Origin of the sequence: Sphingomonas panaciterrae (assembly GCF_036890205.1) — a bacterium.
In the GTDB taxonomy this organism is placed as follows: domain Bacteria; phylum Pseudomonadota; class Alphaproteobacteria; order Sphingomonadales; family Sphingomonadaceae; genus Sphingomonas; species Sphingomonas panaciterrae.
The window spans coordinates 504907-730678 of the sequence record NZ_JAKNQR010000001.1 but is presented as its reverse complement, the minus strand read 5'-3'; the positions used below and the strand labels follow the sequence as shown (position 1 = coordinate 730678).

Sequence of the window (225772 nt, the reverse complement as noted above, 5' to 3'; positions counted from 1 at the left end):
ATGGTCATCGAAGCCCAGCTACGACAATCGCCTGTTCGGCCGGCATTATCACCGTGCCTGGGAGATCCGCGATGGCGCGATACGGATGATCCGCGGATCGCGCGTCGAGCGGCCGGAGACCGATGCCGCGTCGGCCGAGCGCGACAATGCGCGGATCGCCAAGTTCGACAACAGCATGGGTTGGATCTTCTACGACCCCGCGGGTCGCAAGGCCGCGGTGGGGAAGGGCGAGACCGTGCCCGCGACCTATGATCTCGACTGGACGGCCGACAATGTGCCGTGCGTGTCGCCGGAAAGGCCGCAAACGGGAACGCCGTAGCCGCTCTGCCTGCCCTGGTTTCGGCCCGCCGGTCGCGTTCTGCGCCGCGCCACCCCAGGCACGGGTGCGCCCCGGCGGCATCGGCCACCGGCGCGCGCATCCTCTCCGCGAATGGCCCCTTTCCAGGAGCTCTGGTGATCAGGAAATCTGGTGCGCGACTTCGGCCAGCGTCAGGCGGGCAAGCGGCTGATTCAGCTCGTTTTCGATGTCCAGGCTGCCCTTCATCGTAGTGATCCCGCGGCGTGCCGGCGTGCGCACCAGCGATCGCGCGGACCGCTGCGCCTGGATCAGCGCGGCATTGAGATCGGGCAGTTCGAAGCTTTCCGCGCGGCGGGTCATCTGGTCTGGTGTACGGACACGGAAAAAGAAAGTGGGCATGCACATCGAAATGTTCGGCAACGCCGTTGGTTGCTATGTTCAACCCACGTCATCATCATTTTGACAAATCATGTGAAAATGGACGCGCACGGGCCGCGATCCGTGTCCGATTATGGCGGCCGGATGTGCGCCGCGTTGCGCAATATTGCCGGCGCTCAGCGTTCCAGCAGGCGCGGCATCAGCTCGACGAAATTGCAGGGCCGATGGCGGCTGTCGAGCTGGTCCTTGAGGATGCCGTCCCACCCGTCCTTCACCGCGCCGGTCGATCCGGGCAGCGCAAAGATATAGGTGCCGCGCGCCACGCAGGCGCAGGCGCGTGACTGGACGGTGGAGGTGCCGATCGTCTGGTAGGACAGCCACCGGAACAGCTCGCCAAAGCCGGGGATCATCTTGTCGGCGACTCGCTCCACCGCCTCGGGCGTCACGTCGCGCCCGGTCACCCCGGTGCCCCCGGTGGTGATGATGCAATCGATCGCCTCGTCCTCGATCCAGGCGTGAAGCTGCGCCACGATCGCATCGGCATCGTCGCGCAGGATTTGGCGCTGCGCCAGCACATGCCCCGCCTCCAGCAGCCGCGCGACGAGCGTATCGCCGGAGCGATCGTCGGCCAGGCCGCGCGTGTCGGACACGGTCAGCACGGCGATGTTGACGGGCAGGAACGGGCGGTTCGTGTCGATCGGCATGGCGAGGGTATCGCCTGCCAGCGCGACGCGATCAACGCCCCCGATCAACGATACCGTTGGGCCGCCGCGCGAAAGCGGGGGTTGGCGAAACTGTCCTCGAAGGCGGCGGCATGGTCGGGCGCGGCCGGATCACGCAACATCGCCTTCAGCATGACCAGCGCACCCGCATCGTTGGCGGCGATCTGCGCCGCGATTGCCGCCCCATCGCCGATCACGTCGACCAGCCCGATGCGCAGCGCCTCGTGCGCGTCGATCGTCGCGGCGGTGAACAGCAGGCGCGCCGCCTGCCCCGGGCCGACCACCGCCAGCAGCCGCGCCAGATCCTCCGCCGGATAGCCGATGCCCAGCCGCGCCGGCGGGATCGCGAAGCTGGCGTCGCTGCTCGCCACCCGCACGTCCGCGGCCAGCATCAGCGCGACGGCCGCGCCATGGCAGCCGCCGTCGATCGCGGCGACCAGCGGCATGGGAAGCGCCGCCAGCGATTCCACCGCCGCGCGGATCGCGAGGCGAAAGGGCGCGCGCAGCTCGGGCGCGTCGGCAAGCCGCGCGGCTTCGCTGAGGTCGGCGCCGGCGGAAAAGATCCCCGGCACGCCCGATTGCAGCAGAACGACCGCCGCCTCGCGCGGGACCGCCGCGGCAATGTCGGCCAGCTCGTGGAAATGCGCCGCGCCCATCGCATTGCGCCGGCCATCGCGAGCGAGGGTGATTCGCGCGATCGCCCCGTCCATCTCGAACCCGATCATGCCAGCCGGCTCGCCATCTGCCACCAGCCGGGCTCGGCGGCGGCAACCGCGGCAGCGGCGCGGTCGCGCTGCGCAACCGTCTCGAACAGCGCGAGGCACGTCGCGCCCGATCCGGACATACGCGCCAGCGTTACGCCGGGCTGCGCGGCAAGCACCGCAATCACCCGGTCGATCTCCGGCGCCAGGCTGCGCGCCGCCGGCTCCAGGTCGTTGCGCCCGCCGATCGGGTCTGCCGGGTCCAGCGGCCCGCGGTCGATCCCGTCCCAGGCGGCAAAGACCGCCGCGGTCGACACCGCCACGCCCGGATTGACCAGCAGCACCGGCGCACCGGCCCAGCCATCCAGCGGCGCCAGCGCATCGCCCTTGCCGGTGCCGAAGGCGGTCCGCCCGGCCAGACAGGCGGGAACGTCGGCGCCCAGTCGGGCAGCGATGGCGATCAGCCGCGGATCATCGGCCGAAACGCCATGCCGCCGCGCCAGTGCGCGCAGCGTCGCCGCCGCATCGGCCGAACCCCCGCCGATCCCGGACGCGACGGGCAGGTTCTTTTCCAGGATGATCGCATGGCGCTGCGCGACGTCAAAGGTATCGAGAAAGCCGTCGGCGGCACGCGTCACCAGATTGTCGGCCCAGCCAGCACGATCCGCCGGCACCACGTCGGTCACCGCCGCCGCCAGCGCGCTCGCGAACGGCCCGGTGATGGTAAAGCTGTCGTCCTGCGCGTCGGCAATCGTCACCACGTCGCCGTCGCGGCAGAACACGAACAGCGTTTCCAGATCGTGATAGCCGTCGGCCCGCCGCGCGCGGACGTGAAGCGCAAGGTTCAGCTTCGCCGGCGCCGGCTCCACGATCACATCGCTGGAAATCATTGGTGGGTCGTCGGTCCGTTGGCGATCTTCGCCGCGAGCCGCGCGGACGTTTCGGGTTCCGCGACGACCTGCGCCGCGCGCCATGCGTATCGCGCGTCGACGCGCCTGCCCAGCGTCCAGTAAATGTCGCCGAGATGCTCGTTGACCTCGACATCCGCCGGGGAGGCGGCCGCCGCGCGCTCGATCAGCGGCAGCGCGCGCTTGCTGTCACCCGCCAGATGATAGGCCCAGCCCAGCGAATCGGTGATCGCGGCATCATTGGGCCTCAGCGCGCTCGCCGTTTCCAGCAGCGCCTGCGCCGGGGCGACCGGCTCGCCATGCACGATCTGCGCATAGCCGAGATAGTTCAGCGCCAGCGGCTCCTCGGGCGCGAGCCGCACCGCTTCCTGCAAGGCGCGGTGCGCGCCGGGCCAGTCACCCGCCTCGTCCAGCGCAGCGCCATATTGCAGCCACGTCGACCAGTCCGCCTCACCCTTGTCGATCAGCCGGCGATAGACGGGCACCGCCTCCGCCGGCCGGTCGGCGGTCATCAAGAGGTCGCCATAGCGTTGCAGCGATGCGGGGGTGTTGTCGCGCGCCTCGGCCTCGGCCGCCGCGATCGCCTCGTCGATGCGGTCGGCGCTGGCCAGGATCTGGACACGGCCGGCCCGCGCCGCGTCGCGATAGGGGCTGGTCGGCGGAATCGCCTTCAGCGTCGCGATCGCCCGCGCGGGTTCACCGGCGCGCGACAGCGTATGCGCCAGCAGCAGGCGGGCGCGATCATTGCCGGCATCCGCCATCACCGCCGCCTGCGCCAGCGCGAGCGGCAGCGGGCTGTCGGGCCCGAGGATCAGGTCGCTGGCGATACGCGTGAACAGCGCCGACGCGCCGAATGCCAGCGATGGCTGCGCGCCCGGACCCGGCTGGTCGCGCAGCGCCGCGATCGGTGCCGCGTCCCCGGCCAGCAGCCCGCGTGCCTCCGCCGCCCGCCCGGTACCGATCAGCAGCCGCGCGGCGATGATGCGCAGGTCTTCGCTCGCCTGGCCGGTGCCCAGCATCGCGCTCAGCGTGGTCAGCCCCTGGCGGGTGTTGCCTTGCGCGATCAGGATCAGCGCGCGCGTTTCGCCGGCAAAGCGCCGCGCCACGCTGTCGCTGCGGCCGACCGCCAGCAGGGGCAGGGGGTCCTTGCCGCGCGCGAACGCGGCCCAGGCGGCGAGCGGCGGCGCCATCACCGCGAACTGGCCCTTGCCGATCCGCGCAATCGCGGCGTCGGCGGTGTCGAAGTCCGCATGCGCGGCGGCACTGGCGAGGATCAGCAGGTCGGCGTCGGCGGGGGCGGCGCTGCCCAGCGCCACCGCGGCGTCGAGCGCCAGCTTCAGGTTCCCCGCCTTGATCGCCTCGCGATAGGCGTAGGCGGCGACGCCCTTGTCGCCCGGCGTCGCGGCCAGCGCATCGGCGTAGCGCTGCGCCGCCGCCTCGGCCGCGCCCTCGCCATCGGCGGCGCGCGCCTGCAGATAAGCGAGCAGGTCGGGCACGGCGGCATGCGCCGGCGCTGCGGCGACGATCGCCGCAAGCGCCGCCGCTGCCAGCAGCTTACATGTTGGGATAGTTCGGCCCACCACCGCCCTCGGGCACCACCCAGTTGATGTTCTGCGTCGGATCCTTGATGTCGCACGTCTTGCAGTGGACGCAATTCTGCGCGTTGATCACGAACTTCGGATCGCCCGTTTCCTCGCCGACGATCTCGTACACGCCCGCCGGGCAGTAACGCTGCGCCGGCTCGTCATACAGCGGCAGGTCGTACTCGACCGGGATGTTCGGGTCCTTCAGCGTCAGGTGGATCGGCTGATCCTCCTCGTGATTGGTGTTCGACAGGAACACCGAGGAGAGGCGATCGAACGTCAGCACGCCGTCGGGCTTGGGATAGTCGATCTTCTTGGCCATGTCCTTGCGCCACAAGGTCTCATGGTCGGCATGCTGCTTCATGGTCAGCGGCCATTTCAGGCCGAAGTTTTCCATCCACATCGCAATGCCGGCGATGCCCGAACCCATGAAATCGCCGAACTTCTTCACCAGCGGCGCGACGTTGCGGACGATCGACAGCTCCTTCTTCACCCACGACGCCTCGAACGCCTCGGGGTAAGCGGTCAGCTCGTCGCCCTGGCGCTGCGACAGGATCGCGTCGACCGCGGCCTCGGCGGCCATCATGCCGCTCTTCATCGAGGTATGCGTGCCCTTGATCCGCGGCACGTTGAGGAAACCGGCGCTGTCGCCGATCAGCGCGCCCCCCGGGAAGACGAGCTTCGGGATCGACTGAAGCCCGCCGTCGCTGATCGCGCGCGCGCCATAGCTCACCCGCTTGCCGCCCTTCAGCAGCTTCGCAATCTCGGGATGCGTCTTCCAGCGCTGCATTTCGGCGAACGGGAAGACATAGGGGTTGGAATAGTTCAGCCACGTGACGAGGCCGATCGAAACCTGCCCGTTCGCCTGGTGATAGATCCAGCCGCCGCCGTTGGTGTCGCTTTCACTGAGCGGCCAGCCTTGCGTGTGGATCACCTTGCCCGGCTCGTGCATCGCGGGATCGATGTCCCACAATTCCTTGATGCCAAGGCCATAGGATTGCGGATCGCAGTTAGCGCGCAGGTCGAAAATGCGCATCAGCTCCTTCGACAGATGCCCACGGCACCCCTCGGAGAAGAAGGTGTATTTCGCGTGCAGCTCCAGCCCCGGCTGGTAATCGGGCTTGCGGGTGCCGTCGCGCGCCACGCCCATGTCGCCAGTCGCGACGCCCTTCACGCTGCCGTCCTCGTTGAACAGGATCTCGGCCGCGGCGAAGCCCGGGAAGATCTCGACACCCAGTTCCTCGGCCTTGCTCGCCAGCCAGCGGCACAGATTGCCAAGGCTCCCGGTATAGGTGCCCTTGTTGTGCATGAACGGCGGTGTCATCAGGTGGGGCAGGTTGAACTTGCCCTGCTTGCTCAGCACCCAGTGGATGTTCTGCGTCACCGGCACTTCGGCCAGCGGGCACCCGTCCTCGCGCCAGTTGGGCAGCAGCTCGTCCAGGCTGCGCGGATCGATCACCGCGCCCGACAGGATATGCGCGCCCACTTCGCTGCCCTTTTCGAGCACGCAGACGGACAGGTCGGCTTCCTTCTCGGCGGCGAGCTGTTTCAGGCGGATCGCCGCGCTGAGGCCGGCCGGCCCCGCACCCACGATCACCACGTCATAAGGCATCGACTCGCGTTCGCTCATCATTCTCTCCATTGGCCGGCCCCGATCGTAAGCGAGCGATCGGGCGCGCGCCGGCAACGTCTTGTCCCCATCGGCTGTCGAGCGAATTGACCGCTACGTCAACCGTAACGCTATGAAGCGGCTTATGGGGGCAGATCAGAACACGAATTGGCGGTTGGCCGCGGCAAGCGTCCTCGAATGGTGGCAGGACGCGGGCGTCGACATGCTTGTCGGCGACGATCCGTTCGACTGGCTGGGCGGCGAAGAGCCGGTTGCCCTAGCGTCATCGCCACCGGCGCAGCCGCGCGGCGCGCCGCTGGATCCCCCCGTCACGGCGACGCTGCCGGCGACGCTGGAGGAACTGCTCGCCTGGCGCATCGGCACCGCCGCGCCGGAGGCGGGATGGGGCGTGCCGCTGGTCACCGCCAGCGGCCCGACAACCGCAGACCTCATGATCCTGATCGACTGTCCGGAGCGGGACTCGACCGATTCGCTGCTTGGCGGCATGGCCGGGCGGCTGTTCGACCGGATGCTCGCCGCGATCGGCCGCTCGCGCGACGATGTGCACCTCGCCAGCGTCTGCGCCGCCCGTCCGGCGGCGGGACGGATGCCGCGCGATCTTGAACAGCGGCTGGGCGAAATCGCCCGCCATCACGTCGCGCTGGCCGCCCCGAAGCGGCTTCTGGTGATGGGCGATGCGGCGAGCCGTGCCATCCTGGCGGCGAACGTCATGGAAGCCCGTGGGCGTTTACATGCACTTAACCATAGAGTCTCACAAACGACGGAGGTCGTCGCGAGCTTCCATCCGCGCATGCTGTTGGAGCGGCCCGCGCTCAAGGCCGACGCGTGGAGGGATCTGCAATTGCTGAAAAGGGGACTTGAGTGATGCGGATGCTGCTTGCGGCCGTCTCGGCCGTGGCGCTTGCGCCAACGATGGTCGCGGCTGAACCGGTGCGCCATGAGGCGCCCGGCAAACCCGTCATTCCGCCGCAGCTCTCGCCGGAGCAGCGCAGCCAGTATCGCGCGGTGTTCGCCGCCATTCGTGAAAGCCGCTGGCAGGACGCGCAGCTTGCGCTCGACGGCATGGCCCCCGGCCCGCTGCACAGCTACGCCCGCGCCGAACTTTACACCGCCAAGGGCTCGCCCCGCGTGGAGCTTGAGCCGCTGGTCCGCCTGCTGACCGAGGCGCCCGAACTGCCCCAGGCCGAATCGCTCGCCCGCCTCGCCCGTGCGCGCGGCGCCGCGGACCTGCCGCCGCTTCCGGTGGCGCAGCGTCTCATCTGGCAGGACGGCGCGCCCACCCGCGTGCGCGCCCGCGCCACGCGCAGCGATGCGATCGCCGCCGATCTGGCCAACAAGATGCAGCCTTATGTGAAGGCGGACATGGGCCGCGCGGCGGAATCGCTGCTCGATTCGACCAGTGGCCTGACGCCGGAGGCGCAGACCGAATGGCAGTCGCGAGTCGCCTGGATCTATTTCCTCCAGGGGCTCGACGGCGACGCCCGCCGCCTCGGCGAAAAGGCTGCGCGCGGGCAGGGCGACTGGGCCACCCATGCGCGCTGGACGTCGGCGCTCGCCGCCTGGCGCCAGAATGATTGCGCCGCTGCCGGTGAGGGGTTCGAGGCGGTCTCCGCCCGCGCCGGTGATACCGACATGCGCGCCGCCGGCCTCTATTGGGCCAGCCGCGCCGACATGATGTGCGGCCGCCCCGACCGGGTCGAGGGCCGGCTGAAGAACGCCGCACAATATAGCGAGACCTTCTACGGCCAGATCGCGCGTCAGGCGCTCGGCATGCAGACCGCGGCCTTCAAGCCGCAGAAGGTGACGAGCGACTGGGCCAATCTGGAACGCCGCCCCAACATCCGCGTCGCCGCCGCGCTGATCGAGATTGGCGAGGACAGCGCCGCCGACCAGGTGATCCGCCAGCAGGCGAAGATCGGCCCCAAGGCGGAATTCGCCAGCCTGGTCCGCGTGACCGAGCAGATGAACCTTCCCGCCAGCGTCGTGTGGCTCGCACACAATTGCCCGGAAGGCTTCGTCGCCACCGCCGAGACGCGCTATCCGACGCCGAACTGGACGCCCGACACCGGCTGGCGCGTCGACAAGGCGCTGGTCTATGCCCACACGCTCCAGGAATCGGGTTTCCGCAACAAGGTCGTGTCGCCCGCCGGCGCTTATGGCCTGATGCAGATCATGCCCGCGGCGGCGACCGATTACATGCGCGAACGCGGAGTTCAGGTGGACAAGGCCGCGCTGACCCGCCCCTCGACCAACATCGACATCGGCCAGCGCCATCTGGAGCGGCTGCGCGACATGGGGCTGACGCAGGGCCTGCTGCCCAAGGTGATCGCCGCCTATAACGCCGGCCCGCGCCCGGTCGGCGAATGGAACTCGCTGGTGCGCGATAACGGCGATCCGCTGCTCTACATCGAAAGCATCCCTTATTGGGAAACGCGCGGCTATGTCGTCACCGTGCTGCGCAACTACTGGATGTATGAGGGGCAGACCGGCCGTGACAAATCGGTCAGCCGCGCCGCGCTCGCACAGGGCATGTGGCCGCGCTTCCCCGGCATGAAGGGTGAGCCTGCGGTGCGGATCGCGGCCAGGCCGTCGACCAATACCGTCGCGGTCAATGCCGCAGTCGCGCCGGCGCCGGGCAGCGCCGGCACCAGCCTGCAATAAGCGTTCGCCATGCTGCCGGCGCCCCGTTCGGGGTGTCGGCGGCGGCGTGTTGGAAATCTCGCGTTCCACTATTGTTCTTTCGGAACAAAGTCGATACGACTGCGATCGTGCGTTGAACGGTTCGCGCGCTTGATCTAGCGAGAGACCTCCTCATGGCCGCCAATCTCAAGGTGATCCCAAACAACATGGCTAGCGCGAACTCGGATCGTCAGAAGGCGCTCGACGCCGCCCTTGCGCAGATTGACCGCGCCTTCGGGAAGGGCTCGGCGATGAAGCTGGGCCAGAAGGAGGCGATGAAGGTCGAAACGGTGTCGACCGGCAGCCTGGGTCTCGACATCGCGCTCGGCGTCGGTGGCTTGCCCAAGGGCCGCATCGTCGAGATCTTCGGCCCGGAATCCTCGGGCAAGACGACGCTCGCGCTCCACGCCATCGCTGAAACGCAAAAGGCGGGCGGCATGGCAGCCTTCGTCGACGCGGAGCACGCGCTCGATCCGGCCTACGCCAAGAAGCTCGGCGTCAACATCGACGAACTGATCGTCTCGCAGCCCGACACGGGGGAGCAGGCGCTTGAGATCGTCGATACGCTCGTCCGCTCGAACGCGATCGACGTGCTGGTGGTCGACTCGGTCGCCGCACTGGTGCCGCGCGCCGAGATCGAGGGCGAGATGGGCGACAGCCACGTCGGCCTCCAGGCCCGCCTGATGAGCCAGGCGCTGCGCAAGCTGACCGGCACGATCAACCGCTCCAATTGCCTCGTCATCTTCATCAACCAGATCCGAATGAAGATCGGCGTGATGTACGGCTCGCCGGAAACGACGACCGGCGGCAATGCGCTGAAGTTCTACGCCTCGGTGCGCCTCGACGTGCGCCGCATCGGCTCGGTCAAGGATCGCGACGAGGCGACCGGCAACCAGACCCGCGTGAAGGTGGTGAAGAACAAGGTCGCGCCGCCGTTCAAGCAGGTCGAGTTCGACATCATGTTCGGTGAGGGCATCTCGAAGCTGGGCGAGATCATCGACCTCGGCGTGAAGGCCGGCCTCGTAGAAAAGTCGGGTTCCTGGTTCAGCTACGATTCGATCCGGATCGGTCAGGGTCGCGAGAACTCCAAGGGGTATCTGCGCGACAATCCCGAAGTGGCCGAGCGTCTCGAACGCCAGATTCGCGCCCGCCAGGACGGTCTGGGCGAGGAGCTGATGGCCGGTCCGTCGGAGGAAGACGACGCCTGAGGCGCCGTTCGCTCCATCCCGTTCTTCTGAAAAGGGGCCGGCCGCCGAAAGGTGCCGGCCCTTTTTCGTTGCCGCCGCCCTCCAGACGCCCCCGACCGGCCGGGACGGCGGCGGTCCCCTCTATCCCGGTCGCGGCGCGACGGGCATGCAGGGCCTCCACGGTAAAAGGATGCTGCGATGACCACCGCCCCGCTCTGGCAAACCCGCGTCGGCGACGTCTGGGCGGCGGAATGGCAGCGCACCGACCGCAGCTTCGCCGATCTGGCGCGCGCGCTCGACGCGGCAATCCTCGCGCTCGCGCCTGAACAGGGGAAGGCGGCCGATCTCGGCTGCGGCGCCGGCGCCACCAGCCTCGCGCTCGCCGCCGCACGCCCGTCGCTCTCGATCCTCGGCGTCGACCTGTCCGCGCCGCTCGTCGCCGTCGCGCAGGATCGCGCCGCCAGTGCCGCCGCTGCCAACACCCGCTTCGTCTGCGGCGCCGTCCCCGATGCGCTGGCCGGGGAGGGGCCATTCGACCTCGCTGTCTCGCGCCATGGCGTCATGTTCTTCGATGATCCCGCCGTCGCCTTCCGCGGCATCGCCGCCGCGCTGCGCCCCGGCGCGCCCCTGGTCTTCTCCTGCTTCCGCGCTGCCGCCGAAAACCCCTGGGCCAGCGAGACGATCGCCCAGATGGGCGGCCACCTCGACCCGCCCGGCGCCTATGCCCCCGGTCCCTTCGCCTTCGCCGATCCCGCGCGAGTCACCGCGCTGCTCGACAGCGCCGGCTTCACCGATGTCGCGCTCCAGCCGGTCGATTATCGCTACCACGCCGGGGCAGGGGACGACCCCGCCAGTGACGCCGCCGACTTCTTCACCCGCATCGGCCCCGTCGCCCGCGTGATCGCCGAGGCGGCGGAGACGGATCGACCCGCGCTCCTCGCACGTTTGCGCTCGATCCTGGCCACGCGGGTCACCGGCACCACGCTGGATTTCCCCGCCGCCGCCTGGATCGTCACCGCGCGCGCTCAGGGGAAGACCGCTTCATGATCATCGTCCACCACCTCGAAAACTCACGCTCGCAGCGCGTGCTGTGGATGCTCGAGGAACTCGGCCTGCCCTATGAAATCCAGCGTTATGAGCGGGATCGCAAGACGATGCTCGCCCCGCCTGAGCTCAAGCGGGTCCACCCGCTCGGCAAGTCGCCGGTGATCGTCGACACCCGCGACGATCATCGCGTGATCGCGGAGACGGGCGCGATCGTCGAATATCTCGTCGACAAGGCCGATGGCCGCCTCGGCGCGCCCGCCACCCGCGGCGGCGCGCTCGATTACCGCTTCTGGCTCCATTATGCCGAAGGCTCGCTGATGCCGCCGCTGCTGGTGAAGCTGGTGCTGACGCGCGTGCCCCTGTTCGGCAAGGTGGCGCAGAAGCGGATCCAGCCGATGATCGACACCCATCTCGATCATGTCGAGGCGCATCTCGCCAGCCGGCCGTGGTTCGCCGGCGACACGATGACCGCCGCCGACATCATGATGAGCTTCCCGCTGGAGGCGGCGCGCAGCCGCGGCGGCCTCGACCAGAGCCGTCCGGCGACGATCGCCTGGCTCGACAAGGTCCACGCCCGCCCCGCCTACCAGACCGCGCTCGCCAAGGGCGGCCCCTATGCCTACGCCTGACCGCGCGTGATCGGGCGCTTTCCCGCCGCGCTGCTGCTCGCCGCCTCCGCGCCGGTCGCCGCGCCCGCGGGGCAGGCGATGCCAACGTCCGCGGCCGCTCGCGCCGCCGCGCTCGCCGGTGACTATACCGCCGCGCAGATGGAGCTGGTCGCCGCGCTCCGCCTCAGCCCCGACGGCACCTTCCGCTACGCGCTGACCGTCGGCGCGCTCGATGAGACCGCGCAGGGCAAATGGCGCCTCGCCGGCGACGTGATCGAACTGACCAGTGATCCGCGCCCGCGCCCCCCGGCGATCGAGCCGGCGCCGCCGCAATCCACCCCCGGCGCCCCCTTCGGCCTGCGCGTCCTTGCCCCCAATGGCGCCGACGTGCCCGCGGTGGATTTCGTGATCGAATTCGACTCCGGCCCGCCGCTCACTGCCTATACGCCGGGCGACCGCTGGGTCCTGCCCGCGACGGAGCGTCGCACGCCCCGCTTCGTCACCTTTGTCGCGCCGCGCTACCGCCTGCCATCGACGCGCCTGCCGCTCGACCCGCAGGCCGGCCGCACCGCGATCTTCCAGCTGGTGCCCGATGATGTCGGCGTCGCCGACCTCACCGGCGCGCATCTCACCGTCGAGGGCGACGCGCTGACGCTCCACCGCGACGACGGCACGCTCCGGTTCCAGCGAGCCACCCGCTAGGCGCCCCACAAAAAAAGGGCGCCGCACCCGCGACGCCCTTTCCTTTTTCCCGGCTTTCCCGCTCAGCCGCGCTTGTCGCTGTCCAGCTTCGGTGTCTCGGCAAAGCTCTGCGTCGGATAGGCCGGCCCGCCCCCGGCCGGCGCGTGCGGATCGGGGATCACGTCCGGCTCCAGCGGGTCGAGCTCGCCCTCCCACTTGGCGATGACCGTGGCCGCCACCGCATTGCCCACGACGTTGGTGGCGCTTCGGCCCATGTCGAGGAAATGGTCGATGCCGATGATCAGCAGCAGGCCCGCCTCGGGAATGTCGAAGAACCCCAGCGTCGCCGCGATCACCACCAGGCTTGCGCGCGGCACGCCGGCGATCCCCTTGCTGGTGATCATCAGCACCAGCAGCATGGTGATTTCCTGCCACAGCGTCAGGTCGATGCCATAGGCCTGCGCGATGAAGATCGTCGCGAAGGTCATGTAGATCATCGAGCCGTCGAGGTTGAAGCTATACCCCAGCGGCAGGACGAAGCTGGCGATGCGCGGCGGCACGCCGAACTTGTCGAGCGCCTCCAGCGTGCGGGGGTAGGCGGCCTCCGACGATGCGGTGGAGAAGGCGAGCAGCAACGGCTCGCGGATATAACGCACCAGCAACGTCGTGCGGCGTCCGACGATGGCGTAGCAGACGCCGATCAGCAGCAGCCACAGCACGATGATGCCGAGGTAGAAGGTGCCCATGAAATAGGCGAGGTTGCCGATGATCGACGGCCCCCGCTCGGCCAGCGTCCCGGTCACCGCGGCGAACACCGCGAGCGGCGCGAAACGCATGACGTAATTGGTGACGGTCAGCATCACCTGCACCAGCGCCTCGATCCCGCGGACCAGCGGCGCGGCCTTCTCGCCGACCGCAGTGATCGCGACGCCGATGAAGATCGAGAAGACGACGATCTGCAGGATCTCGTTCTTCGCCATCGCCTCGATGCCGGAGGCGGGGAAGATGTGGGTGAAGAAATTGGTGAGGTTGAACGCGGCCTGTTCGACGCCGCTCGATTCGTTCGTCGCCGGCAACGGGAAATTCAGCCCGACGCCCGGCTGGAACAGGTTCACCAGGATCAGGCCCAGCGTCAGGCTGACGAGGCTGGCGACGATGAACCATGCCACCGCGCGGCCGCCGATCCGGCCCAGCGCGGCGGTATCGCCCATGTGCGCGATGCCCGCGACCAGCGTGGCGAAGACCAGCGGCGCGATGATCATCTTGATCAGCCGCAGGAAGATGGTCGTGACGATGGAGAAATAGCCGGCAATTTCCGACAATTTGGCCGCCGAAGCTGGCGTGCCGTCGTCGAAATACGCGTTGAGCGACAGGCCCAGCACGATACCGGCCGCCAGGCCGATCATGATATATAACGTCAGGCGCTTGGCCATGGATGCTCCCGGAATGTGCCTCCGCCATCCGGTTCAAGCGCAGAGCGAACGGAGGAAAATGTCGATCCGGCGTGATGAAGGGGATTGCCGTCGCAACGTCAAGCCTCTGTGCGGGTGCGAACAAGGCAGTTTCCTGCAGCAGTGATGCACAAATGCTATGGCCGGCGCGTCATCTGTTTATGCGGTGGGACGCGGAAACGATCGCTTGCGCCGTCACCCGCCCCGCGGCCCCCACAGGATGATCGCCGCGCCGATCAGGCAGACGGCAGCGCCCGTCAGGTCCCAGCGGTCGGGCCGAACGCCCTCCATCGCCCACAGCCACAGCAGCGCGGCGGCAATGTACACCCCGCCATAAGCGGCATAGGCGCGACCTGCCTGGTCGCTGTCCACCAGCGTCAGCAGATAGGCGAACAGGCACAGCGAACCGATCCCGGGCGCCAGCCACCAGGCCGATCGGTCCAGCCGCAGCCAGGCCCAGAAGGCAAAGCAGCCGGCGATTTCGGCCAGCGCCGCGGCCAGATAGACGATCCCGCTCACCCGGCCCCTCTCGCATGAAGCGGGCGCGTCCCGCCAGCCCGGCTGCTGAGACTTGTGGAATAGAGATACTGGTCAGCGCGCCCGCCGCCGATTAAGTCGCACGCCATGACCTCGACGAACGACATCCGCCGCAGCTTCCTCGATTACTTCGGCTCGGCCGGGCACAGCATCGTGCCCTCGGCGCCTTTGGTGCCGCAGAACGATCCGACGCTGATGTTCGTCAATGCGGGCATGGTGCCGTTCAAGAACGTGTTCACCGGGCTGGAGACTCGGCCCTATTCGACCGCGGTCAGCGCGCAGAAGTGCGTGCGCGCCGGCGGCAAGCACAATGACCTCGACAATGTCGGCTACACCGCCCGGCACCACACCTTCTTCGAGATGCTCGGCAATTTCTCGTTCGGCGATTATTTCAAGGAACAGGCGATCACCCACGCCTGGACCCTGCTGACCAAGGAATGGGGCCTGCCCGCGGACAAGCTGACCGCGACCGTCTATCACACCGACGATCAGGCGTTCGATCTGTGGAAGAAGATCGCCGGCCTGCCCGATCACCGCATCATCCGCATCCCGACCAAGGACAATTTCTGGGCGATGGGCTCGGATGGTCCGTGTGGGCCGTGCAGCGAGATCTTCTACGATCATGGCGATCATATCCCCGGTGGCCCTCCCGGCTCACCGGACGAGGATGGCGACCGCTTTGTCGAGGTGTGGAACCTCGTCTTCATGCAGTTCCTGCAGGAAGCGGACACGATCATCGGCGATCTGCCGCGACCGTCGATCGACACCGGCATGGGGCTGGAACGGATCGCGGCCGTCATGCAGGGCGTGCACGACAATTATGATACCGACACGTTCAAGGCGCTGATCGCCGCCTCGGGTGCGCTGACCCACACCGCGACGACCGGCGCCAATCAGGCCAGCCACCGCGTCATCGCTGATCACCTGCGCTGCGCCGGCTTCCTCGTCGCCGACGGCGTGCTGCCGGCCAACGAAGGCCGCGGCTATGTCCTTCGCCGCATCATGCGCCGCGCCATGCGCCATGCGCACCTGCTCGGCGCGAAGGAGCCGTTGATGCACCGTCTGGTGCCGGCGCTGGTCGCCGAAATGGGCGCGGCTTACCCCGAACTCGTCCGCGCGCAGCCGCTGATCGAGGCGACGCTCTCGCAGGAGGAAACCCGTTTCCGCCAGACGCTCGACAAGGGGCTGAAGCTGCTCGACGAGGCGACCGCGGGGATGAAGCCGGGCGACGTGCTGCCGGGCGAAACCGCGTTCAAGCTCTACGACACGTTCGGCTTCCCTTATGACCTGACCGAGGACGCGCTGCGCGCCCAGTCGTTCGGCGTCGACCGCGCCGGCTTCGACGCCGCGATGGCGGAGCAGAAGCGCGCGGCGCGCGCCGCCTGGAAGGGCTCGGGCGCGAAGGCATCGGACGAATTGTGGTTCGACCTCGCCGAGGAAGTCGGCGCGACCGAATTCACCGGCTATTCCAGCGATGTCGGCGAGGGCGTCGTGCTCGCGCTGGTCAAGGATGGCGCGCGCGTCGAGAAGGCTGCGGCGGGCGACCAGGTCGACGTGATCGTCAACCAGACGCCTTTCTATGCCGAGAGCGGCGGTCAGGTCGGCGATGCCGGCACGATCAGCAGCGACGCCGGCCTTGCCGCCGAGGTGACCGACACCTCGAAGCAGCTCGGCAAATTGTGGGTCCATCACGCGACGCTCGGCGCCGGCGAGATCAAGGTCGGCGACACGGTGAAGCTCGCGATCGACGTCGCGCGCCGCGCCGCGATCCGCGCCAACCACTCCGCCACCCACTTGCTGCACGAGGCGCTGCGCCAGCGGCTCGGCACGCATGTCGCGCAGAAGGGTTCGCTCGTCGCGCCCGATCGCCTGCGCTTCGACGTCAGCCATTCCAGCGCGATGAGCGCGGAGGAACTGGCCGATGCGGAGGCAGCGGTGAACGCCAAGATCCGCCAGAACACCCCCGTCACCACCCGGCTGATGACGCCCGACGATGCGATCGCGATGGGCGCGATGGCGCTGTTCGGCGAAAAGTACGGCGACGAGGTCCGCGTCGTCTCGATGGGCAGCGATGACGGCGGCAAGACCTATTCGGTCGAGCTGTGCGGCGGCACCCATGTCAGTGCGCTCGGCGACATCGGCCTGTTCAAGGTGATCGGCGAGGGCGCCGTGTCCTCAGGCGTCCGCCGTGTCGAGGCGCTGACCGGCGAAGCCGCGCGCGCTTACCTCTCCTCGCGCGACGAGAAGCTGCGCGAGGCAGCCTCCGCGCTGCGCACCACGCCAGACGAAGTCCCCGGCCGCGTCGCCTCGTTGCTCGAGGAAAAGCGCCGGCTGGAGCGTGAACTGGCCGAGGCGAAGAAGGCGCTCGCAATGGGCGGCGGCAGCGGCGCTGCCCCGGCCGGTCCCGAAACCGTCGGCGGCGTCGCCTTCGTCGGTCAGGTGCTGAACGGCTTCGAGGCAAAGGGCCTGCGCGGCGCCGTCGATGACGCCAAGAAGCGGATCGAGTCGGGCGTCGCCGCATTGGTCGCGGTCAACGACGGTCGCGCCACCGTTGCGGTCGGCGTCACCGACGATCTCGTCGCGACCTATAATGCCGTCGATCTGGTGAAGCGCGCGGTCGCTGCGGTTGGCGGGCAGGGCGGCGGTGGCCGGCCCGACATGGCGCAGGGCGGCGGTCCGGACGGCGACAAGGCCGATGACGCGCTCGCCGCGGTGCGCAATGCGCTGGAAGAGGCAAAAGCGGCTGCCTGAATCGGTGCTGGCCGCGCTGCGGCCGAATACGGCCGATCTTCTCCGGCAACAGGCCGGGTAACATGACCGCGGGGCCAAACGACCCCGCGGTCAGGCCGCTTACTTGCCGGCCATCGCAGCGTCGAGCTGCGCGGCGGTCATGCCGATGGTCACGCCCTGCGGACCCGGGCCGAACGACCCCTTGGGCAGGCGCGCATCGCCCTTCGGCGTGGTCAGCGTCACGAACTCGCCCTCGACCGCCTTGATCGTCCCGACCGAGGTGCCACCCGCACCATAGACGGTCGCGCCGGTGGTCAGCTGCGACTGGAACTGCGCGGCAGCCTGCGCTGCGCCCTGGCCCGCGGCCGCCTCAAGCTCCGCCTTGGTCATGGCCAGCGTCGGGCCCTTGGGGCCGGTGCCGAACGACGACAGTGGAACGGCAGCCTTCACGGTGCCGGTGTCGACCACGGCATTGGTGCCATCGGTCGATGCAATGGTGCCGACAGTGTTGCCCTGCGTGTCGACCACGGTGGCGCCGACCGTCGGCGCGGCGGCCGTCGCGGCGCCGGCTGCGGGGGCGGCAGCGCCAGCCTGCGGTGCCGGGGCGGTCTGCGCATTGGCGGCCAGCGGCGTTGCGGCTGCGAGCAGCAGGAATGCGGTACGGTACATGGTCCCTCCTTGTGAATGGATCGGTGATGCAACGACGTCGCACCGGGCAGGTTCCGCGCAAGCACCTGTCGGCAGGCTGATCGATGAAGGGGATGAACGGAGCCCTTGGCGTTGATCCTGGGCCCACTTACCTGCGTTGATCACGCGCAGGAGCAATGCCGATGACTGATCTGTCCGCCTTCCCGATCACACGGCGCTGGCCGGCATCTCACCCCGATCGGCTGCAATATTATGGCCTGCCGACGCCCAACGGGGTGAAGGTGTCGATCATGCTCGAGGAAACCGGGCTGCCTTATGAGGCGCACCTCGTCGACTTCGCCCGGAATGATCAGAAGACGCCTGAATTCCTGTCGCTGAACCCCAATGGGAAGATCCCTGCGATCCTCGATCCCACTGGCCCCGCCGGCACACCGCTGGCGCTGTTCGAAAGCGGCGCGATCCTGCTCTATCTTGCGGAAAAGACAGGAAAGTTCCTGCCTGCCGATCCGGCGGGCCGGTGGCATGCCGTGCAATGGCTGATGTTCCAGATGGGCGGCGTCGGGCCGATGTTCGGGCAATTGGGCTTCTTCAAGAAATTCGCCGGCAAGGACTGGGAGGACAAGCGCCCGCTCCAGCGCTACGTCGACGAGACCCGGCGGCTGCTCGGCGTGATGGATGCCGCGCTGGACGGCCGGCAATGGTTCCTTGGCGATGACTATACCATCGCTGACATCGCCATGATCGGCTGGGTCCGCGCACTCGTGACCTTCTACGACGCGCAGGAAATCACCGGCTTCGACGGCTTCCGCAACGTGTCCGGCTGGCTGGAACGAGCGCTGGCACGTCCGGCTGTGCAGCGTGGCCTCACGATCCCGGCGACCCCCTCGACTTAGTCGAGATACGCCGCCAGCCCCGACCAGGCGGGCTGCTTTGCCGCCAGCCCGACGGTGTGCAGCGGGCTGGAGGAGGGCAGCGCCACGATCGCGACGTCGTGCGCTGCCAGCAACGGGCGGCCCAGTTTCAGCGCGGTACCACCGTTGAAGCCGACGGCGCGCAGGTCGGGAAGGCGGGACACCAGCGCCGACAGATCGTTCGCCGCTGCGTCGCGGATCGCGGCGTCGGTACTGCCCGGCCGCCGCGCACTTGCCACCACGTCCCACAACGCAACCCGCGCCGCGCGCAGCGCCGCCAGCCGCGCCTCGTAGGGCAGCGCGGCGAGATCCTGGCCGATCACCGGGCTCATCAGCCGCCAGAACTGGTTCTGCGGATGCGCATAATAACGCTGCTCGGCGAGGCTGCGCTCCCCCGGCAAGCTGCCCAGGATCAGCAGCCGCGCATCCGGCCGCACCACTGCCGGAAACGAGGCCTTGCGCGGGGCGATCACGGCCTGTGCGGGGGAGGGCGGGGCGTTGCTCATCACTGCCTCATGGTGGTGCGGTGCACGTCAGTAGTAGCGCTTCGCCGTGACAAAGCACGACCAGCGGTTGCCGCTGCTGCGCCGTCGCGCCATCTAGGTGCCATGCAAACCGCTTCGGACACGCTTTCACTCATCGGCCATACGCCTCTCGTTCGCCTCAAGGGCCCCAGCGAGGCAACCGGCTGCGACATCTTCGGCAAATGCGAATTCGCCAATCCCGGCGCCAGCGTGAAGGATCGCGCGGCGCTGTTCATCGTCGAGGATGCGGAGGCGCGCGGCGCGCTGAAGCCCGGCGGTACGATCGTGGAGGGGACGGCGGGGAACACCGGCATCGGCCTCGCGCTGGTCGCCAACGCCAAGGGCTATCGCACCATTATCGTCATGCCGGATACCCAGTCCAAGGAGAAGATGGACACGCTGCGGGCGCTGGGGGCGGAGCTGGTGACGGTCCCGGCCGCACCTTATTCCAACCCCTGCCACTTCGTGCACACCTCGCGGCGCATCGCGGAGGAAACGCCCGGCGCGATCTGGGCCAATCAGTTCGACAATATCGCCAATCGTCGCGCGCATATCGTTGGCACCGCCGAAGAAATTTGGGCGCAGATGGATGGCAACATTCAGGGCTTCACCTGCGCCGCGGGTACTGGCGGCACGATCGCTGGCGTCGGCCTTGGCCTCAAGGAAAAGGATGAGCGCATCACCATCGCGCTCAGCGATCCGCACGGCGCTGCGCTCTACGAATATTATGCCCATGGCGAGCTGAAGAGCGAGGGTTCTTCGGTTGCCGAAGGCATCGGACAGGGGCGTATCACCGGCAATCTCGAAGGTGCGCCGATCGACACGCAATTCCGCATCTCGGATGCCGAGGGGCTGGAATGGGTCGATCGCCTGCTGAAGGAGGAGGGCCTGTGTCTTGGCCTGTCGTCGGGCATCAACGTCGCCGGCGCGGTGCGCCTCGCGCGGGAGCTGGGCCCGGGCAATCGCGTGGCGACGATCCTGTGCGACACCGGCTTCCGCTACCTCTCGACGCTCTACGATCCGGCCTGGCGTGAGGCCAAGGGACTGGCGGTGTCGCGCTCTTGACGTCCCCAATTCGACAAGCGCGCGACACGTCGTTAGAGTCGCGCGGTGAAATGAAGCGCGCTGTTCCCCCCAGCCAGGCGATGCAACGTGTCCGTGTCGGCATGGTTGGCCTCGCCGCCGTGGTCCTGTTGATCGGGCTGGCGAGTGCGCTCTTCAATGCTGCCTCGCGCGAACAACCGGTGGTCGCCCCGCCCCGCGTGGAGGAAGTCGCCAACGTCGCCGATCCCTCCAATGCCGCGGCTGCGACGCCGGCGGCCGAGGACAATGAGCCCCTCGCGCAGCTCGGCGTTGCACCGAGCGCGACCGAAACCAGCCGAGTCCCGGCGGAACAGCCCCAGTGATCCCGTCTTTTCCCGGGAAATCCGGGGAAACCCTCTTCGATCGTGCCGATTCTGGTCGGCTGCGCATGGTCGCGCCCGGAACGGGTCGGGAACATGCGAGCCGTTTGGCCTACCGGAGCCTCGTCTCCCCGCCAGAATAGGTTCTTTCCCCAATCTTCCCCGATTTTCCCTTCCCATCCCCAACGGTCGCTGGTACTTCATAAGCGACAGAGGGGCAGGACCGCTGTTGCTTGATTGAAAAGTAACAACCGATGACGGCTGGGCCGTTTTTCGGGGCGAGAACTCCTGCGCGCCTTGTGCGAGGTGGGCGTGTCGGAACGGGTGGATTATCTTGGGAAGGGGGTCGGTCTTGTCGATGACAAGGGCCGGGTCGCGATTCCCAACACCCTGCGCGCCGCTCTGGCCCAGAACGCGCCGCGTCCCGACGGCAAGGATGGTGGCACCGTCCTGGTCGGTGTGCACCCGGACTTCCCGTGCCTGATCGCGCATGACCGCGGCTATGTCGAACATGCCAAGAATCAGCTGATCCAGCGTCAGGCCGAATCCGGCATCCGCACGGGCTCGAAGGAATTCTACGCGCCGCGCATGCGGGGCGCCTCGGTCGAGCCGGTGCCCTTCGACGGCAGCGGCCGCTTCATCCTCCCGGCGGTCGAGCGGGAACTGGCCAACATCACCGACATCGCCTTTTTCCTGGGCGATTACGAAAGCTTCATGATCTGGGATCCGCGCACGCTCATCGCCCATGACGGCGTCGACGAGATGGCCAAGCGCCATGCGACGATCCTGTGCCGCGACAAGGGGATCACGCTGTGAGTTCCCGCCCCGACGCCGATGCACCGCATATCCCGGTGCTGCTCGACGAAGTTCTCGCCGCGCTTGCCCCCGAGCGCGGCGAGACCATGGTCGACGCCACCTTCGGTGCTGGTGGATACACCCGCGCGCTGCTTGGCGCTGGCGTGAAGGTCTATGCCTTTGATCGCGATCCTGACGCGATCGCCGCCGGCCGCGCGCTGGAGGCGGCGGAGCCTGGCCTGACGCTGGTGCCGGCGGAATTCTCGCGCCTCGATCGTGAGCTTGCGGCGCTCGGCGCGGTGCCGGTGGACGGCGTGACGATGGATATCGGCGTGTCCTCCATGCACCTCGACCAGGCGGAGCGCGGCTTTTCGTTCCAGCAGGACGGCCCGCTCGACATGCGCATGAGCCAGGAGGGCGAAAGCGCGGCCGATTTCCTGAACACGGCCGACGAGGAGGATATCGCCAACGTCCTGTGGCGCTATGGCGAGGAGCCGAAGTCCCGCCGCGTGGCGCGCGCCATCGTGGCGGCACGCCCGCTCGCGACCACCGGCGATCTCGCCCGCGTGGTGCGCAAGGCGCTCGGCCATCGCCCGCATGACAAAAAGGATCCCGCCACGCGCGCCTTCCAGGCGGTGCGGATCCACATCAATCGCGAGCTGGATGAGCTGGCGGCCGGGCTGGAAGCTGCCGAACGGGTGCTCGCACCGGGCGGGCGGCTCGCCGTGGTCAGCTTTCATTCGCTCGAGGATCGGATGATCAAGCGGTTCCTGCGTGAACGCAGCGGCGCGACGCCGGCGGGATCGCGCCATCGGCCCGCCGTCGCGGATGCGCGGCAGCCGACTTTTGAAATCGTGGGGCGCGCGGTGCGCGCCAGTGCGGCGGAGGTGGCGCGCAATCCGCGCGCGCTCCGCGACATTGCGGACGGCGCGGCGGACAGCTGCGCCGGTGTGGGGTGACCAGGGGCAGAATGCGGCGGGCGGGCTGCGCGTGGAGGAAAGTGAATGACGGCGTCCTATCGATTGAAGGGGCTGGGGTGGTTCAGCGGCGTGGTGATCGTCTCGCTGAGCTTCTACCTGGTGAGCCTCCAGGTGGCGGCAGAGCGGAAACGCCTGGCGCAGATCGACGCCAAGATCAGCGCGGCGGAGCGGGAGATCCGCTCGCTGGAGACGGAGTTCGACGTGCGCGCGAACCTCGCCCAACTTGAGCGGTGGAACGGCAACACGCTGGCGCTCGTCGCGCCGACCGCGTCGCAGTTCGTGAAGGACGAGGCGCAGCTGGCTGCGATCAGCTTCCGCCCCGGTGCCGCCATGCCTGGCGTCGCGAGCGGCGCGATCCAGACCGCGCAGCTCATCGTTCCCGCAAGCCCTGCCGAATTCGTTCCCGCCGTCGTGCCCAGCACCCCGGCCCCCGCCCAGTCAGCTGGCGTCCAGTCCGCCGCGTCGCAGCCTGCGACCGTGCAGGTTGCCGCCAAGAAGCCGGCGCCGCGCGCCACCACCGTCAAGGCATCGGCCACGGTGACCGAGCCGGTTTCCGCGCCGCGCCTCGCCAAGGTTTCGGTGACGCGCGCGACGGAGGAATCGTCCGGATCGCTGCGCAAGGCGCATGCCGTCGCGATGCTCGACCGGTCGCTGCTCAGCGACGCAACCTTGGGTGACCTGATGAGCGGCGCGCGCTCGGAGCGGGGTCGCCTGCGTTGAACACCATGGTCGCCCGCACGACGCGCCCCACGCGCGTCAGCGACCAGCGGCAGGCCCTGCTGGCTACGCAGCACATGCGCCTGATGGTGCTGTTGCTCCTGTTTGCGGCTGGCATCCTGCTCGTGATCGGGCGACTGGCGATGCTCGCCTTTGATGGCGGGCCGCGCCGTACCGCCGCGATCAGCACCACGCCGCGCGGCGACATCGTCGATCGCAACGGCCAGCAGCTCGCGCGCACCATCGACGCCTGGACGATCGGCGTCCATCCGCGCCGCCTGCTCGGCGACCGTAGCGAGATTGCGAAGCGGCTGGCGGATCTGATGCCCGACGTCGGCGACCAGCACCATTTCTACCGGCTGATCACGCGCGATGTGAACTTCACCTACCTCAACCGCCGCGCCTCGCCCGCGCTGGTGCAGGCGGTGAACGCGATCGGTGAGCCCGGAATCGTGTTCGATCGCGAGACGCAGCGTTTGTACCCGCAATCGACGATGGCCGCGCACGTGCTTGGCTATATCGGCACCACGAAGAACGATCCGACGGTCCACGGCCGCCTCGGCATGGAACGCGCGCTGGACGAGCGGCTGCTCAACCCGGCGCTCTCCGGCACGCCGGTCGCGCTCTCGATCGACAGCCGCGTCCAGGCCGCGATGGAAAGCGAGCTTGGTCAGTCGATGGCGAGCATGCAAGCGCGCGCCGCAGCCGGCGTCGTGCTCGATATTGATACCGGTGAAGTCATTGCCATGGTGTCGCTGCCGCTATTCAACCCCAATCGCGTCGGCATGGCCGGGATCGAGCAGCTGCGGAACACCGTGACGCAGAGCGTCTATGAGCTCGGCTCCGCCTTCAAGCCGATCGCCATGGCAACCGCGATCGACACCGGCGTCGTCACCGACATCTCGCGCCGCTTCGATGCGACTGCGCCGCTTCAGGTCGGCCGTTTCCGCATCAAGGACGATCACGCGCAGAACCGCTGGCTCAACATCCCTGAGACGCTGATTCACTCGTCCAACATCGCCACCGCGCGCATCGCCGACGAAATCGGTGCCGAGCGGATGCAGACGATGTTCCGCAAGCTCGGCTTCGATACCAAGCCCGATATCGAACTGATCGAAAAGGGCCGCCCGCTGTGGCCGCATTACTGGGCGCGCACGACGGTGATGACGACCGCCTATGGCCACGGCATCGCCGTCACCCCGCTCCATCTGGCGAACGCTTATGCGACCCTGGTCAACGGCGGCGTCTGGCGCCCGACGACCTTGCTGAAGGTGGAGCCGGGCAAGGCACCCAAGGGGCGGCGCGTGATCAGCGAGACGACCAGCGCGCGGATGCGCCAGCTGCTGCGCCTCATCGTCACTCACGGAACCGGCCGCAAGGCGGAGGCGCCGGGCTACCGCGTCGGCGGCAAGACCGGCACCGCTGAGGCGGCGGAAGGCGGCAGCTACGCCCGCAACCGCAACGTCTCCACCTTCGCCGCGGCTTTCCCGATGGATGCGCCGCGCTATGTCGTGCTGACCATGATGGACAGTCCGAAGCGCGTGGAGGCCAATCTGTTCCAGACCACCGCCGCCTATACCGCGGCACCGGTCGTCAGCCGCGTGATCAGCCGCACCGGCGCGATGCTGGGTGTCATCCCGGACGCGCAGCGCGACATCGACACGCGGGAGCTGCAGGCGATCCTCTGGCACGCCCCGGGTGACAAGAAGGCGCAGGCGGAATGAGGCTGGGCGAACTCACCGGCGGCACCGAGACTGCGATCGTCACCGGCTTCGCGATCGATCACCGAAAGGTCGCGCCGGGCACGATCTTCGGTGCGTTCCAGGGCGCGCGGGTGAATGGCGAGGATTTCATCCCCGCCGCGATTACCTCCGGCGCGATTGCGGTCGTCGCCCGGCACGAGGCGGTGGTGGAGGGGGCGGTTCATATCGCCGACGACAATCCCCGCGCCCGCTTCGCCGCCTTGGCGGCGCGCTTCTTCGCGCCCTTTCCCGAGATCAACGTCGCCGTCACCGGCACCAACGGCAAGACCTCGACGGTCGAACTGACGCGGCAGCTGTGGCGCATGGCCGGACATCATGCCGCCTCGATCGGCACGCTCGGCGTCACCACGGCCGGCGATCAGGTGTCGACCGGCCTGACCACGCCTGACGTCGTCACCTTCCTCTCCAACGTCGCCGGCCTGGCGCGAGAGGGTGTGACGCATCTCGCCTTCGAGGCGTCGAGCCACGGCCTTGAGCAATATCGCACCGAAGGCCTGCGAGTCTCCGCCGCCGCCTTCACCAACCTGTCGCGCGACCATCTCGACTATCACGGCGACATGGCGGCCTATTTCACCGCCAAGCTGCGCCTGTTCTCCGAGGTGCTGGCGCCTGACGGCACCGCCGTCGTCTGGGTCGATGATCCGCACGCGGAGCGTGTCGTCGATCTCGCACGCCAGCGCCGCAACCGCCTCATCACCGTGGGCGAGCATGGCGACGACCTGCGCCTCGTCAGCCGCGATCCGACCTTGCTGGGGCAGGGGCTGGTCATCGCCGCAGGCGGGCAGGAACATCGCGTCACCCTGCCGCTGATCGGCGCGTACCAGGCCGCCAACGCACTGGTCGCTGCCGGCCTGGTGATCGCGACGGGCGGCGATATCGCCACAACCATTGCCGGCCTCGGCCGGTTGCAGCCTGTGCGCGGGCGGTTGGAGCGCGCCGTGATCTCGCCCGCCGGTGCGCCTGTCTATGTCGATTACGCCCACACCCCCGATGCGCTGGAGGCGGCCATCGCTGCGCTGCGCCCGCATGTCACCGGGCGTCTGATCCTCGTGTTCGGCGCCGGCGGCGATCGCGATCAGGGCAAGCGCGAGCCGATGGGCGAAATCGCCGCCGCACACGCCGACGTGGTGATCGTGACCGACGACAATCCACGCAGCGAGGACCCGGCCGCGATCCGGGCAGACGTTCTGAAGGGTGCGCCGGGCGCGATCGAACAGGGCGATCGCCGCAGCGCCATTCGCCAGGCGATCGCCATGGCGACGGCGGAGGACATCGTCCTCATCGCCGGAAAGGGACATGAGCAGGGGCAGATCGTCGGTGATCTCGTCCTGCCATTCGACGACGTGACTGTAGCCAGGGAGGTAGCCGGTGAAGCGTAAGTTCGTGGTTCCGTCCAAGCCTGTTGTTGCCGAGGGTGCACAGCCGCCGCGGGAACGACGAAAGCTCGGGGTCCGCTACGAACTCGTCACCGGCGACACCGTCAGCGGGCTGCGTTGACGCGCGCTTTTCCCCGTCAGGCACGCGGCCCGCGCGATCTCCGCGCGACCGGCGCAATCCCGGTGGTATAGGGCCGCATGGACTCTCTTTGGACCTCTGAAGAAATCGCCGCCGCGACCGGCGGCGTCGCTGGGACGGGCTTCGCCGCAGGCGGCATCGCGTTCAATTCGCGCGAAGTCGGCCCCGGCGATCTCTTCGTTGCCCTAGCTGGCGAAGCCACCGACGGGCATCGCTTTCTCGATCAGGCGTTCGCGCAAGGCGCCGCCGGCGCGATCGTCTCCGCCGACACCGATCATCCGCATGTCCGCGTCCCCGACACCTTCGCCGCGCTGGAGGATCTGGCGCGCGCCGCCCGTGCCCGCACCGCGGCGCGGGTGATCGGCGTCACTGGCTCGGTGGGCAAGACCTCGACGAAGGAGGCGCTGTTCGCGGCGCTCGACCGCGGCGATCCGGGTGAGGCGCATCGCTCGGTCAAAAGCTACAACAACCATACCGGCGTGCCGCTCAGCCTTGCTCGGATGCCGGCCGCCAGCCGCTTCGCCGTGCTCGAAATGGGGATGAACCATCCCGGTGAGCTGGCGCATCTCACCACGTTGGTCCGCCCGCATGTCGCGCTGGTGACCACCATTGCCCCCGCCCATACCGAATTCTTCCCCGACGAAAGCGCCATCGCCGACGCCAAGGGGGAGATTTTCCAGGGGCTGGAGCCCGGCGGTGTCGCGATCGTGCCCTATGACAGCCCGCACCGCGAGCGGCTGATCGCCGCCGCGCGGCCCTATGCCGGCCGGATCGTCACCTTCGGCACCGATCGGCAGGCCGATGTGCACCCGATCGAGACGATGACGCTACGCACCGGCGGCACCTTCGTCACCGCAAAGGTCGGCGATCGCGAACTCAGCTTCACCATCGGCCAGCCCGGCGCGCATTGGGTGTCCAACGCGCTGGCCGTGCTCGCCGCGGTCGATGCGGCGGGCGGGGATCTCGGGCTCGCCGGACTTGCGCTCGCCGAACTCGGCGGCTTGCCGGGGCGGGGCGCGCGGCTGCTCGCGCCGGTTGACGGGGGTGAGGCGATCGTGATCGACGAAAGCTACAACGCCAATCCCGCCTCCATGGCCGCGACGCTGTCGGTGCTCGCCGGTGAGGCCGGGCGCCACGTCGCAATATTGGGCGAAATGCGCGAACTCGGCGCCGGCTCACCGGGGTACCATCAGGCGCTCGCGGACCCGATCGAGGCGGCGCGCGTCGAAATGGCGCTGCTGGTCGGCGAAGCGATGGCGCCGCTCGCACAAGCGCTTGAGGGACGGGTAAAAGTCGTCCATGTGCCCACCGCCGCGGCGGCGCTGGAGGTTCTTCCCGGAATGCTCGCGCCGGGCGACGCGGTACTCGTCAAGGGATCGAACGGAGTCGGGCTGTCGCGGGTTGTCGCGGCACTCGCCGGGGGCATGGCATAGTGTTGTACTGGATCGCCGAGCAGCTCGGATTCCCGGGTGTTCTCAACCTCATCCGCTATCTGTCGTTCCGCACCGGCGGCGCGATTGCGACGGCGCTGTTCATCGGCCTGATCATCGGCCCGCGCTTCATTGGCTGGCTCCGCGTCCGCCAGGGCAAGGGGCAGCCGATCCGCGCCGACGGCCCGCAGACTCACCTGGCAAAGCGCGGCACGCCCACCATGGGCGGGCTGATGATCCTCACCAGTCTTGCGCTGTCGATCCTGATCTGGATGGACCTGCGCAACCCGTTCGTCTGGGCGTGCCTGTTCGTGACGCTGGGCTTCGGTGCGATCGGCTTCCTCGATGATTACGACAAGGTGCGAAAGGCGAGCACCGCGGGCGTGCCCGGGCGCGTCCGCCTGCTGCTCGAATTCGTCATCGCCGGCATTGCGGCTTGGATCATCAGCTACGAAAACGGGACCCAGCTGTTCCTGCCGTTCACCAACGGGCTGTATCTGGACCTCGGCTGGTTCTTCCCCGTCTTTGCCGCTTTCACCATCGTCGCCTTCGGCAATGCGGTGAACCTGACCGATGGGCTCGACGGGCTGGCCACCATGCCGGTCATCATCGCCTCGGTCGCGTTCATGCTGATCGTCTACCTCGTCGGCAACGTGAAGTTCGCCGACTATCTCGGCATCCCGCATGTCGCGCGTGCCGGCGACCTCGCGATCTTTTGCGGCGCGATGATCGGCGCCGGCCTCGCCTTCCTCTGGTATAACGCACCCCCGGCGGCGGTCTTCATGGGCGACACGGGCAGTCTCGCGCTGGGCGGCGCGCTCGGCACCATCGCCGTGGTCGCGCATCACGAGATCGTGCTCGGCATCATCGGCGGCCTCTTCGTCGTCGAGGCGATGAGCGTCATCATCCAGGTGTTCTGGTACAAGCGGACCGGCAAGCGCGTGTTCCGCATGGCGCCGATCCACCACCATTTCGAACAGCTCGGCTGGAGCGAGCCGACGGTCGTGATCCGCTTCTGGATCATCAGCCTCGTGCTGGCGCTTGCCGGCCTTTCGACGTTGAAGCTGCGGTGATCGTCTCGACCGCCTGGGCTGGCAAACGCTACGCCGTGCTGGGGCTCGCCCGCTCCGGCCTCGCCACCGTTCGCGCCCTCGCTGCGGCGGGGGCCTTTGTCGTTGCGTGGGACCAGGACGCGGCTGCGCGCGCGAAGGCAGAGGCGATCGACGGCGTCATCGTCCATGACATCGCCGCGCTCGACCTCACCGGTGCCGCGGGCCTCGTCGTCTCCCCCGGCGTCCCGCTCAACACGCATCCGATTGCCGCACAGGCGCGCGCGACCGGAGTCCCGATCATCGGCGACATCGAACTGTTCGCCGAGGCGCGCGCCGAATTGCCCGCGCACAAGGTCGTCGGCATCACCGGCACCAACGGCAAGTCGACCACGACGGCGCTGGTCGCGCACATCCTCGATGTCGCTAACCTGCCGGTGACGATGGGCGGCAACATCGGCCTCCCGATCCTTGGTCAGACCCCGCTCGCGCCGAACGATCGCGGCGCCGGCGTCTATGTGCTCGAACTATCAAGCTACCAGATCGATCTGACGACCAGCCTCGACTGCGACGTCGCGGTGCTGCTCAACATCACCCCCGACCACCTCGACCGCTACGCCGATTTCGACGGCTATGCCGCGTCGAAGGCACGGCTTTTCGCGATGCAGTCGCCGGATCATGAGGCAGTCATCGGCATCGGCGACACGCCCTCGGCGCAGATCGCCCGTTCGCTCTCGGCCCGCGGTGAGCATCTGACCAAGATTGCGCCCGGCGTGTGCATGGATCGGTCCCGCTGGCCTTCGCTTCAGGGCCCGCACAACGCCCAGAACGCGCTCGCGGCCATCGCCGTCGCACAGGCGCTCGGCGTGGACGAGGCGACGATCGACCGCGCCTTGGAAAGCTTCCGCGGCTTGCCCCACCGGATGGAGCGGCTTGGCGAGGTAAACGGCGTCTCCTTCGTCAACGACAGCAAGGCGACCAACCCCGAAAGCGCCGCGCCCGCGCTGGCTGCGTTCAACCGCGTCCACTGGATCGTCGGCGGCAAGGGCAAGGGCGATGATCTCGACGCCTGCCTGCCGCACCTCGGCCATGTCGTGCGCGCCTACACGATCGGCGCGTCCGGCCCGGTCTTCGCCCGCGCGCTCGATGGCAAGGTGGAGGTCGAGCAGGCCGAAACGCTGGAACAGGCGGTCGTCAGCGCCGCGCGTCAGGCGCAGCCCGGCGACACGGTGCTCCTGTCGCCGGCCGCTGCTTCCTTTGACCAGTTCCGCGATTACGAACATCGCGGCCAGGCATTTCGCGAAGCGGTGGAGGGGCTGTCTTGACCGATCTGGCGACCAAGCAGGGGCTACGCGGCCGCTTGAAGGAGCGCGGTGGACGCGGCGATCGCTCGCCGCTCGGCACGTGGTTCTGGGATACCGACCGGGTGCTTCTGCTGCTCACCTTTGCGCTGATTGCGGTCGGCCTGCTGTCGGTCGCCGCCGCTTCGCCTGCCACGGCGATGCGCTATTCGGGTGAAGCGCTGAAGATCCCGCCGCTTTATTACTTCTGGCGCCAGGTCATGTGGGTGCTGGTCTCGCTGCCGGTGCTGATCGGCATCTCGATGCTGCCGGTCCATGTCGCGCGGCGCGGCGCCCTCGTCGGCGCGGCGGCGTTCGGCGTCATGCTGCTGCTGGTTCTCATCCCGGGGATCGGGGTCGAGGTGAACGGCGCGAAGCGCTGGCTCGGCGTCGGCTTCGCGCAATTCCAGCCGTCGGAGTTCCTGAAGCCCTGCTTCATCGTCACCGTCGCCTGGCTCCTGTCGCTGCGCACCAAGGAGGAGGGGCTGCCGCTCACCGGGATCACCTTCGGCATGACCGCGCTGGTCGGCGCGCTGCTGATGCTTCAGCCCGATTTCGGCCAGACGATGGTCTTCGGCCTCGTCTGGATGACGCTGCTGATCATCGCTGGGACCCCGACGAAGACGCTCGCCGCCTTCATCGCCATGGCGCCGCTCGGCGTCGGCGCGGCGTACATGTTCTACGGCACGGCGCGCACCCGGATCGACAGCTTCCTGTTCCGCGATCCCAACGAGGCGGAGGGCGCGCATTTCCAGACCGACGCCGCGCACCGCACGCTCACCTCGGGCGGCTGGACCGGCACTGGGCCGGGCGCCGGCACGTCCAAGTTCGGCCTTCCGGAGGCGCACACCGACTACATCTTCTCGGTCATCGGAGAGGAATTCGGCCTCATCGCCTGCATGGTGATCGCGATCCTGTTCCTCGCCATCGTCGCGCGCGTTTTCGTGAAGATGCTGGACGAGCAGGACAGTTTCAAACTGCTCGCCGCGTCCGGCCTCGCCACGCAGTTCGGCCTTCAGGCTTTGATCTCGATGGCGGTGAATACCGGCCTTGCGCCGTCCAAGGGGATGACCTTGCCCTTTATCAGTTATGGTGGTTCGTCGATGATCGCGCTGTCGATCGGCATGGGATTGCTGCTCACCTTCACCCGTCGCAACCCGTTCCTGCTGCGCAGTCCCTATGTGGCGCGCTGGGGGAGTGCGGCATGACCCGGCCCAAGCAGTTCGTTCTCGCCGCCGGCGGCACCGGCGGGCACATGGTCCCCGCCGCCGCGCTGGCTGAGGAGCTGATGCGCCGCGGCCATCGTGTCGCGCTGGTCAGCGACGACCGCGGCGTTCGCTTCCCCGGCCTATTCGAGGATGTGCAGACCCATGTCCTTCCCGCTGGCCGCATCGCCGGTGGCCCGCTCGGCTGGGCGAAGGCCGCGCGCCAGATGTGGCGCGGCCGCGCCATGGCACGCCAGCTCTATCGCACCTTCAAGCCGGCGGCGGTGATCGGCTTCGGCGGCTATCCCGCCTTCCCGGCGCTGGCCGCCGCCTTTGCGGAGAAGATCCCGACCGCGGTGCATGAGCAGAATGCAGTGCTCGGCCGCGTCAATCGTCTCGTCGCCCCCCGCGTCGACGCCATTGCGACGTCCTATGCCCAGACCGAACGCCTGAAGCCGAAGTTCGAGGCCAAGGCGCACCATATCGGCAATCCGGTGCGCGACAGCGTGCTGGCGCTGCGTACGCAGCCCTATCCGCTGCTCGAGGAGGACGGGATCTTCCGCCTGCTCGTCACTGGCGGATCGCAAGGAGCTAGCGTCCTGTCGAAGGTCGTGCCCGAGGGGCTGGCCATGCTGCCGATCGCTTTCCGCCGCCGGCTTCAGGTGACGCACCAAGCGCGCATCGAGGATATCGACGCCGCCCGCGCCAAATATGCCGAGCTGGAGATTGCGGCCGATCTCGCCACCTATCTGCCCGATCTGCCGGAGCAGCTCGGCTGGGCGCATCTGGTAATCGCGCGCGCTGGCGCCTCCACCATCTCGGAGCTGACCGCCGCTGGCCGCCCCGCGATCCTGGTGCCGCTGCCCGGCGCGACCGACGATCACCAGACGGCGAACGCGCGCGAGATCACGGCGGCCGGCGGCGCCCGCACGATCCCGCAGAGCGCCTTCACCCCGGCCGAGCTTGCCAAGCAGATGCAGAAGCTAGGGCTGGATCCGACCGCGCTCGAAAACGCCGCCGCGCGCGCCAAGGCCTGCGGAAAGCCGCACGCCGCGCGTGATCTGGCGGATCTGGTGGAAAGTCTGGACGCACCCCGTGCACCGGTGCCGGTGGGTGTGGCTCAGCCGAAGGAGGCATTTGCGTGAAGGGCGTCGCTACGGACATCGGAACGATCCATTTCGTCGGCATAGGCGGGATCGGCATGTCCGGCATCGCAGAGGTGATGCACAACCTGGGCTATACCGTGCAGGGTTCGGACGTGGCCGAGGGCTATGTGATCGAGGGCCTGCGCGACCGCGGGATCAAGGTCACGATCGGCCATGATGCGGCCAATGTCGATGGCGTCGCCGTCGTGGTCACCTCGACCGCGGTGAAGCGCGGCAATCCGGAGGTGGAGGCTGCGCTCAGCCAGCGTATCCCGGTCGTCCGGCGCGCGGAAATGCTCGCCGAACTGATGCGGCTCAAGTCGACCGTCGCGGTCGCCGGCACGCATGGCAAGACGACGACCACCTCGATGGTCGCCGCGCTGCTCGACGCGGGCGGGGTCGACCCCACCGTCATCAACGGCGGCATCATCAACAGCTACGGCTCGAACGCGCGGCTCGGCGACAGCGACTGGATGGTGGTCGAGGCGGATGAAAGCGACGGCAGCTTCCTGCGGCTCGACGGCACGATCGCGGTGGTGACCAACATCGATCCCGAGCATCTCGACCATTACGGCAGCTTCGACCGGGCGAAGGACGCCTATGTCGAGTTCGTCGAGAACGTGCCCTTCTACGGCGCGGCCTTGCTGTGCCTCGATCACCCTGAGGTGCAGGCGCTGATCCCGCGCGTGCGCGATCGCCGCATCGTGACCTACGGCTTCGCGGCCAGCGCCGATGTGCGCGGCGTCAACGTCGCGCCCTATCCCGGTGGTAACCGGTTCGAGGCGATCATCCGCCATCGTGACGGCACGACCCGCTCGATCGAGGGCATCGACCTCCCAATGCCCGGCCGCCACAACGTCCAGAACGCGCTCGCCGCGATCGGCGTCGCGCTGGAACTCGGCATCGACGATGCGACGATCCAGAAGGGGTTCGAGAAGTTCAACGGTGTGAAGCGCCGCTTCACCAAGGTCGGCGAGGTCTCGTTCGCGGACGGCGGCACCGCTGCGGTGATCGACGATTACGGCCACCACCCGGTGGAAATTCGCGCCGTCCTCGCCGCCGCGCGTGAATCCGCGCAAGGCCGCGTCATCGCCGTCGTGCAGCCGCACCGTTATTCGCGCCTCGGCAATCTGATGGACGAGTTCCAGGGGGCGTTCAACGATGCCGACGCCGTCTATGTGACCCCGGTCTATGCCGCGGGCGAGGCGCCGGTGCCGGGCGTCGATGCCGAGGCGCTGGTCAGCGGACTGCGCCATCGCGGCCACCGGGCCGCGGCCATGGTGGCGGATGCCGATGCACTCGCCACCGCGCTCGCTGCGGAGGTGCGACCCGGTGACCAGATCGTCTGCCTGGGCGCTGGCGACATCACGAAATGGGCCGCCGGCCTCGCGCCTACGATCGAGGCACGGCGGTGAGCGCGATGGTCGAAACCACGTCCGCAGCCGGCACCGAATACACCGCGACCACGCGCGCGCCAGTGCAGAGCCGCCTGACGCAGAACGCGCCTCTCGCACCGCTCGTCTGGTTCAAGTCGGGCGGCCCGGCCGAATGGCTGCTCGAACCGGCGACGGTCGATGATCTGGCGAAGTTCCTCGCCAACCTCGACCCCGCCGTGCCGGTGATGCCGCTCGGCCTCGGCTCGAACCTGATCGTTCGCGACGGCGGCGTGCCCGGCGTGGTCGTCCGCCTCGGCAAGCCCTTTGCAAAGGTCGAGGTGATCGACACGACGACGCTGCGCTGCGGCGGCGGCGCCAGCGGCATCCTCGTCTCCTCCACCGCCCGCGACGCCGGGATCGCGGGCGTCGAGTTCCTGCGCTCGATCCCCGGCACCGTCGGCGGCTTCGTGCGCATGAACGGCGGGGCCTATGGCCGCGAGACGGCCGACATCCTCGTCGAATGCGACGTCGTGCTGCGCTCCGGCGAGCTGGTTACGCTGCCTGCCGCCGACCTCCACTACAGCTATCGCCATTCGGAACTGCCCGACGGCGCGATCGTGGTCAGCGCCACCTTCCGTGGCCAGCCGGGCGATCCCGCCGCGATCCAGGAGGAAATGGACCGTATCGCTGCCAGCCGCGAGGCCTCGCAGCCGCTGCGTTCCAAGACCGGCGGTTCGACCTTCAAGAACCCGCCGGGTCACAAGGCCTGGGCGCTGGTCGACGAGGCCGGCTGTCGTGGCCTTCGCCGCGGCGACGCGCAGGTCAGCGAGAAGCACACCAACTTCCTGCTCAACCTTGGGCAGGCAACCAGCGCCGATATCGAGGCGCTGGGCGAAGACGTGCGGCGGCGGGTGAAGGAGAAGAGCGGCGTGACCCTCGAATGGGAAATCCAGCGCGTGGGGGTGGCATCGTGAGCCAACTGCATATCGCCGTGCTGATGGGCGGCTGGTCCGCCGAGCGTGAGGTATCGCTGATGTCGGGCAACGGCATCGCCGACGCGCTTGAATTGCTCGGCCACCGCGTCACCCGCATCGACATGGACCGCAACGTCGCCGCGCGACTGGCGGAGGCGGCGCCCGACCTTGTCTTCAACGCGCTCCACGGCTCACCGGGCGAGGACGGCTCGATCCAGGGCCTGATGGACATCATGGGGCTGCGCTACACCCACAGCGGGCTCGCCACCTCCGTCATCGCGATCGACAAGGTGCTGACCAAGCAGGCGCTGGTGCCGCAGGGCGTGCCCATGCCCGGCGGCCGTATCGTCACCAGCGAGGATCTGTACACCGCTGATCCGCTGCCGCGCCCCTATGTGCTGAAGCCGGTCAACGAAGGCTCCTCGGTCGGCGTCGCGATCGTCACCGATGGCGGCAATTACGGTCACCCGATCAGCCGCGAGGCGATGGGCCCGTGGCAGGAGTTCGACCAGCTCCTGGCCGAGCCCTATGTCCGCGGCCGCGAGCTCACCACCGCCGTGCTCGGCGACAAGGCGCTCGGCGTGACCGAGCTTCGCCCGAAGTCCGGCTGGTACGATTACGACGCCAAATATACCGAGGGGATGACCGAGCACATCTTCCCCGCGCCGGTGCCTGACGAGATCACCGAGGCGTGCAAGGCGCTCGCCCTTCGCGCGCACGAGCTGCTGGGCTGCAAGGGCTGCAGCCGCGCCGATTTCCGCTGGGATGACGAGCGCGGCGTCGAGGGGCTGTTCCTGTTGGAGGTGAACACCCAGCCGGGCATGACCCCGCTCAGCCTGGTGCCCGAACAGGCGCGCCATCTCGGCATCAGCTACCCCGAACTCGTCCAGGCGATCGTCGACGAGGCGATGAAGGATGGCGCGATGAAGGATGGCGCGACGACGGAAGAGGGGACGCCATGAGCCGCTCGATCACCCGCGGCGCGCCGCAGCGTCGGCCGACCGTCCGTCGCGGTCCCCCGAAGAAGTCGCTCGGCGACCGGCTGATCGCTGCCCTGCCGCTGAGCGAGGCGGCGCTTCGCCGCGCGGTGACGTGGTCGATCCTCGGTCTTGGGGGCGCCGCCGCGCTCGCCACCGCGTCATGGTTCGGCGTGCCGGCCGCGATTGGCGCCGCGGTCGCCGACAGCACCGGGCGCCTTGGCCTCAACGTTGAGGGTGTCGACATCACCGGCATCAAGCGGATGAACCGCGAAACGGTCTACGCCGTCGCGCTTGAGGATCAGCCCAAGGCGATGCTGCGCGTCGACCTGAACCTGATCCGTGAGCGGCTGCTCGCCTATGGCTGGATCGCCGACGCTTATGTCGCGCGCCGGCTGCCCGATCGCCTGCTGATCCATATCGTCGAGCGGGAGCCCGCGGCGATCTGGCAGAATGGCGGCCAGCTGACGCTGATCGATGCGAAGGGCGTCCCGCTGGAGCCGGTCGATCGCAACCGGATGCCCGATCTGCCGCTGGTGATCGGCCCGGGCGCCGATCGGCAGGAGGCGAATTATCAGCGCCTGCTCGCGGCTGCCCCAGCGCTCAAGCCGCGGATCAAGGCGGCAAGCTGGGTCGGCAATCGCCGCTGGGATTTGACCTTCGATACCGGCGAGACGCTGGCGCTGCCGCAGGAGGGCGCCGCCGCCGCACTGGTCAAGTTCGCGGAGCTGGACGGCGCGCGGTCGCTGCTGGGCAAGGGCTGGCTGCGCTTCGACATGCGCGACCCGGCGAAGCTGGTGGCGCGAAAGCCGGGGACCGACATGGAGCAGGCGGTGCCGGAATCGGGCACCGGGGCGGCCGCCGGACCCTCCATCCAGAGCGCGCGACTGGAACGCATCGACGAAGTCTAAGGCACGGGTAATAGGGCCACATTCTCGGGGCAGGGAACAGGGGTACAGGGCATGGCGAAAGCGGCACCGGAAGGCATCATCACCGCGCTCGATATCGGCACGTCAAAGGTGTCCGCGATGATCGCCCAGCGTGGCGACGGCGGCGAACTGGTCGTGCTGGGCACTGGCCAGCGCGAATCAAAGGGCGTGAAGCGCGGCTATATCGCCGACATGGCACTGACCGAGGTGGCCGTGCGCGAGGCGGTGGCGCAGGCGGAGCGGATCGCCGGCTTCAACATCGAGAATGTCTGGGCGGGTTTCTCCGCCGGCGGGCTCGTCAGCGATGAGGCGTTCATCGAGGTCGAGCTGAACGGCCACCGCATCGAGCAGCAGGATATCGACGCGCTTTTGCAGGAAGGTCGCTCGGCGATCGACCCGCAGGGCCGCATGGTGCTTCATGCGCAGCCGGCGCTCTACACGCTCGATGGCCTGACCGGCGTGAAGAAGCCGCTCGGCCTCCATGCCGATCGGCTCGGCGTCCACATCCACGTCATCGCGGCGGATGGCTCGCCGGTGCGCAACCTCGACCTCACCGTCCGCTCGGCGCATCTCGAGGTGAAGTCGATCATCGCATCCCCGGTCGCTACCGGGCTCGCCTGCCTCAGTGAGGAGGAGCGCGATCTCGGCGTCGCGCTGGTGGAGATCGGCGCGGGCATGACCAATGTGTCGCTGTTCGCGGGCGGGATGCTGGTCGGCCTGAAGTCGATTCCGGTCGGCGCGTGCGACATCACCGACGATATCGCCTCTGCCTTTGGCACGTCGCGCAGCCAGGCGGAGCGGATGAAATGCTTCCATGGTTCGGCCAATGCATCGCCGCGCGACAATCACGAGATGATCGCGATTCGTCCCGGCCGTGCCGATGACGATACCGATCCGCTGCAGATCACGAAGGCGGCGCTGATCTCGGTCATCCGCACGCGGCTCGAACATCTCATCAACGAGGTGCAGGCCGCGCTGAAGGAACTGAAGTTCGAAGGCCCCGTCGGCCGTCAGGTGGTGCTGACGGGCGGCGGCGCAGAGCTGAAGGGCATTGCCGATTACGCGCAGCAGGTGCTCGGGCGCACGGTGCGCGTCGGCCGGCCGCGCGGGCTGGTCGGCCTGCCCGATGCGCATGGTGGACCGGGTTTCGCGACGCTCGCCGGACTGGCATTCTTTGCCGCATCCGATCCTGTCGACCTGCGTGGCCTCGTGCCGCAACAGCAGATGGTCGTGCGGCAAAAGGGGCTCGGCGCGCTGAAGCGTTTGTTCCAGGCGGCGAAGGCGAATTATTGATCGCCCCGCGCCGCTTTTCGGCTGGCACGCGGCGACGTTGTGTTGCACTAAGATTAATGGCGATGACGGGCCAGTGTTTGGTGCCCGAACTGACGGAGTAAATTGGCGATGGGCATCGAATTCATTGCACCCGACGTGGACGAGCTCACCCCGAAGATCGCCGTGATCGGCGTCGGCGGTGCTGGTGGCAACGCGATTGCCAACATGATGCGGGCGGACGTGCAGGGCGTCGAGTTTCTCGTCGCGAACACCGACGCGCAGGCGCTGAAGCAGTCGATCGCACCGCAAAAGATCCAGCTGGGTGCCAAGATCACCCAGGGTCTTGGCGCGGGCAGCCGGCCGGAGATCGGCCGTGCCGCGGCCGAGGAAACGATCGAGCAGGTCGCCAAGCTGCTCGAGGGCGCGCACATGTGCTTCATCGCTGCCGGCATGGGCGGCGGTACGGGCACCGGCGCCGCACCGGTCATCGCCAAGGCTGCGCGCGACATGGGCATCCTGACCGTGGGCGTCGTGACCAAGCCGTTCGCCTTTGAAGGCAAGCGTCGCGGCAAGTCGGCCGACCAGGGCATCGAGGAACTGCAGAAGTTCGTCGACACGCTGATCGTCATCCCGAACCAGAATCTGTTCCTGATCGCCAACGCCAACACCACCTTCAAGCAGGCGTTCGAGCTTGCCGACGAGGTGTTGCAGCAGGGCGTTCGCGGCATCACCGACCTCATGGTCATGCCCGGCCTCATCAACCTCGACTTCGCCGACGTCCGCTCGGTGATGCAGGAGATGGGCAAGGCGATGATGGGTACGGGCGAGGCGGAAGGCGACGACCGCGCGCTGGTCGCCGCGCAGAAGGCGATTGCCAACCCGCTGCTCGACGGCGTGTCGATGCAGGGCGCGAAGGGCGTCATCATCTCGATCACCGGCGGCGAGGACATGCGCCTGCTCGAGGTGGACGAGGCGGCGAACCACATCCGCGAGCTGGTCGATCCCGAAGCCAACATCATCTGGGGTTCGGCGTTCAATCCGGAGCTCGAAGGCCGCATCCGCGTGTCGGTCGTCGCTACCGGGATCGAGGCTGTGCAGCAGGCCGAAACGCCGGAGGCGGAGCCCGCTCGCGCGTTCAGCTTCTCCGCGCCGCGTCGGATCGAAACGCCCGCGCCGACGGCAACCGCTGCGCCTGCCGCGCCTGCGCCCGCCGCCCCGGCCGCTGCTCCTGTCCAGTCGCCGGCGCCGCAGCCCACCGGTGCTGCTGCCGGTGCGATGTCGGGCGGCGTGCCCACGCCGGGCGCAACGCCGGCGGTCGAGCCGTCCCCGGCTGCTCGCGCCGTCGAGCAGGAGGCGTCGGACGAACTGCTGCTCGGCAGTGACACCGTCGTGCCGGCTCCGGCCGCTCCGACGGCGGCGCCTGCGCAGCCGCGCGTGTTCGGCGATGACGAGCCGGCCGCTGCGCCGCGCCGTCGCTGGCTCTCCGGCGGCAACGAAGCCGCTGACGAGGTTCCGCCCCAGCCGCGCGTGAAGCTTGGCGGCACCTTGTTCGAGCGGATGCAGAACGCCTCGCGTGGCACGCCGCGCGCGGAGGATGCGGAATCGAAGGATCAGGTCGACATCCCGCGCTTCCTGCACCGCCAGAACAACCAGTAACGAACCAAAGCTCCGGGCGGCCGGCATTCGTCGGCCGCCCCGTGCGTCCTGGCGCGGCAGGTAAGGGGACTCATTGCCCGTTCATCCCGCTTCGTCTCTAACGCAATCAGCTCATGTCTTTTTCTCGCCCCCTGATTCTTGCCGCGGCCCTCGCTGGCTCGCCTCAGGCGCTCGCCCAGGCCGCGCCGGGGCAGATGGTGCAAAGCCTCCCCGGTCAGATGGCCCCGCGGCCGACACCGGACGCTGATGCGCTTGCGGATGCGATGCGCCGGCTCGGTGCCAATCCGCGCGATCTCAGCTCGCTGATCACCGCCGGGGAGCTTTCGCTGAAGCTCGGCGACGTCAATGCCGCCGCCTCGCTGTTCAAGCGCGCAGAGAACGTCGATCCGATGAACGGCCGCGTGAAGGCCGGCATGGCGCGGATCTTGGTGACGCAGCAGCGTCCCGGCGAGGCGCTGCGCTATTTCGACCAGGCGGTCGGCTATGGCCTCAGCCCGGCGACCTTCGCCGGCGACCGTGGTCTCGCCTACGATCTGATCGGCGAACAGGAACGCGCCCAGCGCGACTATCGCGTCGCACTGAAAGCATCGCCGGACGAGGAGGTGCAGCGCCGCTACGCGCTCTCGCTCGGCATCAGCGGCCGCCGCAAGGAGGCACTCGACGCCATCGACGCACAGCTGCGCCACAACGATCGCAGTGCTTGGCGGGTGCGCGCCTTCATCCTCGCCATGACTGGCGACGTGCCGGGTGCGCAGAAGATCGCCAGCACCATGATGCCGCGCGGCATGGGCGCCGCGCTGTCGCCATTCTTCTCCCGGCTTGAGGCTTTGTCGCCGGTCGATCGCGCCTTTGCGGTCCATTTCGGCGAATTGCGCGCGACGCCCCAGCGGCTGGCTGACGCGCGTATGGCCCCCGCGCTCCCGCCGCTGGCACCCGAAGCGCGCCCGCCGGTCCAGGTCGCCGCCGCGACTCCCGCGCCGGCTACCACTGCGCCGGTAGACGCCCGCACCAAGCGCCGCCTCGCGCGCGAAGAGGCGAAGCGTGCGCGCGAACTCGCCCTGGCGCAGCAGCGTCAGCGTGCCGCAGACGCGCGCGCCGCCCGTTCACGGCCCCGCCAAACCCCGGCGCCGGCCGTGGTCATTGCGAGCCGCCAGCAGGCCAACCCCGCCCGGGGAACGGCCGATACGCTCCAGCCGCCCCGCTACGCCGGCGTAGAATTCGCCGCGCCCAAGCCGGTGGTTCAGGACCTCGGCCGCGCCGCGACCACCGCTCCCGCCATCAGCCAGCCGGCTCCGGCGCCAACCACTTTGGCAACGCCAACGCCGGCACCCACTTCGGTTGCGACCACCACCCCGGCATATACCCCTGCGCCAGCGCGCCCGGCCTATGTGCCGCCCCGCACTCAGGTCGCGACCACGCCGCCGACGACCACGCCGGCGCCGTCGCTGCCGCGTACCCCTGCACCCACCTCCGTGGCGCCGACCGCCGCGACCCCGCCGGCCCGCAGCGTCGACACGGCCGACGCCGCGCCGATCCCGGCACGTCCCGCGGTCAGCGAGGATACGATCCTCGCCCGGATCATGGCCGGCATCACCATTCCCGGCGCGGAGCTCGGCGTCGCCCCGGTGCGTCCGCCCGAGCCGCCGCGGCCCGCCCCCGCGCCCGTGAGCGAAGCCGCCACGCCGCCGCAGGCTCCAGCGCCGACCACCACGGCGCCTGCGCCGTCGCCCAGGCCAGCGGCAACCCCGAAGCCGGAGCCCAAGCCGACCCCGGCGGCAAAGGAACCGCCCGCGCCCGATCCCAAGAAGCTCGCGGCAGAGCGCAAGGCGGCCGCCGCGAAGAAGCTGGCCGACGCAAAGAAGGCGGAAGAGGCCAAGAAGGCAGCCGAGGAAGCAAAGGCCGCCAAGGCAGAACCGTCGCGCATCTGGGTTCAGGTCGCTGGCGGCGCCAATAAGGATGACCTGCCCAAGGCCTGGGCCGCGGCGCAGAAGAAGGCCGACGCGCTCAAGGGCAAGACCGCCTATACCACGCCGCTGCGCTTCACCAATCGCGTGGTGACCGGTCCGTTCAAGACCGATGCGGAGGCGCGCGAGTTCATCAATACCCTCGCCAAGCAGGGGGTGTCCGCCTTCGCCTTCACCAGCGAGAAGGGCCAGAAGATGACGAGGCTTCCCGCCAAGTGACAATGCTTGCGCCATGGGCATCGCACCCGGCGCACAGCAGAGGCCGCCTTCACAAAGAACAAAGCAAGTCCGGCGGTGCCGGCGAGCGCGGCCCGCGTGACGATTACCAGCGTGATCGCGACCGCATCGTCCACTCGATCGCCTTCCGCCGCCTGCGCCACAAGACCCAGGTGTTCCTCGCCCCGGATGGCGACCATTTCCGCGTCCGGCTGACCCACAGCCTGGAGGTGGCGCAGATCGGACGCACCATCGCCCGCGCGCTGGGCCTGAACGAGGATCTGACCGAGGCGCTGTGCCTCGCGCATGACATCGGTCATCCGCCCTTCGGCCACGCCGGCGAGGATGCGCTGAAGACGGCGATGGCGGACGCCGGCGGCTTCGATCACAACGGCCATACGTTGCGCACGCTGATGCGGATCGAGCGTGCCTATCCGCGCTTCGATGGCCTCAACCTCACCTGGGACACGCTGGAGGGGCTGGCCAAGCACAATGGCCCCGCACGTCATCCGGGATGGGCGCTGCGGCAGGCGGATGAGGAGGCGCAGCTCGAACTGGATACCTATGCCAGTCTCGAGGCGCAGGTCGCCGCGCTCGCCGACGACATTGCTTATGACAATCACGACATCGACGATGGGCTGCGCGCCGGACTGTTGTGCGTCGACCAGCTGCTCGCCGTGCCGCTGGTCGCGTCCGGTTGGGATCGCGTCCGTTCGCTCTTCCCCGACGTCAGTGAGCGGCGGCAGGCCCGCGAGCTCGTCCGCAGTCAGATCGGCGTGATGGTCAATGATCTCATCGCCGAGACAAAGGCACGCATCGCGGCGTCCGGCGTTGAAAGCGTCGATGATGTCCGGGCCGCGGGGAGGGCGCTGGTCGCCTTCTCCGATCAGATGCGCATTGCGGAACGCGACCTGAAGCGGTTCATGTACGCCAACCTCTATCATCATCCGCGACAACTGGAGGCGGCCGACGCCGCGCACCGGATCGTGGCCGGGCTGTTTGCCGCGTTCCGCGCCGATCCCGCGCTGTTGCCGGACGAGTGGCGCAGCACGCTGCCCGCCGACGAACCCGGCCTCAGCCGCCACATTGCCGATTACATCGCCGGGATGACCGATCGCTATGCGGTGCGCGAATATACCCGCGTGATCGGCCCGATCGACATGCCCGAGGGCTTCTGACCGGCGCCTAGTTCTTCAGCCGCCACCCACGCCGCAGCAGGGTGTAGCAGATGAGGCCAAGCACGATGTCGAGCGCCAGAATCACGGCGCTGCCCAGCGCGACGGGGGAGTCGGCGATCCCCAGGAACCCGTAGCGGAAGCCCGAGATGATGTAGAAGAACGGATTGGCGTGGCTGATCGCCTGGAACACCGGCGACAGGCGATCGACCGAATAGAAGGTGCCCGACAGCAGCGTCAGCGGCGCGACCACGAAGTTGGTCACCGCCGCGGCATGATCGAACTTCTCCGCCCAGATCGACGTCAGCACGCCGATCAGCGCGAGGAACACCGATCCCAGCAGCCCGAACCACAGCACCGCCAGCGGATGCGCCGGCATGACATGGACGCCGGGCCACAGCGACATCGCCAGCCAGACGGTCAGGCCGACGAGGAAGGCGCGCGTCACCGCGCCCCCGGTCAGCGCGGTCAGCAGCTCGGCGGTCGACAGCGGCGGCATCAGGTAATCGACGATCGTGCCCTGGATTTTGCCCACCAGCAGCGAGAAGCTGGCGTTGGCGAAGGCGTTATTGAGCATCCCCATCACGATCAGCCCGGGCGCGACGAAATCGGCGAAGGCAACGGTCGAGCCGCCGACGTGCACTTCGCTCCGCCCGCCCAGCGCGACGGTGAAAATGACCAGATACAGAAGCGTGGTGATCGCCGGCGCCCAGACCGTTTGCAGCTGGACCTTGAAGAACCGCCGCACCTCCTTCACATATAAGGTCTTCAGGCCACCCCAGTTCACGTTGCGGATTGACGGAACACCGGGTGCGCTCCTGATCAAGGAACGGTGATGGTCGGCGGACGTCCGGCCAAGTGGGGGGTGGCTGCTCATCGCGTGTTCGCGTAGTCGCTGCCGCCGCCCGCTGCAACCGGCGCAAGAAGTGAAGGAACGACAAGACCGATGTCCTGGACCGAGGAACGGATCGATACGCTGCGCAAGATGTGGGAAGGCGGCCAGACGGCCAGCCAGATCGCAGAGGCGCTGGGCGGGGTCAGCCGCAATGCCGTGATCGGCAAGGCGCACCGTCTGGGTTTGCAATCCCGTCCGTCGCCGGTCGTGTCGAAGGACGCGGAGGCGAAGGCTGCCGCTGCTGCCGCCGCCGCGACGCCGGCGCCCGCGCCCGAGCCGGTGGTCGCTGCGCCGCCGCCACCTCCCGCGCCGCCGCCACCTGCTCCCCCGCCGGCGCCCGCACCGCGCGCGGCCTCGCCGACCCCGGCGGTGACTCAGGTGTCCGCGCCCAAGCCGATCACCATCACCACCCCGCTCGAGCCGGAGCGGTCGCCCGAATCCATGCGCATGGTCCGCTCGGTCGGTCCCGGCGGCTTCGTGCGGCAGGCCCCCGGTGAGCAGCAGGCACCCAGCACCCCGGCACCGCCGCGCCGCCTGGTTCCGGCCAAGCCGTCGCCGGAGATTGCCGGCAAGACCAGCCTGCTCGATCTCAGCGACAAGGTCTGCAAATGGCCGCTCGGCCATCCGGGTGAGCCGGACTTCCACTTCTGCGGTGAGAAGGTGAACCCCGGCTTCCCCTATTGCGTCGAACATTGCGGCCACGCCTATCAGGCGCAGCTCCCGCGCCGCGATCGCCGCGCCGCGCCGCTGCCCTTCGGTGGCCCGCGGATGCGCTGAGCACGCGCTCAGGCAAATAGAAAAGGGCCGCGGCGAGGATGCTCGCCGCGGCCCTTTTCTTTGTCTCCGATCTGCCGTTCGCCCGTCACGGGGATGGCAGACCCTGGATGACCGGGCGAACTCCCCGCCCGGTCACCGCAGTGCCGCTTAGAAGCGGTAGGCCGCCGTCGCGCGGATCGAGTGCCAGCGGAACTTGTCGTCGCTGCGACGGAAGTCGGTGCCGCTGCCATTCACCAGCAGGAACGGATTGCTCGCCGCGGTGTCGCCAGCGTTGCCGGCGCGGACGCGGTAATCGTCGTCCTTGTACTGGTGGTACATGTACTCAAGGCCGAGCGAGACGTTGTTGGCGACCTTCTGCTCGATGCCGCCACCGCCGGTGATGCCCCAGTGGTTGCGCTTGCCCGATTCGGAGAAGCCGTTCACTGCATTGGTGGTGGAGAACTCACGGTCGATGCGGGCATAGCCCGGACCGAAGGTGCCGTAGAACAGCGTGCGGTTGTTCGGCGTGTAGCCGACGCGGCCGCGGATCGACGCTTCCCAGTCGATCGAGCGGGTCATGACGTAGGAGGCCGGCGTGCTGGAGAAGGCCGACACGCTGTCGGTGATCTCGCTCTTGCCGAACTCACCGACTGCACCGAGGACCAGCCCGCCGCGCTGATAGTCATAGCCGATGCGGCCATAATAGGCCCAGCCGTCCTTGTCCTTGGCACAGGCCGCGGGCGAGGTCGGGTTCGTCGGCGAAGTGCCGGCCAGCGCGCGGCCGTTGCAGAAGCCGCCAACCGGCGGTGCGAAGGCGTTGGCGCCAGCGGCGGTGTTCACCGCATCGCCGAAGCGGCCATCGAGATTGGTGTCGAACAGGATCGAGGAGCCACGATCGTTCGGCTGGACATCATAGCCGCCGGCTGCGCCAATATAGACGCCGGAGAAGCCATCTTCGTCGGCCGTCTGCGCGGAGGCGATCGACGGAGCGACCAAAGCGGCGGCAATGCCCGCGAGGAACAAGGACTTCATACGCAACCCTTTCGTTACTTACACAACAAACACATGCGGAGGCCCGAACGGGGCAGGCGGTAGAAAGGATGCATGCCAGCGCGCGTTTGTGCCGAAACGGGAAAAATGTGTTGCAGCGCGGCAACAGGTCACGACTGCCGATGCCTCTGCTATAGCGCAGCCATGGCTGATCCAGATCTGTTCCGTGCCGCCGCTCCCACCCCCGCTTACGACGCCTCGTCGATCGAGGTTCTGGAGGGGTTGGAGCCGGTCCGGCGTCGGCCTGGCATGTACGTCGGCGGCACCGATGAGCGCGCGCTTCATCACCTCGCCGCCGAGGTGCTGGACAATGCGATGGACGAGGCGGTGGCCGGCCACGCCACCCGCATCGAGGTCACGCTGGCGCCGGGCAACCGGCTGACCATCGTCGACAATGGCCGCGGCATCCCGGTCGATCCGCACCCCAAGTTCCCCGACAAGAGCGCGCTGGAGGTGATCCTCTCGACGCTTCACTCGGGCGGCAAGTTCGCGGGCAAGGCCTATGCGACCAGCGGCGGCCTCCATGGCGTTGGCGTGTCGGTCGTCAACGCGCTCTCCTCCGACACCGTGGTCGAGGTGGCCCGCGATCGCCAGCTCTACCGCCAGCGCTTCTCCAAGGGGCAGACGCTCGGCCCGCTGGAGAATGTCGGCGCGGCGCCCAATCGGCGCGGCACGTCGGTCGCCTTCACCCCCGATGAGGAGATTTTCGGGCCCGATCTGCGCTTCAAGCCCGCGCGGCTGTACCGGCTCGCGCGGTCCAAGGCGTATCTGTTCGCCGGGGTCGAGATCCGCTGGAAATGCGCGCCCGAGCTGATCTCGGACGACACGCCGGCAGAGGCGGTGTTCCAGTTCCCCGGCGGCCTTGCCGACCACCTGCGCGAGCAGGTCGGCGGGCGTGAATGCGCCACCGCCGATTTCTTCACCGGCTCGCAGGAGTTTCCGGGAGAGGCCGGCCGCGTCGAATGGGCGGTCGCCTGGCCCTTGTGGTCCGACGGCAGCTATTCCTGGTATTGCAACACCATCCCCACGCCCGATGGCGGCACGCACGAACAGGGTCTGCGCCAGGCGCTGGTCCGCGGCCTGCGGGCGTTTGGCGAGCTGGTGAAGGAAAAGAAGGTCAAGGATCTGACCGCCGATGACGTGATGGTCGGTAGCGAGCTGATGCTCAGCGTCTTCATCCGCGATCCGCAATTCCAGTCGCAGACCAAGGATCGGCTCACGTCGCCCGAGGCCGCCGGCCTCGTCGAAAAGGCCGTTCGCGACCATTTCGACCACTTCCTCACGCACAACATGGACCGCGGTCGCGCGCTGCTGGGCTATGTGCTGGAACGGATGGACGATCGCCTCCGCCGCAAGGAGGAACGCGACGTCAAGCGCAAGACGGCGACCTCCTCGCGCAAGCTGCGGCTGCCGGGCAAGCTGACCGACTGTTCCGCCAACGCCCCCGGCGGCACCGAATTGTTCATCGTCGAAGGCGACAGCGCCGGCGGCAGCGCGAAGCAGGCGCGTGACCGCAAGACACAGGCGATCCTGCCGATCCGCGGCAAGATCCTGAACGTCGCCTCCGCCACCAGTGCGAAGATCCTCGCCAATCAGGAAATCGCCGATCTCATCCAGGCGCTCGGCTGCGGCACGCGCAAGGAATGCCGCCCCGACAATCTACGCTACGAACGCATCGTCATCATGACCGACGCTGATGTCGACGGCGCGCATATCGCCACCCTGCTGATGACCTTCTTCTTCCAGGAGATGCCCGATCTCGTCCGGCGCGGGCACCTCTATCTGGCGCAGCCGCCGCTCTACCGCATCACCTCGGGCGCGAAGTCGCTCTACGCCCGCGACGACGCGCATCGTGCCGAGATCGAACGCACGGCGTTCCGCGGCAAGAAGGTGGAGGTGTCGCGCTTCAAGGGCCTGGGGGAGATGAATCCGGGTCAGCTGCGCGAAACGACGATGGACCCAAAAACCCGCAGCCTCATCCGCATCACCTTGCCGCAGGAATATGAGGAGCGCGCGGGCGTCAAGGATTTGGTCGACCGGCTGATGGGCACCAATCCCGCGCACCGCTTCGCCTTTATCCAGGAGAATGCCGCGCGGATGGACGAAGAAGCGATCGACGCGTGACCCCGGGGGCGCAAGTTCCTATCTAGGGTCGATGCGCAAACCAAAGGCAGGGCTCCCGAGCCGCCAGCAGATCCTCGATTTCATCTCCACGAGCGATACGCCCGCCGGCAAGCGGGAAATCGCCCGCGCCTTCGGCCTCACCGCGCAGGAGAAGATCGGCCTGAAGGCACTGCTCAAGGACATGACCGACGAGGGGCTGATCGACAGCGCCCCCGGCCGTGCCTTCCACAAGATGGGCGGGCTGCCCAAGGTCACCGTGCTGCGCATCGTCGATGCCGACGATCACGGCGCGATCTGGGCCACGCCGGAACGCTGGGAGGCGGAGGTCGCGGCGCCCCGCATCCGCGTGCGCGAGCGGCGACGCGGCGACCTTGGCGTCGGCATGCGCGTGCTGGCCCGCACCGAAGAACTCGGCGGCGGCTGGATCGCCCATCCGATGAAGGTGCTCGCGCCCGCCGCCGAGCAGATCATCGGCGTTCTGCGCGGCGAGGGCGATCGTCTGTGGCTCCAAGGCGTGGAGAAGAAGGAGCGGCGCGAATTTCCCGTCTCGGACGCCGGCGGCGCGCAGCCCGGCGATCTCGTGCTGGCGGAACGGGCCGGCCGCCCGCCGCGCATTACTGCCAAGGTCATTGAGCGGCTGGGCGACCCCTTCGCGCCGCGCAGCTTCTCGCTCATCGCGATCCACAAGCACGATATTCCCAACGTTTTCGATCAGGACACGCTGGACGAGGCGCAGCGGGTCGCCGCCCAGCCGCTGGGCGAGGGGCGGGAGGATCTGACTCATCTGCCGATCGTCGCGATCGATCCCGCCGACGCGCGCGACCATGACGATGCGATCTGGGCCACGCCCGATGATGATCCCGGCAACCCCGGTGGCTATCGCGCGCTGGTCGCAATCGCCGACGTCAGTTTCTATGTGCGGCCGGGCGGGGCGATCGACCGTGAGGCGCGGCGGCGCGGCAATTCGGTCTATTTCCCCGATCGCGTCGTCCCGATGCTGCCCGAGGTGCTGTCGGCGGACGTCTGCTCGCTGAAACAGGGGCAGGATCGCGCCGCGCTCGTTTGCCACCTTCAGGTGAGCAAGACCGGCGCGCTCAAGACCTGGCGCTTTTCGCGCGCGGTGGTGCGGATCGCGCAAAACATCGCTTACGAGGATGCGCAGGCCGCGATCGACGCGGATTCGCCGTTGCCGCTCGAAACCGCCGTGGACGGGCGCGCGCCTGCCGGGGACAGCGCCACGATCCTGGCCGCGCTGAAGGACCTGTGGGAGTGCTGGTCACTGCTCGCCGCCGCACGTGACAAGCGCGAGCCGCTGGCGCTGGACCTTCCCGAACGGCAGGTGGCGCTGGACGAAAAGGGCCGCCTCCTCTCCGTCGCGCCGCGCGACCGACTGGATGCGCACCGCCTGGTCGAGGATTTCATGATCGCCGCCAATGTCGCGGCGGCCAAGGCGCTGGAGGCGAAGAAGGCCCCCGTCATGTACCGCGTCCACGAACCGCCGGCGCGGGAGAAGCTGGTCGCGCTGAAGGAATATCTCGCGACCTTCGACGTCCCCTTTGCGCTGGGTCAGGTCATCAAGCCCGCGACCTTCAACCATATCATCGATCGGGTCGGCGACGCCGATTTCCGCCCGCAGGTCATGGAGCAGATCCTGCGCTCCCAGACCCAGGCCTATTATGCGCCGGCCAATCACGGCCATTTCGGCCTGTCGCTCGGCTCCTATGGCCATTTCACGTCGCCGATCCGGCGCTACGCCGACCTGCTCGTGCATCGCTCGCTGACCAGCGCCTATGGCCTTGGCGCCGGCGGCCTCAACGGCGACGAGGATTTCGAGCGGCTGGGCGAAACGATCAGCAAGCTCGAACGCCGCGCGATGGAGGCGGAGCGCGAGACGATCGATCGCTATGTCGCCGCCTTCCTCGCCGAACGGGTGGGGGAAGTGGTCGATGCGCGCATCACCGGCATCCAGAATTTCGGCTTCTTCGCCACGGTCGAGGGCGTCGGCGGCGACGGGCTGATGCCGATCAGCGACCTGGGGCAGGAATATTTCCGCTATGACGAGGCCGGGCAGCGGCTGGTCGGCGAGACGAGCGGGGACGAATATACGCTGGGCATGCGGCTGAAGCTGCGGCTGGCGGATGCCAATCCAGTGTCCGGTGCGCTCCGCTTCGAGCTTGAGGAAGGGAAGGGCGCCCGTCCGTCACGCCGCGACGGTGCGGGGTCAAAGGCGCCGCGCGTGCTGAAGCGCCGCGGTCGGCCTGGCAACATTCGGCACAAGGGTGGGAGACGATAGATGGCGAACATCGTGATGCGTCTGGGTGAGCGTTACACCACGCGCACGCAGGACCGGCTGGTCGAGCGGCTGCGCGCCGCCAACGCGATCAAGCCGGCGAACGCGACCCTGCTGGCCCCACTCAGCCGCCGCGAGGCCCGGCTGCTCGAACGCATGGTGAAGTTCCGCGCCGTGGTTCAGGAGGGCGAGCATCTGTACTGGCTCAACGAACAGGCGCTGGTCCACTTCCGCAAGGAAGAACTGGCGCGCCTGCTCGGTGCCGTCGCGGTCGCCGGATTCGCTGCCGCCGGCGCGCTCGCGCTCGGCCGCTGACCTCACCTGACTGGCGGGCGTGGGCGACCATCGTCCCCGGCCGCCGGTCGTTCGAGACCCGCTGCTCAGTTGGCGGTAAAGGTCATGCCCGCCCTGGCGATCAGGCGCTTGCGCAGCGGCTCGCCCATCAGCGCACCGGGCGTCCAGATGCCACCTTCGCCCGCGACATCCTCGATCAGGCACATCGCGCTCTCCGCCAACATCTTGCTGGTCGATCCATAACCGGGGTCACGATCGCCGGTGACGACGGCGTCGATCCGCGTGCCATCGGGCATCAGGCCGATGAACAGCACATCATAATGGCCGCTCTCGCGCTCTTCCTTGGTCGGACCTTCGCCGGGCTTGGGCCCCTTGTTGTCGGCAAAGGGATTTAGCTTGGTCAGCGCTTCCGCTGCGGCCTTGCCCATCTCGCCCAGCCCGGTGACCACCATCTCGTCATAGACGAAATCGTCGCCGTAACGCTGGCCGAGCAGGAAATTGGTGCGGTGGACGTTCTTGGTGTTGATCGGCGCCATCACGAACGGCGCGACCCAGGACTCGATCGTGCTGTCATATTCCGGGATCAGCCCGGTCGGCTGGTGCGGCCCCTTGTGGCCCGGGGTCAGCGCAAACGGGCTGGCGAGCAGCGGGACGAGCGAGGGATCCTTCGCCGCCGCCGCCAGCGTCGCCTTCAGGCTCGCCGCGGTCCCGCCCGAGAAGGTGCCCTTCATCGTGCGCACCCGGCATTTCACCCGCGGCGCCGGACGCCCGAACCGCGCGACCGCCGCTTCCTGCAACGTCAGCACGCCAAGGTCGAAGGGGATCGAATCGAACCCGCAGGAAAACACGATCCGCGCGCCCGTGCGCTTCGCCTCTGCATCATGCGCGTCGATCATCTGGCGCATCCACGCCGGTTCGCCGCACAGGTCGACATAGGCCGTGCCGGTTGCCGCGCATGCCGCCACCAGGTCGCTGCTATACAGCTGATACGGCCCGACCGTGCTGATCACGACCTTGGTCCTCTCGCACATGGCGCGCAGCGATGCAGGATCGTCGGCATTGGCGGTGACGAGCGGCACGTCGGCCGAAATGCCCATCTCCCCGCGCACTTCCTCCAGCTTGGAGAGCGAGCGCCCCGCCATCGCCCAGCGCACGCCGGCGGGATAGGTCAGCGCGATATATTCCGCCACCAGCCGCCCGGTATAGCCGGTCGCGCCATAGACGATCACGTCGAAGTCGGTCGTCATCTCTGTCTCTCCTATGCCGCTTCACTAAACTGAAGGCTCGCCAGCCGGGCATACAGCCCGCTGCGCGCCATCAGCGTGGCATGATTGCCCTGCTCAACGATACGCCCGCCGTCCATCACCACGATGCGATTGGCCGCGCGCACGGTGGCGAGTCGATGGGCAATGACCAAAGTGGTGCGATCCGCCATCAGCCGCTCCAGCGCCTCCTGCACCAGCCGCTCGCTTTCGGCGTCCAGTGCGCTGGTCGCCTCGTCGAGCAGCAGGATCGGCGCATCGCGCAGCAGCGCGCGGGCGATCGCGACGCGCTGCCGCTGCCCGCCCGACAACCGCGCCCCGCCTTCACCCAGGAAGGTGTCGAGCCCGTCCGGCAGGTCGCGCAGGAACGCCGACGCATTGGCTGCGTCCGCCGCCGCCCACAATTCCTCGTCGCTCGCGTCCCACCGGCCATAGCGCAGGTTGTCGCGCGCGGAGGCGCCGAAGATCACCGTCTCCTGCGGCACCATCGCAATACGGGCGCGGATCGCGGCGGGATCGGCATCGCGCAGGTCGACGCCATCGATCGTCAGGCGGCCGGCGGCGGGATCGTAGAACCGCTGTAGCAGCTGGAACAAGGTCGTCTTGCCGGCGCCCGATGGCCCGACCAGCGCCACCGTCTCGCCCGGTGCAATCGCCAGCGAGAAATCGTGCAGCGCCGCGGTGTCGGGCCGCGTGGGGTAGCGGAACTCGACATGCTCGAACGCGACGGCGCCCTGCGGCGGCTGCGGTAGTGGCTCGGGCCGGGCCGGCGCCGCGATCTCCGGTTGTTCCGACAGCAATTCCGCGAGCCGCCCGGCGGCCCCGGCACCACGCAGCAATTCGCCATAGACCTCGGTCAACGCGCCGAACGCGCCGGCGACGATCCCGCCCGTCAGCACGAAAGCAGCGATCGACCCGCCCGAAATGCGCCCCGCGGCAACATCGGTCGCGCCTTCCCACAGGACCAGCGTGATCGATCCGAACACCAGCGCGATGACGATCGCGGTCATGATCGCGCGCAGCATGATACGCTTCTGAGCCGCCACCATGGTCGCCTCGACCGCGCCGGTGAAGCGCGCGGCCTCCCGCTGCTCCTGCCCGAACGCCTGCACGATCTTCATCGCCCCCAGCGTCTCGGTCACCATCGAGCCGACATCGGCGACCCGGTCCTGCGAGGTGCGTGAATAGGTGCGCACCCGCCGCCCCAGCAGCATGATCGGCAGGATCACCAGCGGTATGCCAAGGCAAAGCAACCCCGCCAGCTTGGGCGAGATCGCGAACAAATAGATCAGCCCGCCGACCCCGGTGAAGGCATTGCGCAGCGCCACCGACACAGTGGTGCCGACCACCATCTCGATCTGCGCGGTATCCGCGGTCATGCGCGAGGCGATTTCGGAGGGGCGGTTCTCCTCGAAGAAGCGCGGGCTCAGGCTCAGCAGATGCCGCTGCACCGTCTCGCGGATGTCCGCCACCACCCGCTCGCCCAGCCAGGAGACGAAGTAGAAGCGGATCGCCGTACCGATTGCCAGCACCGCGACGATCATCAGCATATAATGGAACGCGCCCGCCACCGCCGCGCCGCCATCCGCCGCGAAGCCGCGGTCGATGATCCGCTTGAAGCTGTAGGGAATCGCGATCGTCGCCGCCGAGGTCACCGCCAGCGCCGTCCAGGCGGCGGCGATCTGCAGCGGGTAACGCTTCGCGTGCTGCCACACGAGGGCAAGGTTGCCGATCCGGCGGGTTGGTTGCGGCTCCACCGACGCTTTGCTGGCCATGCGCGCCACCTAGCAGCCGGGCCGGTGTGGCTCAACGGCCACCATCGCGTCCAATCGGATCAATGGTTCGTTGTGCGGTTGCACAATCGCTATATGGTGGCGCTGCGGTCGTTGCGTTTGAGGATACCCGATGCTCTACGATGCCTATGAGTTCCAGCGGTCGCTGCTCGCCGGGGCCAGTGCAATGGCCAATCTCGGCGCAGGGATGCTTCAGAACCCGGCAAACCCGTTCGCCTATTTCGGCGGTGGGCAGGTCATGGCATCGGCGCTGGAAGTGTTCGCTCATGCTGCGGCTGCACGCGGCAAGCCGGCATTCGGGCTCGATCATACGATCATCGATGGGCGCGACGTGCCGGTGCACGAGGAAATCGTCCTGCAACTACCCTTCGGTCAGCTCAAGCGGTTCGTGCGCGAAGGCGTGGAGGGTGGTCCACGGCTGCTGATCGTCGCCCCCATGTCGGGCCATTTCGCGACGCTGCTGCGCGGCACGGTCGAACGGATGCTGCCCTTCGCCGACGTCTACATCACCGACTGGCGCGATGCGAAGATGGTCCCGGTCGAACATGGCAGCTTCGATCTCGACGATTATGTCGACTATCTGGTCGCCTTCCTGGAGAAGATCGGTCCCGGCGCGCACATGCTCGCCGTGTGCCAGCCATCGGTGCCCAGCTACGCTGCCGCCTGCCTGATGAGCGCGGACAATCACCCCTGCCGCCCGCGCACGCTGACCATGATGGGTGGCCCGATCGACACGCGCGAGGCGCCGACCGCGGTGAACACGCTCGCCACCGAACGCCCGCACGCCTGGTTCGAACAGAATGTCATCGCGACCGTGCCGAATAGCTATCCCGGCGCCGGCCGGCGGGTCTATCCGGGTTTCCTTCAGCTCACCGGCTTCATGACGATGAACCTTGGCAATCACATGATGAGCCATTGGGAGATGTTCAAACATCTCGTGCGCGGTGACGGAGAAAGCGCCGACGCGACCAAGGAATTCTACGACGAGTATCGCTCGGTCTGCGACATGACGGCGGAATATTATCTGCAGACGATCGACCAGGTGTTCCAGGCCCATGCCCTGCCGCGCGGCGTGATGACGCACCGCGGACGCGCGGTCGATCCGGCAGCAATCACCGACATCGGCATTCTGGCGATCGAGGGGGAGCGCGACGATATCTCGGGGCTGGGCCAGACCCGGGCGGCGCTGACAATCGCGACGTCGCTGCCCGCGGAGAAGAAGCGCTATTACATGGCCGAGGGTGTCGGCCATTACGGCATTTTCAACGGATCGAAATGGCGAGACCGCATCGCGCCGGTGGTTGAGGAGTGGATCGCCGCGCACGACTGACGGTGCGGGCGACGAAGGGAAGGGGCGACCGCAGCCGCCCCGCCTTCGGTTAGCCGACCGAGCCGACCTTCGCGTGGCTCGAGGACTCGGCGGAATTGATCGTGCCGCCGAACAGCATCTTCAGCCGGCCGCTGATCGACACGTCGGTTTCCCACAGCTCGGCAGAGGTGATGTCGAACCGGTTGAGCCGGGCGTCGGCCTTGCCGTTCGGGAACCAGGCCTCGACCTGATTGTCCCACAACCTGTCGAACGTGGCCTGGTCGGTTTCCTGCGACACGCGCCCGGCGAGGCAGGCAAAGAAATCATGCCCCTTGCCGACGAACTGCGCCATGGCCTCGCCACCCTTGGCGATGCGATTGTCGTGCGCGGAAAAGATGAACAGCGTGTTGGGCTGCGCATCGTCCAGCTTGACGCTCATCGGCTCGGAATGCTGGCCGTCCATCAGGCCGATCATCACATAGGGGCTGTCCTCAAGCTTCTTGAGGAACGTTTCGGCGACTTCCTGCGGACTGTCCTTATCGGCCATGCGACTCTCTCCTGCTTTGGATCAAGCCGAAGAACGAGGCGGGCGAAGGTTGGTTGCGCGCGACAGGATCCGACGCGCCCGGACCCACGCAAAAGCCCCGGTCGCTCGCGCGGCCGGGGCTTCTGTTGATCAGTGATCGTGGCGCTCCGGGCGACACCCCGCGGGTGCCGCTCCGACGCCGGGCATTACAGGACTTCGAACAGGCCCGCTGCGCCCATGCCGCCGCCGACGCACATCGTGACGACGACGTACTTCGCGCCGCGACGCTTGCCTTCGATCAGCGCGTGGCCGGTCATGCGCGCGCCCGACATGCCGTACGGGTGGCCGATCGAGATCGCGCCGCCGTTGACGTTCAGCAGCTCGTCGGGGATGCCCAGCTTGTCACGGCAGTACAGCACCTGCACCGCAAACGCCTCGTTCAGCTCCCAGAGGCCGATGTCGTCCATCTTCAGGTTGAAGCGCTCGAGCAGCTTGGGGATCGCAAAGACCGGGCCGATGCCCATCTCGTCCGGCTCGGTGCCGGCAACGGCCATGCCGACATAGCGGCCCAGCGGCGTCAGGCCCTTCTTCTCGGCCAGCTTCTCCTCCATCAGCACGCTGGCCGATGCGCCGTCCGACAGCTGCGAGGCATTGCCGGCGGTGATGTTGAGATCGGGGCCAAGCACCGGCTTCAGCGACTTCAGGCCCTCCAGCGTGGTGTCGGGACGATTGCCCTCGTCCTTCGCCAGCGTCACTTCCTTGTAGGAGACTTCCTTGGTCTCCTTGTCGACGATCGCCATGTTCGCGGTGACGGGGATGATCTCGTCATCGAACTTGCCGGCGGCCTGCGCGGCGGCGGTGCGCTGCTGCGACTGGAAGCCATATTCGTCCTGCGCGTCGCGGCTGATGCCATAACGCTTGGCCACCACTTCGGCGGTCTGCAGCATCGGCATGTAGATGTCCTTGTGCATCGCGACCAGCTCGGGGTCAGGCTGCACGCGCATCTGCGGCGTCTGGACGATGCTGATGCTGTCGACGCCGGCGCCGATGGTGACGTCCATGTTGTCGACCATGATCTGCTTGGCGGCGGTGGCGATCGCCATCAGGCCCGATGCGCACTGGCGGTCGAGCGACATGCCCGACACCGACACCGGCAGGCCGGCACGCAGCAGCGAGGTGCGCGCGATGTTGGTTGCCTGCGCCCCCTGCTGCAGCGCGGCGCCCATCACCACGTCCTGTACTTCGGCGCCGTCGATCTTGGCGCGCTCGACGGCGGCCTTGAGCGCATGGCTGGCGAGGGTCGGCGACAGCGTGTTGTTGAAAGCGCCGCGATAGGCACGGCCGATCGGCGTGCGGGCGGTGGAAACGATGACGGCGGAGCGCATGTTCAGGATCCTTGGTAGTAGAAAGTGCCGGTCCGCCCGCTGATGCGGGCGGCGCTCCCCGGGGAGGGCGGCGGTTGGAACGATATCAGGTGAAGACTTGCGTGATCCACTCGGCGATCATCGCGGGCTTCTCGCTGCCCTCGATCTCGATCGTGGTCTCGGTGGTGAACTGATACTGGCCGGGACGCTTTTCATCGAACTCGGTCAGCTTGGAACGGCCGCGCACGCGCGATCCCGACGGGACGGGGGCGAGGAAGCGGACTTTGTTGCCGCCATAGTTGACGCCCATCTTCACACCGTCGAGCCGCGGCATGCCGGGGTTCTTGGCCGACAGCAGCGGCAAGAGCGACAGCGTCAGAAATCCGTGCGCGATGGTCGTGCCGAACGGCGTCTGCTTGGCGCGTTCCGGGTCGATGTGGATGAACTGGTGATCGCCGGTCGCGTCGGCGAACTTGTTGATCATCTCCTGGGTCACTTCGACCCATTCGGACACGCTTTCCTTGCCGATCGCGGCCTTCATCTCGTCTGCGTTCACGAAGACTCCCCTTGGCTTCCTCATCCCGTTCGCGGGTGCAGCACTCCTCTAGTCTTTTGGCCTGCGCGCCCGCAAGTCTTGTCGACCGGAAGCTGGAAATTCGCCGCGGCAGCAGAGCAGCCGGACGAACCCCATCTTCGAAATTGCCCTTACGGCACCCCACCCCCGCAGCCGCCTTGCGCTTGCCACCATAAATAATGTTATGGTGGTAAAGACAGCTGCCGGAGGGGCGGCGCGACAAAGGAGAGGCAGCTTGGCTTACGAGCAGATCATCTATGACGTGAAGGACGGGGTGGCGACGATCACGCTCAACCGCCCGGAAAAGCTCAATGCGTTCACCGGCACGATGATGGCCGAGATGATCGACGCCTTTGACAAGATCGACGCTGACGATGACGTGCGCTGTGTCATCGTGACGGGCGCGGGCCGCGCCTTCTGCGCCGGCGCCGATCTGTCGGCCGGCGCCAAGACGTTCGATTATGACAAGCGTACCGATCGCCCCGACAAGGGCAGCGGGCAGGGCGGCCTCACCTATGAGATGGAGGAGGCGCGCGACGGCGGCGGCCGCCTGACGCTGCGCATCTTCGAATGTCTGAAGCCGGTGATCGCCGCGGTGAACGGCGCGGCGGTCGGCGTCGGCTCGACCATGCAGCTGCCGATGGACATCCGCATCGCCAGCGACTCGGCGCGCTTCGGCTTCGTCTTCGCTCGCCGCGGCATCGTGCCGGAGGCAGCGTCGAGCTTCTTCCTGCCGCGCGTGGTCGGCATCAGCCAGGCGCTCGAATGGTGCTACACCGGCCGGGTGTTCGGCGCGCAAGAGGCGCTCGACGGCGGCCTCGTGAAGCAGGTGGTGCCGGGTGACGAGCTGCTCGCCGTTGCCAACGCGCTGGCCCGCGAAATCGCCGACAACACCGCGCCCGTCTCGGTCGCGCTTACCCGCCAGATGCTGTGGCGCGGGCTCGGCTTCCAGCACCCGATGGACGCGCACAAGGTCGACAGCCGCGCGATCCTCTCGCGCGGCCGCTCGGGCGACGCAAAGGAAGGCGTCACTTCCTTCCTCGAAAAGCGCACCCCCGTTTACCCGGACAAGGTATCGTCAAACATGCCGGACTTCTTCCCTTGGTGGGAGGAGCAGAAGTACGGCTAAATCGCAGGGTCCCTCGGCCTCATGCCGCGTTATGATGCGGTATGAGTGTCGAGGATGACAAGCGGCTGGCCGCGGAGGCGGCGGTGGCCGAGGTGCGCGACGGCATGGTCGTGGGCCTTGGCACCGGCTCCACTGCGGCCTTTGCCATTGGCGCGCTCGGCGCGCGCGTGGCGCGGGGGCTGCGCGTCCTCACCGTCGCGACCAGCGAGGCGACCGTCCGCGCCGCCAGCGCCGTTGGCATCACCGTCAGCGACTTTGCCGATTACGCCACGATCGATCTTGCCATCGACGGCACGGACGAGATCGACGACCGCATGTGGGCGATCAAGGGCGCCGGCGGCGCGATGCTGCGCGAAAAGGCGGTCGCCGCGGCGGCCCGTCGATTCGTGGTGATCGCCGACGGGTCGAAGCGCGTGCCGGCGATTGGCGCGGCAAAGCTCCCGGTCGAGATCCTCCCCTTCGCGCGCAGCTTCGTGACCGCGCAGCTTTCAACACTCGGCGCCATCGTCACGGTGCGACCGGACTATCGCAGCGACAATGGCAACCTCGTCGCCGACTGCCGCTTCGCGCCCATGCCCGACCCCCGCGTCCTCGCGCGCATGATCGACAAAATCCCCGGCGTGCTGGGCCACGGCCTGTTCCTCGATGAGGTGGATGCCGCCTATATCGCCACCGATGGCGTCGTTGCGCGACTGGAACGCGGCGGACGGAGCGACTAGAGGGGCCGCGACTCGGCAACCGGGCACTTGCCCGGGCGTTCGATACCCATTCAGCGAGGGCCCCCGATGACCGACACCGCCAATCCCGCGAACGTTCATGAGGACGGCTCGTCCGACCGCCTGGCGATCGACACCATCCGCACCCTTTCGATGGACGCGGTGCAGGCGGCGAACTCCGGCCACCCCGGCACGCCGATGGCGCTGGCGCCGGTCGGTCACACGCTGTGGACCAAGTTCCTGCGCTATGATCCCGCGCATCCGCACTGGGCTAACCGCGACCGCTTCGTGCTGTCGGTCGGCCATGCCTCGATGCTGCTCTATTCGCTGCTGCACCTCGCCGGCGTGAAGCAGCCCGATGGCGCCCCCGCCGTCAGCCTCGACGATATCAAGGCCTTCCGCCAGCTCGGCTCGAAGACGCCGGGTCACCCCGAATACAGCCACACCGTGGGCGTCGAGACGACCACCGGCCCGCTCGGCCAGGGCTGCGGCAATTCCGTCGGCATGGCGATTGCCGAGCGCTGGATGGCCGCGCGCTACAACCAGCCCGGCTTCACCCTGTTTGACCATGACGTCTATTCGCTGTGCGGCGACGGTGATCTCATGGAGGGCGTCGCGGCCGAGGCGGCCAGCCTCGCCGGCCATCTGAAGCTCTCCAACCTGTGCTGGATCTACGACAGCAACAACATCTCGATCGAAGGCGACACCGACCTCGCGTTCGACGAGGACGTCGGCATGCGCTTCCAGGCGTACGGCTGGAACGTCATCCACGTCGACGACGCCAATGACGTCGCGGCGCTGACCAAGGCGTTCGAGCAGTTCCGCGCCACCACCGACAAGCCGACGCTGATCATCGTCCATTCGATCATCGGCTGGGGCTCGCCGCGCGCCGGCAGCGAAAAGGCGCATGGCGAGGCGCTGGGCGAAGAGAATGTCCGCCTCACCAAGCAGGCCTATGGCTGGCCCGAGGACAAGAGCTTCTACGTGCCCGAGGGCGTTCAGGAGGGCTTTGAAGGCGCGATGGTCGAGCGCAGCGCGCCGCTGCGCGAGGCGTGGGAGGCAAGCCTCGCCAAGTACCGCGAGGCGCATCCGGATCTCGCCAAGGAAGTCGACGCCATCCTTGGCGGCACGCTGCCGGAGGGCTGGGATGCCGACATCCCGACCTTCGAGGCGGATCCGAAGGGACTCGCCAGCCGCGATTCGAGCGGCAAGGTGCTGAACGCCATCGCCAAGAAGATGCCGTGGCTGATCGGCGGCTCGGCCGATCTCGCGCCCTCGACCAAGACCGACATCAAGGGCGAGGCGTCGTTCGAGGCGAGCAATTACGCCGGCCGCAACTTCCACTTCGGCGTGCGCGAACATGGCATGGGCGCGATCGTCAACGGCATGGCGCTGTCGGGGCTGCGGTCCTACGGCAGCACCTTCTTCGTGTTCCTCGATTACATGCGCCCGCCGGTCCGCCTGTCGGCGCTGATGGAGCTGGGCGCGGTGTGGGTGTTCACGCACGATTCGATCGGCGTGGGCGAAGATGGCCCGACGCACCAGCCGATCGAGCAGCTCGTCATGCTGCGCGCGACGCCGGGCCTCGACGCCTTCCGCCCGGCCGATGCCAACGAGGTCGCCGTCGCGTGGCGCGTGATCATCGAAAACCACAAGCAGCCGGCGGCGCTGGTCCTCTCGCGTCAGGCGCTGCCGACGATCGACCGCAGCAAATATGCCAGCGCCGACGGCGTGCGTCAGGGCGGCTATGTGCTCGCCGATTGCGACGGCACGCCCGACGTGATCCTGATCGCCACCGGCAGCGAAGTGAACCTCGCGCTCGAGGCGCATGAGAAGCTCGTTGCCGAGGGCAAGAAGAGCCGCGTCGTCTCGATGCCCAGCTGGTTCCGTTACGAGCAGCAGTCCGACGGCTATAAGGAAAGCGTGCTGCCCGCCGGCGTCACCGCGCGCGTCGCGATCGAAATGGGCGGCGAGATCGGCTGGGACCGCTACGTCGGGCTGAAGGGCCGCACGATCACCATGTCGACCTTCGGCGCCTCGGCCCCGATTGCCAAGCTCGCGGACCAATATGGTTTCACCACCGACAATGTCGTGAAGGTGGCGAAAGAGGTCATGGCTGCCTAACTCTAGGGTAACGAGCCCGTCCGGTCCGAGCGAAGTCGAGGGTCGGGGCCGGACGGGCGGGCGACATATACGCCAACGTGTCCCGACTTCGCTCGACACGAACGGACGGAGACAGGACTGATGGGCAAGCTCAACGATCTCGCAGGTGCCGGCCAGGCGGTGTGGCTCGACTTCGTCGACCGCAAGTTCCTGGAGGCTGGCGGCCTGCAGAAGCTGGTCGACGAGGACGGCGTCACCGGCGTCACCTCCAACCCCACCATCTTCCAGAAGGCGATGGGCGAGGGCACGGCCTATGACCAGACGCTCGCCGCGTTCGACAAGGCCAATCCCGGCGCGTCGGCGATGGACCGCTACGAACATCTCGCAATCCAGGACATCAAGGCCGCGGCCGAGACGCTGCGCCCCGTCTATGACCGGCTGAACGGCAAGGACGGCTATGTCAGCCTGGAGGTCTCGCCCTATCTCGCCAACGACACCGACGGCACGATTGCCGAGGCGCAGAAGCTGTGGGCCGCGGTCGACCGACCGAACCTGATGATCAAGATCCCGGGCGCCCCGGCCGGCGTGCCGGCGATCGCCGCGACGATCGCCAATGGCATCAACGTCAACGTGACGCTGCTGTTCTCGCAGGAATCCTACCAGGCGGTCGCACTCGCTTATGTCGAGGGCCTCGAACTGCGCGTCTCGCGCGGTGAGCCGATCGATCGCATCGCCAGCGTCGCCAGCTTCTTCATCAGCCGCATCGACGCGGAGATCGACAAGAAGATTGACGCGCTGATCGAAAAGGGCGGCGCCACCGCCGAGGAGGCCAAGGCGCTGAAGGGCAAGGTGGCGATCGCCAATGCGAAGCTCGCTTATGCCTGGTATCAGGATTTCATCGCGTCCGACCGCTGGCAGGCGCTCGCCGCCAAGGGCGCGCAGCCGCAGCGGCTGCTGTGGGCATCGACGGGTACCAAGAACCCCGATTATCCCGACACGCTGTACGTCGACACGCTGATCGGCCCCGACACGGTCAACACCATGCCGCCCAAGACGCTCGACGCCTATCGCGAGCGCGGCACGGCGCGCGTGACGCTGACCGAGGATCTGGACGGTGCGCGCAAGGTGCTGGCCGATGCCGACCGCCTCGGGCTCGACCTGCCGGGCGTCACCGAGCGGCTGGTGGAGGAGGGCGTGGCCTCGTTCAACAAGTCGTTCGACGATCTGCTCGGCTCGATCGAGGCAAAGCACCCCGCCGACGCGTGATCGCTCGCGGAACGGAACCCCCCGTTCCTCCGTTCGCGCTCTGCCGGCCTTCTGACATGCCACGTCGTTGCGCATGTCGGGGGGCGGGCGGGGCCGTAACGGCAATCACGTGGAGCCAATAGGTATGAAGATCGGCATCATCGGCCTCGGCCGGATGGGCGGTAACATCGCGCGTCGGCTGATGCGCGGCGGGCATGAAGTGGTCGTGTGGGATCGCAATGCCGAGGCTGTGTCCGCGCTCGGCGGCGAAGGTGCGATCACCGCCACCTCACTTGATGATGTCCGCGACAAGCTCGACAAGCCGGCGATCTTCTGGGTGATGCTGCCCGCCGGTGCGCCGACCGAGGAGACGATCCAGGCGCTGTGCGGCGACACCTGCGCGGAGGGCGACATCATCATCGATGGCGGCAACACCTTCTGGAAGGATGACGTGCGCCGCGCCAAGGCGCTCGCCGAGAAGGGCGTCCATTACGTCGACGTCGGTACCTCGGGCGGCGTCTGGGGGCTGGAGCGCGGCTATTGCATGATGATCGGCGGCGACAAGGAAACCGTCGACCTGCTCGATCCCATCTTCGACACGCTCGCACCTGGCGTCGGCAGCGTGTCGCGCACCCCCAACCGCTCCGAGGATTGCGACCCGCGCGCGGAAAAGGGCTACATCCACGCCGGCCGCGCCGGCGCGGGCCATTTCGTGAAGATGGTGCACAACGGCATCGAATACGGCCTCATGCAGGCTTATGCGGAGGGCTTCGACGTCCTGTGGGGCCGCAATGTGAAGCATCTGCCCGAGGACGAACGCTTCGAGTTCAACCTGGCCGAGATTTCCGAGGTATGGCGCCGTGGCTCGGTCATCTCGTCCTGGCTGCTCGATCTCACCGCCTCGGCGCTGGCGCAGGACCAGACGCTGTCGAACTTCTCGGGCAATGTCGCCGATTCGGGTGAGGGGCGCTGGACGATCGACGCCGCGATGGAACAGGCGACACCGGTCGCTGTGCTGACCACGGCGCTGTTCGCCCGTTATCGCAGCCGCATCGACGACATGTACGGCGACAAGCTTCTTTCCGCGATGCGCTTCGGCTTTGGCGGCCACGTCGAAATCCCGCAGTGAGCCGCGCCCGATGATGCTCCTCGTCAGCGATGTCGACGGCACGCTCGTCGACACCGCTAAGCAGCTCACGTCCGGCACGATCGCTGCGGTGCGCCGACTGCAGGATGCCGGCTTCGGCTTCACCATCATCAGCGCCCGGCCGATGTCGGGCATCGCGCCGCTCGCCGAGGCCCTCGCGCTCGACGTACCGATGGGCGCCTTCAACGGCGGCACGATCTTCCGCCGCGGCGGGGAGATCCTGTGCCATCACCGGATCGACGTCGCGGTGGCTCGCGCCGCGGTGGCGCAGGCCCATGAGCGCGCCGTCGACATCTGGGTGTTCGCCGGCGATCAATGGTACGCGACCAGCGTGGACAATCCGCACGTCGCCAGTGAGCGTGTGTCCTCCAATCAGGAACCGGTGATCTGCGCCGGCTTCGACGACCTGCTCGATCATGCCGACAAGATCACCTTTGTCAGCGACGACTATGCGGCGCTCGACACGTTCCGCGATTCGCTCCAGGCAGAGTTCGGCGATCAGGCAACGATCGCCAAGTCGCAGAGCTATTATCTCGATATCACCGCGACGCGTGCCAACAAGGGCGACGGTGTCACCATGCTCGCCGACGCGCTTGGCTTCCCGCTGACGCGCACCATCGTGATCGGGGATCAGGCCAACGATCTGCCGATGTTCGCCCGCGCCAATCGCGCCATCGCGATGGGCAATGCCACCGACGAAGTGAAGGCGCAGGCAGGCGACGTCACCATTGCCAATAATGAGGATGGCGTCGCACACGCCATCGACCGTTTCATCCTGGGGAGAATGATGTGAAGCAACTCGTTGCCTTTGATCTTGATGGCACGCTGGCCGAGAGCAAGCAGGCGATCCAGCCCGACATGGCGGCGGCGCTTGCCGAATTGCTCACGGTCGCGCATGTGGCCGTGATCTCGGGCGGCGACTGGCCGCAGTTCGACAAGCAGGTCGCCAGCCAGCTTCCGGAGAATGCCGATCGCGCGCGCCTCTGGCTGATGCCGACCACCGGCACGAAGCTTTACACCTTCCGCGATGGCCGGTGGGGCTCGGTCTATGCCGAACTCTTCACCGACGATCAGAAGAAGAAGATCCTGACCGCCTTCGACGAGGCGCTGGAGGCGACCGGCTTCGTCCCCGAACAGACCTGGGGTGAGCGGATCGAGGATCGCGGCAGCCAGATCACCTTCTCCGCGCTCGGCCAGCAGGCGCCGATCCACGCCAAGGAAAGCTGGGACCCTGACTTCGCCAAGCGCAAGGTGATCCAGGCCGACCTGAAGAAGCGGCTGCCGGGCCTCTCGATCAACATGGGTGGCGCGACTTCGATCGACATCACGCAGGAGGGGGTCGACAAGGCGTACGGGCTGAAGCGCCTGCGCGACGAAAGCGGCATCCCGCTCGATGCGATGATGTTCATCGGCGACGCGATCTTCCCGGGCGGCAATGATTATCCGGCGAAGGAACTGGGGCTTGATACCGTTCGCGTGCGCGATCCGCAGGAAACGCTCAGCGTCATCGCCGCGATCGTCGCCTGCCAGAAATAGGCACCGGTTCGAAACAGGAGAGGGGGGCTGCCGGCAACGCTGGCGGCCCCTTATTCTTGCGGCCCGGGCCGCTCAGCGCGTCAGCACTGCCTTCGCCCGCCCGGACAGCCGCTCGATCGCCGCCTTGTGGATCCCCTGGCTGCTGGTGATGACGCCGAACGCCTGAGGATCGGGCTTGTTGAACACCAGTGCGCCGCCCAGCGCATCGGTGACGCAGCCGCCCGCCTCCTGCGCGATCAGCGCGGCGGCGGCGATGTCCCATTCATTGCCCCAGCGCAGCGTCGCGACCAGGTCGGCGCGGTCGTCCGCCACCATCGCCATGCGCAGCGCGATCGAATTGGGCTTCTCCACCATGGCAAGATCTCGGTCCGCCTTGGGCAGCGCATCGGTCGGCACGCGCGACCCGGCAAAGTCGGTGCGCTGGCTGGCAGTGATCGGCCGCTGGTTCAGCGTCGCGCCGCACCCTGCCGCCGCCTGCCACAATTCGCCCCGCGCCGGCGCATCGAGCACGCCGACGACCGCGCGCCCGTCCTCGACCAGCGCCACCGACACCGCCCAGCCGGTCCGCCCGCGGATATAGTCGCGCGTACCGTCGATCGGGTCGACCACCCAGATCCTGCGCCGCTGCAGGCGCTCCGGGCTGTCGGCGGTTTCCTCGGACAGCCACCCCGCGTCGGGCAGCAGCGCGCTCAGCCGTTCGCGCAGCATCGTGTCGACCGCCAGGTCCACCTCGCACACCGGGCTGCCCGCTTCCTTCTCCCACCGCGCGAAATCGGTGCGGAACTGCGCCATCGCCAGCGCCCCCGCCTCGCGCGTGATGCCGGCAATCGCGGCCGTGAGGTCTTGGAGCGGCGGCATCACCCTCCGGCGACCGTCATCCCGTCGATGCGAACCGTCGGCACATTGGTGCCATAGCGGAACTCAAGGTCGGTGGCCGGGGTCAGGTTCAGGAACATGTCCTTCAGATTGCCGGCGATGGTGAACTCCGCGACTGGCCGGGTGATCCGTCCGTCCTCGATCAGGAAGCCCGCTGCGCCGCGGCTATAGTCGCCGGTCACCGGGTTGACGCCCTGGCCGATCAGCTCGATCACATAGACGCCGCGCTGGATGTCGCCGATCAGCGTTTCGACCGGCACATGGCCGGCGTGCATATAGAGGTTGCTCGTCGTCACCCCCGGCGCGCCGCCGACGCCGCGGGCGGCATGGCCGGTCGGCTCCAGCCCCAGCTGCCGCGCGCTGGCGCTGTCGAGCAGCCAGGTTTCCAGCACGCCATTGTTGATGATGTCGCACGGCGACACCGGCAGCCCTTCGCCATCGAACGGCCGCGAACGCAGCCCGTGCGGGCGATGCGGATCGTCGGAGATCGTCACGCCGTCCGCGAACACCTTGGCGCCCAGCGAATCGAGCAGGAACGACGTGCGCCGCGTGATCGCCTGTCCCGCGATCGCGCTGGTCAGATGGCCGAGCAGCCCGGCGCCGACGCGCGGATCATAGACCACCGGCATCGACGCGCTTTCGATCCGCCCGGGGTTGAGCCGCGCCACCGCGCGCTCGCCGGCGCGCTTGCCGACGTCCTCGGGGCTTTCCAGCCGGCTGCGGTGGCGCGCGGAGTGGAAGCCATAATCGCGCTGCATCCCGCCGCCTTCGCCGGCGATCACGCTCGCCGACAGGCCATAAGCGGAGGTGGAATAGCTGCCGGCAAAGCCGTGGCTGGTCGCCAGCGCCCACACGCTGCGCGATGCGCTCGCGCCGCCGCCCTCGCTGTTGGTGACGCCGGCGACGGCCAGCGCCGCTTCCTCGGCGCGCATCGCCATGTCGCGCAGCGTCGCTGGGGAAACCTCCTCCTGATCGTCGAGGTCGAGCAGCGGGGCCGTGCCGCGCATCAGCCGCGCCTCGGGGGCGAGCCCCGCCCATTGATCCTCCGGCGCCTCACGCGCCATCGCCACTGCCCGCTCGACCAACGCGTCGAGCGCGGCCGGCGACAGGTCGGAGGTCGACACGCTCGCCGATCGCTGCCCGATGAACACGCGCAGCCCCAGGTCCTCGCTCTCGGACCGGCCCACGTCCTCCAGCTTGCCCAGGCGGACGGAAATGTCGTTGGAGGCGTCGGCGGCAAACACCGCGTCGGCGGCGTCCACGCCCGCGGCAACGGCACGGGCGACGATATCGGCGGCGCGATCCTGCGCCTGGGCGGAAGTCAGCATGGCACGCGACTTAGGGGGCCGCACCGCCCGTTGCTAGGGTGAACCCGCGTCAGAGCGGCGTTCCCACCACCAGACAGGCCAGGAACATCAACAGGCCGGCGAAGCGGTTGGCGCGGAATCGCGCCAGCGCCCCTGCGCCATCATCGGGGCGAAGCGTCGCCACCTGCCAGCCAAGGTGCGCCGCCATCGGCAGCAGCGCGGCCAGCACCAGCGGGTCGGGCCGGCGCAGCCACAGCGCGCCCGCCCACAACAGCAGCGCCAGCGCGTAGCAGATCGCCGTGCCCGCGCGGACATGCTGGCCCATCCGCAGCGCGGACGATCGCACGCCGATCAGCGCATCATCCTCGCGGTCCTGCAGCGCGTAGATCGTGTCATAGCCGATCACCCAGAAGATGCCGCCCGCGTACAGCAGCAGCCCCGGCGCGGTCAGCGATCCCCACGCTTCCATCCATCCCACCAGCGCGGCCCAGGAGAACACCAGCCCCAGCCACGCCTGCGGCCACCAGGTGATCCGCTTCATGAAGGGGTAGCCGGCGACCAGCGCCAGGCTGGCGATCGAGACGAGCGCGGTGTCCAGCCGCAATTGCAGCAGCACGACCAGCCCGATCAGGCTCAGCACGCCCAGCCAGGCAAAGGCCGCCTTCACCGATACCGCGCCCGACGCCACCGGGCGCGAACGGGTCCGTGCGACGCTCGCGTCTAGGTCGCGATCGACGATGTCGTTGTACACGCATCCCGCGCCGCGCATCGCGATGCTGCCGATCAGCAGCCACAGGATCAGGGTCCAGCGGTTCACTGCCTCGCCGGCCAGCGCGACGCCCCATGCACCCGGCCAGAACAGCAGCCACCAGCCGATCGGCCGGTCGAACCGGGCGAGCAGGGCATAGGGCCGCACGCTGGCGGGCAGCACCGCGATCAGGCCGCGGTGCTCGCTGTCGGGGGTGATCTCGGCGGGGCGGGGGTGGGGAGCACTGGTCACGGCCGACTGACTACCCCCGCTGCCGCGGTTTCGCCACAGCCCTGTGGCAGGAGAAGCGCAGAGTCGTCCGGGCTTGCAAGCGATCCCGCTGTGCTCGGCGTCGCGCACCGCCGCCGCGGGGCCGACGCTTGGCGGCATGCGTTGTGCCCCGGTGGATGTAACACAGGACGATCAGGATGCCCGATCACACTCTTGCACGCATGATGACGCTGGCGGCTGGTGCCATGGTGCTGGTGACGACGACCGCGGCGGGACCGGCGCTGGCACAGGGTAAGTCCGGCCTCGACGGCATCTGGCGAAACGACAGCGACAGCGTGCGCATCCGCGTCGCGCCGTGCGGTGGCCAGCTGTGCGGAACAGTGGTGCAGGCGAGCACGAAGGCGAAGGCGGATGCCGCCGCCGGCGGCACGGTGCAGTTGGTCGGCACGCAATTATTCAGCGGATTTCGCCGCGGCGACGACGGATTGTGGTACGGCCGTGTTTATGTGCCGGACATCGCTCAGGAATTCGACGGGACCATCGATCAGGTCGATCGCGACACGATCGTCGGCAAGGGGTGCCTGTTCGCCAATTTCGCCTGCAAGTCGCAAACGTGGCGGCGCGTCCCCGGCGCACAGAAATGATCGACTGATCCGGTGAAGCGCGCCGCATGATTCATCTGTCCGTTGCCGTCGGCCGCTTCGTCGAAGCGTTGTTCTACGCCATCCTGCGCGTCGCCGGGGTGATCACCGGGGTCGTGCTGCTGGTCGCGCTCGCCGGGCTGGTCCTGTTTCTTCTCGCACGCTGGATGATCGGGCGGGGGCGCCGTAAGGGCGCGGGCCGATGATCGCTACTCCTGCCTGGCCACCGCGCTCCACGCCGCGCCTCTTCCTCGATCGCCCGCTCGGCATCGGCCCGGTACAGGTCGACGGGCCGGCGGCGCATTATCTCGCCGGCGTGATGCGCGTGAAGCCGGGTGATCCGGTGCGATTGTTCGATGACGTGACCGGCGAATGGCTCGCGATCGTCGCCGCGGCCGGCAAGCGCGACCTCACGCTCGACATCACGGAGCAGCTTGCCGTGCGCGAGGCGGTGCCTGACCTGTGGCTGGTCGCCGCGCCGCTCAAGAAGGGCCGGGTCGACTGGATGGCGGAAAAGGCGTGCGAGCTGGGCGTCGCGCGCTACGTCCCCGTCATCACCCGTCGCACGGTGGTGGACAAGCTCAACCTCGATCGCCTCCGCGCACATATGATCGAGGCGGCCGAGCAATGCGGCCGCACCGCGCTGCCGCAGGTGGCGGAGGCCGTGAAGCTCCCCGCGCTGCTGCGCGACTGGCCGGCCGACCGCGCGCTCTATTTCGCCGACGAGTTGGGCGGCGTCGCCGCGCGCGACGCGATCCGCCCTGGTCCGGCGGCGATCCTGATCGGCCCGGAGGGCGGCTTCGACGATGACGAGCGCGCCGCCATCCGCGCGCTGCCGCAGGCCGTTGGGATGGGGCTCGGGCCGCGTATCCTGCGTGCCGACACCGCCGCGGCCGCTGCGATCGCGGTATGGATGGCGGTCGCCGGCGACTGGTGAACGCCGTCTTGGCGAAACACCTAGCGGCCGTCACAAAGCCCCTTTAAGGCCGCGCCATGACGACGAAGACCGTTTCGGATAGCAACTCGCCGCTGATCGAGTCGCGTGACCAGCTGATCGCCAGTTTTGCGAAGGGCGAGAAGGCGAGGGACCGCTGGCGGATCGGCACCGAACACGAAAAGTTCGTCTATTCACGCGCCGATCATCATGCCCCCAGCTGGGACGAGCCCTCGGGTATTCGCGCGCTGCTCACCGAATTGCAGCAATATGGCTGGAAGCCGGTCGAGGAGGGCGGAAAGATCATCGCGCTGACCGGCGCCGACGGATCGGTCAGCCTGGAACCCGCCGGCCAGTTCGAGCTTTCCGGCGCCCCGCTCGACAATCTGCACCAGACCTGCGCCGAAACCGGCCGCCATCTCGATCAGGTGAAGGCGGCGGGGGACAAGCTGGGCATCGGCTTCCTCGGCCTTGGCATGTGGCCGGACAAGACCCGCGCCGAACTGCCGATCATGCCCAAGGGCCGCTACGCCATCATGCTGCGCCACATGCCGCGCGTCGGCACGATGGGGCTCGACATGATGCTGCGCACCTGCACGATCCAGGTGAACCTCGACTATGCCACCGAGGCGGACATGGTGCAGAAATTCCGCGTCGGCCTCGCGCTCCAGCCGCTCGCCACCGCGCTGTTCGCCAATTCGCCCTTCACCGAAGGCAAGCCCAACGGCTATCTCAGCTTCCGCAGCCACATCTGGTCGGACACCGATCCCGCCCGCACCGGCATGCTGCCCTTCGTGTTCGAGGACGGCTTCGGCTATGAACGCTACGCCGACTATATGCTCGATGTGCCGATGTACTTCGTCTACCGCGACGGCAAATATATCGACGCGGCCGGGCTCAGCTTCCGCGATTTCCTGAAGGGCGAGCTGTCCGTCCTTCCCGGCGAGCTGCCGACGCTCGACGACTGGAACGATCACCTCTCCACCGCCTTCCCGGAGGTACGCCTCAAGACCTTCCTTGAGATGCGCGGCGCCGATGGCGGCCCGTGGAACCGCATCTGCGCGCTGCCCGCGCTCTGGGTCGGCCTGCTCTACGATCAGGGCGCGCTCGACGCTGCCTGGGACCTCGTGAAGCATTGGTCGATGGAGGCGCGCCAGGCGCTGCGCGATTCGGTGCCCCGGCTCGGCCTCGACGCCCCCGTCGCCGGTCGCGGCACGCTGCGCGATATCGCCGCGGAGGTGCTCGACATCGCCAATGCCGGTCTCGCCGCCCGCGCACGGCTCAACTCCTCGGGCGACAATGAAACCGGCTTCCTCGATCCGCTGCGCGACATCGTGCGCACCGGCAAGGTCCCCGCGCAGCAGCTGCTCGATCGCTACAACGGCGCATGGGGTGGCGACGTGTCGAAGGTCTATGAGGAGCAGAGCTTCTGATCGGGACTTCCCGACGTGGCTGACGGCCGTCCTTCGCGCCGGACCCCGCGCCGCATCGGCCTCCTCGGCGGCTCGTTCAACCCCGCGCACAAGGGGCACCGGCGGATCAGCCTCGCCGCGATCAATGCGCTCGACCTCGACGAAGTCTGGTGGCTGGTCTCGCCCGGCAATCCGCTGAAGCCGGCCGACGGCATGGCGCCGCTGCCTGCGCGGCTCGCCTCCGCCCGCCGCGTCGCACGCGCGGCGCGCATCCGCCCGACCGATATCGAGGCGCGGCTCGGCACCCGCTACACCGTCGACACGCTCGCCGCGCTGGTCCGGCGCTACCCGCGGCACCGTTTCATCTGGCTGATGGGCGCGGACAATCTCGGACAGTTCCACCGCTGGCGCGACTGGCGCCGCATCGCCCGGACGGTTCCGATTGCAGTTATCGCGCGTCCAGGATATGATGCTGCTGCCCTCGCGGCACCCGCGACGGGTTGGCTGCGGCGCTTCCAGAGGCCCGCACGCCAGGCGAAGAACTGGACCGAGTGGAGTGTGCCAGCCCTGGTGCTGCTACGTTTCCGCCCTGACCCGACCTCCGCGACGCAGCTGCGCGCCGCAGATCCTGCCTGGCATCGGCGCTATGCGCTCCCCATATCAGCAGCCAAACCTTTCACCCAGGAGTGAACTTGCCCGCTTCCGCCAACGCCTATCGATCCCCTGACGCTGACAGCGTCGCGGCATTGCATAAGCTTGTCCTCGACAGCCTGGACGATGATCAGGCCGTCGACACCATCTCGATCCCGCTCGCGGGGAAGTCGTCGATCGCCGATCACATGGTGGTCGCCAGCGGCCGCTCGACCCGTCAGGTCGCCTCGATGGCGACCAAGCTGGCCGAGAAGATCAAGCGCGACACCGGCCGCTCCCCGCGGATCGAGGGGCTGCCCACCGCGGATTGGGTGCTGATCGACGCCGGCGACGTGATCGTCCACCTGTTCCGCCCCGAGGTCCGTTCCTTCTACAATCTGGAGCGCATGTGGTCGTTCGGCGACGCGCCGTCCCCGACGCCGACGGATCAGGCATCCCCCGGGAACGCCTGACCTGCTGCTTCACATCGTTGCGCGCGGACGGATCGGGCGCTCGCCCGAATCCGAGCTGGTCGACCGCTATCTGAAGCGGATCGCCTGGCCGACGCGCGTGACGGAGCTTCCCGATCGCGGCGGCAAGATCCCCGATGTCCCCGCCGCCACGCGCCGCGTCGTGCTCGACGAAACCGGCAAGGTCCTGTCCTCGGTCGAATTCGCGCGCCAGCTCGAACGCTGGCGTGACGATGGCGTGCGTGAGGCGCGCTTCATGATCGGAGCCGCTGACGGCTTCGGCGATGCCGAGCGCGACGGGGCGGACCTGCTCCTGTCCTTCGGCCGCGCCACCTGGCCGCACATGATGGCGCGCGCGATGCTCGCCGAACAATTGTTCCGCGCTACCTCCATCCTTGCCAATCACCCTTATCATCGCGAAGGCTGACCGCCGATGCGGATGGGGGAGACAGCAATGCTCGTGGGGGCGGCGATGCTGCTCGCCAGCGCCACCAGCGCGCCCGATCCGATTGCGGTCGAACGCCGCCGGCTGACGCAAGCGAAGCAGGAGGCGGCCCGCGCCGCCGCCCGCGCCCGCGATCTGGAGCGCCGCGCCGCGCAGCAGCAGGATGCCGTCGCCCGCGCCCAGGCCGAGGAAAAGGCGGTTGGCGCCCGCATTCGCCGCGCGGAGGCCGATGTCGCCGCCGCCCGCGCCCGACTCGCGCTGGTGGAGGCGCTGCTCGCCCGCCAGCGCGCGGAACTGGGGGAGCGGCAGCAGCCGGTCGCCCGGCTCGTCGCCGCGCTTGCCTCGCTCGCGCGCCGTCCCGCGGCGGCGGCCATCGTCCAGCCCGGTTCGGTCAGCGATCTGGTCCATGTCCGCGCGGTGCTGGGCAGCACCTTGCCGGCGGTGCGCCGAGACACGGCCGCGCTACGCACCGATCTTGCCGACACGCGAAAGCTGCGCGCCGACGCGACGCTCGCCACCACCGCGCTCGACCAGAGCCGCACCGCGCTGGTCGGGGAACGGCAGCAACTCGCCGCCCTGCGCGCGCGCCACGCCGCGGCGGCGCTGCAATATAATCGCGACGCCTTGATCCAGTCTGATCGCGCCATCGCGATGGGGGAGGAGGCGCGCGACATCATCGATCGCATGGCTGCGATCGGCGAGACGCGCGCCACGCTCGACACGCTCGCCGCCTTACCCCCGCCACCAGCTCCCCCGCCACCAGCTGCACCCGCCGCAAGCCCGTCACCACCGGCCCGCACCGCCGCCTATCGCCTGCCGGTCGCCGGCACGCTGGTGACCGGGCTTGGCGAGGTCTCCGAAAATGGCGTGCGCGCCCGCGGGCTGACGCTGGCGGTGCCGCGCGGCGCGGCGGTGGTCGCGCCGGCGGCCGGACAGGTGGTCTTCGCCCGCCCGTTCCGCCGCTTCGGCACGATCGTGGTGATCGATCACGGTGCCGGCTGGAATACGCTGGTGACCGGGCTGGGCAGTGCCGACGTGAAGCGCGGCAGCAATGTCGCGCCGGGCCAGGCGATCGGCCGCGCGCCGCGCACCGCGCCGACGCCGCAGATCACTGTGGAGCTGCGGCGACGCGGCCAGCCGGTCGACATCACGGCGCTGCTCGATTGATCGCTGAAAATCGCCCGACATCCCCGCGTGATGCCGCGCGATGCTCAGCCTCCATTAAGCTGCCGGCGTGCTTTGCTCGCCGGCGTGAAAGCCGCTAAAGCCTGTCGATCCGGTACGCCCTAGGACGCACACCTATGAAGTTCCCGCTGCTTTCCGCCACTGCCCTGGTCGCGACGCTGGCGCTCGCACCCGTGACCACGGGGGCGATGGCGGCGGTGGATGCCAGCGCCTATCGCGAGATGGAACGCTTCATGGACGTGTATAATCGCGTCAAGGCGGACTATGTCGACAAGGTCACCGATGCGCAGCTGATCAAGGGCGCGATCGACGGCATGCTCGCCTCGCTTGATCCGCATTCGGGCTATGTCGACGCGGCCGATTACGAAAATCTGCGCATCGCGACCGAGGGGAATTACGGCGGCCTTGGCCTTACCGTCTCGCTGGAGGATGGCGCGGTGAAGGTCATCGCCCCGCAGGAGGATTCGCCCGCGTGGCGCGCCGGGATCAAGGCCGGCGACTATATCACCCACATTGATGGCAAGCTGATCTACGGCGGCTCGCTTGATGAGGCGGTGGCCCAGATGCGTGGCAAGCCGGGCTCGAAGCTGGCGATCACCATCGTCCGCCCCGGCCGCGACAAGCCGATGGAGCTGACGCTGACGCGCGAGCTGATCGTCCAGCGCCCGGTCAAATGGGAAGTGAAGGGCGATGTCGGCTATCTCAACATCAACACCTTCTCCGAAACCACTGGCGCCGACACCCGCGCCGCGATGGTCGCGATCGAAAAGGCGCTCGGCCGCCGCCCGCTCGGCTATGTCGTCGACCTGCGCTCCAACGGTGGCGGGCTGCTGACCCAGGCGATCGAGGTCGCCGACGTCTTCCTCGAGGGCGGCGAGGTCGTGTCGCAGCGCGGCCGTGAGAAGGGCGATATCGAGCGTTATTACGCCAAGCCCGGCGACATGGCGCACGGCCTGCCGATCATCGTGCTCACCGACAGCGGTACCGCATCGGCCTCGGAAATCGTCGCCGGCGCGATCCAGGATCATCACCGCGGCCTCGTCATGGGCGAACGTACCTTCGGCAAGGGCTCGGTGCAGACGCTGCTTCAGATCGGGCCGACGACGGCGCTGCGCCTCACCACCGCGCGTTATTACACCCCATCGGGCCGCTCGGTGCAGGAAGGGGGCATTGAACCCGATATCGCCGTGCCGCAGATCAGCGACCCCGACTACAAGTCGCGCCCGGTATTCCGCGAGGCGGATCTTCGCCGCCACCTCATCAATGAGGTGAAGGCCGACGACAAGATCCTCGAGGAAGATACGAAGGACGATCCGCGCTTCTCGGCGACGCCGGACGAACTGAAGAAGCAGGGCGTGGAGGACTTCCAGCTCTGGTACGCGCTGAAGACGATCGCGCGGCTCGGCGGCCCGCCGCAGGTCGCCGCCGTCACGGCATCGATGAAGAAGGATGTTGCGGCGAAGTGACCCAGTCGCAGACACGCGCGCGTCTGATCGCGCTGCTTTTGCCATTGTTGCTGCTGGCGGGTGCCTGGGGATCGCAACTGATCGGCGGGCTGGCCCCGTGCGAGATGTGTCACTGGCAACGCTGGCCGCATTATGCCGCAGTCGTCTGCGCGGCGTTCGCGTTCATCGTGCCGGGTCGCTCCAGCAAGGTGACGATGACGGCGGTGGCCGCGCTGCTGATCGCGCTCTCCGGCCTCATCGGCGTGTTCCACGCCGGCGTCGAATATCATTGGTGGCCCGGCATCACCGCCTGCTCGACGATGGCCGGGGGGGAGGGCGTGTCGACTGACGAGATGCTCCGCCGGATCCTCGCTGCGCCGGTCGTGCGGTGCGACGCGGCACAATGGACGTTGTTCGGCGTTTCCCTGGCTGGGTACAATGCCATCCTGTCGCTCGGTGGAGCCGCGGTGATCGGCGTCTTGATTGGAAAGGCACGATGAACTGGAAACCCGGTGATCGCCGGCGCGATACCAAGGCGATGATCCGCGTCGATCAGGCCGGTGAATTCGGCGCGACGCGCATTTACGCCGGGCAGCTCGCCATCATGGGCCACCGCTCGCCCGCCGCGCGCGAGATCGCGGGCATGGCGCTGCAGGAGGAACGCCATCGGCAGTTCTTCGACCGGCTGATCGCCGAGCGCGGCGTGCGGCCGACCTTGTTCCAGCCGTTCTGGGATGTCGCCGGCTTTGCGCTGGGCGCGGTCACGGCCGCGATCGGGCCGGAGGCCGCGATGGCCTGCACCGCGGCGGTCGAGACGGAGATCGACAAACATTATGCCGAGCAGCTGGTTGAGCTTGGCACGGACGATCCCGAACTCAGCGACGCGATCGCCGAATTCCAGGCGGAGGAGCTGGAACATCGCGACAAGGCGCTGGCCAGCGGCGCGGAGGATGCGCCGGCCTATCCGCTGCTGTCGGCGGTAATCCGCCTCGGCTGCCGCGCGGCGATCGCCACCGCCAAGCGGATCTGAAGGAGAGTTGGAGCGATGCGATTGATCGGAACGTCGGTGCTGGCCCTGCTGATCGCCAGCCCGCTGGCGGCCCAGACGGTACAGACGGCGCCGGTCGATGGCGCGCCCGCGTCGCCGCCCAAGGTCGTGATCGTACCCCCGCCGTCGAAGCCGGTGGCACTGCCCGGCGCGCCGCGCGCCAGCCGCCAGACCGTCTCGACCGAAACCGCGCGTGGCGCCCCGGTCAATGGCGTGCTCGTTCTCTACGGCAACGAACGCTGCCCGACGAACAGCAATGGCGAGGAAATCGTCGTCTGCCAGCGCCGCAGCGCGCAGGAGCAGTTCCGCATCCCGCAGGAAGTGCGCACGCTCGAGGTGACGCCGGAGAACGAAAGCTGGGCGGCGCGTGAAAAGGGCAACCAGGACGTCGGCGCGGTCGGGGTCGGCTCGTGCAGCACGGTCGGCGCGGGCGGCGCGACCGGCTGTTTCGTCCAGAACGCCCGCCGGTCGAAGCGCGAGGCCCAGGCCCGCGAACAGGGCGCCAATCCGAACCTCGATCCCTTCTGATCGCATCTGGCCGGGGTGCGGCCGAACGCGGCCAATTGTCTCCAAAGGCGTCACGCAAACAGGCCGCCGGCACGACGATGGCGGCCGTTCATCACCCGGCATTCCGGCCGGATCAGGATAGGAGAGGCCCGTTGCGCGTCGCATTTCTGCTGTTCCCCAACGTCACCCAACTCGACCTCACCGGCCCCGCCCAGGTGCTCTCCCGACTCGGCGGCGATGCCCGTCTCGACCTCGTCTGGAAGACGCTGGACCCGGTCCCCACCGACGCCGGTTTCTCGATCCTCCCGACCGCCACCTTCGCCGACGTGCCGACCGCGGACATCCTCTGCATACCCGGCGGGATCGGCGTCAATCAGGTCATCGCGGATGACGCCGCAATGGCGTGGGTCGAACAAATTGGCGCGTCTGCGCAATGGGTTACCAGCGTCTGCACCGGATCGATGATCCTCGGCGCGGCCGGTCTGCTCCGCGGCTATCGTGCCACCTCGCACTGGGCCTGGCGCGACCAGCTCGCCCTGTTCGGCGCCACGCCCGTCGCCGAACGCGTCGTCGTCGACCGCAACCGGGCGACCGGCGGCGGCGTCACTGCCGGCATCGATTTCGCTCTGACACTGACCGCCCTGCTGCGCGGCGAAGACCATGCCCGCGGCGTCCAGCTCGGCCTCGAATACAACCCCGCACCCCCCTTCGACGCCGGCACCCCGGCCAAGGCCGGCGAAGCGCTGGTCAGCGCCTTCGAAGCGCGCATGGAACGGGCCGCGCCTGGCCGCCATGAAGAACTGCGCGATCTCGCCGCGACGCGCGGTTTTCTCTCGTGATCGCAACCGGATAGCCGAGGGCGCTATTACCGGAATCAGGCTGGCCGCGATCGCGGAACGAGCGGGAAATCACCCGAAGGCAGCAGATGTAATGGCTGCTCCCCGGACGGAGAGAAGCCCGACGACCGACGCCGCACCTCTGCCCACCGCTATCACCCGGATTGCGCTCCTTTCATTGCCGCTGCATGGCTCCGGCACAACAGCGAGGACGCAGATGGACACTGGCACGGAGCAAGGGAGGGAAGGCCCCCAAGGCGCGCCGATGTCTTCGATCGTCGCCAAGCCACTCGTGGTAATGGGCGTGCTTTGCGTCGTGCCGCTCGCTGTCAGCGTCGCCACCGCCGGACGCTTGATGCGCGGCCAGTGGCGCGGTCTTGGCCGCGATGCCGTCGCCGTGGCGCGTGCCACGACCGCGGCTACCCGCGCGACGCTCGGCGCACTTGCGGACCGCCGCTGAAGCCTTGCTCCACTGATTTTCCACTCACCCCGCGTCGTTCCCGCGACCACCCGGTGAGCAACATGTCCAGATGCGCCTGCAGAGGGGCTGTATCGGTGGTTGCCATCCTGGCAGGGCGCGCGCGAACGCGGGACAGGGCAGTGGCCAGATCCTGCTTTGCATCCACCACTTCGATCAACCCGCGCGCGGCAAAGGCGGTGCAAATTTCCAGCTGGTGATCATCATAATGTTCGCCCAACGCGAACAGGCGCGGGACGGCAATGACACGACACCCTTGTTGAAGGGCGGTGATCAGCGAACCGGTGCCGCCGTGGCAGATCACGATATCCGCGCGCTGGAGGATGCCTTGCACCGCGGGGAAGGGAATTGCCTCATGCACCTCCTCGATCGCGTCAGGTCGGGCGCTGGTATCGCCCACCTGCAGGATCACATGCTCTGGCAACAGCCCGTCCCTCTTCGCCGCCGTGACGAGGGTCACCAGCCGATCGAACGGCAAGGTCGCGCCGACCGTCGCGAACACGATCGGCTCCTTCGCGGGGCGCTCGTCATCGATCAGGCGCAGAGGATCGAAGACCACCTGCGCGCCCCAGCCCTCCGCCGATGCGTGTGACTGGGCAATGCGCACATGCGCGAGTGGTCCGGCGATCCGCGCGAAGACGGATGGCGCGGTGAACCTGGCGAAGCTGTCGATCAGGATAATGCGCGCGCCTGCCATGCGCGCAAACAGCAGCATGAAGAACATGGACCCCGCGCCCGTGGTGAGCACGGCGTCGGGCCGCTCGCGCAGGACGATCCGCAGCGATTGGCAGAGGTTGCGCACCGCGGCCGCGATCATGCGGAACGGGGCGCCGAGCCGCGCCTGACCAAGCGCGCAATGCGCAACGTACATCGTCCGATGTTGTGCGCCGATGGAGCGCCCTAATGCGAGATCCTCAGTCACGAAGAAGAAGTCGTGCGCGCGCCAGACGGGCTCCAGATCCAGGATTTGCCGCACATGTCCGCCGCCGGAGGCGCACAGCGCCAGCTTCAGTGGCCGCGGCTCGGTGTCCGTGCCCGTTCCAGCCCGACGTCCCTTGCTGACAGGGGCGGGCGAGAGATCGGCGTCCAAGGCGGTGCGAAGCTGATGCACAAGCGTAGTTCCCGGACTGCGCGGCCACGCCGGTCGGGGCGGCAGCGGCTGGTTCATGCCGCGTCATACCGCCCACCGCCGCTTCGCTGCGCGGAGACCCGTCCGAAATGGCACCGTTAGTCTGCGCGCCGCGGGGTACGGCTGGTTACCATAGGGCGGAAAGGATGGCCGCGGCTGTCCCTCGGATCAGTAATGAGCACCATTTCGGACGGGTGCGCGCGATGAGGAGGCGTACGGCCACGATGCTCCGGTCAGGTGGGCTGCTTAGTGATTCGCGCCTTTCGCCCCTCGCGCCCGTGCTTCGCCGCGCGCTGATCGGCATCGTGCTGAGCAGCGCAGTGCTCAACGTGCTGCTGCTCGCCGGCTCGATCTACATGATGCTGGTCTACGATTTCGTGCTGCCGGGACGCAGCCTTCCCACCCTCTTCGGCCTGCTGATGATGGTCATCGCGGCCTACGTCTTCCAAGGGATGCTGGACGCCCTGCGCGGGCATGTGCTGGTGCATCTCGCCAGCAATGTCGACGCGGCGCTGGAGTTGAAGGCGCATGATCTGGCGGTCACGCTTGCGCGCCTCAATCCGGCGAGGGACTCAGGTCAGCCGGTGCGCGACGTCGATCAGGTTCGCCAGTTCCTCGGCGGGAGCGGGCCGACCGCGCTGGTCGATCTTCCATGGGTGTTCTTCTTCGTTGGTATCCTTTTCCTTCTGCATCCCTGGCTCGGCGCCACCGTGCTGGCGGGCGCTATCGTGCTCATCGCGCTCACCGTCGCGACGGAGTGGATCAGCAATTCGGCCACCGCGCAGTTGGTGCGGCTGAACCGCGATCGCCAACAGGCCATTGAGACGAGCCAACGACACGCGGAGACGCTCTACGCCATGGGTATGCAGGGCCAGATGGGCGCCCGCTGGCGTGCCGCCAACGGATCCTATCGGCAGGCGCAGGTGCGGCTTGGCGGCAAGAGCAGCGTCCTCGTCACGTCGGGACGGATCTTCCGCATCTTCCTCCAGTCGGTGGTGCTGACCGTGGGCGCGTTGCTGGTGCTCAGCGAAAAGGCGAGCGGCGGCGTGATCTTCGCCAGCTCGATCCTGTCCGCCCGCGCGCTCGCCCCGATCGAACTCGCTATCGCCAATTGGCGCGGGTTTGTCGGCGCGCGGCAAAGCTGGCAGCGGCTGGGCGACGTCATGGCATTTGGCGGGGAGGCACGCGCCGTACAGCCGCTGCCGCCCCCGGGCAGCACTTTGTCCGTCGATGCCCTGACCTTGGTCCCTCCCGGCGCGAGCGAGCCAACCGTGCGCCACGTCTCGTTCGTCGCCTATGCGGGAGAGGCAATCGCGATCATGGGGGCGAGCGGGGCAGGGAAGTCCACCTTGCTTCGCGGCATCGCCGGCACTTTGCCGCCGCTCGCTGGAGAGGTGCGGTTGGATGGCGCAACCATGACGCAATGGCCGCGCGATCTGCTGGGACGGGAGATCGGATTTCTGCCGCAGAATGTGGAACTGCTCCCGGGCACCGTGGCGCAGAACATCGCCCGCTTCGACCCCGCAGCATCGGTGGATACGATCATTGCCGCTGCCCAGCAGGCCGGTGTCGACGAAATGATCCAGCAACTGCCTGACGGATATAACACCGACGTGGGAACCGACGGGCGCCGGCTGTCGGGTGGCCAGCGGCAGCGGATTGCCTTGGCCCGCGCTCTCCATGGAGATCCGTTCCTGATCCTGCTGGATGAGCCGAACGCCAATCTCGACCCGGTCGGAGAGGCCGCGCTTGTCGAGGCAGTCGGCGCGGCCACGGCCCGGGGCGCGGTTGTCATCGTGGTAGCGCACCGTCCCTCCATCCTGGCGGCGATCGATCACGTCCTGCTCATGAAGGAGGGGCGCGCCGTGGCATATGGTCCAAAACGGACTAATCTATCGCAAGTCTCTATGGACGCGCAAAGTGCTTGATGTGAAAAATGTCACTGTTCGTACTGGGAAGGGGCAAGGACGGTGACGTACTATCCCTCCATTTCTGCGCCATCTCAACTATCAGCACCCTGTCCGTCGTGCTGAAAAAGGCCCGCCAATGATCGGAGTCGTTCCGAATATTGGGGGCAACACACGCCCAATGGCTTCTTTGCTAGGAGGGTACGATGGCAGACTATGTTTCGGGAACAGAAAACAGGGATGATATTTCTGCTACGCGCAATGACACGACTCTTGCCGGCAAGGGCGGGGACGACGTGCTGCGCGGCGGCCGTGGCGACGACATTCTGGTCGGCGGCGCGGGCAATGACCAACTGTACGGCGGCGCTGGTGCCGATCAGTTCCGCTTCTTCGGCAACCAGGTCGGTGGCGCGTCCGATGTGGACTCGATCTATGATCTGAATTTCGCGCAGGGCGACAAGCTGGTATTCGGTGAATACAATGGCTTATTCGACACCGACGCGCCGGGTCTGAACGGCTTTGCCAACGGGGACTCGGCGATCATCACCAGCTTCGAGGGGCTGGCAGCAGCCTATGAAGCGTCGGGCGGCCGTATCACGTACAGCGGCAACGCGGCCTATGACCTGCTGATCATCAACTTCGAAACCGGCAACGGTTCGACCCAGACGCTGCGTATCAGCAATGGCTATGCGGCGTTCACCCAAGAGCTGTCGAGCTGATCAGGCTCGTCGTGCCGCAAGAGACAGGGGCGTCGCGCATGCGCGGCGTCCCTTCCCTGCGTGGATTCACCTCGCGATCGCGCGGTGCAGGCTCAACGCCCGAGCACCGGCGCTCTCTGGAAGGGCAGGGCGCATGATACAGCTGACGGCAGCCGACACGATCAGCAATCGGTCTGCTCACGAGCGTGTGGCGCTGGCGAAACGCAAGGCGATACCGGGTATCGCGATCCTTGGGCTTGCCTTGTCGTTGCTGCCGGTCGGCTATGCTCTGTATCTGATGCTGCTGATCGACATCGCGCTTCCCGGGCGGAGCGGCAGCACGATTGTGGGCCTGCTCACCCTCGCGGCCGCCCTTGTCGTTCTCCACACGGTTCTTCTCGCCACGCGCCATCGGCTGTTCGCTCATCTTGCTGCCGCTTATGATCAGGCGGGCGGAATGACGGAGCGCCTCGATCCGATACGTAAAGCCCTGGTTGGGCCAGCGGTACCAGCGCTGATCGATACCGCGTGCATACCCGTGGCGCTGATCGTTCTGGCGCTTGTCGGCGGGCCCGTCGCGCTGGTGCCGCTCGCTGGCGCGATCGTGATCCTCCTCGTCCTCGCACCATCCGCTGGAAAGCTGGCGCGCGACCGCGATGCCGCGCGATCGGCCTACAGGCTGCGCGACGTCGAGGCGGCGCTGGGCCAGCCACGCGGAGCCCTTCTCGCCTTGCTTGGGGCGGGGCAGCACGCCAGCGCATCCGATGCTCGCCATCGGCGTCAGGTTGCGTCGGCGGAGCAGCTTGCCAGCTGGCACGAGGGGGATGCCGTGCGACTGGTCGGTCTGACCGCTACGCTGTTCCTGGCGGCGACGGCCGCAGCCGCCACTTGGCTGATGGCCTCCGATGCGGCGAGCCACGGCGCCTTCGCGGCAACCATGTTGCTGGCGACGCTGATCTTCTGGACGCTGCATCGTCTGGCGAGTCATCTGGCAGTGCTGAGCGCCGCCAGGCAGGCGTGGGGCGCCTTCGAGGAGAGCGTCAACACAATCGAGGCACCCCGCGCGCTCGTTCCCCTCCCGCCGCCCGTGCGCCGCCTTGAGGTGAGCAACGCTGCCCTGCCGGTACATGGTACGCGGCGGATCATGTTGCAGGAGGTCAGTTTCGCCGCGCAGGCGGGGGACGTGGTGGCCGTCATCGGCCCGGCGAATTGCGGCAAGTCCGTGCTGCTGAAGATGCTGGCAGGGCAGGTGCGTGCGGTTGCTGGCACCGTAAGGCTCGATGGCGCCACGCTGGACCAATGGGATGACGACGCTCGTTCGTCCCACATAGGCTATCTGCCCACCATGCCCGAGCTGATGCCCGGGACGGTGGCTGCCAATATCGCCCGATTTGATCAGGCGGCCGACCCCGCTTTGGTCACGCGCGCCGCGTTGGCAGCTGGCGCTCACGATGCGATCGTCCGCCTGCCGAATGGTTACGATACGGAGCTTGCGCAGCACGATGCGCCCGCGCCGGCGCTGTCGGTGCAGCATCGCATTGCGCTTGCACGCGCGCTGTACGGGGACCCGTTCCTCCTCCTGCTCGACAACCCTAGCGCCTTCCAGGATGGGGAGGGCAATGCTGCACTACGCCGCTGTCTCGCTGACGTGCAGGAGCGCGGCGGGATCGCGATCGTGGTCGGGGACTCGGCCGCCATCATCGACAGCGCCAATCTGGTGCTCGTCCTTCGCAAGGGCGGCATGGCTGATTTTGGCACCAAGGAAGATGTCCGCGCCCGCATGGCCGAGCGTCAGCGGCGGGATGCCGAACGCCTTGCCCAGACGTCCGTATATGCCGAGCCACGGGTGGCTGATCCCGTCGTTGGCGACCGGGAGTGACCATGTCCAACCTCACGTTCAACCTTGCCGGTCCCCCGCTACATCTGGACGACCCGCAGCGCGCGCTCGACCGCAGCGTGCGTCACGCGATGATCCTGGCGGCGCTGCTGGTGGTTGTCGTCGCGCTCATGGCCTCGGTGATCCGGGTAACCGGGGCGGTGATGGGCAACGGCAAGCTGTCGGTCGAATCCAGCGTCAAGCAGGTAGCGCATCCATCCGGCGGGGTGGTGGCCCAGCTGTATGTCCGCGAGGGCGACCGCGTCCGCAAGGGCCAGCCGATCATGCGCTTCGACAATCGCGTCAGCGGCGACAGCGCAGCGTCGCTTGGCCAGTCGCTGGAGCAATTGCTCGCCTCGCAGGCCCGGCTGATCGCGGAACGCGACGGTGACGCGTCCATCCGCTTTCCGCCGGCTCTCGCCACGGCGAATACGCCCACCGCGCTCGCAGCCAAGGATGAGGCTGGTCGCCAGTTCGCCGCGCGTCGCTCGCTTCGCCTGACGGAGCAGGAGGCGATCCGGGAGCGGATCGTCCAAGCGCAACAGGACGTCGCAGCGACAAGCGCCCAGTTGCAGGGCGCGGAGAACCAGCGCACCTTTCTCACCCCGGAGCTGGAGGCGCTGCGCGGCCTGTACGCACGTCAGCTCGTGACGGTTGCACGGGTCAACCAGCTGGAGCGCACCGCCGCCGAGCTGAACGGAACAATAGCCTCGCTGCGCGCGCGGATCGCCGAAAAGCGGGCGCGCATTGCCGAACTGCGGCAATCAGCCGTCGAAGCAGAGCGCAATGCCCGCGTCCAGGCCGGCCAGGAGCTTGCCGTCGTCATGTCCCAGCTTGGCGACCAGCGCGTCCGCTCCATCGCCGCCAGCGATGCGTCCGAGCGATCGCTGCTTCGCGCGCCTTATGACGGCGTGGTCAACAACCTGGCGTTCCAGACCGTGGGGGGCGTCGTGCCACCCGCCCAGACGATCATGGAGATCGTGCCCGATCGTGAGCCGTTGATTGTCGACATGGCGGTCAGCCCGACGGACATCGACCAACTTCATATCGGCCAGCCCGCCGTTCTCCGTTTTGCCGCATTCAGCGCCCAGTCGACGCCAGAGCTGACGGGCGAATTGTTCTACATTGGCGCGGATCGAAAGAGTGACGAGCGCACCGGCGCGACCTTCTTTGAAGCCCGGCTGCGGGTGCCGGAGTCGGAGGTGCAGAAGCTCGGCAATCTGAAGCTGAAGGTCGGCATGCCGGTGGAGGCCTATATGCAGACTGGACGACGTTCGCTGATGTCCTACCTGCTCAAACCGCTGGTGGATCAATTCAACCGCGCGTTCCGGCAGTGATCCCCGCGCCTCAATAGAATTCGCGCAGCGTCAGCATTCGCTCGCGTCCATCGCACAGGCCCAAGGCGACGGTTCGTCCCGGCTTGCCCGCGGACCAGGTCGTGAGCGGCAGGGTGCCATAGTTGCGCGGGACAGGCTGCCCGTCGATGCGGCAAATCATGTCGCCCTCCTGCCATCCGGATTCCGCCGCCGGGCTGCCGCGCATGACGTGCAGCACACGCAGACGATCGCGGTCGATCCCGAACAGCAGCCCGCTGGTGGAGCGCAGTGGCGGCAAATCAGCCTTGCGGCCGGGCGACAGGATCATGCGGCCAGCGCCCGGGTCCAGCAGGACGCGATAGTTCTGCAGAAATCCCGTCCCGATCCGGCCGGCGGCATCGATCGACTCTGAAAACCCGCGCGGCGGCTCGATACGCACCTCGACGTTGCGCGCGACCAACTCGCCGATCCGCAGGCTCGGCACGATGCCGATCGTGCTGGTGACGGTGCCCGCCAGACCGAAGGAAATCGTCGTCGTCGTGCGCACATTGTCGATCGCAGCCGCCTGCCAGCCTGGCGAGGTTACCGTTATCGATGATCCATCCCCCGTATCGACGATCATCGGCCGCAGGTGCGTGGCGCCCAGCGTGGCTTGGCTGACATAGACCATCCGATCACGCGAGATGGAGAGCGGCGCGGCCCGGCCGCGGAACGGCAATCGTCCGCTTGGTAGCAGTCGGAAACGGCGCGCCTCGAAGTGGATGTCGAGCGCATAGCGCGCGGTGAGGTCACGTCCGACGAGAAGGTCGACCGGCTCGGTACTGCCGGTTGCCAGCGCCGGCAGCGTCGCCACGGCAAGGCCGCCACCCTGCCGCGTCAGCGCGCCAAAGCTCACGTCCCGGGTCGCCGCCCAGCCGATCGGCACCAAACCACCGATGGCGGTCGCACTGCCGCCCGCCATGACCTTGAGCGCGGCTGCGTCGGCAAAGCGGCGCGACAAAACCGAATAGCTGACGCCGGTGTCGAGGATTGCGGTTGCCGGACGGCCATCGATCGTGAGCGAGAAACGCAGCTGGTTCCCCGGCGTGAAATCGAACGGCACCCAGCGGCTTTCAGCATCGGGCGCCAGAACGAACACGCCCTGAGGCTGCGCCGCCGGGGACATTACCGGCGCGCCAGACTCGACCGAAGGGGAAAGCGGGAGGGATCCCGCGCCAAGGGCCGGGGAGGCCGCCGTTGCGGCGATCGACAGGATCAGGGACACAGGCTGGCGTAGCGACCCCAAACGCGGGTGCCTATCCGGAAATTGCGCGACGGGTCTGATGGAAGAGCGGCCGCCCCGCCGGTCCGGCGGGGCGAACCTCCTCAGCCCTTGTTCGCCTGGCGCTTGGCCATGAAGGCAAGCCGTTCGAACAGCATAACATCCTGTTCGTTCTTCAGCAGCGCGCCGTGCAGTGGCGGGATCGCCTTGGTCGGGTCGCGGTTCTGCAGCACCTCGAGCGGCATGTCCTCGTGCAGCAGCAGCTTCAGCCAGTCGAGGAGCTCGCTGGTCGACGGCTTCTTCTTCAGGCCCGGAACGTCGCGGACGTCGTAGAAGATGTCGAGTGCCTTCGACACCAGCATCCGCTGGATGCCGGGGAAGTGTACGTCGATGATCGCCTGCATCGTCTCGCGATCAGGAAATTTGATATAATGGAAGAAGCAGCGGCGCAGGAATGCGTCGGGCAGTTCCTTCTCATTGTTGGACGTGATCACCACGATCGGGCGCTCGACCGCGCGTACGGTTTCCTTCGTCTCGTAGACATGGAATTCCATGCGATCGAGTTCTTGCAGAAGATCGTTCGGGAATTCGATGTCCGCCTTGTCGATCTCGTCGATCAGCAACACCGGAAGCTGGGGCGCGGTGAACGCTTCCCACAGCTTGCCCTTGCGGATGTAGTTGGAGATGTCGTGAACCCGCTCGTCGCCGAGCTGGCCATCACGCAGGCGCGCCACCGCGTCATATTCATACAGGCCCTGCTGCGCCTTGGTGGTGGATTTCACGTTCCACTCGATCAGGGGTGCGCCGGTCGCCTTCGCGATTTCATAGGCAAGGACGGTTTTTCCGGTGCCCGGCTCGCCCTTCACGAGCAGCGGCCGGCGAAGCGCCACGGCCGCGTTGACCGCAACCTTCAAATCATCGGTTGCGACGTAGCTCTGCGTGCCCTCGAAGCGCTTCATGCCCTCATCCCGTCTTGTTCGACTATCGGGTATGGCGATGCGGGAATTTTCGGGCGGGTGCAAGACGCTTGCCGTGCTGCGCGGTCAAAGCGCGTTGCGTGCCTCCATCCGCGCGGCCAGCAACTGCCACAGGCCGCGATGCTGGAGCGCCAGCTGCTGCGCGCCGAACGACAGCGCGCGAGCAGGCGCCGGCTTCTGAGCGATCGTCGCGGCGGCCGCGATGATGTCCTCCTGCGGCGGAATAGCCGCGGGCAGCAACACCATTTCCGCGCAACAGGCCGCGACGCCCAGCACGTTCCTGATCGCGTGCCAGTCGAGCAGCAAGGCAAGAGCAGCTCCCACCGCGCAGCCCGCCCGTTCAGACGAAGCGAGGGTAGTCAGGGCATGGTGCTGGCCAGTGAGGGCCGCCTCCGCCTGCGCCGCGCGCGGCGTGGACGGGCGTGGGCCGATCGCGGCCGTCAGCGCGGCTAGCAGGTGCCGCTCCTCATCGAAGCCGATCGCAGCAACGCGCAACCAGTCGCGGAGCGGCGCCGCGCCATTCGCATGTATTGCGCGCTCGACGAGGCTGGGCGCGCTGCCATGTAGCGCGCAGAGCGCATGGACTGCATCAGCCAGGTCGCGCACGGCGCCATCGCCATCGACCAGCGCGGCGACATGGGCGCAACCCGCTGTACCGTCTGCCGCCACGATGGCGTCAAGCGCGTGACGGGTCGATGCAAAGCCCGCGTTGGGAGTCACCAAAACATACCTTCCGACGAGTTGCGCCGGAGGATCGCAAAACAAGGTAAAGACGCGGTTAAGCGCCATCGATCAACGTTGGCTGCATTTCCGTGCCGATGATCGTAGCGCAGTGGGCCATCGGGGCTGCAAACAGAACGGGCGGGAAGATCGCTCTTCCCGCCCGCTGGATCCTCACTGGTCGAGGAAGCTGCGCATCTTGCGGCTTCGGCTCGGGTGCTTCAGCTTGCGAAGCGCCTTGGCCTCGATCTGGCGGATGCGTTCGCGCGTCACGCTGAACTGCTGGCCGACTTCCTCCAGCGTGTGGTCGGTGTTCATGCCGATGCCAAAGCGCATGCGAAGCACGCGCTCCTCACGCGGCGTGAGGCTGGCAAGGACGCGGGTGACCGTTTCCTTCAGGTTCGCCTGAATCGCGGCGTCCACCGGGATCACCGCGTTCTTGTCCTCGATGAAATCGCCCAGGTGGCTGTCTTCCTCGTCGCCGATCGGCGTTTCGAGGGAGATCGGCTCCTTGGCGATCTTCATAACCTTGCGCACCTTCTCCAGCGGCATGGAAAGGCGCTCGGCCATTTCCTCCGGGGTCGGCTCGCGGCCCTGCTCGTGCAGGAACTGACGGCTGGTGCGAACCAGCTTGTTGATCGTCTCGATCATGTGGACCGGGATACGGATCGTGCGCGCCTGGTCCGCGATCGAGCGGGTGATCGCCTGCCGGATCCACCATGTGGCGTAGGTGGAGAACTTGTAGCCCCGGCGATACTCGAACTTGTCCACCGCCTTCATCAGGCCGATGTTGCCCTCCTGGATGAGATCCAGGAACTGCAGGCCGCGGTTGGTGTACTTCTTCGCGATGGAGATCACGAGGCGCAGGTTCGCCTCAACCATCTCCTTCTTGGCGATGCGCGCCTCGCGCTCGCCCTTCTGCACCATGTTCACGATGCGGCGGAACTCGCCGAGCGCCATGCCGGTCTGCTGCGAGATCTCGGCGATTTCGCTGCGGATCCGCTCGACGGCGGCCGCTTCGTTGGTGGCGAAGGCGGTCCACTTCTTGTCGAGGCCGTTCACCGTCGCCAGGAACGTGTCGTCGAGCTCATGACCCATGTAGCGATCGAGGAAGTCCTTGCGGCTTACCTTGTGCCGCTCGGCCAGTCGCAACATCTGCCCGCCCAGCGCGGTCAAACGCCGGTTGTAGCTGTACAGCTGGTCGACCAGATACTCGATCTTTGCGTTGTGGAACTGGACGCTCTCGACCTCGGCCGTCAGCTCCTCGCGCAGCTTCTGATACTTGCGCTCGTCCGCCGCGGTCAGCTCGGTCCCGCCGCCCATGGCGTCGAGCCGGCCCTGCTGCATCTTCGAGAATTTCTTGTAGATCGACGTGATGTTGGCGAACTTCTCAAGCGCCATCGGCTTGAGCGTTTCCTCCATCTGCGCGAGGCTGAGGGTATTGTCCTCCTCTTCCTCGTCCGACGCGCGCGGCGTACGACGCTCGGTCATGTCATCGTCGTCGTCCGACGATGCTTCCTCCGGCTCGTCCTCTTCCTTGAACGAGGTGCCAGCGGTCTTCTCGCTGATCTCGCCATTGTCGTCCTCGGCACCCTCGACCTGCTCGGCCGACGGACCCTTGGACAGCATCGCGTCGAGATCGATGATCTCGCGCAGCTGCATCGTGCCTTCGTTCAGCTGGGTGGACCAGTCGATGATCGCATTGAAGGTGATCGGCGACTCGCACAGGCCCATGATCATCGTGTCACGGCCGGCTTCGATACGCTTGGCGATCGCGATCTCGCCCTCGCGGCTGAGCAGCTCAACGGCGCCCATCTCGCGCAGGTACATGCGCACCGGATCATCGGTGCGGTCGACCGTTTCCTTCTTCTTCTCGACGGCGGGCGCGGTGCCCTGGTCGACGTCGACGGATTCGACCTCGTCCTCCGGCTGCTCCTGCTCGTCGCCGTCCTCGCCGGCTTCCTCGTTCTCGACGATGTTGACGCCCATTTCGTTGAGCGCGGACATCACGTCCTCGAGCTGGTCGCTGGACATCTGGTCCTGCGGCAGGGCGGCGTTCAGCTCATCATAGGTGATGTACCCGCGCTTCTTGGCGCGAGCGATCAGCTTTTTGACGTCCGCGTCGTTCAGGTCGATCAGCGGGGCATCAGCCAGTTCAACACCGTCTTCTGCACCGCTACCGTTAACCTTCGCCATCAATCGTCCTCGGAATCAAAAGCGCGGGCGTCTTCGTTCGACTGAACGAGATTTGCAAGCCGAAGCTCCAGCGCCTGTTTTTCTTTCACCAACGCCACCTGTCGCTGGAACGCCTCGTCGGTGAAGCGCGCCTGCATGGCGGACGTTGCATCAGCCAGTGCCGCATCCACTTCAGGCTGCGTCACCAGGATCGCGATCGCTTCGTCCAGGTCTTCCCGGGCGCGCGACGCATCCCCCGTCGGCTGCGTAAAGGAATAAGGCATTGTATCTGCTCTCAGCAGGTCACGGGCGACTGCTTCGAAACCGCTGTTCCGCAATATGGTGACGAGGCGGGCGCTATCAAGCTCCCGATCCTCAAGCGCAACATCGACCACTGCCTCGAACAATCGGCCAAGCGCGCCGTCGGCCATGCGCAGCGATCCCAGCACTTCCATATGGCGCGCGATTTCGGCCGGGTGGCGGATCAGCCCGGCGAGCACGGCCTTGGCCAGCACCCGGTCGATGCCGGCAGCACGAAACGCCTTGGCGTCGTCTGTGACGGGCAGGGGCGGGGGCGTCCATTTCTGTCCAGGCCGTCTGGGTACGAATGGCTGCCGGGGTTCAAAGCTGCGACCGCGCTCGAACGGGCGGCGGGTTTGCCCGAACTGCTCGTCATAACGACGGCGGAACTCTGCCTGATACTCCGACCGTACGACCGGATCGCCGATGGTCTTGGCGAGTTCGGCCATGCGGGCGCGAAAGCCGGCGCGCTGCTCGGGCGTGGTGAGCGGCTCGGCCGCGACTTCATGCGCCCACAATCGGTCGACCAGCGGCGTCGCCTCGCGCACCAGCGCCTCGAACGCGCCGGCGCCCTTGGCACGGATCAGGTCGTCGGGATCCTGACCCTCCGGCAAGGTGACGAACTGGAGGCTGCGACCGGGGGCGAGCAGCGGCATCGCCCGGTGCGCGGCACGGATCGCGGCCTTCTGCCCGGCATTGTCCCCGTCGAGGCAAAGCGTCGGCACATCGACAATCCGCCACAGCCGCTCCAGCTGATGCTCGGTCAGCGCGGTGCCGAGCGGTGCGACCACTTCCCCGATCCCGGCCTGCGCAAGGGCAATCGCATCCATATAGCCCTCCACTACCAGCACGCGGTCCGCCTTGCGCGCGGCGGGCAGGGCGCGATCGAGGTTGTAGAGCGTGCGCCCCTTGTCGAAGAGCGGCGTGTCGGGGGAGTTCAGATATTTCGGCTCGCCATCGCCGATGATCCGCCCGCCAAAGGCGATCACGCGCCCGCGCGCATCGCGAATCGGGATCATCAGCCGACCGCGGAACCGGTCATAGGGCTCCTTGCCCTCCACGCTGATCAGCAATCCCGCCTCGATCAGCATGGCGTCGCCAAATTGCTTCAGCGCCGCGCGCAGCTTGCCGCGGGCGTCTGGCGCGAATCCGAACCCGAAATTGCGCCGGGTCGCATCCGAAATTCCGCGCTTGTCGAGCAGGGCGCGCGCGGCGGCGCCCTCGATCCCGTCGAGCTGCTGGCGAAACCACTCCGCCGCCGCGGTCATCACATCGTGGAGCGAGTTCGCCTTCTCGGCGCGCGCCGCGGCACGCTTGTCAGGGGCGGGCATCTCCATGCCCGCCGCCTGCGCCAGCTCCTTGACCGCATCGATGAAGGGCAGGCCCCGCTGGTCGGTCATCCAGCGAATCGCATCGCCATGCGCCGAGCAGCCGAAGCAGTGATAAAAGCCCTTGTCGTCGTTGACGTAGAAGCTGGGCGTCTTCTCGTTATGAAACGGGCAGCAGCCCTTGTGCTCACGCCCCGCCTTGGTGAGCTTGGTTGTCTTGCCGATCAGCGCGGACAGCGACGTGCGCGCGCGCAGCTCGTCAAGAAAGGCGGGGGTCAGCGACATGGTGTTGCTCGTGAAGACATGCGCTTCCCAAAACCCTCCCGCAAGCGGGAGGAGCGTTCAGAGTTAAGCCAGAGCCGCCTTCACGAGGCCGCTCGCCTTGGACATGTCGAGCACGGTGCCGTGGCGCGCCTTCAGTTCGGCCATAACCCGACCCATGTCCTTCATCCCGGCGGCGCCGATATCGGCCTTGATCGCCTCGATCGCGGCGGTCGTCTCCGCTTCGTCCATCTGCTTGGGCAGGAAGCGGTCGATCACCGCCACTTCGGCCTCTTCGGCCTTGGCCAGTTCCTCTCGCCCGCCGCTGCGGAACATCTGAATCGACTCGGTGCGCTGCTTCTTCATCTTCTGCAGCACTTCGACCACCAGCGCGTCGTCGTCCGGCGCGTTGGACTGGGTGCGCGCTTCGATGTCGCGATTCTTGATCGCGGCCTGGATCAGGCCGATCGCGGCGCGGGTTTCCTTGTCGCCGGCCTTCATGGCAGCGATCTGGGCTTGCTTGATATCGTCTCGAATCATGGTTCCTTAGGCCATATCAGATTGACGTGGCGGAGGGGCGAGTTTAGCGCGCCCCACTTAACGTACATCGCCGCTTACCAGGAGTGCCCGCCACCATGGCAGACGCAATACCCACGCACGCGCCTCAGCCCGATGCGGCCACAGGTGTCCTCGTTCTGGCAACGGGCGATGTGCTGTGGGGCCGTGGATTCGGTGCCGAGGGACAGGCCGTTGGCGAGGTGTGCTTCCACACCGCGATGACCGGCTATCAAGAAATCATGACGGACCCGAGCTTCGCTGGGCAGATCATCACCTTCACCTTTCCGCATATCGGCAATGTCGGTGCGAACCCCGATGACGTCGAGGCGGATGAGCCGCATGCGCTGGGCATGATCGTGCGCGAGGATCCGACCGCACCGTCCAACTTCCGCGCCGCCGAGAATCTCGAAGTCTGGATGAAGCGGCACGCGCGCATCGGCCTCGCCGGCATCGACACGCGCGCGCTGACCCGGCGCATTCGGGCCGGGGGTGCGCCGAATGGTGTCGTCGCCCATGCCGCAGATGGCCGATTTGATCTCGATCTGCTGCTGAGGATGGCGCGCGAATGGCCGGGGCTCGAGGGCATGGACCTCGCCAGGGAAGTGACCCGCGAAACGCACGGCACCTGGGGTGCGGATCGCGCCGGCGGTATCTGGCGCATCGGTTTCGGTTATGACGGCGCCGAGGGTGAGGATCGCCCACACGTCGTGGCGATCGATTACGGCAGCAAGCACAACATCTTCCGCAACCTTGTTCAGGCGGGCGCGAAGGTATCGGTGGTGCCGGCGGAAGCCGACTTCGACACGATCATGGCGCTTAACCCCGACGGCATCTTCCTGTCGAATGGCCCGGGAGATCCCGCCGCGACTGGCGAATATGCCGTTCCGGTGATCCAGAAGCTGCTCGACACCGGCAAGCCGCTATTCGGCATCTGCCTTGGCCACCAGCTGCTCGGCCTCGCGGTTGGGGCACGCACGACCAAGATGTTCCAGGGGCACCGCGGCGCGAACCATCCGGTGAAGCGCCTCGCCGACGGCGCGGTCGAGATCACCAGCATGAACCACGGCTTCTCGGTGGAGCGTGAAAGCCTTCCGGCGAACGCTCGCGAGACGCATGTGTCGCTGTTCGATGGCAGCAATGCCGGACTGGAGCTGACCGACAAGCCCGCGTTCAGCGTGCAATATCACCCCGAGGCGAGCCCGGGGCCGCAAGACAGCTTCTACCTGTTCGAACGGTTCGTGGGTTCGCTGCGTTGATCACGCGGGGCCAGCTTGCTGCCCCGGTGCTGACCCTCGCTTTGGCCGCCTGTTCGCAGGCTGCGCCGGCGAACCAGCACCAGTTGCAGGCGCGGCTTTCCTCCATCCCCAATACATGTGGGGTGGCGACAGCGCGGCTGAAGGCGACATCGGCCTCGAACGTGACGATGGAATTGCCGGGCGACATGCCAGCTGCGGAGGCCGAACAGGCCGCCGCCTGCATCGCCGCCGAAGTGAAGAAGATTTCGGGAGCCAGCCTCACGCCGATCGGCGCGGGGGCGGGGGCCGCCGAGTAAGGACCAAGAGAGACATAATGCCCAAGCGCACCGACATCTCCTCCATCCTCGTCATCGGCGCCGGGCCGATCGTAATCGGTCAGGCGTGCGAGTTCGATTATTCGGGCACGCAGGCGATCAAGGCGCTCAAGGAAGAGGGCTATCGCATCGTCCTGGTCAATTCGAACCCGGCCACGATCATGACCGATCCCGAACTGGCCGACGCCACCTATGTCGAGCCGATCACGCCGGAGATCGTGGCCAAGATCATCGAGAAGGAGCGGCCCGATGCAGTGCTCCCCACGATGGGCGGGCAGACCGCGCTCAACACCGCGCTGGCGCTGTTCCATGACGGCACGCTGGAGAAGTTCGGCGTCACCATGATCGGCGCCGATGCAGAGGCGATCGACAAGGCCGAGGACCGGCAGAAGTTCCGCAACGCGATGGACAAGATCGGGCTGGAAAGCGCCCGCTCGGCCGTCGCGCATACCGAGGCGGAGGCGCTGGAGGCGCTGGAGAAAACCGGGCTCCCCGCCATTATCCGGCCGAGCTTCACGCTGGGCGGCACCGGCGGCGGCGTCGCGTACAACCGTGAGGAGTTCCTCGAGATCGTCCGCAAGGGCCTCGACGCGTCGCCGACCACCGAGGTGCTGATTGAGGAGTCGCTGCTCGGCTGGAAGGAATATGAGATGGAGGTGGTCCGCGACCGTGCGGACAATTGCATCATCATCTGCTCGATCGAGAATATCGATCCGATGGGCGTCCACACGGGCGACTCGATCACTGTCGCGCCTGCGCTGACGCTGACCGACAAGGAATATCAGATCATGCGCAACGCCAGCATTGCGGTGCTGCGCGAAATCGGCGTGGAAACAGGCGGTTCGAACGTACAGTTCGCGGTCAATCCAAAGGATGGCCGCCTGATCGTGATCGAGATGAACCCGCGCGTGTCGCGCTCGTCTGCGCTGGCGTCGAAGGCCACCGGTTTTCCGATCGCCAAGGTCGCGGCGAAGCTGGCGGTGGGCTATACGCTCGACGAGATCGAGAACGACATCACCGGCGCGACGCCCGCAAGCTTCGAGCCGACGATCGACTATGTCGTCACCAAGATCCCACGCTTCGCCTTCGAGAAGTTCAAGGGCGCCGAGGCGGTTCTGTCTACTGCGATGAAGAGCGTCGGCGAAGTCATGGCGATCGGACGCAACATTCACGAATCGATGCAGAAGGCGCTGCGTGGTCTGGAGACCGGCCTCAGCGGCTTCGACCGGGTTGAGCGGCTGGTCGGCGCACCGCGTGCCGAGATCGAGGCGGCGCTTGCCGTCGCTTCGCCCGATCGCCTGCTGGTCGCCGCACAGGCGCTGCGCGAAGGCTTCACCGTCGCCGAGGTGCACGCGATCGCCAAATACGATCCCTGGTTCCTGGAGCGGATCGAGGAGATCGTCCGCGCCGAGGAGGAAGTGTGTCGCAACGGCCTGCCGATCGACGCGGCGGGCATGCGCCGGCTGAAGGCGATGGGCTTCAGCGACAAGCGTCTCGCGTGGCTTGCGCTGCAGTCGGCCAATCTGCGGGGCATGCGTCGCGGCATCGCGCAAGGGTCCGGCCTGATCCATGAGGCAGTCAAGGCGATGACCGGCGGCGTCACCGAGCAGGAGGTGCGCGCGCATCGCCACAAGCTTGGGGTGCGCCCGGTGTTCAAGCGCATCGACACCTGCGCAGCAGAGTTCGATGCGAAGACGCCCTACATGTATTCGACCTATGAGGCGCCCACCTTTGGTGAGGCCGAGAACGAAGCGATGCCGTCGGATCGCCGCAAGATCGTGATCCTGGGCGGCGGGCCGAACCGGATCGGGCAGGGGATCGAGTTCGATTACTGCTGCTGCCACGCGTGTTTCGCGCTGGCGGATGCCGGGTTCGAGACGATCATGGTCAATTGCAACCCAGAGACGGTGTCGACCGATTATGACACGTCGGATCGCCTGTATTTCGAGCCACTGACGGCTGAGGACGTGCTGGAGATCCTGCACGTCGAGCAGTCCAAGGGCGAGCTCGTCGGGGTCATCGTCCAGTTCGGTGGCCAGACGCCGCTGAACCTGGCGCGTGCGATCGAGGCGGCCGGGATCCCGATCCTCGGCACCTCGCCCTCGGCCATCGATCTGGCGGAGGATCGCGAACAGTTCGCCGCGCTGGTCGACAAGCTGCGCCTGCTTCAGCCCAACAACGGCATCGCGCGCAGCCGTGAAGAGGCGCTGAACGTCGCCGAGCGGGTCGGCTATCCGGTGCTGATGCGCCCGAGCTTCGTGCTCGGTGGCCGCGCGATGGAAATCGTCGACGGACCGCAGCAGCTTGAGGACTATATCCAGACCGCGGTTCAGGTGTCGGGCGACGCCCCGGTGCTGATCGACCAGTATCTGCGTGACGCGATCGAGGTGGACGTGGACGCGATCTGCGACGGCGACGATGTCGTGGTCGCCGGTGTGCTGCAGCATATCGAGGAAGCCGGCGTCCATTCGGGCGACAGCGCCTGCTCGATCCCGCCTTATTCGCTGCCCGCCGAGATCATCGCCGAGATCGAGCGTCAGGCTGAGGCGCTGGCGCATGGCCTTGGCGTACGCGGCCTGATGAACATCCAATTCGCGGTGAAGGACGGCAAGGTCTATCTGATCGAGGTGAACCCGCGCGCCAGCCGCACGGTGCCGTTCGTCGCCAAGGCGATTGGTGCTCCGATCGCCAAGATCGCCGCGCGCGTGATGGCGGGCGAGAAGCTGAAGGACCTGCCCACGATCGACCGCAACATCGATTACGTGGCGGTGAAGGAAGCCGTGTTCCCGTTCAACCGCTTCCCCGGAATCGATCCGGTCCTGTCACCGGAGATGAAGTCTACGGGCGAAGTGATGGGAATCGATCGCGATTTCACCACCGCCTTCGCCAAGTCGCAGCTCGCCGCGGGCAATGTGTTGCCGAGCGGCGGCAAGGTGTTCGTCAGCGTGAAGGACAATGACAAGGCGGCGATCACGACCGCGATCCGCGGACTGGTGGACGCTGGCTTCACCATCGTCGCGACCGGCGGCACCGCGGATCACCTGCAACGCGCCGGCCTGCCGGTCGAGGTGGTGAACAAGGTGGCGCAGGGCCGGCCGCACATCGTGGACCGGATCAAGGATGGCGACATCGCGCTGATCTTCAACACGACGGAAGGCTGGCAGAGCCTGAAGGATTCGCAGCCGATCCGTGCCTCGGCGGTGAATCAGAAGATCCCGTACTTCACCACCGCCCAGGCAAGCATTCAGGCGGCGAAGGCGATCACGACCGTGTCGCAGAACCTTGAAGTACGCCCGTTGCAGGCCTATTATTCGCAGTCGCACAACTAATCCCCGACAATTTGTTTGAGGTGCGAAGCGGCTAAGGGAGGCCGCTCGGGGACGGGTTTATTGAAGGGTGACGCGCACATGGCGACCGTCGAGAAGATGCCGATGCTGCAGGAAGGCTACGACAAGCTGACTGCGGAGCTCAAACGGCTGAAAATCGAACGGCCGCAGATCGTTGATGCGATCGAAGAAGCGCGTGCCCATGGCGACCTGTCCGAAAACGCCGAATATCATGCCGCCAAGGAGCGTCAGGGCCAGATCGAGGCGACGATCGCCGACATCGAGGACAAGCTTTCGCGCGCGCAGATCATCGATCCGCGCGACCTGTCGGGCGACAAGGTGGTGTTCGGCGCGACCGTCACGTTGCTCGACGAAGATGACAAGCCGATCAGGTACCAGATCGTTGGCCAGACCGAAGCGGATGCGAAGTCGGGCCGGATCAGCTACAATTCGCCCATGGGCCGCGCACTGATCGGACGCAGCGTGGATGACGAGGTAGAGGTGTCGGTGCCGGCCGGCGACCGCTATTACGTGGTGTCCAAGATCGAATTCATCTGATCGTGGCGGGATAGAGCCTGAGGCTGCAGCGGCGCGTTGCAGCCCCCGTGCGTTCGCTCCGACTGTTCATCCCGCAGAGCCACGCAACGAGCCAAATAAAAGGCTGCGGACGCGCCTAGGCGTCCGCAGCCTCGAGGGGAATCGGGGTGAGGGGGCGTTGGCGGCTCAGCCGGCGGGCTTTAGCAGCTCCGGCTCGAGCAGACGGTGCAGGTGCACCACCACATATTTCATCTCCGCATCATCGACGGTCCGCTGTGCAGCAGCGCGCCAGGCCTTCTCGGCCGATGCGTAGTCTGGAAAGACGCCGACGATGTCGATGGACTTGAGGTCGGCGAAGTCGAGCGTGCGCGGGTCGGTAACCCGGCCGCCGAAAACGAGGTGAAGCTTGCTCATGGCGGCTCCCTTATCCCCTAGGCGACCGGGTTTGAACCCTCTCAGTGCGCCGGTTTGATCTGTTCGCGGCCAGCCTCTGCCGCTGCCGTGCCAGCGTGCGATGCCGCCTTCACAACGCCCTGGAACAGGGACTTGGCCTGGCCCCGGGCAGCATCCTTGGTCAGACCCAGCTCTTCCAGTTCGCCACGACCAGCCTCCTTGGCGGCTGCAAGGGCGGCTACGGCCGCGGCACTCACCGTCTTGCCCACCGGCGCCAGGATCTTCTTCTCGCGCTCGCTGCGCGGCAGCAGCGCGCCGACAACGGCGCCCAATGCCAAGCCGCCGGCGAGCGCGCCGAGCGGGTTGCCCTCGATGAAGTCAGTCGCCTTGTGCGCTGCGTCGCGGGCGCCTTCCTTAGACGTCTCGACCGTCTCGCCAGCGCGCTCCAGCGCGCTCTCGTAGGCGTGAGTGGCACGCTCGCGCAGCGAATCGTTGTGATCGGCGCTGCTGCCCTGCTTGTTGGTCTGCGTGTTCGCGTCGGTCATATGTTGTTCCTCTCGGCCGCTTCCGGCCAGTCACCAGGGATCGAACGCGCTAGTTGCGCGGGGGTTTCGCGATCGTGCTTGCGCTTGCGTCGCCGGCCAAAAAGGCCGGCGATACGGTCCCGTGCGAGCCACCCGATCGCAAGCGTGGCCGCCCACACCAGCGCTTCCGGGTTTGCTCGCGCCGTGGCGACCCCGTTGCGCAGCGCGCGCCCGCCGGTCTCCTGAAGATTTTCCACCGCGTCGCGCGCAACGACCTTCGGGTTCAGGCGCGCCTGCAGTGTGCTGGCGGTCTGGCTCAATCGCTGACGCGCGGCAGCGGCGCGCTGCTCGGCGAGCGTAACGGACAATGCCTGGGGATCGGAGCTCAAGAGACGACCTTCTTCGACAATTGCGCCTTGCCCATCAGACCGAGGATCGTGGCGATCGCCAGCACGACCGCAACAACCGCCGCAGTGGCCCAGCCCGGGCCGATGACGGTCGCCAGCGTGAGGATGATTCCCACCAGCATGGCGATGAGCGCTGCGAGCGCCAATACACCGGCCACAGCGAAGTAGATCGCCGCCCATTTGTAGCGATCCGCGGCGAAGGCGGCGCGCGCCTTCGCCAGCGCGATCTCGGCCTGCGCGGCTTCACGTGCATCGGCAGCCAGTTGCGACACCAGCTGCCCGATGCCGGCTTCCTCGTCCGTCCGCTCCCCCGTCATCAAGGTCACGCCTGGTCGCGCTGGTCGAGCCCCGAGGACAGAAGGCGAGCGGCAACGAAGCCAACCGCGGCCGCGACACCGATCGCAGCCGCCGGGCTCTTGCGAACCACCTCGCGTGCGTCGTCGAGCAGTTCGTCGACGCTGCGATCGTTCAGCTTCGACGACAGGCCCTGCACCTGCTCGGCAGCGGAGCGGGCATATTGGCCATATTGTGCGCCGAGCTTCTCATCGACCTGCTGCGCGGCATCGTTGAGCATCGTCACCAGCTGGTCCAGCGCATCCGTCGCCTTCACCTTGCCCTGGTCGGCCAGCGTCCGCGCCCGGTCGCCTGCTTCGCTCTTCAGCTTCACGACATTGTCGTTGATCAGCTGGCGCGGGCTGGTGTTGCCACCGGTTGAGTCGCCGTCGGCGGTGGCCCCGCTGCTGCCGGGCGCGCTGTCGCTGGCGCTATTCAGCGGATCGCGCGGCTGCAAATCGTCGGTCGCACCGGCCGGATTGGCGAGCGCGGGCGCGACATCTTGATCGGTCATCGGCTTTAAGGTGTCGTCGGCCATGGAGAATCCTTCCTTGATCGGTACTGACAACCCCGCCACGGCGAGGGTGTTCCATCACGATTTGCCGCCGGGAGCACGTCACGTTATCGGACGCCGAAAACCCGTCCTCGCCATCGTAGAAGGATCGTTACGTGACCGCAATCATCGACCTGCAGGGCCGCCAGATCATCGACAGCCGTGGCAACCCCACGGTTGAGGTCGACGTATTCCTCGAAGACGGCAGCTTCGGCCGCGCGGCCGTGCCGTCGGGCGCCTCGACCGGCGCGCACGAGGCAGTGGAACGCCGCGATGGCGACAAGTCGCGCTGGCTCGGCAGGGGCGTGGAGGGCGCGGTCGAAGCGGTCAACGGCGAGATTGCGGACACCATCCGCGGGCTGGAGGCCGAGGATCAACTGGAGATCGATACTGTTCTGATCGAGCTGGATGGCACGCCGAACAAGGGGCGGCTGGGCGCGAACGCGACTCTCGGCGTCAGCCTGGCCGTGGCCAAGGCAGCGGCCGACGCGCGCGGCCTGCCGCTCTACCGCTACGTCGGCGGCGCTGGCGCGCATGTCTTGCCGGTGCCGATGATGAATATCATCAATGGCGGCGAACATGCTGACAATCCGATCGATTTTCAGGAATTCATGATCATGCCCGTGGGCGCGGAGAACATCCTGGACGCGGTGCGCTGCGGCTCGGAGATATTCCATACGCTGAAGAAGGGCCTGCACGAGAAGGGGCTTGCCACCTCCGTCGGAGACGAGGGCGGCTTCGCGCCCAATCTGGCGAGCACCACAGATGCGCTCGATTTCATCATGCAGTCGATCGAGAAGGCGGGATACACGCCGGGCGACGACGTGATGCTCGCGCTCGACTGCGCGGCGACCGAGTTCTTCCGCGCCGGCAAATATGAGATTTCGGGCGAGGGCCTGTCGCTTGAGCCCGGCGCAATGGCTGATTATCTGGCCGATCTCGTTTCGCGTTACCCGATCCTGTCGATCGAGGACGGCATGGCCGAGGACGATTTCGAGGGCTGGAAGGCGCTGACCGACAAGATTGGCGACAAGGTCCAACTCGTCGGCGACGATTTGTTCGTCACGAATCCGGCGCGTCTGCGCGATGGCATCAAGCGCGGCCTCGCCAATTCGCTTCTGGTGAAGGTCAATCAGATCGGTACTCTGTCGGAAACACTGGAGGCGATGCGCATTGCGGAGCGGGCCGGCTACACCGCGGTCATGAGCCACCGTTCGGGCGAGACCGAAGACGCGACGATCGCCGATCTGGCGGTCGCTACGAACTGCGGGCAGATCAAGACCGGCAGCCTCGCGCGGTCCGATCGGCTCGCCAAGTACAACCAGCTGATCCGGATCGAGGAGGAGCTCGGCACGGTTGCCGCATATGCCGGCCGGGACGTGTTGCGCACCCGCTGAAACAGCTTGAATAAAGGAGGGCTTTCGGCGAAAATCTTCGTGTGAAACGCCGCAAGCCCTCCACCTTTCGTGCCGTACTGAAGCGCGCCACCTGGCCTGCGCTGGCGGTGATGGTGATGGCGTTCTTCGGTGGCTATGCCGTTCTTGGTGCCAATGGCATCTTCGCCTTCGGGGAATACAAGCGGCAGGTTGCGAAGCGTGAACATTATTATGCGGCGCTTGATCACAAGCGAGAGGTGTTGCGTAATCGAGTCGCGCTTCTTGATCCGCGTCACGCGAACCCGGACATGGTGGACGAACTGGTGCGGCGTGAACTGAACGTCGCTCACCCCGACGAAGTGATCGTCCCACTGAACTAGTCAGCTGGGCCTTTTCGAGCGCTTCCCGGTCGCCCGTCCCTCTTTTCACTTCCGCTCATTCGCCCCATGCTGCGCTTATTTGGGGGAGGGGCACCATGGCCGCGTTGAACATCCTGTGGCCGACCTTTGCTATGGTCGGGCTGATCTTCGTCGTCTGGTTCACGCTGTTCTTTCATCGCATCCGCCACATGAAGCACACGCCGCCGCGACCGCAGGATTTTGCGGATGGCGAGGCGGCGCTGCGCTATTTCCGACCGGTCGAGATGCCCGCGAACAATCTCGCCAATCTGTTCGAGATGCCGGTGCTCTTTTTCGCGCTGGTGTCGCTGCTGATCGTGACGGCGCAGGTCAATAACATTCAGGTGACGCTTGCCTGGCTGTTCGTTATCGCACGGGCCGTTCATAGCTACATCCACATCGGGCCGAAGAAGGTGCCGGCGCGGTTCTTCGCCTATCTGATATCGGTGGTGATCCTGCTGGCGATGTGGGGCGGTTTCTTCGTCGACATCGTGACGGTGGCAGGCGACTATCGTCGCGCCGTGCAGACAATGGGGGGTGTTCTTTGAAGTCGAGGCTCGTGTTTGCGGCTGCCGCGTTGACCGTGGCTGTCCCTGCGGCGGCGGAGACGGTGGTCATCACCGCCGCCCAGATGCTTGATGTCGAGAAGGGCGTGCTGGTCCCGCGTCCGGTCATTACCGTGACGGATGGGCGCATCACCGCGCTCGGCGGTGCGGCACCTGCGGGCGCGAAGCGGATCGATCTGGGTGATGTGACGCTAGTGCCGGGCCTGATCGACATGCACGTTCACCTCGACAGCACCCCCATATATGGCGGGTACAACGGGCTTCAGTTCACCGACAGCTTCTGGGGGGTGCAAGGGGTCGGCAACGCTGGCGCCATGCTGCGCGCCGGGTTCACCACTGTGCGCAACGTGGGGTCGGAAAACTACAACGACGTGGCCTACAAGCAGGCGATTGACGAAGGACTGATGGTCGGGCCGCGAATCGTGCCGGCTGCCTATGCCCTGGGAGCGACCGGCGGCCATTGCGACAGCACCTTCTTCCCGCCCAGCTTCAACCAGCGTGGCAAGGCGGTCGGGGACACGCCGGACGAATTGCGCACCCGTGTTCGCGAGCAGCGCAAATATGGTGCCGAGGTGATCAAGGTGTGTGCAACCGGCGGCGTTTTCAGCCGCAACACCGAACCGGGCCAACAGCAGCTTTCCGAGGGCGAACTGCGCGCGATCGCTGACGAGGCGCATCAATGGGGGTTGAAGACGGCCGCACATGCGCATGGTGCGGCCGGGATCAAGGCGGCGATCCGCGCCGGGATCGACACGATCGAACATGCCAGCCTGATCGACGATGAGGGGATCCGTCTCGCGAAGGAGAAGGGCACCTATCTGTCGATGGACATCTATAACACCGAATATACCCAGGCGGAGGGCAAGAAGAACGGCGTGCTTGAAGACAATCTGCGCAAGGATCGCGAGATCGCGCAGATCCAGCGCGACAATTTCCGCAAGGCCAATGCCGCCGGCGTGAAGATGGTGTTCGGAACCGACGCCGGGGTGATGCCGCACAAGGATGCAGGCAAGCAGTTCGGCATCATGGTGCGCTTCGGCATGACCCCGTTGCAGGCGATCCGCGCCGCGACCCTAACCGCGGCCGACGCTCTCGGGCGCAACCGTGACGTTGGCGCGATCGCTGTCGGCCGCTTCGGTGACATCGTCGCGGTGGCGGGCAATCCGCTGGAGGATGTCACGGTGCTGGAACGCCCGGTCGCCGTCATCAAGGGAGGTGCACGGGTCGACTGACCGCGGTGAGGCGGTGGCGTTCTGCTTGCAACATGGTTAACGCCCGTAACAGGGTAACTTCGGGGGCGGGGCAATGTGGGCGATCGGCGTGGTGGCGGGCGGCGTCATCTTGGCGGCAGCGGCGTCGACGGCCCCGGACTACGGCCCGCATCTGGAGCGTTTCACTTACCCGTGGCCGGTGCAGACCATGACGGCCGACGTCGTCGGTCAGCCCGCGACAATGGCCTTCATGGACGTCGCACCGGCCCGGCCCAATGGCCGCGTGGTCGTGTTGATGCACGGCAAGAACTTCTGTGGCGCGACGTGGGAGTCGACGGCGCGGACGCTCAGCGCGTCGGGTTATCGCGTGATCATCCCCGACCAGATCGGCTTTTGCAAATCGGCAAAGCCGCGCGCGGCGCAGTACAGCTTCGCGATGCTCGCGCATCACACCAACCGTCTGCTCGCCTCGCGCGGAGTGACGAAGGCCATTGTCGTCGGTCACTCGATGGGAGGAATGCTCGCGACGCGCTACGCCATCATGTATCCTAAGGCGGTCGATCGCCTGGTGCTGGTCAACCCGCTCGGCTTGGTCGACCGGTCGGAAGCGGGCGTGCCCTATGTAGATGTCGATACCCTTTGGGCGGGGGAGAAGAAGACCGATTATGCCTCGATCCGGGCGTACCAGACCGCCAACTATTATCATGGCACCTGGAAACCAGCCTATGATCGCTGGGCGTTGATGCAGGCCGGCATGTATGCCGGGGCAGGGCGCGACACGGTCGCCCTGGCGCAGGCGAAGACCGGCGAAATGATTCGGACGCAGCCGATCGCGCACGAATTTTACCGCGTGACGGCGCCGACGACGCTCATCGTCGGCACGCTGGATAAGACCTCGTTCGGCCGCGCGCAGGCACCCGCATCGCTGCAGAAGTTCCTCGAGGCGATCCCGCAAGTCGCGACTGAGGCGGTCCGCAAGCTGCCGTCTGCCAGGCTGGTTCCGCTGGACGGACTCGGCCACTCGCCGCAGGTGGAAGATCCGGCGCGCTTCGAAAAGACGTTGCTCTCGGTCATCGCGTGAAACGGGGTGCCCCCTGGCTGGCTGGCAGGGTGGCCGCCATTGACCAGTCGGGTCGCGATGCGTATAGCCGCGCCCGTTCGTGGCGGGTCTGACCCGGCGCGGGCAAGCTTGAACATTGCTGGATGCTTAGAGGACCCGGGAAGGCTCATCGCCGCCCAAGGTCCTTTTCGTATTCCAAGTGCTGTCAGGGCTCCAGCAAAGTAACCTATACGAAAGGTGAAGGCTTCAATGCCGACGATCAACCAGCTGGTCCGCAAGGGCCGCGAACCGCAGAAGGCCAAGAGCAAGGTCCCTGCGATGGAGCAGAACCCGCAGAAGCGCGGCGTTTGCACCCGTGTGTACACCACGACCCCCAAGAAGCCGAACTCGGCATTGCGCAAGGTGGCGAAGGTTCGCCTCACCAACCAGCGCGAAGTCATCAGCTACATCCCGGGTGAAGGCCACAACCTGCAGGAGCACTCGGTTGTGCTCATCCGCGGCGGCCGTGTGCGCGACCTTCCCGGCGTGCGCTATCACGTGCTGCGCGGCGTGCTCGATACGCAGGGCGTGAAGGACCGTCGTCAGTCCCGCTCGAAGTACGGCGCGAAGCGTCCGAAGTAAGCCGGCATCCCGGCTGGCCCGGGGTCTCGAGGTTTGTGTCCCGCACCATTGTCAGGCGGCTCCCGCGAAAGCTGGGGGCGGGCGGACAGGAGCGGTTGATCTGAGAAGGAATTCCAAATGGCGCGTCGTCGTCGTCCCGAGAAGCGGGAAATCCTGCCTGATCCCAAGTTCGGTGATGAGGTTCTGTCCAAGTTCATGAATTCGGTGATGCTGGACGGCAAGAAGTCCGTCGCCGAGGGCATCGTCTATTCCGCACTCGACACGGTCGAGTCGCGCGCCAAGCGCGACCCGCTGGGCGTGTTCCATGATGCGCTGAACAACATCAAGCCGGGCATCGAGGTCCGCAGCCGCCGCGTCGGTGGTGCGACCTACCAGGTGCCCGTCGAGGTTCGTCCGGAGCGTGCCCAGGCGCTGGCGATCCGCTGGCTGATCTCGGCGGCCCGCGGTCGCAGCGAGAACACCATGTCGGCCCGCCTGTCGGGTGAGCTGCTCGACGCTTCGAACAACCGCGGCAATGCGGTGAAGAAGCGCGAAGACACCCACCGCATGGCGGAAGCGAACCGCGCCTTCAGCCACTACCGCTGGTAGTCTTGGAAGCGTCTCGCACGTAAACTATATCGTGGGGAGCTGGCCAAGGGCCTGCTCCCCACATCTCTAAGGAAAGCCCGACCATGGCCCGCAGCCATCCGCTCGAGAAGTACCGTAACATCGGCATCATGGCGCACATCGACGCCGGCAAGACGACGACGACCGAGCGCATCCTTTACTACACCGGCAAGTCCTACAAGATCGGCGAAGTGCACGAAGGCACCGCGACGATGGACTGGATGGAGCAGGAGCAGGAGCGCGGCATCACCATCACCTCCGCGGCGACCACGTGCAAGTGGCGCGCGAGCGAGGGCAAGGGTGACGAGCACCTGATCAACATCATCGACACGCCGGGGCACGTCGACTTTACCATCGAGGTGGAGCGTTCGCTGCGCGTGCTGGACGGCGCGGTCACCTGCTTTGATGGCGTGGCCGGCGTTGAGCCGCAGTCGGAGACGGTGTGGCGTCAGGCCGACAAGTATCGCGTCCCGCGTCTTTGCTACGTGAACAAGCTGGATCGTACCGGCGCGAGCTTCGATCGCTGCGTTCAGATGATCAAGGATCGTCTGGGTGCACGTACTGCCGTGCTGTACCTGCCGATCGGCATCGAGAGCCAGTTCGTCGGTCTCGTCGACCTCGTCGAGAACCGCGCGATCGTGTGGCTGGACGAGTCGCTGGGCGCGAAGTTCGAATATCGTGAGATTCCGGACGACATGAAGGATGCGGCCGCGGCTGCCCGCGCCGAGCTGATCGAGATCGCCGTCGAGCAGGACGAGGCGGTGCTGGAGGCGTATCTGGAGGGCAACGAGCCCGACACCGCGACGCTGAAGCGCCTGATCCGCAAGGGCACGCTGGCGTTCGATTTCGTGCCGGTGCTGTGCGGTTCGTCGTTCAAGAACAAGGGCGTTCAGCCGCTGCTCGACGCCGTGGTCGACTATCTGCCGAGCCCGCTCGACATCCCTGACGTTCAGGGTGTGAAGCTGGACGGCGAAACGGTCGATTCGCGTCCGCCGTCGGATGACGCGCCGATGTCGCTGCTGGCGTTCAAGATCATGAACGATCCGTTCGTCGGCTCGCTCACCTTCGCGCGCATCTATTCGGGCAAGCTGGCCAAGGGCAGCTACCTGAACTCGGTGAAGGACAAGAAGGAAAAGATTGGCCGTATGCTCCTGATGCACGCGAACTCGCGTGAGGACATCGAGGAAGCGCGTGCGGGTGACATCGTCGCGATCGCGGGTCTGAAGGAAACGACGACCGGTGACACGCTGTGCGATCCGGCGAACCCGATCATCCTCGAGCGGATGGAATTCCCTGAGCCGGTGATCGAGCTTAGCGTGGAGCCCAAGACCAAGGCCGACCAGGAGAAGATGGGCGTCGCCCTGAACCGCCTGGCCGCCGAGGATCCCTCGTTCCGCGTGTCGACCGATCACGAGTCGGGTCAGACGATCATCAAGGGGATGGGCGAGCTCCACCTCGAGATTCTCGTCGACCGCATGAAGCGTGAGTTCAAGGTCGAGGCGAACGTCGGTGCGCCGCAGGTGGCGTATCGCGAATACCTGAAGAAGCCTGTGGACATCGACTACACCCACAAGAAGCAGTCGGGTGGTACCGGTCAGTTCGGTCGCGTGAAGGTGAAGCTGACGCCAGGCGAGCGTGGTGCTGGCATCATCTTCAAGGACGAGATCAAGGGCGGTAACATTCCGAAGGAATATATCCCCGCGATCGAAAAGGGCTTCCGTGAGACGGCAGCAACCGGTTCGCTGGTTGGCTTCCCGATCATCGACTTCGAGATCGTGCTGTATGACGGCGCGTATCACGACGTCGACTCGTCGGCCCTGGCGTTCGAAATCACCGCCCGCGGCGCAATGCGCGAAGCGGCGCAGAAGGCCGGGATCACGCTGCTCGAGCCGGTGATGAAGGTCGAGGTCGTGACGCCGGAGGATTACCTCGGCGACGTGATCGGCGACATGAACTCGCGTCGTGGTCAGATCCAGGGCACCGACACGCGCGGCAACGCGCAGGCGGTGACGGCGATGGTGCCGCTCGCGAACATGTTCGGCTACGTGAACTCGCTGCGCTCGTTCACCCAGGGCCGTGCCAGCTACTCGATGCAGTTCTCGCACTATGACGAAGTGCCGCAGAACGTTGCGGACGAGGTCAAGGCGAAGCTGGCGTAATCGCTCTTCCCGTCTTCCGGGTCGACCGGAAGACGGGAGAGGGTTTGCGCAACGACAATTCAGCCGCTATGGGGCCGCCTTCACGGCGAGTCCTCGTGCGGCTCAAGTGGAAATCCAGAAGGTAGGACAACAATGGCTAAGGCTAAGTTTGAGCGGACCAAGCCGCACCTGAACATCGGCACCATCGGTCACGTCGACCATGGCAAGACCTCGCTGACCGCAGCGATCACCAAGGTTCTCGCAGAGAACGTCGCCGGCAACGCAGCCGTCGACTTCGCGAACATCGACAAGGCGCCGGAAGAGCGTGAGCGCGGCATCACCATCTCGACCGCGCACGTCGAGTACGAGACCGCCAACCGTCACTATGCGCACGTCGACTGCCCGGGTCACGCCGACTATGTGAAGAACATGATCACCGGCGCTGCCCAGATGGACGGCGCGATCCTGGTCGTGTCGGCCACCGACGGCCCGATGCCGCAGACCCGTGAGCACATCCTGCTCGCCCGTCAGGTCGGCGTGCCGGCAATGGTGGTGTTCCTCAACAAGGTCGACCTGGTCGACGACGAGGAAATCCTCGAGCTGGTCGAGCTGGAAGTTCGCGAGCTGCTGAGCTCGTACGAATTCCCGGGCGACGACATTCCGATCATCAAGGGCTCGGCTACCTGCGCCCTGTCGGGTTCGGACCAGAAGCTCGGCACCGACGCCGTCATGGAGCTCATGAAGGCGGTTGACGAGTACATCCCGCAGCCGGAGCGTCCGCTCGACAAGCCGTTCATGATGCCGATCGAAGACGTGTTCTCGATCTCGGGTCGTGGCACGGTCGTCACCGGGCGCGTCGAGACCGGCATCATCAAGGTTGGTGAGGAAGTCGAGATTGTCGGCATCCACCCGGAAGTCCGCAAGACGACCGTCACCGGCGTGGAAATGTTCCGCAAGCTGCTCGACCAGGGCCAGGCTGGCGACAACGTCGGCGCGCTGATCCGTGGCGTCGCTCGCGACGAAGTCGAGCGTGGTCAGGTGCTCTGCAAGCCGGGCTCGATCAAGCCGCACACCGAGTTCTCGTCGGAAGTGTACGTGCTGTCGAAGGAAGAGGGTGGCCGTCACACGCCGTTCTTCGCCAACTATCGTCCGCAGTTCTACTTCCGTACGACGGACGTGACCGGCACCGTCGAGCTGCCTGAGGGCACCGAGATGGTGATGCCGGGCGACAACGTCGCTCTGGGCATCAAGCTGATCGCGCCGATCGCTATGGACGTGGGCCAGCGCTTCACGATCCGCGAAGGCGGCCGCACCGTCGGTGCAGGCGTCGTCAGCTCGATCGCCAAGTAAGATCTTTCTTTAAGATCCAGCGGTTCGCCGCAAAGCTGCCGCCCGGCACGCCATATGGTGTGTCGGGCGGTTGCCTTTTTATGAGGGCAGGGCTATTGGCCGCGCCTTCGACAGTTTCACGAACAGCAAGAGCCGCGTTCACGTGGCCCGCTCTTTCGCATCGGTAGGGATTATGGACAGCAACATCCGCATTCGCCTGAAGGCGTTCGATCATCGCGTGCTCGACCAGGCGACCGGCGACATCGCCGACACCGCCCGACGTACCGGTGCCCTCATTCGCGGTCCGATCCCGCTCCCGACGCGTATCGAGAAGTTCACGGTCAACCGTGGCCCTCACATCGACAAGAAGAGCCGCGAGCAGTTCGAGGTGCGCACCTACAAGCGCATGCTCGACATCGTGCAGCCGACCCCGCAGACCGTCGACGCGCTGATGAAGCTCGACCTGGCGGCGGGCGTTGACGTCGAGATCAAGCTGGCGTAATGGCCGGCCTCCCGCGGTTGACGTGAGTCCCGCGGGTTTGTCGTTTCCGTGGTTCCGGAAACGCGGGGGACCCGTGAAGGGCACCTAGAGCAAGAGATACCGCCAGCTGCTCGCAGTTGGGACAGCGTCTCCCGTCTGCTCCTCACTTGCGAGGGGCGACCAGCCCGGGACGGGGGCGCGCTTCGCTTTATACCGGGTTGAAATTGGGATGCCCCCTTCAAGGGGGCGTCACAAGCACCTTTGGGATGGGCCCATGGGTGCCTCTGTTGAGGAGCTACGGATCATGCGTACCGGCGTGATCGCGAAGAAGATGGGCATGACCCGCCTGTTCCAGGACGACGGCCGCCACGTGCCCGTCACCGTCCTGCAGCTGGAAGGGCTTCAGGTCATCTCTCGCCGCGAAACGGAACGTGATGGCTATACGGCCGTCCAGCTTGGCGCAGGTGTCGCCAAGGCAAAGAATGTCGCCAAGCCGCAGCGCGGCCACTTCGGCAAGGCCGAAGTCGAGCCCAAGGCGATCGTCCATGAATTCCGCGTCAGCGAGGAAAATCTCCTCGATGTGGGCGCAGAGATTTCGGCCGATCACTTCGTTGCTGGCCAGTTCGTCGATATCCAGGGTCGTACCCAGGGTAAGGGTTTCGCAGGCGCCATGAAGCGCTGGAACTTCGGCGGTCTGCGTGCGACGCACGGCGTGTCGGTCTCGCACCGTTCGCACGGTTCGACCGGTAACCGTCAAGATCCGGGTCGCGTCTTCAAGAACAAGAAGATGGCCGGCCACATGGGTGACAAGAACCGCACCCAGCAGAACCTCGAGATCGTCGGCACCGACGTCGAGCGCGGCCTCATCTTCGTCAAGGGCTCGGTCCCTGGCTCGAAGGGTGGCTGGCTGTTCGTCAAGGACGCCGTGAAGCTGAAGCCGCATGCCGACGCGCCGCGTCCGGCCGGCCTGAAGGCTGCCAATAGCAACAACGCAGCGGCTGCTCCGGCACCCGAAGCGACCGACGGCCAGGAGGGCTGAACGTGAAGGTCAAGGTTTCCTCCTTCGCCGGGAACGAAGTGGCGGACGTCGAGCTGTCGGACGAGGTCTTCGGCCTCGAGCCGCGCGCTGACATCCTGCACCGCGTCGTCACCTGGCAGCTCGAGAAGCGTCGCGGCACTGCCCGCGGTACGCGCGAGCGCGCCGATGTCGCCCGTTCGGGCAAGAAGCTGGGTCGCCAGAAGGGCGGCGGTGTCGCTCGTCACGGCGATCGTCGTGCTCCCGTCTTCATCGGCGGTGGTAAGGCGCACGGTGCCCGTGTTCGCGACTTCAATCCGGGTCTGAACAAGAAGGTCCGCGCACTCGGCCTCAAGATGGCGCTGTCGAGCCATGCCAAGGCTGGTTCGCTGATCGTCCTCGACGGCTTCGAGGTCCAGAAGACCAAGGAGCTCAAGGGTCACTTCGCGACGCTCAACGTCGGCAAGCGCACGCTTGTGATCGACGGCGAGACCGCAGAGGGCTTCCGCGCCGGCTACAATCTGCCGGGTGTGGATCTGCTCCCCGCGGTTGGCGCGAACGTCTATGACATCATCAAGGCCGATACGCTGGTGCTGACCCGCGCGGCGGTCGAGAAGCTGGAGGCGCGCTTCAATGGCTAAGCAGCAGAAGGCGATCGACCCGCGTCACTATGACGTGATTGTCGCGCCGCACATCACCGAGAAGTCGACCCTTCTCTCCGAGCAGAACGCCGTGGTGTTCAAGGTGGCCAAGAAGGCCTCCAAGCCGGAGATCAAGGCGGCGGTTGAAGCGATCTTCGACGTCAGCGTCGTTGGCGTGAACACCATCGTCCAGAAGGGCAAGACGAAGCGCTGGAAGGGCGCTCCGTACTTCCGCCAGGACATGAAGAAGGCGATCGTCACGCTCAAGGACGGGCAGTCGATCGACGTCACCGAGGGGGCCAACTGAGATGGCGCTCAAGCATTATAACCCAACCAGCCCGGCTCGCCGTGGCCTGGTCCTGATCGATCGCTCGACGCTGCACAAGGGCGCGCCTGTCAAGGCGCTGACCGAAGGCAAGCGCAAGAGCGGCGGTCGCAACAACAAGGGTCACGTGACCAGCCGTGGCATCGCGGGCGGCCACAAGCAGAAGTATCGCTACATCGACTTCAAGCGTCGCAAGTGGGACGCCGAGGGTACGGTCGAGCGGCTCGAGTATGACCCCAACCGCACGGCGTTCATCGCGCTGGTCAGCTACGCCGACGGCGAGCAGGCTTACATCATCGCGCCGCAGCGTCTCGCTGCAGGCGACAAGGTGATCGCGGCCAAGAAGACCGACGTGAAGCCGGGCAATGCCATGGAGCTGGGCCAGGTTCCGGTCGGCACCATCGTCCACAATGTGGAGATGAAGCCGGGCAAGGGTGGTCAGATCGCGCGTTCGGCGGGCACCTATGTGCAGGTCGTGGGTCGTGATCGCGGCATGGTGATCGTTCGCCTGAACTCGGGCGAGCAGCGCTATATCCGCAGCGAGTGCATGGCCACGGTTGGCGCGGTGTCGAACCCCGACAACCAGAACCAGAACTTCGGCAAAGCGGGTCGTACCCGCTGGATGGGCAAGCGTCCGCTTACCCGTGGCGTCGCGAAGAACCCGGTCGACCACCCGCACGGCGGCGGTGAAGGCCGCACCTCGGGCGGCCGTCACCCGGTCACCCCGTGGGGCAAGCCGACGAAGGGTGCGCGCACCCGCCACAACAAGGCGACGGACAAGATGATCATCCGCAGCCGTCACGCGAGGAAGAAGTAATGGCTCGCTCCGTCTGGAAGGGTCCGTTCGTGGACCTTCACCTGCTGAAGAAGGCAGAGGTGGCGCAGGACAGCAACGGTCGTTCGGGTCCGATCAAGACCTGGTCGCGCCGTTCGACCATCCTGCCGCAGTTCGTCGGTCTGACGTTCAACGTGTACAATGGCCGCAAGTTCGTGCCGGTCTCGGTGAACGAGGACATGGTTGGCATGAAGCTGGGTGAGTTCGCGCCGACGCGCTACTTCCCGGGTCACGCCGCTGACAAGAAGGGCAAGCGCTGATGAGCAAGCCTCAGTCCCCCCGCAAGGTCGGCGAGAAGGAAGCGCTCTCGGTCGGCACGCAGATCCGTGGTTCGGCGCAGAAGCTGAACCTGGTCGCTGGTCTGATCCGTGGCCGCTCGGCTGCTGACGCAATGAACATCCTCGCTTTCTCCAAGAAGGCGATGGCTGTTGATGCGCGCAAGGTGCTCGCTTCGGCGATCGCCAACGCCGAGAACAACCACAACCTCGACGTCGACGCGCTCGTCGTCGCCGAGGCGTCGGTCGGCAAGTCGATCACCATGAAGCGGTTCGCCACGCGCGGCCGCGGCAAGTCCACGCGCATCCTCAAGCCGTTCTCGCGGCTCCGGATCGTCGTGCGCGAGCAGGAAGAAGCCTAATGGGTCACAAGAGCAACCCGATCGGTCTGCGCCTGCAGATCAACCGCACCTGGGACAGCCGTTGGTACGCCGACGGTGCCGACTATGGTCGCCTGCTGCTGGAGGATCTCAAGATCCGTCAGTACATCCTGAAGACGCTGCCGCAGGCGGCGATCTCCAAGGTGGTGATTGAGCGTCCGGCCAAGCTGTGCCGCATCTCCATCTTCGCTGCACGTCCCGGCGTGATCATCGGCAAGAAGGGCTCGGACATCGAGAAGCTGCGCAAGACGCTCGGCGCGATGACCAGCTCCGACGTGTCGCTGAACATCGTCGAGATCCGCAAGCCGGAAGTCGATGCCAAGCTCGTGGCTCAGGGCATTGCCGATCAGCTGGAGCGTCGTATCGCGTTCCGCCGCGCCATGAAGCGTGCGGTGCAGTCCGCGATGCGCCTCGGTGCCGACGGCATCCGCGTGGCATGTGGTGGCCGTCTTGGCGGCGCCGAGATCGCCCGTTCGGAAAGCTACCGCGAAGGCCGCGTTCCGCTGCACACGCTGCGCGCGAACATGGACTATGCCGAGGCCCAGGCGCACACCGCTTATGGCGTGTGCGGCGTCAAGGTCTGGATCTTCAAGGGTGAAATCCTTGGTCACGATCCGATGGCTACCGACCGGTTGATGATGGAGGCTCAGACCTCCGGCGTGCGCCCTGCGCGCGACGACCGCCGCTAAGGAGTAGAAGAAGTGCTGCAACCCAAGCGCACCAAGTTCCGCAAGGCGTTCAAGGGCCGCATCAGCGGCGACGCCAAGGGCGGTACCGCGCTCAACTTCGGGTCGTACGGCCTGAAGGCAATGGAGCCGGAGCGTATCACCGCACGCCAGATCGAGGCGGCTCGCCGCGCGATCACGCGTCACATCAAGCGCCAAGGCCGCCTCTGGATCCGCGTGTTCCCGGACGTTCCCGTGTCGGGCAAGCCGGCCGAAGTCCGCATGGGGTCGGGTAAGGGCTCGCCGGAATATTGGGCCGCCCGCGTGAAGCCGGGTCGCATCCTGTTCGAACTGGATGGCGTTCCCGGTCCGCTTGCTGCCGAAGCTTTCGAGCGTGCGGCAATGAAGCTCCCCATCAAGACCAAGGTCGTGGCGCGTCTCGGCGACACGTCGCACCTCGGAGGCGAGTAAGATGGCGAACAAGACTGACTTCAACGGCCAGAGCGACGACCAGCTCGTCGAGGCGCTGGGCAACCTGAAGCGCGAGCAGTTCAACCTGCGCTTCCAGGCGGCGACCAACCAGCTCGAGAAGCCGAGCCGCGTGCGCGAGGTCCGCAAGGACATCGCCCGCATCAAGACCCTGCAGGCGCAGCGCACCGCTGCCGCCGGCAAGTAAGAGGACCACAGCCATGCCGAAGCGCGTGCTGACCGGGCTGATCGTCTCCGACAAGGGCGACAAGACGGTGGTGGTGAACGTAGAGCGTAAGGTGAAGCACCCGCTCTACGGCAAGATCATCCGCCGTTCGAAGAAGTACCACGCCCATGACGAGGCGAATGAGTACAAGCAGGGCGAGACCGTGCGGATCGAAGAGACCGCGCCGATCTCCAAGCTGAAGACCTGGAAGGTCGTCGATCGGGTCAACACCCACGCGACGCCGGAACGGGTCGAGATCGACGAGCCGGCCTCGGCGTAAGCCGCAGGCCCGGGTCGAAGACCAGGGCGCTCCTGTCGGTATCGGCCAGGGTCCGGGATTCCCGGAGACCAGTCGAGGGGCAGGGGCGATCGAGAGCAGGCAAGGGTGAGGCCCCACGGGGCATTGCCTTTTGTCTGTGGAGCGGCTACCGGGCCGCTCCCCCTGGACGCGATTGTCGCGCCCGGGGTCGTTTTTTTAAGGCGGGGTTGGGTCGGTATCCACCCCATAGAGAGAAGGAAGCGGATCGATGATCCAGATGCAGTCCAATCTCGACGTCGCTGACAACAGCGGCGCGAAGCGGGTACAGTGCATCAAGGTGCTTGGTGGTTCCAAGCGCCGCACGGCCAGCGTCGGCGACATCATTGTCGTGTCGATCAAGGAAGCTCAGCCGCGTGGCAAGGTGAAGAAGGGTGACGTGCATCGCGCCGTCATCGTTCGCACTGCCAAGGACATTCATCGTGCGGACGGTTCGACCATCCGTTTTGACGGCAATGCCGCAGTGCTGGTCAACAAGAACGAGGAGCCGATCGGCACCCGTATCTTCGGCCCGGTCGTGCGTGAACTGCGCGGCAAGAAGCACATGAAGATCATCTCGCTGGCTCCGGAGGTGCTGTAATGGCTGCCGCCAAGATCAAGAAGGGCGACCAGGTCATCGTTCTGTCCGGCAAGGACAAGGGCAAGACCGGCACCGTCACCGCTTCCATGCCGAAGGACGGCAAGGTCGTCGTCGCCGGCGTGAACGTCGCGACCCGCCACACCAAGCCGTCGCAGATGAACCCGCAGGGCGGCCTGAACCGCTTCGAAGCGCCGCTTCACATCTCGAAGGTCGCGCACGTGACCGCCGACGGCAAGCCGACGCGCGTCCGTTTCGAAATGCAGGACGGCAAGAAGGTCCGTGTTGCGGTCAAGACCGGGGAGAAGATCGATGGCTGATGGCTACACGCCCCGCCTGCGCAAGCTGTATGACGAGACCATCGCAAAGGCGATGATCGAGAAGTTCGGCTACAAGAACGCGCTCGAGATTCCGCGTATCGAGAAGATCGTGCTCAACATGGGCGTCGGTGAGGCGACCCAGGACAAGAAGCGTGTCGAGCAGGCTGCTTCCGAGATGGAGCTGATCGCGGGTCAGAAGCCGGTGATCACCCGTGCGAAGAAGTCGATCGCGCAGTTCAAGCTGCGTGAAGGCATGCCGATCGGGGTCAAGGTCACGCTGCGTCGTGAGCGCATGTACGAGTTCCTCGACCGCTTCATCACCATCGCGCTCCCGCGCGTCCGCGACTTCCGCGGCCTGAACCCGAAGAGCTTCGATGGGCGCGGCAACTATGCCTGCGGCCTGAAGGAGCAAATCGTGTTCCCCGAGATCAACTATGACCGCATCGACAAGGTGCGCGGCATGGACGTGATCGTCACCACGACCGCCAAGACCGACGACGAGGCGCGTGAGCTGCTTCGCCTGTTCGGCTTCCCGTTCCCGCGGGATGAGGCGGCAGAAGAGAAGAAGGCGGCGTGAGCCCCTTGGCAACGAACTGAACGAGAGAGCTTAAGTCCATGGCGAAACTGAGTTCCGTGAACAAGAACGAGCGTCGCAAGAAGCTCGTGAAGCAATATGCCCCTAAGTGGGCAAAGCTGAAGGCAACGGCGAACGACAAGTCGCTCGACGAGACCGAGCGTCTCATCGCGCGTCTGAAGATGGCCGAGCTGCCGCGCAATTCGAACCCGACCCGTATCCGCAATCGTTGCGAGATCACCGGCCGGCCGCGTGCGTATTACCGCAAGTTCCGTCTTGCCCGCGTCATGCTTCGGGAACTGGCCAACAAGGGCCTGATTCCTGGTCTGACGAAGTCGAGCTGGTAAGGACACCAAGATGGCAGTGACCGATCCCCTGGGTGACCTGCTCACCCGCATCCGCAACGGACAGCGCGCACGTAAGGACAGCGTCGTGTCGCCGGCGTCGAAGCTGCGGACCCGCGTGCTCGACGTGCTTCAGCGCGAAGGCTACATCCGTGGCTATAGCGAGGAAGATATGGGCCCCGTGAAGGGCGTCCGTATCGAGCTCAAGTATTTCGAGGGCCAGCCGGCGATCAAGCATGTCGCCCGCGTCTCGAAGCCTGGTCGTCGTATCTACAGCGGCTCGCAGAGCCTGCCGCGCGTGATGAACGGCCTGGGCATCACGATCGTCTCGACGCCGCGCGGCGTGCTTTCCGATGCGGAAGCGCGTGAGCAGAACGTCGGCGGCGAAGTGCTGGCGGAGGTGTTCTGATGAGCCGCATCGGCAAGAAGGCAGTCACGGTTCCGGCCGGTGTCACTGCCACGATCGAAGGCAAGCAGATGACGGTGAAGGGGCCCAAGGGCACCCTCGGCCTCACGCTGCGCGATGAGATCAAGTACACGCTCGAGGACGGCGCCATTTCGGTGCAGCCGGCGAACGACTCCAAGCAGGCGCGCGCCTTCTGGGGTATGCAGCGCACCATGGTGCAGAACCTGGTCACTGGCGTGACCGACGGTTTCACCAAGAAGCTGCTGATCACCGGCGTCGGCTATCGTGCCGCTGCGCAGGGTCGCAAGCTCAAGCTGCAGCTTGGCTACAGCCATGACGTCGACATCGACGTGCCGGAAGGCATCGAGGTGAAGACCCCGGATCAGACCACGGTCGAAATTTCGGGTGCTGACAAGCAGAAGGTTGGCCAGCTGGCCGCCGAGATCCGCCGCTGGCGCAAGCCCGAGCCGTACAAGGGCAAGGGCATCAAGTACGACGGCGAGTTCATCTTCCGTAAGGAAGGAAAGAAGAAGTGACCAAGGGCCTTTCGCTTTTCGAGAAGCGGCGTCGCCGCAACCGTACGGCGCTTCGTGCGCGCAGCGGTGGCCGTCCGCGCCTGTCTGTTCATCGTTCGGGCAAGCACATCTACGCTCAGGTGATCGACGACGCACAGGGCCGCACGGTCGCTGCCGCGTCGACGCTCCAGGGCCACGAAGGTCCGACGTCGAACGTCGATGCCGCGACTGCCGTTGGCAAGCGCATTGCCGAGGCGGCGAAGGCTGCTGGCGTCACGCAGGTCGTGTTCGATCGTGGCGGCTTCCTCTTTCACGGCCGGGTGAAGGCGCTGGCGGAAGCCGCGCGCGAAGCCGGACTGGAGTTCTAAGACATGGCTGACGAAAACAACGCGCCGGAAGCGGTGCAGCAGGACGCAGCTCCCGCCACCAATGACGCGCCGCAGGGCGGTGGTTATGCCGGTGGTGGTCGTGGTCGTGGCGGCCCTGGTGGCGGCCGTGGCCGTGGCGGCCCCGGTGGCAACCGCGGTGGCCGTGACGGTGGCCGCGGTCGTCGTGACGACCGCAACCGCGACGAGGGTGGTGAGGAGCTGATCGAGAAGCTCGTCCACATCAACCGCGTGTCGAAGACGGTGAAGGGCGGTAAGCGCTTCGGCTTCGCAGCGCTCGTCGTGGTCGGCGATGGCAAGGGCCGTGTCGGCTTCGGTCATGGCAAGGCGCGCGAAGTGCCGGAGGCGATCTCCAAGGCGACTGCCGCTGCCAAGAAGGCGATGGTTCGCGTGCCGCTGAAGGAAGGCCGCACGCTGCACCATGACGTGAACGGTCACTTCGGTGCCGGTCGCGTCACCGTCCGCTCGGCGCCGCAGGGCACCGGCATCATCGCGGGTGGCCCGATGCGCGCCATCTTCGAGTCGCTCGGTGTCGCCGACGTGGTGACCAAGTCGGTCGGTACGTCGAACCCGTACAACATGATCCGCGCCACGTTCGAGGCGCTGAACAACCAGACCTCGCCGAAGGCGGTTGCACAGCGCCGTGGCAAGAAGATCGCCGATCTGCTCGGCCGCGGTGGTTCGCAGACCGCCGAGGCGGATGCTGCGGCCATCACGGAGTAAGCCGACATGGCAACCATCAAGGTGAAGCAGACCGGATCGCCGATCCGTCGCACCAAGGACCAGCGCGCAACGCTGATCGGCCTTGGCCTCAACAAGATGCACCGTGTTTCGGAGCTCGAGGACAGCCCCGAGGTCCGCGGCATGATCCGCAAGGTGCAGCACATGGTCGAGGTTCAGGACTAAGCGTCCTTTGCCTGACTAGTGACAAATACCGGGAAGGGGGCTAAGCGGCCCCCTTCCTTTTATCAGCGCGTCAAAAGCGAAAGCGAGTGCACACATGAAACTGAACGAACTCCGGGACAACGCAGGCGCCCGTCATCGCAAGATCCGCGTCGGGCGCGGCATCGGCTCGGGCAAGGGCAAGACCGGCGGTCGCGGCCAGAAGGGCCAGAAGAGCCGTGAGGGCGTGTCCATCGCGGGCTTCGAGGGCGGTCAGATGCCGCTCCACATGCGTCTGCCGAAGCGCGGCTTCAACAACATCTTCGCCAAGGATTATGCCGAGGTGAACCTGGGCGCGATCCAGAAGGCGGTCGACGCAGGCAAGCTGACCGGCACCGACGTCGATCACGCTGCGCTGAAGGCCGCTGGCTTGGCGCGTGGCGGCAAGGATGGCGTCCGCCTGCTCGCCAAGGGCGAGATCAGCGCGAAGCTGAACTTCACCGTTGCCGGCGTCTCGGCCTCGGCGCGTGAGGCGATCGAAAAGGCTGGCGGTTCGGTCAACGTGATCGAAGTCGTCGCGGCTGCGGAGAAGGCCGCAGCCAAGAAGGGCAAGGCTCGCGAGGCGCGTCTGGCTAACAAGGCGGCGAAGTCCGGCAACTGACTACAGACGGCTCCCGGCCCAGCGTCGGGGTGCTGCCTGGATCCGCTTGCGATCTGATTTCCGGTTTTACCGGAGCAGAATCTGCTCGCTAGGTTAGACAAGCCTTCGAGCAGGCCTATATGAGCGGCGGGGCAGGGCATAATAACCCGCTCCGCCGTTTTTCGTTTCCGAAGGCACCGACGTACGATGGCATCCGCAGCCGACCAAATGGCGCAAAGCATCAGCCTCGCGAAGTTCTCGCAGGCGACCGACCTCAAGAAGAGGCTGTGGTTCACGATCGGTGCGCTGATCGTTTTCCGCCTGCTCAGCTACGTGCCGCTCCCGGGTATCGACCCGACCGGCCTCGCTGCACTGGCTCAGCAGACCAAGGGCGGTGTGCTGGACTTCTTCAACACCTTCTCGGGCGGCGCGCTTGAGCGTGCGTCGCTGATCGCGCTTGGTGTGATGCCGTACATCACGGCGTCGATCGTGGTGCAGCTCGCCACCTCGCTCTCGCCGCAGCTTGCAGCGATCAAGAAGGAAGGTGAGAGCGGTCGCAAGAAGCTGAACCAGTATACGCGCTACGGCACGGTGCTGCTGACCGCGATCCAGGGCTATGTCATCGCGACCGGCCTGGAAGCGGGCGGGGCCGTGGTTGAGCCCGGCATGTTGTTCAGGGTTGCTGCTGTCATCTCGCTGATCGGCGGTACGATGTTCCTGATGTGGATCGGTGAGCAGATCACCAGCCGCGGCATCGGCAACGGTATCTCGCTGATCATCATGGCGGGCATCGTCGCCCATCTGCCGACGACGATCGTCAACCTGCTCGAAGGTGGCCGCACCGGTTCGATGAGCCCGGCGATCGTGATCGCCATCATCCTGGCGGTCGCTGGTCTGGTACTGTTCATCTGCTTCATGGAGCGTGCGCAGCGCCGCATCCTGATCCAGTACCCGAAGCGTCAGACCGCGCGCGGTGTTCAGGCCGATCGTAGCCACCTGCCGCTGAAGATCAACACGGCGGGCGTGATCCCTCCGATCTTCGCCTCGTCGTTGCTTCTGCTGCCGCTGACGATCACGCAGTTCGCAGGGCAGAGCGTGTCGGGTGAGAGCTGGTGGGGTGACGTGATCATCAGCCTCAACCAGTATCTGCAGCACGGCAGCCCCCTCTACATGCTCCTGTACGGCGCCGGCATCATCTTCTTCTCGTTCTTCTACACTGCGGTTGTGTTCAACCCGGAGGAGACGGCAGAGAATTTGAAGCGCTACGGTGGGTTCGTACCCGGCATCCGCCCCGGCAAGAACACGGAACAGTATTTCGACTATGTGCTGACCCGAATCACCGTGATCGGCGCGGCCTATCTCGCTTTCATCTGCCTGGTGCCGGAGTATCTCGTGTCGGCGCTGTCGATCCCCTTCTATCTGGGGGGCACGAGCTTGCTGATCGTCGTCAACGTGACGATGGATACGGTGACACAGATCCAGTCGCACTTGCTGGCGCACCAATATGGTGACCTCATCAAGAAGGCGAAGCTGAAGGGCGGTCGCCTGCGCTGATCGGTGCAGGCAGATCGAAAGGGGAGGACGTTTTCGTGAACATCATTCTTCTTGGGCCTCCGGGGGCGGGCAAGGGCACGCAGTCCGAGCGCCTCGTGGCCGAGCGCGGCATGGTTCAGCTGTCCACGGGTGACATGCTGCGCGCGGCGGTGAAGGCAGGGACGCCGGTCGGCCTTCAGGCGAAGGCGGTGATGGATGCGGGCGAGCTGGTGTCCGACGCGATTGTGTCGGCGCTGATCGGGGAGAACCTGGACCGTTTGTCTGACGGTCAGGGGGCGATTTTCGACGGGTATCCGCGCACTGCGGCGCAGGCCGAGGCGCTGGACCTGCTGCTTGAGGAGCGTGGCCGGACGCTCGATCATGTGATCGAGCTTGAGGTGAACGAGGACGCGCTGGTCGAGCGGATCGTCGGTCGCTACACCTGCGCGAACTGCGGTGCCGGCTATCACGACAGGTTCAAGCAGCCGAAAGTGGCGGAAACCTGCGATGTTTGCGGCGCCCACGAGTTCAAGCGTCGACCCGACGACAATGAGGAAACCGTCCGTACGCGGATGGCGGAGTATCGCGCCAAGACGGCGCCGATCCTGCCGATCTATGAAGCGCGCGGGCTGGTGCGGCGAGTCGACGGGATGGCGGACATTGCCGTCGTGACCCGGTCGATCGAGGAAATCCTGGATCGCGGCTGAGCGACATCCGGCGAACAATGGCCGCGCGCGCATCGCGGGCGGCCTGTTCGTGGATATGTTTTGGCCTCGCCTGGTGGAGGCCTGGCCAGATGCGGAACCCATTGCTTGACATGGCGTTTGTGCGCGCCTAATTCACCGCCCTTCCAACACCTGAAGTCCGGCAGTGCGCAGTGCGCTTGCCGCATTTCTGCGTGGCGGAAGGTCCTGCGAAGAGATGGGGTGCGTGATCCATGCCGCGCCCTGTGGAGCACGAGGAGATAGAATTTCATGGCACGTATTGCGGGTGTTAACATCCCGACCAACAAGCGCGTTCTGATCGCGCTGCAGTACATCCACGGCATCGGTCCTTCCAAGGCGAAGGAAATCACCGAGAAGCTCGAGATCGCACCGGAGCGCCGCGTGCAGGACCTGAGCGACCAGGAAGTGCTCCAGATCCGCGAGGCGATCGACGCCGGCTACACCGTGGAAGGTGACCTGCGTCGCGAGACCGCGATGAACATCAAGCGCCTGATGGACCTGGCCTGCTACCGCGGCCTGCGTCACCGCAAGGGCCTGCCGGTCCGCGGCCAGCGCACGCACACCAATGCGCGCACCCGCAAGGGCAAGGCGAAGCCGATCGCAGGCAAGAAGAAGTAAGCGTCACGCTTCTTCTTCTGTCGAGGGGCTGGTTGCAGGCATGTCGCCTCCCGGCCTCCGCTTGAAACAAAGGTCAGGATTACCAAATGGCACAGGCACCGCAGCGTATTCGCCGTCGCGAGCGCAAGAACATCACCGCCGGCGTGGCGCACGTCAACGCCAGCTTCAACAACACCATGATCACCATCACCGACGCGCAGGGCAATGCGATCAGCTGGTCTTCGGCCGGCATGATGGGCTTCAAGGGTTCGCGTAAGTCGACCCCTTATGCCGCCCAGGTTGCTGCTGAGGACGCGGGCAAGAAGGCCGCCGAGCATGGCGTCCGCACGCTCGAGGTTGAGGTGAAGGGTCCGGGTTCGGGCCGCGAGTCGGCGCTTCGCGCGCTGCAGGCGGTCGGTTTTCAGATCACGTCGATCCGCGACGTGACCTCGATCCCGCACAACGGTGTGCGTCCGTCGAAGCGTCGCCGCGTCTGATGGTTCTGGCCCCCGGCTGACGAGTCGGGGTGCCCTTTTATTTCCAGGCCGGTCGCGCCCCACGACTGGCCCAACATCAGGGGACACGAGCCTTGTCCGTCAACGCAAAGAACTGGCAGGAACTTAAGAAGCCCAACGCGCTCGAGAAGAAGGGCGGCGATGGCAAGCGCAAGGCGACCTTCGTGGCCGAGCCGCTGGAGCGTGGCTTCGGCCTGACGCTCGGCAACGCGCTGCGGCGCGTTTTGCTGTCGAGCCTGCAGGGCGCAGCGGTCACGTCGATCAAGATCGAGAACGTGCTGCACGAATTCTCGAGCCTGGCCGGCGTGCGCGAGGACGTCACCGACATCGTCCTCAACGTGAAGCAGATTGCCCTCAAGATGCAGGGCGAAGGCCCCAAGCGTCTGCAGCTGTCGGCAACCGGCCCGGCCGAAGTGAAGGCGGGCGACATCGCCGTTTCCGGTGACATCGAAGTCATGAACCCGGAACTGGTGATCTGCCACCTGGATGAAGGCGCGACCTTCAACATGGAGCTGACCGCCGACACCGGTAAGGGCTATGTCCCGGCGACCGTGAACCGCCCGGCCGATGCGCCGATCGGCCTGATCCCGGTCGATGCGCTGTATTCGCCGGTCCGCCAGGTCAGCTACAAGGTCGATCCGACCCGCGTTGGCCAGGACCTGGACTATGACAAGCTGACGCTGACGCTGGAAACCGACGGCACGGTCACCCCGGAAGATGCGCTGGGCTATGCCGGCCGCATCCTTCAGGACCAGCTGGCGCTGTTCGTTCACTTCGACGATTCGGCGGTTACCCGTTCGGCCCCGGTCGGCGTGGCGGCACCCGCAGCCGGTGCAGAGCCGGTCAGCGACACGCAGCAGATCAACCGTTACCTGCTCAAGAAGGTCGACGAGCTCGAACTGTCGGTTCGCTCGGCCAACTGCCTCAAGAACGACAACATCATCTATATTGGTGATCTGGTCGGCAAGACCGAGGCGGAAATGCTGCGCACGCCGAATTTCGGCCGCAAGTCCTTGAACGAGATCAAGGAAGTGCTGTCGTCGATGGGCCTGCGTCTGGGCATGGAAATCCCGGGCTGGCCGCCTGAGAACATCGAAGAGATGGCCAAGAAGCTCGAGCAGGAAATCATGGGCTGATCCTGCACCGGCGCAGCGTGGCTGCGCCGGAGACAGGACAGGCCCGGCCGGCGGGTCGGCAATGCCGATCCCGACCGACGGCGTGGCTCCGCCACGCCGATCCGGCAGAAAAGTTACCGGGGCCCCGGCATGACGCCGGGGCGACGTACATCGGGTGGCCCCACGTCCCACCTGTCCCGGGGTACCGGAGGGCAACCATCAAAGGATCACTTTGATGGGGACCAAACGGCCCCCTGACGAACGAGAGAAGGACATATCATGCGTCACCGCGTAGGCGGCCGTAAGCTTCAGCGGACCTCGGCCCACCGCATTGCCCTGTTCCGCAACATGTCGGCAGCGCTGATCAAGCACGAGCAGATCACCACCACGCTCGCCAAGGCGAAGGAGCTTCGCCCGTACATCGAGAAGCTGATCACGCTGGGCAAGAAGGGCGGCCTGTCGAACCGTCGTCTCGCGCATGCTCGCTTGCTCGACGACGCGCAGCTGGTGAAGCTGTTCGATGTGCTGGCACCGCGCTACGCCGACCGTAACGGTGGTTACACCCGCATCATCAAGGCCGGCATCCGTGCGTCCGACGCCTCGCCGATGGCGATCATCGAATTCGTCGACCGCGACGTTTCGGCGAAGGGCCAGGATTCGGGTCCGGTCATGACCGATGAGGATTTCGATCAGGCCGCCTAATCGCGCCGATCATCCGATCCAAAGAAAGGGGGCGTTCCGGTTTGCCGGGGCGCCCCTTTTGCTTTGGGGGCATGACCGAAGATGTGAGGGGCAGGGGGCGGCACGTCTTCGGGTTTGTCCCTCTTTCGCGCGCGCCGCGGGATCGCTACAGGCCCGCCATGGAACAGCTCGACAGCATACTCATCATCGACTTCGGCAGCCAGGTGACGCAGCTTATCGCGCGTCGCGTCCGTGAAGCGGGTGTGTACAGCGAGATCGCTCCCTTCCAGTCGGCCGGAGAAGCCTTTGCACGGATGAAGCCGCGCGGCGTCATCCTGTCGGGCGGCCCGGCGTCGGTGGTCGACGAGGGAAGCCCCCGCGCCCCGCAGGCGGTGTTCGACAGCGGCGTGCCGGTGCTGGGCATCTGTTATGGCCAGCAGGTCATGAACCTGCAGCTCGGCGGGCGAGTTGAGAAGGGCTATGCCGGCGAGTTCGGCGAGGCATTCGTCGAGGTGGAGAGCGGCTGCGGCCTGTTCGACGGCCTGTGGCGCGAGGGCGAGCGGCATCAGGTGTGGATGAGCCATGGCGACCATGTCAGCGAACTGGCGCCCGGCTTCGTGCCGGTTGCGACGTCGCCCGGTGCGCCCTTCGCGATCATCGCCGACGAGAGCCGCCAGTTCTACGGCATGCAGTTCCACCCCGAAGTGGTGCACACGCCGGACGGCGCGCGGCTGATCAAGAATTTCGCGCGTCACGTCTGCGGCATGGCCGGTGACTGGACGATGGCCGAGTTCCGCGAGACCAAGATCGCGGAGATTCGCGAGCAGGTCGGCCAGAAGAAGGTGATTTGCGGCCTGTCGGGCGGGGTCGATTCGGCGGTCGCGGCGGTGCTGATCCACGAAGCGATCGGCGACCAGCTGACCTGCGTCTTCGTCGACCATGGCCTGTTGCGCGCGGGCGAGGCCGACCAGGTCGTCAGCCTGTTCCGCGGCCATTACAACATCCCGCTGGTGCACGTGAATGCCGAGGCGCTGTTCATGAACGGGCTTGCCGGCGTCACTGACCCCGAAGCCAAGCGCAAGTTCATCGGCAAGACGTTCATCGAGGTGTTCGAGAGCGAGGCGAAGAAAATCGGGGGGGCGGAGTTCCTGGCACAGGGCACGCTGTATCCCGACGTGATCGAGAGCGTCAGCTTCACCGGCGGGCCGTCGGTGACGATCAAGAGCCACCACAATGTCGGTGGCCTGCCCGAGCGGATGAACATGAAGCTGGTCGAGCCGCTTCGCGAGCTGTTCAAGGACGAGGTGCGCGAGCTTGGCCGTGAGCTGGGGCTGCCCGACGTCTTCGTGGGCCGGCATCCGTTCCCGGGGCCGGGCCTCGCGATCCGTATCCCGGGCGAGGTGACCAAGGAGCGGTGCGACATCCTGCGCAAGGCCGATGCGATCTACCTCGAGGAGATCCGCAACGCGGGGCTGTACGACGCGATCTGGCAGGCGTTCGCGGTGCTGCTGCCGGTCCGTTCGGTCGGCGTGATGGGCGACGGGCGGACGTATGAAAGCGTGCTGGCGCTGCGTGCGGTGACCTCCACCGATGGCATGACGGCGCAGGCGTTCGAGTTCCCCGGCGGGTTCCTGCCGCGCGTGTCGACGCGGATCGTCAACGAGGTGAAGGGCATCAACCGGGTGACGTATGATTATACGTCCAAGCCGCCCGGCACGATCGAGTGGGAATGATCCGCGCGCCGTCGACGTCGCTGAGCCGGGTCTAGATAGTAGCCCCGGCGAAAGGAGCCGCGGGGTTCAGGCCTCCACGGCGGCGATCTTGGTCGTCGGACATGCCATGGCGGCAAGCGCGCGTTGCTGCGGCACCGGATCGGGCGCGGGGCGCGCGTAGTAGAAGCCCTGGCCGACGTGGCAGCCGAGGAGGCGGAGGCGGTGGGCCTGTGCCTCCGTCTCGATTCCTTCCGCGACCACGACCTTGCCCAAACCGCGGCCCATGCCGATGATCGCACGCACGATCGCCAGCGTCCCGCCGTCGCGTTCGTCGATGCTGGCGATGAACGAGCGGTCGATCTTGATGCGATCGACCGGCATCTGGCGCAGGTGGACCAGCGAGGCGTAGCCGGTGCCGAAATCGTCGAGCGCGATGGCAATGCCCGCCTCGTGCAGGGTGCGCAGATTGGCGAGGATCGAATCAGCGCCACGATCCAGCATCACGCCCTCCGTCACCTCGATGCACAGCAGCGTGGGCGAGACATCGTGATAGCGCAGCCGTTCGAGCACGCGATCCGCGGCGCGCCGGCCGACGAGCTGCGCCGCGGTGAAATTGACGCTGAGCGTGCCGATCGACGGGCCGTGACGACGGATCCATGCCAGCGCGAGATCGAGCACACGCTCCTGGATCAGCAGCCCGATCCGCTCCGCGACGAGGACATCGCCGAACCGCTCGGGCGTGATCATGCCATATTCGGGATGGTCCCACCGCAGCAGCGCCTCATAGCCGCAGACCGCGCCCGAGGAGAGGGTGACGATCGGCTGCATGTGGAGCGCGAATTCGCCGCGCTCCAGCGCACGGTGGGCGTCGTTGCTGAATTCGACCTGGAGGTCGCGTAGCGCGCGCTGCAGCGGATCATAGCGGTAATAGCGCATCCGGCCGAGCCGCTTGGCATTGTAGAGCGCGAGATCGGCGTTCTGGTAGAGGAGGTCGAGCGTCGTCGCATCTTCGGGATAGCGCGCCGAGCCGACGCTGAGCGAGATGGTGCGCTCCTCCCCCATGAAATGCCACGGGGCGCCCTGCATCGCGGCGATGGCGCGGGCGAGCACGGTTTCACATGCCTCGCCGCCCGGGCACAGGATGACGAATTCGTCGCCGCCGATGCGGGCGACCTGCGCGCCCGGGACCTGCGCGGCACCGGTCGAGAGCAGGCGCGCGATTTCGCGCAGCAGGATGTCGCCGCCGGCGTGGCCGACGCGGTCGTTGGTATGCTTCAGGTAATCGACGTCGATCAGGAACAAGGTGAACGGCGTGCCGGCGAAGATCAGTTCCTCCGCCTCGTCCTTGAAGGCGGCGCGGTTGGCGAGGCCGGTGAGGAAGTCGGTGCGCGCCGCGGTGCGCAGCGCATTCGCCTCCGCCTGGACGATCTCTCGCCGTTGGCGGGACAGTTCGAGCTCCTGCCGGAGCATCCGGAAGCGGTCGGCGATCGCCAGCGAGAGGATTAGCCCCTCGAACGCCAGCGCGGCGAAGGTCGCCATGTCGACGAAATCATTCTGCGGCGCGAAGCCCAGGTTGCGGGCGAGCCGCGCCAGGAAGACGCAGATCACGGGCCCCCAGCCGACCATGTAGAACCAGACGACGCGGCTGCCGCGGCGGACCGCGATCCAGCACGACAGCGCGACGGTCACGCCGGTTGCTGCAATGGCATAGTTCAAGAGGCGATCGGTGATGATGGGCGGCAGCAACATGTCGGCCGCGGCGAGCGGGCCGAGCACCGCGCCGGCGAGCGCCAGCGACCGGCCGGCGACCACCAGCGGCCGCGGCAGCATGCCGCGTTCGATCACCGCAAAGAAGAACATGTTGCCCGCCGCGACCATCAGGCCGACGAGGGTGAAATCGAGCCGTACCGCCGTCGGGCCGACCAGCCACGGGAAGACGAAGGCGGCCATGTTGGTCCATGTCAGACCATAAGCGAGCGCCGCAGTGAGCCAGAGCAGGTACCAGCGCTGAAAGGCATAGCGTTGCCCGGCATGGATCACGGCATTGTAGAGCAGCGCCGACAGCAGGGCGCCGGTGAACAGCCCCATCAGGATCAGCCAGCGCGCATCGTCGCGAAACGCAGTGTCGGGCGAGACGGCCACGACCTTGCGCATCAAGGACAGCGTGTCGAGCTTGCGAAAGCCGAGATACAGCGCGCGGGTGTCCGACCCGGCGCTTGCCACGGGGAAGCTGAGCAAGCCGCCCGCCGCCCAATTTTCCCCCAGTTCGCCGGCCGACCAGGTGGATCGCCGCGTGCTGTGGCGGTCGACCACCAGCACCGAAATCTTGTCGAAGCGGGTCTGATCGACCAGCAAGTGCCAGCCGGGGGCGAGCCCGTTCAGCAGCTTGTGATCGAGGCGCAGCCATATCCATTCGTGCTGGCGCGTGTCCGCCCGGTCGCCACAGGCATAGGGCGCAGCGGCGATGTCCTGCGGCGTGGTGCCGTCGGGCAGGCTGGTGACGCAGGCGGTGCGCAACAGGTCGATCTTTGTCGCTGCGGCACCCTGCGGAAGGAGGCTGGCGACCAACAGCAGCAACGCGCACAGAAATGCCCTCACGTTCGCCACCTGCCCCAACTTCCCCCTCATCACCTTCGCCCCGAACACGTCCTACCGACAAGTTCCTAACAGAAGGCAACTGTGCGGGGCGCCGGCCGCATTCCCGTCCTGCGACGGGCAGCGTTTCGACACCCCGGGACCTTAGCGGATATTTGCCGTGGAAACCATGTTGTCGCGCTGGTCCTGCAAGCGGAGCGCGAGGCATGATCCCCCATGCGGCTGATACGACGCTGACGTAAGTACCGGCGCTTCACCGCCCGAATAGCGCTCGCTCCGGCTGACGATTGTCTTGCTACATCGGTCATTTGATCTGATGACAGCTATGACCGGAACCTAGCCGTTAGCTTTTTTTGCTTGCTGAATTGCGCCTGGGACACCTGCGGCGGCGGAGAGTAGGCATGCACGCGACCAAACATGCGACGACATTCTTAGCGCAATCTTATTAATTCTCATTCTATTCGGCGATGTTAGGGAGCATCACGTGGTAGAACGCCGCATCGTACCGGAAGCCGACATTCGGGTCGAAGTCGCCCACGGAATTTCGCCGAAGCTGGACGCACCGGCGCCGCGACTCTGGTCCGGGGCCTGCTTCATGGGCGCTGCTTGGTTCAAGGCGGCCAACGCGATTGATGCCCGGACGGTGCTGGCGATGCGGCCGGACGGCAGCACGGTCGCTGCCATACCCTCCGCCGGCCTTGGGCCTTCTTTGATGGGCATCCGCGCCGTCCCGGGCAGTTACTGGCCGTTCCGCTCCATCGCTGTGGCCGCGGATGCTCAGCCGGCCGAGCTACAGGCGTTGCTGTCAGCGCCGCGAGCGCGCCGGGCACTCTCGCCGGTGTGGCGGGTGGGTCCGGTGCTAAGAGAAGATCTGGCGGTCGCGATGCTGGAACAGGCCGCGGTCAGCTCGGGCTGGACGGTTCTGGTTCGGACGCTCGGGAAGACGTTCGTACTTAGGCTGCGCGATCAGATCGATAGCGGCGGCTGGCCGAGAAAATCGACGCGCCGGCGCCTGGAAAACTACGAGCGGCAACTGGCGAAAAAGGGAGAGCTTCACGTTCGCTTCGTCACCGGGTCCGCCTGGAACGAAGGCGTCTTTGAGGCGCTGGCTGCGATTGAGGCGAATAGCTGGGTCGGCCGAAGAAGCGACGGCAGGGGCGCTCAGTTTCTCGCGCCTGGTCAATGCGCGCTGTGGCGCCGTGCAGTCGGCGATCCCCAAATTGCGGAGGCTCTCTCCGCGACCATCCTGACCGTCGGCGGGGAGCCGGCAGCCTTTTCCTTCGATCTTCGGGCAGGCGAGCGTCAGTACAGCATCGCCAGCAGCTATGACGAGCGCTTCGCAGCGGCCCGGCCGGGCAAGATCGTCACATATCGCCAGCTTCAGTGGGCTGCCGGTCAGGGTGTCCAGACGGTAGATCTGGGGGTTGGCGATAGCGGCTACAAGCAGGAGATGGGCGCGCGGCCGGGTTCGCAGATGATCGACCTGTTGATCGTGCGAAGCTCACCCCTTGGCTGGCTCCTCAGCTTCAAATGGGGACCGAAGTCGGAGCTTGCGCGTACCGACTTGTCCGCGAGCATGGATGCGCGCCGGCACCGCAATCGGATCGTCGCGCAGGTCGCCACCGCAGCCGCCGTCGCGGCGGCAGCATTCGCCGTCAGCCGGTGATGCACCCCCATGGCGCCGCCCGACCCCGATAACGTGATTTAGCGCGTCGCCATGAGTTGGCCCACAGTCTTCGACACATCAGGCATGAGTGTACCGAAAAGGTGGGTCGTAAGGCGAATGCCGGATCAAAATGAGGCAGCGGACATGAAGTTAGAGACCCGCAATGAAATGTCCTTGTTTGAAGTGCCCGCTACCTTGAACGCGGACGACAAGCTGACGGACGCCTGCGTTCAACAAGCCCTGACGGTGATGAACCGGGAGGGCTTCGTCATCTTCACGGACCTGATGTCGGACGAGGAATCAGATGTTGGCCTGGAACTGATTCGTCAAACAATCGAGGATCCTGATCGCGTCCGGGGCTCATTCGCCAGCGAGACTGACAATCGTTACGTGCGTCGCGACTTTTGCTCTCTGCCTTCGACGATGCCGGTATTGAGCTTTGCTGCCATGTTGGCGCAGCGCATTGAACCGGTCATCTCAACCTATTGTGCCCGGACGCATCCGCTGCTGGAGGTCACCACATTGACCAGCTATATTGGCTCGTCGCACCAATATGTTCACCGTGATCCAGCGGGTGTAATCAGTCTCTTTGCTGCCGTGGCAGATGTGTCAGAGGCTCAAGGCGGGACGGTGTTCATTCCGGGGACGCACTTGGACGGCCGCGCCGAAGAGCGGCGTGGCGCCATGTCTCATGAGCTAATGGAGCTGTTTCGGGTAAAGAGTAATGCCTACATCCTTTGCTACAACTTGGCGAAGCTGTGGAGAATGCTCAAACGAGGAAAGACATCCTTGGCGTGGGGCGAATTCCGTGATCGCGTATTTTCCAGCGCGTGGGATGAGCACCAGCCGAATTTGATGCGCTTTATCTTGGGGAAGAACTCGCAATTCAGTATTCGGAACCTGGGCCCAAGGACATTATGGAGGCTTTATAAGCATCGCGATGTGCTCAGTGAAATGTTCCATTTGGTGCAGACGGCGCCCCGTAAGGGTACGGTCATCTTATATCAAAGTGACCTGCTCCATGCCGGACCCGACAACCGATCGCCGCATCCTCGGCGCCTCTTCAGCATGAGTATCGCGCGGAACCCGGTCGAGCCCAAAGCCTGGCATGCCGGGTATTCGCCACACCCCACGCTCATCGCCAATTCCATAAGCCTTGGTGATCTTCTGGATCTTCCTGCCTTCCTTGCCGCCCCGGTTGCTGGGTCGCGAGATGAGATGGCTAGCGGATAAGTCCCGCAGTACCGAATCCGCGTTGAAGCCCCCGAGGAGGCGAAGCTGGTCTGGTGTGACCGTCATGACAGTCGCAAGCTGACGGTGCGTTTCCGGCCGATTCAGAGCCATGCCTCGCCGAACCTGCCGCGCCTGCACCTGGCGCGCGAGAACGCCGACTGCTTTTGCGGTCACAAACCGCTATCAGCGCTGCTGAAGGTGACGAGGGTGATGATGGCGACGACGGTTTACGGGATTCCGAATTGCGACACGGTGAAGAAGGCGCGGGTGTGGCTGGACGGCCAGGCGGTCGGCTATCGCTTTCACAATTGGAAGACCGACGGCGTCGACGGTGACGTGCTGAACCGCGCGATTGCGCAGCATGGATGGGAGCGGGTGCTCAATCGGCAGGGCACGACGTTTCGCAAATTGCCCGAGGAGGAGCGCGCGTCGCTGGACGCGGCAACGGCGCTGCGGATCATGCAGGAGCACCCATCGACCATCAAGCGCCCGATCCTCGTCGTCGATGACGTGATCGCGGTGGGTTTTTCGCCGGATGGTTTCCAGCAGGCGCTGGAAGCCGCGGGCCGACAGGAGGCGGCGCAGGAGGGAGCGCAGGGGAACTGAGGTCTGCCGCTGGATTGCCCGGCACGAACCCGCTAAGCGCCCATCATGTCCACGACCTTCACGATCGACAGCTCGACCAGCCGGGCAACGCCGGTGGCGACACCGATGAAGCGGGTGACGGTTCCCGCCGTGCGCCAGCGCAAGGGCAAGGAGCCGCTGGTGATGCTGACCGCGTACACCGTGCGCATGGCGCAGATCCTGGATCCGCATTGCGACATGCTGCTGGTCGGCGACAGCCTGGGTCAGGTGATCTACGGCCTTCCTTCGACCGTGCCCGTCACGCTGGACATGATGGCGGCGCACGGGGCCGCGGTGGTGCGCGGCAGCTATCATGCGATGGTCATCGTCGACATGCCGTTTGGCAGCTATGAGGCGAGCCCGGAAAAGGCGTTCGAAAGCGCGGCCTGGCTGCTGAAGCAGACCGGCGCGGCGGCGGTGAAGCTGGAGGGTGGGGCGGCGATGGCCCCCACCGTGGCATTTCTGTCGGAGCGCGGCATTCCGGTGATGGCGCATGTCGGGCTGACGCCGCAGGCGGTGAACGCGCTGGGCGGCTATGGCGCGCGGGGGCGGTCGGAGGCCGAGGCGAAGAAGATCGTCGGCGATGCGCAGGCCGTCGCGGCGGCGGGCGCCTTCTCGATCGTCATCGAGGGCGTGATGGAGCCGATCGCGGTGGAGATCACCCGCTCGGTCGCGATTCCCACCATCGGCATCGGCGCCTCTGCGGAGTGCGACGGCCAGGTATTGGTGACCGAGGACATGCTGGGCATGTTCGAGCGCGTGCCCAAGTTCGTGAAGCGTTATGGCGACATGGCAGGCTATATCGGCGAACGCGCCGCAAGCTATGCCGATGAGGTGCGGCAACGGGCATTTCCGGGCGCCGACCAGATCTACGTTCCGAAATCCTGAGCCGCTTTTGTTTTTGCAGCGGTGAGCGTATCGTCCGCCGCCTTTCCGACAAGTTGGAGTAAGCCGTGGCGCTGACGCCGCAAAACAACGAAGCCTTCCTGCGTGAAGTCGACGAGGAACTCCGCAAGGAGCAGGCGGCCGCTTTGGCGAAGCGCTGGGGGTTGGCGATTGCCATTCTTCTGGTGGTGGGCCTGGCGATCTTTGCCGGCTACCTGTTCTGGCGCCACCAGCAGAATGAAGCCGCCGGCCGCGAGGGCGAGCAGCTTCAGCTGGTCTGGGACGAACTGGCGGCCAACAATGCCGCCAAGGCGTCGCCGGAGCTCGCCAAGCTCGCTGATTCCAGCGCGCCCGGCTATCGCGCGGTGGCGCTGTTCACTGAGGCCGACCTGCTGCTGCAGAAGGACGACCTGAAAGGTGCGGCTGCCAAGTTCGGCGCGATCGCATCCGACACGTCGCTGGCAGAACCGTTCCGCGACCTGGCGCTGATCCGCCAGACGAGCGCGGAATATGATTCGCTGAAGCCCGAGCAGGTGGTCGAGCGGCTGCGCGCGATCGCGGTGCCGGAGAACCCGTATTTCGGTAGCGCCGGCGAACTGGTGGCAATGGCCTATCTGAAGCAGAACAAGCGCGACCTGGCGGGTCGGCTGTTCGGACAGATCGCCCAGGCGGAGCAGGTGCCGCCGTCGATCCGTCAACGCGCAGTTCAGATGGCGGGCCTATTGGGCGTCGATGCCGTGCCGGCCGAGGCAGGCACGAAAGAGGACGTGACGAAGCAATGAAGAGATCGATTGCCGCGCCCATCGCCCTCGCGGCGCTGATGGGGCTGAGCGCCTGCGGCGTGTTCAAGGGTTCGCCCAAGAAGACGCCGACGGTCGGTAACCGCGTTCCGATCCTGGTGGCCGAAAGCGCGGCGGAGGTCGATCCGTCGCTGGCCGGCGTCCAGGTGCTGTTGCCGCCCGCAGTGGTGAACACCGAATGGGCCCAGCCGGGCGGCAATGCCGCCAAGTCGATGGGCCAGCTGGCGCTGGGCGCATCGCCCGCGCGCGTGTGGACGGCATCGATCAACGGCGGCTCCAACCGGCAGCGGCTGGGCGCGGCGCCGGTCATCGCCGAAGGGCGTGTGTTCGTCGTCGACGTGGAAGCGAACGTCCATGCCTTTTCCGCCGAGACGGGCGCAAGCCAGTGGACCACCGCGCTGTCCGATGGCGACGCCAACAAGGCGGCGCTGTTCGGCGGCGGGGCAAGCTTTGACGGCGGGCGCGTCTATGCGACCGACGGGCTGGGCGATGTCGTCGCGCTGAACGCGACCGATGGCGCCGTCGTATGGCGGTCGAAGCCAGGCGGTCCGCTGCGCGGCGCGCCGACCGTCGCCAACGGCCAGGTCTATGTGCTGAGCCAGGACAATCAGTTGTTCGCGCTCGACCAGAATGACGGCAAGGTCGTGTGGACGGCCACCGCCAGCGTCGAGACGCAGGGCGTGTTCGGCGTCGCGGCGCCCGCGGCCGCATCGGGCACGATCGTTGCGGGCTTCTCCTCGGGCGAGCTCAACGCCTATCGCTACGAGAACGGCCGCACCCTGTGGCAGGACGCACTGTCGCGCACCAGTTCCTCGACGTCGGTGTCGAGCCTTGCCGATATCGATGCCGAGCCGGTGATCGCCGACGGCCGCGTCTATGCCGTCGGGCAGGGCGGGCGCATGGTGGCGGTGGAGATCGCGACCGGCCAGCGGCTGTGGGAGCAGAATTTTGCCAGCATCACGACGCCGTGGCTGGCCGGCGAGTGGCTGTTCATCGTCACCGATGATGCGCGGCTGGTCTGCCTGTCGCGTGCCAACGGCAAGGTGCGCTGGATCAACCAGTTGCAGGCCTATCGCAATGTCGAGAAGCGCAAGGGCCCTTATACCTGGTTCGGCCCGGTGCTGGCCGGTGACCGGCTGTGGCTGACCAATTCGCGCGGGCAGCTGGTCGGCACGTCGCCGGCCGACGGCAGCGTGCAGGTGACGATCGACAACGGCGCGCCGTTCACGCTGTCGCCCGTCGTCGCCAACCAGACGATGTACGTCCTTGACCAGGAGGGGCGGCTGTCGGCCTATCGCTGATCGGGGACCGGCAGTGATGCCGGCTCCTGCGAGCAGCACGCTGCGGCTTCCGCTGTCGGGCGGGGCGCTGTAGGGGCACGTGATGGCACGTCTTCCCACTGTTGCGATTGTTGGCCGACCCAATGTCGGCAAATCGACCCTGTTCAACCGCCTTGTCGGCAAGAAGCTGGCGCTGGTCGACGACCGGCCCGGCGTGACGCGCGACCGGCGGGAGGGCGAGGCGCACCTGCTGGGGCTCGATTTCCGCGTGGTCGATACCGCGGGCTATGAGGATCACGACCCGCAGTCGCTGCCCGGGCGGATGCGGATGCAGACCGAGGCCGCCGTGGCGCAGGCCGATGTCGCACTGTTCATGATCGATTCGCGCGCCGGCATCGTACCGCTGGACGAGGAGATCGGCCGTTGGCTGCGCGGATCGACCACGCCGATCGTGCTGGTCGCCAACAAGGCCGAGGGCCGGTCGGGCGAGCAGGGCGTGCTGGAAGCGCTGGCGCTTGGCTTTGGCGATCCGGTGCAATTGTCCGCCGAGCATGGCGAGGGCGTCGCGGACCTGTTCGAGGCGCTGCTGCCGTACCTGGAGCGCGACGAGGAGGACGTTCCCGACGAGGACGAGGAAGATCCCGCCGCGCCGCTGAAGCTGGCGATCGTCGGGCGGCCGAACGCCGGCAAGTCGACGCTGGTCAACCGGATGCTGGGCGAGGACCGCATGATCACCGGTCCCGAGGCCGGGATCACGCGCGATTCGATCGCCATCGACTGGGAGTGGCAGGGCCGCCCGGTGCGGCTGATCGACACGGCCGGGATGCGCAAGCGCGCCAAGGTCCAGGACAAGCTGGAGAAATTGTCGGTCGCCGATGCGCTGCATGCGGTGGATTTTGCCGAGGTCGTGGTGCTGCTGCTCGATGCGACGCTGGGGCTGGAGTCGCAGGACCTGCGCATCGCCGACCGCGTGCTGGAGGAAGGCCGCGCGCTGATCATCGCGCTGAACAAATGGGACGTCGCGGACAACCCCTCGTCGTTGTTCAACGGCGTCAAGGCGGCGCTGGGCGATGGCCTGAGCCAGGTGAAGGGCGTGCCGCTGATCACCGTATCGGCGATGACGGGACGCGGCATCGACCAGTTGCTGGCCGCCGCGTTCGAGACGCGCGAGGCATGGTCGCGGCGCGTGCCGACGGGCGAACTCAACCGCTGGTTCGAGCGTGCGATCGAGGCGAACCCGCCACCCGCGCCGGGCGGCAAGCGGATCAAGATGCGCTACGTCACGCAGGTGAAGACGCGCCCGCCCAGCTTCGTCATCTTCGGCACGCGCGTGGACCAGCTGCCGGCCAGCTACGAGCGGTATCTGGTCAATTCGCTGCGGCGCGACCTGGGCTTTGGCGCGGTGCCGATCCGGTTGACGCTGCGCGCGCCCAAAAATCCGTTCGGTAGCTGACGCTTACCTGCTGTTTACCGTAATGGCCTAGGCCGGGCGGCGAACAACGATCGCACGAGATGCGACAATGGGGGAAGCAAGCGTGTCACTCGAGCCGGGAATCCTGGTGGACCGGGAAGCCTTTGCCAAGGCCAGGGCGGAGCTTGGGGCGGGATTCCAGCGCATCTTGGGCTATTTCCGCGAGGACGGGATCAAGTCGGTTTCAGCGATCGAGGCGGCAATGCGCGCCAAGAATGCGGCCGGCCTGATAATCCCGGCGCACACGCTGAAGGGCGAGGCGCGGCAGTTCGGCGCGGCGCCGCTGGCCGATCTGGCGGAGCGGATCGAGACGATGGGGCGCGACTGCGTCGAAACGCGCGATACGCCGGAGGACGTGCTGGAGGATGTGGTCGCGCTGCGCCCGTTGTTCACCCAGACGCTGGCGCTGCTGGAGCGCGAGGCGGGGCCGGCGCCGGTGCGGCGGTCGGCGGCCGGGTTCGGGCGGCGGACGTCACCGGCGAATATCATCGGATAGCAGGACGCCGCGGCGCGGCATTTGGCTAGAGCGAGCGCCGGCGTGGCGCGCCGGGACAGGGCAGGCGCCACCCGCGGGATGGCGCCTGTACCGTATCAGCCGTGCGGCTTGTCAGCCTCTGCATTGAGCTGGATGTAGTTCTGCAGCCCCATGCGCTCGATCATCTCGAACTGGCGTTCGAGCGTGTCGACATGCTCTTCCTCACTGATGAGGATACGGGTGAACAGATCGCGGCTGCCGAAGTCCTTGACCTCTTCACAATAAGTGATCGCGGCCTTCAGCTGGGCGACGGCCTCGATCTCCATCGCGAGATCGGCCTTCAGCACCTCCTCGACGGTCTCACCAATGCGCAGGCGGCCGAGCAGCTGGAAATTGGGCAGGCCATCGAGGAAGAGGATTCGCTCGGCGAGCCAATCCGCATGCTTCATCTCGTCAATGGATTCGTGCCGCTCATATTCGGCGAGCTTCTTGACGCCCCAATGTTCGAGCAGGCGATAGTGCAACCAATATTGATTGATTGCCGTCAGCTCGTTCTTCAGCGTCTCGTTAAGAAACTCGATGACGCGCGGGTCGCCCTTCATTGAAATACCTCCATGTCGTTCCCGTTCTTACCTTGGGACGTGGAGGGTCAGCAATCAAAATTTGGCGGATTTCCGCGGTTTTTCGAATGTGCGAATGTTATGCAGCAGCACGCTCTTCATCGATAATGGCTCGCGCGAAGGGCGTGCATTGACCGCATTTCGGCTGGCGGCCGAGCGAACGATAGGCCTGGCATGCCGTCGTCGAGCCGGCGCGCGCCGCCTCGCGGACCTGGGTTTCACGAATAGCATTGCAAACGCAAACGACCATGAAGAGCACCTTTCGTTGAGAGGTGCATATCGCTCATGAGAACAGGTCGCAACTATAATTGCGTCTAATTCGCAAAAGAGCGCTGGTCGGAGGGTGACCGGCGACGAAATGGTTGGCGCTTCCCGAACGTCAGCGAGCGCCACGCCCATTCGAGCGGGCCGGCGGCGAATCGATCGAGCCAGGGTTTCGACCAGAGGAGCATCAGCGCCCAAATCGCGGCGACCACAGGATAAAGCTGCCAACGCTGGAGATAGCCGAACCACCCGAGGCCGTAGCCGTAGAAGAGGAGGGTGCAGATGATGCTGGTCGCGAGATAATTGGTGAAGGCCATCCGCCCGGCCGCCGTCAGCCGGATTGGTAACCAGGCGGTCGGAATGCGGGTGATCAGCGCCATGATGAGGATGGCATGGGCGAGCGCCATGGCGGGGCGGAGGAGCACGAGGTGCAACGGCTCCGCCAGCATCAGCACGATCGGATCGAAGTTCGAGGCGCTGATCCAGAGCGCCAGCGCGACATAGGCGGGGAGGCACAGGCCGTAGCCGATCAGGAGCACCGCGCGCTTCCACCGGGCGGGCCAGTCGCCGGTGAAGAAGCCGCTGCGGAACAGCGCCATGCCGAGCAGCATCAGCCCGGTTGTCTCGGCGGCGAGATCGGGGAAGATCTGCCGCTGGGCCTGCCACGCCAGCGTTGCGCGCATCGCGGTGACTTGCTGCCAGTCCCCGCGGAAGGCGGCCAACTCCGCCGGGACGGTCGCGCGCAGGCTGTCCATCTCCGCTTGGTAGTGGGCCCATTCGGCGAGGATTGCGGGGGACGCGCGGGGCGACAGGGCAAGCGCGCGGAAATGCTCGGCCGCCGCATGATCGATGATGCCGCTGACGAGCGGGGCGGCGATCAGCAGGGTAGCGATCGCGAACATGCGGGGGAGGGGCCAGTCGCGCGCGACGAACACCAGCGCGCCGCACAGGGCGTAGAGCACCAGAATGTCGCCGGGCCAGATCAGATAGGCGTGGACCATCCCGATCGCGAACAGCGTCGCCATTCGCGCATAATGGATGCGGGCCGGAGACCTGCCGCTGCGCAGCGCCCGATCCGCGATCAACAGGGTCGAGGCGCCGAACAGCATCGTGAACAGGCCGCGCATCTTGCCGTCGGCGAGGATGAAGGCGAGCGCCCAGGCCCACCAATTGGTGCCGGTGCTGCCGCCGTAGACGGTGGGATCGACATAGGCATAGCTCGGCATCGCGAAGGCGACGATGTTGAGCAGGAGGATGCCGAGAACGGCGAAGCCGCGCACGCCGTCGATCGCGGTAATCCGGCCGGGCGCGCGGACAGGGTCAGCGATGCTCATACGCGGCAGCGATCAGCGCGGGATGAGGGCAAGGTTCCGCCGTTCGGCCGCGTGGCGCGCGGCGAGGAAGATCGCGCCGGTCGAGGCGAGTGCGAGAAAGCCGACCACCAATGAGTCAAGGACCAGCGCCAGCCACACGACCCACGCGGGCGCGCCGACCGGGAGGATGTTCAGCGCCTGATGCAGCGCGGCGAGCGGCAGGAAGCCGGCGATCATGTAGACCACGGCGCGCCAGAAACTGCCGGCCATGATCGCGATCGAGCGCAGCGGACCGATCGCCGTGTTGCCCAGCGGCCAGGCCACGCGCCATGCGGAAAGATAGATGCCGAGTACGGCGGCGAGCACGCCCAGCGCTAGCGAGGCATATTCCCACCAGGCGAAGGGAAGGTCGAGAACGAGGCCCGGCGGCGGCCCGAACAGCGAGAGCCACTGGACCATGGCAAGGATCGCGAACTGGATGCCGAACAGGGTCACGGCCGGCCGCTCGACCTTCTTGGCCCAGGCGGCGTCGCGCCCGGAGGCCATGAAGCGGATGAACCAATAGGAGGGCAGCAGCATCGCCAGGATCTTGGCGAAGCCCAGCGACAGGCGGCGTTGATCGAGCGCGGCGGTGGCGCGGAAGCCCTGCGAGAAGAGGCCAAGGTCGATCTCCACCACGTGCTGGCCGAATTCGAGCACCGCGGGGATCGAGAACAGGATCGGGAGTGCCAGCGCGAAGGCGAGGCAGTCGGCGTATAATTGCTTGATGTCGCGCCACATCGTTTCGTCGTCACCTGTCCTTGGCGGCGGGGGTGGGCGACGGCGCGCGGGGTTTCAAGCGGTAAGTGGCAGGCGGTCCTGCCGGGGCACCGATCGACGCCCCGGCAGGCCGTGTCCGTCAGGCCGGCAGAAGCCGCTTTTCGCCGGCGACCTTCATCATCGCCTTTTGCAGCTTTTCAAAGGCGCGCACCTCGATCTGGCGGACGCGTTCGCGGCTGACGCCATAGACCTGGCTCAGTTCCTCCAGCGTCTTGGGATCGTCGGTCAGGCGACGCTCGGTCAGGATGTGCTTTTCACGATCGTTCAGGCTGTCCATCGCGCTGACGAGCATGTCGTGGCGGACTTCAGCCTCCTGCGCATCGGCAACGATCTGATCCTGCAGGGGCGAATCGTCCTGCAGCCAATCCTGCCACTGCCCCTCGCCATCCTCGCGCATCGAGACGTTGAGCGACGTGTCGCCGCCCATCGCCATGCGGCGGTTCATGCTGACCACGTCGGCCTCGCTGACGCCCAGATCGGTCGCGATCTTGGTCAGATCCTCCGGCTTCAGATCGCCGTCCTCGAACGCATCGAGACGAGCCTTCATCCGGCGCAGGTTGAAGAACAGCTTCTTCTGCGCGGCGGTGGTGCCCATCTTCACCAGGCTCCACGAGCGCAGGATGAATTCCTGGATCGAGGCGCGGATCCACCACATCGCATACGTGGCGAGGCGGAAGCCGCGATCGGGCTCGAACTTCTTCACGCCCTGCATCAGGCCGATATTGCCCTCGCTGATCAGCTCGGACACGGGCAGGCCATAGCCGCGATAGCCCATCGCGATCTTCGCGACGAGACGCAGGTGGCTGGTGACGAGCTGAGCTGCCGCCTCAGGATCGCCATGTTCCTGGAAACGCTTGGCGAGCATATATTCCTGCTCGGGCGCCAGGATCGGAAACTTCTTGATCTCGGCGAGATAGCGGTTGAGGCTCTGCTCGCCGCCGAGAGCGGGGATCGTCGCTGGGACGTTGCCGCTAGCCATGAGTACCTAATCTCCCTTTCCGGGGAACGCCACGCGCAGATCAGCGCAGGCGGTTACACCCTATACGTCGAGTTGACTGAACAGTTCCTGCATGTCTGCAGGCATCGCGCTTTCGAACGACAAAGCGGTGCTTGTGATCGGATGAACGAACCCCAGCCGGGCTGCGTGCAGCGCCTGTCGCCGGAACGAAAGTTCATCAAGTTGACGCTTATGAACTGGTTTTGTTCTACCATAGACCGGGTCGCCCAGCAAGGCGTGGCCGATCGAGGCCATGTGGACGCGGACCTGGTGGGTGCGGCCGGTTTCGAGCCGGCATTCGACCAGCGCCGCGTCGCGCAGCAGATGTTCGGTGCGGTAATGCGTCACGGCACGCTTGCCGCCGGCGACGATCGCCACCTTCTTGCGGTTGTGCGGCGAGCGGGCGAGCGGCGCATCGACGGTTCCCGCGGGCGGCATCGGGCGGCCGCCGACGATCGCCTTGTAGCGCCGGTCGATGGTGTGCGCGGCGAATTGCTTCGCCAGCCCCTCATGCGTGCGATCGGTCTTTGCCGCCACCATCAGCCCCGAGGTATCCTTGTCGATGCGGTGGACGATGCCGGGCCGCGCCACGCCGCCGATGCCCGAGAGCGAGCCGCCGCAATGATGCAGCAGCGCGTTCACCAGCGTCCCGTCGAGGTTGCCCGCGGCGGGATGAACCACCAGCCCGGCAGGCTTGTCGATCACGATGAGATGTTCGTCTTCATAGGCGACCACCAAGGGGATGTCCTGCGGCTCGTTATGCGCCGGCGTGGGGGCCGGCACCGCCACATTATAGACCTCGCCAGCGGCGGCGCGACGCGCAGGATCACGTACTGCCAGACCGTCACGCGTGACCTGGCCGGCGTTGATCAATACCTTCAGCCGTTCGCGCGACAGCGTCGGCACGGCATCGGCAAGCGCACGGTCGAGCCGCCATGTATCGGCAGCCGGTGCGATCGTCGCTTGAATGATGGAAACCCCCCGGTCCATTAGGTGTCCTAGATGGGTGAGACGGTGCATCTTTCAAGGTCGCTGGCCGGCGAAATCATTTCGCGGGCGGCACAAAGTGACCAAGAGGTCTGCGGGTTGTTGCTGGGTTGCGCGGGCCATGTGACTCAGCTTGTCGCGTGCCGCAATGTCCATCCGACGCCCGCGACGCATTTCGAGCTGGACCCGGCGGCGCTGTTCGCCGCGTTGCGCGCGGCGCGCGCGGGCGGGCCGGCGGTGATCGGCCATTATCATTCGCACCCGTCAGGCCAGGCGACGCCATCGGCCACCGATGCCGACGCCGCGGCCGCCGACGGGAGCATCTGGATCATCGTCGCAGGCACCGACATCACCGCGTGGAAGGCGGTGCGCGACGGAGCGGTGCACGGCCGCTTCGATCCGCTTGCCCTTGCCATTGCGCGGTAAAGTCCGCTGCGTCATTGAACGCGCATGACCATCGATCCCGTCGACTTCGCCAGCCTGCTCTGCTCCCGCCTGTGCCATGATCTGCTGTCGCCGATCGGCGCGCTGAACAACGGGCTGGAGCTGCTGGCCGACGAGACCGATCCCAAGATGCGCGAGCGGTGCATGGAGCTGATGGCGGAAAGCGCGCGGACGTCCGCCGCGAAGCTGAAATTCTTCCGCCTGGCGTTCGGCGCGGCAGGCGGGTTCGGCGAGGCCGTCGACACGCGCGAGGCACAGCAGGCGATCGAGGGGCTGTTCGGCGAGACCAAGCGGCTGAAGGTCAACTGGCTGGTCGAGGAGCCGATGCTGCCCAAGGCGGCAATCAAGGTGCTGCTGAACATGGCGATGATCGCCGGCGACACACTGGTGCGCGGCGGATCGCTGGATATCGGCAGCGAGAGCGGCGACACGGCGATCGAGATCGTGATGAAGGCCGAGGGGCCGCGCATCACGCTGGACGACGAATTGCGCTCCACGCTGGTCGATGGCCGCGCGTCCGAAGCCGTGACGCCACGCGTGGCGGCCGCGTTCCTGGTGCATGAGATGGTCAAATCGGCCAATGGCCGCGTGCTGGTGAGCGCGCCGGCCGAGGACGTGATGCTGTTCGGCGCGACGATGCGGCCCCATTGAGGCAATAAACGCGGAATTTACCGCCGCTGCCCCATGGCGGGCGGGCAATGGACGATCTGCTGCAGGAATTCATCGCGGAAACCCGCGAAACGCTCGACGCGCTGGCGGGCGAAATAGTCGCGTGGGAAGCGGATCCCGCCGACCGGGCGCGGCTCGATTCGATCTTCCGCTTCGTCCACACGGTGAAGGGAAGCTGCGGCTTCCTTGACCTGCCGCGGCTCGCCCGGCTGAGCCATGCGGCCGAGGACGTGCTGCAGAGCGTGCGGTCGGGCGAACGCGCCGCCGATCCGGCGCTGGTCAACGCCGTGCTGGCGATCGTCGACCGCATTGGCGAGATCGTCGAGGCGATCGACGCTGGCGCGGCGCTGGACGATTCGGCCGAGGACCTGCTGCTCGCCGCGCTGGAGGGGAAGGCGCAGACCGCGCCGGCATCCGAGCCCGCGCCGGTGGTCGTGCCGATCACCAGTGCGCCGCGTGCGGCCGCGCGCAGCATCCGCCTGTCGGTCGACCTGCTCGACCGGATGATGAATGGCGTGTCGGAAATGGTGCTGGCGCGCAACGAGCTGGCCAGACGGCTGCGCGACAGTGGTGACACGACGCTGGAAACCGCGGTCGACCGCCTGTCGATGACCGTCGCCGAATTGCGCGACACGGTGACGCGGACGCGGATGCAGACGATCGATTCGCTGTTTTCCGCGCTGCCCCGGCTGGTGCGCGATACGGCGGCGGCGCTGGGCAAGAAGGTCTCGCTGTCGATCGAGGGCGCCGACGTCGAGCTGGACCGCGAGATGATCGAGCTGTTGCGCGATCCGCTGGTCCATATCGTGCGCAATGCGATCGACCATGGCATCGAGGCGCCGGAGGCGCGACGGGGAGCGGACAAGCCCGAGGCGGGGCGGTTGGCGATCGTGGCGCGCCAGTCGGGCAATCGCATCATCGTCGAGGTGGCCGACGACGGGCAGGGGATCGATACCGCCAAGCTGCTGGCGAAGCGCATCGCGCAGGAGCCGGCGCGGGCGGCGGAGTTCGGCGCGCTCGATCAGCGGGCGCGGCTCAACCTAATCTTCGAGCCGGGGCTGTCGACCCGCGACGAGGCGACCACCACGTCAGGCCGCGGCGTCGGCATGGACGTGGTGCGCACCAACGTCGAGCAGATCGGCGGCAGCATCCGGCTGGACAATGTCGCCGGGCGCGGCCTGACCACGACGATCGAGGTGCCGCTGACGCTGGCGATCCTGTCGGCGATCATCATCGAGGCGGGCGATCAGCATTATGCCGTACCGCGCCAAGCGATCGAGGAGATCGTGGCGGTCGGATCGGACGCGGTGCGGATCGATGCCGTCGGCGACACGCTGCTGGCGAGCGTGCGCGGGCGGCGGTTGCCGGTGATCCGGTTGAACGCCGTGCTTGGGGGCGAGGGGCCGGAGGCGGCGGTTGGCGTCGGCACGATGCTGATGATCGTCAACCTGGCGCATGGCAGCTACGCGCTGGGGGTCGATGGCGTCGACGATACGCAGGAATTGGTGGTGAAGCCGGTCGCGCCGGCCGTGATGATGGCGGGCATCTATGCCGGGCAGATGCTGCTCGATACCGGGCGGCCGCTGCTGCTGCTCGATTGCGCGGGGATTGCCGAGCAGGCGGGGCTGCGGTTCGAGCGGGTGATTGCGGTCGAGGAGCCGGCCGAGGAGGCCGCGCCGCCGGGCATCGCCGCGCTGATGATCGAGGCGCTCGACGGGCGGCGGCGCGTGGTGGCGCTCGATGCAGTCGAGCGGATCGAGGCGGTCGAGCCGGGATCCTTGTGCCAGGCCGGCGGCCGTTGGTGGGCGCGCGGGCGGCAGGGGATGGTCGCGGTGCATGTCGATCCGGCGATCGGTGAGCAGGCGGGGGTACCGGCGGGGGCGGAGCTTACGATGCTGATGCTGCCGGGGGCGGGCCAGGCGACCGGCTATCTGGTGCGGCGCGCGCTCGACATCGTCACGGTGCCCGACGAGTTGCTTCCCGCCGCCGATCCGCGCGTGCGCGGGGTGGCGATGATCGATGGTGCGCCGGTCGAGTTCATCGATGCCGCGTGGTGGAGCCCGCCCAGTGATGGCGGCGGCGGCGGGCGGCCGATCTGCCTCGTCCAGGGTGTCGACAGCCATTGGACCGACACGATGCTGCGGCCGATGATCGAGGCGGCGGGCTATCGCGTGGCGCGCGATCTGGCGCCGGGCGAGACGGCGGTCGTGACGCTGGCGGCCGATGACGAGCCGGCGACGGCGGGCCGGGTGGTGCGGCTGAGCCGTGACGCGGCGACGGGGCAGCCGACGCTTGATACAATAACGCTGGCGCAGGCGCTGTCGGCGGGGGCGGCGCGATGAGCGGCACCCTGCACCTGCTGGCGCGACTGGGCGGGCAGGCGATCGCCGTGCCGGCCGAGATGGTCGAATCGGTCGTCGATATCGATGCCGTGGTGCCGGCGCCGCGCAGCCATCCGGCGGTGCGTGGCCTCGCCGCGCTGCGCAGCCGCGTGGTCACGGTGGTCGACACCTGGCAGCTGCTGGACCTGCCCGCGGGTGGTGAGGGGACGCAGCGCGCGATCATCACCGTGGTCGACGGCCATCACCACGCGATGCTGGTCGAGGCGCTGGAGGATGTCGCACCGATTGACGTGCTGCCGATCCCGACCGGGCTTGCGCTGGGCGCGCGATGGTCGAGGGTCGCGACCGGATCGGCGGAGCGCGACGGCGAGCCGCTGCTGGTGATCGACCTTGCCGCGCTGGTCGGCGCGATGGCCGAGGACGCGCGCGATTAACGCGGTCCTTACGCTTCGCGCGGCATGACGGCGATCAACAGGTTGTAGGGGTATCGTGATGAAATCGTGTCTGGTGGTCGACGATTCGAAAGTGATCCGAAAGGTCGCCCGCCACATCCTGGAGGGGCTCGATTTCTCGGTCAGCGAGGCAGCGGACGGGCGCGAGGCGCTGGACGCGTGCAACGCCAGCATCCCCGACGTGATCCTGCTCGACTGGAACATGCCGGTGATGAGCGGGATGGAATTCCTGCGCGCGCTGCGCGAGACCGACGTGTCGCCGCGGCCCAAGGTCGTGTTCTGCACCACCGAGAATGGCGTGGCGCATATCCGCGCCGCGATCGAGGCGGGCGCGGACGAATATGTGATGAAGCCGTTCGATCGCGAGACGCTGCAAAGCAAGCTGCAGATCGTCGGTCTCGCCTGAACCGTGGCGAGCCGAGCGGTTCTCCATCCGGTGCGTGCCGGCGGGTGCCGGATATTGATCGTCGACGATTCGGTGGTCGCGCGCACGGTGCTGGCACGGATCGCCAGCGACGATGGCGCGTGCGAGGTGGCGGGTGCGGTGGCCGATGTGCCGGCGGCGCTTGAGTTTCTTGCCACCGAGACGGTCGACGTGATTCTGCTCGACCTCGAGATGCCGGGGATCGACGGGCTGAGCGGACTGCCGGACCTGCTGGCGGCGGGGCGCGGCGCTCGCGTGTTGGTCGTCTCCTCGGCGGCGGACGCCGGGGCGGCGGCGACCGTTCAGGCGCTGGCGCTCGGGGCGGCGGATACGCTGGTAAAGCCCGGGCGCAGCATTTCCGCCGGCAGTTTCGCCAAGGCACTGGCCGAGAAGATCGCGCGGCTGACCGATCCTGGCGAGCCGATGGGCGGCGGCGCCCCCATCGCGCGGCTCGCGGCGCGACCGTTTGACGCGGTGGCGATCGGTGCCTCAACCGGCGGCATCCATGCGCTGAACAACGTGCTGCGTGACCTGCCGGCGACGTTCCGCGCGCCGGTGATGGTGACGCAGCATCTGCCGCAGGCGTTCGTGCCGCATTTCGCACGGCAGCTGGAAAGCGCGGTCGGGCGGCGGTGTGTCGTGGCGACCGAGCGGATGACGCTGGAGCCGGACATGATCGTGCTGGCACCGGGCGACGCGCATCTGACCGTTGCGCCGCTGCGCAGCGGGCGGACCAATGTGCGGCTGTCGCAGGTGCCGGTGGCGAACGGCAACCTGCCGTCGGTCGACCCGATGTTCGAAAGCGCCGCTGCCCGCTACGGCGCGCGGCTGCTCGCGATCGTGCTGAGCGGCATGGGACGCGATGGACTGGACGGGGCGCGCGCGGTGCGCGAGGCGGGCGGCACGGTGGTGGTGCAGGATCGCGCCAGTAGCGTCGTATGGGGGATGCCGGGTGCGGTCGCCGCCGCGGGCCTGGCGGACGCGGTGCTGACGCCCGAGGCGATCGGCGGCGTGGTGGCCGGGCAGATGGTGGCCGTACCATGCCGTTGAGCCAGGTGATGATCGCACCGCAGGCGAGCCCCGCGACGGTGGCTGCGCTGGCGACCCTGCTCGAAAACCGGACTGGGCAGCAGATCGCCGCCAATCGCGCGTGGCGGATCGATACCGCGCTGCGCCCGCTGGCCACCGCCAATGGTGCCGCCTCCGTCGACGAGCTGGTCGGGCAGGTGAGCGACGGGCGCAACCCCGCGCTGGCGGACCGCATCGTCGACGCGCTGCTGAACCAGGAGACGTCCTTCTTTCGCGACGGCGACGTCATCGTCGCGGCGGCCGCGGCGATTGCTGCCAGCACTGAAGCCACGCCGCGGATCTGGTGCGCGGGATGCGCGACGGGGCAGGAGCCGCTGTCGCTGGCGATCGCCTTTGCCGAGCGTGGCGGCCCGGCCCCCGAGATCATCGCCAGCGATGTATCGGCAACCGCCATCGCACGGGCCCGCACGGGGCGCTTTTCGCATTTCGAAATCCAGCGCGGGTTGCCGATCGGCCGCATGGTGCGCTGGTTCGACCAGGAGGGCGATGATTGGATCGCGCAGCCCGCCCTGGTGCGCGGCATATCGTGGCGGCGCAGCAACCTGGTGCTTGATCCCGCGCCGGCGGGGCGGCTGGATGCGGTATTCTGCCGCAACGTGCTGTTCTACCTGGCGCCGGAGTTGCGGCCGCGCGTGCTGGAAACGATTGCGCGCAGCCTGAAGCCGGGCGGGCTGTTGATGCTAGGGGCAGGCGAGACGGTGATCGGCCAGTCGGACCGCTTCGCGCCGAGCAAGCAGTTCCGCGGCCTCTATGAGCTGTTGCCGCCGCGCTGAACGGCATGGCGGGCAGCGGGCGCGCGTTGTAAGGCGGGTTGGTGACGAGCGGCCCGCAGGAGTAACCATGACGCCAATCGAGGCGCCATCGCCCAATTTCGACGAGCGCACGCTGCCGATCACGATGATCGTGCTCCATTATACCGGCATGGTGGACGGCCCGTCCGCCATCGCGCGGTTGCGCGATCCCGAGGCCAAGGTTTCCGCCCATTATGTGGTGGAGGAGGACGGCACGATCCTGCGGCTGGTGCCGGAGGAGAAGCGTGCGTGGCATGCCGGCAAGTCGCATTGGCGCGGGATCACCGACGTCAATTCCGCCTCCATCGGGATCGAGATCGTCAACCCGGGGCATGAATTCGGCTATCGCCCGTTCCCGGACGCGCAGGTCGATGCGGTGATCCGGCTGGTCCATGCGATCAAGGACCGGTACGAGATCACCCGCGGCAACATCGTCGCGCATTCCGACATTGCACCGGCGCGCAAGCGTGACCCGGGCGAGCTGTTTCCCTGGGGCAAGCTGGCACGGCTTCGGCTGGCGCTGCCGCGACCGACCCGGAACCTGATGGACCCGATGTGGGGCGAGGCGGCGTTCCTGCTGGCGCTGGAGCGGTTCGGCTATGACGTGAGCGACAAGATGGCGGCGATCGTCGCGTTCCAACGGCGGTTCCGGCCCGAACTGATCGACGGCGAGATCGACGCGGAATGCCGCATGATCCTGCTCGCGTTGCTGCTGCCCAAGCCGCAGGGGGACGATTAGGCGCGGTTCGCCGGGCCGCCGCGGCTGGGGCAATCCCCCAATTTCACTGCGCAGACTTTCCCTGTTTCCTTCGCCCCAGCGGCGCTGGTCGGAGAGAAAGCGTGGAGAATTTTCGCAAATATGCAGCCGAACTGATCGGCACGTTCTGGTTGACGTTCGGGGGGTGCGGGTCGGCGGTGCTGGCGGCCGCCTTTCCCGAACTGGGGATCGGCTTTGCCGGCGTGTCGCTGGCGTTCGGGCTGACCGTGCTGACCATGGCCTATGCCATCGGCCATGTTTCGGGATGCCACCTGAACCCGGCGGTCACCGTGGGGCTGGCGGTCGGCGGGCGGTTCCCGGTGATCGACATCCTGCCCTATATCGTCGCGCAGGTGATCGGCGGAATCCTGGGCGCGTTTGTGCTGTACCTGATCGCGATCGGGGCGCCGGGGTTCGACCTGGCGACGTCGGGATTTGCCGCCAATGGCTATGGCGCACATTCGCCGGGCGGCTATTCGCTGACCGCGGCGTGGATCAGCGAGCTGGTGCTGACGGCGGGGTTCCTGTTCGTCATCATGGGCGCAACGCATGGCCGGGCGCCGGTGCAGTTCGCGCCGATCGCGATCGGCCTGGCGCTGACGCTGATCCACCTCATCAGCATCCCGGTGACCAATACCTCCGTCAATCCGGCGCGCAGCACCGGGCCGGCGTTGATCGTCGGCGGATGGGCGATGGCGCAGCTATGGCTGTTCTGGGTCGCGCCGCTGATCGGCGGGGCGATCGGCGGCATGATGTACCGCTGGATCAGCCCGATGCCGCAGGAGAATGTGGTGGGCGATCCGAAGTGGCGCACACGGGCATGATTGCAATCCCGCGCCGCCACGCTACAGCCGCGCGCACACCAGAGGGCCGGGCGGCCGCGTCGTGGGCCTGTCCCACGCCGAGGAAAGTCCGGGCTCCATGGAACAACGGTGGCGGGTAACGCCCGCCGGGGGTGACCCCAGGGAAAGTGCCACAGAGAGCAGACCGCCCAATCTTTCAGATGAAGGCTTCGGCCGGGCAAGGGTGAAAGGGTGCGGTAAAAGCGCACCGCGCGGCCGGTAACGGCGGCGGCATGGCAAACCCCACCGGGAGCAAGACCGAATAGGGGCGGCATGGGGACTTGATCCCCGGGGTGTGTTCCCACCTGCTGCCCGGGTTGGTTGCTGGAGCGCGTCGGCAACGGCGCGCCGAGAGGAATGGTCGCCTATCCCGCAAGGGGGGACAGAACCCGGCTTACAGGCCCTCTGGTGTCACCTTTAACCTTTGGCCCGCAATCGCTAGATCGGTCGCAATGGCGCGTTCCTCCCGATCCAACGACTGGGGCTTTCCCCGCTGGCGCAGTTATGGCGCATCCCGTGAAGCGACTGCCGTGCGGCTGTGCGACCGGCATGGCTGTGACGAGCCGGGCAATTGCCCCGCCCCCAAATCCCCCAACAGCCCCGAACGCTGGTATTTCTGCCAGACGCATGCGGCGGAATATAACCGCGGCTGGAATTACTTCGAAGGGCTGGACGCCGAGGAAGCGGCGGCGCGCGAGCAGGCCGAGCGGCGCGATGCGTCGGGCTATGAGCAATCGCGCTACCAGAGCTGGGCCGGATCGGGCGACGGCAGCCGATCGCGCGACGAGATGCGCGCGCTGGAGGTGCTGGAGCTGGAGACGGACGCGACGTTCGACGACGTGCGGCTGGCGTGGCGGCGGCTGGCCAAGACCAACCACCCCGATGTGCGCCCGGGCGACGCGGAGGCGGCCAAGCGCTTTCAGGCGATCCAGGCGGCCTATGAGGTGCTGCGCACCGCCGAGGAACGGCGGACCTGGAAGCCGGCGTGAAACGCGCCAAATCCAACTGGACCGATGCGGTGCTGGTGTGCGCCAAATGCTCCCGCAAGGTCGATGGCGGCTTTGGCGCGAAGGGGCGCGACGGGCTGGCCAAGGCGCTGCGGCGGGAGCCGGGGTTCGGCAAGAAGCGCAAGGCGCAGGTCGGCGTGGTCGAGGTGAAGTGCCTTGGCCTGTGCCCGAAGAATGCGGTGACGGTGGTGGACACGCGTCGGCCGGGCGAGTGGCTGGTGGTGGCGCCGGGCGAGGATGTCGCGGCGCTGGCGGCGCGGTTCGCGGCCCCGGACGGGCCGGATCAGGCGGAGCGCTGACGCCCCCGTCGGGGCGGGCGCGGCGGCGCCTGATCCTGCCGCGGGGAGTGCCTAGGCGGCGAGGGGGCCGGCGTCGACGGGGAAGGTCTTGCCCGTCTGCTTGTCCAGTCCGCGCGCGACCCAGGTATCGAGCACCAGCGCGCCGACGACAAAGGCCAGCGTGCCCCAGGCGGCGCCGTTCTTCGGGCTGTTGCGGACGGCAGCGCCGGCGGCGGCGATATCCATGACGTCCCCGGCGGCGCGGTTCCAGACGTTGGCGGCGACGGCGGGGGCGACGAGCAGGTTGGCGCCGGCGAGCAATTCGCGTGCGCCGAATGCCTTCACCAATGTCTCATGCCCCTCGGCATCGAGCGAGCGCGTGATCCGCCGCGCCGCGACCAGCTCCGCCACGCCGAGCGCGATCGAGAATAGGCCGAGGCCGAAGCCTAACTTCTTGTAATCCATGTTAATCTCCGAAGGCTGGGGCGTGGGACAGGGCCAACGGAGGGCGATCGCGGTGGTTCCGCTGACGATGATGTTCGGGTGAGTTCGACGCGGCGCATGCAGCGGCGGGAGGTTGAGCATGTCGGACGGGGGATTGATCCGGATGACGTGCCGGAACTGACGGGGAACTGGCCGAGGCGGCCGCCCGCCGCTGCGCGGCACGGCGAAGCGGCAGGTGACGCTGCGGCTCGATCCCGACGTGATCGATAAGTTACGCGAGGGCGGGCCGGGGTGGCAGGCGCGGATGAACGAGGCGCTGCGGAAAGCGGCGGGGCTCGGATGAGTAGCGACGGATCGGCTTGGTTGCCGAGGCGGTGCAGTTCACCAGTTTGGCGGCCTGCCTTATTGCGCCTCTACTTCCCCTTGTGCAGGAACCCCTTCTTTAACCTTGGCGCGGTGTCTAAAAGATGGATAAGCTTGATTCAGAAGATCTAGTACTAAGTTTATTAACTTGACGCCGTCTGGCGCCACACTGCCCATGTCGAAGCGAGGTGGCGAAGGTATTCTATGGTACCGATGCAAGGGGTTAACGCAAAGGTCTAAGACAGTATCGCGGACTGCGGCCCACTGCCCATGAATGTAACCAGATGGCCAGGTATAAAACCTGTCGTATACATCTTTGACACCCGCCTCCTCACTCATTTTACGCAAATCGAGTTTAGACCAGCTTCCAAGGTCTATTTCGACAAACTCCTGCCACCGATCCTCATTCGCGAGCTGCTCCAGTTCATTGGACTGAACGTAAGAGGGCGTCTCATTGCTGTCGAGATCTAGCAGTTTGAGGTAGGCTAGCTTAGCCTGCCCATTGCCGTAATTTCTGTAGCGCTTCCAGAACACAGACTCATCTTTGCGAATTAGAAAAGCTAGCGTAATGTAAACCTCGACCAATGTTCTAAGAAGTAAACGGCCCTGTAATCTTTGATGGGAGCCCGACGACAACATCGTCACCTGAACGACAAGAGCGTATAGAGACAAGCCGAAAACGCCATCCAAGCGATCATCAATATCTGTCGTTGTTATGGAGCTATGAAAGTGCTCGGATACGCGTGCGTACAGCCGGACCGCTTCGTCGATCATCTCAGAAACGTCAACGCTGTCAGGTGACCTTAACGGGGCTGAGATGCATTTCGTAGAGGTTAGGCAATTCTTCCAAAACACTTCTGGCCAGTCTGATAATCGATCTTTGACGTTGAGATGGCAAAAAGCCATTTCTGCGGCTCGAATGGAAGGTCTTACGTTCCGCATATCCCCAAGCTGAGGATATGCTACAATCTCATTAGCTAAATCCGCCATGTGCTCCGGGTAGATCATTTTACCCGCCGACATCATTGTCAGCACTCTCAGCCATCTGATATCCGTTGCCGACTCCGATTGGTGCCATAGATTTGGCGCTATTGCTTCCGCCAGCGCCAGCCACCCTGCCTCTGTGTCCTCTAGTTCCGAAAGGTGACGGAGCCAGTGTTCTCTGTCGGGTAGCGCTGGAAGAAGGCGCAATGGGGTGAGTTTGGCCAGCACTGCACCGTTTTGAAGTACTGGTGCAAGAAGTGCATCAAACTCGCCGCCGCTCAACATGGCAAGCTGGGAATGTCCCATCCCGTCAAATTTCAGCTCGCCATGTGACTTCGCGGAGGAAGCCAAGGTCCTGAAAATTTCTAGATACTGCTCTCGTTCAAAACTTGAGCAAATCAATGCGACCCAAACCAATTCAGGGAGCCGTTCATCTCTCCATGAAGAAAGGGACACCGAAGCCGGGAGTCTGGCGTAGGGGGGGATTAAGCGTTTTCCCTCGCGGTGATGATCTTCAAGGCGTGTGCCCTCCCCAGCCCGTTTTCGCTTTTTACCTTTTGCCAAAGATGTCGCTCGCCTGAAGTGATCGACTATAGTGCATCAAAATCGGGTGGAAGCAATCACTTCATAGGCTAACGGTTGGCAGCACATCCTACTCACTCCGCCGCCACAGCCTCCCGCTTCCCCAACAACGGCGCCAGATACTTCCCCGTAAAGCTCCGCGGCTCCTGCGCCACCACTTCCGGCGTGCCTTCGGCAACGATCTCGCCGCCCTTGACGCCGCCTTCCGGCCCCAAATCCAGCACCCAGTCAGCGGTCTTGATGACGTCCAGGTTGTGCTCGATCACCACCACGGTGTTGCCCTGTTCGACGAGGGCGTGGAGCACTTCGAGGAGCTTGCGCACGTCCTCGAAATGCAGGCCCGTGGTCGGCTCGTCGAGGATGTAGAGCGTGTTGCCGGTGGCGCGGCGGGAGAGTTCCTTGGCGAGCTTCACGCGCTGCGCCTCGCCGCCCGACAGCGTCGTCGCCTGCTGGCCGACCTTGATGTAGCCGAGGCCCACCTCGACCAGCATCGCCATCTTGTCGCGGATCGGGGGCACGGCCTTGAAGAACTCCGCCGCGTCCTCGACCGTCATGTCGAGCACGTCGGCGATCGAGTGGCCCTTGAACTTCACCTCCAGCGTCTCGCGATTGTAGCGCGCGCCGTGGCACACGTCGCAGGTGACGTAGACGTCGGGGAGGAAGTGCATCTCGATCTTGAGCACGCCATCGCCCTGGCACGCCTCGCACCGGCCGCCCTTGACGTTGAACGAGAAGCGGCCGGGCTTGTAGCCGCGCGCCTGCGCCTCCGGCAGGCCGGCGAACCAGTCGCGGATCTGGGTGAAGGCGCCGGTATAGGTCGCCGGGTTCGAGCGCGGGGTGCGGCCGATCGGCGACTGATCGATGTCGATCACCTTGTCGAGATGCTGCAGCCCGGTGACCTTGTCGTGCTTGCCGGCGAGGATGCGCGCGCCGTTCAGCGCGCGGGCGGCGGCGGCGTAGAGCGTGTCGATGGTGAAGCTCGACTTGCCCGAGCCGGAGACGCCGGTGATGCAGGTGAAGGTGCCGAGCGGGATCGAGGCGGTGACGCCGGTCAGGTTGTTAGCGGTGGCGTTGTGCACCGTCAGCTTCTTGCCCGAGCCCTTGCGGCGCTTGGCCGGGACGGGGACCTCGCGGGTGCCGTTGAGGTAATCGGCGGTGACGCTGCCCTTGGATTTCAGGAGCTGCTTGAGCGTGCCCTGCGCGACGATCTGGCCGCCGTGGACGCCGGCGCCGGGGCCCATGTCGATCACGTAATCGGCGGTGCGGATCGCATCCTCGTCATGCTCGACGACGAGGACGGTGTTGCCGAGATCGCGCAGGCGGCGGAGCGTGGCGAGCAGCATGTCGTTGTCACGCTGATGCAGGCCGATCGAGGGCTCGTCGAGGACGTAGAGGACGCCGGAGAGGCCGCTGCCGATCTGGCTGGCGAGGCGGATGCGCTGGCTCTCGCCGCCCGACAGGGTGCCGGAGGTGCGATCGAGGTTGAGATAGTCGAGGCCGACGTTGTTGAGGAAGCCCAGCCGCTCGACGATTTCCTTGAGGATGCGCTCCGCGATGGCGCGCTGCTGGTCGTTGAGGTGATTGGGGAGGTCGGTGAAGAAGGCGAGCGCGTCGACCACCGAGAGGTGGGTCGCGTGACTGATGTCCTGCATCGCGACCTTTACCGCCAGCGCCTCGGGCTTCAGGCGGGCGCCGTGGCAGACCTCGCACGGCTGGGACGACTGGTACTTGCCGAGCTCCTCCTTCATCCACGCGCTCTCGGTCTGGAGCATGCGGCGATTGAGATTGCCGATGACCCCCTCGAACGGCTTGCTGACGTCGTAGCTCTTCTTGCCGTCGATGAAGGTGAGGGTGACCGCCTTTCCCTTGGTGCCGTGGAGGATGATGTTCCGCACCTCCTCCGGAAGCTCGGCCCAGGGGGTGTCGAGGCTGAAATCATAGGCGCGGGCGAGGGAGCCGAGCACTTGCATGTAATAGGGTGAGGGCGGGTTGGACTTCGCCCAGGGGACGACGGCGCCCTTCTTGATGGTGAGCGCGTGGTTGGGGACGACGAGATCCTCGTCGAAGATCAGCTTTTCGCCGAGGCCGTCACAGGCCGGGCAGGCGCCCTGGGGGGCGTTGAAGGAGAAGAGGCGCGGCTCGATCTCGGCGATGGTGAAGCCGCTGACCGGGCAAGCGAACTTCTCGGAGAAGACGATGCGGTTGGCGGGGATGCCGGCGTTCTTCATCGCGCCGCCGGACGCGGCCTCATCCTCGCGCCCCGGCACGACGCCGTCGGCGAGATCGACATAGGCAAGGCCGTCGGCGAGCTTCAGCGCGGTCTCGAAACTGTCGGCGAGGCGGGTGGCGATGTCCGCGTTCACTGCGAGGCGATCGACCACGACCTCGATGTCATGCTTGTACTTCTTGTCGAGCGCGGGCGCGTCCTCGATCTCGTGGATCTCGCCGTCGATCCGTACGCGGGTGAAGCCGGCCTTCTGCCACTCGGCCATTTCCTTGCGATACTCACCCTTGCGGCCGCGCACGACGGGGGCGAGGAGGTAGAGCCGCGTGCCTTCGGGCAGCGCCATGACCCGGTCGACCATCTGGCTGACGGTCTGCGCCGCGATCGGCTCCCCGGTGACGGGCGAATAGGGGATGCCGACACGCGCCCAGAGGAGGCGCATGTAATCGTAGATCTCGGTCACCGTCGCGACGGTGGAGCGCGGGTTGCGGCTGGTCGTCTTCTGCTCGATCGAGATCGCAGGCGAGAGCCCCTCGATATGATCGACGTCCGGCTTCTGCATCAGTTCGAGGAACTGGCGGGCGTAGGCGGACAGGGACTCGACGTAGCGGCGCTGACCCTCGGCATAGATGGTGTCGAACGCGAGGCTCGACTTGCCCGAGCCAGAGAGGCCAGTGATCACCGTCAGCGTATCCCGGGGGATATCGACGCTTACGTCCTTCAAGTTGTGCTCGCGCGCGCCGCGGACGGAGATGTGAGTCAGCATGCGTTTAGTTCTACTTCCGTTCCGGTCGGGAGGATAGACCGGAGATGTAGGAAGCGGGGGCGGGGGATGCCAGCGGCGGACGGAAAGGTATCTTTTGCCCGTGCGGGTAGGGCTCCTGTCATTCGTCAGCCGCTGTGCTGAGCCTCACACCCGCCAAGGCTGAACGACGAACCGGCTCGTGGCACAAAAAAAGAGGGGCCGGCATGGCCGACCCCTCCAAAAGTGCAATCTGATCGATGGATCAGAAGCGTGCGCGGAAGCCCGCGTAGAAGAAGCGGCCGCGGTTGTCGTAGATACCCGAGCCGGTGGTGATGCCGGTCAGACCGTACGGCGGCTTGACGTCGCCAACGTTGTTGACGCCGAAGTCGAGCGTGAAATTGTCTTCCACGTCGACGCCGAAGCGGATGTCGTTGTACACAACCGACGGATACTTGCGGATCGTCGCATAGTCCGGGTTCTGCGGCGGCTGACCGTTCACGCTGTTATAGTCTTCGAAGGTGTTCAGATACATGCCGTCGATCCAGCGGATCGTGTGGCCGAGCGTGAACTTGCCGAAGCGCAGGTCGGTGAACGCGATCACCTGATCCTTTGGATAGCTGAGCTCGCTCGTCAGGACGTTCTTGAATTCCGGACGCGACGGATCGGTGAACTGGTCGAGCTGGATCAGGTGAGTCCAGACCGCCTTGAAGTTCGCCCGCATGAAGCCGAAGTCGCGGTTATACGCGAGCTGCGTGTCGATGCCGCGCGTCTTGAAGCGGGCATAGTTCTGCGGAAGATCCTGGAACGATCCCTCGATGACCCGGAACGCTTCTTCGCCGTTCGGACCACCATTGGCGCCAGCGCGGGTGAACAGATCACAGAACTGGTTGTTCAGGTTCGGTGCGTCGTAGCACGCGTTCAAGGCCTGCTGGACCGTCGGCGACGTGATCACGTTGTTCACCGTGATGTCGTAGTAATCGACCGACAGCGACAGACCCGGCACGAAGCGCGGCGAGAAGACACCGCCCAGCGTCAGCGAGTTGGACGTTTCCGCCTCAAGCTGACGGTTGCCACCGCTCTGGATTTCCAGCGACGAGGTGTAGACGAAGTCATAACCTGCCGGACGACCGGCCGCCTCGCAGTTCGCGGGGCGCGTTGCGGAACCAGTGTTGATGTTGCGCGCCGAGCACGGATCGTTCGGAGCAGCGGTGTAGTTCTGGCCGAGCGGCGAATACTGCTCACCCAGATACGGCGAACGCACCGAGCGCGAGTAACCACCACGCAGCAGCAGGTCGTCGACCGGGCGCCAGGTGGCATTGCCGTTCCACGCCACGACCGTGCCGACCGAACCGGTGTAGTCCGCGACGCGGGCCGCACCCGAGATGGTCAGTTCCTTGAACAGGAACACGTCCTTCAGAAGCGGGATCGACAATTCGCCGAACGCTTCCTTCACTTCGAACGCCGGCGAGCGGAAGCTCGGGATCGCGTTGTAGAAGTTGTAGCCCGCCTGGGTCAGCGGATCGAGGTCATAGGTCAGCGTTTCCCGACGATATTCGCCACCAACCGAGAAGCCGACCGGGCCACCGGGCAGTTCGAACAGCTGGCTGGAGTCACCCGCGACGAAGCCGTTGACGACCAGCTGCGTTGCCTTGCCCGATGCTTCGGTCGGCGACAGGATGTAGTTGCGCGCGGCCTGGCTGACCGAGCCCTCGCCGAACGGGTTGAGCGGAACGCAGGCGGCGATATCGGCCGCGAGCTGTGCCGGATTGCCACCCAGGTCGCTGCCGGCATAGGCGCCGTCGACCTGCGCACGGCAGACGATCTGACCAGCGGCGTTGCGCGTCGTGTCCAGCGCCAGCAGGTAGCGCTGGGTGTTCACGTTGCCGACGATCAGATTGTTTTCGCGGTGCTCACCGTAGTTCACCGAAACTTCGTAGGTCCAGTCGTCGTTGAAATCGCCGCGGACACCACCGACGATGCGGAAGGTATCACGCTCGATCTGCTCGTCGCGGATGCCGAGGTCGAGCCAGTTGCGACGCAGGCTGAAACGATAGGTGCCGGCATCGACCTGGGCCAGCGCTGCTGCCTGGTTGGCGGCGGCGGACGCACCGCTGAATGCGGCGCCCGTGTTCGGGTTCACACCCGAAACGATCGAGTTGCGAAGCTGACCAGCGATCGTCGCGCGGGCAGCCGCGTTCAGATACGGGTTGTCGAGGCGGATGCCTTCACGGTTGACGGAGCCGGATCCCGCGTTCGAGTAGGAACGGTCGGTGAACCCTGCGATCGCCACGCCGTCGGAGAGCGTCTGGCCCTGCGAGAAGAACGGACCGCTCTGCGAGCCGCGTGCTTCGGTGCGGACGTACTTGGCTTCGAAGAAGGGAACGAAGCCCTCAGACACTTCGAAATGGCCGAGCGCGTTGAAGACGTAACGCTTCACGTCGGGGGAAAGCGCGGTCAGGCGGCCTTCGCGGCTCGTCGTGCCATTGCCACCGATGTAGTTGCCGTTCGGGCCCAGGCCGACCCGCTCGCCGGTCTGCGGCGTCAGGTTGCCATTGCGGTCGAACAGGTAGCCGCAGGTGAAGGCCGAGCCGACGGCGTCGACGCCGCAACCCGGGTTGGCGCCCTGACGGAAGCCGAGCTGACCACCCAGCGAAATCGTCGCGCCGCGCAGGTCACGGTAGAAAACGCGATCCGGACGATCGTCGAACGCAGCGCCGGTGTCAGTGTCGACAACGATGAAGGCGTCGTTCTGACGCAGGTTCGGACGGCCCGATGCGTAATAGTCGCTCTGATGGGCGAATTCGGCGTTGAACGCGATGTTGCCGCGGCCGTCGGCGAAGTTCTTGCCGGCGACGAGCGAGAGATACTGGTTGCCCGCATCGCCATAGTCGCTGATGCCGGTCTGACCGCGAAGCGCGATACCGTCATAGTCACGCTTCAGCTTGAAGTTGACCACACCCGCGATCGCGTCCGAACCGTAGACGGCCGACGACGCACCGCCGGTGACGACTTCGATGTTCTCGATCAGGTCGGTCGGCATCGCGTTGATGTCGACGGCGTTGCCGTTGTTGATGATGTCGGCCGACACATGGCGGCGGCCATTGACGAGCACCAGCGTACGAGCGCGACCCAGCGAGCGCAGGTCGAGGAAGTTCACGCCGCGAACGCCGAGGCCCGAGGTGGAGTTCTGCGAGCCGAGCGACGAACGGAATTGCGGAAGCTGGTTCAACGCGTCGCCAACCGCGACGCGACCGGTCGAGAAAATCTGCTGCGAATCAAACGTCGTGATCGGCGTCGGCGAATCGTCGTTGGGACGACGGATACGCGAACCGGTAACGACAATCGCTTCGCCGGACTGATCAGCTTCCTGCTCACCGGTAGCGGCACCAACAGTCGACGCATCGCCGGACTGGGGCTCGCTCTGCGCCAGCGCAACGCCCGGCAACATGACGGCGGCGGTCGCCAGCGCAGTCGCTGACAACCAGTGGAAAGTACGCATCGACTAAAAACCCTCTTTTTTTCAATTCCCTGAATGCGGGAGAGCCCGAGAAGCCGTTTTGGCGGCTGATCGCAATAGACTGTTGTCCAAAAACGGGACTTTAAGATTTTTTGTGATAAAACTGCCACATGGCGTGCAAGCGGGTGATGGCGGCACGTTCCACGGCTAACCGCGGCTGCATGAGGGTGCGGCCCCCGCCGGTGTCTTTGCCGCGGCGCGGCCCAGCGTTTGATGCGAAAAGGGCTCGCCTTGGCGGGGCTGGGCTCAGCCCTCTGCGCCGTCGAGGCGGGCGAGAAGGCGCCCGAGGCGGCCGCGTTTGTAGGCGAGTGCCTGGTAGACGTAGAGGCTGGCGGCGGCCCAGCGGGTGTAGATCCACGGCTGGTTCAGTCGCCGGGCGAGCCATGCCATGCGGTGGCTCCAGCGCGCGATCGCGGCGCGGGTGCGGTAGATGGCGCGGCGGCGGGGCGGGTGGCCCGTAGCGCGGGGCGCGACGCGCTTCACCGGCGTGACGCGGCGTTTCTGCCAGGTGAGGCGATACGCCAGCCCCTCACGACGCTGGCGAAAGCCGGCAGCCTGCGTGCCGGCAATGAAATCGGCATCGACGCCCGTCAGCGCGAGACGGCCGTCGGTGATGGCGGCGGTGATGCGCGCCGCAACCTCAGGCGAACGGACGATCACCACATTGGTACCGCGGCCGTCGGAGGAATAGGGTTCCACCCAGGCGTCCCCGAAGGAGACATCGGCGCATTCGGCGACGACGTCGTCGCACGCATCGCAGGCGCTGTTCTGAAAGAAGCCGGCGCCCCAATCGCCATCGGCGAGGTGGAACCAGTCCTGCCAGCGGGCCGTGCCATCATCGAGCGTCAGGTGCGCGGTGTACCAATTGGCGGGGCGATCGGGATCCTTGCGGCGATACTCGACCGCGCGCACGGTGTCGCGCTCAACCCCCAGCTGCCAGGCGAAACTGTCGACAAAGGCGGCGCTTTTCATATGACCACAGAACAGGCCGAGAAGATGGGTGATGCGGTCGTTCAGGACGGGATCCTGCTCCCGCAGCAGGCTGACCGCCTTGATGAAGCAAGGCACGCCGACGATCGCGTAGCGGCCGGGGGTGGCGCGGATCTCGGCCAGCACCTCCGCCAGATCGACCGGATAGTAGCGCGAGCGCGCGCCCTCCAGGATCTGATCGGCGGTGCGCGATATGCGGTAATGGAACAGGCGATCGCCCGTTGACGGGATGACGTGCGCGACGCCGTCGATTGCCCCGGAAGCAAGCAGGTCGGCGGCGACCCAGCTGACCATGCCGCCGGAGCTGCCGCGCTCCCGAAAAGGCGGCTGATCGGCGTGGCCCACATAATTGGCCTCGTAGCGGCCGAGGCGGGGATCGTGATGCGGCGCGGCGGGGAAGCGGGCGAGGGCGAGTTGATCCTCGTTGCGGGCGCCGGGCGAGAAGGGGCAGGTGGCCGCAAAGGCGGCGGGCGGCGGGGCGTGGCCGGCTTCGTGATCCGTCAGCGTGGCGGTGCTTGGCTTGCGCTGGCCGTAGCGGTCCCATGTCATGCCGCGGGTCGCGCAGCCACCGCAGCCGATGCACAGGCCGGATTCGACGATGTCGGCGGGGGTGAGCGCCTCAGGCGAGGGCATGATCAAGGAAGCGCGCCGAGCTGGCCCGCTCCGTCGCGAGGCGATCGGGCAGGCCGGCGGGGAGGGCGCCGAGGCGGTCGGCGAAATCATCGTTGCTCACCGCCGCCGTGACGAGGTGCCGTTCGAGGCCAAGCATGTTGGTGAGATCCTGCACCTTGTTGCGGCGATAGGGTGAGGCGGCGCAGACGAACGGGCGGTGGTGTCGGATCGCAAAGACGCAGCCGTGGAAGAAATTGGTCGCGACTGCGGCGGCACCGGCGAACAGAGCGGAAAATTCGGCCGGGCCGGCATCGATCCTGGCCTCGTCCGCGACCGGGCTGGGGTAGCCCACCGCGACGAGGCGGGTGCCGCTGCGGTCGGCCCAGCGCCGCAGCTGCGCGGTGTACCAGTCGGGGAAGCTGTGGCCGTAGATGAGGGCGTAGCGGCTCGGACCCGAGGCTGCAGCATCGGGAATGACGCCGGGAAACTGGAGGCAGGGATCGAGCACGAGGGGCGGGCCGCCTGCAGCCCTCCCCTGATCAGCGGCGAGCGGCGCGAGCAGGGCGCGGCTGTTCTCGTCCCGCACCGACAGCGCATCGAAACGGCGAAGTCGATCGAGCCACGGGCCGTCGATGCCGTCGGCCACGTCGTGGTTGCCGACGCTGGCGGCGTAGGAGACGAGCCGATCGGCGGGGAGGCGATCACCGAAGAAGATCGGCTCGCCCGAATACCAGGGGTGGCGGAAGTTCCAGACTTCATCGCTGCCGACCACCACGGCGTCATAATGCGGGGCCTGCGCCGGGTTTCGCAGCGGGAAGGGCGGCGACAGGGGCAAGGCGTCTACCGCGGCGATCAAGGCGCGGGTCTTGCGGCCAAGCGCCGCGAAATGTCGCGGATCGGTGCGCGCCGGCAGGGTCGGCTGAAAGGCGTTGCGCGCCTCGCGCCATTCCACGCAGCGCGAGCGGTGATCCAGCAGTTCGGCATCCAGCCCGCGCGCGCGCAGCCCCTCCACCAGGCAGCGCGCCTGCCAGTAGGAGCCGTAGTTGATCGAGCGGTGGAAGGTCAGGACACCGACCTTGCGTGGACCTGCCGGGCGCGCCGCCATGCCGTCTAGCGCCCGTAGATGAGGTCGAGCACCTCCGCGGAGCGGGCGAAATGATCGGCGGCGGGATCGTAACGGTGACTGTGCGCAAGCTGCTGCGCCCAGGCGGCGGCGGCACGGCCGCCCCAGTCATCCGGCCCGTCGGTCAGGCGGTGAGTGGCCGTGCCGGTGAAATGATCGGCGGTGAAATCATAGAAGCTGCCGCCGACATTGCGGAAGCCGGCCCCGCCCTGCGTGCCGTAGAAATCGGCGGCGATCACCGCATCCTGCCCGGCGTGGAGGCGCCAGGAACAGGTGAGGCGGACGGTGGCGCCGCCCGCGGTGAAGCTGGCGCTGGCATAATCCTCCACCGAGCCGGGGTGGAGCGGCTGTCCCCCGGCATAAAGCGCGGCATGGGCGTCGCTCGCCTTGGGGAAGCTGAGTGTCCAGAGCGCGAGATCGACGAGGTGGACGCCGAGGTCGACGACACAGCCGCCGCCCGACTGCACCGGATCGTAGAACCACGGCTTGTCCGGGCCGTAGGCATTGTGAAACGTGAGATCGACCGCGAAGATATCGCCCAGCGTGCCCTCGCGGATCAGGCCGGCGATTGCCTCCATCCCCGCGGTGTGGCGATACGACAGGTCGACGCCGAGCAGCCGGTCGGCGGCGCGGGCGGCGGCGATCACTGCATCCACCTCCGCTGCGGTTCGGCCGAGCGGTTTCTGGCAGAAGACGGCCTTCCCCGCCTGAAGCGCCTGGATCGACTGATCGGCATGAAGCGCGCTTGGAGTCGCGATGACCACGCCATCGATGTCGAGCGCGAGCATGTCGTCGAGCGTGTCGACGATGCGGATCGTGGGGGCGATGGTGGCCGCCTCCGCGATACATTCAGGCGAGGGGTCGCAGACCGCGACGGCATCGACCGCCCCCGTCGCCACCATGGCAGCCATGCGGTGCCGGCCGATCCAGCCGGTGCCGAGGAACCCGATACGGGGCTTCATATGCGCGCCCCTCAGGCCGAGGCGACGAGCTTGAGCGGCGAGGCCTGACCGGCGCCGGACTGCGCGGGCGCGTAGCGATCGATCATCTCGGCACAGAAATCAGCGAACATCTGCGGATCGCGCGCCGGGCTGGTGTGATGCGGCTGGACGCCGAGATGCTCGGGCGTGAAGCAGAAGGTGACGGTTACCTCGAACTCGGCCAGCGCCTCCATCTGGCGGTCGAACCAGTCGAGCGCATTGGGGCGGAAGCGATCGGCCCAGCTGAGCCCGGTACGCAACTTGCGCGTGCCCAGCCGCTTCAGCCAGTCGACCGCCTCGTCGAGCCGCGGATCCTCGAAGTGGAACCATTGCATCAGGCCCATGTCGGCCGCGTGGCGGGCATAGACGTCGAGCGCGGGCTTCGGCGTCCCGTCCTCGCGGATCAGGCCCATGTAGAAATGGCGGTAATAGCTGGAGCCTTCCGCCTCGCGGTGGCGGGTGGTCGCGCCCCATGCCTGGGGCAGATCGAACAGCGAATACCAATAGACGTTGGGCACGCGGCCGATCAGCAACTCGGCGGTCTTTTCGACGCCAAAGACCTGCACTTCCTCTGCCCCGAACGAGCCCACGCCGACCTCGGTCACCCAGATCGGCTTGTCGGTTACGACCTCCTCGATCTCGGCGATCTTCTTGGGCCAGTCGTGGATCGACCACAGGTTCCAGTCGAGCGGGAAGCCGTGCACGGCGATGACGTCCACCGCATCAAGCGCGCCATGCGCCCGCATCCGGTTCACCCATTGGGGGTCGATCGGCGACATGCCGCCCAGCACGCGGGTGACCGCCGGATTGATCGCGGCAATCGCATTGCCGGCGCGGATCACGTGATCGGCGTAGGACGACCAGTCGGGATCGATCTCCGGATCCCAGTGCGATTTGTTGTTCGGCTCATTCCAGATCATCGCCGCTTCGATCACGAACCTGTACCCCCCTTGGCTGGATAGACCGCCGCCGGGCCATGCTGGCCAAACGGCACCGGTGCGACCCGGCAGAAATAAACATCGCCGTCGGCCTGCGCCTCGACGGAGAAGCCGGCTGCGCGCAGCATCGCCTGGCTGCCGGCGGCGTTGGGCGCCCACCAGTTCGTCCAGTCACCGGCGAATTGCCGTTCGATGAAATGCATCTTGGGATAGCCGGGCGCGTCGAAATAGGCGGGCTGGCGATAGGTGCCCGGTTCGAAGAAGGGGTGATCCTCCGGCACGTCGGCGATCTCCGGCGAGCCCTGCTGCAGCGTCTGGAACAGCATGGCGTCGCGCGCGACATGCGCGCGGATGAGGTCCAGCGCCAGCAGCGGATGGCGCAGATGGTAGAGGACGCCCATGAAGATCACGAGGTCGAACGTCTCGCCCAGCGCGGCCACGTCATAGACCGACAGGTTGCGGAACTCGACGCCGGTGAAGCCGAGCGCATCGGTCGCGAGACGCGCCTGCGCGAGATAGCGATCGTCGCTGTCGATGCCGACTACCCGCTCCGCGCCGCGGCGTTTCATCTCCACCGAGTAGAAGCCGGCGTTGCAGCCGATGTCGAGCACGCTCTTGCCGGTGAGATCGGCCGGAACGATCGAGGCGAACCGCGCGAATTTGTCCGCCGGGTAATTGCCGAGAAAATGATCGGGCGCGGTTGCGACGCCGTTCAGATCGATATTGTGGAACCACGGCGCGAGCGCCGCGATGCTGCTCCTGAGGGTGTCATACGGTCTTTGATCGTCCGAACGATTGGCTACCGGCATCGCGCCCCCTGGATGTCGGCCCGCGACATGCGGCGCCATGACGAGTGACGGGCATCTGCACCTGTGCGCAGGCCCCTCGTTTCGCTTAACGAACGGAGTTTGAAGGTGTTCCCGGTGGCCGGCGCGTTGACGCGCGATGGAACCGGTGGACGGTCCGCGACATTCGGCTTTGTTGATGGACAACGACGCCCAGCAATGGATTTCGGCGATGCGTGAGGGCGACTATGCGCGCGCCTGGGCGCTGTCCGCGCGTGATCTTGCCGCGCGTGATCCGGCCACCCGCGATGACCCGCGGCTGCCCTATCATCAGCGTTGGGTGTGGGACGGGCGGCCCTTCGACGGGCGTGACGTGCTGGTGCGATGCTATCACGGGCTGGGAGACACGCTGCAATTCGCCCGCTTCCTGCCGGCGCTGACGGCGCGAGCGCGGCGCGTGACGGTGGAGGCGCCCGAGCGGCTCCATTCGCTGCTGGCCAGTGTCGATCCCGCGGTGACGCTGGCGTCGTTCGACCATGCCGATCCGCTTCCCCCGGCGGAGTGCGACATCGAGATTACCGAGCTTCCCTTCGCCCTGCGGTGCCGGCCCGACGTGGTCGCCACCCCCTACCTCAGCGTGATGCCCGATGTCCTGCCGACCGGCGTGATCGGGCTGTGCCACCAGGGTGGGGATTGGGATCCGGGACGCTCGTTCGATCCGCTGCTGCTGCGCGGCATCGCGGAGGCCAACCGGTGCGTAACGCTGGTGCCCGAGGCATCGCCGCTGCCAGTGCTCAATCCCGAGGGTTGCGCCTTCACCATGGAGGAGACCGCCGCGCTGGTGGCGGCGTGCGACCTCGTCATCACGGTGGATACAATGATCGCGCATCTTGCCGGTGCGCTGGGGCGGCCGACCTGGCTGTTGCTGAAGGCGGAGCCGGACTGGCGCTGGAACCCGGCGGCGACCGCCACCCCCTGGTACCCCAGCATGCGCCTGTTCGTGCAGCAATCGCCCGGCGATTGGGCGGGGGTGATCGCCCGCGTCCACGCCGCGCTGGTGGCGCGCAACGCCCCCCTCATCAACAACGAAAGGTCGGACCATGGCAACGATTGCGGCACCGTCGGTTCCCGTCTCCTGGGGTGAATTGCTCGACAAGATCACGATCCTCGAGATCAAGCGCGACCGGATCGCTCGTGCCGAGGCGCGGGAGAATGTGCTGCGTGAATATCGCCTCCTGCGGGCGATCGGCGCCCAAGTGCTGAACCGTAGCGGTGTCGCCGCGCTGGTCGAGGCGCTGAAGCGGGTCAACGAGACGCTTTGGGAAATTGAAGACGCGATCCGCGAGCAGGAAGCGGCGCGCGATTTCGGCGCCGAGTTCGTCCGTCTGGCGCGCGCGGTGTACCAGCGCAACGACGAGCGGGCGGCGATCAAGCGCGAGATCAACCGGGCGCTGGAATCCGACCTGATCGAGGAAAAGAGCTACGCTGCCAGCGTGGCTGCGTAGCGTCGGCGCGGACAGCGGCCTAAGGGGCGTGCCGAACGCAGGATGGTGGGGCCGGGGTGCGGACGAGGCTGAGTATCTGCCGGCGCAAGCACAGGTTCGCCGACACGCGGGAGGCGGTCGATTTCGCGCAGGCGCATGATCTGGCGCTATGGCCGTATCGCTGCGACCGCTGCGGCATGATCCATCTGACCAGCCGCCGGAAGGGCAAGGGGCGGCCGCTGTCGTGACGCGGGCGGCCGCGCGGCGCTAGCGGGCGGGCTCCGCAACGCTGCTGTCGGACGGCGCCAGCAACTCCGGCTGACCGGCGATCGCGCCGGTGCCGCGGCGGTCCCGCTTGGCGCGGTACAATGCCTCGTCCGCTCCCTTCAGCAGCGTCGAGCGGTCGGCGTGCGCATCATCGAGGACGCAGGCGCCGATGGTGGCGGACACGGTGATCTCCCGATCGTCGGCGCTGACCGTGTGGCGCAACTCGGACAGCAGGATGCCGATCCCCTCTGCCAGCCGCTCGCGCGCATGGGTGCCGCGCAGGAGGACGACGAACTCGTCACCGCCGAGGCGGGCAGCAAGATAATCGCCTAGATAATCAGCGGCGCGCAGCCGGGCCGCGACGACGCGCAGGACTTCATCGCCCGCCGGATGCCCGAGGCGATCGTTTACCTCCTTGAACCGATCGAGGTCGATTATGGCCACCGCGAGGGGGGAGGCGTGTTCCCGCGCGCTGACGATCGCCTCGTCAATCTGCTCGTTGAAGGCGCGGCGGCTGGCAAGACCGGTGAGATCGTCGGTCAGCGCGTAGGCCCGCAGCCGACGTTCGACCTTGTAGCGTTCGGTGATGTCCTGGATGACGCCGATCATTGCCACGACCTTGCCGTCACGCAGTTCCGGCTCGCCCATCGTGCGAACGCGGCGCTGCACGCCATCGGCGTTGATGAAGTCGAGCTCCAGGTCCCAGGAGCGGCCTTCTGCCTTGCAGGCGACGAGCGCCTGTTGCAGCAGCGCGCGATCGCCGGGCGCGTAGAAGGACATGGGCTCGATCGCCGCAGTGTCGGTGTCGGGTGGCAAATGATGGATGGCAAAGGTTTGCGCCGACCAGTGCGACCGCCCAGTCTGCAGATCGAGCCGCCACGAGCCGATGCGCGCCATACGTTCGGCCTGCTGGAGCAGCCGCTGGGCACGCTCGATCTCGACCAGCGCCTCCTGTCGCTCGACTGCGAGGCGCAGCCGGTCATTGCTGATCCGGCGGGTCGACAGGATCGATTCTATCACCCGCGCCATGCCTTCGAACAACGCGATCTTGTCCGCAGGTGGCGTCTGCGGGCGATTATCAGCGACGCACAAGGTGCCGATCGGGAGTGGAGAGCGACCGTCCTCCGCGCTGATCCGCAGCGGGACGCCGGCGTAGAAGCGGATATGCGGCCGACCGGTGACGAAGGGATTGGTCGCGAAGCGCGGGTCGGCGCGCGTGTCGGGGATGACCAAGGTTTCGTTGGCGGCCACCGTATGCTGGCAGATCGACGCATCCCGCGGCGTTTCCGCTTCGTCGAGGCCGTAGCGCGCCTTGAACCACTGCCGGTTCACGTCGAGCAGCGAGACGAATGCCATCGAGCAGCCGAACAGGTGGCGCGCGCCCTCCACGATCGCGTCGAACTCAGCTTCGGGCGCGGTATCGAGCACTTCAAGCGTGCGCAGCGCGCGCAAGCGCTCTTCTTCAAGCGCGGGCGACATGGGTCGACCTTCTGTCACAATGCTTACCCAAATGTTAACGCCGCGGCGCTCAGCGCAGCGGCTTTTTTTCCAGTTTGCGGGCGAGGGTGCGGCGATGCATGCCGAGCCGGCGCGCGGTCTCGGAAATGTTGAAGCCGGTTTCCGCCAGCGTTTCGTTGATCCGCTCCCATTCCAGCGTCTTGATCGATGTGCTGCGGCCTTCGATCGGCACGGCAGCGTCCCCCAGAGCGGCCTTGCCGAACGCCGCTTCGATATCGTCGGTGTTGGCGGGCTTTGCGAGATAATGGCACGCGCCAAGCTTGATCGCCTCCACCGCTGTCGCGATGCTGGCAAATCCGGTGAGGACGACGATGAGCATGGCGGGGTCGAAGGCGTGGAGCCGTTCCACGCAGGCGAGGCCGGAAGCGCTGCCCAGCTTCAGATCGACCACCGCATAGCCGGGATGCGCTTCTTCCAGCGCGGCCTCCATCTCGGCAGGGCCCTGCGCCACCCAGACCGCATAGTCGCGCCGTTCAAAGGAGCGTTGCAGGGTGCGCGCAAAGGTCGAGTCATCCTCGACGATGAGGAGGCGGCGCTGATCGGTCATGGCGATGGTGTACCAGTGCGGCAGTCGCTTTCAAAACGCGCGGCGCGGATTGTCGCGATCAGCGCCGCTTGGGGGCGAGCGGCAGGACCAGCCTGACCTCCGCACCGCCGCCTTCGCGGTTCACCGCCTCAAGTCGGCCGCCGAGCCGGCGGGCAACGTTGTTGGCCAGGAACAGGCCGACGCCGTGGCCGGCCCCCTTGCCCGACTGGTAGAGTTTGCCAAGGCTGGCCAGCTGCGCCTCGGTAAAGCCGCGCCCGTCGTCGATCACGGCGATAACCAGTTCCTCGCCGTCGCGCGTGGCGCGTAACGTCAGCCCGGCAGGGGACGCCTCGGCAGCATTGTCGAGGAGGTTCCAGATCGCCTGGCGAAGCGCGGGGCCGGCAACCACCGCGGCATCGCCGAGGGCTTCCAGATCCACCACCAGCGGCGCGCTGGCCAGCGTGGGGCGCCATTCATCGACGATGTCAGCGAGGAAGGCGCCCGCCGGGACGCTTTCCATCGCCTCGCCCCGCGGCTCCCCGGCGGAATGGAGGATATCGGTGACGATCGCCTTGCAGCGCTGCACCTCGGCCTGCATGTCATCGAGCTCGGCGGCGAGATCGGGATCCTGTGCGATCTTGGGCAGGCGGCGCCAGTCGCCCAGGATGACGGCGAGCGAGGCGAGGGGGGTGCCGAGTTCATGCGCCGCGCCGCTGGCGAACAGCCCCATGCGCACGATCCCTTCCTCCTCCGCCGCACGCTGGCGCATATCGGCGAGATAGGCGTCGCGGGCGCGCAAATTGCGGCTGATGCGGGTGACGAACATCGCCAGCAGCACGCCGCTGAGCACAAAGCTGAGCCATGCGCCGAAGGTGGTGAGGTCGCCGATCAGCGGCTCAAGCTCCGGCGGGTAATCGAGCGGGCGGCTGCCCACGGTGAGGCCGGCGAAACAGATTGCGGTCAGAACGACCAGCACCCAGACCGACCAGGTCTGAAGCAGGATCGCGCCCAGCACGACCTGCAGCAGATAGAGCGACACGAACGGGTTGGATGCGCCGCCGCTGAGCGACAGTTGCGCGGTCAGCGAGCCGACGTCGAACAGGAGCCCGAACAAGAGCGCGATCCGCGGCACCCGCTTCGTACGGAGCAGGGCGAAGCTGATGATATTGGCGCCGGCCTGAAGCGCGATGACGAGCAGCATCGGCAGCAGCGGCAGGTGAAAGCCCAGCGCATATTCGACGAACAGGATCGTCAGGAGCTGCCCGGCGACGGCGATCCAGCGCAGATGCACCAGCTGGCGCATATTCTCCGCCGCGGTCGAATCGCGCGACGATCCGGCCTGGTCGGAGCGGCGGCCCGTCAGTGCGAGGATCGGGGCTTCCATCAGCGCCGCCGGCCCGAGCGCAGGACCATCACCGCGCCCGCCACGCTCAGCAGCGCCAGCGCGAACCAGGTCACGGCATAGGACAGGTGATTGTTGCGGAAGGAGATCACGGTGAGGCCACCGACCGGATAGCCGCCGGTATTGGGCGTGTCGTCCGCGTCGATGAAGAAGGGGGCGGTCGCCCCAAGCTGGCGTGCGCGGGCGATCGCCGCCACATCGCGCGAGAACCAGCGGTCGGCCGCCGGATCATTGCTGCGCAGGAAGCCGCCGCCGGGTTCGGGGGCGCGCATGAGGCCGGTGACCGTGACGGGCGCGGTGGGGAGCGCGGCCTGGCGGGTTGCGCGGTCGCGGCGGTCATCGGGCACATAGCCGCGATTGACGAGGATGATACCATCCTGAGTCTGCAGCGGGGTGAGCACCCACCAGCCGCCGCCCAAGGCGGTGAGCGCCTGAACCAGGGTTTCGCGATCGTGGAGGAAGGTGCCGGTCACGCGGACCCGGCGATAGGCGTTGTCGCCCTGCCATTCATCCCGCGGGGGGAGGGTGGAGGGTGCGGCGTGGACCCGCCCCTCCACCTTGGCGATCAGATCGAGTTTCCATGCGCGTCGCTCGACCTGCCAGATGCCCAGGCCCGCGAACAGAATGGCGAGCGCCAGGCATAGGCCGGCGAAAGCGACGCGCCGCATCACATGCCGATGCCGTCCATCGGCATCATGTTGGTGTTGAGATGGTACATGATCCACAGCGAGCCGGCGATCACAATAGCGACGATCACCAGGGTGAAGAGCATGGTCAGCATCGTCCAGCCACCTTCCGACTGACGGTTCACGTGCAGGAAGAAGACCGTGTGCACGATGATCTGCACGAAGGCGAGCGCCACCACGATGACTGCGGTCAACTGCGCCGTCAGCGTGCCGCTCATCACCAGCCAGAACGGAATGGCCGTGAGCACCGCCGACAGGAGGAAGCCGATGACATAGCCGCGGGCGGAGCCGTGGCCGTGGCCACCATCGGGCGGCGGCCCGTCATGGTGCTGATCATGGGCGTGGGCCGACGCATGCGCCGGGGCGTGGGGCGTGCTCATCGCAGAACTCCGAGCAGATAGACGAAGGTGAAGACGCCGATCCAGACGACGTCGAGCAGGTGCCAGAACATGCTGAGGCACATCAGGCGGCGGCGGTTCTCGGGGATGAGGCCGCGCTGACCCACCTGGACGATCATCACGAGGATCCAGATGAGGCCGCTGAACACGTGGAGGCCGTGCGTGCCGACGAGCGTGAAGAAGGCCGACAGGAAGGCGCTGCGCATCGGCGTCGCGCCTTCATGGATCAGCTCGGCGAACTCGTACAGTTCGATCGCGATGAACGCAGCGCCGAACAGCGCGGTGATCGCCAGCCAGAGCTGCGTGCCCTGCTTGTTGCCGCGCTCCATCGCGATCATCGCCATGCCGCAGGTGATCGAGGAGATCAGCAGCATCGCGGTGTTCAGCGCGACCAGCGACAGATCGAAGATCTGGAAGGGCGCCGGCCCGCCGGCATAGCCGGTGCTGAGCACGCCATAGGTGGCAAACAGGGTCGCAAAGATGAGCGCGTCGCTCATCAGATAGATCCAGAAGCCCAGCATCGTGCCGCCGGAGCTGTGATCGTGATGATCCGCTTCGGTCTGGTAGAAGACGGGCGGGGCGTCGTCGGCCACGGCCATCTGCCGTGCATCCTCCACGGTGGGGGAATGGGTGGTCATGTCAGGCTCCCGCCAGCGCGTTCTTGCGTTCATTCTCGGCCACTTCCTCGGCCGGAATGTAATAGTCGCGGTTGTAGTTGAACGTGTGGGCGATGCCGTAGCCGATCATCGCCACGAAGCTCGCGGCGGCCAGCCACCACATGTACCAGATCATCGCGAAGCCGAGCACTGCGGCGAGCGCCGACAGGATGACACCGGCCCCCGTGTTACGCGGCATGTGGATCGGCCGGAAGCCGCTGGTCGGGCGCTTGCAGCCGCGCACCTTCATGTCGTGCCACGCGTCCAGATCGTGCACCACCGGGGTGAAGGCGAAATTGTACGCCGGCGGGGGCGAGCTGGTCGCCCATTCCAGGGTACGGCCGTCCCACGGATCGTCGCCGACGTGCAGCTTCTCACGGTTCTTGATGCTGACCGCGATCTGGATGACGAAGGCGGCGATACCGATGGCGATGATCACCACGCCGACGGCAGCGATCATGAACAGCGGCTGGAGCGTCGCGTCGTCGAGGTGACGCAGGCGACGGGTGACGCCCATCAGGCCTGCGACGTACATCGGCGTCCACGCGATCCAGTAGCCGATCACCCAACCCCAGAAGTGGATCTTGCCCCAGAACGGATCGAGCTTGAACCCGAAGGCCTTGGGCCACCAGTAATCGATGCCGGCGAACAGGCCGAACACGACGCCGCCGATGATCACGTTGTGGAAGTGCGCCACCAGGAACAGCGAGTTGTGCAGCACGAAGTCGGCCGGCGGGATGGCAAGCATCACGCCCGTCATGCCGCCCACCACGAAGGTGAGCATGAAGGCAACGACCCACTGCATCGGCAGCTCGAACCGGATCTGGCCACGGTACATGGTGAACAGCCAGTTGAAGATCTTCGCACCGGTCGGGATCGAGATGACCATCGTCGCAATGCCGAAGAAGCTGTTGACGCTGGCGCCCGAGCCCATGGTGAAGAAGTGGTGCAGCCACACCAGGTAGCTCAGGATCGTGATGACGACCGTGGCATAGACCATCGACGAATAGCCGAAGAGCCGCTTGCCGGTGAAGGTCGAGGTGATTTCCGAATAGATGCCGAACACCGGGAGGATGAGGACGTACACCTCCGGGTGACCCCAAATCCACACCAGGTTCCAATACATCATCGGGTTGCCGCCGAGATCATTGGTGAAGAAGTTGGTGCCGACGTAGCGGTCGAGCATCAGCATCGCGAAGGCGGCGGTCAGCACCGGGAAGATCGCGACGACCAGCACGTTGCTGCACAGCGCCGTCCAGACGAACACCGGCAGCTTCATCATCGTCATGCCGGGCGCGCGCATCTTGATCACGGTCACGACCATGTTGATGCCCGACAGCGTCGTGCCGACGCCGGCGATCTGTAGCGCCCAGAGATAATAGTCGGGCCCCGGATCAGGGCTGTTCTGCAGGTTCGCGACCGGCACATAGTTCAGCCAGCCCGCGCGGCTGAATTCGCCGACGAACAGCGAGACCATGACCAGCGCCGCACCGGCAGCCGTCAGCCAGAAGCTGAAATTGTTGAGGAACGGGAAGGCCACGTCGCGCGCGCCGATCTGCAGCGGCATCACATAGTTGATGATGCCGACCACCAGCGGGATCGCGACGAAGAAGATCATGATCGTCCCGTGCGCGGTGAAGATCTGATCATAATGGTGAGCGTTCAGATAGCCTTCGTTCGCACCGAAGGAGATCGCCTGCTGTGCACGCATCATCACCGCGTCGGCAAAGCCGCGGAGCAGCATGATGATGCCCAGGATTATGTACATAATCCCGATCTTCTTGTGGTCCACGCTGGTGAACCATTCGTGCCACAGATAGCCCCACAGCTTGTACTTCGTGATCGCGCCGACGATGCCGAGGCCCAGCACAACGACGACGGCAAAGGTCACGAGCAGGATAGGCTCGTGCACGGGGAAGGATTCTAGACTGAGGCGACCGAAGATCGTCTTCAGAACGGATTCGTTGAACATGAGGAGCTCCGGCGGCTCAGCCGCGCGCCGCGCCGGTCACGCCGGGCACGGTTGGCAGGAGAAGGAAGGACATGTCGCGGTTGCGGGGCGAGTCGGGCTTGGTCGAACCAGGCGCGCCGGGCTGCGGCGGCTTGCTGAGGTGCGGCGCGGGTTCGATCTCCTCGCTTTCCTTGAGCAGCGCGCCATCGGGCTTTTCGCGCGGGATCGACGTGCGGCCAGCGGGCGCCCCGACAGGGCGCATCTCGTGCGGCTTGGCACCGCGCAGCGCCGCGTCGCGCGCCATGATCTCGCTCATGCACGGCGTGCCGGGCGTGACGCAGCGTTCATAGATGCGCTGGAACAGCTGCGGCTGGACCGAGGAGAAGAACATCGCCGGCACCTGCTCGCTGGGCTTTTCCAGCTTCAGGTAGTTGGCGGTGTCGAGCGAGCCGCCGCGCGCCTTCACCTCATTCACCCAGCGATCAAAGCCGGCATTGTCCACGCCCAGCAGCTTGAAGCGCATGTAGGAGAAGCCGGCGCCGCTGTAGTTGGCGGACATGCCCTCATAGTCGCCGGGGCGATTGAGTACCGCGTGCAGCGTGCTGCGCATCCCCGGCATGGTGTAGACCATCCCCGCCAGCGTCGGCGCGTAGAAGGTGTTCATCATGTTAGTCGACGTCATGTCGAACCGCACCTCGCGGTTCACCGGCAGCGCCAGTTCATTGACCGTCGCGATGCCCAGTTCCGGGTAGATGAACAGCCATTTCCAGTCGAGCGACACGACCTGGACCAGCATCGGCCGTTCGTTCTTCGGCTTCGGCTGAGTCGCGGAGATGCGGTTCAGCGGGCGGAACGGATCGAGCAGGTGGGTGCTCGACCAGGTCAGCGCGCCGAGCGCGATGATGATGAGGAGCGGGGCCGACCAGATCACCAGCTCCAGCGAGGTGCTGTGATCGAAGTGGGGATCGTAGGTCGCGTCCTTGTTGCCCTTGCGATAGCGCCAGGCGAACACCACCGTCAGGATCATCACCGGGACGATGATGAGCAGCATCAGCCCGACCGAGGCATAGATCAGGTTGCGCTCCTGAAGCGCGACGTCGCCTGCCGGATCGAGCACGGCGCTTTGGCAACCGGCGACGAACAGCAGGAGCGGAAGCAGGGCCAGGCGGGCGAACCGCGGGACCGGGGCGGGATGATCGGGCATATCCAGGCGCTCCTAGGCCGAGTCCAGTAGCCGCTACATTGGACAATTTGTCCAATCCCGTCACTGGCGTCGGTTAGGCAGAGGAGTGTATTAGTGACCCCCGAGGCGGGCCAATCATTCATCGCACGGCCGAGTGCCGCGGGAGCATGACGGAAAATGACTGCATCGACCAACGCGCCGGATTCGGCAGCCCTGCAACGAGATGCCCGACTGATCAACGCGCGCCACAAGGATGTCGCGCCCGGCGAGATCGCCATCGGCGTGATCATCGGCCGCACCAGCGAGTTCTTCGACTTCTTTGTCTATGCGATCGCGTCGGTGCTGGTGTTCCCGCAGCTCGTGTTCCCGTACGTCGATGCGCTGACCGGCACGCTCTATTCCTTCGCAATTTTCGCGCTGGCATTCATTGCGCGGCCGTTCGGCACCTTGCTGTTCATGTGGATCGACCGGGTCCATGGCCGCGGCACGAAGCTGACCATCGCGCTGTTCCTGCTGGGCGGGTCGACGATCTCGATCGCGCTGCTGCCCAGCTATGCGCAGGTCGGCACGCTGTCAGCGGTGCTGCTGGCGCTGTTCCGCATCGGCCAGGGCGTGGCGCTGGGCGGGGCGTGGGACGGTCTGCCGTCGCTGCTGTCGCTGAACGCGCCGGAGGAAAAGCGCGGCTGGTACGCGATGATCCCGCAGCTGGGCGCGCCGCTTGGCCTGCTCGTCGCCTCCTGCCTGTTCGCCTATTTCCTCGCGATCCTGTCGCCGGAGGACTTCATCAGCTGGGGCTGGCGCTACCCGTTCTTCGTGGTGCTGGCGATCAACGTCGTGGCGCTGTTCGCCCGCCTGCGCCTCGTTGCGACACCCGAGTTCGAGCGGCTGTTCGAAAGCCGCGAGTTGCAGCCGTCGCCGGCATTCGCCACCATGTTCCGCGAGCGCCGCACGATCATCCTTGGCGCCTTCGCCCCGCTGGCGAGCTTCGCGCTGTTCCACCTTGTCACCGTCTTCCCGCTGTCGTGGGTGACGCTGGAAGTGGGCGAGGACCCGGTGCGCTTCCTGGGCATCGAGGCGCTCGGCGCGGTGGTCTGCGTCCTCGCCATCCTGGCCTCGGGCGTGATTGCCGACCGGGTCGGCCGGCGCGCGGTGCTGGGCGTCTCGGCCGCGCTGATCGCGGTGTACAGCGGCTTCGCCCCGCGCCTGCTCGACGGCGGTCAGGTGGGCGAGACGATCTACATGATCGGCGGCTTCGCGCTGCTCGGCCTGGCGTTCGGCCAGTCGTCGGGCGCGGTGAACAGCAACTTCCCGCCCGAATCGCGTTACACGGGCGCGGCGATCGTCGCCAATGCAGCCTGGGTGATCGGCGCCGGCTTCGCGCCGCTGGTGGCGCTGTTCCTCGCCAGCCGCTTCGGCCTGTGGTCGGTGGGCCTCTACCTGCTGTCTGGCGCGATCTGCACGCTGGGGGCGCTGGCGATCAACAAGGACTTCGCCCGCCGGGCGGCCTGATCGCGGCGCTTACCCGCACCCTGATGCACGAACGGGCGCCGACGATGTCGGCGCCCGTTTTCGTTTGGCTTGGGACTGGAAGGCGGCGTCTGTCCCAGGAGCGGGGCTGGGTCAGTCCTTGTCCATCCGGGCGCCGACGTGCCGCTCACCACGCTTGCGAGCGAGTTCCTCCTGCCGGTGACGCTCGGCGAGGCGGGCGCGCTTGTCGTCGTCCAGGTCGGCGTGACACGCGGGGCAGCTGATGCCCTCCTCGTATAGCGGCGACTGGCGCTCCTCGGGGCTGACCGGGCGGCGGCAGGCGCGGCACAGCACGTGCGTGCCAGGGGCCAGGTCGGGCGTCACCGCGACACGCTCGTCAAAGACGAAGCATTCGCCCTTCCACGAGACCTGATCTGCCGGCATCTTTTCCAGATAGTTCAGGATGCCGCCCTGAAGGTGATAGACCTCCTCGATCCCCTCCGCCTTCAGGAAGGCGGTGGATTTCTCACAGCGTATCCCGCCGGTGCAGAACATCGCCACCTTCTTCTTGCCGGCGGTCAGCTGGTCGCGATTGGCGCGGAACCAGGCCGGGAAGTCGCGGAAGCTGCGTGTCTCGGGGTTGATCGCGCCGGGGAAGGTGCCGATCGCGACTTCGTAATCGTTGCGCGTGTCGATCACCACCGTGTCAGGGCGGTTGATCAGGGCGTCCCACTCCTCGGGCGCGACATAGGTGCCGACATCGGTCAGCGGATCGAGATCCGGCTGCCCCATGGTGACAATCTCTCGCTTCAGGCGCACCTTCAGCCGATGGAAGGGCTCGGTCGGGGCCCAGGCGTATTTGACGGCGAGGTCGGCACAGCCAGGCAGGGTGCGCAGGTGCGCGATCACGGCGTCGATAGCCGCGGGCGAGCCCGCGATCGTCCCGTTGATCCCCTCATGCGCCAGCAGCAGCGTTCCCTGCACGCTGTTCGCGCGGCAGCACGCCTCAATGCCATCGCGCAAGCCAGCGGGATCATCGAAGCGGGCAAATTGATACAGCGCGGCGGTGCGGAAGGGCAGGGTCATGATCAGCCGGCAGGAGTAGCGGCGGGGCACTCAAGAGAGTGTTTCGTAACCCCGCCGATAATCAATGGTGCGGTCGAGAAGACTCGAACTTCCACGTCCTTTCGGACACAACGACCTCAACGTTGCGCGTCTACCAGTTCCGCCACGACCGCACGTGATGTCCACCGGGCTGGCCCGGCGGCTGGCAGGAGCGGGCCACTAGCAAGGCTTGTTGGGGCTGGCAATGGGTCCGAAGGCCCAAATCGTAAGTTTGTGCGGAAAAATAATACGCCGCGATCCGCAGGCCCTGGGGCCGTGGATCGCGGCCCGGCAATCAGCTGTCGCCTTCGCCGACGAAGCTGAGTTCCAGCTTCTTGGAGCTGGCCGGCACGTCGAGCTTGGCCGAGTTGAAATCGATCGCGCTCTTGGGCGCCAGCGTGCGCTGCTGCGGGATGATCGTCCAGGTGTAGACGATCCGGTTCTGGTCATCACGCAGGTCGGCGCGAATGTCGGGAACGCGCTGCCGCTCATTCGACGGGTTCAGCACCTTGCCGCTGACCGCGAACAATTCGCTGCCGTTGCTGATCTCCCGCCGCTCGATCGGATTGTCGATCAGCCGCAGCGGCGTTTCCTCCGGCCCGAAATTGAGCCCGAGCTGAGAGGCGAGGCCCGGCGCGCTGGTCCACAGGATGGCTCCGACCGCGACCAGCATCAGCAGCGCAGCGAGCACCGCCGCAATGGTCCAGCGGCGCGCCGGGTTGATCCGCGGGCGGCTGCCGGCGGGCGGGACGGCGCCGTTGGCTGCCGGCGGCGACACGGCCGCGGCGAGCGCGGATGCAAAGGAGGCTGGCGCAGCGGTTGCAGGCGGCGAAGCGACTGCAGGGGAAGCAGCGACTGCAGGGGGCGTGTTGTTGGACGTCGCCGGAGAGGGGGTGGCTGGCGCCTCCGTTGTCCGCTGCGAGGGCGATGGATCGGACGCTGGTGCGCCGGCAGTGACGGTCGCCATCTGCGGGCCGGCGGCCATCGCCTCGATCGCGCGCGCGTCAGGCGCCTGGTGCCAGCTGTGGCGGCAATTGGCGCAGCGCACCGTGCGACCCTCCGGGCCGATCGATGTGTCGGGCACCAGATACCGGGTGCGGCATTCGGGACATTCGAGGATCATCGCGCGTCGATACCGGCGTAGGACAGAAGGGCTGAAGCCATCGCGAATCTAAACACGCCCTGCGCCCCGCTTGCAAGCGGAGGTTGAAGCGGAAGGCTGCATCGTGCGATGGCGCGTGCAAGACATCGGTGGTTCAAGGGACAAGCAGCGCCGCAATGGCGAATATCGTGCAGTTCGAGAATGTGGGGCTGCGCTACGGGCAAGAGCCTGAGACGCTTTGCGATGTCAGTTTCGCGCTGGCTGCCGGTTCCTTCTATTTCCTGACGGGCGCGAGCGGCGCGGGCAAGACATCGCTTTTGCGTTTGCTGTACCTCGCGCAGCGCCCCAGCCGGGGCGTCATTCGCCTGTTTGGTGAGGATGCCGTGACCATGCCGCGCAGCCGCCTGCCGGGCTTTCGCCGGCGGATTGGCGTTGTCTTTCAGGACTTTCGGCTGGTGCCCCATCTGTCGGCGGCGGATAATGTCTCGCTGCCGCTCAGGATTGCAGGGATGCCGGAAGCCGAGATTGCGGAGCCGGTGAGCGAGATGCTGGCGTGGGTCGGGTTGGCGGAGCGCGCCGACGCGAAACCGGCGACGCTGTCGGGCGGCGAGCAACAGCGTGTCGCGATTGCGCGGGCGGTGATCGGGCGCCCGGAAATGCTGGTGGCCGACGAGCCGACGGGCAACGTCGACCCGGAAATGGCGGAGCGATTGCTGCTGCTGTTCGATTCGCTCAATCGGCTGGGCACGACGGTGGTGGTGGCCACCCACGACCTGCACCTGATGCACCGGGTGCCCGGTGCGCAGATGATGCGGCTGGTGAAAGGCCGGCTGCAGGATCCCACGGGGACGTTGCGTCACCCACCGGCACGAGAGCTGCCATGAGTGGGGCCGGCGAGCGAACCCGGCGCGTCCTGGACGAGGCGCGCGGGGTACGGGCGATGGTGTGGATCATCGCCATCATGCTGTTCCTGACGGTGCTGGGCGCGGCGCTGGGGCTGGCCACGCGCAATGCCGCGAGCGGGCTGGAGAGCCAGCTCGCCGGGCGCGCGACGGTGCAGATCGTGACCGGCGACCCGGCACGTCGCCAGGTGGAGGCGGACCGGGTCCTGGGCGCGCTTCGCCGGCTGGACGACGTGCGCGGGGCGACGCCGGTGGACCGCGGCGAACTGGCCGCGTTGCTGCGCCCGTGGCTGGGGGATGCGGGTGCCGACCCCGACCTGCCGGTGCCGACGATGATCGACCTGGAATTGGCAGACGGTGAGCCTGCCGCGCTCGCCCGCGTGCGTGCGGCGGTGACGAAGATCGCGCCGGCGGCGCGGGTCGATACGCATGAGGCGTGGATGACCCCGGTGGCGGATTTCCTGGACCTGATCGTGCTGATTGCGGCGGTGCTGGTGATCCTTCTAGCCGGGGCGACCGCTGCGGTGGTGGTGCTCGCGGCGCGCGCGGGGCTGGAGGCGCATCGCCAGACGATCGAGATCATGCACATGCTGGGATCGACCGATGTGCAGGTGGCGCGGCTGTTCCAGCGGCGGATCGCGCGTGATGCGGCGATTGGCGCGGTGATCGGCGGGCTGGCGGCGCTGGCGATGCTGCTGCTGATCAGCGCGCAGGCCGCGGGGCTTGGGTCCGAGCTGCTGGGGCAGGCGACGCTGGGGCCGCTGGGCTGGGCGACGCTGGCGCTGCTGCCGGTCGCCTTTGTCCTGCTGGCGGCGCTGGCGGCGCGGCTGGCGATCACCCGCACGCTGGAGCGCGTCCTGTGATTTCGCGGTTCGTCGGATTGCTGGCGGTGGCCTGGGCGCTGGGCTTCGCGGTGTTCATGCTGAGGCTGGCCGAGCCGGCCGAGCCCTCGTTGACCACCGACGCCATCGTCGTGCCGACCGGCGGGCCGGGGCGCATCCCCCGGGGGCTGCAGATGATCGACGAGGGGCGCGCGAAGCGGATGCTGGTGACGGGGGTCGCCACCGGGCTGCGCAAGGCGGACCTGATCGCCGCGAACGGGCATGAGCGGGCGATCGCCTGCTGCGTCGACCTGGGCCGGGAGGCGGTGGACACCAGGTCCAATGCCGAGGAGACGGCGCGCTGGATGCGGGAGCATGGCTATAAGTCGGTGCGGCTGGTGACGTCGGACTGGCATATGGCCCGCGCCCGGATGGAGCTGGGTGCGGCGCTGGACGGCGACGTCACGATCCATCGCGACGGCGTGCGTGCCGAACAGCCGCTGGGCCGGCTGGTCAACGAATACAACAAGCTGATCCTGCGGCGGATCGCCTTGTGGGCAGGAATCGACGGAATATGAACTGGTTACGCACGATCCTGTATCAGATCGTCTTTTACAGCGGGTCGGTGCTGATCGTGCTGGCCGTGCCGCTGGTGGCACCGTTCGGGCAGAAGGCGACAGTCCATCACGCGCATCGCTGGGCGCGGCTGAACCGCTGGGCGGCACGCGTGTTCCTGGGCGTGACGACGCGGGTCGAGGGGGAGATCCCCGAGGGTCAGTTCCTGTTCGCGGCCAAGCACCAGTCGATGTACGAGACGACCGAGCTGCAGCTGATCCTGGGCGGGCCGGCGATGGTGCTGAAGCGTGAGCTGAGCCGTATCCCTTTATGGGGTTGGGCGACCAAGCTGTACGGGTCCATGTCGGTCGATCGCGAGGCGTCGGCGAAGGCGCTGCGGCGGTTGATGGCGGAGGGCAAGGAGCTGCGCGCGCAGGGGCGGTCGGTGATCGTTTACCCTGAGGGAACGCGCGTGACGCCGGGGGAATCGCCGCCGCTGCGGTCGGGCTTTGCCGGGCTGTACAAGGCGGTGAACCTGCCGGTGGTGCCGATCGCGCTCGACAGTGGGCGGTTCATGCCGAAGAAGGGGCCGAAGCGGCCGGGCGTGGTGACGATCCGCGTTGGAACGCCGATCCCGGCGGGGCTGCCGCGCAAGGAAATCGAGCAGCGCGTGTGGCAGGCGATCAATGCGCTGGAGCCCGGCGCGCAGGGGTAAGCGCGGCCGCCGGGCGGGTGCAAATGGCCTCAAAGCGGCGGTGAGCGGCCGCCCTCTGGCGAATTTTGGCCGCGTCAGTCGTGCTTGCGGCCAAAGTCCGCGGCGGCATCATCCTGCCCCTGATCGACGATCGAGCGGCGGATCGTGCGGGTGCGCGAAAACAGGTCGAACAAGGTGTCGCCATCGTCCCAGCGGATCGCGCGCTGAAGGTGCGACAGATCCTCGCTGAAGCGTTGCAGCATTTCGAGCACCGCGTCCTTGTTGGCGAGGAACACGTCGCGCCACATCGTCGGATCGGACGCGGCGATGCGGGTGAAGTCGCGAAAGCCGCCGGCGGAAAACTTGATCACTTCCGACTGGGTGACCTCCGCCAGATCGTTGGCGGTGCCGACGATCGTATAGGCGATGAGGTGCGGCAGGTGGCTGGTCACCGCCAGCACGCGATCGTGATGGTCGGGGGCCATGATCTCGACCGTGCTGCCGAGCTGGCGCCAGAATTCGGCGACCCGCTCGGTCGCGGCGGGATCGCCATCGGGGAGCGGGGTGACGATGCACCAGCGGCCGCGGAACAAGGTGGCGAAGCCCGCCTCCGGCCCGCTCTGCTCGGTGCCGGCGACGGGATGTGCGGGAACGATCGTGGCGTTGGGCAGCGCGTCGCGCAGCGCGCGAACGACCTCTGCCTTGCAGCTGCCGACGTCGCTGACGATCGCGTCGGCAGGGAGATCGGCCGCCATTTCCGCCGCCGCCGCGCCCATCGCACCGACGGGGACGCACAGGATGACGAGATCGGCGTCGGTCACCGCGGCGCCGATCGTGTCGGTCACGTCATCGACGATCCCGAGCGCGTCGGCACGGCGGCGCACGTCGGGATCGGCATCATGCCCGACGAGCGCGACGGTGGGCATATAATGACGCACCGCACGCGCGACGGAGGAACCGATCAGGCCGAGGCCGATGATGGTAACGCGTGCGAAGGGAAGCATCATGCCACCTTGGGTCAGGCCGCGCGGGCCGCGAGGAACGGGAGAGTGATCATTCGGCGCCGGCGAGCGTGCGCAGCGCCGCGATGACGCCGCGGGTTTCATCCTCGGTGCCGATGGTGATGCGCAGGCCGTGGGGGAGACCCTGGCCGGGGAGCCAGCGGACGATATAGCCGGCGTCCATCAGCCCCTTGTACGCGGTCTCCGCGGTCAGATCGCCCTCGAACACCACCAGCACGAAATTGGCCTGGCTGGGGATGGCGCGAAGGCCGGCATTGCCGAGCTTCGCGATTTCGTCCGAGAACCATGCCCGCCACTTCGCATTGTGGGCGGCGGCGTTGGCGACGAAATCGGTGTCGCCGAGCGCGGCGATCGCCGCCGACTGGCCGGCGATGGTGATCGAGAAGGGCAGGCGGATGCGGTGCATCGCCTCGATCAGCGGCGCGGCGCCATAGCCCCAGCCGATGCGTTCGGCGGCGAGGCCGTACATCTTCGAGAAGGTGCGGGTGACGAGCACGTTGGAGGCACGTTCCGCCAGCGCCATCGCCCCGTCATCGTCCGCGCCGTCGATATATTCGGCATAGGCATGGTCGAGGACGAGCAGGATGTCATCGCGCAGGCCAGCGTGAAGCCGCTCGATCTCGCTGCGCGGCGCATAGGTGCCGGTCGGGTTGTTGGGGTTGGCGACGAACACCATCGTGGTGCGATCGGTGACGGCGGCGAGGATCGCGTCGACGTCGGTCGCATAATCCTTGTCCGGGGCGATCACCGGCGTCGCGCCGGTACGGCGGGTCGCGATCGGGTATACCGCGAAGCCGTAATTGACGTAGATCACCTCGTCACCCGGCCCGGCGAAGGCGCCGGCGGCAAGGTGAAGCACCTCGTCCGAGCCATTGCCGTAGATGATCCGCGCGGGATCGAGCCCGTGCTTGGCGGCCAGCGCCTCGCGCAGATCGGCGGCGCCGGCATCGGGATAGCGTTCCAGGCTGGTCGCCGCGGTGGCGAATGCCTCACGCGCCAGCGGGCTGGTGCCGAGCGGGTTTTCGTTGGAGGAAAGCTTCGCGACCTTGCGCCCATCCTCGGTCGTCGAGCGACCGGGAACATAGGGCGCGATCTGCATGATCCATGGCTTGGGAGCGGGTCCGTTCATGGCGCGGGCGTGTAGCGGGGGGCGGCGCAGGTTGGCAATGTGGCGGCGGCATTTCGGTGCACGCAACGCGGCACCAAATGTTCGGTACACGAATGGTTTGCTTGCGCCGCGCACAATGCTAGCGCGCACAGCATGTCCGCCGACGACCAGCGTTTCGGTCTCCAGCGCCACGTGATCCTGCCCGGCCCGCTGCCGCTTGACGGTGGGGGCCAGCTCACGCCGGTCGAGATCGCCTATGAGACCTATGGCACGCTGGCGCCAGATGGCGGCAATGCGGTGCTGATCTGCCACGCGCTCACGATGGACCAGCATGTTGCCGGCGCCAATCCGCGCACCGGCAAGCCCGGCTGGTGGACTCAGATGGTGGGGCCGGGTCGCCCTGTCGACACCAACCGTTTCTTCGTCGTGTGCGCCAACGTGCTGGGCAGCTGCATGGGTTCGTCCGGGCCGGCGACGATCAACCCGGCGACGGGCACGCCGTTCGCGATGAGTTTCCCGGTCATCACGATCCGCGACATGGTGCGCGCGCAGGCGATGCTGCTCGACCATCTGGGCATCGGGCGGCTGAAGGCGGTGATCGGCGGGTCGATGGGCGGGATGCAGGCGCTGAGCTGGCCCGCGACCTTCCCCGATCGGGTCGAGGCGGCGGTGATCATCGCCTCGGCCGCGCGCCATTCGGCGCAGAATATCGCGTTTCACGAGGTCGGCCGGCAAGCGGTGATGGCCGATCCCAATTGGCGCGGCGGCGATTATTACGGCCATTCGGCGCCCGCCGCGGGGCTGGCGGTGGCGCGGATGGCGGCGCACATCACCTATCTGTCGGAGGCCGGGCTGACCGAGAAATTCGGTCGCAAGCTGCAGGCGCGGGAGGCCAAGACGTTCGGCTTCGACGCCGATTTCCAGGTCGAGAGCTACCTGCGGTACCAGGGCATTGCCTTTGTCGATCGGTTCGACGCCAATTCGTACCTCTATATCACCCGCGCGATGGATTATTTCGACCTGGCGGAGGAGCATGGCGGGCTGCTGGCCAATGCATTCCGCCAGACGCGCGCCCGCTTCGCACTGATCAGTTTCGATACCGACTGGCTGTATCCGACGCGCGAGTCGCGCAGCATCGTCCATGCGCTGAACGCGGCCGGGGCGCCGGTCAGCTTCGTCGAGCTGTCGAGCCCCTATGGCCATGATGCGTTCCTGCTCGATTCGCCCGAGATGAACCGCGTCGTCGCCGGATTCATGGGGACGGGCGCATGACGCCGGGCGCGGGCAATCTGCGCGCCGACCTGGCGATCATCGCCGACCATGTCGCGCCGGGCAGCCGCGTGCTGGACGTCGGATGCGGCGACGGGGCGCTGATGGCGGCGCTGCGCGATGGCAAGCAGGCGGACGCGCGCGGGCTGGAACTTGACCCCGGCAATGTCGCGGCGGCGGTGGGGCGCGGGCTGAGCGTGATCCAGGGCGATGCCGACGTCGACCTAGCCGGATACCCCGATGCGAGTTTCGATTACGCCATCCTGAGCCAGACGCTGCAGACGTGCCGCGCGCCCGACGTGGTGCTGCGCCACCTGTTGCGCATCGGCCGCCACGCCTTTGTCAGCTTTCCCAATTTCGCGCACTGGCGCGTGCGGCTGTCGCTACTGTGGGGCGGGCGGATGCCGGTGACCCGGCTGCTGCCCGAACGCTGGTACGATACACCGAACATTCATCATCTGACCGTAGATGATTTTCGAGCCCATCTGCAGGATCAGGGAGTTGCCGTGGAAGGCGCCTGGTTCCTGTCGGGTGACAAGAAAACGACATCGGCCGCAGCAAATATCCTGGCAGAACATGCGATATTCCTGCTGCGGGGAACGAAACACCCTTAATCTGTGTTGCGCAATCCAATCATGTCCAAGACTGCACTCATCATTGAAGACGAAATCTTCGTCGCGCTCGATCTGGAGCGGATATTGACGGATGCCGGCTATGTGGTCGCCGGAATCGCTGCCGACAGCGATCAGGCACTGGCCGCGGCGCCCGGGTGCGAGATCGCCTTCGTCGACATCAACCTGCGCGACGGGCCGACCGGGCCGCAGATCGCCGAGCGGATCGCGCGCGATTATGGCGTGAAGGTGGTGTTCGTCACCGCCAATCCGGCGCAGATCGGCATCCCGTCAGAGGCATTGGGCTATGTACGCAAGCCGTTCAGCGACCGCGCGATCCTGGCCGCGGCAGCGCTGGCGAGCGGGATCGGCGAACCGGCCGACGACGAAGTGATCCGGATCAGCCGGACCGGCTGAACGAGGCGACCGGCGCCTCCATCACCAGTTCTAGGCCCGTCGGCCGCCAATCGCGCGTGACCGCGCCGCCGAGCTGGCGCACCGCGCTCAATTCAATCAGCTGGGTGCCGAAGCCCGCGGCGATCGCGCTTGCGTCGATGCCGGGGCCGCCCTCTTCGCGCCAGAGGATCCGCGCCGTCGCTTCATCGCGGCTGATCGCGATCCACACGCGGCCGCCGGCGACCGAGAGCGCGCCATATTTGCTCGCGTTGGTGGCAAGCTCGTGGAACAGCAACGCCAGCGGCGTGGCCGCGCGATCGTCGACTGCGATATCGGCGCCGCTGATGACCAGCCGCTCGCCGGGATGCGCCTGATAGGGGGCGAACAATTGCTCCAGCAGGCCGCGCAGGCTGTCCTGATGCGCCGAGGGGCGCGAATGCGGGCTGTGCGGACGGACGAAATCATGCGCCTTGCCGAGCGCCGCGATGCGCGCGCGCAGGTCCGCGGCGAGCGGCACCAGTTCGGGATGGGCGCGCGCGGCGAGCTGGATCAGCCCGCCGATCACGGCGAAGATGTTCTTGATGCGGTGCGACAGTTCCTGGCTGATCACCTCACGCTCTTCGAGCGCAAGTTTCTGCTCGTGAATGTCGGTGCAGGTGCCGAACCAGCGGGTGATCCGCCCCTTTGAATCGCGGATCGGCAGCGCCCGGCCGAGCACCCAGCGATAGGTGCCGTCGAAATGGCGCAGGCGATATTCGATCTGATAGGCGTCGCCAGTGGCAAGGCTGTGCTGCCACACCTGCCACGCGCGGGCCTGATCGTCGGGGTGGAACATGTCGTTCCAGCCCTCGCCATCGGTGGTGCCGGCCGGCGCGCCGGTGAATTCATACCAGCGTGCGTTGTAATAATCGTGATAGCCGTCGGGCAGCGTCGACCAGACCATCTGCGGCATGGTGTCGGCGAGCGTGCGGAAGCGTTCCTCGCTGTCGGCGAGCGCGGCGCGCTGCTCTCGCTGTTCGCGCGCAACGCGGCGGGCCTCCAGCCGGGAGATGGTGGCAGTGGCGAGGATTTCGAGGCCGCGGCGCTGGAAGTCGTTGAGCGGCGCGCGCGGCGACGTGTCGATCACGCACACCGCGCCGAGCGGCGTCCCCTCTCGCGAGACGAGCGGGGCGCCGGCGTAGAAGCGGATGAACGGATCGCCGGTGACGAGCGGATTGTCGCGAAAGCGCCCGTCTTGCGTCGCATCGACGACTTCCATCACGGCATGGCCGTGCATCGCGTGGGCGCAGAAGGATTGCGAGCGCGGCGTGCCGTCGACGTCGAGTCCGACGCGCGACAGGAAGAACTGGTCCTGCTGCTCAACCAGGCTGACCAGCGCGATCGGCGCCTGGCACAGCTCGGCCGCGAAGGCGGTGAGATCGTCCAGCAGGCCTTCGTCGCGCGCACCGGCGAGGTCATAGAGCTCCATCACGCGGGCGCGTTCAAGCTCGTCGAGTTCGGGCAGGGAGGAGAGCGTAACCATTCCTTCCGGGAAGTTCGGGTGGGGATCAACCGACGAAGGGCGAGGTTGATCCCGATCATGAAGCGGCGCCGCCATGGCCTGGTGGGAAAGGTGGGTGGTCAACGCGGCGCCCTGGTCACTGGATCAGCAATTGCCGTGCCGTGAAAGGAAAGATGCATCCAGTTTGCCCCGCCTGAAACCTTCGGCCGAGCGCTAGCATATTGCGCGCGGCCGTTCGAGTATCGCCACCGCGCCGGCTCGCTGATCGTGCGCGTTACGCCTTTTGGGGTGATCGCGACGCGCAGGGGAAGCGCCTCACCGGCGGGGATATCGAGCAGGGCGCGGTCGAGATGCGGGACGAGGCCGAGCGCCGCCCAGGGCTGGGTTTCCGAATTGGTCTCCCCGGCGTTGAACGAGGTGCGCACCTCGATCAGGCCGTCGCGATAGTCGGCGGCACGCAGCAACGCCTGGGTGGCGGTGGCGGCGAGCTGTTGCAGATGGGCGCGGGTGGCGTCGGGAAGAGCGAGGCGGCCGGTGGTGGCGGCATGGTCGATCAGGTGGAACGCCCGCAGCGCCAGACCGAGCTTGTAGGTCCAGAAGCCGGTGTCGACGAGATCGTCGTCGTCCATGCTCCGGCTGATGACGATCGTGGGATGATCGAGCGGGTCGTTGCCGTAGCTGGAGCTGGTCGGGGTGGCGATGCGCAGCGCGGTCACGCCGGCCGCGATGGCGGCGGCGAGGGCGGTGCTCGGCGGCTCGGTGCAGGCGCGGCGGCCGAGCGCGAGCAAGGCGGCGCATTGGCTGTCGAGCTCCGGCCGCCAGGGCGCGTCGGGAAGGCCGCTGCCGAAGACGGCGGCGTCCGGATCATCGGCGACCGGGGTCTGTGTGTCGAGGAGCAGGTTCGTCAGCCGGTCGGCAAGGCGGTCATAGCCGGCGTCGGGATGGACGCGGGCGATCGTGTCGAGCGAGAGGGTGACGAAGGCGAGGCCGCGCACGAAAATCCGTTCGTGAACGTTCGGATCGTCGGGGCGCAGGTGATCGCGGTAGAGCGACAGGTGCCGGTCGTACCAGGCGCGCAGCGTCGTCATGCGATCGGGCGGCACTGTGCCGTAGGCGTTCGTGCTGGCGAAGAAGAGCCAGGTGGCGACTGCGTTCAGCTCCACCCCGGTATCGTAGGACATGCTGGGATCGCGGCACCAGCCGCCGTCGCCGGCGTCGTGGATCAGATCGCGATACTCGGCCGCCCGGTCATAATAGCCGCCGGTCGTCACGAGCCGCGTGTCGCGTACCACGAAGGGCGTGCGGCGCGTGGCGGCGCGGCCGCGATAGTGAAGGCGGAGGCCGGTCAGTTGCTCGTCGTTGGTGACGGCTGAGAGCTCCGTCGCGGCGTCGGCGGGCGCCATGTGCACGCCCACGGCATGGCCGGGCAGGCTGCGGCTTTCCCACAGGCACAGATAGGGCATGGCGGCGGCCGACAGCGGCAGGGAACCAAGCGCGGGAGCGATGTGCGGCTGGGACGTGCTGCCGAGCGTGGTGAGCGTGTCGAAATGCCCGAGCTGGTCGAGATCGCCCAGCCCCGGGGTGACGGTGATGTCCTTCAGGGTCACGAAGCGCGCCGGCCGGACGGCGAGTTCGAACCCAATGGTGCTGCGGTCTGCCGCGAGCGAGTAGGTACAGGTCACGGTGGCAAGTTCGCGAGTGACGTCGCCGGGATCGCGAATGGTGCTGACATGGCGCAGCATCACGCGGTCGCCGTCGTGCTTCACCTCCTGCGCGAAGATGGCGGCGGCGAGGTCGCAGGTGACCGGCCGGCCGCGCCAGCTGGCGGTCAGCGTGCCGGGGACGAAGCAGACGATCGGGCGGGTGCGCCCGTCGTTGAAGCGGATCGCCTGCTGGATGCGGCCGCGCGAGAGGTCGCCGAAGGTGATCGTGAAGGGCGTCGCCACCTTGAGATCGTGCGGATCGTCCGATTCCACGCGCAGGTCGGCGGGGCCGATGCGGCGGTGGATGAGGCCCGCCGGGGACAATGCCATCACCAGATCGATGAGGCGCGGGGCAAGGTCGGGCTGCTCCGCGGCCAGCGTGGGGAGGCAGAACAATTCGGCCACCTTGCCCGCGTCGTCGCCCCAGAACCAGCGCGTGCCGGCAAAGGGCAGCGCGGTTTCGGCGACCGCGACGAGGCCGCTGTCGTCGCTGACCTGCTGCACCAGATCGCGCGCAATCAGCCGCGCCATCGCCGTCAGTGCCTCATCGGCGGACAGTTCGGCGTGCGGCGTGGTGGTGGCGGCGACCAGCGCCGGTGAGGCATGGGTGCGGGCCCAGGCGATCATCGCGGTCAACGCGCCGGTGTGCGCCCGGTCGGCGGCGGCCCCGGCGCGATCGGACGGCGCGAGGACGATGAACACCGCATTGGCGAAGACGGGGCGGTACAGGATCAGCAGCGGGTAGAGGCTATCCGCGGGGATCGAGGTGTAGTCGCCCTTGTGGATCGCGATCGCCGCAAACCCCTGCGCGATCGGATCGGCCATGTCCTGCGGGCAGATGGCGCCAGGAAAGGCGTGGTGAAGCGGTGCGGGGACCACCAGCCGTGCGGTTTCATCGGCAAGGCCGGTCAGGAAATCATGCAGGCTGCGCCATTCGGGATCGCTCAGCGTGGCGGCGAGATCGGGGGCTGACGGCCCGGTCGCCGTCAAAGCGAATAGCCCCCGCGCAATGCGCCGTCGGGATGCTTTGCCGCCGCTGCGTGGCGGCGACTGGTGCGCACCAGGACGGTGACCGTCACCACCAGCCAGCCGGCCGCGACGATGGCAAAGGCGAACAAGGCGAGACGCGTCAGGCCAAGGATGATCAGCAGCGCGGCCACGGCGGCAAAGAAATCGCGCATGGTGAGCCAGATCAGCCACTGCATGACGGCGGACCGCCGCTTGCCGACATGCCCCTTGATGACGTCGAAATTGACCGGCTGGCCCGATGCCTTGGCCCGCCGCCCGATCAGGAACAGGCCGCTGGCCAGCATGACCAGCCCGGCCGCGCCGGCGAGGCTGGCGGACACATCGTCGCTCAGCGCCAGATTGACCGTCACGCCGGTCACGAAGGCGAGGTTGGTCAGCGCGTCGACGAGGCTGTCGAGCATGGCGCCGCGATCCGAGGTGCGCCACGTCGCGCGCGCCATTTCCCCGTCGACGCCGTCGAAGATCGAGGCCGCCTGGAAGAGGATCGCGCCCAGGATCAGCCCCGGATGCCCGCCCAGCAGCAGCGACAGGATCATCGCCAGCCCCAGCGTTGCGGTGCCCAGGGTTGCGTGAAACGGGGTAATGCCCGGGCATCGCAGCAGGGTGCGGGTGATCCGCTGCGAGATGGGGCGATTGAGGTAGCGCGAGACGATGCCGTCCGTCGGCTTGCCGGTGCCGGCGATGATCGTCCGGCTGGCGTGGCGCAGCGCGAGCGCGGGATCCTCAGCGCCCCAGGTGACCGGGGCGAGGGCCGACTGGACGGTGGCGGCAACATCCCCGCCGGGGGCGAGATCTGCCAGGGCGGCGACCAGCGCCTCGCCATCGATGCGGAGCGCGCCGGGGGCGGGCGATCCGCCGAGCACGAGGTGCAGGCCCAGGGCAAGACGCCGGCATTCGGCGCGGCAGCCGGCGCCGGGCGTCCACGATGCTTCGGCGGTGATGATGCAGCGGATATCCTCGCCGGCAAAAGCCTCCGCCACGCCGCGCGCCGCGCGCGCCGCAGCGGGAATGCCGGCCACGCGGTATTCGGCAGCGGCCGCGCTGCGGAAGACCATGTCGATCACGGACAGGCTGTCTGCTTGGTTCACGGGTACTCGATCTTCCATCATCGCGACACGGTCTGGCGGTAAATGCCGATCATGGTCGTCGCCGCGCTTTCCCAGCTCAGCTCGGCGGCGCGGGCCAGCCCGGCGCGGCGCAGGTCGGCCGCCGTCCGGCTGTCATCGACCACCGCAACCAGGGCCTGCGCGATGTCGGCCGGATCACGGGGATCGACCAGGCGAGCGGCACCGCCCGCCACCTCGGGCATGGCCGATACATTGCTGGTGATGACCGAACAGCCGCATGCCATCGCCTCCGCCACGGGATTGCCGAAGCCTTCATACAGCGATGGGTGGAGAAAGGCACTGGCGGCCGAATAGAGCGACAGCAGGACATCCTCCGACACCGCCGAGAGCAGGTGCACGCGGTCCGCGATCCCCAGCTCTGCCGCCAGGCGGTGCAGCCGCCGCACGCCGGGGCCGGCGCGCTGCACGATGACGAGATCGATGTCGGTACGGTCGCGAAATGCGGTCGCGAAACCGGCAATCGCACCTTCATGGTTCTTGTACGGCGCATATTGGCCGGTGGTGAGAACAAAGCGCCGATCCGGATGCAATCCGAGCGCCGCCAATGCAGGCCAGTCCGGGGCGACCGGGCGAAAGCGTGATGCGACGCCGGAGCGGGCGATATGCACCCGCGGCGCGGCGGAGGGATCATGCGTGACGATATCGCGTGCGGTCGCCTCGCTGACCGCGACGATCGCATCGGCGGATCGCAGCGCGCGCCGGATGCCGTGGCCGTAGAACAGGCGGTCGATCGTGCCGCGCAGGCCGGTGCGGCACCAGTCCGGATGGGTCAGCCACATGATGTCGTGCACCGTCGTGACGCACGGGACGGTCAGCCGCGCCGGCATGATGTTGGACGGTGCGTGGAACAGGTCAATTGCTGCCATGTCGATGAGACGCGGCAGCCACCACATGCTCGCGGGGCCGTTCGCCGCCTGGGGCACCACGACTTCGGTGACGTTGGCGGCCGCGCTGAGCGGGCCGGGATGCGCCGGGTTGCGCAGCAGCAGGAAGTCGAGGTCGGGCGCGCGGAGCGGCATCAGATCGATCAACCCCCGCAGCACCTCAGCGATGCCGCTGTAGCGCCTGCCAATGTAGCGGCAATCGATACAGATCGTCGTCAAGCTGCGTTCACCCGCCGTGTCCAGCGAGGGCGAGGTCGCGCCGGAACATCAGGAGTCGCTGCCGGGTGGATCGTGTGGCGCGCCCCCGGGGAGTGCCCGCCCGGTGCTGTGCCCAGGACGCTGCACGATCCGACGCCGCCTGCTGACCATCAGATCGTGCACGCGCGGGCGAAAGCGACATGTCATGCGGCGGATGTATCCCCCCGCGAACCCCGAAGAACTAAGGGAGTTTCACACTTGGCAGGGGGCCCGAATCCGCCGTGAGGCGGCGGTGCGCGATGAAGGGCGCGACGTTGCCCAGGGCAGTTTGCGAGAGAAAAGCGTATATTGGGGTTGGGCCGAAGTAAGTATAAGCTGCGATATCGGCCAATACACTCGCGTGGCATTCAGCACAGGGAGGGGACGGTCGTGAAGCCTGACCAACTTCTTTCTGTGTACGACGATTGTCCGGCGGCTTGGGAACGGCGCGATGCGGCGTCCGGTGATCATCTTGTCGCGGCCATGCGCCACGCCCTGGCGGCAGCGCGGCCGCCGCCGGATGCGGGGCGGGCCCTGCTGCTGGATGTGACGCGGTTGATTGCGTGCTGCTGGACCGGCCGGTTGCCCACCGGCATCGACCGGGTCTGCTACGCCTACCTCCACCATTATGCCGGGCGGGCATCGGCCGTGATCCAGCACCGCGGCTTCATCCGTGTGCTGGATCGGCGGCACACGGACGCCCTGTTCGATCTGCTGCGCGATCGGCGCCGCGGCTTCCAGGCGCGCATCGCGGCGTTTGCGCCGCGGGCCTTGGCGGCGGGGAGCGCGCCGCCGCCCGGCGCGACCTATGTCAACGTCGGCCACACCGATTTCGACCTGCCGTCGCACACGCGCTGGATCGGGCGGCACGGGCTGCGGCCGGTGTATCTGATCCATGACCTGATCCCGATCACCCACAAGCAGCTTTGCCGCCCCCATGCGGTCCGGCGGCATCTGGGCCGCGTGGCCAATGCGTTGCGGCATGGCGCTGGTATCGTCGTGAGCAGCCAGGCAGTGGCGGAGGACTTGCTGCGCTTTGCGCGTGAGTGCCGGCTGAAGCCGCCACCGCTGCTTGTCACACCGCTGGCGGGGGCGACGTTCGAGACGCGCCGCGGCCTGCACGGGGATGCCGAGCGGTATTTCCTGTGCGTGGGGACGATCGAGGGGCGCAAGAACCATGTCCTGCTGCTCGAAGTGTGGCGGCGGCTCCGCCAGCGGATGGGGCGGGCGGCGCCGCGGCTCGTCATCGTCGGGCAATGGGGGCGGGGCGCCGAACAGGTGCGCGACATGCTGGCGCGCGATCCCGACCTGGCCGAGCATGTCGTCCGGATCGACCATTGCACCGACGAGGAACTGGCAGGGTTGATGGCGGGGGCCTGCGCCATGCTGATGCCGACGCTGGCGGAAGGATACGGACTGCCGATGGCGGAGGCGCTGGGGCTGCGGCTGCCGGTGATCGCCAGCGACCTGCCGTGTTTCCACGAGGTGGGGAAGGGGATCCCCTGTTTGCTCGACCCGCATGACGTGGAGGCATGGGCGGCCGTGATCGCCCGTTTTGGTGACGATTGCCCGCGGTATCGGCGCCAGATCATGCAGGTTCGGCGGTTCCGCCCGACGACTTGGGGCGATCATTTCGACCGCGTCGACGAATGGCTGCCGACGCTGGAGCGCGGGGAAGACGGGGAGGCCGCGCACCCGGCCGCGCCGATCGGGGAGTGCGAGGATGTGGCGTGAGCGGAAGGAGGTGGCTGCTTGCCCGATGATCGGTCAGCCCAGGAAGGGCGAACGACACAAGCATGGTTGCCGATCTGGATCCTAGCCAACAACGACCGGGGGGTTCGAGATTGACCAATAACCTGCTGGTACGGCTGAGACGCCTTGGTCCGATTTTCCTGATCGCGGTCGTCATCCCGACGCTTGGGGCGTTCCTCTACTTCGGGCTGTTCGCCAGCGACGTCTATGTTTCCGAATCGCGCTTCGTCGTGCGCAGCCCGAGCAAGGCGGCGGTCACGTCGCTGGGGCAGGTGCTGAGCAGCGGCGGGCTGACCGGGGCGAGCGAGGAGAGCAATGCGGTCATCGAGTATCTCGAGTCGCGCAGCGCCGTTGCGGATGCCAATCGCGCCAACCTGCTGAGCCGCGCATGGAGCGATGCCAAGATCTTCGTGCTGGACCGGTTCGGCGGGCTGCGGGAGCCGAACCGCGAGCGGCTGTATCGCTATTACCTCGACAAGGTGACGGTGGAGGATGAGCCGACCACGCAGGTCGTCCACCTGACTGTCCGCGCCTTTGCCGCGCCCGATGCGCAGGCGATCAACGAACGGCTGCTCGAGCGATCCGAAGCGTTGGTCAACCGCCTGTCGGACCGGGCGCGCGGCGACGCGCTGGCGCTGGCGAACCGCGAGGTCGACGAGGCGCAGCAGCGTGCGCGCAACGCGGCGATCGCGCTGGCCGATTACCGCAACCGGTCACGCATCATCGATCCCGAGAAGCAGGCCGCCGCGCGGCTGCAGATGGTGTCCAAGCTGCAGGACGAGCTGATCGCCGCGCAGACCCAGCTGAAGCAGATGGAGACATACACCCCGCAGGCGACGCAGATCCCGTACCTGCGCACGCAGGTGGCCTCGTTGCAGCGCGAGATCGCGGCCCAGACCGCCAGCATCGCCGGCGGTTCCGGCTCGCTGTCGTCGACCGCTGCGCGCTATCAGGTGCTGCTGCTGGATTCTGAGCTGGCGGGCAAGCAACTCGCCGCGGCGCTGATCGGGCTGCAGGATGCGCGCGCCGAGGCGCGGCGCAAGCGCGCCTATGTCGAGCGGATCGCCGAGCCCAGCCTGCCGGATTATGCGGTCGAGCCCAAGCGGCTGCGGGGGATTGTCGCGACCCTGCTGCTTGGCCTGCTCACCTGGGGCATCCTGTCGGTGTTGCTGGTCGGCGTGCGCGAGCATCGCGACTGATGGACCGGGCCGCCACGCCCCCGTTGCGCGAAAGCATGCGCGTCCAGGTCCGCATCCTGGGCGCCTTGCTGGTGCGCGAGATGCTGACCCGCTACGGCCGGCACAACATCGGTTTCCTGTGGCTGTTCGTCGAGCCGATGATGTTCACCGCCGGCGTGACCGCGCTGTGGACGGCCAGCAAGTCGGTCCATGGCAGCGACCTGCCGATCGTCGCCTTCGCGCTGACCGGCTATTCCAGCGTGCTGTTGTGGCGCAACATGCCGGGGCGGTGCATCGGCGCGCTGTGGAGCAACCTGTCGCTGATGTACCATCGCAACATCCGCGTGCTGGACATCTATGTCGCGCGGATCCTGCTGGAATTCGGCGGCGCGACCATTTCCTTCGCGACGCTGAGCGTGTTCTTCATCGCCCTCGGCTGGCTGAAGCCGCCCGAGAATGTGCTGGAAGTGGCGGCCGGCTGGCTCATCATCGCCTGGTTCGGCGCTGCGCTGGCGATCACGCTGGGCGCGCTGTCGCATGAGAGCGAGCTGGTCGACAAATTGTGGCACCCGGCGTCCTACCTGATCTTCCCGCTGTCCGGCGCGGCGTTCCTGGTCGACGCGCTGCCGGAGGTGGCGCAGAAATATGTGCTGCTAATCCCGATGGTCCACGGGACCGAGATCGTGCGCGAAGGCTATTTCGGGTCGCGCGTGAACGCCCATTATGACCTGGGCTACGTCCTGCCATTCTGCCTGGTGCTGACCTTTGTCGCGCTGGTCGCGACGCGCTGGGTCGCGGCGCGGGTGGTGCCCGAATGATCCGGCTGAGCGGCGTCCGGAAGGTGTATCGCACGCGGTTCGGCGACAATGTCGTGCTCGACGGCATCGACCTGGAACTGCGCATGGGCGAGCGGCTGGGCATTCTGGGACGCAATGGGGCCGGCAAGTCGACCATGGTACGGCTGATCAGCGGCGCCGAGCGGCAGACGGCGGGGCGGATCGAGCGCACCATGTCGGTATCCTGGCCGCTCGCCTTTGGCGGGGCGTTCCAGCAGAACCTGACCGGGGTCGACAATGTGCGCTTCATCAGCCGCGTGTACGACCAGGATTTCGCGCGCAACCTGGCGTTCGTCGAGGATTTCTCCGAGCTTGGGCCCTATCTGCGTGAGCCGGTGCGGACCTATTCGTCAGGCATGCGCGCGCGGCTGGCGTTCGCCATTTCCATGATCATCGAGTTTGACTGCTTCCTGATCGACGAGATCGGCGCGGTCGGCGACGCGCGGTTCCATGATCGCTGCAATTACGAGCTGTTCGGCAAGCGCGGCGACCGGGCGATGGTGCTGATCTCTCACGATGCCGGCTATGTCCGCGATCACTGCAACCGTTTCGCGCTGCTGCATCAGGGCAAGCTGGCGCTCTATGACGATTTCGAAACGGCCTACGGCGAGTTCCGCGAGCGGATCGGCCTGATCGCCGCGCCGGTGATCGACCATTCGACCACCGCCGATCGCGGCGCGCTGATCGAAGTGGCGCAGCACCGCGCGTTACAGGACGAGCGGTTCACGATGCTGGTGCGCGAGGGCGACTGGCTGCGCGACGAACGCCGCTGGGGCGAGGCGGAGGAGCGTTATGCCGCCGCGCTGGCGCTGCATCCCTATCAGCGGTCCTATTGGGTGCAGCATGCGCATGTCGCCAAGGAGGATGGCGACTTCCAGCGCGCGGAAGCCTCCTATCGCACCGCCTGCGCGTTCGGCGAGCCGGTCCATGACGTGATCGAGCATCTCGCCTTCGTGCTGTCGCGGCAGGGGATCGAACCCGCCGCATGGCCGGTCCACCCTTATGTAAAGGGGCCGGTGAAGAACCAGGTGCCGGGAGGACCCGACATCACGGTGCTGGCGCGCCTGTTGTGGGATGAGGAGGCGCCGGAGACCGAAATGGTCGCGCTGCTGCGTCGCCACGCCACCTTCGACGACCTGCTGTTCGACATGCTGAGCCATGAGCGCGTGCGCGGCGTGCACGAGCCGTGGCTGCGCCATGCTCGCGAGCATGGGGTGATCCCGCGCGACCTGGCGCACGGTGGCGGCACCGAGGGATCGGCGGCGGGAAGCGACGCCGCCGACTGGGCGCGGACCGTGTGCGTCATCGCGCTGTCCGAGGCGTCCGATGACACTCGTCAGCAATTGATCGACGGCATCGTCGCGGGACAGGCGCCGCTGCCGCTGCTCATCACCCTTGGCGGCTTTGCCGATTGGCCGCTGACGCAGGCGGCGTTGCAGCACCTCGTCGAGCCGCAGACCGAACAATGAATGGCCGAACAATGAGCGCCCGAACAATGAGTGGCCCGAACAATGAGCGGCCCGCCCCATCCATCATGGTAGTTGCCCAATGAAGAACATCCTGATCGACGGCTATAATCTGGGGCTGGAAAAGGGCACCGGTGTCGCCACTTACGCGCGCAACCTCAGCTATGAGATCGGGCATCTGGGCTATCGCACGTCGGTGCTCTACGGCAATCGCGCCGCGCCATCGCGCCAGCCACTGATGCGCGAGATCGCGTTCTTCGACAGCAATGTGGGGGAGCGCAACCGGTCGCTGGAGATCATCGAGCAGTTCCACCGCGCGCTGCTCGGCCCGCTTGGCCATGTCGCGGCGGAGGTGCCGATCACCGGCAAGGTCATCGCGCGGCAATATAGCGCGCGGATGCCGCATTATGACACGCTCTACAATGCGACCGACGTGTTCAAGCGCTCGCAGAGCGCGTTCAAGCTGTGGGGGGAGGTGTCCAACGTGCGGCTGCCGGTGCGGCCAGACCTGGTGCACTGGACCTATCCCATTCCGCTGCGCGTCAAGAAGACGACCAACATCTACACGCTGCACGACCTGGTGCCGCTGCGGCTGCCCTATGCGACGCTTGACCACAAACGGCGCTATTTCAGTCTCCTCAAGAAGCTTGATCGCACGGCGGATCACTTCGTCACCGTGTCGGAATGTTCGCGCCGCGACCTGATCGAGGTGGCGGGGATCGCGCCGGAGCGGATCACCAACACCTATCAGTCGGTCGACATCCCGGCCAAGTATCGGGACAAATCCGACGAGCAGGTGGCGCGCGAGGTGGAGGGGGCGACCGGCACCGGGTTCAAGGAATATTTCCTGTTCTGGGGCTCGATCGAGCCGAAGAAGAACATCGGCCGGATGCTTGAGGCCTATCTGGCGAGCAAGGTCGATACGCCGCTGGTGATGGTGGGCGCGCAGGCGTGGAAATCGGAGCAGGAGCTTCGCCTGCTCGACAATGCGAGCCTGGAATGGTTCCAGATCGCCGACCGCTCGATCCTGCATCGCAAGCGGGTGATCCAGCTGCAATATGCACCCTTCAGCCTGCTGGTGAGCCTGATCCGCGGCGCCAAGGCGGCCCTGTTCCCCTCGCTGTACGAGGGGTTCGGCCTGCCAGTGCTGGAGGCGATGTCGCTGGGGACGCCGGTGCTGTGCTCCGACACCTCGTCGCTGCCCGAAGTGGCGGGCGATGCCGCGCTGATGATCGATCCCTATGACACGGCGGCGATCAGCCAGGCGATCCGCACGCTGGATGCGGATGACGACCTGCGCGCCGAGCTGTCGCGGCGCGGCCTGGAGCAGGCGGCCCGCTTCAGCCCCGCCATCTATCGCGACCATCTTGCCGCCTTGTATCAGAGGTTCCTGTGATGACCCGGCACACGCCACGCTATTTGACGCCCGCGCACCCCACTGGCGCGCGCCGGCTGCGGCGATGGATCGCGGGCACGATCACGCTGGCGATGCTGTCCGGGTGCACGGCGTTCGGCGGGTCGGGGCCGTCCACCGGCGCGGTGAAGCGGGCCTATAAGGAAGGCTATGCCGCGGCCGATATCCAGGTGATGGATCTCGACAGCAATGTGATCCAGCGCGTGAGGGCGGCGACACAGTCGCAGCGGTTCGCGCAGGTATTCGGATCGACCCCGCCGACCGCGACGGTGATCGGCAGCGGCGATATTCTGGACGTCGCCGTATGGGAGGCGCCGCCGGCGGTGCTCTTTGGCGCGACCAGCGTCGATCCGCGGCTCGCCGCCAACCCGATGGTGGCGCAGAGCGCGGCGATCCCGCAGCAGATGGTCAGCGAGGAGGGCACCATCTCGGTCCCGTTCGTCGGCCAGCTGGCGGTGCGCGGGCGTACGCCGCAGCAGGTGGAGCGGCTGATCATCGCGGGGCTCGCCGGGCGGGCGCACGCGCCGCAGGCGGTGGTGCGCGTGGTGCAGAACGACAGCCGCGCGGTGACGATCCTGGGCGAGGTCGCGGCGAGCCGACGGATGCCGCTGACCGGGCGCGGGGAGCGGCTGCTCGACGCGCTGGCGGCGGCGGGCGGCACGCGCCAGCCGGTGGGCAAGATGACGGTGCAGCTCGCGCGGGGTGGGCGGACCGCGATCATGCCGCTGGAAACGATCATCGCCGAGCCGGCGCAGAATGTGACGCTGGCGCCGGGCGACGTCGTGACCGCGCTGTTCCAGCCGTTCAGCTTCATTGCCCTGGGCGCGGTGGCGCAGAATGCGGAAGTGCCGTTCGAGGGTGGCGGCCTGTCGTTGGCGCAGGCGCTGGGACGGATCGGCGGGCTGCGCGACGATCGCGCGAGCGTGCACGGCGTGTTCATCTTCCGCCTCGAGGATCCGGCTGCGCTCGCCCCCGAGGTCGCGGCGACCGCGCGCCGGACGGCGGATGGTCGCATCCCGGTGATCTATCGCCTCGACATGAGCAACGGCACCGCCCTGTTCGCGGCGCAGGATTTCCAGATCCGTAACCGCGACGTCTTGTATGTCTCCAACGCGCCGCTGGTGGATTTCCAGAAGTTCCTGAACACCGTGTCCAACGCCGCCTTCTCGATCATCGGCATCGGTAATGCGCTGAACTAGGCGGGGCGCGGCGACGGTGGTGGCGCGCACCATGGACCTCGCGGGAGATCCTCATTCTCTGGGCTGGTCGCGGTAGGTAGAACGGGCACAAAAAACGGGGTCGTAGTGACAGACTGCGGCCCCGGGATCAGAGAAGTCGAATAGGGCGTGGGCGCAGTTCGCCTGCGCCACGCGGCCTAGAACGGGAATGACGGGTAGCGTCTTGTAACTAAGGCTGTAACTTTAACGTTTTCAGTGAGATCGGTTGTCTAGTCTCGTCTGAATTGCAACTTACTGGCAGGTCGGCGCCGTTTCGAACCGCTCCTTTGAGCGCTCAGTCGACTTCGAAGTTAATCTTCGAAGTCGACTGAGCGCAACCGCCGCAGGCGGCTGCCGGCGTCCCTGAGAACCGACCCCGCTGAAGTCTGCCGCGCTAACGACTTAGCCTTGCAGATGTCCCATCGATCTGCGACGAAAGCGCATCGCCGATTACAGAGCGGCGATGGGGCGTGGAAACCCCTCGAAGGCATGTCTCGGTCATTCAGTGGCCGGGTGGCATGCGCGCATGTCCAACCGGCTGGCCGGTAAAGGCGCATGCGCCTGCGCCTTCGTAGGTTTCCAACACCCGGCTTGAGCCGGTCCGCTCCATAACAATGTTGGAGGACCGAGCTTGCACTTCGATATTACCGGAACAATTCGTCCTGAGGACCTCGAGAAGGTAATTGTGCCGCTCATGACAACTCTTTCGCACGAGGGTGTTGAGACGATCAGCAATATCACTTTAAGCTTTTTGGGCTGGCCTCGCGATGGGGAGCGCTTGCAGATCGTAGACGATGACGGCCGGGTAACTTCGATGAGCTGTGACGCTGAGGAAATCGCGTCTCGACCACAGGTAGAGCGATTTGTACTCCCCGATGGCATCTCCCTGCGCCAGCGGCCTCATGACAAGTAGTTTAGTCTTTTCGCAATCGCATTTGGTCATGACGACTGATTTCGCGCACTGCTATGGATCTATAGCGGCTTGAGGCTCGGTTGGCGGGGTCTATCCTGCCAACCAGACTTGCCGCTACTCAGATGGAAGACGCGTTCTAGATGGGTAAGCAGGGAATGGTAGCTGCCCCCTAACCCACCGGACCTAGAACAGCACCTTCGGCGCCACCGTGGAGCGGTAAGATCGCTCGTAGACCCTGCATAGCGGATTGTGCTAACTAACCTTCGGCTATCGTCGCCATGAGAGCTGACGCGCTCAAAGGCTTAAGGCTGAAAAGAGCCACATCCAGGGCTGTACGAGTTTGCTTCAAACTCGCAATTGGGCGTTAGCTGCCGTTCGACGCAACGCAGGATACATGGCAGCTAGGCGCCCAATTTCAGTCGTTCGGCCGGCCGACGCTTAATCCCGAAAGCCGCAGTTCATCTATTACAAATCGAGCCGGCGTGCTGTGTTCTTGCTGAAAGAACTTAGAGAAAGCAGGCGGAATCGCCCTCGCGGCATGCGGGAAAACATCTGCGCATCCTAGCCCATACCCATACGGCGCCCCACGTGTCACCTATGAGGCAGCGATCTCAGATAGGCGGCGACCGCGCGATACGCCGGCAGTGACGTCGGGTCGTTCAGATTGTTGGCGGCGTTCGGCATCGACGCGAACCTGACGAGCACCATGTCGGCGTCAAAGTCGACATAGATCGTCTGGCCATAGACGCCGCGTGCAGCGATGATCCTGCCGTTGCCCGGATAGATCCACCACAGGCCGGTGTAGCTACCACCGATGAGCGCTGGATATTCCGTTCCGAACTTCTTCGGATCGCCCCCGGCCCGGAGCGCCTGCACCGCTGCGGCGGGGAACAGCCGCTCGCCGTTGATCACCCCCTCGTTCAGCACGAGGAGCCCGATCCGGCCGACGTCGCGCAATCCCGCACTAAGCCCGCCGCCGGCAAACGGCGTGCCATAGGCGTCCACCGTCATATAGGCGTCCTGCTCCGCGCCCATCCGCCGCCACAGCCGGTCCGACGCAAGGTTCGCTACCGATTTGCCGCTGACGCGCGAAATGATCCAGCCGAGCATGTCGGCATTCGGGGTCTTGTAGTGAAAGGCCTCGCCGTTCTTCCCTTCCGGCTTGATCTGCTCCAGAAACTCGAAATAGCCGTTCGGCCCCTTGTATCCGGCGGGCTTTGGCAGGGGGCTCGTAGCGGCCGCATATTTCCACACGCCCGCATTGGGATCGGCGTAATCCTCCGAGTAATCCAGCCCGGTCGTCATGTTCATCACTTCGCGCACCGTTGCGGTGCCGAAGGCGCTCTTTGCCACTTCCGGGACATAGCGGGTCACCAGTGCGTTCGGATCGAGCTTGCCCTCCGCGACCAGGATTTCCGCCAACAGCCCCGTCATGGACTTGGTCATCGACATGGCGGCATGCTTGCCGTCGGGCTCCAGGCAGCCGGAATACCACTCATAGACAACCCGCCCCTTGTGGAAGATCAACATGCCATCGGTGTAGTTGACGCCAAGCGACTGCTCCCATGTCATGGGCTTGTTCGAATTGAGCGGGGTGAACGTCAGCGCGTTGATCGTCTTTGCCGTTCGTGCAAGCTCCGCAGGCGGCAGATACGTCAGCGGAATGGCGTTTTTCAGGCTACGGTTGATCTCCACCGTCGGCAGCAACTGGCGAATGTGGCAGACCGACCAGCGCAGCTTGGGAAAGCTGAAGTAATCGGATTGCGGTTGCATGATCAGCTTGTCCTTGGGCGGGGGAAATCCCTGCATCCATCCCATCACGCGCGGGTCGGATGCCGCCGCCGACAAAGGCGCCTTCTGCGAGCCACCACCGAGCGAGGTCGTCTGTTCCTGAGCGGCCACAGCGGTGCCGAGCATCAATGCGAGAGTGAAGGCGGCGAGCGGACGCGACGCCCCAAAAATTGACCACGACTTTGAAGAATTCTCCTCTCCAAGTCGGTGCCTTCCCCGCGACGCCGCCTTTATTCCGGCACCTGGGAAGAAAGCGCTTATCCGTGCAGTCAGGAATACCTGCTGGTTGAAGATGCGATGCTATTCGAGGAACAGATCGTCGAAGAGATGGTGTTTCGTCACCACGGCGATCAAGTTCAACCCGCTGGGGATTGAGATCGGGCGGGTTGCCTGACCAGACTCGATCAGACCGGCCAGCTTGTCCGCAGGACATGCGCATAGCGGAGGGTGAGGGGGTCCTTGGTTCAGGGCGGGAGGTTTGGACATGTCGAGCACGGTCGTTTTCCACCCAGCACTCTCGGCGTGGTGCCCGCATCGACAACGGTCACCTTCGGCGTCGTTCATCACACTACTCGTGCCTCGAACCTGCAAGAATAGGTAGATCAACTGACCGCGCCCATGCGCTGGGGTTCCGGCGTCTGGGGCCGAGGTGCCGAAAGCCCCTCAAGCTGCCATTCCAGGAGCAGATGACAGCGAATATAGCTGGGGCTCGCGAATTATCCCGCTCCCGCCAAGCCCTGCATCTGGCGCGGCGGCTCATCGTCCGCCCGACTGTTTTCGGGCGGGTTAGGGGCTGACGGCCTACAGCGCGCCGGAGCACTCGCGACCGCATCAGCAAAGCGATCTAGGACGAGGACTGGAGAGCAGACAAGAAGCGCTTATCGCTTATTCCAGCCGCGTCAGCTCGCGTTGCACGGCGCGAGATCGGTATGGTTCGGCTATTGGCGACGCAGGAAGTTCAGTCGGAACGACCCTTCGGACGGCGTCCGCTTCCCTCCACAATCATTGTGAAAGCCGCCACTCATCCATTGCGCTCAAGGCGCGCTGTGAGCAGCTGAGCCTAGTAGGGGGCGAGAACGGCTTAGGTTCGGCGCGGATCGCTCCGTTAACGCGATCCCTTACTGCCTCCGTCTTCTTCTCTGCCTTCGCGCGCGCCGCCACGTTCATCTTCTGGCTGTGATCAGCGACGTTTGAAACGGGCAGCGCGCGGGCATTCACTTCACCGTGCATCGGCCCGTCCGATGAACCAGTGGAGTTAAGCAACGTTGGTGCCTGCTGCCGCAACGATGTGAACTCATGGGGTGGGCACATGAACGACCCTATTCCGGCAAAATCGGCAGCCGAAGCTCGTGGAGCTTTGTTCCACTATCTTGTCCTCGCGACGATAGTGGGGGTGGTGACCGGCACCATCGGATCGTTGTTCCACCTCTCGCTCAATTCGCTTCAGCAATGGCCAATGCTGCTTCGGTCGCAACTGGGTGGCTTCCTGTTGGTGGCGACAGCTGCGCTCCTCACGATGATCGCGACGGTCACAGCAGTGGCGTTGGTCCGCCATCTCGCGCCGGAAGCCGGTGGCAGCGGCGTTCAGGAAGTGGAAGGGGCGATGGCTGGGCTCCGGCAAGTGCATGGGGCAAGGGTGCTGCCGGTCAAGTTCTTCGGCGGAATCGCCGCGATCGGTGGGGGCCTAGTGCTGGGGCGCGAAGGGCCAACGATCCATATCGGCGCATCGATCGCGTCCATGCTTGCGGGGCGATTCAGACTGGACGCGACCGGGCAAAGTGGCCTGCTTGCATCTGGAGCGGCGGCTGGCCTTGCCTGTGCCTTCAATGCACCCGTTGCCGGGGTTCTGTTCGTGATCGAGGAGACGAGGCGCCAGTTTCCCTATCGATTTGACACCTACATGGCGGTTATCCTGGCGGCGTTGTTGGCGACAGTCATGACCCAGCTGATCGGCGGCACAGGTGCAGATCTCTCCATGCCGGCGGCCGAGATGCCGCTCAGCACCCTTCCGCTATTCGTCCTGCTCGGATGCTTGCTGGGCGGGATCGGCGTTCTGCTCAACGCCGGCATTCTCCGTGCCCTTGCCCTGGCGGGCGCGTTGGCGAGGACAGCACCATATCTCTACCCCGCTGCGGTCGGACTGACGGTCGGTGTGCTGCTGGCGCTGATGCCGGACGCAGTGACCGGTGGAGAGGCATTAATCCCTGGGTGGGTCCGCGCGAACCCCGGCACATTCGCGCTGCTGGTGTTGTCCGCAATCCGCTTCTGCACCACAATTGCTAGCTATTCGGTCGGCGCGCCCGGTGGTATCTTCGCGCCAATCCTATCTCTGGCGGCCTGCATCGGACTGGCTTTTGCCGGGGCGGTTCACATGATCGTTCCATCAGGCACTCCAGTTTCCAGCGCATTTGCCATCGCTGCAATGGGCGGGCTGTTCACCGCTTCAGTCCGCTCGCCGATGGTCGGGGTGGTGCTGACACTAGAGTTGACCGGCGCCTACGCAGTCACGCTGCCGCTCGTTGCCACCTGCTTGTCCGCCAGCCTAGTGGCGCGGGGGCTGGGAGGCAGGCCAATCTACGAACAGCTACTCGACCGCACCCTCACACAGGCCGGCGCAAACCAGCCGCACCGAGGCGTAAAGGAGGCATGACGCGCTCCTGCGCGCGCTCTTGGCCCTAAAGGGCTCCCTGAAAGACGAAGGTGAAGCGATACGGTTTTCAGCTTGGCCTGTGGCTTCTAGCGGGTCGGTGCGGCAGTCGCTTCCATCAGCGTACTCGCTGATCAAAGCAGCTGATGAACGTGGCGGCGAGCGCGATGGCAGAGAAGAAGGCGGTGGGGCAGCGGTCTTGGCGGGTGGCGGCGGGTAAATCTAAAAGCGTCGGGCCGCGCGAGCTTCATGAACGTGTCCCGCATAGCCGCTAAAGTTCCGCATCGGCGCGGGACCTGAGAGACGCCGTAATGGCCCCGGGGTAGCAGCTTTCCCTTGCTAAGCAGTAGGCCGCGTCGATCGCGCCTCTTGATCAATGGCGAAATGGTTGCGGAATGCTCATCGTCATGCCGCTTCTGTGGCGATGGCATTTCAAGTGGAAGGAAAACGGCACTCACATCAAGACGTGAGTTGGCCTTTCTAGGTCAACCGCAGCTTTGAAGGGGAACAACACTCTCACCAACCTTCGAAGAGAACAAAAGGGGTGCATCGGAGCGCGTGTTTCAGGGATATTATCTCTAGTCATACGTAAAGTCACGAATCGACGAGCATTATATGCTCGTTGAGAAGTATTCGAAGATTAAGCTTAACGCACGGCGCGCTGCGTTGATGAACATACTGCCTAGCGCCGAATTTCTACCCCTAGCGCGCGGAGTCATCCTTGGTTGTACTACATCGATCGTCGCTGGGAACCTCTCTCCTCTCCTGTCGAATCATCGAAGCACGAGATCGGCGGGGCACAATCGCCGAACTCTTTCCCACAGCAAGGAATGTCGATGAAGGCCATTTTAAGGGGGTGCCTGGCGGCGTTGGCTTGCGCTTTCACCGTGCCGGCCGAGGCTCAGCTGAGCGGACAGCCAGCAGCCAAGCCGACGCCGGAGTCGACCGAGCCGGCGGGTGCCGATATCGTGGTCTTTGGTCGCGGGGAGGCGAAGATCGGCGTTGCCCATGCCGCCAGCGAGGGGACTGTGGCTGGTGCGGACCTGCTGGTGAGGCCGCTGCTGCGCGTCTCGGAACTGCTTGAAGCAGTGCCCGGCATGGTGGCCGCGCAGCATTCCGGCAGCGGCAAGGCCAACCAGTACTTTCTGCGCGGCTTCAACCTGGATCACGGGTCGGACTTCACCACCTACATCGATGGCGTGCAGATGAACCTGAGGACCCATGGTCACGGTCAGGGCTATCTCGACCTCAACGGCCTGATCCCGGAGATCATTGCGCGGGAGGATTTCCGCAAAGGGCCGTACCGCGCCGATGGCGGCGACTTCGCGCTGGCCGGCGCGGCCTATATGACGACGATCGAGAGCTTCAATGCCCCGTGGGTGTCGCTGGAAGGCGGTTCCTATGGCTATGCTCGGCTGGCGGCGGGCGGGACGACCGACGGGCTCGGCGCGGGCAAGCTGACGCTCGCCGGCCAAGCGAAAATCTATGACGGGCCGTGGCAGGAGCCAGAGCATCTTCGCCACGCGTCCGGCTTTGCCAAATATGTCGCGCCACTTGGCGAGGGAACGATCGAGGCGTCGCTCAATGCCTATCACGCGACATGGCGTCCAACTGAGCAGATCCCCGAGCGAGTCATCGGATCGCCGATCTGCCCCGATGTATTCTGTTCGCCCGATCCGTCCGCACGCGGGCGCACCACACGGCTGGTCGGCAATATCGCGTTCCGCCAGACGGACTGGCGCGCGAACATCTATGGCCAGTTCTACGACTGGGCGATGACGTCCAACCCGACCTACACCGACCCGGACGGGACAAGTGCGCAGATCCGCCAGTTCGACCGGCGATGGATCATCGGTGGTCGCGGCGAGAAGCACTGGACGGTGTCCCAGGCGCTGACGCTGACGCTCGGCACAGAGGCGCGATATGATCATATCGGTAATGTCGGTGTTTCGCGCACGAGTGAGCGCCGGTTTCTGTTCTCGCTCGGCCGGTACCACGTCGAGGAAGCGTCGGCCGCGCTATATGGCGAGGCGACGTGGGAGCCGCTGGCGGGCCTTCGTCTGATCGGCGGCCTGCGCGGCGATTATTACCATTATTCCGTCCGTGCGCGCGACGCGGTCGCAGCGCAGGCCGGCACGGGGAATGGGCATGATTCCATCCTCTCCCCCAAGGCCTCGGTCGCCTATTCGCTGACGCCGAACCTGGAATTGTACGGCAACTGGGGGCGGGGTTTTCACTCCAACGACGTTCGCGGCGCGGTGAATACCGAAACGCCCGTGCCGGTGCTGGTGCGCGGCGAGGGCAAGGAAGTGGGCGCGCGCTGGCAATTGTCCTCGCTGACGCTGACCGCCACGTATTGGTGGCTGGACGTGGACAGCGAGCTGCGATTCGTCGGCGATTCCAACGCCGTCGAGCCGACCGGCGCGAGTAAGCGTCGCGGCTATGAACTGGTTGCGTTCTGGCGGCCGCTGCGCTGGCTGGCGATTGACGGCAACTACACGGCCAGCCGCTCACGGTATGACAATGGCGACCGGATCCCCAATGCGTTCGAGGATGCGGCGTCTGCCGGCATCGCTCTTGTGCTTGACCCATGGGAGGCCAGCCTGCGTCTACGCCATCTGGGACCCTATCCGCTGATCGAGGACAATAGCGTCAGAGATGGCGGAAGCACCGTGTTCAACTTTCGCGCGGCGCGGAAGATCGGACGGTTCCAGGTCTATGGCGAGCTGCTCAACATCCTGAACAGCCGGGACAAGGACATAGTCTATTTCTACGAGTCCTACATCCCCTCGGTTGATGTGGACGGCCCGATCGAAGGGCGGCTGAGCCGGGTAGTCGAGCCGCGCACGTTGCGCCTGGGCGTTCGCGCCGAATTCTGACGAATGATGCTCCGTGCGGACGCCTGCGCGGCGGTTCAGGGTGAGCGCGTGCACCGATCAGGGATCGATGATCTCGCTAAAATGGCCGCTGCTTTTGGTAAGCTTTAGGGGAAGATGCGTATTTATCGGTCAGTTTGCGCCCCCTACAACCAAAGGGCCGACAGAGGCTTTGGTACGAATTTGGTTGCTTCACGAAAGATGGGGCTGGCGGCGCCACAACAGCGCGCGTCGAAGCCACATATCACGACTGATCCAAAGCTGCCCGTTCGGCCGGAACAACGGAGATAGCGCGATGCCGTCACCCAAGGAAACCCGCCAGATCTACGAGACCGGCTCCCGATTGATGCCGGCGATCCATCAGGAAAGGGATTGGCCATACGAAGTCCCGCATATCCAGTATGAATCCTATATCTGGCCGACGCATGATGTTGGCGGTCAGGCAGCCGCTCCTCAGATCTTTGAAGAAAAAGAGGACGAGGATTGGGAGAACAACGTCTACATCACCTGCGAAGTACTGGGCTTTCGCGGCATGTGGAATGCCGAAGAGCGGCGTCGCATTTATGCCAATGATATTGGCATGACGCTCTATTACGGCTTTCCGTACAATGCGCGCTGGATCTGGGGCGCAGCAAAGATGCTGGTCGACAAGAAATACATCGGGCTGCTCGAACTGCAGGAAAAGATTGCCGAGATCCGCGAGCGGCTGGGCGTCAACGCCACCCGCGACGGACACGCCAAGTCGAACATCGGCGCGTCTGCTCATGTCGACATCGCCACCCATAATGGCGATCCCAGCCAGGCCAGCAGCGGGCAACGCCCCGATTACGGGCCCAAGCCCCCCTGGGAGCCGACGGGTGAGACGCTGCCGGGCCGTTTCAAGGTGGGCGACAAGGTGCGGGTGAAGGATCTTCCGGCGATCTTCTACACCCGCACGCAATTATATGCCCGCAACATGACGGGTACGATTGCTGCGCTGACCTATCCCGACCTGGTTCCTGCCGATGAGGCCTGGGAGCGCTACGATCAGCCGCAGCAGCAATATTATATTGTCCGCTTCCCGCAGACCGAACTCTGGGCGGAATATCCGTTCCCGAACGACACGCTGCAGAGTGAATATCCGGACATGTGGCTCGAACCCGTCAAGTAACTGACGCAATCGCCCCAGCCATAGGAGCTAAGCATGGCGACGACAGATAATCATGGCCACGACCATTCGCACGATCACGACGACGACCATCCGGGCGCAGCGCCGATGGTCGACGAGATTTCCGACTTCGAAGTGCTCGAGTTGGCGGTTCGTGAACTGGCGATCGAGAAGGGCCTGTTCACCGCCGAAGATCATCGCGTGTTCTCGGAATGGAACGACGCGCGGTCGCCGGCCGCGGGATCACGCATGGTCGCCAAGGCCTGGCTGGACCCCGAGTACAAGGCGCGGGTTTTTTCCGACCCGCTGAATGCCAGCAAGGAGGTGGGCGTCGACTGGGCCGAGCCGAGCGGCTTTGGCACCACCAGCGACTACATGCACCTGACCGTGCTCGAAAACACGCCGACGCTGCACCACGTGATCGTCTGCACCTTGTGCTCCTGCTATCCGCGGCCGCTGCTGGGCCATTCGCCCTATTGGTATCGCGCGCCCAACTACCGTCGCCGGATCGTGCGCTGGCCGCGTCAGGTGCTGGCGGAATTCGGCCTGGTCATCCCGGCCGAGGTCGAGGTGCGGGTCGAGGATTCCAATGCCAAGAGCCGCTTCATGGTCCTTCCCGTGCGGCCCGAGGGCACCGAGGGCTGGTCGGAGGATCAGCTCGCGGAGATCGTCACGCGCGATTGCATGATCGGCATCGCCCAGCCGAAGCCCGGCCGGACGACCGACGGTCCGCGGCCGATCCACAAGGCCAGCCGGCCCGTGCATAGCGGCGGCCGGCCCAAGGAGGCGACACGATGAGCGCCGCCGAGGCCGCCGGTCACGGCTACCCCCGGGGGCAATATGTCGACCTCAATCGCGTCGAGCTGCTCGAGGCACTGCAGGACGAGGACCAGACGTGGGAGCGGCTGGCGGCGCGCTGGTCAGTGACCAATCCGGAGCCGCCATGGAAGGTGTGCCTCGATGCGACCTGCGACGCCCTGTCGGCGGTCGGCGCGCTGGACTCGCTCGAGCGCCGGCACGCCGAGGACGAACTGGAGGAGGTGTACAGCGAGATCCCGAACCCGGAGCGCCAGCTCCTGACGCTCGCGCACATCATGCTCAGCCGCGGGCTGGTGACCGAGGAGGAACTCGCTCGCCAGATCCGCACCGTCCGCGACCGGCTCGAAGCCGTCTAAGTTCCAAGGAGGTAGACATATCATGGCCAATCTTCGCTCTTCCGCCATACGTGCCGCCTGTGCGGTGCCTCTTTTCCTGGCGGGCACGTCGCCGGCATTCGCCCACCACCCGACGGGCGGCCAGACGCCGACGACGTTCGGCGACGGGCTGCTTTCCGGCATCGGGCACCCGATCATCGGGGTCGACCATTTCGCCTTTGTCGTGGCGGTCGGCATTGCCGCGGCGCTGGCGGGGCGGCTGTTGCCGCTGACCATCTCGTTCGTCGTCGGTGCCCTGGCGGGCTGCCTGGTACATATCGCGGGCGTCAACCTGCCGGTTGCCGAACTGGTCATCGCCGCGACCGTGCTGCTGCTCGGCGCGATCATCGCCACCAACCGGCAGCTTCCCGTGATCATGCTCGGTACGCTGTTCACAGGCGCTGGGCTGTTCCATGGCTGGGCCTATGGAGGGTCGATCCTGGGCGCGCAGGAAATGCCGCTGGTGGCCTATCTCAGCGGCTTCACCCTGATCCAGCTGGCGATCGCGGTGTTCGCCGGTCTCGTCACCCGCTGGGTGATGACCAGCCATCCGTCGCGCCAGATGAGCGTGCGGCTGGCGGGCGGTGTCGTTGCCGGCATGGGGCTGGCGATGTTCGCCGGGCAGATCGAGGGCGTGCTGTTCCCCGGCGTCCTCTGATCGCCGGCGGCGCGCGCCAACTGCGCGCTGGTTAAGTCGCCGCGTCATCGTTCCGGCACGGAGCACACGCTTCATCGCCGGAACGGTCGCCGCGCGCTGGCCCGGTGCCGGACACTGGCGGCGTCGCGATACTCTACCTTCCCGACAAACGCGAGTAACGCAGGAGAAGCATCATGGCAAAGTTCGAGAACCGGTTGGCCTGTGTGATCAAGTCTGATGGCACCATCGCCCGCGGGTACATGATCGACAAATGCGAAAAGAAGGGCGACAACGAATATCTGATAAGCTGGAAGATCCCGCTGCAGGGCGAGGCCAAGACTAACTTCGCGGGCACGATCGGCAGCGCGACGGAAGAGGAAGTCCAGCCGGGCTTCATAACCGTTGGACTGACGCAAGATCCAAGTCAGATGCAGGTGCATACATTTGACGTGAGCGGCAAGCCTGCGGCCCGGTCATTTCACATCGCATGCTTCAGAGACGAGTAGATCGATGACGAATGCGGCCTCTGCCGTTGCTTCGACTATAATTCGGTTCGGAGCTGGAGCGCCTTGCTGAGGTTGGCGGTATACGCCTGGGCGTAAAATAGCCGAGCGCAGAGAGCGGGCGAGGCTGGTTGCGGTTGTCGACCGATCTGGCGCTCAACGATTGCGGGTGATGGCTGCGCGCCGGTTTACCCCCTCTCTGCGAAGGCACCCGTTCCGGCATGGGCCGGCAGGCATCACCCGCACCAGCCCTCGAAAGCAAGAGCAGAGGAGACCACCGGATGGATGACGTTCTCCTACGCATCGTGATATTCATACTGGTTGGTTTGATATCGGGCTTCTTCGCGGGCTTGTTCGGTATCGGCGGGGGCACCATCCGCATGCCGATCTTCATCTACCTGTTCCCCTGGCTCGGCGTGGCCCATCCGGTGATGATGCATGTAGCAACCGCGACCTCAATGGCACTCGTCATACCGAGCGCCATCAGTTCGAGCCGCAAGCACTACAAGCTCGGCGATTTAGATGTCGGATTTTTTAAGACCTGGGCCGTCGGCCTTCTCGTCGGCGTTGTGATCGGATCGATCCTGCTGCCATTCGGGTCGACCGAGATTTTGCAGGCCCTGTTTTCGATCTATATCGTCCTAGTAGGTCTCTACATCGCGTTCAATCACGGGCGCTTTTTTTTCGGCCAGCGGCCGCCAGAGGGCGCAAAGATGGTCGGCCTCTCTTCGATCGTCGGCTTCGTCGCTGCGATGACCGGCACCAGCGGCGGCACGCTAACGACACCGATCCTCTCGGCCTTCAATATGCGTCTGGAACGCGCGCTCGCGATTTCTGCCGCGACCGGTCTGATCACCGGCACGGCGGCCTCAATCGGAGCTATCATCAGCGGTTGGAATGCCAAGGAGCTTCCGTCTTACTCACTCGGCTATGTCGACGTTATCATATTCCTGGTGATGGTTCCGACAGTCATGGTTGCCGCGCCGATCGGCGTGAGTGTCAGCCACAAGATGAACGAGCGAACCTTGCAGCTTACCTACGCGGTGCTGCTAATTGTCATCGGCATTGATCTTTTGCGGCGCCTAATCTGATTAGGATGGCGGATTAGATACAGAAGATACACATCTGCTCGGGATAGGTAAAAATCTTAGACTGCAAAGAGCAAGAAAGACCCGCAGTTCATAAAATCCGTTACTCTACCATCGTCGGGCCTCAGGGTCGAATATGTAAAAGATCGAGAGGAAGCGCTGATGAGAGGAATTGAACCGGGCGATACCGCCCTTCTGCTAGTCTGTGCGGCGCTTGTCCTCATGATGACGCCCGCACTTTCGCTGTTCTACGGGGGGACTGGTCCGGGAACGGAACGTCCTGTCGGTGATGATCCAGAACTTCGTCTGCATCGGCGTGGTCGGCATCATCTGGGTGTTCGGCGGGTTCAGCCTTGCCTTTGGTCCGTCGATTGGCGGCTTCATCGCCGATATCCGGACCTATTTCGGGATGCATGGCGTGGGTGTCGGGGCCGACCCTGCCTATGCCTCGAACGTGCCGTTCATCCTGGTGTTCGGTTACCAGATGATGTTCGCCATCATCACGCCGGCGCTGATGACGGGTGCCTTCGTCGGCCGGATGCGGTTCGCGCCGTTCATGTGGTTCGTCGCGCTGTGGACGATCTTCGTCTATCTGCCGGTGGCGCACTGGATCTGGGGCGGCGGGTTCCTGTCGCAGCTGGGCGTCGTGGATTTTGCCGGCGGGATCGTGATCCATGCCTCGGCTGGCGCGATCAGGCCTAGGGTCCACAAAATCAGCGTTGCGGAAGCAGACGCCAAAAATAGGTTATCTTCAGCTTAGCGTTCTGGTGCGACGGCGACCTCTTCGAGAGGAGCAGGATCCCGTCTATCAACGATTCTGACCAATACGGAAAACGGGGGGACAGTTACAGAACTGTCACCCCGAAAAATGCTTGGCCCGGCTACCAAATTAGTGACAGGCCATAATCGAAGAACTGCGCGATTTTGCTTGTGCGCTGACGCGACAATTACAGACACGCGCTATCCTCCAAGTCAGAAAGGAACGTCGTCGTCCAGGTCGTCGGCGAAGCCGCCGCGGGACTGGCCGAAGCCGCCGCCGCTGCTGGCGCCGCCGCGGCCACCACCGCCGCTGCCGCCGCGACCGCCGCCGAAGCCGCCACCACCGAAATCATCGCCGCCGCCGAAGTCATCACGCGAGCCACCGCCGCCGCCGCCGGCATTGCCGCCGGGACCGTCGAGCATGGTCAGCACGCTGTTGAAGCCCTGCAGCACGATTTCGGTCGAGTAGCGGTCCTGGCCCTGCTGGTCCTGCCACTTGCGGGTCTGCAACTGGCCCTCGATGTACACCTTCGACCCCTTGCGCAGGAAGCGTTCGGCGACGTTGGCGAGACCTTCGTTGAAGATCGCCACCGAATGCCATTCGGTCTTTTCCTTGCGCTCACCGGTGTTGCGATCCTTCCAGCTTTCGCTGGTCGCGATGCGCAGGTTCACCACCTTGCCGCCGTTCTGGAACGAGCGCGATTCGGGATCGCGACCGAGGTTGCCGACGAGAATGACCTTGTTGACGCTGCCTGCCATGAAGTTCCTCAGAGACCCGCGGCGACCGCGAGCCAGTATGTGATTCCGGCCATGATGTAAGCGGCGGCGAACAGATAGCCAACCATGAACAGCGGCCACTTCCACCCATTTGTCTCTCGACGGGTGATCGCGATGGTGGACACGCATTGCGGCGCGAAGACGAACCACATCAGGAAGGCGAGCGCGGTCGGCAGCGACCAGCGGCGCTGGAGGTTCTCGACGATCGTGCGTGCGCCCTCCGCATCCTCCGGATCATCGACGGCATAGACGGTGCCGATCGCGGCCACCGCCACTTCGCGCGCGGCCATCGCGGGGATGAGCGCCAGCGCGATTTCGTGATTGAAGCCGATCGGCTTGACCACCACCTCGATTCCCGAGGCGATGCGGCCGGCGACCGAGTAATCGACCTGGCTCTGCCCGTCGGGCGCCTTGGGGAAGCTGAGCAGCAGCCACAGGATAACGGTGGTGGCGGCGATGATCGTGCCGGCGCGCTTCAGGAAGAGCATCGCGCGGCTCCACAGGCCGATCGCGATGTCGCTGAGGCGCGGCACCTGATATTTCGGCATCTCCATCATGAAGCCGGAGGACTCGCCGCTCGTTACCGTGCGGCGAAGCACCAGCGCGGCGACGAAGGCGCCGAGGATGCCCGCGATATAGAGGCCGAGGAGCACCAGCCCCTGCAGGCCGACGCCAGGCAGCACCTGAGAGTTGGGGATGAAGGCGCCGATGATGATCGTGTACACCGGCAGGCGCGCCGAACAGGTCATCAGGGGCGCGATGAGGATGGTGGTCAGTCGGTCCTTTTCATCGCTGATCGTTCGGGTCGCCATGATGCCGGGGACGGCACACGCGAAGCTGGAGAGCAGGGGGATGAACGCGCGCCCCGACAGGCCGACGCCGGCCATCAGCCGATCCATCAGGAAGGCTGCGCGGACCATGTAGCCCGATGCCTCCAGCACGAGGATGAAGGCGAACAGGATCAGGATCTGCGGCAGGAAGACGACGACCGCGCCGACGCCGGCGATGAGGCCGTCGGTGAGCAGCGACTGGAACAACCCTTCCGGCACGCCGGCGCGGACAACCCCGTCGAGCCAGGCCATGCCATCCTCGATCCAGCCGATCGGCGCTTCCGACCAGCTGAACACCGCTTGGAACATGACGAACATGAGCGCGAGCAGCAGGATCGGGCCGAACACCGGGTGGAGCGCGATCGAATCGAGCGCATGGTTCCAGCGGCGGGTGGGCGTCTCGCTGACCGTCGCAAGGCGGGAGAGTTCGCGTGCGCGGCGCTGGAAGGTGGCGATCGGTTGATCGGCGTTGAGATCGCGCGGCGCCGCGGGGCGGTCGGCGGAAGCGCCGCCGTCCACCCTCTGGGTGAGCGCGGCGCGCAGCGTGTCGAGACCACGCTTGCGCACTGCCACCGTCGGGATGACGGGTACGCCCAACTCCGTCGCCAGCGTCTCTGCCGAAAGGGTGAGGCCATCACGCTCGGCCAGGTCGACCATGTTGAGCGCGATCACCACCGGCAGGCCGAGCGCGATCAGCTGCAACGCAAAGCGCAGGTGAAGATCGAGATTGGCGGCATCGACGACGACGATCAGTGCGTCGGGGCGCCGCTCACCTGCCTGCTTGCCGAACAATACGTCGCGGGTGACCTGTTCGTCAGGCGAGGAAGGATCGAGGCTGTAAGTGCCGGGAAGGTCGACGAGCTCGATCGGGCGGCCGTCGTCGAGTGCCAAGCGGCCGGAGTGCCGCTCCACGGTGACGCCGGGGTAGTTGCCGACTTTCTGCCGGGCGCCGGTCAGCGCGTTGAACAGGGCGGATTTGCCGGCATTGGGATTGCCGACGAGCGCGATCAGCGGAAGATTGCTCATGTCAGTCGGCCGTCACCGTGATGGCGGCGGCGACGTTGCGCCGCAGGGCCACGGTCATGCGGCCGATGCGGCAGGCGACGGGGCCGCGGAACAATGTCGCGCGGTGCATCACCTCGACATGGACGCCCTCCTCAAAGCCGAATTCGCGCAGGCGGCGCGCCTCGGGCGTGGCAAGCCGGTCCCAGGCAATGGCGGTTACCGTTGCCGGACGGCGAACAGGGAGCGATTCGAGCGGGAGGGGAGAGGAAGCAAGCACGGCGCCGCTGTATCGGAGATGCGAACGATTATCAATTCCGATAGCGGCTGCGGTCGAACCCGGATGCGCCCGCGAACAGGCGCAGGGCCGGGCTGGCGAGTCAGACCACCGGGTAGCGCAGGCGGCCGACGAAGCGGCTGAGGCTGGGCCGGTGGCGGGCGCGGCGGACGATGCCGGCCTTCGCCTTTTCGAAGCGCATGATGCCGTCGATCCGGCGGCCGAGGAAGGCGCGTGTCTCGGCATAATCCTCGCTGTCGTCATCGAGGAAGACGGTGATGGTGGCGCCGTAGACCGCCAGCAGCATCCCGCGCTTGGTATAATGATTATAGTCGGTCGCCTTGTCGCCGGCGGCGCGCCACATGGCGTCGACGCTGCGCCAGCCGAGGCGGGTGGCGGTGGCGAGGTTCTGCGGCATGGCGAGGATCGCGAGCGCGCGGCGCAGCGCCTCCCGATGGGGAGCGGTGGCGGCAAGGCGCGCCTCGACCAGCGCGGTGATGCGCTGGCGGATCTTCATCGCGGCGAGCGTTTCCGGCGGCAAAGCGGCGAGCATGTCCAGATCGATCGTTTCGAACCATGCGTCGATCATCGCCACCGGGCCGCCCTCAAAGGCGAGCGCGGCGACATCGCGATCGATGTTCTCGCCATCCGCGGCATAATCACGCGCGGTGTCCGACCAGCCGTCAAAGGCCGCATTTTCCGCGATGGCAGGCGCGAGACGCAGGCGGATCTCGTCGAGGGTGAGGTCTGCGGGATCAGTCATGCAATGCTTATACGCCGCAATTGGCCGCGGGGTACCATTCTCTTGTGCGACGCATGCGCTCAGGCGCCGGACACGGGAGGCAAGGGCAGGGGTCGGGGCGGCGCGATGCGCACCAGCACCAGCGCGATCGCCACGAGTGCGGCACCGACGAAATCGGCGACGCCCAGCGTCTCGCCATAATAAAGCCAGCCGACCAGGGCCGCGACGATCGGCTGGGTGAGCAGTGCGAGGCCGATGACCAGCGGGCTGAGCCGGCCGAGCGCATAGATCATCAAGCCCTGACCAAGCACCTGGCTGAGCAACGCGAGCGAGATCAGCGGGGTCCAGTTCGCCGGCATGATCTTTTCGCCCAGCACCAACGCCGACACGAGTAGCGGCAGGATCGCTGCCGCCGAGGAGAAGCCCAGCGCGGGGAGGGGGGCCATGGTCTGCCGCGCGCGCGACATGAGGATGAAATAGCCGGCGTAGAGAAGGCCGGCGAGCAGGCAGAGGAGGTCACCAATGAAGTTCTGCGGCGCAAGCTGATAGGAGCGGCCCATCAGCAAGGCGGCGCCGATCGCGGCGAGGGCCAGCGCCAGCCCCTGCGTCCGCGTGGGCCAGGCACGGGCGACGAGGAAGCCGTAGAGCGGAAACACAAAGGTCGCCGCGTTGCCGAACAGGGTCGCGTTCGCAAGCTTCGTATGATGGATTCCGAGGTGCCAGGCCGCGAGATCGCCGGCGAACAACACGCCCGAGCCGATCAATATCCAGCCGAGCCCACGGACGCTGGAGAGCAGCCGGCCGCCAGTGGCCGCCGCCAGCACGAGGAGCACCGGAGTCGCCAGGCTGATTCGCCAGAAGGCCGCGGCCACCGGGCCGACATCAGTCAGCCGGACGAACCACGGACCGAAGGCGAGCGCCACGTTGCCCACCATCAGTGCGGCAAATGCGACCGCGTTGCCGCTTTCGCGCGATACAGCTTTTCTTGTGGTCGGACCCTCGTGCATGCTGCCCCCTAACCCCCTAGATCGGGGGAGTCCCGTGGCAAAATGAAACGGAAGGGAGATTGAATGCCGAGCTTGTTTGACCCGATCGAACTTGGGGCGATCCGCGCCGCCAATCGCGTGCTGATGGCGCCGCTGACGCGCACCCGCGCCGACGCCAACCACGTGCCGACCGAGATGATGATCGAATATTATCGCCAGCGCGCCGGCGCCGGGGTGATCATCTCCGAAGCGACCGGAATCAGCCCGCAGGGCCTGGGCTGGCCCAATGCGCCGGGCATCTGGAACGACGCGCAGGTCGAGGCGTGGAAGCCGATCACCGAGGCGGTGCACAAGGAGGGCGGCAAGATCGTCGCGCAATTGTGGCACCAGGGCCGGCTGGCGCGTCCCGACGTGAACAAGCTGCAGCCGCTGTCGGCGTCCGCCACCCGTGCGCCCTATCCGATCCCGGAAAAGAACCCTTATGGCGAAGCGCGTGCCGCCACGCTGGACGAGATCAAGGAAGCGATCGAGCAATATGCCCAGGCCGCGCGCAACGCGCTGAAGGCCGGGTTCGACGGCGTTCAGCTGCACGGCGCCAATGGCTATCTGATCGACCAGTTCCTGCGCGACAACACCAACCTTCGCGATGATGATTACGGCGGCTCGCCGGAAAACCGCATCCGGTTCATGAAGGAAGCGGTGCAGGCGGTGATCGCGGCCGCGGGCGCGGAGCGGACGTCGATCCGGCTGTCGCCCAATGGCGAGACGCAGGGTGCCGACGACAGCAACCCCGAAGCGGTCTTCATCCCGGCGGCCAAGGTGCTCGACGAGCTGGGCATCGCGTTCCTTGAGCTGCGCGAGCAATCGCCTGACGGCACCTTTGGCGCGTCGAGCGTGCCCAAGCTGAGCCCGCAAATCCGCAAGGTGTTCACTCGCCCGCTGGTGCTGAACCAGGATTACACGCTGGAGAAGGCGCAGGCCGATCTGGATTCGGGGCTGGCCGATGCGATCGCCTTCGGCCGCGCGTTCATCGGTAACCCTGATCTGGTTGACCGGCTGCGTGAGGGCCTGCCGCTGGCGCAGGACAACCCCAAGACGTGGTATTCGAAGGGCCCCGAGGGCTATATCGATTATCCGGCCTACAAGGCCGAGGCGGCCTGAACCGGCGCGCCGCCCTTCGCGACGCGCGGAGGGCGGCGAACCGTCGATGATCCTAGAGGTAGCGCGCGGCGGTTTCGCGGATCAGCGCGATCATGTTGGGAATGCCCTGCGTCCGGTTGGAGCTGAGCTGGTTGCGCAGATCGAACGGGGCCAGCGCGCCCTCGATATCGGTGGCGGCGATCGCCTGCGGTGTCGCGTCCTGCACGGTCTTCAGCACCAGCGCGATGATCCCCTTGGTGATCGCGGCGTTGCTGTCGGCGAGGAAGTGCAGCGTGCCGTCGTCGTTGCGGGTGGGATAGACCCACACCGCGGCGGAGCAGCCGCGCACCAGCGTCGCATCGGTCTTCAGCGCATCGGGCATCGGCTCGAGCGCGCGGCCGAGATCGATCAGCAGGCGATAGCGATCGTCGGCATCGAGGAATTCATATTCATCGCGAAGATCGGCAAGTTCGGGCGCGGCGTCTGACATCGCGCGGGGACTAGCGGCTTGCCGGAACAGCGGCAACCGGGCGGGTCAGGCCCGCGCCGGGCAGAGGGGGTGGATCAAAGGTCCACCCCGGCGGCGATCGCCTCCAGCTTGCGGATGCGTTCGCGCAGGTCGGCGATCTCGATGCGAGCGCTGGTCGCCGCATGGGGCGCGCGGGCATCGGCCTCCTGGCGCAATTGCTGCTCCTTCAGCCGAAGCCAGCCGCGCCAGCCGGCGAGGCCGGCCGAAACCAGCATGGCGAGGCCGGCGAGCGCAGCGGTTGCCATGATCATATAGAAGCCGGGGTCAGGCATGACGTTGCTCCTCCTCGAACTCAGCGGTCGCGCAGCTCTTCGATCTGACGGCTCAGATCGGCGCTGCCGTGATTGTCGGTGATGACGCGTTCCAGGACCGCGATCCGCTCCTTGAGCTGGCGGATTTCCTCGCGGCTGGCGATCGCGTCGGCGGGTAACGCATGATCATCGGCGTCTCGCAGCCCGCGGTACTTCTCGCGCTGCATCCGGGTAACGGCCGTGATCAACACGATCGCGATGACCATGAAGGCGACAGACCATGGCATCGATCAACTCCTTGAAGAGGGGATATTTTCTTGTTCAGTTGGGCCGTTCGATGCGCGGCGGCGTCTCGCGCAGCTGCTCGATCTCGTCGGCCAGGACCACGCCGCGGTCGGTGACGATCCGTTCCAGCACGCGCACCCGCTGTTCCAGCCGTTCGGTATGGGCGGCATATTGCGCCGCCTTCTCCGCGGTCTGGGCATTGAGCGCCTCGGCCATTTTCTCCTTGTGCCGAAGCCAGCGGCGGAAGGAGTCCCCGCCCACGCCGAGGATCACCGGCAGCCCCACCACGATCATGAAGAACAGTAGAACAAAGCTGTACTTTTCCATGGTCCCGATCCTCAGTTGGCGCGGTCGCGCAGCTGCTCGATCTCCTGGCTGAGCAGGTGGCCGCTGTCGGTGACGATCCGTTCGACGTTCTGCAGGCGATCCTTCATCGAGCCGAGTTCGGCGCGAAGCTGGCCGTTTTCCTGCGTCAGCAGCTTCACCCGCTCGATCGTTTCATCGTCGCGCTTGGGATAGAGCGCCTGACCCCATTGGCCGTCGAGCGGATAGCCGTTGCGGATGCGCATCCAGGTCGTCGCGACCCAGCCGAGCATGGCGGCGACACCGACCGTGGCGATCACGGGGGCAAGGGCGGAGAAGAGCTGGATCTTTTCGGCGGCGGTCATGGCCTCTCCCTTTCATATTGGCGCGGCAATCAGCGCAGGCGCTCGATCTCTTCGGCGAGCTGGGTATTGCGGCTGGTGTAGTGCGTCTCGATGTCGGCGAGGCGACGGTCCAGCTCGCGGAATTTGGAGCGGACCTCCGCCGTGGTGCGCTTCGGGTTCGAGCGCACGCCCTGCCAGAATTTCGCATCCTCCGGCGATCCGTAGAGGTTCGCAGGCCGGTCGCTCGCCATCCAGCCGATCAGCAGATAGGCGATCAGCGTCCAGGGGAAGCCCCCGGCGAGGGTGAGCAGGATCAGCCCGATGCGGACCCACAGAACCTCGATTCCGGTATAGTCGGCGATCCCGGCGCACACGCCCTTCCACTTGCGTTCCTGCCGGTTGAGGTAGAATTTGGTGCGGCTGTTGTCGGCCATCAGTTCCTCCGCAGGTTCCGGTCTTCGAGCCGGTAGTCGGGTTCAGAGCGGTAGTCGGCGATGCCGGGGCGGAAATCGGGATTGTCGGCAGCGACGATGCGCTCCACCGTATTCACCCGATCCTCGAGCCGCTTCGCCAGCGAGTGGAGTTCGTCGAGCAGCGCCTCATCCTCGGTGGTCATGCCGCCGGGCGACTGCTTCCACTTGGTGACATAGTGCATGATCAGCCAGGGCAGCCCGATGAAGAGCATGCCCACGACGAAAACCGGTACGAGCACCTCTTCCATCTTCAATTGTCCTTCTTCAGGCGCGCCTTGAGCGCGGCGAGTTCGGCGTCGATCTTGTCCGAGGCCTTGAGTTCGGCGATTTCCTCGTCGAGGCTCTTGGGCAGCGCGCCCAGGCCCATCGCGTCGGCGCGGCCCTCCGCCTCATCGACCTTGCGTTCGAGCATCTCGAACCGGCTGAAGGCATCGTGCGTGCGCGGGCCGTTCCACATTTCGCGCAGGCGGGAGCGGTTGTTGGCGCTTTCCAGCCGGGTGGCGATGTTGTTCTGCCGGGTCCGCGCCTCGCGCAGCTTGTTCTGCAGCTTGGCGATGTCTTCCTCGGAGGAACGGAGCGTGTCGTCGAGGACGGCAACCTCGGCGCGAAGCTGCTCGATCATGTCGGACGCCTTCTGGCGCTCCATCAGCGCCGCCTTGGCAAGGTCCTCGCGATCCTTCGACAGCGCAAGCTCCGCCTTTTCGGTCCAGTTCGACTCGATATCGGAAAGCTTGGCCATGTGGCGGCGCATCTCCTTGATATCGGCGATCGTCCGTGCCGCCGACGCACGCACCTCGACCAGCGTCTCCTCCATCTCCAGGATGATCATGCGGATCATCTTGGCCGGGTCTTCTGCCTTCTCGAGCAGTTCCGCCATATTGGCGGCGACGATGTCGCGGGTACGGGAAAAGATGCCCATCAACGAAACTCCTGGTGATGCCCTTTTATAGGCTTGCCGCCGGGGCGAAGCGAGGGAAAGACCCGCCCCGGCGGCGCCGTTCACGCGATCACGCGAACGAGGGGGGTAGCGGCCGAGCCCGCCTGTGCCGGCCCGACCGCGCCGACCACCATGGTGGTGCTGAAGACGATGGTGCAGGCGATGGCGGCGAGAGTGCGGCCGAGCGAAGCGAAGTTGGTCATGGTGTATCTCCCTACCTGATCTGTCAGACCCGACGTTGCGGGTATGCCGAAGTGCTTTGCAGGGGACGTGCCAATTTCACTTGGCGCAGTTTCGCCGAGCTTCAACTTTTTCCCGCAACGACCAAAATACGCGCAAAAACAGCGATATAGATCTGGTGGGCACCAGCCGGATGCCGCCGCCCGCGTGATTTGCTGCGCTCAAACACATATTGCCAAGCATTGGGAAAATGCGCCAAGGCTTGGGCGGGGCAGGGTGGAGCGACATGGTCGAACGGGCGACTCAAGTGATCGGTCAGTCGGGCGCGTTCCTCGACGCGCTGGAGCGCGCCAGCCGTGCAGCGGCGCTTGACCGGCCGGTTCTGGTCATCGGCGAGCGCGGCACCGGCAAGGAGCTGGTCGCCGAGCGGCTCCATCGCCTGAGCGGGCGGTGGGACCAGCCGCTGGTCATCATGAACTGCGCCGCGCTGCCCGAGACGCTGATCGAGGCGGAATTGTTCGGCCATGAGGCGGGCGCGTTCACCGGCGCGACCAAGGCGCGAGTCGGGCGGTTCGAGGAGGCCGATGGCGGTACCTTGTTTCTCGACGAACTCGGCACCTTGTCGATGGGGGCGCAGGAGCGGCTGCTGCGGGCGGTGGAATATGGCGAAGTGACCCGCATCGGCGCGTCGCGCCCGATCCGCGTCGACGTGCGCATCGTCGCGGCGACCAACGAACATCTGCCCGACAAGGTGGAGCGCAACGAGTTTCGCGCCGACCTGCTCGACCGTCTGTCCTTCGAGGTGGTGACGCTGCCGCCGCTGCGTGCGCGCAAGAGCGACATCATCGTGCTGGCGGACCATTTCGGACGGCGCATGGCGGCGGAAATGGGGTGGGAGCGGTGGCCCGGCTTCGCCCCGGCGGCGCAGGAGGCGCTGCGCGAGTATCGCTGGCCCGGCAATGTGCGCGAATTGCGCAACGTGGTGGAGCGCGCCGTCTATCGCTGGATGCACGAGGGGCCGATCGAGACGATCGAGTTCGATCCGTTCCAGTCGCCCTATCGGCCCGGCGCCGGAAGCGGCGATGGCGGCGCCCGGCCGGCACCGTCGATGCTCGCCATGCCGACACCGCCCATGGCGTCGCAGCCGTCGCAGCAGCCCGGCGCGATGACCGAGGGGGACGAGGTGGCGGCGTGCGACGTCGGCCCATCGGACTTCAAGAGCCGCGTCGCCTTGTTCGAGCGCGAATTGCTGTCGCGCGCGTTGGCCGAGAA

The 225772-nt window shown here is 66.4% G+C and carries 227 protein-coding genes, 1 tRNA gene, 1 other RNA gene and 2 pseudogenes (2 of these 231 running past the window's edge); 150 read left to right on the top strand and 81 right to left on the bottom strand.

The window, feature by feature from the left end:
- Window positions 1-319, top strand: the final stretch of a protein-coding gene (locus tag L8F96_RS03590) for a DUF3857 domain-containing protein (RefSeq protein ID WP_334655105.1). 1604 nt of this gene lie to the left of the window's left edge; only the last 319 of its 1923 coding nucleotides appear in the window; the start codon falls outside the window, past its left edge; it ends in the stop codon at window positions 317-319.
- A gap of 138 nt (window positions 320-457) precedes the next feature.
- Here the strand turns inward: L8F96_RS03590 and L8F96_RS03585 are convergent, their stop codons facing one another.
- The 6 genes from L8F96_RS03585 to L8F96_RS03560 all read right to left on the bottom strand — a co-directional run bounded on the left by L8F96_RS03585 (window position 458) and on the right by L8F96_RS03560 (window position 6220).
- Window positions 458-697: a DUF6894 family protein gene (locus L8F96_RS03585; protein ID WP_046409335.1), complete on the bottom strand. Its 240-nt coding sequence runs from the start codon at window positions 695-697 to the stop codon at window positions 458-460.
- Between the two features lie 155 nt (window positions 698-852).
- Window positions 853-1380 (bottom strand): molybdenum cofactor biosynthesis protein B, encoded by a 528-nt coding sequence (gene moaB / locus L8F96_RS03580; protein ID WP_046409336.1) that lies wholly within the window; start codon window positions 1378-1380, stop codon window positions 853-855.
- 44 nt (window positions 1381-1424) lie between these two features.
- Entirely contained in the window at window positions 1425-2123 is a 699-nt protein-coding gene (locus L8F96_RS03575) for an enoyl-CoA hydratase/isomerase family protein (protein ID WP_046409274.1), read from the bottom strand.
- Window positions 2120-2989 carry a 4-(cytidine 5'-diphospho)-2-C-methyl-D-erythritol kinase gene (locus L8F96_RS03570; protein ID WP_334655104.1) on the bottom strand — a complete coding sequence of 290 codons (870 nt, stop codon included), beginning with the start codon at window positions 2987-2989 and terminating at the stop codon, window positions 2120-2122. Before L8F96_RS03570 ends, L8F96_RS03575 begins: the two co-directional genes overlap by 4 nt.
- The gene (locus tag L8F96_RS03565; protein ID WP_334655103.1) at window positions 2986-4587 is read right to left on the bottom strand and encodes a tetratricopeptide repeat protein; all 1602 of its coding nucleotides are present in this window, start codon (window positions 4585-4587) and stop codon (window positions 2986-2988) included. The genes L8F96_RS03570 and L8F96_RS03565 overlap by 4 nt, the downstream gene beginning before the upstream one ends.
- Window positions 4562-6220 (bottom strand): electron transfer flavoprotein-ubiquinone oxidoreductase, encoded by a 1659-nt coding sequence (locus L8F96_RS03560; RefSeq protein ID WP_125945457.1) that lies wholly within the window; start codon window positions 6218-6220, stop codon window positions 4562-4564. The genes L8F96_RS03565 and L8F96_RS03560 overlap by 26 nt, the downstream gene beginning before the upstream one ends.
- Before the next feature lie 124 nt (window positions 6221-6344).
- Here L8F96_RS03560 and L8F96_RS03555 point away from each other — a divergent pair, with 124 nt between their 5' ends.
- The 6 genes from L8F96_RS03555 (at window position 6345) to L8F96_RS03530 (ending at window position 12443) form a co-directional block, all read left to right on the top strand.
- On the top strand, window positions 6345-7085 hold the full coding sequence (locus tag L8F96_RS03555; protein WP_125945458.1) for a uracil-DNA glycosylase: 741 nt from the start codon (window positions 6345-6347) through the stop codon (window positions 7083-7085).
- Complete coding sequence (locus L8F96_RS03550; protein WP_417158930.1) at window positions 7085-8881, top strand: lytic transglycosylase domain-containing protein; 1797 nt, start codon at window positions 7085-7087, stop codon at window positions 8879-8881. Before L8F96_RS03555 ends, L8F96_RS03550 begins: the two co-directional genes overlap by 1 nt.
- A gap of 152 nt (window positions 8882-9033) precedes the next feature.
- Window positions 9034-10107, top strand: coding sequence for a recombinase RecA (gene recA, locus L8F96_RS03545; RefSeq protein WP_046409277.1), 1074 nt, complete (start codon window positions 9034-9036; stop codon window positions 10105-10107).
- A 177-nt stretch (window positions 10108-10284) separates the two neighbouring features.
- Entirely contained in the window at window positions 10285-11133 is an 849-nt protein-coding gene (locus L8F96_RS03540) for a class I SAM-dependent methyltransferase (protein WP_334655101.1), read from the top strand.
- A complete protein-coding gene (locus L8F96_RS03535; RefSeq protein ID WP_125945461.1) occupies window positions 11130-11762 on the top strand; it encodes a glutathione S-transferase family protein in 633 nt (210 codons plus the stop codon). The genes L8F96_RS03540 and L8F96_RS03535 overlap by 4 nt, the downstream gene beginning before the upstream one ends.
- Before the next feature lie 6 nt (window positions 11763-11768).
- Complete coding sequence (locus L8F96_RS03530; protein WP_334655100.1) at window positions 11769-12443, top strand: hypothetical protein; 675 nt, start codon at window positions 11769-11771, stop codon at window positions 12441-12443.
- Window positions 12444-12505: 62 nt separating this feature from the next.
- Here L8F96_RS03530 and L8F96_RS03525 read toward each other — a convergent pair whose 3' ends face one another.
- Both L8F96_RS03525 and L8F96_RS03520 read right to left on the bottom strand, forming a co-directional pair.
- Window positions 12506-13855 (bottom strand): dicarboxylate/amino acid:cation symporter, encoded by a 1350-nt coding sequence (locus L8F96_RS03525; RefSeq protein ID WP_046409280.1) that lies wholly within the window; start codon window positions 13853-13855, stop codon window positions 12506-12508.
- A gap of 213 nt (window positions 13856-14068) precedes the next feature.
- A complete protein-coding gene (locus L8F96_RS03520; RefSeq protein ID WP_046409281.1) occupies window positions 14069-14392 on the bottom strand; it encodes a YnfA family protein in 324 nt (107 codons plus the stop codon).
- 105 nt (window positions 14393-14497) lie between these two features.
- Here L8F96_RS03520 and alaS point away from each other — a divergent pair, with 105 nt between their 5' ends.
- On the top strand, window positions 14498-17161 hold the full coding sequence (gene alaS, locus L8F96_RS03515; protein ID WP_334655099.1) for an alanine--tRNA ligase: 2664 nt from the start codon (window positions 14498-14500) through the stop codon (window positions 17159-17161).
- 99 nt (window positions 17162-17260) lie between these two features.
- Here alaS and L8F96_RS03510 read toward each other — a convergent pair whose 3' ends face one another.
- Window positions 17261-17809 carry a hypothetical protein gene (locus L8F96_RS03510; protein ID WP_052742540.1) on the bottom strand — a complete coding sequence of 183 codons (549 nt, stop codon included), beginning with the start codon at window positions 17807-17809 and terminating at the stop codon, window positions 17261-17263.
- A 161-nt stretch (window positions 17810-17970) separates the two neighbouring features.
- On the opposite strand from L8F96_RS03510, the gene L8F96_RS03505 reads away from it, so the two are divergent.
- Complete coding sequence (locus L8F96_RS03505; protein WP_334655098.1) at window positions 17971-18681, top strand: glutathione S-transferase family protein; 711 nt, start codon at window positions 17971-17973, stop codon at window positions 18679-18681.
- On the opposite strand, the gene L8F96_RS03500 is transcribed toward L8F96_RS03505, so the two are convergent.
- Window positions 18678-19205 carry a DNA-deoxyinosine glycosylase gene (locus L8F96_RS03500; RefSeq protein ID WP_136450631.1) on the bottom strand — a complete coding sequence of 176 codons (528 nt, stop codon included), beginning with the start codon at window positions 19203-19205 and terminating at the stop codon, window positions 18678-18680. The genes L8F96_RS03505 and L8F96_RS03500 overlap by 4 nt on opposite strands.
- A gap of 102 nt (window positions 19206-19307) precedes the next feature.
- Here L8F96_RS03500 and L8F96_RS03495 point away from each other — a divergent pair, with 102 nt between their 5' ends.
- The 21 genes and pseudogenes from L8F96_RS03495 to L8F96_RS03395 all read left to right on the top strand — a co-directional run bounded on the left by L8F96_RS03495 (window position 19308) and on the right by L8F96_RS03395 (window position 43107).
- On the top strand, window positions 19308-20288 hold the full coding sequence (locus tag L8F96_RS03495; protein WP_046409284.1) for a cysteine synthase A: 981 nt from the start codon (window positions 19308-19310) through the stop codon (window positions 20286-20288).
- Between the two features lie 50 nt (window positions 20289-20338).
- Entirely contained in the window at window positions 20339-20629 is a 291-nt protein-coding gene (locus L8F96_RS03490) for a hypothetical protein (RefSeq protein WP_046409285.1), read from the top strand.
- Between the two features lie 309 nt (window positions 20630-20938).
- Window positions 20939-21442 carry a division/cell wall cluster transcriptional repressor MraZ gene (locus L8F96_RS03485; protein WP_046409342.1) on the top strand — a complete coding sequence of 168 codons (504 nt, stop codon included), beginning with the start codon at window positions 20939-20941 and terminating at the stop codon, window positions 21440-21442.
- 35 nt (window positions 21443-21477) lie between these two features.
- A pseudogene (gene rsmH, locus L8F96_RS03480) lies at window positions 21478-22429 on the top strand (16S rRNA (cytosine(1402)-N(4))-methyltransferase RsmH).
- Complete coding sequence (locus L8F96_RS03475; protein WP_334655097.1) at window positions 22426-23121, top strand: hypothetical protein; 696 nt, start codon at window positions 22426-22428, stop codon at window positions 23119-23121. The pseudogene rsmH and the gene L8F96_RS03475 overlap by 4 nt, the downstream one beginning before the upstream one ends.
- Entirely contained in the window at window positions 23118-24842 is a 1725-nt protein-coding gene (locus tag L8F96_RS03470) for a peptidoglycan D,D-transpeptidase FtsI family protein (RefSeq protein WP_417158929.1), read from the top strand. Before L8F96_RS03475 ends, L8F96_RS03470 begins: the two co-directional genes overlap by 4 nt.
- Window positions 24839-26260 (top strand): UDP-N-acetylmuramoyl-L-alanyl-D-glutamate--2,6-diaminopimelate ligase, encoded by a 1422-nt coding sequence (locus tag L8F96_RS03465; protein WP_136450627.1) that lies wholly within the window; start codon window positions 24839-24841, stop codon window positions 26258-26260. Before L8F96_RS03470 ends, L8F96_RS03465 begins: the two co-directional genes overlap by 4 nt.
- Window positions 26250-26378: a hypothetical protein gene (locus tag L8F96_RS03460; RefSeq protein ID WP_269430567.1), complete on the top strand. Its 129-nt coding sequence runs from the start codon at window positions 26250-26252 to the stop codon at window positions 26376-26378. The genes L8F96_RS03465 and L8F96_RS03460 overlap by 11 nt, the downstream gene beginning before the upstream one ends.
- A 77-nt stretch (window positions 26379-26455) precedes the next feature.
- Window positions 26456-27829 (top strand): UDP-N-acetylmuramoyl-tripeptide--D-alanyl-D-alanine ligase, encoded by a 1374-nt coding sequence (locus L8F96_RS03455; RefSeq protein ID WP_334655095.1) that lies wholly within the window; start codon window positions 26456-26458, stop codon window positions 27827-27829.
- The gene (mraY, locus tag L8F96_RS03450) at window positions 27829-28899 is read left to right on the top strand and encodes a phospho-N-acetylmuramoyl-pentapeptide-transferase (protein WP_334655094.1); all 1071 of its coding nucleotides are present in this window, start codon (window positions 27829-27831) and stop codon (window positions 28897-28899) included. Before L8F96_RS03455 ends, mraY begins: the two co-directional genes overlap by 1 nt.
- Window positions 28896-30200 (top strand): UDP-N-acetylmuramoyl-L-alanine--D-glutamate ligase, encoded by a 1305-nt coding sequence (murD, locus tag L8F96_RS03445; protein ID WP_334655093.1) that lies wholly within the window; start codon window positions 28896-28898, stop codon window positions 30198-30200. Before mraY ends, murD begins: the two co-directional genes overlap by 4 nt.
- Window positions 30197-31423, top strand: a complete 1227-nt coding sequence (locus L8F96_RS03440; protein ID WP_417158928.1) for a peptidoglycan glycosyltransferase FtsW — start codon at window positions 30197-30199, stop codon at window positions 31421-31423. The genes murD and L8F96_RS03440 overlap by 4 nt, the downstream gene beginning before the upstream one ends.
- Window positions 31420-32565, top strand: a complete 1146-nt coding sequence (gene murG, locus L8F96_RS03435; protein WP_301090720.1) for an undecaprenyldiphospho-muramoylpentapeptide beta-N-acetylglucosaminyltransferase — start codon at window positions 31420-31422, stop codon at window positions 32563-32565. Before L8F96_RS03440 ends, murG begins: the two co-directional genes overlap by 4 nt.
- Window positions 32562-33980, top strand: coding sequence for a UDP-N-acetylmuramate--L-alanine ligase (gene murC, locus L8F96_RS03430; RefSeq protein ID WP_334655092.1), 1419 nt, complete (start codon window positions 32562-32564; stop codon window positions 33978-33980). The genes murG and murC overlap by 4 nt, the downstream gene beginning before the upstream one ends.
- Before the next feature lie 5 nt (window positions 33981-33985).
- A complete protein-coding gene (gene murB / locus L8F96_RS03425) occupies window positions 33986-34915 on the top strand; it encodes a UDP-N-acetylmuramate dehydrogenase (protein ID WP_334655627.1) in 930 nt (309 codons plus the stop codon).
- Complete coding sequence (locus L8F96_RS03420; protein WP_334655090.1) at window positions 34882-35877, top strand: D-alanine--D-alanine ligase; 996 nt, start codon at window positions 34882-34884, stop codon at window positions 35875-35877. The genes murB and L8F96_RS03420 overlap by 34 nt, the downstream gene beginning before the upstream one ends.
- Window positions 35874-36803 carry a cell division protein FtsQ/DivIB gene (locus L8F96_RS03415; protein WP_334655089.1) on the top strand — a complete coding sequence of 310 codons (930 nt, stop codon included), beginning with the start codon at window positions 35874-35876 and terminating at the stop codon, window positions 36801-36803. The genes L8F96_RS03420 and L8F96_RS03415 overlap by 4 nt, the downstream gene beginning before the upstream one ends.
- 51 nt (window positions 36804-36854) lie before the next feature.
- On the top strand, window positions 36855-38114 hold the full coding sequence (ftsA, locus tag L8F96_RS03410; RefSeq protein ID WP_046409295.1) for a cell division protein FtsA: 1260 nt from the start codon (window positions 36855-36857) through the stop codon (window positions 38112-38114).
- Window positions 38115-38222: 108 nt separating this feature from the next.
- On the top strand, window positions 38223-39749 hold the full coding sequence (gene ftsZ, locus L8F96_RS03405; RefSeq protein WP_125945479.1) for a cell division protein FtsZ: 1527 nt from the start codon (window positions 38223-38225) through the stop codon (window positions 39747-39749).
- A 263-nt stretch (window positions 39750-40012) separates the two neighbouring features.
- Entirely contained in the window at window positions 40013-41932 is a 1920-nt protein-coding gene (locus tag L8F96_RS03400) for an SPOR domain-containing protein (protein WP_334655086.1), read from the top strand.
- A complete protein-coding gene (locus L8F96_RS03395; protein WP_145118401.1) occupies window positions 41929-43107 on the top strand; it encodes a deoxyguanosinetriphosphate triphosphohydrolase in 1179 nt (392 codons plus the stop codon). The genes L8F96_RS03400 and L8F96_RS03395 overlap by 4 nt, the downstream gene beginning before the upstream one ends.
- Window positions 43108-43114: 7 nt before the next feature.
- On the opposite strand, the gene L8F96_RS03390 is transcribed toward L8F96_RS03395, so the two are convergent.
- Entirely contained in the window at window positions 43115-43981 is an 867-nt protein-coding gene (locus L8F96_RS03390) for an ABC transporter permease (RefSeq protein ID WP_046409299.1), read from the bottom strand.
- A 69-nt stretch (window positions 43982-44050) separates the two neighbouring features.
- Here L8F96_RS03390 and L8F96_RS03385 point away from each other — a divergent pair, with 69 nt between their 5' ends.
- Window positions 44051-44776: a GcrA family cell cycle regulator gene (locus L8F96_RS03385; RefSeq protein ID WP_334655083.1), complete on the top strand. Its 726-nt coding sequence runs from the start codon at window positions 44051-44053 to the stop codon at window positions 44774-44776.
- A gap of 147 nt (window positions 44777-44923) precedes the next feature.
- Here L8F96_RS03385 and L8F96_RS03380 read toward each other — a convergent pair whose 3' ends face one another.
- Entirely contained in the window at window positions 44924-45787 is an 864-nt protein-coding gene (locus tag L8F96_RS03380; RefSeq protein WP_125945484.1) for an outer membrane protein, read from the bottom strand.
- A gap of 162 nt (window positions 45788-45949) precedes the next feature.
- Here L8F96_RS03380 and parE point away from each other — a divergent pair, with 162 nt between their 5' ends.
- The 3 genes from parE to L8F96_RS03365 are packed head-to-tail and all read left to right on the top strand — an operon-like array spanning window position 45950 to window position 50534.
- Window positions 45950-47929 carry a DNA topoisomerase IV subunit B gene (gene parE / locus L8F96_RS03375; RefSeq protein WP_046406974.1) on the top strand — a complete coding sequence of 660 codons (1980 nt, stop codon included), beginning with the start codon at window positions 45950-45952 and terminating at the stop codon, window positions 47927-47929.
- A 31-nt stretch (window positions 47930-47960) separates the two neighbouring features.
- Window positions 47961-50222 (top strand): ribonuclease R family protein, encoded by a 2262-nt coding sequence (locus L8F96_RS03370; RefSeq protein ID WP_334655081.1) that lies wholly within the window; start codon window positions 47961-47963, stop codon window positions 50220-50222.
- Window positions 50223-50534, top strand: coding sequence for a hypothetical protein (locus tag L8F96_RS03365; protein WP_125945487.1), 312 nt, complete (start codon window positions 50223-50225; stop codon window positions 50532-50534).
- Between the two features lie 65 nt (window positions 50535-50599).
- On the opposite strand, the gene L8F96_RS03360 is transcribed toward L8F96_RS03365, so the two are convergent.
- Together L8F96_RS03360 and L8F96_RS03355 are read right to left on the bottom strand one after the other, a co-directional pair.
- On the bottom strand, window positions 50600-51760 hold the full coding sequence (locus tag L8F96_RS03360; RefSeq protein WP_334655080.1) for a saccharopine dehydrogenase family protein: 1161 nt from the start codon (window positions 51758-51760) through the stop codon (window positions 50600-50602).
- Window positions 51761-51771: 11 nt separating this feature from the next.
- A complete protein-coding gene (locus L8F96_RS03355) occupies window positions 51772-53550 on the bottom strand; it encodes an ABC transporter transmembrane domain-containing protein (protein WP_334655079.1) in 1779 nt (592 codons plus the stop codon).
- Between the two features lie 130 nt (window positions 53551-53680).
- Between L8F96_RS03355 and L8F96_RS03350 the strand changes: the two genes are divergently transcribed.
- Window positions 53681-54898, top strand: a complete 1218-nt coding sequence (locus L8F96_RS03350) for a polyhydroxyalkanoate depolymerase (protein WP_334655078.1) — start codon at window positions 53681-53683, stop codon at window positions 54896-54898.
- Window positions 54899-54947: 49 nt separating this feature from the next.
- Here the strand turns inward: L8F96_RS03350 and L8F96_RS03345 are convergent, their stop codons facing one another.
- From L8F96_RS03345 to L8F96_RS03335, 3 genes are all read right to left on the bottom strand, one after another.
- On the bottom strand, window positions 54948-55424 hold the full coding sequence (locus L8F96_RS03345; RefSeq protein ID WP_046406963.1) for a pyridoxamine 5'-phosphate oxidase family protein: 477 nt from the start codon (window positions 55422-55424) through the stop codon (window positions 54948-54950).
- Window positions 55425-55609: 185 nt separating this feature from the next.
- A complete protein-coding gene (locus tag L8F96_RS03340) occupies window positions 55610-56788 on the bottom strand; it encodes an acetyl-CoA C-acyltransferase (protein ID WP_046406961.1) in 1179 nt (392 codons plus the stop codon).
- A gap of 85 nt (window positions 56789-56873) precedes the next feature.
- Complete coding sequence (locus L8F96_RS03335) at window positions 56874-57308, bottom strand: MaoC family dehydratase (RefSeq protein WP_241212609.1); 435 nt, start codon at window positions 57306-57308, stop codon at window positions 56874-56876.
- A 268-nt stretch (window positions 57309-57576) separates the two neighbouring features.
- On the opposite strand from L8F96_RS03335, the gene L8F96_RS03330 reads away from it, so the two are divergent.
- The 7 genes from L8F96_RS03330 (at window position 57577) to L8F96_RS03300 (ending at window position 65217) form a co-directional block, all read left to right on the top strand.
- Window positions 57577-58470 (top strand): crotonase/enoyl-CoA hydratase family protein, encoded by an 894-nt coding sequence (locus tag L8F96_RS03330; RefSeq protein WP_125945492.1) that lies wholly within the window; start codon window positions 57577-57579, stop codon window positions 58468-58470.
- A gap of 41 nt (window positions 58471-58511) precedes the next feature.
- Window positions 58512-59189, top strand: a complete 678-nt coding sequence (rpiA, locus tag L8F96_RS03325; protein ID WP_136450612.1) for a ribose-5-phosphate isomerase RpiA — start codon at window positions 58512-58514, stop codon at window positions 59187-59189.
- A 66-nt stretch (window positions 59190-59255) separates the two neighbouring features.
- Complete coding sequence (gene tkt / locus L8F96_RS03320) at window positions 59256-61310, top strand: transketolase (RefSeq protein WP_334655073.1); 2055 nt, start codon at window positions 59256-59258, stop codon at window positions 61308-61310.
- Window positions 61311-61430: 120 nt separating this feature from the next.
- On the top strand, window positions 61431-62555 hold the full coding sequence (tal, locus tag L8F96_RS03315) for a transaldolase (protein ID WP_334655071.1): 1125 nt from the start codon (window positions 61431-61433) through the stop codon (window positions 62553-62555).
- Between the two features lie 73 nt (window positions 62556-62628).
- On the top strand, window positions 62629-63663 hold the full coding sequence (gnd, locus tag L8F96_RS03310; RefSeq protein ID WP_331386552.1) for a phosphogluconate dehydrogenase (NAD(+)-dependent, decarboxylating): 1035 nt from the start codon (window positions 62629-62631) through the stop codon (window positions 63661-63663).
- 10 nt (window positions 63664-63673) lie between these two features.
- Window positions 63674-64474 carry a Cof-type HAD-IIB family hydrolase gene (locus L8F96_RS03305; RefSeq protein WP_334655069.1) on the top strand — a complete coding sequence of 267 codons (801 nt, stop codon included), beginning with the start codon at window positions 63674-63676 and terminating at the stop codon, window positions 64472-64474.
- A complete protein-coding gene (locus tag L8F96_RS03300) occupies window positions 64471-65217 on the top strand; it encodes an HAD-IIB family hydrolase (RefSeq protein WP_334655068.1) in 747 nt (248 codons plus the stop codon). The genes L8F96_RS03305 and L8F96_RS03300 overlap by 4 nt, the downstream gene beginning before the upstream one ends.
- Before the next feature lie 72 nt (window positions 65218-65289).
- Here the strand turns inward: L8F96_RS03300 and L8F96_RS03295 are convergent, their stop codons facing one another.
- Genes L8F96_RS03295 through ubiA form a run of 3 tightly spaced genes read right to left on the bottom strand, consistent with a single transcriptional unit; the run spans window position 65290 to window position 68400 of the window.
- Window positions 65290-66075: a 3'(2'),5'-bisphosphate nucleotidase CysQ gene (locus L8F96_RS03295; protein ID WP_145118417.1), complete on the bottom strand. Its 786-nt coding sequence runs from the start codon at window positions 66073-66075 to the stop codon at window positions 65290-65292.
- A complete protein-coding gene (locus L8F96_RS03290; protein ID WP_145118419.1) occupies window positions 66075-67421 on the bottom strand; it encodes a TldD/PmbA family protein in 1347 nt (448 codons plus the stop codon). The genes L8F96_RS03295 and L8F96_RS03290 overlap by 1 nt, the downstream gene beginning before the upstream one ends.
- 49 nt (window positions 67422-67470) lie before the next feature.
- The gene (ubiA, locus tag L8F96_RS03285; protein WP_334655065.1) at window positions 67471-68400 is read right to left on the bottom strand and encodes a 4-hydroxybenzoate octaprenyltransferase; all 930 of its coding nucleotides are present in this window, start codon (window positions 68398-68400) and stop codon (window positions 67471-67473) included.
- 176 nt (window positions 68401-68576) lie between these two features.
- Here ubiA and L8F96_RS03280 point away from each other — a divergent pair, with 176 nt between their 5' ends.
- The 14 genes from L8F96_RS03280 to L8F96_RS03215 all read left to right on the top strand — a co-directional run bounded on the left by L8F96_RS03280 (window position 68577) and on the right by L8F96_RS03215 (window position 78392).
- A complete protein-coding gene (locus L8F96_RS03280; RefSeq protein WP_314472367.1) occupies window positions 68577-69023 on the top strand; it encodes a DUF2147 domain-containing protein in 447 nt (148 codons plus the stop codon).
- A gap of 26 nt (window positions 69024-69049) precedes the next feature.
- A complete protein-coding gene (locus L8F96_RS03275; RefSeq protein WP_164518904.1) occupies window positions 69050-69226 on the top strand; it encodes a hypothetical protein in 177 nt (58 codons plus the stop codon).
- Complete coding sequence (locus L8F96_RS03270) at window positions 69223-69957, top strand: 16S rRNA (uracil(1498)-N(3))-methyltransferase (protein WP_046406934.1); 735 nt, start codon at window positions 69223-69225, stop codon at window positions 69955-69957. Before L8F96_RS03275 ends, L8F96_RS03270 begins: the two co-directional genes overlap by 4 nt.
- Before the next feature lie 56 nt (window positions 69958-70013).
- Window positions 70014-71387, top strand: coding sequence for a glutamate--cysteine ligase (locus L8F96_RS03265; protein ID WP_334655060.1), 1374 nt, complete (start codon window positions 70014-70016; stop codon window positions 71385-71387).
- A 15-nt stretch (window positions 71388-71402) separates the two neighbouring features.
- Entirely contained in the window at window positions 71403-72056 is a 654-nt protein-coding gene (locus L8F96_RS03260; RefSeq protein WP_136450604.1) for a nicotinate-nucleotide adenylyltransferase, read from the top strand.
- Window positions 72053-72469 (top strand): ribosome silencing factor, encoded by a 417-nt coding sequence (gene rsfS / locus L8F96_RS03255; protein WP_417158927.1) that lies wholly within the window; start codon window positions 72053-72055, stop codon window positions 72467-72469. Before L8F96_RS03260 ends, rsfS begins: the two co-directional genes overlap by 4 nt.
- A 1-nt stretch (window position 72470) precedes the next feature.
- Complete coding sequence (locus tag L8F96_RS03250; protein WP_046406927.1) at window positions 72471-72893, top strand: 23S rRNA (pseudouridine(1915)-N(3))-methyltransferase RlmH; 423 nt, start codon at window positions 72471-72473, stop codon at window positions 72891-72893.
- Between the two features lie 27 nt (window positions 72894-72920).
- A complete protein-coding gene (locus tag L8F96_RS03245) occupies window positions 72921-74078 on the top strand; it encodes a murein hydrolase activator EnvC family protein (RefSeq protein WP_334655052.1) in 1158 nt (385 codons plus the stop codon).
- Window positions 74079-74212: 134 nt separating this feature from the next.
- Window positions 74213-75562: a S41 family peptidase gene (locus L8F96_RS03240; RefSeq protein ID WP_046408492.1), complete on the top strand. Its 1350-nt coding sequence runs from the start codon at window positions 74213-74215 to the stop codon at window positions 75560-75562.
- Window positions 75559-76041, top strand: a complete 483-nt coding sequence (locus L8F96_RS03235) for a disulfide bond formation protein B (RefSeq protein WP_046408494.1) — start codon at window positions 75559-75561, stop codon at window positions 76039-76041. Before L8F96_RS03240 ends, L8F96_RS03235 begins: the two co-directional genes overlap by 4 nt.
- Window positions 76038-76571 carry a demethoxyubiquinone hydroxylase family protein gene (locus L8F96_RS03230; protein WP_125945505.1) on the top strand — a complete coding sequence of 178 codons (534 nt, stop codon included), beginning with the start codon at window positions 76038-76040 and terminating at the stop codon, window positions 76569-76571. Before L8F96_RS03235 ends, L8F96_RS03230 begins: the two co-directional genes overlap by 4 nt.
- Window positions 76572-76586: 15 nt before the next feature.
- Window positions 76587-77117, top strand: a complete 531-nt coding sequence (locus tag L8F96_RS03225; protein WP_052742482.1) for a hypothetical protein — start codon at window positions 76587-76589, stop codon at window positions 77115-77117.
- Between the two features lie 77 nt (window positions 77118-77194).
- Window positions 77195-77935 (top strand): DJ-1/PfpI family protein, encoded by a 741-nt coding sequence (locus L8F96_RS03220; protein WP_334655047.1) that lies wholly within the window; start codon window positions 77195-77197, stop codon window positions 77933-77935.
- A 262-nt stretch (window positions 77936-78197) separates the two neighbouring features.
- Window positions 78198-78392 (top strand): hypothetical protein, encoded by a 195-nt coding sequence (locus L8F96_RS03215; protein ID WP_296219822.1) that lies wholly within the window; start codon window positions 78198-78200, stop codon window positions 78390-78392.
- Here L8F96_RS03215 and welK read toward each other — a convergent pair.
- A complete protein-coding gene (welK, locus tag L8F96_RS03210; RefSeq protein WP_334655044.1) occupies window positions 78352-79500 on the bottom strand; it encodes a beta-1,4-glucuronosyltransferase WelK in 1149 nt (382 codons plus the stop codon). The genes L8F96_RS03215 and welK overlap by 41 nt on opposite strands.
- A gap of 242 nt (window positions 79501-79742) precedes the next feature.
- Here welK and L8F96_RS03205 point away from each other — a divergent pair, with 242 nt between their 5' ends.
- From L8F96_RS03205 to L8F96_RS03190, 4 genes are all read left to right on the top strand, one after another.
- Complete coding sequence (locus tag L8F96_RS03205; RefSeq protein WP_334655042.1) at window positions 79743-81467, top strand: type I secretion system permease/ATPase; 1725 nt, start codon at window positions 79743-79745, stop codon at window positions 81465-81467.
- Between the two features lie 185 nt (window positions 81468-81652).
- The gene (locus L8F96_RS03200; protein WP_082102827.1) at window positions 81653-82165 is read left to right on the top strand and encodes a calcium-binding protein; all 513 of its coding nucleotides are present in this window, start codon (window positions 81653-81655) and stop codon (window positions 82163-82165) included.
- A 133-nt stretch (window positions 82166-82298) separates the two neighbouring features.
- Entirely contained in the window at window positions 82299-84023 is a 1725-nt protein-coding gene (locus tag L8F96_RS03195; protein ID WP_334655039.1) for an ATP-binding cassette domain-containing protein, read from the top strand.
- A 2-nt stretch (window positions 84024-84025) separates the two neighbouring features.
- The gene (locus tag L8F96_RS03190) at window positions 84026-85357 is read left to right on the top strand and encodes an HlyD family type I secretion periplasmic adaptor subunit (RefSeq protein WP_334655037.1); all 1332 of its coding nucleotides are present in this window, start codon (window positions 84026-84028) and stop codon (window positions 85355-85357) included.
- Window positions 85358-85367: 10 nt separating this feature from the next.
- On the opposite strand, the gene L8F96_RS03185 is transcribed toward L8F96_RS03190, so the two are convergent.
- From L8F96_RS03185 to L8F96_RS03160, 6 genes are all read right to left on the bottom strand, one after another.
- Complete coding sequence (locus tag L8F96_RS03185) at window positions 85368-86501, bottom strand: aspartyl protease family protein (RefSeq protein WP_334655035.1); 1134 nt, start codon at window positions 86499-86501, stop codon at window positions 85368-85370.
- 200 nt (window positions 86502-86701) lie between these two features.
- The gene (locus tag L8F96_RS03180) at window positions 86702-87556 is read right to left on the bottom strand and encodes an AAA family ATPase (RefSeq protein ID WP_046408507.1); all 855 of its coding nucleotides are present in this window, start codon (window positions 87554-87556) and stop codon (window positions 86702-86704) included.
- 84 nt (window positions 87557-87640) lie between these two features.
- Complete coding sequence (locus L8F96_RS03175) at window positions 87641-88294, bottom strand: DUF6975 family protein (RefSeq protein WP_145118439.1); 654 nt, start codon at window positions 88292-88294, stop codon at window positions 87641-87643.
- Window positions 88295-88468: 174 nt separating this feature from the next.
- Window positions 88469-90490 (bottom strand): RNA polymerase sigma factor RpoD, encoded by a 2022-nt coding sequence (gene rpoD / locus L8F96_RS03170; RefSeq protein ID WP_046408511.1) that lies wholly within the window; start codon window positions 90488-90490, stop codon window positions 88469-88471.
- Complete coding sequence (gene dnaG / locus L8F96_RS03165; protein ID WP_334655031.1) at window positions 90490-92382, bottom strand: DNA primase; 1893 nt, start codon at window positions 92380-92382, stop codon at window positions 90490-90492. The genes rpoD and dnaG overlap by 1 nt, the downstream gene beginning before the upstream one ends.
- A gap of 63 nt (window positions 92383-92445) precedes the next feature.
- Window positions 92446-92898: a GatB/YqeY domain-containing protein gene (locus tag L8F96_RS03160; protein ID WP_334655029.1), complete on the bottom strand. Its 453-nt coding sequence runs from the start codon at window positions 92896-92898 to the stop codon at window positions 92446-92448.
- Window positions 92899-92993: 95 nt separating this feature from the next.
- Between L8F96_RS03160 and carA the strand changes: the two genes are divergently transcribed.
- The 4 genes from carA to greA all read left to right on the top strand — a co-directional run bounded on the left by carA (window position 92994) and on the right by greA (window position 98370).
- Window positions 92994-94172: a glutamine-hydrolyzing carbamoyl-phosphate synthase small subunit gene (gene carA / locus L8F96_RS03155; protein ID WP_334655027.1), complete on the top strand. Its 1179-nt coding sequence runs from the start codon at window positions 92994-92996 to the stop codon at window positions 94170-94172.
- Complete coding sequence (locus L8F96_RS03150; RefSeq protein WP_046408517.1) at window positions 94169-94468, top strand: hypothetical protein; 300 nt, start codon at window positions 94169-94171, stop codon at window positions 94466-94468. Before carA ends, L8F96_RS03150 begins: the two co-directional genes overlap by 4 nt.
- A 17-nt stretch (window positions 94469-94485) precedes the next feature.
- Window positions 94486-97815, top strand: coding sequence for a carbamoyl-phosphate synthase large subunit (gene carB, locus L8F96_RS03145; protein ID WP_334655026.1), 3330 nt, complete (start codon window positions 94486-94488; stop codon window positions 97813-97815).
- A 78-nt stretch (window positions 97816-97893) separates the two neighbouring features.
- On the top strand, window positions 97894-98370 hold the full coding sequence (gene greA / locus L8F96_RS03140; protein ID WP_046408521.1) for a transcription elongation factor GreA: 477 nt from the start codon (window positions 97894-97896) through the stop codon (window positions 98368-98370).
- Between the two features lie 165 nt (window positions 98371-98535).
- Here the strand turns inward: greA and L8F96_RS03135 are convergent, their stop codons facing one another.
- Genes L8F96_RS03135 through L8F96_RS03115 form a run of 5 tightly spaced genes read right to left on the bottom strand, consistent with a single transcriptional unit; the run spans window position 98536 to window position 100544 of the window.
- Window positions 98536-98763: a DUF4170 domain-containing protein gene (locus L8F96_RS03135; protein WP_046408523.1), complete on the bottom strand. Its 228-nt coding sequence runs from the start codon at window positions 98761-98763 to the stop codon at window positions 98536-98538.
- Between the two features lie 41 nt (window positions 98764-98804).
- Complete coding sequence (locus tag L8F96_RS03130) at window positions 98805-99287, bottom strand: hypothetical protein (RefSeq protein WP_334655025.1); 483 nt, start codon at window positions 99285-99287, stop codon at window positions 98805-98807.
- Window positions 99284-99655, bottom strand: a complete 372-nt coding sequence (locus L8F96_RS03125; RefSeq protein WP_046408525.1) for a DUF3618 domain-containing protein — start codon at window positions 99653-99655, stop codon at window positions 99284-99286. The genes L8F96_RS03130 and L8F96_RS03125 overlap by 4 nt, the downstream gene beginning before the upstream one ends.
- Window positions 99652-99990 carry a phage holin family protein gene (locus tag L8F96_RS03120; protein ID WP_136451854.1) on the bottom strand — a complete coding sequence of 113 codons (339 nt, stop codon included), beginning with the start codon at window positions 99988-99990 and terminating at the stop codon, window positions 99652-99654. Before L8F96_RS03120 ends, L8F96_RS03125 begins: the two co-directional genes overlap by 4 nt.
- Before the next feature lie 5 nt (window positions 99991-99995).
- Window positions 99996-100544 carry a hypothetical protein gene (locus tag L8F96_RS03115; protein WP_125945520.1) on the bottom strand — a complete coding sequence of 183 codons (549 nt, stop codon included), beginning with the start codon at window positions 100542-100544 and terminating at the stop codon, window positions 99996-99998.
- A 131-nt stretch (window positions 100545-100675) separates the two neighbouring features.
- On the opposite strand from L8F96_RS03115, the gene eno reads away from it, so the two are divergent.
- The 37 genes from eno (at window position 100676) to guaA (ending at window position 127034) form a co-directional block, all read left to right on the top strand.
- The gene (eno, locus tag L8F96_RS03110) at window positions 100676-101956 is read left to right on the top strand and encodes a phosphopyruvate hydratase (RefSeq protein WP_334655023.1); all 1281 of its coding nucleotides are present in this window, start codon (window positions 100676-100678) and stop codon (window positions 101954-101956) included.
- 110 nt (window positions 101957-102066) lie between these two features.
- A complete protein-coding gene (locus tag L8F96_RS03105) occupies window positions 102067-102315 on the top strand; it encodes an FtsB family cell division protein (protein WP_231621890.1) in 249 nt (82 codons plus the stop codon).
- Window positions 102316-102410: 95 nt separating this feature from the next.
- Entirely contained in the window at window positions 102411-102881 is a 471-nt protein-coding gene (locus tag L8F96_RS03100) for an MAPEG family protein (RefSeq protein WP_301090674.1), read from the top strand.
- On the top strand, window positions 102878-104131 hold the full coding sequence (locus L8F96_RS03095) for a Xaa-Pro dipeptidase (RefSeq protein ID WP_241212601.1): 1254 nt from the start codon (window positions 102878-102880) through the stop codon (window positions 104129-104131). The genes L8F96_RS03100 and L8F96_RS03095 overlap by 4 nt, the downstream gene beginning before the upstream one ends.
- A gap of 73 nt (window positions 104132-104204) precedes the next feature.
- Entirely contained in the window at window positions 104205-105191 is a 987-nt protein-coding gene (locus tag L8F96_RS03090) for an alpha/beta fold hydrolase (RefSeq protein WP_334655017.1), read from the top strand.
- 228 nt (window positions 105192-105419) lie between these two features.
- Window positions 105420-105791: a 30S ribosomal protein S12 gene (rpsL, locus tag L8F96_RS03085; protein ID WP_029936467.1), complete on the top strand. Its 372-nt coding sequence runs from the start codon at window positions 105420-105422 to the stop codon at window positions 105789-105791.
- Window positions 105792-105908: 117 nt separating this feature from the next.
- Entirely contained in the window at window positions 105909-106379 is a 471-nt protein-coding gene (gene rpsG / locus L8F96_RS03080) for a 30S ribosomal protein S7 (protein WP_046408540.1), read from the top strand.
- 83 nt (window positions 106380-106462) lie between these two features.
- The gene (fusA, locus tag L8F96_RS03075) at window positions 106463-108556 is read left to right on the top strand and encodes an elongation factor G (RefSeq protein ID WP_046408542.1); all 2094 of its coding nucleotides are present in this window, start codon (window positions 106463-106465) and stop codon (window positions 108554-108556) included.
- A 132-nt stretch (window positions 108557-108688) separates the two neighbouring features.
- Complete coding sequence (gene tuf, locus L8F96_RS03070; protein WP_125945524.1) at window positions 108689-109885, top strand: elongation factor Tu; 1197 nt, start codon at window positions 108689-108691, stop codon at window positions 109883-109885.
- A gap of 172 nt (window positions 109886-110057) precedes the next feature.
- Window positions 110058-110366 (top strand): 30S ribosomal protein S10, encoded by a 309-nt coding sequence (rpsJ, locus tag L8F96_RS03065; protein WP_007406109.1) that lies wholly within the window; start codon window positions 110058-110060, stop codon window positions 110364-110366.
- A 283-nt stretch (window positions 110367-110649) separates the two neighbouring features.
- Window positions 110650-111384 (top strand): 50S ribosomal protein L3, encoded by a 735-nt coding sequence (gene rplC / locus L8F96_RS03060; protein ID WP_046408547.1) that lies wholly within the window; start codon window positions 110650-110652, stop codon window positions 111382-111384.
- 2 nt (window positions 111385-111386) lie between these two features.
- Window positions 111387-112001, top strand: coding sequence for a 50S ribosomal protein L4 (rplD, locus tag L8F96_RS03055; protein WP_046408549.1), 615 nt, complete (start codon window positions 111387-111389; stop codon window positions 111999-112001).
- Entirely contained in the window at window positions 111994-112308 is a 315-nt protein-coding gene (locus L8F96_RS03050) for a 50S ribosomal protein L23 (RefSeq protein ID WP_046408551.1), read from the top strand. The genes rplD and L8F96_RS03050 overlap by 8 nt, the downstream gene beginning before the upstream one ends.
- Window position 112309: 1 nt before the next feature.
- Window positions 112310-113143, top strand: a complete 834-nt coding sequence (gene rplB, locus L8F96_RS03045; protein ID WP_046408552.1) for a 50S ribosomal protein L2 — start codon at window positions 112310-112312, stop codon at window positions 113141-113143.
- The gene (gene rpsS, locus L8F96_RS03040) at window positions 113143-113421 is read left to right on the top strand and encodes a 30S ribosomal protein S19 (RefSeq protein ID WP_046408554.1); all 279 of its coding nucleotides are present in this window, start codon (window positions 113143-113145) and stop codon (window positions 113419-113421) included. The genes rplB and rpsS overlap by 1 nt, the downstream gene beginning before the upstream one ends.
- A complete protein-coding gene (gene rplV, locus L8F96_RS03035; protein ID WP_046408556.1) occupies window positions 113421-113798 on the top strand; it encodes a 50S ribosomal protein L22 in 378 nt (125 codons plus the stop codon). Before rpsS ends, rplV begins: the two co-directional genes overlap by 1 nt.
- Window positions 113798-114505 carry a 30S ribosomal protein S3 gene (gene rpsC, locus L8F96_RS03030; protein ID WP_046408557.1) on the top strand — a complete coding sequence of 236 codons (708 nt, stop codon included), beginning with the start codon at window positions 113798-113800 and terminating at the stop codon, window positions 114503-114505. The genes rplV and rpsC overlap by 1 nt, the downstream gene beginning before the upstream one ends.
- A gap of 12 nt (window positions 114506-114517) precedes the next feature.
- On the top strand, window positions 114518-114952 hold the full coding sequence (rplP, locus tag L8F96_RS03025; RefSeq protein ID WP_046408559.1) for a 50S ribosomal protein L16: 435 nt from the start codon (window positions 114518-114520) through the stop codon (window positions 114950-114952).
- A 1-nt stretch (window position 114953) separates the two neighbouring features.
- On the top strand, window positions 114954-115157 hold the full coding sequence (gene rpmC / locus L8F96_RS03020; RefSeq protein ID WP_046408560.1) for a 50S ribosomal protein L29: 204 nt from the start codon (window positions 114954-114956) through the stop codon (window positions 115155-115157).
- 13 nt (window positions 115158-115170) lie between these two features.
- Window positions 115171-115455: a 30S ribosomal protein S17 gene (rpsQ, locus tag L8F96_RS03015; protein WP_046408562.1), complete on the top strand. Its 285-nt coding sequence runs from the start codon at window positions 115171-115173 to the stop codon at window positions 115453-115455.
- Window positions 115456-115702: 247 nt separating this feature from the next.
- On the top strand, window positions 115703-116071 hold the full coding sequence (rplN, locus tag L8F96_RS03010) for a 50S ribosomal protein L14 (protein WP_017979484.1): 369 nt from the start codon (window positions 115703-115705) through the stop codon (window positions 116069-116071).
- Window positions 116071-116388, top strand: coding sequence for a 50S ribosomal protein L24 (rplX, locus tag L8F96_RS03005; protein ID WP_125945526.1), 318 nt, complete (start codon window positions 116071-116073; stop codon window positions 116386-116388). The genes rplN and rplX overlap by 1 nt, the downstream gene beginning before the upstream one ends.
- The gene (gene rplE / locus L8F96_RS03000; protein ID WP_046408566.1) at window positions 116381-116965 is read left to right on the top strand and encodes a 50S ribosomal protein L5; all 585 of its coding nucleotides are present in this window, start codon (window positions 116381-116383) and stop codon (window positions 116963-116965) included. The genes rplX and rplE overlap by 8 nt, the downstream gene beginning before the upstream one ends.
- Before the next feature lie 38 nt (window positions 116966-117003).
- Window positions 117004-117309, top strand: a complete 306-nt coding sequence (rpsN, locus tag L8F96_RS02995) for a 30S ribosomal protein S14 (protein ID WP_046408568.1) — start codon at window positions 117004-117006, stop codon at window positions 117307-117309.
- 10 nt (window positions 117310-117319) lie between these two features.
- On the top strand, window positions 117320-117715 hold the full coding sequence (gene rpsH, locus L8F96_RS02990) for a 30S ribosomal protein S8 (RefSeq protein WP_046408570.1): 396 nt from the start codon (window positions 117320-117322) through the stop codon (window positions 117713-117715).
- Window positions 117715-118248, top strand: coding sequence for a 50S ribosomal protein L6 (gene rplF / locus L8F96_RS02985; protein ID WP_046408571.1), 534 nt, complete (start codon window positions 117715-117717; stop codon window positions 118246-118248). Before rpsH ends, rplF begins: the two co-directional genes overlap by 1 nt.
- Entirely contained in the window at window positions 118245-118595 is a 351-nt protein-coding gene (gene rplR, locus L8F96_RS02980) for a 50S ribosomal protein L18 (protein WP_046408573.1), read from the top strand. The genes rplF and rplR overlap by 4 nt, the downstream gene beginning before the upstream one ends.
- 3 nt (window positions 118596-118598) lie before the next feature.
- The gene (rpsE, locus tag L8F96_RS02975; RefSeq protein WP_046408574.1) at window positions 118599-119336 is read left to right on the top strand and encodes a 30S ribosomal protein S5; all 738 of its coding nucleotides are present in this window, start codon (window positions 118599-118601) and stop codon (window positions 119334-119336) included.
- A 6-nt stretch (window positions 119337-119342) separates the two neighbouring features.
- Window positions 119343-119519: a 50S ribosomal protein L30 gene (rpmD, locus tag L8F96_RS02970; protein WP_046408576.1), complete on the top strand. Its 177-nt coding sequence runs from the start codon at window positions 119343-119345 to the stop codon at window positions 119517-119519.
- A 94-nt stretch (window positions 119520-119613) separates the two neighbouring features.
- Window positions 119614-120156 (top strand): 50S ribosomal protein L15, encoded by a 543-nt coding sequence (gene rplO, locus L8F96_RS02965; RefSeq protein ID WP_125945528.1) that lies wholly within the window; start codon window positions 119614-119616, stop codon window positions 120154-120156.
- A gap of 186 nt (window positions 120157-120342) precedes the next feature.
- Window positions 120343-121689, top strand: coding sequence for a preprotein translocase subunit SecY (secY, locus tag L8F96_RS02960; RefSeq protein WP_046408579.1), 1347 nt, complete (start codon window positions 120343-120345; stop codon window positions 121687-121689).
- Between the two features lie 35 nt (window positions 121690-121724).
- Window positions 121725-122375, top strand: coding sequence for an adenylate kinase (locus tag L8F96_RS02955; RefSeq protein WP_046408581.1), 651 nt, complete (start codon window positions 121725-121727; stop codon window positions 122373-122375).
- Between the two features lie 267 nt (window positions 122376-122642).
- On the top strand, window positions 122643-123011 hold the full coding sequence (gene rpsM, locus L8F96_RS02950; protein ID WP_046408582.1) for a 30S ribosomal protein S13: 369 nt from the start codon (window positions 122643-122645) through the stop codon (window positions 123009-123011).
- Window positions 123012-123097: 86 nt separating this feature from the next.
- The gene (rpsK, locus tag L8F96_RS02945) at window positions 123098-123487 is read left to right on the top strand and encodes a 30S ribosomal protein S11 (protein ID WP_019516037.1); all 390 of its coding nucleotides are present in this window, start codon (window positions 123098-123100) and stop codon (window positions 123485-123487) included.
- 92 nt (window positions 123488-123579) lie between these two features.
- Window positions 123580-124641, top strand: a complete 1062-nt coding sequence (locus tag L8F96_RS02940) for a DNA-directed RNA polymerase subunit alpha (protein WP_046408585.1) — start codon at window positions 123580-123582, stop codon at window positions 124639-124641.
- Between the two features lie 258 nt (window positions 124642-124899).
- Window positions 124900-125322, top strand: a complete 423-nt coding sequence (gene rplQ / locus L8F96_RS02935; protein WP_046408586.1) for a 50S ribosomal protein L17 — start codon at window positions 124900-124902, stop codon at window positions 125320-125322.
- 158 nt (window positions 125323-125480) lie between these two features.
- On the top strand, window positions 125481-127034 hold the full coding sequence (guaA, locus tag L8F96_RS02930; protein ID WP_145118464.1) for a glutamine-hydrolyzing GMP synthase: 1554 nt from the start codon (window positions 125481-125483) through the stop codon (window positions 127032-127034).
- Between the two features lie 66 nt (window positions 127035-127100).
- On the opposite strand, the gene L8F96_RS02925 is transcribed toward guaA, so the two are convergent.
- On the bottom strand, window positions 127101-129641 hold the full coding sequence (locus L8F96_RS02925) for a putative bifunctional diguanylate cyclase/phosphodiesterase (RefSeq protein ID WP_334654983.1): 2541 nt from the start codon (window positions 129639-129641) through the stop codon (window positions 127101-127103).
- A 679-nt stretch (window positions 129642-130320) separates the two neighbouring features.
- Here L8F96_RS02925 and L8F96_RS02920 point away from each other — a divergent pair.
- The 8 genes from L8F96_RS02920 (at window position 130321) to L8F96_RS02885 (ending at window position 138063) form a co-directional block, all read left to right on the top strand.
- Complete coding sequence (locus L8F96_RS02920) at window positions 130321-131274, top strand: GNAT family N-acetyltransferase (RefSeq protein WP_334654981.1); 954 nt, start codon at window positions 130321-130323, stop codon at window positions 131272-131274.
- A gap of 144 nt (window positions 131275-131418) precedes the next feature.
- Window positions 131419-132507 (top strand): phytanoyl-CoA dioxygenase family protein, encoded by a 1089-nt coding sequence (locus L8F96_RS02915; protein ID WP_334654980.1) that lies wholly within the window; start codon window positions 131419-131421, stop codon window positions 132505-132507.
- 213 nt (window positions 132508-132720) lie between these two features.
- Window positions 132721-133113, top strand: a complete 393-nt coding sequence (locus tag L8F96_RS02910; RefSeq protein ID WP_046408670.1) for an ArsC family reductase — start codon at window positions 132721-132723, stop codon at window positions 133111-133113.
- 45 nt (window positions 133114-133158) lie between these two features.
- The gene (gene panB, locus L8F96_RS02905; RefSeq protein WP_046408591.1) at window positions 133159-134019 is read left to right on the top strand and encodes a 3-methyl-2-oxobutanoate hydroxymethyltransferase; all 861 of its coding nucleotides are present in this window, start codon (window positions 133159-133161) and stop codon (window positions 134017-134019) included.
- Between the two features lie 65 nt (window positions 134020-134084).
- On the top strand, window positions 134085-134798 hold the full coding sequence (locus L8F96_RS02900) for a tetratricopeptide repeat protein (protein WP_046408593.1): 714 nt from the start codon (window positions 134085-134087) through the stop codon (window positions 134796-134798).
- Complete coding sequence (locus tag L8F96_RS02895) at window positions 134795-136117, top strand: outer membrane protein assembly factor BamB family protein (RefSeq protein WP_334654977.1); 1323 nt, start codon at window positions 134795-134797, stop codon at window positions 136115-136117. The genes L8F96_RS02900 and L8F96_RS02895 overlap by 4 nt, the downstream gene beginning before the upstream one ends.
- A gap of 82 nt (window positions 136118-136199) precedes the next feature.
- Window positions 136200-137549 (top strand): ribosome biogenesis GTPase Der, encoded by a 1350-nt coding sequence (gene der, locus L8F96_RS02890; protein WP_046408597.1) that lies wholly within the window; start codon window positions 136200-136202, stop codon window positions 137547-137549.
- 67 nt (window positions 137550-137616) lie between these two features.
- Window positions 137617-138063: an Hpt domain-containing protein gene (locus L8F96_RS02885; protein WP_125945534.1), complete on the top strand. Its 447-nt coding sequence runs from the start codon at window positions 137617-137619 to the stop codon at window positions 138061-138063.
- A gap of 95 nt (window positions 138064-138158) precedes the next feature.
- On the opposite strand, the gene bfr is transcribed toward L8F96_RS02885, so the two are convergent.
- The 6 genes from bfr to L8F96_RS02855 all read right to left on the bottom strand — a co-directional run bounded on the left by bfr (window position 138159) and on the right by L8F96_RS02855 (window position 143045).
- Entirely contained in the window at window positions 138159-138644 is a 486-nt protein-coding gene (gene bfr, locus L8F96_RS02880; RefSeq protein ID WP_046408598.1) for a bacterioferritin, read from the bottom strand.
- Between the two features lie 97 nt (window positions 138645-138741).
- A complete protein-coding gene (locus L8F96_RS02875; protein WP_082102837.1) occupies window positions 138742-138912 on the bottom strand; it encodes a (2Fe-2S)-binding protein in 171 nt (56 codons plus the stop codon).
- 64 nt (window positions 138913-138976) lie between these two features.
- Entirely contained in the window at window positions 138977-140260 is a 1284-nt protein-coding gene (locus tag L8F96_RS02870) for a DUF418 domain-containing protein (protein WP_334654974.1), read from the bottom strand.
- 12 nt (window positions 140261-140272) lie between these two features.
- Window positions 140273-141019: a hypothetical protein gene (locus L8F96_RS02865; protein ID WP_125945536.1), complete on the bottom strand. Its 747-nt coding sequence runs from the start codon at window positions 141017-141019 to the stop codon at window positions 140273-140275.
- A 118-nt stretch (window positions 141020-141137) separates the two neighbouring features.
- Window positions 141138-142037, bottom strand: coding sequence for an RNA polymerase sigma factor RpoH (gene rpoH, locus L8F96_RS02860; RefSeq protein WP_046408604.1), 900 nt, complete (start codon window positions 142035-142037; stop codon window positions 141138-141140).
- 60 nt (window positions 142038-142097) lie between these two features.
- Entirely contained in the window at window positions 142098-143045 is a 948-nt protein-coding gene (locus L8F96_RS02855) for an RluA family pseudouridine synthase (RefSeq protein WP_136451763.1), read from the bottom strand.
- A gap of 12 nt (window positions 143046-143057) precedes the next feature.
- Between L8F96_RS02855 and L8F96_RS02850 the strand changes: the two genes are divergently transcribed.
- The 12 genes from L8F96_RS02850 to L8F96_RS02795 all read left to right on the top strand — a co-directional run bounded on the left by L8F96_RS02850 (window position 143058) and on the right by L8F96_RS02795 (window position 152158).
- On the top strand, window positions 143058-143468 hold the full coding sequence (locus L8F96_RS02850; RefSeq protein ID WP_046408606.1) for a M67 family metallopeptidase: 411 nt from the start codon (window positions 143058-143060) through the stop codon (window positions 143466-143468).
- Window positions 143469-143492: 24 nt separating this feature from the next.
- The gene (locus L8F96_RS02845) at window positions 143493-144137 is read left to right on the top strand and encodes a histidine phosphotransferase family protein (protein WP_046408607.1); all 645 of its coding nucleotides are present in this window, start codon (window positions 143493-143495) and stop codon (window positions 144135-144137) included.
- A gap of 47 nt (window positions 144138-144184) precedes the next feature.
- The gene (locus L8F96_RS02840; protein WP_334654966.1) at window positions 144185-146497 is read left to right on the top strand and encodes a chemotaxis protein CheW; all 2313 of its coding nucleotides are present in this window, start codon (window positions 144185-144187) and stop codon (window positions 146495-146497) included.
- The gene (locus L8F96_RS02835; protein WP_125945541.1) at window positions 146494-146931 is read left to right on the top strand and encodes a chemotaxis protein CheW; all 438 of its coding nucleotides are present in this window, start codon (window positions 146494-146496) and stop codon (window positions 146929-146931) included. Before L8F96_RS02840 ends, L8F96_RS02835 begins: the two co-directional genes overlap by 4 nt.
- A 58-nt stretch (window positions 146932-146989) precedes the next feature.
- On the top strand, window positions 146990-147355 hold the full coding sequence (locus L8F96_RS02830) for a response regulator (protein ID WP_046408610.1): 366 nt from the start codon (window positions 146990-146992) through the stop codon (window positions 147353-147355).
- 54 nt (window positions 147356-147409) lie between these two features.
- The gene (locus L8F96_RS02825; RefSeq protein ID WP_331386561.1) at window positions 147410-148423 is read left to right on the top strand and encodes a chemotaxis protein CheB; all 1014 of its coding nucleotides are present in this window, start codon (window positions 147410-147412) and stop codon (window positions 148421-148423) included.
- Between the two features lie 8 nt (window positions 148424-148431).
- Window positions 148432-149235: a CheR family methyltransferase gene (locus tag L8F96_RS02820; protein WP_206430541.1), complete on the top strand. Its 804-nt coding sequence runs from the start codon at window positions 148432-148434 to the stop codon at window positions 149233-149235.
- Between the two features lie 67 nt (window positions 149236-149302).
- Entirely contained in the window at window positions 149303-149992 is a 690-nt protein-coding gene (locus tag L8F96_RS02815; protein ID WP_296218540.1) for an N-acetylmuramoyl-L-alanine amidase, read from the top strand.
- A 101-nt stretch (window positions 149993-150093) separates the two neighbouring features.
- Complete coding sequence (aqpZ, locus tag L8F96_RS02810; RefSeq protein WP_296218538.1) at window positions 150094-150834, top strand: aquaporin Z; 741 nt, start codon at window positions 150094-150096, stop codon at window positions 150832-150834.
- Between the two features lie 38 nt (window positions 150835-150872).
- Window positions 150873-151265, top strand: an RNA gene (gene rnpB, locus L8F96_RS02805) — RNase P RNA component class A.
- Between the two features lie 39 nt (window positions 151266-151304).
- A complete protein-coding gene (locus L8F96_RS02800) occupies window positions 151305-151841 on the top strand; it encodes a J domain-containing protein (RefSeq protein ID WP_046408614.1) in 537 nt (178 codons plus the stop codon).
- Window positions 151838-152158 carry a (2Fe-2S) ferredoxin domain-containing protein gene (locus L8F96_RS02795; protein ID WP_334654963.1) on the top strand — a complete coding sequence of 107 codons (321 nt, stop codon included), beginning with the start codon at window positions 151838-151840 and terminating at the stop codon, window positions 152156-152158. The genes L8F96_RS02800 and L8F96_RS02795 overlap by 4 nt, the downstream gene beginning before the upstream one ends.
- A 51-nt stretch (window positions 152159-152209) precedes the next feature.
- On the opposite strand, the gene L8F96_RS02790 is transcribed toward L8F96_RS02795, so the two are convergent.
- Window positions 152210-152602: a hypothetical protein gene (locus L8F96_RS02790; RefSeq protein ID WP_334654962.1), complete on the bottom strand. Its 393-nt coding sequence runs from the start codon at window positions 152600-152602 to the stop codon at window positions 152210-152212.
- Window positions 152603-152816: 214 nt separating this feature from the next.
- Here L8F96_RS02790 and L8F96_RS02785 point away from each other — a divergent pair, with 214 nt between their 5' ends.
- Complete coding sequence (locus L8F96_RS02785; protein ID WP_417158926.1) at window positions 152817-152924, top strand: BrnA antitoxin family protein; 108 nt, start codon at window positions 152817-152819, stop codon at window positions 152922-152924.
- Window positions 152925-152983: 59 nt separating this feature from the next.
- Here L8F96_RS02785 and L8F96_RS02780 read toward each other — a convergent pair whose 3' ends face one another.
- From L8F96_RS02780 to L8F96_RS02745, 8 genes are all read right to left on the bottom strand, one after another.
- Window positions 152984-154345, bottom strand: a complete 1362-nt coding sequence (locus L8F96_RS02780) for a DUF5677 domain-containing protein (RefSeq protein WP_334654961.1) — start codon at window positions 154343-154345, stop codon at window positions 152984-152986.
- Between the two features lie 239 nt (window positions 154346-154584).
- The gene (uvrA, locus tag L8F96_RS02775) at window positions 154585-157500 is read right to left on the bottom strand and encodes an excinuclease ABC subunit UvrA (RefSeq protein ID WP_334654960.1); all 2916 of its coding nucleotides are present in this window, start codon (window positions 157498-157500) and stop codon (window positions 154585-154587) included.
- 241 nt (window positions 157501-157741) lie between these two features.
- The gene (locus tag L8F96_RS02770) at window positions 157742-160978 is read right to left on the bottom strand and encodes a TonB-dependent receptor domain-containing protein (RefSeq protein ID WP_186313907.1); all 3237 of its coding nucleotides are present in this window, start codon (window positions 160976-160978) and stop codon (window positions 157742-157744) included.
- A gap of 264 nt (window positions 160979-161242) precedes the next feature.
- Window positions 161243-162619 (bottom strand): Coenzyme F420 hydrogenase/dehydrogenase, beta subunit C-terminal domain, encoded by a 1377-nt coding sequence (locus tag L8F96_RS02765; protein ID WP_334655626.1) that lies wholly within the window; start codon window positions 162617-162619, stop codon window positions 161243-161245.
- Window positions 162606-163703, bottom strand: coding sequence for a polysaccharide pyruvyl transferase family protein (locus tag L8F96_RS02760; RefSeq protein WP_334654959.1), 1098 nt, complete (start codon window positions 163701-163703; stop codon window positions 162606-162608). Before L8F96_RS02760 ends, L8F96_RS02765 begins: the two co-directional genes overlap by 14 nt.
- A gap of 5 nt (window positions 163704-163708) precedes the next feature.
- Entirely contained in the window at window positions 163709-164683 is a 975-nt protein-coding gene (locus L8F96_RS02755; RefSeq protein WP_334654958.1) for a Gfo/Idh/MocA family protein, read from the bottom strand.
- 11 nt (window positions 164684-164694) lie between these two features.
- Complete coding sequence (locus L8F96_RS02750) at window positions 164695-165636, bottom strand: glycosyl hydrolase (RefSeq protein ID WP_046408623.1); 942 nt, start codon at window positions 165634-165636, stop codon at window positions 164695-164697.
- Complete coding sequence (locus L8F96_RS02745) at window positions 165633-166448, bottom strand: TIGR04290 family methyltransferase (RefSeq protein WP_334654957.1); 816 nt, start codon at window positions 166446-166448, stop codon at window positions 165633-165635. The genes L8F96_RS02750 and L8F96_RS02745 overlap by 4 nt, the downstream gene beginning before the upstream one ends.
- A gap of 175 nt (window positions 166449-166623) precedes the next feature.
- Between L8F96_RS02745 and L8F96_RS02740 the strand changes: the two genes are divergently transcribed.
- From L8F96_RS02740 to L8F96_RS02730, 3 genes are read left to right on the top strand one after another with little or no spacing between them, the layout of a single operon-like run.
- Entirely contained in the window at window positions 166624-167568 is a 945-nt protein-coding gene (locus tag L8F96_RS02740; protein WP_334654956.1) for a glycosyltransferase family 9 protein, read from the top strand.
- The gene (locus tag L8F96_RS02735) at window positions 167525-167929 is read left to right on the top strand and encodes a DUF6165 family protein (protein WP_046408625.1); all 405 of its coding nucleotides are present in this window, start codon (window positions 167525-167527) and stop codon (window positions 167927-167929) included. The genes L8F96_RS02740 and L8F96_RS02735 overlap by 44 nt, the downstream gene beginning before the upstream one ends.
- A 56-nt stretch (window positions 167930-167985) precedes the next feature.
- Window positions 167986-168156: a hypothetical protein gene (locus tag L8F96_RS02730; RefSeq protein WP_334654955.1), complete on the top strand. Its 171-nt coding sequence runs from the start codon at window positions 167986-167988 to the stop codon at window positions 168154-168156.
- Window positions 168157-168175: 19 nt separating this feature from the next.
- On the opposite strand, the gene L8F96_RS02725 is transcribed toward L8F96_RS02730, so the two are convergent.
- From L8F96_RS02725 to cyoA, 8 genes are read right to left on the bottom strand one after another with little or no spacing between them, the layout of a single operon-like run.
- Window positions 168176-169654, bottom strand: a complete 1479-nt coding sequence (locus tag L8F96_RS02725) for a diguanylate cyclase domain-containing protein (protein ID WP_334654954.1) — start codon at window positions 169652-169654, stop codon at window positions 168176-168178.
- A 49-nt stretch (window positions 169655-169703) separates the two neighbouring features.
- Window positions 169704-170240, bottom strand: coding sequence for a response regulator transcription factor (locus L8F96_RS02720; protein ID WP_046408628.1), 537 nt, complete (start codon window positions 170238-170240; stop codon window positions 169704-169706).
- Between the two features lie 58 nt (window positions 170241-170298).
- Window positions 170299-171603 (bottom strand): ATP-binding protein, encoded by a 1305-nt coding sequence (locus L8F96_RS02715; protein ID WP_046408630.1) that lies wholly within the window; start codon window positions 171601-171603, stop codon window positions 170299-170301.
- Window positions 171603-172289, bottom strand: coding sequence for an SURF1 family protein (locus L8F96_RS02710; protein ID WP_296218511.1), 687 nt, complete (start codon window positions 172287-172289; stop codon window positions 171603-171605). The genes L8F96_RS02715 and L8F96_RS02710 overlap by 1 nt, the downstream gene beginning before the upstream one ends.
- The gene (cyoD, locus tag L8F96_RS02705; protein ID WP_125945553.1) at window positions 172289-172687 is read right to left on the bottom strand and encodes a cytochrome o ubiquinol oxidase subunit IV; all 399 of its coding nucleotides are present in this window, start codon (window positions 172685-172687) and stop codon (window positions 172289-172291) included. The genes L8F96_RS02710 and cyoD overlap by 1 nt, the downstream gene beginning before the upstream one ends.
- Window positions 172684-173304, bottom strand: coding sequence for a cytochrome o ubiquinol oxidase subunit III (gene cyoC, locus L8F96_RS02700; protein ID WP_334655625.1), 621 nt, complete (start codon window positions 173302-173304; stop codon window positions 172684-172686). The genes cyoD and cyoC overlap by 4 nt, the downstream gene beginning before the upstream one ends.
- Window positions 173305-173344: 40 nt before the next feature.
- Entirely contained in the window at window positions 173345-175333 is a 1989-nt protein-coding gene (gene cyoB, locus L8F96_RS02695; RefSeq protein WP_334654953.1) for a cytochrome o ubiquinol oxidase subunit I, read from the bottom strand.
- Between the two features lie 16 nt (window positions 175334-175349).
- On the bottom strand, window positions 175350-176516 hold the full coding sequence (cyoA, locus tag L8F96_RS02690) for a ubiquinol oxidase subunit II (RefSeq protein ID WP_125945555.1): 1167 nt from the start codon (window positions 176514-176516) through the stop codon (window positions 175350-175352).
- 156 nt (window positions 176517-176672) lie between these two features.
- On the opposite strand from cyoA, the gene L8F96_RS02685 reads away from it, so the two are divergent.
- Entirely contained in the window at window positions 176673-178004 is a 1332-nt protein-coding gene (locus tag L8F96_RS02685) for an MFS transporter (RefSeq protein ID WP_334654952.1), read from the top strand.
- 111 nt (window positions 178005-178115) lie between these two features.
- On the opposite strand, the gene trhO is transcribed toward L8F96_RS02685, so the two are convergent.
- From trhO to L8F96_RS02670, 3 genes are all read right to left on the bottom strand, one after another.
- Window positions 178116-179048, bottom strand: coding sequence for an oxygen-dependent tRNA uridine(34) hydroxylase TrhO (gene trhO / locus L8F96_RS02680; protein ID WP_334654951.1), 933 nt, complete (start codon window positions 179046-179048; stop codon window positions 178116-178118).
- A 65-nt stretch (window positions 179049-179113) separates the two neighbouring features.
- Window positions 179114-179200, bottom strand: a tRNA-Leu gene (locus L8F96_RS02675).
- A 161-nt stretch (window positions 179201-179361) separates the two neighbouring features.
- Window positions 179362-180189, bottom strand: a complete 828-nt coding sequence (locus tag L8F96_RS02670) for a zinc-ribbon domain-containing protein (RefSeq protein WP_334654950.1) — start codon at window positions 180187-180189, stop codon at window positions 179362-179364.
- 155 nt (window positions 180190-180344) lie between these two features.
- Here L8F96_RS02670 and ftsE point away from each other — a divergent pair, with 155 nt between their 5' ends.
- From ftsE to L8F96_RS02650, 4 genes are read left to right on the top strand one after another with little or no spacing between them, the layout of a single operon-like run.
- Entirely contained in the window at window positions 180345-181052 is a 708-nt protein-coding gene (gene ftsE, locus L8F96_RS02665) for a cell division ATP-binding protein FtsE (protein ID WP_334654949.1), read from the top strand.
- Window positions 181049-181933 (top strand): cell division protein FtsX, encoded by an 885-nt coding sequence (locus L8F96_RS02660; protein WP_136451781.1) that lies wholly within the window; start codon window positions 181049-181051, stop codon window positions 181931-181933. The genes ftsE and L8F96_RS02660 overlap by 4 nt, the downstream gene beginning before the upstream one ends.
- Window positions 181930-182469 carry a YdcF family protein gene (locus L8F96_RS02655; protein ID WP_046408643.1) on the top strand — a complete coding sequence of 180 codons (540 nt, stop codon included), beginning with the start codon at window positions 181930-181932 and terminating at the stop codon, window positions 182467-182469. The genes L8F96_RS02660 and L8F96_RS02655 overlap by 4 nt, the downstream gene beginning before the upstream one ends.
- Window positions 182466-183161: a lysophospholipid acyltransferase family protein gene (locus tag L8F96_RS02650; protein WP_125945558.1), complete on the top strand. Its 696-nt coding sequence runs from the start codon at window positions 182466-182468 to the stop codon at window positions 183159-183161. The genes L8F96_RS02655 and L8F96_RS02650 overlap by 4 nt, the downstream gene beginning before the upstream one ends.
- A gap of 74 nt (window positions 183162-183235) precedes the next feature.
- Here L8F96_RS02650 and L8F96_RS02645 read toward each other — a convergent pair whose 3' ends face one another.
- Together L8F96_RS02645 and hisC are read right to left on the bottom strand one after the other, a co-directional pair.
- Window positions 183236-184144 (bottom strand): prephenate/arogenate dehydrogenase family protein, encoded by a 909-nt coding sequence (locus tag L8F96_RS02645; protein ID WP_334654948.1) that lies wholly within the window; start codon window positions 184142-184144, stop codon window positions 183236-183238.
- Between the two features lie 49 nt (window positions 184145-184193).
- Window positions 184194-185291: a histidinol-phosphate transaminase gene (gene hisC, locus L8F96_RS02640; RefSeq protein ID WP_125945559.1), complete on the bottom strand. Its 1098-nt coding sequence runs from the start codon at window positions 185289-185291 to the stop codon at window positions 184194-184196.
- A gap of 132 nt (window positions 185292-185423) precedes the next feature.
- Here hisC and metX point away from each other — a divergent pair, with 132 nt between their 5' ends.
- From metX to L8F96_RS02625, 3 genes are read left to right on the top strand one after another with little or no spacing between them, the layout of a single operon-like run.
- On the top strand, window positions 185424-186542 hold the full coding sequence (gene metX, locus L8F96_RS02635) for a homoserine O-acetyltransferase MetX (protein ID WP_334654946.1): 1119 nt from the start codon (window positions 185424-185426) through the stop codon (window positions 186540-186542).
- Window positions 186539-187153 carry a methionine biosynthesis protein MetW gene (metW, locus tag L8F96_RS02630; protein WP_334654945.1) on the top strand — a complete coding sequence of 205 codons (615 nt, stop codon included), beginning with the start codon at window positions 186539-186541 and terminating at the stop codon, window positions 187151-187153. Before metX ends, metW begins: the two co-directional genes overlap by 4 nt.
- A 21-nt stretch (window positions 187154-187174) precedes the next feature.
- Entirely contained in the window at window positions 187175-187567 is a 393-nt protein-coding gene (locus L8F96_RS02625; protein WP_136451785.1) for a response regulator, read from the top strand.
- Here the strand turns inward: L8F96_RS02625 and L8F96_RS02620 are convergent.
- The 4 genes from L8F96_RS02620 to L8F96_RS02605 form a co-directional block, all read right to left on the bottom strand.
- Window positions 187551-189068, bottom strand: coding sequence for a sensor histidine kinase (locus tag L8F96_RS02620; RefSeq protein ID WP_334654942.1), 1518 nt, complete (start codon window positions 189066-189068; stop codon window positions 187551-187553). The two genes, L8F96_RS02625 and L8F96_RS02620, sit on opposite strands and share 17 nt — an antisense overlap.
- 98 nt (window positions 189069-189166) lie before the next feature.
- Window positions 189167-191740 (bottom strand): hypothetical protein, encoded by a 2574-nt coding sequence (locus L8F96_RS02615; RefSeq protein ID WP_334654940.1) that lies wholly within the window; start codon window positions 191738-191740, stop codon window positions 189167-189169.
- On the bottom strand, window positions 191737-192867 hold the full coding sequence (locus L8F96_RS02610) for a CDP-alcohol phosphatidyltransferase family protein (RefSeq protein WP_334654938.1): 1131 nt from the start codon (window positions 192865-192867) through the stop codon (window positions 191737-191739). The genes L8F96_RS02615 and L8F96_RS02610 overlap by 4 nt, the downstream gene beginning before the upstream one ends.
- A 17-nt stretch (window positions 192868-192884) precedes the next feature.
- A complete protein-coding gene (locus L8F96_RS02605; RefSeq protein ID WP_334654936.1) occupies window positions 192885-194009 on the bottom strand; it encodes a glycosyltransferase family 4 protein in 1125 nt (374 codons plus the stop codon).
- Between the two features lie 408 nt (window positions 194010-194417).
- On the opposite strand from L8F96_RS02605, the gene L8F96_RS02600 reads away from it, so the two are divergent.
- From L8F96_RS02600 to L8F96_RS02575, 6 genes are all read left to right on the top strand, one after another.
- Window positions 194418-195761: a glycosyltransferase family 4 protein gene (locus L8F96_RS02600; protein ID WP_334654934.1), complete on the top strand. Its 1344-nt coding sequence runs from the start codon at window positions 194418-194420 to the stop codon at window positions 195759-195761.
- A gap of 110 nt (window positions 195762-195871) precedes the next feature.
- Window positions 195872-196978 (top strand): KpsE/RkpR family capsule polysaccharide export protein, encoded by a 1107-nt coding sequence (locus L8F96_RS02595; RefSeq protein WP_052742489.1) that lies wholly within the window; start codon window positions 195872-195874, stop codon window positions 196976-196978.
- The gene (locus L8F96_RS02590) at window positions 196978-197775 is read left to right on the top strand and encodes an ABC transporter permease (RefSeq protein ID WP_125945567.1); all 798 of its coding nucleotides are present in this window, start codon (window positions 196978-196980) and stop codon (window positions 197773-197775) included. The genes L8F96_RS02595 and L8F96_RS02590 overlap by 1 nt, the downstream gene beginning before the upstream one ends.
- Window positions 197772-199262 (top strand): ATP-binding cassette domain-containing protein, encoded by a 1491-nt coding sequence (locus tag L8F96_RS02585; RefSeq protein ID WP_334654931.1) that lies wholly within the window; start codon window positions 197772-197774, stop codon window positions 199260-199262. The genes L8F96_RS02590 and L8F96_RS02585 overlap by 4 nt, the downstream gene beginning before the upstream one ends.
- Before the next feature lie 79 nt (window positions 199263-199341).
- Window positions 199342-200655: a glycosyltransferase family 4 protein gene (locus L8F96_RS02580; protein WP_197075456.1), complete on the top strand. Its 1314-nt coding sequence runs from the start codon at window positions 199342-199344 to the stop codon at window positions 200653-200655.
- On the top strand, window positions 200655-201872 hold the full coding sequence (locus L8F96_RS02575) for a polysaccharide biosynthesis/export family protein (RefSeq protein ID WP_125945569.1): 1218 nt from the start codon (window positions 200655-200657) through the stop codon (window positions 201870-201872). The genes L8F96_RS02580 and L8F96_RS02575 overlap by 1 nt, the downstream gene beginning before the upstream one ends.
- A 1522-nt stretch (window positions 201873-203394) precedes the next feature.
- On the opposite strand, the gene L8F96_RS02570 is transcribed toward L8F96_RS02575, so the two are convergent.
- Window positions 203395-204720, bottom strand: coding sequence for a serine hydrolase domain-containing protein (locus L8F96_RS02570; protein WP_334654924.1), 1326 nt, complete (start codon window positions 204718-204720; stop codon window positions 203395-203397).
- A 174-nt stretch (window positions 204721-204894) separates the two neighbouring features.
- Complete coding sequence (locus tag L8F96_RS02565; protein ID WP_136451793.1) at window positions 204895-205158, bottom strand: hypothetical protein; 264 nt, start codon at window positions 205156-205158, stop codon at window positions 204895-204897.
- Between the two features lie 745 nt (window positions 205159-205903).
- On the opposite strand from L8F96_RS02565, the gene clcA reads away from it, so the two are divergent.
- The 9 genes and pseudogenes from clcA to L8F96_RS02520 form a co-directional block, all read left to right on the top strand.
- Window positions 205904-207244 carry a H(+)/Cl(-) exchange transporter ClcA gene (clcA, locus tag L8F96_RS02560; protein ID WP_334654922.1) on the top strand — a complete coding sequence of 447 codons (1341 nt, stop codon included), beginning with the start codon at window positions 205904-205906 and terminating at the stop codon, window positions 207242-207244.
- 833 nt (window positions 207245-208077) lie between these two features.
- The gene (locus tag L8F96_RS02555; protein WP_334654920.1) at window positions 208078-210120 is read left to right on the top strand and encodes a TonB-dependent receptor; all 2043 of its coding nucleotides are present in this window, start codon (window positions 208078-208080) and stop codon (window positions 210118-210120) included.
- Window positions 210121-210412: 292 nt separating this feature from the next.
- A complete protein-coding gene (locus L8F96_RS02550) occupies window positions 210413-211267 on the top strand; it encodes an SH3-like domain-containing protein (RefSeq protein WP_334654919.1) in 855 nt (284 codons plus the stop codon).
- 33 nt (window positions 211268-211300) lie between these two features.
- On the top strand, window positions 211301-212062 hold the full coding sequence (gene scnC, locus L8F96_RS02545; protein ID WP_082102909.1) for a thiocyanate hydrolase subunit gamma: 762 nt from the start codon (window positions 211301-211303) through the stop codon (window positions 212060-212062).
- Window positions 212059-212439 (top strand): hypothetical protein, encoded by a 381-nt coding sequence (locus L8F96_RS02540; RefSeq protein ID WP_082102911.1) that lies wholly within the window; start codon window positions 212059-212061, stop codon window positions 212437-212439. The genes scnC and L8F96_RS02540 overlap by 4 nt, the downstream gene beginning before the upstream one ends.
- 22 nt (window positions 212440-212461) lie before the next feature.
- Window positions 212462-213115, top strand: a complete 654-nt coding sequence (locus L8F96_RS02535) for a HupE/UreJ family protein (RefSeq protein ID WP_046408930.1) — start codon at window positions 212462-212464, stop codon at window positions 213113-213115.
- 173 nt (window positions 213116-213288) lie between these two features.
- Window positions 213289-213600, top strand: coding sequence for a hypothetical protein (locus tag L8F96_RS02530; RefSeq protein ID WP_136451799.1), 312 nt, complete (start codon window positions 213289-213291; stop codon window positions 213598-213600).
- Between the two features lie 278 nt (window positions 213601-213878).
- Window positions 213879-214688, top strand: a complete 810-nt coding sequence (locus L8F96_RS02525; RefSeq protein WP_334654915.1) for a sulfite exporter TauE/SafE family protein — start codon at window positions 213879-213881, stop codon at window positions 214686-214688.
- Window positions 214689-214932: 244 nt separating this feature from the next.
- Window positions 214933-215445 (top strand): annotated as a pseudogene (locus tag L8F96_RS02520) (ammonium transporter); the annotation flags it as partial.
- A gap of 212 nt (window positions 215446-215657) precedes the next feature.
- Here L8F96_RS02520 and ssb read toward each other — a convergent pair.
- The 5 genes from ssb to L8F96_RS02495 form a co-directional block, all read right to left on the bottom strand.
- Complete coding sequence (gene ssb / locus L8F96_RS02515) at window positions 215658-216203, bottom strand: single-stranded DNA-binding protein (protein ID WP_334654914.1); 546 nt, start codon at window positions 216201-216203, stop codon at window positions 215658-215660.
- A gap of 8 nt (window positions 216204-216211) precedes the next feature.
- Window positions 216212-218077 carry a ferrous iron transporter B gene (gene feoB / locus L8F96_RS02510; protein ID WP_334654913.1) on the bottom strand — a complete coding sequence of 622 codons (1866 nt, stop codon included), beginning with the start codon at window positions 218075-218077 and terminating at the stop codon, window positions 216212-216214.
- 1 nt (window position 218078) lies between these two features.
- On the bottom strand, window positions 218079-218333 hold the full coding sequence (locus L8F96_RS02505) for a FeoA family protein (RefSeq protein WP_046408818.1): 255 nt from the start codon (window positions 218331-218333) through the stop codon (window positions 218079-218081).
- 100 nt (window positions 218334-218433) lie between these two features.
- Window positions 218434-219093, bottom strand: coding sequence for a COQ9 family protein (locus L8F96_RS02500; protein WP_046408819.1), 660 nt, complete (start codon window positions 219091-219093; stop codon window positions 218434-218436).
- 59 nt (window positions 219094-219152) lie between these two features.
- Window positions 219153-220079 carry a DMT family transporter gene (locus tag L8F96_RS02495; protein ID WP_046408820.1) on the bottom strand — a complete coding sequence of 309 codons (927 nt, stop codon included), beginning with the start codon at window positions 220077-220079 and terminating at the stop codon, window positions 219153-219155.
- 63 nt (window positions 220080-220142) lie between these two features.
- Here L8F96_RS02495 and L8F96_RS02490 point away from each other — a divergent pair, with 63 nt between their 5' ends.
- Window positions 220143-221219, top strand: coding sequence for an alkene reductase (locus tag L8F96_RS02490; RefSeq protein WP_046408821.1), 1077 nt, complete (start codon window positions 220143-220145; stop codon window positions 221217-221219).
- A 52-nt stretch (window positions 221220-221271) separates the two neighbouring features.
- Here L8F96_RS02490 and L8F96_RS02485 read toward each other — a convergent pair whose 3' ends face one another.
- The 9 genes from L8F96_RS02485 to L8F96_RS02445 form a co-directional block, all read right to left on the bottom strand.
- Window positions 221272-221688 carry a SufE family protein gene (locus tag L8F96_RS02485; RefSeq protein ID WP_046408822.1) on the bottom strand — a complete coding sequence of 139 codons (417 nt, stop codon included), beginning with the start codon at window positions 221686-221688 and terminating at the stop codon, window positions 221272-221274.
- A gap of 74 nt (window positions 221689-221762) precedes the next feature.
- Complete coding sequence (locus L8F96_RS02480; protein ID WP_046408823.1) at window positions 221763-221999, bottom strand: hypothetical protein; 237 nt, start codon at window positions 221997-221999, stop codon at window positions 221763-221765.
- Between the two features lie 20 nt (window positions 222000-222019).
- Entirely contained in the window at window positions 222020-222244 is a 225-nt protein-coding gene (locus tag L8F96_RS02475) for a hypothetical protein (RefSeq protein WP_046408824.1), read from the bottom strand.
- Window positions 222245-222299: 55 nt separating this feature from the next.
- On the bottom strand, window positions 222300-222590 hold the full coding sequence (locus L8F96_RS02470) for a hypothetical protein (protein ID WP_046408825.1): 291 nt from the start codon (window positions 222588-222590) through the stop codon (window positions 222300-222302).
- A gap of 11 nt (window positions 222591-222601) precedes the next feature.
- Window positions 222602-222931, bottom strand: a complete 330-nt coding sequence (locus tag L8F96_RS02465) for a hypothetical protein (RefSeq protein WP_046408827.1) — start codon at window positions 222929-222931, stop codon at window positions 222602-222604.
- Between the two features lie 29 nt (window positions 222932-222960).
- A complete protein-coding gene (gene pspC, locus L8F96_RS02460) occupies window positions 222961-223344 on the bottom strand; it encodes an envelope stress response membrane protein PspC (RefSeq protein ID WP_046408828.1) in 384 nt (127 codons plus the stop codon).
- Window positions 223344-223631 carry an envelope stress response membrane protein PspB gene (gene pspB / locus L8F96_RS02455; protein ID WP_046408829.1) on the bottom strand — a complete coding sequence of 96 codons (288 nt, stop codon included), beginning with the start codon at window positions 223629-223631 and terminating at the stop codon, window positions 223344-223346. Before pspB ends, pspC begins: the two co-directional genes overlap by 1 nt.
- A gap of 2 nt (window positions 223632-223633) precedes the next feature.
- A complete protein-coding gene (pspA, locus tag L8F96_RS02450) occupies window positions 223634-224302 on the bottom strand; it encodes a phage shock protein PspA (protein ID WP_296220873.1) in 669 nt (222 codons plus the stop codon).
- A gap of 80 nt (window positions 224303-224382) precedes the next feature.
- On the bottom strand, window positions 224383-224523 hold the full coding sequence (locus tag L8F96_RS02445) for a hypothetical protein (protein ID WP_164518968.1): 141 nt from the start codon (window positions 224521-224523) through the stop codon (window positions 224383-224385).
- Window positions 224524-224750: 227 nt separating this feature from the next.
- On the opposite strand from L8F96_RS02445, the gene pspF reads away from it, so the two are divergent.
- A protein-coding gene (gene pspF, locus L8F96_RS02440; RefSeq protein WP_231621903.1) for a phage shock protein operon transcriptional activator crosses the window boundary here: on the top strand, window positions 224751-225772 show its 5' portion. 100 nt of this gene lie beyond the right edge of the window; the window shows 1022 of its 1122 coding nt (coding positions 1-1022); its start codon is at window positions 224751-224753; its stop codon lies beyond the right edge, outside the window.

Coding starts and splice junctions, on each gene's coding strand:
- L8F96_RS03585 (WP_046409335.1), bottom strand. CDS start 697: ATGCCCACTTTCTTTTTCCGTGTCCGTACACCAGACCAGATGACCCGC.
- moaB (WP_046409336.1), bottom strand. CDS start 1,380: ATGCCGATCGACACGAACCGCCCGTTCCTGCCCGTCAACATCGCCGTG.
- L8F96_RS03575 (WP_046409274.1), bottom strand. CDS start 2,123: ATGATCGGGTTCGAGATGGACGGGGCGATCGCGCGAATCACCCTCGCT.
- L8F96_RS03570 (WP_334655104.1), bottom strand. CDS start 2,989: ATGATTTCCAGCGATGTGATCGTGGAGCCGGCGCCGGCGAAGCTGAAC.
- L8F96_RS03560 (WP_125945457.1), bottom strand. CDS start 6,220: ATGAGCGAACGCGAGTCGATGCCTTATGACGTGGTGATCGTGGGTGCG.
- L8F96_RS03555 (WP_125945458.1), top strand. CDS start 6,345: ATGGGGGCAGATCAGAACACGAATTGGCGGTTGGCCGCGGCAAGCGTC.
- L8F96_RS03550 (WP_417158930.1), top strand. CDS start 7,085: ATGCGGATGCTGCTTGCGGCCGTCTCGGCCGTGGCGCTTGCGCCAACG.
- recA (WP_046409277.1), top strand. CDS start 9,034: ATGGCCGCCAATCTCAAGGTGATCCCAAACAACATGGCTAGCGCGAAC.
- L8F96_RS03540 (WP_334655101.1), top strand. CDS start 10,285: ATGACCACCGCCCCGCTCTGGCAAACCCGCGTCGGCGACGTCTGGGCG.
- L8F96_RS03535 (WP_125945461.1), top strand. CDS start 11,130: ATGATCATCGTCCACCACCTCGAAAACTCACGCTCGCAGCGCGTGCTG.
- L8F96_RS03525 (WP_046409280.1), bottom strand. CDS start 13,855: ATGGCCAAGCGCCTGACGTTATATATCATGATCGGCCTGGCGGCCGGT.
- alaS (WP_334655099.1), top strand. CDS start 14,498: ATGACCTCGACGAACGACATCCGCCGCAGCTTCCTCGATTACTTCGGC.
- L8F96_RS03510 (WP_052742540.1), bottom strand. CDS start 17,809: ATGTACCGTACCGCATTCCTGCTGCTCGCAGCCGCAACGCCGCTGGCC.
- L8F96_RS03505 (WP_334655098.1), top strand. CDS start 17,971: ATGACTGATCTGTCCGCCTTCCCGATCACACGGCGCTGGCCGGCATCT.
- L8F96_RS03500 (WP_136450631.1), bottom strand. CDS start 19,205: ATGAGCAACGCCCCGCCCTCCCCCGCACAGGCCGTGATCGCCCCGCGC.
- L8F96_RS03495 (WP_046409284.1), top strand. CDS start 19,308: ATGCAAACCGCTTCGGACACGCTTTCACTCATCGGCCATACGCCTCTC.
- L8F96_RS03490 (WP_046409285.1), top strand. CDS start 20,339: ATGAAGCGCGCTGTTCCCCCCAGCCAGGCGATGCAACGTGTCCGTGTC.
- L8F96_RS03475 (WP_334655097.1), top strand. CDS start 22,426: ATGACGGCGTCCTATCGATTGAAGGGGCTGGGGTGGTTCAGCGGCGTG.
- L8F96_RS03465 (WP_136450627.1), top strand. CDS start 24,839: ATGAGGCTGGGCGAACTCACCGGCGGCACCGAGACTGCGATCGTCACC.
- L8F96_RS03455 (WP_334655095.1), top strand. CDS start 26,456: ATGGACTCTCTTTGGACCTCTGAAGAAATCGCCGCCGCGACCGGCGGC.
- murG (WP_301090720.1), top strand. CDS start 31,420: ATGACCCGGCCCAAGCAGTTCGTTCTCGCCGCCGGCGGCACCGGCGGG.
- murB (WP_334655627.1), top strand. CDS start 33,986: ATGGTCGAAACCACGTCCGCAGCCGGCACCGAATACACCGCGACCACG.
- L8F96_RS03420 (WP_334655090.1), top strand. CDS start 34,882: ATGGGAAATCCAGCGCGTGGGGGTGGCATCGTGAGCCAACTGCATATC.
- L8F96_RS03415 (WP_334655089.1), top strand. CDS start 35,874: ATGAGCCGCTCGATCACCCGCGGCGCGCCGCAGCGTCGGCCGACCGTC.
- ftsA (WP_046409295.1), top strand. CDS start 36,855: ATGGCGAAAGCGGCACCGGAAGGCATCATCACCGCGCTCGATATCGGC.
- ftsZ (WP_125945479.1), top strand. CDS start 38,223: ATGGGCATCGAATTCATTGCACCCGACGTGGACGAGCTCACCCCGAAG.
- L8F96_RS03400 (WP_334655086.1), top strand. CDS start 40,013: ATGCGCCGGCTCGGTGCCAATCCGCGCGATCTCAGCTCGCTGATCACC.
- L8F96_RS03390 (WP_046409299.1), bottom strand. CDS start 43,981: ATGAGCAGCCACCCCCCACTTGGCCGGACGTCCGCCGACCATCACCGT.
- L8F96_RS03385 (WP_334655083.1), top strand. CDS start 44,051: ATGTCCTGGACCGAGGAACGGATCGATACGCTGCGCAAGATGTGGGAA.
- L8F96_RS03380 (WP_125945484.1), bottom strand. CDS start 45,787: ATGAAGTCCTTGTTCCTCGCGGGCATTGCCGCCGCTTTGGTCGCTCCG.
- parE (WP_046406974.1), top strand. CDS start 45,950: ATGGCTGATCCAGATCTGTTCCGTGCCGCCGCTCCCACCCCCGCTTAC.
- L8F96_RS03370 (WP_334655081.1), top strand. CDS start 47,961: ATGCGCAAACCAAAGGCAGGGCTCCCGAGCCGCCAGCAGATCCTCGAT.
- L8F96_RS03365 (WP_125945487.1), top strand. CDS start 50,223: ATGGCGAACATCGTGATGCGTCTGGGTGAGCGTTACACCACGCGCACG.
- L8F96_RS03360 (WP_334655080.1), bottom strand. CDS start 51,760: ATGACGACCGACTTCGACGTGATCGTCTATGGCGCGACCGGCTATACC.
- L8F96_RS03355 (WP_334655079.1), bottom strand. CDS start 53,550: ATGGCCAGCAAAGCGTCGGTGGAGCCGCAACCAACCCGCCGGATCGGC.
- L8F96_RS03350 (WP_334655078.1), top strand. CDS start 53,681: ATGCTCTACGATGCCTATGAGTTCCAGCGGTCGCTGCTCGCCGGGGCC.
- L8F96_RS03345 (WP_046406963.1), bottom strand. CDS start 55,424: ATGGCCGATAAGGACAGTCCGCAGGAAGTCGCCGAAACGTTCCTCAAG.
- L8F96_RS03340 (WP_046406961.1), bottom strand. CDS start 56,788: ATGCGCTCCGCCGTCATCGTTTCCACCGCCCGCACGCCGATCGGCCGT.
- L8F96_RS03335 (WP_241212609.1), bottom strand. CDS start 57,308: ATGAAGGCCGCGATCGGCAAGGAAAGCGTGTCCGAATGGGTCGAAGTG.
- rpiA (WP_136450612.1), top strand. CDS start 58,512: ATGAGTGTCGAGGATGACAAGCGGCTGGCCGCGGAGGCGGCGGTGGCC.
- tkt (WP_334655073.1), top strand. CDS start 59,256: ATGACCGACACCGCCAATCCCGCGAACGTTCATGAGGACGGCTCGTCC.
- tal (WP_334655071.1), top strand. CDS start 61,431: ATGGGCAAGCTCAACGATCTCGCAGGTGCCGGCCAGGCGGTGTGGCTC.
- gnd (WP_331386552.1), top strand. CDS start 62,629: ATGTCGGGGGGCGGGCGGGGCCGTAACGGCAATCACGTGGAGCCAATA.
- L8F96_RS03305 (WP_334655069.1), top strand. CDS start 63,674: ATGATGCTCCTCGTCAGCGATGTCGACGGCACGCTCGTCGACACCGCT.
- L8F96_RS03295 (WP_145118417.1), bottom strand. CDS start 66,075: ATGCCGCCGCTCCAAGACCTCACGGCCGCGATTGCCGGCATCACGCGC.
- L8F96_RS03290 (WP_145118419.1), bottom strand. CDS start 67,421: ATGCTGACTTCCGCCCAGGCGCAGGATCGCGCCGCCGATATCGTCGCC.
- L8F96_RS03280 (WP_314472367.1), top strand. CDS start 68,577: ATGCCCGATCACACTCTTGCACGCATGATGACGCTGGCGGCTGGTGCC.
- L8F96_RS03275 (WP_164518904.1), top strand. CDS start 69,050: ATGATTCATCTGTCCGTTGCCGTCGGCCGCTTCGTCGAAGCGTTGTTC.
- L8F96_RS03270 (WP_046406934.1), top strand. CDS start 69,223: ATGATCGCTACTCCTGCCTGGCCACCGCGCTCCACGCCGCGCCTCTTC.
- L8F96_RS03265 (WP_334655060.1), top strand. CDS start 70,014: ATGACGACGAAGACCGTTTCGGATAGCAACTCGCCGCTGATCGAGTCG.
- L8F96_RS03245 (WP_334655052.1), top strand. CDS start 72,921: ATGCTCGTGGGGGCGGCGATGCTGCTCGCCAGCGCCACCAGCGCGCCC.
- L8F96_RS03240 (WP_046408492.1), top strand. CDS start 74,213: ATGAAGTTCCCGCTGCTTTCCGCCACTGCCCTGGTCGCGACGCTGGCG.
- L8F96_RS03230 (WP_125945505.1), top strand. CDS start 76,038: ATGAACTGGAAACCCGGTGATCGCCGGCGCGATACCAAGGCGATGATC.
- L8F96_RS03225 (WP_052742482.1), top strand. CDS start 76,587: ATGCGATTGATCGGAACGTCGGTGCTGGCCCTGCTGATCGCCAGCCCG.
- L8F96_RS03220 (WP_334655047.1), top strand. CDS start 77,195: ATGGCGGCCGTTCATCACCCGGCATTCCGGCCGGATCAGGATAGGAGA.
- L8F96_RS03215 (WP_296219822.1), top strand. CDS start 78,198: ATGTCTTCGATCGTCGCCAAGCCACTCGTGGTAATGGGCGTGCTTTGC.
- L8F96_RS03205 (WP_334655042.1), top strand. CDS start 79,743: ATGAGGAGGCGTACGGCCACGATGCTCCGGTCAGGTGGGCTGCTTAGT.
- L8F96_RS03200 (WP_082102827.1), top strand. CDS start 81,653: ATGGCAGACTATGTTTCGGGAACAGAAAACAGGGATGATATTTCTGCT.
- L8F96_RS03195 (WP_334655039.1), top strand. CDS start 82,299: ATGATACAGCTGACGGCAGCCGACACGATCAGCAATCGGTCTGCTCAC.
- L8F96_RS03190 (WP_334655037.1), top strand. CDS start 84,026: ATGTCCAACCTCACGTTCAACCTTGCCGGTCCCCCGCTACATCTGGAC.
- L8F96_RS03185 (WP_334655035.1), bottom strand. CDS start 86,501: ATGTCCCCGGCGGCGCAGCCTCAGGGCGTGTTCGTTCTGGCGCCCGAT.
- L8F96_RS03180 (WP_046408507.1), bottom strand. CDS start 87,556: ATGAAGCGCTTCGAGGGCACGCAGAGCTACGTCGCAACCGATGATTTG.
- rpoD (WP_046408511.1), bottom strand. CDS start 90,490: ATGGCGAAGGTTAACGGTAGCGGTGCAGAAGACGGTGTTGAACTGGCT.
- dnaG (WP_334655031.1), bottom strand. CDS start 92,382: ATGTCGCTGACCCCCGCCTTTCTTGACGAGCTGCGCGCGCGCACGTCG.
- L8F96_RS03160 (WP_334655029.1), bottom strand. CDS start 92,898: ATGATTCGAGACGATATCAAGCAAGCCCAGATCGCTGCCATGAAGGCC.
- carA (WP_334655027.1), top strand. CDS start 92,994: ATGGCAGACGCAATACCCACGCACGCGCCTCAGCCCGATGCGGCCACA.
- carB (WP_334655026.1), top strand. CDS start 94,486: ATGCCCAAGCGCACCGACATCTCCTCCATCCTCGTCATCGGCGCCGGG.
- greA (WP_046408521.1), top strand. CDS start 97,894: ATGGCGACCGTCGAGAAGATGCCGATGCTGCAGGAAGGCTACGACAAG.
- L8F96_RS03135 (WP_046408523.1), bottom strand. CDS start 98,763: ATGAGCAAGCTTCACCTCGTTTTCGGCGGCCGGGTTACCGACCCGCGC.
- L8F96_RS03130 (WP_334655025.1), bottom strand. CDS start 99,287: ATGACCGACGCGAACACGCAGACCAACAAGCAGGGCAGCAGCGCCGAT.
- L8F96_RS03120 (WP_136451854.1), bottom strand. CDS start 99,990: ATGACGGGGGAGCGGACGGACGAGGAAGCCGGCATCGGGCAGCTGGTG.
- L8F96_RS03115 (WP_125945520.1), bottom strand. CDS start 100,544: ATGGCCGACGACACCTTAAAGCCGATGACCGATCAAGATGTCGCGCCC.
- L8F96_RS03105 (WP_231621890.1), top strand. CDS start 102,067: ATGGTGATGGCGTTCTTCGGTGGCTATGCCGTTCTTGGTGCCAATGGC.
- L8F96_RS03100 (WP_301090674.1), top strand. CDS start 102,411: ATGGCCGCGTTGAACATCCTGTGGCCGACCTTTGCTATGGTCGGGCTG.
- L8F96_RS03090 (WP_334655017.1), top strand. CDS start 104,205: ATGTGGGCGATCGGCGTGGTGGCGGGCGGCGTCATCTTGGCGGCAGCG.
- rpsL (WP_029936467.1), top strand. CDS start 105,420: ATGCCGACGATCAACCAGCTGGTCCGCAAGGGCCGCGAACCGCAGAAG.
- rpsG (WP_046408540.1), top strand. CDS start 105,909: ATGGCGCGTCGTCGTCGTCCCGAGAAGCGGGAAATCCTGCCTGATCCC.
- fusA (WP_046408542.1), top strand. CDS start 106,463: ATGGCCCGCAGCCATCCGCTCGAGAAGTACCGTAACATCGGCATCATG.
- tuf (WP_125945524.1), top strand. CDS start 108,689: ATGGCTAAGGCTAAGTTTGAGCGGACCAAGCCGCACCTGAACATCGGC.
- rpsJ (WP_007406109.1), top strand. CDS start 110,058: ATGGACAGCAACATCCGCATTCGCCTGAAGGCGTTCGATCATCGCGTG.
- rplC (WP_046408547.1), top strand. CDS start 110,650: ATGCGTACCGGCGTGATCGCGAAGAAGATGGGCATGACCCGCCTGTTC.
- L8F96_RS03050 (WP_046408551.1), top strand. CDS start 111,994: ATGGCTAAGCAGCAGAAGGCGATCGACCCGCGTCACTATGACGTGATT.
- rplB (WP_046408552.1), top strand. CDS start 112,310: ATGGCGCTCAAGCATTATAACCCAACCAGCCCGGCTCGCCGTGGCCTG.
- rpsS (WP_046408554.1), top strand. CDS start 113,143: ATGGCTCGCTCCGTCTGGAAGGGTCCGTTCGTGGACCTTCACCTGCTG.
- rplV (WP_046408556.1), top strand. CDS start 113,421: ATGAGCAAGCCTCAGTCCCCCCGCAAGGTCGGCGAGAAGGAAGCGCTC.
- rpsC (WP_046408557.1), top strand. CDS start 113,798: ATGGGTCACAAGAGCAACCCGATCGGTCTGCGCCTGCAGATCAACCGC.
- rpmC (WP_046408560.1), top strand. CDS start 114,954: ATGGCGAACAAGACTGACTTCAACGGCCAGAGCGACGACCAGCTCGTC.
- rpsQ (WP_046408562.1), top strand. CDS start 115,171: ATGCCGAAGCGCGTGCTGACCGGGCTGATCGTCTCCGACAAGGGCGAC.
- rplN (WP_017979484.1), top strand. CDS start 115,703: ATGATCCAGATGCAGTCCAATCTCGACGTCGCTGACAACAGCGGCGCG.
- rplX (WP_125945526.1), top strand. CDS start 116,071: ATGGCTGCCGCCAAGATCAAGAAGGGCGACCAGGTCATCGTTCTGTCC.
- rplE (WP_046408566.1), top strand. CDS start 116,381: ATGGCTGATGGCTACACGCCCCGCCTGCGCAAGCTGTATGACGAGACC.
- rpsN (WP_046408568.1), top strand. CDS start 117,004: ATGGCGAAACTGAGTTCCGTGAACAAGAACGAGCGTCGCAAGAAGCTC.
- rpsH (WP_046408570.1), top strand. CDS start 117,320: ATGGCAGTGACCGATCCCCTGGGTGACCTGCTCACCCGCATCCGCAAC.
- rplF (WP_046408571.1), top strand. CDS start 117,715: ATGAGCCGCATCGGCAAGAAGGCAGTCACGGTTCCGGCCGGTGTCACT.
- rpsE (WP_046408574.1), top strand. CDS start 118,599: ATGGCTGACGAAAACAACGCGCCGGAAGCGGTGCAGCAGGACGCAGCT.
- rpmD (WP_046408576.1), top strand. CDS start 119,343: ATGGCAACCATCAAGGTGAAGCAGACCGGATCGCCGATCCGTCGCACC.
- rplO (WP_125945528.1), top strand. CDS start 119,614: ATGAAACTGAACGAACTCCGGGACAACGCAGGCGCCCGTCATCGCAAG.
- secY (WP_046408579.1), top strand. CDS start 120,343: ATGGCATCCGCAGCCGACCAAATGGCGCAAAGCATCAGCCTCGCGAAG.
- rpsM (WP_046408582.1), top strand. CDS start 122,643: ATGGCACGTATTGCGGGTGTTAACATCCCGACCAACAAGCGCGTTCTG.
- rpsK (WP_019516037.1), top strand. CDS start 123,098: ATGGCACAGGCACCGCAGCGTATTCGCCGTCGCGAGCGCAAGAACATC.
- rplQ (WP_046408586.1), top strand. CDS start 124,900: ATGCGTCACCGCGTAGGCGGCCGTAAGCTTCAGCGGACCTCGGCCCAC.
- guaA (WP_145118464.1), top strand. CDS start 125,481: ATGGAACAGCTCGACAGCATACTCATCATCGACTTCGGCAGCCAGGTG.
- L8F96_RS02925 (WP_334654983.1), bottom strand. CDS start 129,641: ATGAGGGGGAAGTTGGGGCAGGTGGCGAACGTGAGGGCATTTCTGTGC.
- L8F96_RS02920 (WP_334654981.1), top strand. CDS start 130,321: ATGGGCATCCGCGCCGTCCCGGGCAGTTACTGGCCGTTCCGCTCCATC.
- L8F96_RS02915 (WP_334654980.1), top strand. CDS start 131,419: ATGAAGTTAGAGACCCGCAATGAAATGTCCTTGTTTGAAGTGCCCGCT.
- L8F96_RS02910 (WP_046408670.1), top strand. CDS start 132,721: ATGGCGACGACGGTTTACGGGATTCCGAATTGCGACACGGTGAAGAAG.
- panB (WP_046408591.1), top strand. CDS start 133,159: ATGTCCACGACCTTCACGATCGACAGCTCGACCAGCCGGGCAACGCCG.
- L8F96_RS02895 (WP_334654977.1), top strand. CDS start 134,795: ATGAAGAGATCGATTGCCGCGCCCATCGCCCTCGCGGCGCTGATGGGG.
- der (WP_046408597.1), top strand. CDS start 136,200: ATGGCACGTCTTCCCACTGTTGCGATTGTTGGCCGACCCAATGTCGGC.
- L8F96_RS02885 (WP_125945534.1), top strand. CDS start 137,617: ATGGGGGAAGCAAGCGTGTCACTCGAGCCGGGAATCCTGGTGGACCGG.
- bfr (WP_046408598.1), bottom strand. CDS start 138,644: ATGAAGGGCGACCCGCGCGTCATCGAGTTTCTTAACGAGACGCTGAAG.
- L8F96_RS02875 (WP_082102837.1), bottom strand. CDS start 138,912: ATGGTCGTTTGCGTTTGCAATGCTATTCGTGAAACCCAGGTCCGCGAG.
- L8F96_RS02870 (WP_334654974.1), bottom strand. CDS start 140,260: ATGAGCATCGCTGACCCTGTCCGCGCGCCCGGCCGGATTACCGCGATC.
- L8F96_RS02865 (WP_125945536.1), bottom strand. CDS start 141,019: ATGTGGCGCGACATCAAGCAATTATACGCCGACTGCCTCGCCTTCGCG.
- rpoH (WP_046408604.1), bottom strand. CDS start 142,037: ATGGCTAGCGGCAACGTCCCAGCGACGATCCCCGCTCTCGGCGGCGAG.
- L8F96_RS02855 (WP_136451763.1), bottom strand. CDS start 143,045: ATGGACCGGGGGGTTTCCATCATTCAAGCGACGATCGCACCGGCTGCC.
- L8F96_RS02850 (WP_046408606.1), top strand. CDS start 143,058: ATGGGTGAGACGGTGCATCTTTCAAGGTCGCTGGCCGGCGAAATCATT.
- L8F96_RS02845 (WP_046408607.1), top strand. CDS start 143,493: ATGACCATCGATCCCGTCGACTTCGCCAGCCTGCTCTGCTCCCGCCTG.
- L8F96_RS02840 (WP_334654966.1), top strand. CDS start 144,185: ATGGACGATCTGCTGCAGGAATTCATCGCGGAAACCCGCGAAACGCTC.
- L8F96_RS02835 (WP_125945541.1), top strand. CDS start 146,494: ATGAGCGGCACCCTGCACCTGCTGGCGCGACTGGGCGGGCAGGCGATC.
- L8F96_RS02830 (WP_046408610.1), top strand. CDS start 146,990: ATGAAATCGTGTCTGGTGGTCGACGATTCGAAAGTGATCCGAAAGGTC.
- L8F96_RS02820 (WP_206430541.1), top strand. CDS start 148,432: ATGATCGCACCGCAGGCGAGCCCCGCGACGGTGGCTGCGCTGGCGACC.
- L8F96_RS02815 (WP_296218540.1), top strand. CDS start 149,303: ATGACGCCAATCGAGGCGCCATCGCCCAATTTCGACGAGCGCACGCTG.
- L8F96_RS02800 (WP_046408614.1), top strand. CDS start 151,305: ATGGCGCGTTCCTCCCGATCCAACGACTGGGGCTTTCCCCGCTGGCGC.
- L8F96_RS02790 (WP_334654962.1), bottom strand. CDS start 152,602: ATGGATTACAAGAAGTTAGGCTTCGGCCTCGGCCTATTCTCGATCGCG.
- uvrA (WP_334654960.1), bottom strand. CDS start 157,500: ATGCTGACTCACATCTCCGTCCGCGGCGCGCGCGAGCACAACTTGAAG.
- L8F96_RS02770 (WP_186313907.1), bottom strand. CDS start 160,978: ATGCGTACTTTCCACTGGTTGTCAGCGACTGCGCTGGCGACCGCCGCC.
- L8F96_RS02765 (WP_334655626.1), bottom strand. CDS start 162,619: ATGCCCTCGCCTGAGGCGCTCACCCCCGCCGACATCGTCGAATCCGGC.
- L8F96_RS02760 (WP_334654959.1), bottom strand. CDS start 163,703: ATGGCGGCGCGCCCGGCAGGTCCACGCAAGGTCGGTGTCCTGACCTTC.
- L8F96_RS02755 (WP_334654958.1), bottom strand. CDS start 164,683: ATGAAGCCCCGTATCGGGTTCCTCGGCACCGGCTGGATCGGCCGGCAC.
- L8F96_RS02745 (WP_334654957.1), bottom strand. CDS start 166,448: ATGCCGGTAGCCAATCGTTCGGACGATCAAAGACCGTATGACACCCTC.
- L8F96_RS02740 (WP_334654956.1), top strand. CDS start 166,624: ATGGACAACGACGCCCAGCAATGGATTTCGGCGATGCGTGAGGGCGAC.
- L8F96_RS02735 (WP_046408625.1), top strand. CDS start 167,525: ATGGCAACGATTGCGGCACCGTCGGTTCCCGTCTCCTGGGGTGAATTG.
- L8F96_RS02725 (WP_334654954.1), bottom strand. CDS start 169,654: ATGTCGCCCGCGCTTGAAGAAGAGCGCTTGCGCGCGCTGCGCACGCTT.
- L8F96_RS02720 (WP_046408628.1), bottom strand. CDS start 170,240: ATGACCGATCAGCGCCGCCTCCTCATCGTCGAGGATGACTCGACCTTT.
- L8F96_RS02715 (WP_046408630.1), bottom strand. CDS start 171,603: ATGGAAGCCCCGATCCTCGCACTGACGGGCCGCCGCTCCGACCAGGCC.
- L8F96_RS02710 (WP_296218511.1), bottom strand. CDS start 172,289: ATGCGGCGCGTCGCTTTCGCCGGCCTATGCCTGGCGCTCGCCATTCTG.
- cyoD (WP_125945553.1), bottom strand. CDS start 172,687: ATGAGCACGCCCCACGCCCCGGCGCATGCGTCGGCCCACGCCCATGAT.
- cyoC (WP_334655625.1), bottom strand. CDS start 173,304: ATGGCCGTGGCCGACGACGCCCCGCCCGTCTTCTACCAGACCGAAGCG.
- cyoB (WP_334654953.1), bottom strand. CDS start 175,333: ATGTTCAACGAATCCGTTCTGAAGACGATCTTCGGTCGCCTCAGTCTA.
- cyoA (WP_125945555.1), bottom strand. CDS start 176,516: ATGCCCGATCATCCCGCCCCGGTCCCGCGGTTCGCCCGCCTGGCCCTG.
- L8F96_RS02685 (WP_334654952.1), top strand. CDS start 176,673: ATGACTGCATCGACCAACGCGCCGGATTCGGCAGCCCTGCAACGAGAT.
- trhO (WP_334654951.1), bottom strand. CDS start 179,048: ATGACCCTGCCCTTCCGCACCGCCGCGCTGTATCAATTTGCCCGCTTC.
- L8F96_RS02670 (WP_334654950.1), bottom strand. CDS start 180,189: ATGATCCTCGAATGTCCCGAATGCCGCACCCGGTATCTGGTGCCCGAC.
- ftsE (WP_334654949.1), top strand. CDS start 180,345: ATGGCGAATATCGTGCAGTTCGAGAATGTGGGGCTGCGCTACGGGCAA.
- L8F96_RS02660 (WP_136451781.1), top strand. CDS start 181,049: ATGAGTGGGGCCGGCGAGCGAACCCGGCGCGTCCTGGACGAGGCGCGC.
- L8F96_RS02650 (WP_125945558.1), top strand. CDS start 182,466: ATGAACTGGTTACGCACGATCCTGTATCAGATCGTCTTTTACAGCGGG.
- L8F96_RS02645 (WP_334654948.1), bottom strand. CDS start 184,144: ATGCTTCCCTTCGCACGCGTTACCATCATCGGCCTCGGCCTGATCGGT.
- hisC (WP_125945559.1), bottom strand. CDS start 185,291: ATGAACGGACCCGCTCCCAAGCCATGGATCATGCAGATCGCGCCCTAT.
- metX (WP_334654946.1), top strand. CDS start 185,424: ATGTCCGCCGACGACCAGCGTTTCGGTCTCCAGCGCCACGTGATCCTG.
- metW (WP_334654945.1), top strand. CDS start 186,539: ATGACGCCGGGCGCGGGCAATCTGCGCGCCGACCTGGCGATCATCGCC.
- L8F96_RS02625 (WP_136451785.1), top strand. CDS start 187,175: ATGTCCAAGACTGCACTCATCATTGAAGACGAAATCTTCGTCGCGCTC.
- L8F96_RS02620 (WP_334654942.1), bottom strand. CDS start 189,068: ATGGTTACGCTCTCCTCCCTGCCCGAACTCGACGAGCTTGAACGCGCC.
- L8F96_RS02590 (WP_125945567.1), top strand. CDS start 196,978: ATGGACCGGGCCGCCACGCCCCCGTTGCGCGAAAGCATGCGCGTCCAG.
- L8F96_RS02585 (WP_334654931.1), top strand. CDS start 197,772: ATGATCCGGCTGAGCGGCGTCCGGAAGGTGTATCGCACGCGGTTCGGC.
- L8F96_RS02580 (WP_197075456.1), top strand. CDS start 199,342: ATGAAGAACATCCTGATCGACGGCTATAATCTGGGGCTGGAAAAGGGC.
- L8F96_RS02575 (WP_125945569.1), top strand. CDS start 200,655: ATGACCCGGCACACGCCACGCTATTTGACGCCCGCGCACCCCACTGGC.
- L8F96_RS02570 (WP_334654924.1), bottom strand. CDS start 204,720: ATGCTCGGCACCGCTGTGGCCGCTCAGGAACAGACGACCTCGCTCGGT.
- L8F96_RS02565 (WP_136451793.1), bottom strand. CDS start 205,158: ATGAACGACGCCGAAGGTGACCGTTGTCGATGCGGGCACCACGCCGAG.
- clcA (WP_334654922.1), top strand. CDS start 205,904: ATGAACGACCCTATTCCGGCAAAATCGGCAGCCGAAGCTCGTGGAGCT.
- L8F96_RS02555 (WP_334654920.1), top strand. CDS start 208,078: ATGAAGGCCATTTTAAGGGGGTGCCTGGCGGCGTTGGCTTGCGCTTTC.
- L8F96_RS02550 (WP_334654919.1), top strand. CDS start 210,413: ATGCCGTCACCCAAGGAAACCCGCCAGATCTACGAGACCGGCTCCCGA.
- scnC (WP_082102909.1), top strand. CDS start 211,301: ATGGCGACGACAGATAATCATGGCCACGACCATTCGCACGATCACGAC.
- L8F96_RS02540 (WP_082102911.1), top strand. CDS start 212,059: ATGAGCGCCGCCGAGGCCGCCGGTCACGGCTACCCCCGGGGGCAATAT.
- L8F96_RS02535 (WP_046408930.1), top strand. CDS start 212,462: ATGGCCAATCTTCGCTCTTCCGCCATACGTGCCGCCTGTGCGGTGCCT.
- L8F96_RS02530 (WP_136451799.1), top strand. CDS start 213,289: ATGGCAAAGTTCGAGAACCGGTTGGCCTGTGTGATCAAGTCTGATGGC.
- L8F96_RS02525 (WP_334654915.1), top strand. CDS start 213,879: ATGGATGACGTTCTCCTACGCATCGTGATATTCATACTGGTTGGTTTG.
- ssb (WP_334654914.1), bottom strand. CDS start 216,203: ATGGCAGGCAGCGTCAACAAGGTCATTCTCGTCGGCAACCTCGGTCGC.
- feoB (WP_334654913.1), bottom strand. CDS start 218,077: ATGAGCAATCTTCCGCTGATCGCGCTCGTCGGCAATCCCAATGCCGGC.
- L8F96_RS02500 (WP_046408819.1), bottom strand. CDS start 219,093: ATGACTGATCCCGCAGACCTCACCCTCGACGAGATCCGCCTGCGTCTC.
- L8F96_RS02495 (WP_046408820.1), bottom strand. CDS start 220,079: ATGCACGAGGGTCCGACCACAAGAAAAGCTGTATCGCGCGAAAGCGGC.
- L8F96_RS02490 (WP_046408821.1), top strand. CDS start 220,143: ATGCCGAGCTTGTTTGACCCGATCGAACTTGGGGCGATCCGCGCCGCC.
- L8F96_RS02485 (WP_046408822.1), bottom strand. CDS start 221,688: ATGTCAGACGCCGCGCCCGAACTTGCCGATCTTCGCGATGAATATGAA.
- L8F96_RS02480 (WP_046408823.1), bottom strand. CDS start 221,999: ATGCCTGACCCCGGCTTCTATATGATCATGGCAACCGCTGCGCTCGCC.
- L8F96_RS02475 (WP_046408824.1), bottom strand. CDS start 222,244: ATGGTCATCGCGATCGTGTTGATCACGGCCGTTACCCGGATGCAGCGC.
- L8F96_RS02470 (WP_046408825.1), bottom strand. CDS start 222,590: ATGGAAAAGTACAGCTTTGTTCTACTGTTCTTCATGATCGTGGTGGGG.
- L8F96_RS02465 (WP_046408827.1), bottom strand. CDS start 222,931: ATGACCGCCGCCGAAAAGATCCAGCTCTTCTCCGCCCTTGCCCCCGTG.
- pspC (WP_046408828.1), bottom strand. CDS start 223,344: ATGGCCGACAACAGCCGCACCAAATTCTACCTCAACCGGCAGGAACGC.
- pspB (WP_046408829.1), bottom strand. CDS start 223,631: ATGGAAGAGGTGCTCGTACCGGTTTTCGTCGTGGGCATGCTCTTCATC.
- pspA (WP_296220873.1), bottom strand. CDS start 224,302: ATGGGCATCTTTTCCCGTACCCGCGACATCGTCGCCGCCAATATGGCG.
- L8F96_RS02445 (WP_164518968.1), bottom strand. CDS start 224,523: ATGACCAACTTCGCTTCGCTCGGCCGCACTCTCGCCGCCATCGCCTGC.